Genomic DNA, 230686 nt, shown 5'->3' on the forward strand with positions numbered 1-230686 from the left:
CCGCGACGCTTTTTTCTCCCGCAATCCGCCGTGAACGCAGAAAACTGGAAGCTGTGTTGGAGATTGCGCATCCGCTGCCGCTGTATCCGCGCCTGCTCGGCATTCTAACGGCGGTAATCTCCGGCTTACTGCTGATCGGTGCAGCGGTGTGCGGTTTCCGCAATAAAAAGCGGTTTATGCTGCTTTGTATCATCATCGCATTGTGCAGCGGATGCCTCACCGCCGTACTGTTTCGGCTCATACTGCGGCCGCAAGGGGTATATACCGGCGGTAATGTCGATCCAGCAGTGCGGCGGATACCGGAAACGAGCAGCAGCAGCGTATATCAATTGTCGGCAGGTGAAAGCGTCATTATCATACGCAAAGCACCGCAATGGTACTACATTAAAACCGCCGACGGAGTTACCGGCTGGGTTTCCCCGCAATCGATTGTGCAGTACAATTAACGCGAGGCAACACATTGTCTTGATTTCTCTCATAAAAAATGATAGAAAGAATGAACTATTGCTTTTTACAGGAGTTTTTTATGAAATGTAGATTTTGTGAGCAAGATGTAAAACCGGTCGGGCATAATTTAGTATCAGCGACCGGCGATATTGTTTGTACTAAGAACCCGACGAAAAAGCATGTTGCCGTGTATGACGGCGTCCACTGTATCCACTGCGGTCGTCAAGTAAGCATTCTCGGTGATAGAATTGTTACCTCAGCCGGAATAAGCTGTCCGGCATCCCCATCAGGGCGACATGTCGTAAGATAGCGGGAAAAAGCTGACAAAACATATAGTTTTAACGATGCGGCAACGCAGAGCACCGTATGTTTTCAAAAGAAATCTTGACAGCTCCATGAACACCTTGTATCATACTATATATAATTTTTTTTGTGGTTTTATTTAAAATATTAAAACCGGAGGAATGGTATGAAAAAGCATTTCATGGTAGCACTGACAGGCGCATTTATCGGTATTGCGGCTGTCGTATTGGTTAAATTCGGAAACCCGGGAAATATGGGCTTCTGTATTGCCTGTTTCTTACGCGACATTGCAGGTACCTTAAAACTGCACAATGCAGCTGTGGTACAATATATGCGCCCCGAAGTTATCGGGCTTATCGTTGGCGCTTTTGCGATCGCGCTTGTAAAAAAAGAGTTTAAGCCGCGCGGCGGTTCGGCGCCTTTTACCCGCTTTGTATTAGGCTTTTTCGTAATGATCGGTGCGTTGATGTTCTTGGGCTGCCCGCTTCGTATGTTTTTACGTTTGGGCGCAGGCGATTTGAATGCGGTGTTCGGTCTTGTAGGGTTCATCATCGGTATCGCGATCGGAGTGGTATTCCTCAACAAAAACTTCTCATTGAGCCGCGCGTATCCCCAATCCGGACAGGAAGGTATGCTTGCCCCCATCGTGATGATCGTATTCTTCATTTTATTGGTTGCATTCCCCGCCGTTCTCGCCTTTAGCGAAAAAGGACCCGGTTCAATGCATGCACCGATTGCACTCGCACTCGGTATCGGTCTTGTCGGCGGCGCATTGGCACAGCGCAGCCGGCTCTGTACCGCAGGCGGTATCCGCGATGCGATTATGCTCAAAGACTTCCACCTTTTAACGGGCAGCATTGCTATTTTAGTTGCCGTGCTTATCGGAACGCTTGTAACCGGACAGTTTAAGCTCGGACTTGCGGGGCAGGCAGTTGCTCACACCGATGGGTTGTGGAACGCGCTCGGTATGGTACTCGTCGGATGGGCAAGTGTTCTGCTCGGCGGCTGCCCTTTACGCCAGCTCATTTTAACCGGCGAGGGTAACACCGACTCGGCTGTAACCGTAACCGGTTTGATTGCAGGCGCCGCTTTCGCTCACAACTTTGGGCTTGCTTCTTCCGGTAAAGGGCCGACCAGTGCCGGCATGATCGCCGTTGTTATCGGATTAGTCGTAACAGCCTGCGTCAGCATATACTACGCAGCAAAAAATAAATAATGTTTTTGCGGCATCTCTAATTATCGACCTCATTAGGGATGTCTCTTTTTTTAACATACAAAAGGGAGCTTCTAAATAACTCAATTTTTAGAGACGCTCGAAGGAGATAGAGAAATGGAAGATTATACGGTAGATGCACGGGGGCTTTCCTGCCCCGAACCGGTGGTACGGACAAAAAAAGCATTCGATGCGCATCAGAATTTTACGGTGCTTGTCGATAATGAAACCTCAAAAGAAAATGTTATCCGCTTTTGCGATAAGATGAAGGCAAAGACCTCCGTCTCAGCCGACGGCAGCGACTGGAAAATCACCGTTTCAAAATGATTGACGGCTACGTAATAACGTTTCACACTCATTACGAAGCGCTCGTTTGTATGCGCAGTCTCGAAAAAAGCGAGGCTGTGCAAAACGGCGTGATTACCGTCAAGCTTATTCCCGTGCCGCGCGAACTCAGCTCTGCCTGCGGTACGGCGGTTAAAGTTATGATAAAAGACGACGCTGTGTTCGGCGTAGAGAACTTTGCAAACATTGAACGCGATGAAGTGTTCAGCTTTGACTCCGCCGGAACATACACCGCAGCGGATAACTAAGAGGCAAACATGAGCTGTGCAGTCTCGGATAAAAATTTCAGTTTAATTAAATCTTCGTCCTATTCGGGATGAGGGGCAAAATTAAGTGCGGGTGCACTGGACGGATTATTAAAAAGCTTCCCTATTTGCTCCGATCCCCGGCTTTTGGTCGGCTTTGATACATCGGATGATGCGGCTGTTTATAAGATCAATGACGAGACGGCGTTAATTTTTACCGCCGATTTCTTTCCGGCCATTACGGATGATCCGTATATGTTCGGGCAAATTGCAGCCGCTAATGCGCTCAGCGATATTTACGCAATGGGCGGCGTTCCGAAACTGGCACTCAATCTTTTTTGTATTTCGGAAAAAATGCCCGAACCCATTATCAAAGAGATACTGCGAGGCGGCGCCGACAAAGCGTTTGAGGCGGGAGCAATTATCTGCGGAGGGCACACCATTTACGACAGCATTCCGAAATACGGTTTAGCGGTAACGGGTTTTGTGCATCCAGATAAAATACTGCGAAATTCAGCATGTAAAGCGGGTGATGTACTGATTTTAACCAAGCCCATCGGCTCCGGTATTTTAACGACGGCAGCGAAAGCTGATATGCTCGGCGCTGATGAGCTTAAAGGCGTGTATGATGTTATGGCCTTTTTAAATGCCGCCGCCTGCACTGTGATGACCAAATACGAGGTTCATGCCTGTACGGATATCACCGGCTTCGGACTGTTGGGGCACTTGTATGAAATGGGAAAGGGAAGCGGCCTTAGTATTGAGCTTACCTGTAAATCGCTGCCGATTTTTGACGCTGCCGTTGAATATGCCGAAATGGGTTTTGTTCCCGCCGGAGCGTATTCAAACAGGAGCTTTGTCGGCGATAATGCTGCGTTGGATGGAGTGCCTCGCGCCTATCAAGATATCCTGTTTGACCCGCAGACATCAGGCGGTCTTGTTATTGCGGTAGCACAAAAAGATGCGCAACAGTTATACACAGAACTCTGCACCGTCCTTGAAAATACCGTCTGCGGAAAACCGGCAATTATCGGCACGGTTGTAGAACGCGCCGATAAGGTTGTACGGGTAAGTCCCTGATAATGATAAGCCCTGCAATTACGAAATAACCTTTGCATCATCATGGTCATTGTTTATGTCCCGGTATGCTATACCACCTATATGAATATTTTAATTGACATATAACCATAGAGGTTCTATAATATAACCATAAGTTACTCATAAAATACTTATAATATAACGATTTGATCAGCAGTCCTGATGTGATGGGGAATGTTGTTCTTATAAGGAGGAACTGATGGTTAAAACATTGCCGCTTTTTATCGATGGAAAGCAGGTTGTTTCAAAAACACAGAAATTTTCAGATGCGTATGATCCAAGTACCGGAGAGGTAATTGCAAAAGTCCCTTGCTGCACAGCGGAAGAAGTAAATACTGCGGTGTCCGCCGCAAAAAAAGCTTTTCCGGCATGGTCTGCAACTCCGGTACAAAAACGGACGCAAATATTGTATAGGGTCAGAGATTTACTGATTGAGCACATGGATGAACTTACTCATTTGGTAGCGCTGGAAAATGGAAAGGCATGGGCAGAAGCACAAGGCGATGTGTTGAAAGCAAAAGAAGGTACCGAACAAGCGATTTCTGCCCCTTCGCTTATTATGGGCGAAAGTTTGATGGATGCTTCAAGTGGTTACGATACGGTGCTGTATCGGGAACCGATCGGTGTATGTGCCGGTATTGTCCCGTTCAATTTCCCTGCGATGATACCGATGGGATGGATGACCCCCATTTGTATTGCCTGCGGGAATACCATTGTACTCAAAGCCGCAACTTTTACACCGCAGTCGGCATTGCGTATCGCAGAGCTGTATAAAGAAGCGGGGTTACCTGATGGAGTTATTAACATTGTAACCTGCTCCCGTACCGAAGCGGAGATTTTATTAACCCATAAGGATATTAAAGCGATAACTTTTGTCGGTTCAACATCGGTCGGCAAGCATATCTATTCGACTGCAGCGGCGACCGGTAAACGAGTTCAGGCGCTCTGTGAAGCAAAGAATCATGCATTGGTATTGGAGGATGCACCGATTGAACGAACTGCTGCGGGGATTATCAATGCGGCATACGGGTGTGCCGGTGAGCGCTGTATGGCGCTGCCGGTCGTTGTTGTACAAGAGAATATCGCCGATGCTCTTGTTGCAAAGCTAAAAGAGGCAGCCCAGCGGCTCACTGTCGGGAAAGCCTATGATAAAGCCACAAAGCTTGGGCCTGTTGTTAATGCTGAACATAAAGCTTCTATTATTAAATGGATAGAAAAAGGCATCGCAGAAGGGGCGACGCTTGTTTTAGACGGCAGAAACTATACCGTTACCGGTGCGGAAAGAGGCTTTTATCTCGGTCCGACTATCCTCGACAATGTTACAGAGGATATGACAGTCGGTACGCAAGAAATTTTCGGCCCTGTGTTATGTATTAAGCGGGTAAAAACCTTTGAAGAAGGACTCGCAATTATGAATCGAAACCCGTTTGCAAACGGATCGGTTATCTACACCCAAAATGGGTACTATGCGCGGGAATTTGTGCGTCATACCGATGGGGGAATGGTTGGAATAAATGTCGGTATACCGGTACCTATCGGAATGTTCCCCTTCTCGGGGCATAAAGAATCCTTTATCGGCGATTTACATACGCTCGGTAAAGACGGTTATCGCTTTTTTACGGAAACAAAAGTCGTTACCGCCCATTGGTTTGATGAACATGAAATTCATTCAAGCGAAGTGAGCACATGGGACGGTACTATTTAAGATAAGGCATACTGATTATGATAATGATTGCAATGCGTAATCATCAGTCAGGAGGAGACTGATGAATTATGCATTGCGATTTTTCTTATATTTCTTTTTTATATTCCTGCATGTTCGCGGATAAAGCGACGTGCCTTTACCGCATATTCAAACGGATTGGCAAGCGCGGGATCTTGCTCGGCTTCAACAAGGAACCATCCTTCATATTTATGTTCCGCAAGGATTGCAAAAGCTGCGTCGAAATCAATCGAACCGTCGCCCGGGACGGTAAATGCACCAAGCCTGACCCCTTGCAAAAAGCTTAAATGCTCATCTTTTACTTTTTTAACAATCGCCGGACGGATATCTTTAAGATGCACATGCTTAATACGATCGACGTACTTTTTCAAAATTGCAATGTGATCCTCGCCCGAATACACCAGATGTCCGGTATCATACAGCAGATATACTAACGACGGATCGGTTTTGGCCATCATCCTATCGATTTCCGCCGTTGTCTGTACAACCGTCCCCATGTGATGGTGGTAGACAACCTTCATACCCTTTTCCTGTGCAAGAGCGCCCAGTTTGTTTAACCCTTCGCAAAGCAGCTTCCATTCGGCGTCATTCATACAGTGCTTTTTTTCAAATATAGGCGTATCCTGCTGTCCCTGAATACTGTGTCCCTGTTCCGACACGACAATAACCTTTGCTCCCATTGCATGTAAAAAGTCGCGGTGCTTTTTGAACGCCTCTGCCGTTTCTTCAAAAGGCTTCGTTGTCAAAAAAGCGCTGAACCACGCGCTTGCAACTGCAAGGTTGCGTATTTCAAGGTATCTTTTTAAGACAGCCGGATCACGCGGATACTTATTCCCGATTTCCGTACCTGCATACCCTGCCAGGGCAGCCTCGCTGATGCACTGCTCAAATGAATTTTCCTTGCCTAAGTCGGGCATATCATCATTTGTCCATGCGATCGGTGCAATGCCGAGCCGAATTTTCTTTGCATCAAACATAATCCTTTCTCCTCTATAGCTAGTATTTTCTTGCTTGGGCAAGATGTATTTCTTTTTGCTTGTATGCTTCCTGTACCGATTCCGATGCCGAATTACCTGCAATACCGACATGCCACCAAGCGCCGTATCCGTCGGTCATGGTCTTAGGCAACACCTTAATATCGATCAGTACGGATTCAGGGACAGCCATTGCGTCTTTCAACGCGTAAGCCAGTTCATCAAGTGTTCGTGCCGTATAAGCTTTAAGTCCGTAGCCCCGCGCCACCATCGCATAATCGATCGGAACCATTTCACCGTCCTGCGCTCCCGTTTCAGCATTTCTAAACCGGAATTCCGTTGCAAGACTGGCAATTCCCTGCCCCATTTGTAGGTTATTAATACAGCCGAAGCCGCAATTATCAAACAGCAATACGGTAATCTTAATCCCCTCCTGCCGCGCTGTTATCAACTCGGAATGCAGCATTAAAAAAGCGCCGTCCCCGACCATGCTATACACAGGGCGCGCAGGCTCCGCAAGTTTTACCCCGACAGCGGAGGCAATCTCGTAGCCCATACAGGAATACCCGTATTCAAGATGATAGCCGCCGGGTGAATCCGTTGTCCACATCCGCTGTAAATCCCCCGGTAAACTGCCCGAGGCGCCGGTTACAACCGCATCGGCTTCGATTGTCTTGCGGATAAGCGCAAGGGCAGCCGTTTGCGTAATAACGCCGCCGGTTGCGCGGATAAAATCATCAATCGAATGAGGATTGCGCTTTTCAATAAGCGGTTGAAATCCCGTTCCGTTTTTAAGATAGGCATATTCTGAAAGCCGCTCCATCTCCGTATGCCAACCGGCTTGCGCAGCCTCGATTTCTCCCGAATATCCGGTATGATACTGCGCGTTTTTAAGCGCCGGAAGCAGTTCCGCAAGGCAGACTTTCACATCACCCACAAGCGGCAGCGCATCCAGCTTTCCCGCATCAAAGCCGCTAACATTTATCGAAAGGAACCGGACGCCGGGATGCCGGAACAGCCATTTTGAAGCAGTGGTAAAGTCGGTAAAGCGCGTCCCTACCCCGATAATCAAATCCGCCTCTTTTGCAATCGTATTGGCGGCGCTGTTTCCGGTTACCCCGACGCCGCCGAGGTTCAGCGGTTCACTGCCTGCGATACAGCCTTTCCCCGCCTGCGTTTCTGCAAATGGAATATCAAAGATCTTACAAAACGATAAAAGCTCAGCCCCTGCTTCCGAATACCGTACGCCGCCGCCGCAAATCACTAGCGGTTTTTGAGCGCCAGCGATGCAGGCTACCGCCTGCTTAAGCAGCGTTTCATCCGGACGGCGGCGTTCAATTGTGTGTATCCGATCCGCTAAAAAACTTTCGGGGAAATCCCAGACCTCACCTTGTACATCCTGCGGCAAGGAAATACACACCCCGCCGGTCAGTTCGGGGTCGGTCAACACCCGCAGTGCATTGATAAGCGCTGTCATCAGCTGTTCGGGGCGCTGTACGCGATCCCAGTATCGGCATACTGGTCTAAAGGCATCGCTCGTAGTAACAGCCGCACTGTACGGCTGCTCTATTTGCTGCAGTACGGGGTCGCTTTGCCGTGTTGCAAAGGTATCGCCGGTAAAGACCAAGAGGGGAATATGATTTGCCGTTGCAAGCGCGCAAGCGGTTACCATATTTGCGGCACCCGGACCGATAGACGATGTGCACGCGATGATTTTTTGCCGGTTGTGCTGTTTGGCAAAACCGATCGCCGCATGACACATCCCCTGTTCGTTTCTTCCCTGATACACCCGTAAATTACCCGGGTCGGTCGCTAAGGCCTCACCGAGACCGCAGACATTTCCATGCCCGAATATTGTAAATATCCCTTCTACAAACTTTATCTTCTTACCGTCCCGCATCACATATTGGCGGTCAAGAAATGCCGTTATCGCCTGTCCAACTGTCTTTTGTACCATCGCCAATTCCTCCATCATATGGAAACTTCTAAAAACAACCGTTTTTTTAAAGATATTCCTTTATAGCCTCTTAAAGAACGTCGGTTAAATCCACATCTATAGTTTAAATAGTAGCATTGAACGAGCACGCCGTCAAGAATTTTTTAAGAAATGCTCATTATATACTCATTAAAAATAATAGATATAACCAATATATAACATATATATAATATTAAAATTATATTTAATATATCATTATTTATCAATTTATTGCTTGAATTTACCCAAAACCTATAGTATACTTGTGTCAGAATAGTAAGGAGGCTGAAGAAAATGATTTCTCTCGGCATTATCGGTGCAGGAAGAATCGGAAAGGTTCATGCACAAAGTATTATGAATCACATTACATCGGTGCGGCTTAAAACGATTGCCGATCCTTTTATGAATGAGGAGACCGAAGCCTCGCTCCGCGTGCTCGGTGTGTCCGATTGCACAAAAGATTATAAAAAGATATTAAATGACCCCGAAATTGATGCGGTCTTAATCTGCTCATCAACGAACACTCATGCAGACATCTCGCTTGAGGCAATCGCAGCCGGTAAGCATGTGTTTTGCGAAAAACCCGTGTCTCAAGACATTGCAAAAATCCGTCAGGTAATGGAAAAATTAAAAGGAACAAAACTTAAATATCAAGTAGGCTTTAACCGCCGGTTTGATCATAATTTTGAAGCGGTACGCGCCGCCGTCGCAAATGGAGATGTCGGCGATGTGCATATTGTACGCATTACATCTCGCGACCCTGCACCGCCGCCGCCCGAATACGCAGCCGTTTCAGGAGGCATGTTCCTCGACATGACTATCCATGATTTCGATATGGTACGCTATTTAACCGCAAGCGATGTTGTCGAGGTGTTTGCAAACGGCGCTGTGCTGGTAGATCCGCTTATCGGGAAAGCGGGCGATATAGATACGGCCATTATTTCGCTTAAAATGGCGAATGGCGCCTTAGCCGTTATCGACAATTCTCGCAAGGCGGTATACGGATATGATCAACGTGCGGAGGTGTTCGGTTCGAAAGGCCAAGCAAGCGTTTCTAACGACACGAACTCATCGCTCATACTGAGCAGTGAAACCGGTATCCATACCGAAAAGCCGCTCTACTTTTTCCTTGAACGGTATATGGCTTCCTTTACAAAAGAGGTGCGTATGTTCGTACAGGCAATTGAGCAGGACAGCCCCGTACCGGTTGACATTAACGACGGATTGCAGCCGGTATTGATCGCCGCCGCAGCGTTGCGTTCCTTAAAAGAACACCGTCCGGTACTTTTATCGGAAATAAAGTAAGAGGCGGAAACCGGCATGGCATTAGCGCTGATGACTGATTTATTGCGGGAGGCTGAACAACATAATGAGGCGGTAGGTGCCTTTAACGTTGCCAATATGGAAATGATTATCGGTGCGATAAAGGCGGCGGAAACGGCAAATACCCCTATTATTCTTCAAATTGCGCAGGCGCGGCTGATCTATTCCCCGTTCCATCTAATCGCACCGATGATGGTGAGCGCCGCCCGTGCCGCAAAGGTACCCGTAGCAGTGCATCTTGACCACGGACAAACCCTTGATGTCATCAAAAACGCACTCGACTACGGCTTTACTTCCGTCATGATTGACGGTTCCGCGCTTCCGCTGGAACAAAATATTGCAATAACGAATGAGACGCTTGCCGCAGCAAAAAAATACGGCGCAGGCGTCGAAGCGGAGTTGGGAACAATCGGCGGCAGCGAAGGCGGCGCCGAAAAAAAGGCCATTACTACCGATCCCGAAACCGTAAGGGTATTTTTAAGCCGCGCCCCGGCTGATGCACTTGCCGTTGCTATCGGGAATGCGCACGGCCATTATCGAGGAACGCCGCAACTTGATTTTGAGGTGCTTAAAACAATACGTGCACTGACACCGGTGCCGCTGGTTTTGCACGGCGGTACCGGCATCAGCGATGAAGATTTCAGGCGGTGTATAAACTGTGGTATACGGAAGGTTAACATTGCAACGGCAAATTTTGATGCTGCTGCGGACAGTATACGCGCTTATTGCGCTCAACATGGTACGCCAATGTTTTTCGACATACATGAAGCCGCCGTGCAAGGCGTATACGAAAATGTTCTTCGCCACATCGCGGTTTTTAATAATGAGGAGAAAGGCTGATGTATATTGATTTTGACCGGTCTCGACCGCTGGATCTCGTGTTGTTTGGACGGGCAACCGTCGATTTAAACCCTATTGATTATTTCCATCCGCTGCAGGATTGCGTTTCGTTCAAAAAATATCTCGGCGGCTCCCCTGCGAATATTGCAGTCGGACTTGCTCGCCTCGGGAAAAAAGCCGGCTTTGTAGGAGCCGTTTCCGATGACCAGTTCGGTACCTTTATTACCGACACGTTTCAAAAAGAAGGGGTTGATATCTCCCAAATGGTGCGGACAACGCACGGAGAAAAACTCGGTCTTACCTTTACGGAAATCCTCAATGAACACGAAAGTAGTATTCTGATGTACCGCAATCAAGTGGCAGACTTATCGCTTTCTACGGAGCATATTCACGAAGACTATATTCAATCGGCAAAGGCAGTGCTTATTTCCGGTACCGCATTGGCGCAAAGCCCTTCCCGTGAAGCGATGTTGAAAGCGGTTACGTTTGCAAAGAAAACCAATACACCGATTATTTTCGACATTGACTACCGTCCCTATAACTGGAAAAGCGAGGATGAAACCGCACTGTATTATTCGATCGTTGCGCACGAAAGTACTGTCATACTCGGTTCCCGTGAAGAGTATGATTTAACTGAACGGCTGATAGGGCCGGGTAAAAATGATGCAGAGACGGCAGCCTATTGGCATTCGCAAAAAGCAAAAATCGTTGTTATTAAGCACGGGAAAAAAGGCTCGACGGCGTATACGCAGGACGGAAAAGACTTTTCGATTAAACCCTTTCCGGTAAAGGCGCTTAAATCGTTCGGCGGCGGTGACGGTTATGCTTCGGCATTTTTATTCGGTATCTTTAACGGCTGGGATATGATTGAATGTCTTGAATTCGGCAGCGCTTCGGCTTCGCTTTTGGTGGCAAGTCACGGCTGTTCCGCCGATATGCCGTCTGAAGAAAAGGTGAGACAGTTTATCAAAGAGTGTAAAGCACAATACGGCGAGATGGTTGCGCGGGAGGGGTAATGACTATGAAGTACGATAGAAAATCGCTATTCGGCTACCCTACGTTTAACGAACACGGGGTACAGATACTTACGGAAACAAACGGCCTTTATGCAAATATGCTGATGAATATTTCTGTTCACCGGCTTATGGCGGGGCAAACGCTTTCTTTACGGGACTCGGCGCAAGAGACTGCGGTGCTGCTCCTTGAGGGTACCGTGCATTTTGCTTGGGAGGACAAAGCCGAAATCGCCGTGCGTCCTACTACTTGGGACAATGCCGGTTATTGCCTGCATATTCCCAAAAATACTGCGGTAACCGTTACGGCGGAGCAGCCCTCGCTTGTACTGGTACAGCAAACGGAAAATTTCCGCAGCTTTACCCCTGTGTTCTATACCCCTGATACGATAAAAATCAACACCTTCGGTACCAATATCCCCGGCAATACGGCGGTGCGGGAGGTTACCACCATCTTTGATTACAGCACGGCTCCGTATTCCAACATGGTTATCGGAGAAATCTTTAACCATGCGGGGCTGTGGTCAAGCTTTATTCCGCATACCCATGAACAGCCCGAAGTATACTACTATCGATTTGATAAGCCGCAAGGATTTGGTGCCTGTTTTATCGGGGATGAGGTGTTTAAAATCAAACATGAAAGCTTTGCAGCTATCCCGGGCGGATTAACCCATCCGCAGGTTGCGGCTCCTGCCTACCGTATGGCCTATGTTTGGATGATTCGGCATCTTGATGGAAACCCGTGGACAAGCCGCTGCGATGCGCCCGAACATCGCTGGATAGTTGACCAATTCGGTAGTATTGGGTATTAAATTATTCATAATATGAGAACACAGCGACTGGAGAAAATTGAAAATTTTGTTTATCATTATCAAGCGGTAACCCTTGATCAACTTTGTGATGCCTTTAAAGTATCAAAAAACACTATCCGGCGGGATATTGATGAGATCGTTAAGGGGAAGAAAATTGAAAAAACATACGGCGGGGTACGTGTTGCAAAAGAGGGGATAACGCTTCCTTCCTTTGGCGATCGCACGGTTCAAAATCTTGATCTAAAAAAACGGATTGCGCGCACTGCCTGCGATTATGTGAAAGATGGAGATATTATCTTTATCGATTCAGGCACTACGACCTGCCACATGATAGAAGGGCTGCAAAACAAACAGGTGACGGTACTTACCAATAATCTTGAATTTCTCATTCAGGCAGTGCCGTATACCGGTTTGCAAGTTTTTAGCCTCTCCGGTGAACTGGACAGGAGCACGCTTTCGTTTACCGGCCCGCATACGCTTGAGGTCTTGAAAAGTTATAATATTTCTAAGGCTTTCATGGCGGCAACTGGTATCAGCACCCATGCGGAAGTCAGCAATACGGTTCCGGCAGAATCCGTAGTAAAGAAACTTGCTATCGCCCGATCACAGGAAGTATATCTTTTGTTAGACAGCAGTAAATTTAATCAAACATCGATGGTAACCTATAGCTCTTTCAGTAATTTTGATGCGCTAATAACCGATAAACAGCCGACAGGCGATTTACTCATTTCTCTTCAAAAAAATGATGTTGAAATTGTGCTCGCGGATTGTATCGGAACACCGGCATCTAGAATCGTTCCTTAAAATTCAACAGCCGAACAAAATATCAATTTTGGAGACTGTTGAATTCGTGCGCGGTAGCGCACATATAATCCGCAACTTTGCTTTGTGTAAACTTGACGTGTTTTTCAGCCGCGCTATTTCAGCGGCTGAAAATAAACCTTCCTTAAAATTGAACAACTGAACAAAGTGTCAACTTTGGAAGTTGTTCAATTAGTACGCGATAGCGTACATACAATCTGCGATGTTTGCGTAAGCAAACTCGACGGTTAACTTCGGCAACCCTATTTGGTTGCCGAGAAGTTATACCTTCCTTAAAATGCAATAGTTAAACAAAACATCAAAGTCCTTACTCTTCCTCCTGCAAGGGAATATTTTATCAATAGTTTGTTATATTTAACAATAAAATGGGTATATTTTGAGTATTTTATAAATATTTTTCTTGACGTCACTATTTTTCAATGCTACTATTAACATATACGTATCTAAAAATGCCGGTTTATATAAAAATGGATCGGCGAAATGTACGCGGATTTTATCAAATCGGCGGAAACATTAGGAGGAAAAGATGAAAACTTTTGCAAAGCGAATGTTGTATGTTACAGTAGCGGCTGCAATGTTGTTGGGATGTGCAAAGAAAGAGGCTGATACGTCTCGGACATCCGAAACAAAGACCGACAGCTTTACGGTAGGTTATTGTATCAATAATCTCAATGATACTTTTCAGACGTATATTCTGGAAGCTGCAAAAGCAGCTATTACCGAAGCGGGAGGAAATATTGAGGTTAACGATGCAACCGAGGACACCATCAAGCAGCAGGATCAGGTAAACAGCTTTATTGCGAAGGGTGTTAAGGGATTAATTGTCGTACCGGTAGACACCAGTTCGATGGATGCCATCACCAATGCGGCGCGCAATGCAGGTATTCCGCTCTGCTATGTCAACCGAAATCCTTTTGCCGGTAAAGAAGAGAGTATGCCTGACGGTGTGTATTATGTCGGATCGCAGGAAATCGTTGCAGGGCGGCTTCAAGGTGAGCGGGTTGGAGAACTGCTGCAAGGAAAGGGCGGCGTTGCAATTCTGGTCGGTATCCTCGGAAATGAGGGTGCATTAAAGCGGACTGAGGGTAATAAAGAAGTGCTCGCTTCAAAATACCCCGAAATTACCGTACTTGCCGAACAAACGGCAAACTGGCAGCGCGACCAAGCGGTTACCGTTACCGAAAACTGGATTACGACATACGGAAATAAGTTGAATGCGATATTGGCAAACAACGACGAAATGGCTCTCGGCGCTATTAAAGCGTTGGAAGCAGGAAATAGAAAAGATGTTTTGGTTCTCGGTGTAGATGCAACGCTTGACGGGCGGAATGCCGTGCGGGAAGGTTTGATGGCGGCAACGGTATTTCAGGATGCGAAGGGACAAGGCGGCGGCGCTGCAAAGGTTATCACCACAAAGATAAAGGGCGGCAACCCCGATAAAATAACGTGGGTACCGTTCCAATTGGTTGACAAGGATTCTCCACTATTGAAATAAGGAGCCTTTAAAAGGTCTGTTTATTTTTACGAGGCGGATCATCTATGGAGGATGTACGGATGAGTGACGGCAATTATATTTTGCAAATGAAGAATATTTCGAAGCTTTTTCCGGGTGTGCGTGCGTTGGATTCCGTACATCTCGATGTAAAACGCGGGGAAGTCCATGCCCTAATGGGAGAAAACGGCGCCGGAAAATCGACATTGATGAAATGTCTTATCGGTATTCAACCGGTGAGTTCGGGCGAGATTATCTTTGACGGTAAGCAGCTTCCGCAGTACTACACGACAGCGGAAGCGCTTTCGTGGGGTATATCCATGATCCATCAGGAACTTTCCCCCGTAGCCGAACGGCCGATTATGGAAAATATCTGGCTTGGAAGGGAGCCGCTTTACCGAACCGGTTTGGTCAATCATAAAAAAATGTATGAAATGACCAAAGCTGTGCTGGAACAGGTGCATCTGCAAGAAGATCCTAAGACGAAAGTTGGAACTTTAACGGTGGCAAAGATGCAGATGGTAGAAATTGCGAAAGCGGTTTCCTATGACGCAAAGCTTATCATTATGGATGAACCGACTTCCGCCTTAACGGATCGGGAGCGGGATCAACTTTTTTCCGTTATAAGAAAGCTTAAAAGCGAAAATAAAAGCATTATCTACATTACGCATAAGCTGGATGAAATTGCGCAAATTGCAGATACTGTCAGCATCTTCCGCGACGGCCATTTTATCGCCTCTCATGCCGCGAAAGATTTATCGATGGAACAGATGATAACCGAAATGGTCGGGCGTCCTGTTGATACGATGTTTCCTAAAATTCCCTGTCCTATCGGAGAGGATATCCTTTCAGTAGAAGGTTTAAGCGATGGACGGTATTTTACTGATGTTTCTTTTTCGTTACGGAAAGGAGAAATACTGGGACTTGCCGGTTTGGTAGGCGCCGGAAGAACCGAAATTATCGAAACTATTTTCGGTATCCGCCGCGCTGTAGCGGGAACGGTCAAAATAAACGGTAAACCGGTCCAGATTAAAAATCCCCGCGATGCAATTAAACATAAGATAGCGCTTCTTACCGAAGATCGGCGGCTTTCAGGCATCTTTCCCGTATTGCCGGTGAGCGACAATATCGTAATATCCAACATCAATCGCTATATCAACCGTTTTGGCCTTTTACATAAAAAGAATATTTTAAAAGATTGTAGTGAATATGTGCGGTCGATAGAAATTAAGACGCCTAGTGTCGGGCAGCAAATTCAATTTTTATCGGGGGGAAATCAACAAAAGGTTCTCATTGCTCGGTGGCTTTTAACCGAGCCGGATATTCTGTTTCTTGACGAACCGACGCGAGGAATCGATGTCGGTGCAAAGGCTGAAATTCACCGTTTTATCAGCATGCTTGCAGGACAGGGAAAAGCCATCATTATGGTTTCTTCCGAAATGCCTGAAATACTCGGTATGAGCGATAGGATTGTCGTCGTTGCGGAAGGACATGTTACCGGTATCCTCGAAAATAAAAACCTTACGCAGGATACTATTATGGCCTATGCTTCAAACAAAGCGGACTTAGCGGTTTAAAAAAATATACTGATACTTACGAGGAGGAATAAGGATATGGCTGGAGCAGGGACAAGTCGCTTTGATATAAAAACGTTAAAGACGCTGATACAAACCTACGGTATCGTGCTGGTGCTCATTCTGATGATTATTGTTATCTCGATATTAAATCCGAGATTCTTAGGTTTAACAAATATTTTTAATGTACTGAGCCAAACGGCCATTTACGGTATTTTGGCGCTCGGCATGACCTTTGTCATCACCTCACAGGGAATTGATCTTTCCGTCGGTTCGGTACTTGCATTGGCGGGCTGTATTATGGCAAGCATCGGGCAGGTTGCAGGTGCTGTACCGCGCTATTTCCCGAACTTACCTCAAATGCCGCTTATTGTTCCTATCCTTGCGGCCTTATCGGTAGGCGCCGCTTCAGGTGCGCTGAACGGATGGCTTATTTCGGCAACGCACATCCCGCCGTTTATTGCCACGCTCGGTATGTATACCGTCGCGCGTGGTCTTGTGCTTGTTTATACGGGCGGCACGCCGATCAGCAATTTGCTGTCCGGCTTTGATGTGATCGGACAGGGCAAGCTTTTCGGATACATTCCGGTTGCGGTACTGGTGTATGTTGTGATGATTATCATTTCGTGGATACTGCTGCATAATACCAAGTTCGGCAAGGCTGTCTATGCACTCGGCGGGAATAAACGGGCAGCGGAAATTTCCGGCGTAAATGTGAATAAAACGCTGATTATCATCTATGCCTATTGCGGACTGCTTGCCGGTGTTGCAGCTATTGTGTATGCAGGACGGGCGGGTAGTATGCATCCTTCCGCTGCAACCGGCTACGAGCTGACGGCGATTGCCGCAACAACGGTTGGCGGCACCAGTCATACCGGCGGTATCGGCACGATTTGGGGTGCAGTTGTCGGAGCTCTGCTTATTTCCGTATTGCGGAATGGGCTTACGCTTTTGTCAGTCAGTTCCTATTGGCAGCAGATTGCCGAAGGTGTCATCATTGTAGCGGCGGTTATCGTCGATATGCGGAAAAATAAGGGGAAAAAATAAATGGACAAGATACGGATAGGTTCAGTCGGTTTAGGCCGCTTAGGACTTGAACACGCAAAAAATATTGCAACCAGAATCCCGGGCGCGGAACTGGTTGCTTTGTGCGACATTGATACCGAAAAACTGCACAGGGTTGGGAAAGAGCTCGGTGTTCGCCATTACTGTACGACTTTTGAAGAAATGCTTGCCATTGAGGATCTTGATGCGGTAGCGATTGTTTCCCCATCGGCTCTCCACTGTACACAGATTGCGCAGGCTTTGGAGCGCGGTAAGCACGTGTTTTGTGAAAAACCGCTCGGTACCAGTCTTGAAGAATGCCGCCTCGCAGAAAAAGCGGTAGAAGCCCATCCCGACGCAGTGTTTATGCTTGGGTTTATGCGCCGTTTTGATGAATCCTACCGCTATGCAAAAGAAAAAATCGATGCAGGCGAGATTGGCCGGCCGATACTGTTCCGCTCGTATAGTCAGGATCCGATCAGCTGTATTGACGGCGCGATTGCGTTTGCCCCGCACAGCGGCGGCGAATTTTACGATATGTCTTCTCACGATATCGACCTTGCCCGTTGGATGCTTTCAAGCGAACCTGTTTCGGTCTATGCGGTCGGCGGTTGTTATGCGTATCCCGAATTTGCTCAGTATGAAGACGGTGATAATGTCTCCTGCTTAATGAAGTTTAAAAACGATGCAATGGCCTTCCTCTTTGCCGGTAGAACCGCACCGCACGGGTATAACGTCGAAACGGAAATTATCGGAACGAAGGCAACGCTGCGAATCGCTTCCGTACCGCAAAAGAACTTGGTTGAAATCCTTGACCGGTACGGTGTCCGCAAAGAGTGTTCGGAGAATTTTCAGGAGCGGTTCGCACAGGCTTATCTGCACGAAATGGAAGCATTTGTAGACTGCATCCGCTCAAGGCGGAAACCGTCCGTCTCCGTATATGACGGTACGGCGGTATCCGTTATTGCCGGTAAATGTACCGAATCTTTTCGAAGCGGAAAACTGATAGCTATCTAATATGCAAACTCTGCGCTTAACCGAATATAGTGGTTGAACTGCTTGCCGATAGCTTTGGCACGCCAGTCTGCAAGCTGTCTGGCGGCTTCTTTTCGAATCGCAACTTCTCCTGTATTGCCATCATCATCAGTAATGTCACTAAGTTTTTGGCCATACCAATTGGGTTTAGTTGCCTTATAGATATTTTGCCCTACACCCGGGTTGATATTTGCCTCAAACACATAGCCGAATTTAAACAGCATATACCCGCCTGATTTTAAAATCGGTAAATGGCAGCTGATATCCAATGCAAGCTGGTTAACATATTGGATGGTCTGTTGTCGCATAAAAGGATTTGCATAAAGATATGCGTGGGTTATTGGTTCTGAGTTATTTGTTATAGTTGCATGGTTACGTGTTGAACCATCAGTTATATAGTCTTTTGAAATATAATTTTTTAGTATTTCAGGATCGGTAATACTTTCATTTACATTTGCATGGCGGACAAAAGTATTCGACACATTAATATCTAACCCATAGAGCGGCCTGAACTTTAGTTTCAGTAGAATTCTATCCGAATTAGGTTCCAAATTACTACCGAGAGGAACTCCATTGTGGGTATAATTCTGATAGTTCGGTACGCCTATAGAAGAGCCATCAAAATGCGTATATGTATAGGGAAATACAAATGTATAATTCAAATCGACAAAAGAAAACCAATGTGTTTTCGGCATGGTATAGCTTATGCCGAATTGCCCCGACATACGCCATTTAGCATCTTTTTTGAACTTAACAATTTCGTTAAATCCGAGGTCATCAGCATAGAGGGCTCCGTCTAATCGTAAACCCTTGACCGGTTTAATCGTAAAAGTTCCACCTATGAGGCTATTATCAGGAAAGGCATACAACCCTTGGCTGATAAAAAATGCAGAGAAAGGAAGTAAGTAAATAGGCTCAAACCGATTACCATAAATAATCGTATCAACAATCCCAAATGAAAGCCATGACAGCGGGCGTATATTCAATGAATGGATTGCTAAAAACTTACCCGGCTTACGGCTACCGCCGCGGTCACTTGTTGCGGTTAACGTAAGTAGTGCTTGATTATATGTCCATTTTTCTTTATTGACAACAAAGGTAAATTGCCCTTGATGCATTGCTTGAGATCCGACAAAGAGGCTGTTATCGTAAAATGGACCATGATTGGTACGTGCAATACCGGCAGTAACATAATACTGAGGAGTACCAAAAGCAATCCCTGTGTTAAATACCGGCAGTACCAGAAATTTGCCGGCAAAGACGCCGTCATCCGCAAGATCATATTTTGAATATTGAAAGAGCGGAGTCAGCGCCTGGGAAAAAAGCTTATTTGTCAGAAAAACACTCACCCTTCCGGAAATCGTAAAAAGTCTATGCAATGAATAATTAATATCCATAAAGGGAGCCAAATTTAATTCATACTGCTTTTGGGGAGCTTTTACCGCTATTTCAGCCAACCCACCAAAATGAAAGACTCTTCCAAAAAAGCGGTTATAATACTCTTCAGCCCGCCGCCGCTGACCGGCATCGCCTGTATCAATAACAATTTGCAAAATACGTTGTATCTCTTGCAGAGGATATGGCCGAATATTGGGAGCATCATTAATTAAACCGCTCCCCTCCCATATCGACAAATCCTCGTAAAAGGGATCAAATACATTGACTGCAGCCTGGGCGCCTATATTCATATATAGTGCAGCAAACAAAAGCCCAACGCACAAAATCTTTTTCATCATAACCTCGTTTTTTCATAATGATTTCTATAGTATTTCACGAAATTACCAAAAACAGGCAATATACTCAAGCAGGAACATCCTGTATGAGCAGACTTTACCGGATCGTATATTTAACCGAAGAATAAATATCCACCGCGTGTCCCTTCTTTCTCCCGGATACAATCGTCCAGTTCAGCCCCGCATTCAGTTCAAGCTGTTTTATCACCCGGTATGAGCCTTCCAACGAAATCGTATGAAAATATGCAGGGTTCCCATACGGGGTCTTTGCCTGTGCTATTGCTTCATAGTGATCGGCATCAGGGTAATAGATCCCCGGCTTTCCGGGTTTTTCTTTACTGGGATCAAAAAAATTATCTTCGTTTTCTCCCTTCACCAAAAAACGATAGCCAAGCTTTGCACGGTATTTTTGGGGGTCCGTTAGCGTAACTTGTAAAAAGGCTCCTATTGTATCCGGTCCATAAGGATTTGCAACCCATTGCCGGATATACGAGTCTGTCATTCCCTTGCCTGCAACAGTATCCTTCCGGCGATGGTAGAGACTGATATGCTTATTTTCCATTATATACATCCACGGGTTGGCATATAAAAACTCGCCTGTTATGGAAAGATGTCCAAAACTGAATGGATGGATATACTCAATACCGGCTAAGCCGCCGAGGCTGTTAGGAATATTCCGGGCTTTAGGATAGTTTTTCAGCTCAAATGATGTTTGAAATTGATTTTGACCGTATTGACCATATAACCGCAAACCTCGTATCGGAACTATATCAATACCGACACCGAATTGGCAACCAAGACTTGATTTCCCGGATTCTTCAGAAGCATTTCCATTAAAAGTCTTCTCTCGCCAGCCGAAAAAATTATGAAAAATCATCATTGGATTTAAATATTTAGGGTCAAACGGAGCATTAAGTACGATCCCTTCGTAAAGGCGGAGTGTAATCCAATCAATTGGACGAAACGAAGCTTCATGAGAAAATACAAATCGAGTAGGCTCTAATTCCAATACATTCAGTGCTAATCGTACCTTCTTATAGAAAAATGAGGCGGTTATGTAATCCAGTCGATCTACGGTATCCGCAAGCAGCATACTACCTGCTAGCGACCTGCCGATATTTAAAGCTCCGCGTCCAATGGTAAAGTTAAAGAAGTGATTACCAAGACTGAGTCCCGCCTGAGTAGGAAAGGCAGCTTCAAAGGCATTGCCTTCCAACGGCAAATTGGTATACGGATAGGACAATACCGCAGCCCAGTAATTTTTCTTTAAGCTGAGGTTAGCAAAAAAATCAACATACCGGGTAAACATCACATGCATTGGGATAGAAACAATAGCAGGAGTTCTATTATACCGTAAAAAACTATCAAGCCGAGGTTCATTTTCACGGTTGTGTACATATTGCCCCTGCAGCGCAAAAATGCCGTTCACATCAAATGAAAAATATTTACGAGTAAACAAAAACGAATGCCCGGAAAAATAATCGTGCATCATACGGTACAGCGGTTCACTCGCCTGAGGTATAGCAGCATTGTCAAAAGTAGAAAAATATTCGGCAAGCTCACCCTTAGAAAGCGGTTGCCGGTCTGCAAGCGTCGTCTGCCGCGATTCGACCGACAAAATATGCATTGCATCATAAATCCAATGGTCATTTTCTACAAATAACGCATATGGAGTATCCGCAAAAGCAAAAACGAACATTTCTAAAGATAGTAATAAAATGACAATAAAACGCTTCATTTTTTAATCCTAAGAGATAATTGGAAATACTATAGATAAAACGTAAAGCGATGTCCAGCTGCACATATCAACAGATCGCCCAAAAAATCTTGGACGTATGCCGGCAAGCTCCTACACAATATCATAGGCATTTTGAAGTTTTGTTTACGGCTTGCTTTTACCGACTGACCGTGCTAGGATAAAAGCTGTCTTATAAAGGGCTGCTTATATGCGAATTGCTATTATCACCGAGTGTTATCTTCCGGAAATTAACGGCGCCGTATATCATATCGAAGCGCTGAGGAAAGGTTTAATTGAATTGGGGCATGAGGTTCTTATCGTTAAGCCCGATGCAAATACAAAGCATCATCATATTACCGACGGTATTTTATACAGTCCTGCCGTAAAATTGCCCCATCTTTACAATTACTCTGTCTCTTACCCGCATAGTAGAACCAGATTAAAACTACTAAAAGAATGGAATCCCGATATTATCCATATTCACCATGAATTCAGCCAAGGTCTTTTTGCCTTGTATGCAGGACGTAAACTCAATATACCGATCGTATACACGTGCCATAGTATGTACTACGATTATATTCACTATTTCGGCGCATTGCAAAATCTTAAAGCGGTAAAAGATTTTATCGACCACGGTATTTTACGGTATACCAATGCCGCTAAAGCGGTTATCTGTGCGTCGACAAAACTGGAAGATTTTTTAAAACAGTGCAAGGTGACAACGCCGATCTATAAAATTCCCAATGCATGCATTACGTCCGATTTTGCAGAAGAAACGCTTAATCGAGATGTTGTTCGTAATCTCAAAATACAATACAACATCAAACCTGAAGATTTTGTTGCTTGTTTTTGCGGTAGACTTGCAGCGGAAAAAAATCTTTCCCTTACGTTAGAGTATTGGAAAGATTTTGCAGCCGGTATGCCGAATGCAAAATTATTTATAATCGGGGACGGTCCCGCTAAAGCTGAGCTTGAGAAGCAGGCCAAGGATTATGGCATTGGAAATTCGGTAATTTTTACCGGAGCCGTATTGCATGAGAATATCAAATACTATTATCACTTATGCGATGCATATATTATGACCTCGCTTTCAGAAAATCATTCGGTTTCTGCTTTGGAAGCAATTGCCTGCGGCATGCCTGTCGTCCATCTATACGATAAAGAAAATGAAGATCAATATATTGAAGGAGTGACGGGTTTCGCATTTAAAGATTCGGCCGCGTTTAATAAAATCCTACACAATCTGTATGAAAAAAAGCAAAGCGCTAAAAATAGCAAAGCCCTCAAAGAAGAAATAAGCACAGCCGCGTTGCAAGACAATTATCAAACGATGACGCAGAAAATTGTAGAGGTTTACCAACAGGTACTTGCAGACCCCCATAATCCGTAACAGCCCTTCTGTGCGAAATTTTATCTAAAATTTCGCACATTTTTCCCACAAATGGATAAACGCATCAGGTAGACTAGATAAAAACTGCGGAAAAACTGAGACTGTGAGACCATTTGAACCATCTTCAACTGTTGTACATCCGTGTACAACAGTTGAAGGCGAGTTTTGTGTACGCACAAAACATCGCTGCTGTATGGAACTACTGCCATCCTTGGCAGTTCTGGTCGAATAGTCTCAGTTTTTCCGTGGGGATGTTAAAAAACGACCTGATGCGTTTATTCATCCATCCCGTTCACTCTTTTTTCCTTTTAAGCTATACTGCCCTGTATGATTACAGTAAGCGATGTTAGTTTAAAATTTTCGGAAAAACCTCTTTTTAAAGATGTCAATTTAAAATTTACCCCCGGGAACTGCTACGGCATTATCGGAGCGAACGGAGCGGGAAAGTCAACCTTTCTCAAGTTGCTTTCAGGCGAATTAGAGCACGATAGCGGTGAAATCAGTATTACGCCGGGCGAGCGGATGGCGGTACTGCGGCAGGATCACTTTGCTTTTGATGAATATTCCGTCAAAGACACAGTATACATGGGCTACCCGCAGCTCTACAAAATTATGAAAGAGCGGGAAAACATTTACGAAAAAGAAGATTTCAGCGAAGAGGACGGTATCCGCGCCTCGGAGCTTGAGGGTGAGTTTGCCGATATGGGCGGCTGGGAGGCGGAAAATCAGGTAGAGCAGATGCTCTCCGGGCTCGGTTTGGAAGAGGCAAACCACGAGCGCATGATGAGCGAGCTGGACGAAAGTCAGAAGGTTCGTGTGCTGCTGGCGCAGGCGCTGTTCGGCAATCCCGATATTCTTTTGTTGGACGAACCGACGAACGGTCTCGACCTTGAATCCATCAGCTGGCTTGAGGAGTTTTTAATTGAATTCCCGAATACCGTGATCGTGGTATCGCACGACCGGCACTTTCTAAACACCGTGTGTACGCATATTTGCGATATCGACTTCGGAAAAATCCGTATGTACAGCGGTAACTACGACTTCTGGTATCAGATGAGTCAGATTATGCAGCGGCAGGCACGCGATCAGCAGAAAAAACGCGAAGAAAAGATGAAAGACCTACGCGAATTTATCCTGCGCTTTGCTTCTAACGCGGCAAAAAGCCGGCAGGCAACCAGCCGCAAAAAAGTGTACGATAAACTTGCTCTGGAAGAACTGGAAGTTACCACTCGGAAGTTCCCCTATGTTCACTTTAAACCGGATAGAGAAATCGGCAATAACGTTGTCCGCGTAGAAAAGCTCAACTATACCTCTAAGGAAGAAGGTTCGGGCAACGGTATTACGCTGCTCAAAGATTTCAGCTTGACCGTGAACCGAACGGACAAAATCGCCTTTGTCGGGCAGGAGCATAACTCAAAATCGGCTTTCTTCGATATTATCGCCGGTGTTAAAACCGCCGATTCTGGAGATGTGTATTGGGGACAGACCGTTACGAATGCCTACCTCAGCAAGGATAATTCCAGCTACTTTGAAACTGATTTGAACATTACCGATTGGCTGCGGCAATTTTCCACCGAACAGGACGAAGCCTACGTGCGCGGTTTTTTGGGACGCATGCTTTTTACCGGCGATGAATCGCTCAAACCCGTTAAGGTGCTTTCCGGAGGGGAAAAGGTACGCTGTATGCTCAGTAAGCTCATGCTTTCCGGCGCCAATGTGCTGATTATGGATGAACCGACCAATCACCTTGACTTGGAAGCGATTACCAGTTTGAACGAGGCGCTCATCGCCTTCCCCGGTGTCGTACTGTTCAACTCGCATGACCATGAGTTCATCTCGTCGATCGCAAACCGCATTGTGGAAATTACCCCCGGCGGTGTAATCGACCGGATGATGCCCTTTGACGACTATATCCGCGATGAGCACGTCCACGCACTCCGCAATGAATATTACGGCGGTGCTGCAAAGAAGATATTGATTTGAGCAGTTTGTCTATGGAAAAATGTGATAAATCACCATAAAATATCTGGAAAAATGTGATTTTTGCCTCGAATAATGCTGGAAAAATGTGGTAAAACGTGATAGTATACGGCAAAACAAAAATATTTACAGGAGCGATACTTGACATAGCACTCAATATCCTATATACTCGTCCTGTTATTTCAAGATATGGGCTATTAGCTCAGTAGGTAGAGCAACGCCCTTTTAAGGCGTGGGTCGATGGTTCGAATCCATCATAGCTCAAAAGACTGCAAGAGAACTTGCAGTCTTTTTTTTTACGCACTTAATTTTAAGGTTTAAAGGAGGAAAAACAATGATACAACCGATAGAAGTAGAGGTTAGGAGTTATGAACTGGACGCGTATAATCATGTAAACAACGCCATATATTTAAACTATTTGGAATATGCCCGTATGGAGTACCTACGCCGTATCGGTTTCGATTATGTCGGGTTAATCGAAGAAGGCTATATGCTCTATGTAACTCATATCGATATCCACTATAAATATTCCGCGCGACTCTACGATAAGCTCCGTATTGACGTTACCCCTATCAAACTCGGCAAGCTTTCGGGAACTTTCCGGCAGGTAATCACAAATCCGGGGGGCATTGTCTGTGTTGAAGCTGAAGTTTCGTGGGGTTGCGTGGATAGAAACGGAAAACCTGCAAAACTACCGGACAAGTATTTTGTTGACGGCCTTGTCCCAGAGAAAAAGTAGTTTACACGCTTTTTATTTTATAGAACTCTCTATTTTATTTAGAGCTTTTCTTTAGATTTAATTTTCTTTACCACCACTACTTATTTCTTGCTGGACACCTACCGGCAAAAGGGCTATACTTTTCTTGTATGCACAACATACACACGGCTCCGCTTATTATTACCTTCTAAAAGGCGGACAAGATAGGCGGAGGTGATCTTTTGTCATAAAAGGAGAGTTTTGACAAAATGAATGAAAAAAGTACCATCCACACCCATCAAGAACAAGTAGATAAGGCGTATGTCACCACCGAAAAGGTAAGAAATCGTTTTTCTTTAAGAAAAAAACTTATTCTCATCTTTGGTATTTTAATCGCAGCTGCGGGAATAATCGAAATTGTTTTCGCTGTTGTCATTGCACGAAAGGCAGTAACAGAAAAAATTGAAGCCCACCTTATCGACAAAGCAAATGATACCGCTGAAATTATTAACGGGAGAGTAACGTCGTTATTACAGTTTATCGAAGGGATTTCCCGTATGCCAATTCTTCGAGGTGTAAATTCTTCATCTGCCGCAAAATTAAGCTTTCTCGCAAAAGAAGTAGCCTTTAACGAAAAAATAGTAGAATTAAATATGACGGATGCGCAAGGACAATGTTTACTTGCCGATGGAAGTATATTATCCGTCATTAACAGAGATTGGTTTCGTGCCGCCATTGCAGGGAAGTCTTTTTTTTCGGAACCGTATATCTCGCGTGCAAACGGGCAATTGATCAATACCCTTTCCGTGCCTGTATATGATGATGACAAAACTATTGTAGGAGTGTTGTCTGCCGATATCTCAGGTTTTACTTTGTCCGAAGCCATTGCCGATATCGTCGTAGGAGAATCCGGTAACTGTTATATTATGGGCTCGTCAGGAATTATCATCGCAGATAGGGATACCGATTTAGTGCAAAAACAAGATAATATCATCGAACAAGCAAAAACAAACGCCTCGCTCGCATCAACTGCTGCCTTTTTACAGCATGTCCTTGATAGTAGCGAAGGCGAAGTCTGTTACTATGACTATCAAGGGGTTGATTATATCGCATCATTTGCAACAGTCAAAGCTACTCGTTGGTCGATTATCATACGCGCTCCCGTCAACGAATTTATGGGAACCGTCAACACGCTCCGCACCGCGATGATTGGTATTGGTATTAGCGTACTGATCGGTGCACTGATCGTGGTCTATTTTGTTGCCCGTACAATGGTAAAACCGGTTCAGACTGCTGTTAATGCCTTAAAAAATATTGCGCAGGGGGAAGGAGATTTAACAGTTCGGCTACCGGCGATTGGTAATGATGAGGTAACGGATTTGTCCGAATACTTTAACAAAACGATCGATAAGATTGGTACATCGATACGAACGGTTGGGAGCAATAGCCATACCATGGAAGAAATCGGCGATGAACTTGCCTCCAATATGACCGAAACGGCAAGCGCAGTAAACCAAATTAGCGCAAATATTGACGGTGTTAAACAGCAGGCCTTAACTCAAGCCGCCAGCGTTACCGAAACCGCAGCAACTGTTGAAGAAATCGTACGGACGATTAAACAGCTTAATACCAGTATTGAAAATCAAGCGGGCAGTGTTGCACGATCCTCCGCTTCAGTAGAACAAATGGTAGCAAATATCGCTTCCATCAGCCAGACGCTCAGCAAAACCGATGGCGCCATCGGAAATTTGACAACAGCAACCGGAGACGGCAAAGCCACTCTTGTTACCTCGAATACTGTGACGCAAAAAATTGCAGAAGAGTCCGGTTCGTTAATGGAGGCTTCCAGCGTTATTCAGCATATCGCATCACAAACAAACCTACTTGCAATGAATGCTGCAATAGAAGCTGCTCATGCAGGTGAAGCAGGCAAAGGATTCGCCGTCGTTGCGGATGAGATACGTAAACTTGCAGAAGAGTCCTCGATGCAAGGGAAAACTATTACCGCTACACTAAAAAACTTGACCGGAGAAATAGAGATGCTTTCAAGCTCGTCAAAAACCGTAGAGGAAAAATTCAATACGATTTTTAACTTTGCCGAACAGGTAAAAGAGATGAGTAATACTGTTACCGAAGCAATGCGGGAACAGGAAAACGGCAGTAGAGAAGTATTAACCGCTATGAAAGATATCAATACGGTAACGGCGGAAGTATAGGCCGGCTCAGAAGAAATGCTGAAAGGTGGTGAAAGTGTTGCAGACGAAATGCAGAAGCTTGATGAACTTACTCGTGTTATTACCGATAGCATGAGCGAAATGGCATCCGGTGCGGTGCAGATTAATAACGCTATACAAGAAGTGAATGAGCTTACGCAGAAAAACAAGCATAGCATTGAGAATCTTGCAAAAGAAGTCTCAAAATTTAAGGTGTAATATGTAAAACATAAGGTACCGCTACCGGGTTGTTTTACTACATCCTGACATAGAGGAGTCCGAAATGTATAGTCGGAAAATTGATCTTAAAAAGATAAGTGTCCTTATATATGCACTGGTCTGTATTATGCTGTTGGGAAATGCCTGTACAGCGCAAGAAGGCAAAAGCGATTCGAAGGGTATGACAGCTATCACGGACATGAAAGGCGTCGAGCTGGACACCATTATGAACGACAAGGCGGAAAAAGAGCAGTATCTTGTTATCGATGTGCGTGAAAAATATGAGTATGATGCAGGGCATGTCCGCTATGCAATCAACATCAGCCTTAACGATATCGGTAACAGACTGAGTGATATTGCCGACCTCAAGGATAAAAATATTATCGTTATTTGTAGAAGTGGAAGACGGAGCCGAGCAGCTGCAGAAATCTTACAAAAGAACGGATTTAAAAAACTGTTCAACGCGGATGGAGTCGGCAGCTACTCTTATAAATCGCTCACCAAAGTCGCAAATGTACGGGGAAAGCAGATGCAGGAGTTGGTAAATACCGGAAGATATTCGGTGGTCGATGCCCGGGAACCTGCGGACTATGCCGTTTCGCATTTAAAGGGCGCGATATCGGGGAATGCGGATACCTTTGCTGAATTACTCCCCAAACTGCCTAAAGACAAACCGGTACTGACCTACTGCTATTCCGGCAACCGCGCTTTTGCCGTTGCGGAAAAATTAGCAGCTGCAGGATACACGGTGATAAACAGTTTAGACGGCACCAACGAATACTCAGCCTTTGAATTGGTAAAATAACGGAAGCTCCCTTGATAGCCGCTAAAAATTTTACCTTTTAGCGGCCTTTCTTGGGCACCTCTAAAAACTCGGTTAGATTTTTAGAGGTGCCCCTTCTGTTTAACTTACAACTAACGTATGATAACTATGCGCTGCGTTTATTTACACTTCACCGGGGGCAAGTTGAGTTAAAATTTCAGTGTGGTCTTCGAAGATGGCAACTGTGTGTTCCATGTGACAGGAGCAGGACTTGTCGGCGGTGACAACCGTCCATCCATCGGCACGGGTTTTAACATCCGCCGTACCGAGGTTGATCATCGGTTCAATCGCGATTACCATACCGGGTACCAGCCGCGGATTTGGCGCACCACGCTCCGGTACGTTCGGAATATTGGGGTCTTCGTGCACCTTAAGCCCAACTCCGTGTCCGCAGTATTCATATACAACGCCGTATTTATACTGCCGCGCTAAATCATATACCGCGCGGGATATCGCATTTACACGCTTCCCTGCCTGACAGGCGGCAATTCCTGCGTAGAGGCAGTCGGTAGTAACCTTTAAGAGCTGGGCTCGTTCAGGGCTTACATTTCCGACTGGTACCGTTACGCACGAATCGCTGATGTATCCGTTGAGGTCAATACCGATATCCAGCGATACGAGGTCTCCTTCCCGTACGATTTTCTTTTTGCTGGGAATGCCGTGAATAACTTCTTCATTGATGGAGATACAGGCTGCCCCCGGAAAATCTTCTGCATACCATGCGGGAACGCCGCCGATACTCTTAATGTACTCAACACAAAAGTCATCCAGCGCTTTAGTGGTTATGCCAGGTTGCACACGAGGAGTCAGCTCTTTAAAGAGCCGTGCCAATGCCTTACAGGATAGGCGAATGCCGTCTATCTGTTCCTTTGTCTTAATCCGTATCATATATTCCTTACCTTTTGCGCAGCCTTACCTTCTTAGGAGGATACACCGGTTATCTTGTGTTAAGGATATCCGGCATACCGTTAACGCCAAAGCTGCTGCTGATAGTTTTTTTTCAACTTTGTTATACCGCGGATACGGGGGTTCATCCGCACGGATGCCGCTGCGCATCCGTCACCAGTGCTAAAATCACCCATCCGGTAATAAATTTCCGCCATCTTTTTTAATATTTCCGCATTATCCGCTTTACTCAACCCAAAATCCAGCGCGGCTTCGCAGCAATCGAGCAGTAGATCATCGGCAAGGGCATAGATAAGTTTCTCGCGGATAAGTTTGCGGGCGAGGATAAGAACTTCGGGGAAAAAATGGCGGAAATATGCCTGCTTTTGCTCTTCGCGGATAATCCGGTCAAGCAGCAAAAAAGACTCATAATAGTGATCGCGGAAATACAATTCCTCTGCAAGAACAAAACCGCAATCCATAAAATCTCCCCTGCTAAAGTAATGGCGAAGCGAAAACGTAGGCTGTACCGACCGGAGCCGTAAAAACTCCTGTATCGCTTCATCTTCTGCATTATGAAAGAGGTCAAAAAAGATCAGCGTTGCTCTGCTTTCAAGATCCGTCCGCCCTTTTAGCCACGTACGGTAATCAAAACTTTCCCCTTTTTTTGCGGTTTTATTATAGAAAAAATCAAACTCCGCCCGACGTTTTACATCGAGCAATGCTTCATAGGCGCGGATAAGCCGCATCAGCGCTTGCTCATTTGCTTTTTTGCCGCCGGTATTCCGAATATTATGCGGAATATCGGGATGCAATTCTTTAGCTTTTTTTCTAAATGCCCGTTTGATTTCTGCGGTCGAAGCAGAAGGAGAAATATCTAAAATCTTATAATAATCTTCTATTTCTAGAACTTGATGAGCTGATCGATTTCTGCGTCCTTCTTCGCTATCCTGCTGTCCGCTTTCCGCCTTACTACCCAATATTTGCCCCCGCACGGCGAGCATCCGCAGCATTCCGCAATGTATCGAAGTAGTCAATCATAAAACCGCAGCTTTCCAATGCATTCATCACATTCCGAGTAAATTTATCCGAAAACAAGCCGCGGCTTACGGTCAGAACGCAGCCCTTACAGCCTTCTTTCAGGCCGTGTTCTTTTAGGATGGTTACAACAGCAGAATCGGGTTTGGAGGTAAAAAGCGGTTTTTCGGCGCAGAAAACGACAATATACTCGTACATATTAAGCCGATCGGTATCGGCCAACGCATATCCGTTCAAAACGCGAACGTCATCACACCGATTATGAGCCGCCTCTTTTAAGGCTTTCAGAAGAAGCTGTGTTTGTGCCTTTTCTCCTTTATCAAAATACACTAATACTGCTGTCATAATGATATCATAATAAAAAAAATTTTTTTATTATGCAAGCGTCCATCTTTTGAAAATAGCAAAACGTTGAATATTGAAAACCTCTAGAAGCTATCACAAAAATCCATGTACGTTTGCAAAAGACGCTTGTTTTTTCTATAATGCTAAGATGATAATGAGTATGCAAAAACCGTTCTACGAAAAATTCGTTAAAAAAACCGCCTCGCCCCAGACGCAAGATAAAGCGGATCATGTTCAGTCAAAAGAAAGCCGTCAGAACCATCAATCAAAAGACAAAAAGCAATATACAAAAGTTTTCGGTGAGAAGCTCAATCAAAAAAATGAGAAATTGCGTGGAAGCCGAAACAGTACGCCTTATACCTTTGGAAAACCTGTTTTTTCCGGACTTACGTCAGAAGCAAAAAATATCTTAGAGTATTTTCCTATGTTGTTGGATCAGGTTTTACCGCTTGATGCAAAAAAGAAACAACTGTTACCGCAGCATATTCACACGCTTTTCCATGAACTAACGGATGAGCGAAGCAGCAGAAAAACGCACTATTTAAATGATCCGGTAAAGCTTTCTGCATACACGCACTATTATGTGTGGTGGAATTTAGTGCGGCTTACGAAACTTCTGCAGAATCTTGAGATCCCGCTTGATGACGGCGATTATGCGGCAGATTTCGGTTCGGGGCCGCTTACTTTGGTCTGCGCTTTGTGGATTGCAAAACCGAAGCTACGGAAAAAACGGCTGACATGGTATTGTGTAGATATTTCCAATAAAGCGCTCAGCTTCGGAGAAGAGCTTTTTTTAGCGCTCTGTGCATACACCGGTAAAAAGGACAACGGAGAAATTCCCTGGACTGTTAAGAAGGTATGCGGAGCATTCGGTACGCCATTGTCCGAAAAAGTGTCACTGATAACGGAAGCAAATATGTTCAATGAGATATTTTGGAACAGCCCGCTCTCCCTCGATGACCAGGCCGAAAAAACGCACCGTACGGTTATGCACTATCTAAAGCCCGCCGGTTCGGTTCTGTTCATTGAACCGGGGATACCACTTGCAGGCGAGTTTTTAAGCCTGTTGAGAACAGAATTTTTAGCGGCAGGTTTTTCTATATATGCGCCGTGTCCCCATGCCGGAGTTTGTTGTTTCCCCAATCGTCCTCTCCAAACCGGAACGGCGAAAATGCCGGTAGCGTTTCATAAATGGTGCCATTTTACTTTTGAAACGCACGATTCGCCTGAGAACCTTCTCCGTCTTTCAGAGGCTTCACATTTGGGAAAAGAGCGTGCAAGTTTAAGTTTTTTATACGGAACGTTATCCTCATCTGCCATATCTTCCGGCACCGCACAGCGGGGGGCTTCCGATGGAATACCGGTGCGCATCTGTTCGGATATCATCAAACCGGATCCGCAAACTATCGGTAGATATGCCTGTTCGGAAAAAGGATTTATGTTCATTACCGGTCATGCGTACAAAGAATCGGTGTTAAACACCGCCGTATCGGGCACACTGCTTATCCTGCCGGAAGAGGCCGTTAAATTTCATCAACGGGATAAAAAGACCCATGCGCTTTTGGTAGAAGTACCGTAAAAGTTGAGAGAAACGATTAGTTCGAAATTGCTATGGATACCATCATGGTTGACGCATCTACCGTTTCGTTTCCCTGTGCATTTATCCTTCGCTGTCCTTTACTTACTCCAGGGCGCTTATATCAAGCCGGTCAAAACCTTCCAGCAAGGTGCGGGCGATAGCTTTCAACTTTGCAAGATCACCTTTTCGGCTGCTTTCGATGTTCAGCGGCATAACGGGGTCGTGCAAGGATAAGCGGAGTAGCATCCAGCCCTGTGCTTCTGTGCTTTTAAACGAAATACGCACCCCTTCATACGATTGCGGCAGTTCAAAGCCTGCTTTTTCGGCGCGCTCTTTAAATGCTTGCAGGATTGACATGCCGTATTCTTTAAAATCTTCGCCGCGTATCTTAAAACGCAATTCCGTTTCTTCTACCATCGGCGGGAACTTTCCAATTAGGCTTTCGATACTTTTTCCTTCGTGCTTTGCGTTCGCAAGCGCCGTTACCAGCTTTACCGCAAGGAAAGCGCCGTCATCGAGGTAGTAATTGTCTTTCAGCGCGCCGTGTCCGGACGTTTCCATCGCCAGCGGACTGATAATCCCCTGCTCATTCAATTCGCGGCATTTGTTGATTACGTTTTTGTAGCCGCGCATATACCGCAAATGGGTAAGCCCCAGCTCCTGCTCAAGGAAGAAGGTGAGCCGATCGGAAGCTACCGAATCGGTAACGATGGTGCTGTGCGGATAGTTGGGTGCAAGGATTGCTGCCGTCATTGCGATAATTGCATCGCGGTTGACCTCCGTTCCGTCGGACAGCACTGCCGACATACGGTCAACATCCGTGTCGAAAATCAGGCCCAAATCGGAATGGCTTTGCACGGTAGCGGTTTTTGCCGCTTCCATCGCCGCCTTGTTTTCGGGATTGGGGATATGATTGGGGAATGTGCCGTCCGGCTCAAGGAAGCGGCTGCCGCTTGTATCGGCGCCAAGCTCTTTTAATACCTGCTCTGCAAAAAAGCCGCCCGCACCGTTTCCGGCATCGACCGCGATTTTCAAGTTTGCAAGCGGCTTTTCGGCATGGAAGCTCAAGCCTTTCCGGATGGCGTCTTGCAAGTGTTTTGAGTACCGTGCAATTAAATCGAATGACCGGCATTTCGGCACGCTGCTGCCGCCGGTAATCTGTTGTGCGGCGGTATCAGGCGGAATGGCATTACTGTGCTGCGCTGTAGCATCATGCTGTGCGGCGGCACTGCGTAAAATTTCCGTGATATCGGCGCGTTCAAGCCCGCCGGATTTATCGAAGAACTTGAACCCGTTACGGTTGAAGGGGAGGTGGCTTGCGGTAATCATAATTGAGCCGTCAAAGTTTGTTTCTTCAAACACGGTACCCATAAACATTGCCGGTGTGGTAGCAAGCGAGCAGCGCACGATAGTAACCCGCTGCGCCGCAAGTCCTTCGACGAGTGCATTTTCAAGCGCTTCGCCGGAAAGCCGGGAATCCCGCCCGATACCGATTACCAGTGTATCCGTGCTGCGTCCTGTTTTTGCGGAAAGCCAGAGCGCAAACGCTGCGCCGATGTTCCGGCAGACTTCGGTCGTTAAATTTACGTGTTCGCCGTCAACACCTTCCAGCGCAACGCCGCGGATATCGCTACCGTTTTGCAGCTTCAAAAAATCATGTTCGTTCATAGTGCTTTTATTATAGCAAAAAAGTGCGTGTGGGGTAGAGGGGAAAGCGCGGCTTTTAGTCGGGGAGAGCCCCCTCGCAAAATGATGATCTGATGATATATCTTGCTTGATATATAAAACTGCGGTACCATTAGGGAATGAGCAGGAATATAAACATGAACAAAAGATTTTTTTATTGGTTTATTATCAGCATTGCTGTTGCGGCACAGTTATTTGCAGTTGAGACGGTGCGTTTTCAGGAGCAGACTTACAGCGGTTCTGTAACGTACAACGAAAAGGCTCAGCCGGGAGACGCGGTGTTCGTGCGTCTTTCGATGAAGGTGCCCGAAACAACGTCTGATAAGACTTCACAAAAGCCTATCGCCGTTTTGCAGCTCTTTAAGGGAAAAGAGCGGGCAGCTTCCACGCAGTTTTTCTTTACAAATCCCCAAAATCGCAGCGCGGAAACGGCTGAGATGCTTGCGGGTATTCCGCTTTCGACATGGCTTTCCGGTGAGGAGACGTATTCACTTAAAGTGATTATTTCAACAGGGGATGCACAGAAAAAAGAAATAACGCTGCCATTCAGTATTCAGAAAAAACAATTTGTTTCCGAGCGTATTGTGCTCGATGCAAGAAATACAGGAATTAGGAAGGATGTGAGTCCTGAACGTCGTGCACAAAGCGAAAAACTCAATAAAATTCTTGAAACGGTAACACCGCAGGATGTGTATACATTGAAGCCCTTTACAATACCGGTAGATTCAAAACGGATAACGTCCGGTTTTGGGGATCGCCGTGTCTTTGAATACACTGACAAAAAGACAAGCACTTCGCTGCATTATGGAATAGATTATGGTGTACCGACAGGGACTCCCGTTCATTCCTGTGCCGAGGGAAAGGTTGTGCTGGCGGAGAACCGTATTTCTACCGGCTGGAGCGTTGTGGTAGAACATTTACCCGGACTTTACAGTCTCTATTACCACATGGATTCACTGAACGTGCAAGAAGGTCAATATGTCAAACAAGGGGAAAAGCTTGGCCTTTCAGGTGCAACGGGACTTGCAACCGGTCCGCATCTGCACTGGGAAGTGCGGCTGAATATGGGGGCTGTAAATCCCGAATTTTTTTTGAAAGAGTTTGCGTTTTGACTTTGATGTCTTCCGATACATCATCAGAAAATCTTTATACATTTTTATCCGTATAAGTATTTTATATCTCCGTCTCGAATAAGCTCGGCTGATAGTGCTTATACGTTTTACTTTCGACGGCGTCGCTGGTGCTGATGAGTTTTTTAATCCGAATGCTGCAAAGTTCTGTGCAAAGAATTTGGTAAAATTGCTCCATTCCGGATCAAATCCTTTCCAGTACTTTGTATTCCTTTATAAGCAAAACGAGCGAAAATACCAAAATGACGATGTCGTTTAAGGGGAGCGCCACCCACACGCCGACGACGTTTCCGCCCAGCAATACGGGAACTAAAAGCACTAAGGGAACGACGAGTGCAAGCTGTCTGAACACGACAAGTAAGCCCGCCTGCTTTGCTTTTCCCAACGATTGCAAATACGTGAGTGTCATAATAAGAAGACCGTAGGTGGGAAAAACGGCGAACATAAGACGGAAGTTCGTTATTCCTTTAGCAACGATGTCCGCTTGTGTAATAAATGCCGACAAAATCCCGCGCGCAAAACATTCTATAACGAGCCAAAATACAAGCGACAAACACGTAGAGCCTGCGATAAAAACGTTTGTCAGTTTTTTTACGCGGTCATAATTTTTTGCCCCGTAGTTCGTTCCGACGGCAGGCTGCAAACCTTGACTCATGCCCCACACGGGCACAAAGGCAAGCTGCATAACGCGCAAAGCGGCTCCCATTAAAGCGATTTGATCGGCGCCGCCGTATTTAACCGCCGTATTGTACACGACCGTCATTTGAATGAGCATCATCACTTGCATGAGCATGGCGCTTACACCGACGGCAAAAGTTTCTCCGGTGAGCTTTTTTTCAAGGCGGAGGGCGTGAAATTTAACGACCGGACTTTTGCGCAAAAAGTACCACAGGGTAACGGCGGCTTGCAGCAGTTGCGACACAACCGTAGCGATTGCAACCGCTTGCGGTCCGAATCCGGGCAGCAAGATGATAAAAACCGGATCGAGTATGATATTCAAAATGGCACCGCCTGCCATAATGCCCATAGCAATTCCCATACGTCCTTCGGCACGCAGCACCATATTGGCGCCTTGCATAAAATTGACAAACACGGAACCGATATACACCGTACGTAAATACGAAACGCCCATATCGAGGACGGCACCTTGCGCTCCGGACAAACGCAAAAATACGGGGGCAAGCGGAATGCCGGCTACCATAACACAGGCGGACATTAAAAGTACTAAAACGCTTAAGTTACCCATAATTTTATCAACCGTTTGCCAATCTTTAGCGCCGATTGCACGCGACAGTATGGAACCCGATCCGATACCGAGCAACACCGCAATGCCGTTGTTAATCAGCACAAAGGGAGACGCTGCAGAAACCGCGCTCATCGCATCCGTTCCCACCATTTGCCCGACATAAATCGAATCGACAAAGGCATATAAGCCGACTACAAACTGTCCCAAAATTGCCGGAAGACTTAACTTAATCATTAAACTCCACGGATTTTTGTTTAATAATTCTTCCCTTACCTCACTCATACATACCCCTTATATATAAAAATTACACGGCATGAAAAAAGCCTAAACAAATCGACGAGTACAGCTGCACCGCACAGACGGCGGAAAACATCACTGCCGCAGCGAAACGCTTTTTATAAAACAAGTACACACAGCTGCATATCATGCACAGTGCGCATGCGGCATTTATCGCAACTATAAGATTCATCTGAACCGAATCTATCGTATAAATTGCAAACCAATTGCGCATTCCCGCAATTATGCTCACATCCGCAATTAAGCCGCATGCGGTGCATAGAACTTTTGGCAGCCGGTCGAAGCCGGCACGTATAGTAGGTGCGGATTTAATCGTCTGGCGCAGCGAGCGAATGTCCGACACTGCAAGGGCTATACCGGATCCAAGCCAAAATACAAAGGCTAGTACAAAAGTTGTTACACACGACAGCAAAAAGCCGGTGGTATACATTCCTTTTGCCGGAACATAATCGTGCGCAAGAAAAAAAGTCATGGAAAGGACATCTCCGTTTTCGGTTTTAAAAGCAGCGTATTGTTCTTCTGGCAGCGCTTCTTTGCAATAAAAGCGGTTGTTTCCGATTGACCGATACGCGAGGCTTTTACCGTCGCTTCTTTTTTTCAGTACAATACCGTCCGTATTTTGTTGTATGGAAATCATTTGCATATAACCGTTCAGTTTTCCCGCGTGAGTCCATACGGAACGCGCCGGAAAATATTCGCCCGAAAACCGTGCAAAGTCCGCCGTATCGGCACCGGCAGCGGCAGCGGCATTTGTGCCGGCATTTCCATTTGTATTTGCGCTCGTTTCCTTGCCGGCTTGCGTCCGATCGCTTTGAATAAGTTCATTCATAAGACTGCGGCAAAAATCGGATTCCATAACATTCGTTGCAATGAGGATTGCGCGCTCCCGCTCCGGCTGAACCCACAGCTGGGTTTGAAAACCGTAAGTTCCGCCCTCGTGTCCGAATATGCCGTTGTTTTTCGTATACTCCCAAAATCCGTGCGCAAGCCCCGAAGCGGCTCCGAAAGAACGGTATGTTTCGCCGAACAGCTTGTCCTTCGTCGCAGGATCCGAAAACAAAAGCGAAGGCTCGCCGCTTTTTTTTGCTAATTCGGATGCGTATTTTATGAGCGCGTTCGGCGTTCCGTTTAATGAACCTGCGGGGTACAGCCGCAAGCGCATAAAATCTTCTTTGCGAAATCCCTTTTTCGCATACGAATAGCCGTTTATCTTTTTTTTGAGCGTTTCGGCGCTCCACTGTGGTTTCAGCTCCGCGTCTTGAATGCCGAGCGGCGCAAAGATGTGTTCGGAAACGTACTCGTCAAAACTTTGTCCGCTTACCCGTTCTACGATAAAACCCGCAAGTGCCGCGCCCCAGTTTGAGTACGCCGATACGCTTCCCGGCTCAAACACTTGCGCCGGCTGATGTGCGGACAATATGTCGGCGAGCGGCTTTACCGGCTGTTCGTTCAAATAACGAAAATCGATTAAATATTCTTCAAAACCTGCCGTATGGTTCATTAAGTCGAGTATGGTAATGGACGCATCGTATCGTATGTTGCGCAAAAAGTTCTCGGGAAGATAGCGCCGTATGTCCGCGTTAAGGTCAAGCAAGCCTTTTTCTTCAAGTTGCAGTGCGCTTACCCATACGAGCGTTTTGGTAATGGAACCCCACTCAAAAAAATCGGTATCGGGCCGTATGCGCTGTTGTGTGTCGAGGTTTGCGTATCCGTAGCATTTTGAAAAAACGGCAGTACCGTGTTCGGCGATAATAATGCATGCTCCCGGAACGCTCTTTCCAACATAGGATGCAGCTACGCCGTCGACGATGCTTTCGTATCCGCTTTTTACCGGTTGTACATCTTGCGCGGCGGCACAGAGGCAAAGAAAAAATACTGCTGCACGACATAAACGGCGGAAAACATCACTAAGCGACCGTAACGTTTTATACATGATTTCCCGCCTTTTTGCCCTTGTCTTTGCCGCGTTTGTTTTCGATGTGTGCATTTTTGGTACGTTCATTGTAAAAAACAAAATCGCAAATATCATCGCCGTTGCCGATAGTGCGCGTGCGCGCCCAGCGTATTGTCGGAATGCTTCCGTATACGACATCGTCGCTTTCGCAAAAAATCGCGGTCAGTTCGCTTACTTTGTGCTGCGTAAAAATATCGGCATAAAAGCAGCGACTGCAATCCCATTTGAGCGCGCGGCGGTCGTTTTGTTTCCATGTAAAATCCCAGCCGCTCGGACCGAAAGTCGTTTTTAACGATAGGGGAGTCATAAGACGCATAAGCGAAAACCCGAACGGCAGTGTACCGATTTTTTGAAACGCTCTTTTTTGTTTTTCCGAATCCGACAGCACGGAAGCGCGCACGGCTTCAAACGCTTGCTCTTTTGTTTTTCCGGCTGCAAGGAGCATTTTGTATGCGGCGACGGCAGGCAGTATTGATTTTTTTAAGTGGCGCGCCAGCATTGCGTTTGCAAAAGATTGTTCGCTTAAAAGGTGTTTATATTCGCTTTCCATACGCAGTACAAGCGCTGCGTTTTTCTCCGCCGATTTGTTCGACAGCGTATCAACCAGACTTTTCATCTGCGTTCCGTACAGCAATAATTTTTGTTTTTGCATTTTCGCTCCTTGTCCGCTTTTATTCGTGCGGAGGGTTTAATACCCGCCGTCCTCGGCAACGCTCTGCGTCGTAACAAAGGGTATTAAAGCCGACTGCAACCACCTTATGAGAACATACAATGCGAAATGTTGAGCATTGTACCCCGACGCTTGCGTCGGGGTTGTTGATTGATATAATCAATATTCATCACGCGCGTGCAGGCTGTTTCTATGAGTTCATAATCGTGGGTAATAACGATTACTAATTTATTTTGCCGTGCAAGTTCTTTAAGCAAACGGGCAACTTGGTGCATACTGTGTAAATCCAAACCGCTGGTAGGCTCGTCAAAAACAAGTAATTGTTTGCCGCAAATCATACTGACCGCCACCGCAAGCCGTTGGCGCTGTCCGCCTGATAAAGCAAGCGGGTGTCTGCCTTTGTATTCATTTAACCCCATAGCGCGCAGTGCATGTTCTATTTGTGCTGCATTCGCTTCTTTGATTCCGAGCGAGCATTCGGCTTGTACACTGTCGGTAAAAAGTTGATGTCCGACATCCTGCATAACCATATACGAAATATTCTTTCGCTCCCGGTTGTTCAAACGGTGAGCGTTTAACCTTACCGTACCGCAAGATTTTTGAAGTCCGCACAGCACTCGTGCCAGCGTCGTTTTTCCCGACCCGTTTTTACCGGTAATTGCAAGGATTTCTCCTGCACGAACTTCAAACGAAACACCGTTAAGGATTGTGTGTTTTCCGATTTGTACCGACAGGTTTTCCGCTGTTAAAACGGTTGAACCGTTCGTTCCGTCAGCCATTTCGCAACGCATATCACACTTTTGGCTGGATTCTGGTACAATGCATGTGCGTGTCCGCAAACCGAACTCGCTGTACGGCTTCTCTGCAAGATCGTTAAATTCGCGTGCGCTCAAATCTTTTTCAATCCTGCCGTTTTTCATAAAAAGCACCCTGTCGATAATATCCGTTACATACCACAGCCGGTGCTCGGATACGATAACCGTCAATCCCCCATTTTTTGCTTTTTTTAAAAGACGCGCCAACTCCAGTATGGAGTGATAATCCAAATTGGATGACGGCTCGTCCAACACCAGTACTTTCGGAAAAGCGGCATACGCAGATGCAAAAGCGATTTTTTGTTTTTCGCCGCCGGACAGTTCAAAAATGTTTTTACAGCGCAAGCGCTGCAAATTTAACTCGGCGGTTACGGCTTCCAAGCGTTCCAAAATGTCGTTTACAGGCATTCCTCGATTTTCCATGCCGAATACGATTTCGCTGTCGGTGTCCGCATTAAAAAACTGCGTGCGCGGATTTTGGAACACCGATCCGACCGTATCCGATATATCCGCTATGGGTGTGGCGGACGTTTCCCTGCCGGCAACGCGGATGCTTCCCGAAAGATTGCCTGAAAAAAAATGCGGTATAAGTCCGTTTATAAGCCTTGTTATTGTCGTTTTGCCGCATCCGCTTGCACCGCACACAAGGACGAATTGTCCTTCCGGTATTGCAAACGAAATATCGTGCACGGCGCCTGTTCCGTTTTCGGTATATGAAAATGAAACCGAATTGAATTCCACCATCATACCGGCAGTACCCCATTTGAGCGTAAAAACAACAGCACAATACCGGCATAAACCGCCAGCACAAGCACATCGAAAACGGAAAATCGCACGGTTTCGATACACGTTCTGCGCTGCACGTGATCGATACCCCTCGTGACAGCAGCTTGTGTAATTTCATCGGAAATTTTTGAAGCAGAAACCAACATCGGTACGTAAATGTATTCCATCGTCTTTATCGGTCGGCGCAGTACGGCCGGAAAAGACGTCGACAATCCGCGAAGTGCCATCGCTTCTTTTATAAACGTCCACTCTTCCTTCATCGTCGGAAAGTATCTGAGCGTAATGCTCAAGGCAACGGCAAAACCTTTGGGAATATGCATTTTATACAGAGCCGCCATAAAGCGGCTTACCTGCGTTGTTGCAATCAAAAAATTTCCAAGCATAAGGCAGGGAATGAGTTTTCTGATGTATACCGAAAACACATAGACAATACTTCCCGCCGTCGCCGGCATAAGCGGCACCAACATGTACTGCAGCGCAACAAGAGCACTGAACAAAAGTCCGTAGGAAAATGCAATTTTCAGCCGTTTTGCCGTACACAGCAAAACAAACGGAAAAACCGCAAACAAACATTCAATGAACAGATTGTCGTTCAAAAATACCGTTATGCCGGTAATCGCCAAAATAAACAATTTTGTTCTCGGATCGAGTTTCATACAACTACACAATACCCGCTTTTTCAAAATGCTTGCGCAAAATGCGTTTGCCGATTAAACCGCCGAGGATGGCGCACAGCAGTGTAATTGCAATCATTGCCGGAAGCACCCATACGCTCGTACCGATTGTGTGAATGATTTGCTCAAAGGCGGCAGTGTTTCCCTTTTTTTTCATAAAAGCGTCAAATTGTGCGGGAAGCAGCGCCATGGGAACGTATGCGCCGAAGGGAGCAAGTGCCATTATGCAATATGCGGTAAGATTTTTTTTAAACGACTGAAAATGCCCCGACGCGCAAATACAGTCGGCCGCAATACCGAACAGCACAAAAAAAAGGCTCATCATCCAAAACATACCGGTGATAAAAAGCAAAATGCCGCCGATAACACCGAGGCAGGTTAATGCGCCGCGCTTCGGAATTTTTGCAACATAGAGCATAAAGACGGTACCCGTAAACAGCGCAATACATGCAGGCATTAAAGGAAACGTGAGCGGCGTCATCTGCGCTATGCCGCCGACAACAAAAGCGACAACCGAATAAATCAGCGAAAAAATCCCTATCGAAATAAAGTCTTTTGTTTGTAATTTTTTTTGTTCCATTGCCGCCCCTTTTCCTGTTTTTAGTATTTTATATCACTGATATATATCAGCGGTATATATTAAACGGAAAAGTTTGTCAAGGACGAACGTTTGGAACAATGTTAGATTTTGTTTCCATAATAACGAGACAATTTTGAAATGATTATATCTTCAAAATTTCTTCGACCATCAATAATTGTGTGCACTATTACTTTGTCTTCTGAAATTTCATACATAATTCTATAGTAACCTTGAATTAATTCTCTGTATCGTTTTTACAAACTCGTCCGAGTGTGCTATAATGTACGCTATATTCAAATGCGAAAGCGGAGTAGGGGTAGACGATGTCCATTAAGGCAAAAGACATGACGATGGCGGAACGCAAGGAACGTGTAGCACAGCTGGTAAGTCAATTTAAGGAAAATGAGCCCTTTTATCTTTCCAAGAATTTTGTGGAAAGCGAAGTGCGCAATAAGTTTATCGATCCGCTGCTTGAATGTCTGAAATGGGATGTCAAAAACGAGAAAGGAGCGCGGCATGACCGGCAGGAGGTTATTACCGAAGACCGTGTGGTGATGAACGGGCAGGTGAAGCATCCCGACTATACACTCTGTTACGGCGGCGAGCGGAAGATGTATGTGGAAGCAAAGCAGCCGAGTGTTGACCTTAAAACAAATCCCGAACCGGCGCTGCAGGTGCGGCGGTATGCGTATACCTCAAAGATGCCGATTGCGGTGCTGACGGACTTCCAGGAATTGGCGATTTACGATACGCGGATTAAGCCGTCCGAAAAAGACACTGCCGCTACTGCCCGCATTGAGTATCTGACTTACGATCAGCTCTCTGAAAATTTTGAATCGCTGTATGATAAAATCAGTTGGGATGCCGTCGATCTTGGTAAGTTCGATACCTATTACGAAGGGACGAAGGATAAGCGGGGGACGGCAACTGTCGATGATGATATTTTGAATATGATCGAAAAATGGCGGATGGTCCTTGCCGAAGATATTGCGCTGCATAATGACGAAATCGATGCATTCAATTTGACGGGCGCTGTGCAGAAAATTATCGACCGGCTGCTCTTCTTACGGATTTGTGAAGATAAAGAAATTGAAGAAGGAAATCAGCTTAAAAAAATCGCGGAGCAAAAAACGGCTATTTATAAAAATGTGCAGCGGCTTTTTGAAAATGCGAATGCTAAATTCAATGCAGGGTTGTTTGCTTCCGACCAATGGCTTGACGAACTTGCCGTTGCGGATAAAACGCTTATCAGTATTATCAATGCGCTCTATTATCCTGAATGTCAGTATGAGTTCAGTGTGCTGCCAGTTGAAATACTCGGTTCCATTTATGAACGCTTTTTGGGAAAGATTATCCGCTTTACGCGCAAAACGAAGAACGGGCACAGCATAGAAATTCTTGAAAAGCCGGAAGTACAAAAAGCTGGGGGTGTGTATTATACGCCGCCTTATATCGTTAAATACATCGTTGAAAACACAATCGGTAAAAAGCTTGCAGGCAGAACGCCTGATGAGGTAAGCCGTTTGCGTTTTGTTGATCCTGCATGCGGTTCGGGGAGTTTTCTTGTCGGGGCGTATCAGTATTTGCTGGACTGGCACTTGGATTGGTATTATGCGGAAGCGCGGCGTGCGCAGGCAGAGAAGAAGGGGCTTATTTACAAGGATGCAGCAACGCAAGGGTATAAGCTGAGCATTGAAGAGAAAAAACGTATTTTACTAAACAATATCTACGGTGTGGATATCGACGCACAGGCGGTGGAGGTAACAAAGCTTTCGCTCTTTTTGAAGCTCTTGGAAAATGAGGGCAAGGCGCTTTCCGCAACGGGACAGGCTGCACTGTTCAGAACGAGCGACATACAGGCAAAAATTTTACCGAATATGTCGCACAATATTAAATGCGGGAACAGCCTTATCGGAACAGATTACTACACGGGCAAGGATTTAACACTGTTCGGCATCGAGGAACAACGCAAGGTGAACGCCTTTGACTGGGATGCTCAGTTCCCGGGCATATTTGCAGACGGCGGTTTTGATTGCGTGATTGGGAATCCGCCGTATGTAAAAGAATATACCGATACAGGCTGCTTTGAAGGTTTACATAATCATCCTTGCTATCAAGGAAAAATGGATTTGTGGTATTTTTTCGGATATCAAGCGATTCGGTTTACAAAAGAAAACGGATTAGTCGGATTTATCGCACCGAATAATTGGATAACAAATGCGGGGGCTTCTTTGTTTAGGGATTTTGTATTGGATAATGCAAAGATAGTAACGTATACGGACTTCGGCAATTACAAGGTATTTGAAACCGCCTCAATTCAAACAATGATATACATTATGCAAAAAACGAAAATGAATGAGTGTTATTCGGTTGAATATTCGCGGCTTAATAATGCCCACGCCGAACTGTCTGAAGTGATTGATTTTTTAGCGGGGAACGGAGAAGAAAATATAACCCGGTTTGAAGCAGAAATTGTAAAAAATGTCTGTAAAGATACATATATTCTCTTTTTGAATAAGAAAAATTCTGTCATTCTTAATCATATAAAAAGAAACAGTAATGCAGGGCTTACAGAAGGCGAAATTGCACAAGGGATTGTAGCGCCCCAAGATTTTTGTAATAGAGCATCAGCTCTAACATTAGGTGATGAAAATCTGCAAGGTACAGGTATATTCAATCTTTCGATGGATGAATATAATGCACTCAATTTATCGTCCGAAGAAAAGGAATTGGTAAAACCTTTTTACACTTCGACGGAGTTGCATAAATATTACGGCAATGCAAATAATAAACTATGGGTGATATATACAACGTCAAAGTTTAAAAATAAAAGCGAAATGAAGGCATATCCAAATCTCAAAGCGCATCTTGACAAATTTATCCAAGTGATTACATCTGATAATAAACCGTATGGGTTGCACCGTGCGCGGGATGAGAAATTTTTCAGAGGAGAAAAGATCGTTTCATTACGGAAAACAGCGGAACCGTGCTTTACCTACACTGATTTTGATTGCTATGTTTCACAGAGTTATAATGTTATTAAAACCGAACGGTTCAATCTTAAATTCTTAACCGCCATATTAAATTCCAATGTGATTAAGTTCTGGCTGCGCTATAAGGGAAAAATGCAAGGGGATAACTTTCAGGTAGATAAAGAACCCCTGCTTGAGTTACCCTTGATTGTCCCAACAGAATCGGAGCAGGCACATTTAAGTGTGTTGGCTGACCAGATGATTACTGCACAGGAACAGCTGAACAGTGCAATATCCGATTCTGATAAGAAATTCTTACAACAGCGGGTTGATATTTTGGATAAGCAGATAAATACTGTTGTATATGGGCTGTATGGGTTGGCGGCTGATGACGTGAAGGTTGTGGAGGGGGAGTAGGTGATTACTAAAATTTTAATTTAACATGGTAGCATATTTTATAGAGGATAAAATAATCTGTGCCTATACAATAACCAATAGGATGATATACTTTCTGTGTGTATCAAAGTTATTATATATAATTATAGAGGTTATCTTATATGCAAATTAATATAAAACATTGCAATAATATAAATGAAGCTTCAATAGAGATAGCTGAAAATCGTTTGAATATAAAATATGCATTAAATGGTACAGGAAAATCTACCATTGCAAAAGCGATTTCTTTGGCTATCAAAGATGCTACTTTAGATATTTTAAGACCATTTAAGTATAAGGATAATCAAAATATAACTCCTTCCATAAGCGGTATTGATAAATTGTCGAAAGTTTTAATATTTAATGAGGAATACGTAAATACAATTCTTTTTCAGAAAATAGAATTAATTAAAAACAGTTTCGAAATTTTTATAAAAGACGAAAACTATATAAAGAATCAAGAGAAAATAGAAGAACTTGTTAATGAAGTTAAAAATTTATTTACACAGAATGAAACAATAAAGGAAATTGGTAAACTATTGCAAAATTTTATAGATGATTTTAAAGCTACAAAAACTGGATGGGCTGCAAATGGAACCATGGGTAAGGGATTAGCAAAGGGTAATAAATTAGAGAACATACCTACGGGATTAGAGGTATATGAGCCGTTTTTAAAGAGTGAAAATACTGTAAAATGGTTACAGTGGCATATAACTGGAAATGATTATTTATCTATTGGTAAGTGTTGTCCGTTTTGTTCTTCTGATAATATAGAAGCTAAAAAGGAAATAATTCAAAAAATAAAAAAAGAATATGAACCAAAATATATTGAACATTTACTGAAAATGATTGAGTTATTAGAAAAACTATCCATCTTCTTGTCTGATGATGCAAAAACACAAATCAATAAAATAAAGATAAATATTGATGGCATTTCACCTGAGCAAAAGAATTATTTGATAGCAGTAAATGGAGAAATAGAAACACTATATAGTAAAATATTAAGTATGCAAAATATAGGATATCAATCTTTTAAAGATATTGATGATATAGTTGCGACAATATCTTCATTGAAGATTGATCTTCCTCTTTTAAAAAATCTAAATTCTGCGAAAATGGCTGAATCAGTAAGTTCTATAAATGCTGCTATTGATGAACTAATCAAGAAAGCTGGAAATTTAAAAGGTAAGATAATAAAACAAAAGAATCTCATAGTAAAAAAAGTGAATTTCTATAAAAAAGATATAAATGATTTTCTTGAATACGCCGGTTATAACTATAAAGTTGACATGATAGAAAAAGATGAAGAATCTAGACTGGTATTGTACCATAATGAGTTTAATGAAATTATTACTTCAGGTTCAGAGACTTTGAGTTATGGCGAAAGAAATGCTTTTGCGTTAATTTTATTCATGTATGATGCAATAAAACAAAAGCCTGATTTAATAATTCTTGATGATCCTATTTCTTCATTCGATGGGAATAAAAAATTTGCAATACTGAACAAATTATTTATAGGCAAAAAGAACTTTCATGATAAAACAGTACTTTTGCTATCACATGATTTCAGTGTAGTTATTGATTCAATTTATAATCTTAATGATAAAATAGGCGCAAAAGCATTTTTTTTAGAAAATAAAAATGGACGTATTCTTGAGAAAGATATAACAAAGTCTGATATTCTATCTTATAAGCAAATAGCTTTGAAAAATATTTCTTCTAAATCGATTTTAACTTCACTTATATATTTAAGACGGTTATTTGAATTTGAAAATGAAAAAAATATGGGATATCAATTATTGTCTAACCTATTTCACAAAAGAAATATACCTATTATAAACAAAGGCGAATTATTTATCCCAATGACCGAAGGAGAAATAACTAAAGGGGAGAAAGAAATTCAATGCTACATACCTGATTTTACATACAAGAGTGTAATAGGAATTATTAGGAGTAATGTTAAATTACTTGAAGCTTATCATAATACCTCTGTAGGATATGAAAAACTTCAATGTTATCGTTTGTTAAATTTAGAAAATCCTGAAGATGGTAATTTTGAAGATAAGCAGATCAAAGAAATTGATAATGTGTTTAAAAAATTCATAAATGAAACATTTCATATAGAAAATGATTATTTATTTCAAATAAATCCAATTGAATATGAGCTCATACCTGAGTATATCTTAAATAAATGTGATGACGGAATAAAAGATCATGATAGGATAAACTTAACTGATGAAATCAAAAATCCTATTCAAGGCGATGATAAAGATGATAAAATAGAAGTTGATAGTTCACAAGATAAAATTCATGAAGTTATCGAGCAACATCTTGGAGATATGATAACGGAAAGATCTGCAAGACAAAAGAAAAAAAACAGAAAAGGAACAAACCAATAAAATGCAATTAACTTTATTTAATGATATATAGCTAATTGGTTTGAAATAACAATAAAAATCAATCATACTGGCTAATATTGCATATAGTAGAGACTTAAAACTGGGCGCAATCAGCACGTAAAGGAAGGATATAATGTGGGGCAAGCGACACCGGTGTTTAAAGTATATATCTGTACGGTTATCCGCTGGGTCGAGCAATGTAAAAAACTAGGGATGTAAAAATAAAGTACGCGAGCACTCCAATAAGAAAATTAATCCTGAAAACTGATTGTAATGTGCAAAAGAAATCTGATGCATACTTAAAATAAATTGTACAACAGTTCCACTGCGATCTTGAATCGATTAAGAAAAGTCAGTGTTATGCGAAAAAAGAGTAGTTTTATAAAAAACAAAAGCCTGAAAAGTAAAGATATACAACTGGAAAAGTTTATATATCAATATTAACACACAGTATCCCCTCAATGTCCTACGAAACAATTATCAAACAAGCAAAAATATTGCCGGAAGCACCTTTAGCATCAGTATCAGCCTGTATCAAACTGTTTGAATCTGCGCAAGATAATTTTACTGAAAACTATGCCGATCAAGCAAAAGCCTAAAAACAAGCTTTTTTGCATGAGCCGGAAAACTGCACCTTGACCAAAACGCAGTTAGCGAACTACGCGAGGTAAGCTTGATATGATTTTGATCTACTGAATGAATCTTTTAACCCACGTATCTAAAAAATTCATTTGCTCTTCCGTATGAAACCAGTGTTCGCCCCTATCAAAAACCGTTAAGCTCGCGTTTATTGTATGTGCAAAATTCGTCATTGTTTCCAAAGAAGTCATATCGTCTTTTTTACCGTAAAGAATGCCGGTAGGAATATTCCATGTTATAGGATTGTTCCTGACAAAAGAAAGATATTCCCACGATAATGGTTTGCCGAAAGAAGTAATGATTATCTTTTTTGCTCTCAGTTCTTCTTCGGATACCTTTGCCTTTTTCATCATAGTTAAGATTAGATTTTCCATATCGACAATGGGCGAAATAAGCAGAGCTTTTGTGATTGGCTTTTCCGATAAAGAAATCAGAGAAAAATAAGCTCCGATGCTGTTTGCGATTAGTAAAATTTCAGTGTACTTTGGAGCGATAAAATCAAAATAGTTTTGAAATTCTTCTTTCACCTGCCACGGTAATTCCGCTTTATAATCGAAACCTAAAACCTCATAATCGTCATTAAAAAGTTTTTTATAATGATTTGATTCGTCTGCAGAACCGCCTTTTCCATGTACATATATAACAGCGTTTTTCATTTAAAATAGCTCCTATTCTACATCTATAAATCCGAAACAATAAATTATTTTAAGAAATCTTCCCAATCCTGCCAACCGGCATACGCAAATTCTAAAGCAGGGCAACCGCATTACAAATATTTTTAGCGGTTGCCTTCCTTCCTCTATGCGAAATTTTGCTTAAAATTTCGCACATTTTTCCAGCAAATGGGTAAACGCATCAGGTAGAGTAGATATAAATCGCGGAAAAATTGAGACTGTGAGACCATTTGAACCATCTTCAACTGTTGTACATCCGTGTACAACAGTTGAAGGCGAGTTTTGTGCGCGCACAAAACATCGCTGCTGTATGGAACTACTGCCATCCTTGGCAGTTCTGTTCGAATAGTCTCAATTTTTCCGCGGGGATATTAAAAAAACGACCTGATGAGTTTACCCTGAATTCTAAAGTCAATACATGGGAATTTCCAGAGTAATCGCCGCTTCCCACCTGTTACCTTTCCGTTCAAAAATCGTGATGTTATCAACCGGAAAGTCTTCCGCAAGGTTTAGTTCGTTCATAACCTGAAGCGCCTTCGTCATTATGCCTACAGGAATATCCCGATTTGCAACAGTTGCGTGAGGTTGGAAAGGCTTTTTGTCTTTTTTAGTACAGCCCGGACAGGCATTCAAAAGTGCTTGTACCGTTTTATCACGGAGCTTTGTCCACGCATCACCTGCAACGACGTTTGCAAAAAGCGTTCTATCTCCAAACGCATCAAAGTTATCAATATGAGCAGTAAAACCTAAGCCTTTGGGCAAGACTTCTTTTTCAATCGCGCTGATTAAATCAGCTGTTGAATATTCTTCTTGCAATCTGAACGGAGGGACGAGTGTAACATGGATGGGCGTGCCATGCCCTGACTTGCAGCCGTGAATCTCGTTCATATAACGGCGGCAATCTTCAAGAGTAAGGGTTATATCCTCTGGGAGGAGAACCCCGATAAAATGTGTTTGCTGCGGAATGTTGGTTTGCTTCATCTTTGGCATTATAGCAAAGAATTACAGTACATTCCATCTGCTTATATAGTCGATATAATTCTTGGCTATCTGACCGGTATTACCGGAGAATATACTACACCGAAGGGCTATGCCGTCTGCGATGAACATCCGAATGACTTCGCTGTATATGAGGTAGACTTTCCGTATAAAGAGAACTTAAAGCTGCCCGGACAGATTTTTGGGTGAAATTATTTCCTGCCAGCTATTAAAACGAAAATAAAGGGAATAGCGTATACAATAGTATTAGCAACAACACGATCTGCAAAGATCATACTCCTATGTTTTGCATTGAGATTATTGATTTTTCACACTTTGCAGCTCTTATAAACTGGAAAGTATAGTGGGAACCTCTACCCCCCCAGTTTCTAAAGATTCCCTCAAGTATTTCCAATGGCTTTGTCAGTTTACTTATCATACTGCCATGGTATACCAAGTAAACCTCGGTAGGTATAGACTGTTTTTTCTTGTCGGTTTTCGACTATTACGGTTGCTACCGGCGATGAGGTATCAAAGGCACAGTTGACCGCCGTTACCGCTGAAAGCGCGTAGGCAAAAAAGTAGACAGAGTACACTAGTGCCGCTGCATACGCATAGCGGTCTTTAAAAGAGTATTCTTTTTGCATTACAAGGAATAAGATAAAGTATGCCGAATAAAATACGGTTGCGATAAAAAACAGTTTCTTTACATCTATAATACTGTATACAGCAAGCATTCTCCATGCAAGGCCAAACGTACAGGCAATCAGAGAAATCGCTATGGACGGATAAATTGAGTTTCCTTTTTTATCAAACCTGACCCAACCGTTTAAGAAGTGCAGCAGAAAAAGCATGGCAATCGGATATACCGCGCATAAAAATACGGTGAGCCGATACTCGGTCTGAAACGCGTTGACCGATATGCCGAGGAGGATGCCTATCAGATTAAGCGTTTTTGCAATTCTTTCCGCCTTGATCAAAGCGTTTTGAACCTGCGCATAATCAATATCTTTGTACCGCTTTTCAATCGCACGGAGGTCTTCCAATGTCTGACCATCTACATAGAGCGGCAGATTCTTATAGAACCATGCAAGTATTTGATCGCCATGCTCGTACAGTCCGATTGCAGGAATTCCGATCTTAAAAAGAACGCCGTTATTTTGTATGGTAAGAGCTTTCTCCGCTGTATTTTCTTGGACTCGTTTTTCTCCGGCAATGCGGAATGATACGGACTCAAGCGTTTCTTTAATAAAATAAACAGTCAATATTCCGCCACTGAAAGTAAAGTATCGCAAATTCCGTGCAGTAATTAAAATCGATTTTCCGGCCGTATGGTACTCAAAATAATCGGAACCGAATATAAAATACGATCTTGCCGCGACGATAATTATCACCGTCAGCAGCAGGGGAATACATAAAAGTAACGGAACCAATGCGCAATAGGCGGCATAACTTTTCACTCCTTGAACCGCACTGTATACAAGCACATACAGTGCCGCTGCATAAAAGAGCACGGCGATGACCGCAGGGATAATGAGACTCGATTTTTTTCTCTTGATTACTTTTATAATAATACCTCTCGCTCTCTGATCTCTCTATTTTAAATTTACCGGCTTCCGGTACAAGGCTGTCAATACTTTTTTTACTGCTATTTCAAATGCCTCTTGTGCAGCGTAAAAATGCTACTCTAATTCCTTAAGCTTGATATCATAAATTTCGTTCTTATTCAGATAGGCTATATATGCTCTTAAAGATTAGCCTACTAATAGCCTTAATATAGAACAAAAACATTCATCGTTTGATAAAGTTTTGTCAGCGGCATCCAATAGATTGCTCCATAGGCATCTGAATATCGGAACTTTTTTCACTTGTTTAATTTTATCATCACAAAGTCCTCCGAGGGCGATAAAATATAATTTTTTACAGTGACCATATTCATTTCGATAGGCAATGATTTCTTTTTCCCATTGAGTACTATTTTGCAGACCTTCCTCATAAAGCTTTGCTTCAATTGTTACATCAAATTCTGAAAAACGTATAAATACATCAGGTTCAACATAATTTAAATTTTGCGTATTTTCGGGATTCCATTTTGGCCAGAATGTATAATGCAGCAAGTGACCTACTTGTGTAGGCATCTCTTGTTCCGTATTTTGAGGAGTTGCACGCACAGCTTTTCTTAGTATTTCCCAGTAAAGCTGTTCAGGGAGTAAAAAAAGAGTGTCAAAAATACCGGAGGTTAAAGAATCTTCACATAAATTTATGGTAGTTTTTTTATGGTGCAATGCCGAAATCATACACACCCCTCTTTATGTACACAAACTAACATGAGTGTAAAGCGCTGTTATTTAATTGTCAAGTTATAAAATGGTATATACATTTTTCGATGACGAGTGTATTGTCCTCCTTGTGTCTATACTTATATTATGCAGATGATAGGTGCTTTTGAAGATTCTAATTATAGTAAGTTATCAATTTCTGATAGTCCATCTTACTATGCTAAAGGAGTAACAACAAACTATGCCAAGACCTACCACCAAAGCCGATTTAATACAAGCCGCAAATGAACAATTCGCAAAACTGTGGACCTTAATCGGCGAAATGTCTGACGAAGAGCTTTTTTCCAAAGGCGTTTTCGATTGGACGGGAACGACGACGCTCGGCAGCTACTGCGTGTCTGCAACTTCCAGCCACTATAATTGGGCGTTCAAGGATATTAAAAAAGCCTTGAAAAAATATAGAGCGCGATAACAGCCATCTCTAACAACTGCGGTTTTTAGCGGTTTCCAACACAAACACTGTCGGGTTTTCAGGATATAATAGATCTGGTCGATAGCTTCGTCTCCGAACAGGTTTAATCTTTCATAGACAATACGGCTTTATTGTGGTACTATCATGCTATAGGGGGATAGTTATGCCGCAAATAGTTCCGATACGTGATTTAAAGAATACTGCAAATATTTCCGCCTTGTGTCATGAAAGTAATGAACCTATTTTTATAACAAAAAACGGTTACGGTGATATGGTGATTATGAGCATGGAAACGTTTGAAAGAAACTCTTTTTTCGATCGTCTGTATGATAATCTGCATGCAGCGGAACAAGATGTACAAGAAGGCCGTGTTACCGATGTTGATGATGCAGTGGCAGAACTAAAGTCAAAGTATGGTTTATAAAGTCAGAGTAACCGATAAAGCAAAGACTGATCTTGATGAGATTATCAGGTATATTGCGGAAAAGCTTTCAAATGTAACAGCTGCCGCCAATTTGCTTGCAGACTTTGTAAAACAGAAAAATAATTTACAGAATTCGCCATATATGTATCCACTTTGTAATGATATAAAATTGCAGAAGAAAGGATATCATAGATTCCTTTTTTATAAAAACTATCTAGCTTTGTATTCGATTGATGATAAAGAAAAGATTGTATATATATTGCATATATTTTATGCAAAAAGAGATTATGCAAAATCGGTATAAAACAAAGCGTTGAAAAAATATAGAACACGATAATGTAAAAACTGCCGGATTTTCAGGAATAACAGATGCACTTTGTACAAGCGAAAGGAATTTTATCAGCGAAAAATGGGATGAACTTATATCGCGGTTGCACGCATGGGTGTATCTATTGCGACTCGCGCAGTGCGTGTTATCATATAAACCACCGCTTTGAAGATATAGAAATAAAAGAAAATGCAATAGAGCTGCTCGAAGATGCCTTGCAGCGGAAGCGTAATAAGTGCATGATCGGTACCGGTTCTATGACTGACCCGTATATGCCGCTGGAAGAAAAACTCGGTATGACGCGGAAAGCGATAGAGACCGTCCAGCGCTACGGTTTCGGTTTTACCGTGATAACAAAATCGCCGCTGATATTGCGCGACCTCGAACTTTTACAGGCGATAAACGCCAAAGCAAAATGCGTTATACAAATGACGCTGACCACCTATGATGATAGTTTATGCGAAATACTTGAACCGAATGTTGCCGTTACCAGTGAACGGTTTGCCGTGCTTAAAACATTGCGCGACGCAGGTATTCCCACCGTTGTGCGGCTTACGCCTATTCTTCCCTTCATCAATGATACGGTGGAAAATCTCGAAGGTATTTTGCACTATTGTATCGAGGCAAAAGTACGCGGCATCATCTGTTTCGGCATGGGCTTGACGCTCAGGGACGGCAACCGCGAATATTTTTATAAAAAACTTGATGCAGCGTTTCCGGGCTTAAAAGAACAATATATCCAGCGTTACGGTACTCGCTATTCCGTTATAAGTCCGCACAATACACGCCTTATGAATATCTTCCACGCACGCTGCAAAGAAAACGGCATAGAAACCAACCCTGATGTCATATTTGCGTATTTAAGCGCTTTTGATAAAATCCCCGGAAAGACGAATGTGCAGCTGGAATTGTTTTGATAAGCAGGGTAAATACTATGCCAGATGAAGAAAAGGTACAATATGTTCTGTACCTACCTGTCGATAGACAGTCCAATCTAACATTCGCTTAACCTGTAAACGGACTTGACCGTTTGTCGGATTTGAAAACGGTGTTAGGCGGTTTTTAACGGAATATAGCCATTATTATCGATAATCCTTTGACCTTCAGGAGAAAGAATCCAATCTATCAGTTTTTTTACATTTATATTTTGTGTTATTCCTTCTACATAATAACGAAATGAGTAACCAATAGGACTGCCAAAGAAAGTACCTAAAAGATTTGAGTTTTTGTCAAATGGTGCCGCAATGTCAGGTTGAAGCGAGTGTTAGAACGCTTCTACTTTATCAACCCGCCATGAAAATAACATTCATAAACTTCTTTTCCACAGAAACTTATTATTTCTTTCCCTTGAAACCAATCAAAATTTCCATTTATAGAACATTTATACTCATAACGACCATCTTCATATTTTTCCGGACCTCTAAACGGTTTTTCAAAAGGAACATTCAACAATGCTTCCTTCAAAAAATCTACATTAAAATTTTCTCCGGTCACACGTCCAATATAATTCATGCTCCAATACGGATTATCTGCAATCCAAAGAGCTTCTTCTCCGGCAAATTTTTCTCCGCCAAGATAGGTGTCATAATACATAAAATTATTTTCACGATATACTAAGTCATGTGATTTTTCTCTTGAAGAAGCCGTTTCAGATCCTTTTCCTGCATACGTTTTCCGTTTAGCTTTTATCAAAAACTCAATTAGTTTCTTGTCCATTTTATTCCTCAATCGGTGTAAAGTCGCTATTTTTAAATCAAAGTCTCTTTTTGAAAGAGTATTTTCTGCCGCAATCGGATTTTCCAAATTATTCTGAATACAATTCATAATTTCGCTCAAATCCTGTTCGGCTAGAGGAAGGTAGCGTAAAGTATATTCGCCCATCAATCAGCTTATCTTTATTTGGGAACGGATATGAGCAAAAACTTCTTCATGCGAAAGACGAGCATTTGTTGATGCCGCTTGAGTATCCGCTTCATTAAGTTGACTTTCAATAGTATGTGTAAGGCTTTCGTACAAATCAAGACTCATCACAACCATAGAGCCATAACCATTTTTTGTAAGGAATACAGGACTTCTGTTTGCTAAAACTATATTTTCTATTTCTGAAAATTTATTACGCAGATCTGAAACAGGTCTAATTTGCATCATACGAACCTCCGTTATCAGGATAATATCATAATATCTAGAGTTTTGTAGAAAAACGTCAGCAATATGTCGTTCTAACATCCGCTTAACCTGCAAACGGGCATAGTCCCGTTTGTCAGCGTTGAAGCGGGGTATTAGCATTATCTTTTTTTTGTTAAAATTATGTCTGTTTCTCCGGGCTTTTTAGAAAAATTGCCATACAAAGCCGTTTGCGTTTTTACATTTTCTCCTATGGGTTTATTATATATTTTCATAATATGATTTGGAAATTTTTCATGTAAAATATCGATTGTTGTATTAAGTGTAAACTCTCTTGAATCTGTTCTTACATAAATTGTTGCATTATCTGACATTAGTGTAGCACAATTCCCAAACACAGTTTCAAGCATTTCTTTGTATTTTTCTTTATTTCCAAATCTACCTTTATAATTTTCTTTTCTATATTCAGGTTCTGAAGATCCACCTAATAACCATAATCGAAGCCATTGATCCATAAAATAATCCGTAACTCCACAGTAGGGAGGAGAAGTAAAAAGCAATGCATAGTTGGAATCATTTTTAATAATCATTTCCTCTGTTATTAAACAACTATCCCCTAATTTTACATAACTATTATTGTTATTAGGGGTTCCATATTTATATCTCCATTCAATTTTTTCTTTTATCAAAGCAAATGGATTAATTTGAGGTGGAGTTTCTAAATTATTTTTTTTCCACCAATTTATTGAATATTGCTTACCTAATGATTTTGTCAATTTCATTTGATTAGACAAACCTTCTCCAAGATTTGCATGTAAATATACAGCAATAAAAGACATCAAAGTTCTATCTGTGTTATTTTTTCCCCAATCCAGATTATCTCTTGCTGATAATAAAAATTTTAATACTTCATCGCAATAACACATTCTAAAGAATTCATTATAATTTAAAATATCATGTCTATAATTTTCTCTTAATTCATAGATTTCATTTAGTCTGTTTAAAACTTTTTCAAGGTTAGCAGGATATAATTTTACATTACTATACAACCATCCAAGCGGATTTATTTCTATTCCAATACTTTCACGACCTAATATACTTCCGGCATATATACTTGATCCTCTTCCACTAAAAGGATCTAAAATTTTATCACCAGGTTTTGAATATTTATCAACGACATTAAACGCAAAATCTATTGGAAACATTGCATAATAAGGACCAAACCTAGCCCAGCGAGCCTCAGCTGTGCTATGTCCTCTATAATATTGACTTAGATTATCCATTTGTTTTGTCTCTTTCAATAATTTGCCTTGCAATTTGTTCAAAAAGCTTTTGCCCCATATTAAATGGAATAGCAGCTTCCGCATGAGCAGATATTAAAGGCGTTATTGCATTCGGATATCTATTTGAAACAAGTCGATCTAACAATTCCATAATATCCTTTAATCTAGAAAATTGAGATACATTTGCAGTTTTTGAATTCTTTTCATAATCAGAATATGTAGCTACGACTGGTATTAATCTTTTTCCTGACGATGTTTTATAGAAAAATTTTCTGCCAAAATATGTATCCTCACCATAAGGTTTAATGCTATCTGAAAATATTATATTTTCCTTAATATATTGATCATTAATAAGGAACGCTGTTTCGCGAGGAAAAATATCTTTAACACCTTCTCTGTTGGTGTCTAAATCTTGAAAATGATTACAAAAAATACCTGTTTTTTCTATACCTAAAATAATCATATCTTGATTATTAATCTTTTTTTGTTCTGCATTTATACGTATTATTTCTTCACTAATAGACTTTGCCAACCATGAAGGAGTACTAAAAACAGCTAGCGGTCCATCAATAAAAAAAGCAACTCGCCTAAGTGTACCTAGCCATCCTTTTTTTTCAAAAGCTCTTAAAATATTTACAAACCAAATCTTTTCAAAAGCAGACATAATCTGTCCAAACAACTCTCCGTTTGATCCTGAAGGATTCATGAGTTCATGTAATCGAAGCGCATCTGTTGAATATAATGGCTTACCTGTTTTTGCATGTTTATATATTCCACGTTGAATTATGAGATCTTCATCTTCATATCCTTCAATCGGACACCTTGGTGGATTTCCACTATTTTTTAGTTTTATATCTAATAAATATTCATATGTATCAAGAAGTGTTTCTCCACCATTTGGAAAAGCTGAATTTTCCTGTAATTCCTCATAAATTTTACGTCGTAAAAATTCTTTAGGGGCTTCTGTTTTTGATTGAAAGACATTACAACCGGGAAAAACAGATTCAAATGTAGAAGCTGATTCAATTGCATTTACTTTTCTTGGATCAGGAAATTTTTCAGATTGTATTACTTTTATTTTTTCCATATCGATTAAGACAGAGGCAATTGTGATATATCCGTAATTAGCATTCGGAAAGCCTTTCGTTACGGAAGCTTCTGCAACGCTTCCGTCCATGGCTAATATTAAATCAGGCTGGATATTATCGGTATTTTTCAAATCTTTTTTTTGTATTACTTTTTCAAGTATATTAGTTACATTAGAAGCCACATCACAAACTTCTAATTCATCTAAAAATTGTTCAACTTTCTTAGATGAAAAAATTCTTCTTAACGGCTCATAGTTAGCAAATTCACCTTCAAAACTCATAACAAACCTTAAGTATTAAAATTTTTATGTAAATCAAATTTATCAATTTGTACAGGAATCACAAATAAATTGCTAAGAGTCTTTACCCGCAAAAATCCTTTATCTTGAGCTCTTCGGATTGAAGGTTCAAAGTCTGCAAAGTCATAATACTTACATAGTTCACGAGTTTCATCTGTATTATTTAAGTGGCTAATAAACCAGTTTGATGTATTTTTAAGAATATTCTTTTGAATTGAGCTTACTTCCTGTGTTGCATAAACCATTCCTATTCGATATTTTGCGCCTTCTTTTGCAGTACGAACCCACATATCACTCATATCTAAATCATTTCCTGCCGGCAGAATATTATGGGCCTCTTCAATATAAACAAGAATTTCAGGAATATGTTCATTTCCGTTTATAAATTCTTGCTGATTATTCTTAAAAATCTTCGTAATGATTCGGTATGCAGAAGATTTATTCAAATCTGGTTCTCCACATGATTGGTCAACAATTACCAATTTTCCTGTAACTAAATCACGATAAATATCGTCAGCATAATCGGAGGATGTATCTGCACTGTGTTGTGGAATTGCCTTTCCAATTTGTCGTGTTCCATTTTGTCGTTCAAATATACCTAATGTTTTTTTTAAATCATCATCAGCCCATGAATTTCCAGATTTTGATTTTTTTATATAGTCTGTTTCAAAATCTTTATATTCTTTGTTTTCTACAATAAATTTATTTAATGATTCAAAAGCAATTGCCAACTGTATTAAAGAAGGTTGTTCCATTTTAAAGACTTTTGCTGCTTGAATATATTCTGTGGCATTATCGCTATGACTGTTTTCCATTGTTTTTAGTAAATCATTATTAAAAAGCCCTTTTGTATATACAGAAACTCCATTAGAAATAGGAAAACCAGCTTTAGCCAGTATTGCTCTATATGCAAGAACCTTTCTATCATATCTAGTTTTTGCAGAATGATTACTATCATAATCAGATGGTTTATCAAAATTTACTTGCACAAAATTACTTATATATTTTGAAGTATCAGTAGCTAAAATTGTATTAATAATTTCTTTTCCAATAGAAAGATTTTCATCCAAATAAAAATTTAATAGCATCATCTTTCTATCAGGATCATTTGGGTGTTTTGTTATACCATATGTTACAACTTCATTCTCTTTTTGTACTCCATGCAACATTTTCCAAATATTTTTTAATGCAGAGTTATTATCTTGAATATTTTCATTTGCATATTCACCATTCGGATCAAAAATAACTTGACCTATTCTCAAAGGTTTATTTTGATTTTTTCTTAGTTCAAAAACAGATTTAGCAATAATCTTTGTCGTATTTGACTTACCGGTACGAGTCATACCAAACAAAGCTGTTTTCTGGGAAAGCAAGTCTGCCGGATAAATATATACTGGAACATTATCAATATTCTGAAATCGGCGATTAGTAGATGCATAACGTACATTACCAATCTTTACTTTATTATCAGAACCATATTTTTCAATACTTGCCAAGTCTGTGTATGGATCAATATAGTTGATAATCTTTTCAAGAGCTTTCCCATTTGGTTTATAGACTTTTAAACCACGGTTTGGATAATAATTTGAAATATCACTTCCAAATCTAAGTTGAAGACTTCCCTCTGGATTTGCAATGTTATCATCAAGGTAGAAAGTACCAATAATTCGGCTTTGAATGCCTGCAAAGCTCAAAAGATTTTTTGTTCTATAATCCATAGTGGAATTATCATCATAATTTTTTGATGCATCTCCACTAACCCTCTGAGCAGTTTCAACTCTAATTCTTTCAGCGTCAATATCCTGAGGAAGAGTTGTAGAATCCATTACTCTCAAGAGAATAAAAGAAGTGTCTTCGTCTTTGTAATCAATATCATCACAATTATTGGGATCAAGGCGAGAGGCAATCAAAAAACTTAAACTTGGGATACCGCCTACATTATGCCTAAAAGTATCGTGAATAATAACCTTTGCATTTTCATAGTTAATTGAGTACAAATCACCGACAAGTTGATTTGTTTGAAGAAGTTCTTGTATCCATTGTTTTGTTTCAACTTTTTTCTTGTTTTCAATACTCTCTTGTATTGCACGTTCTATTCCCATAACATTTTCCTCTTTGAATTATTTTTTTATATTTTGCGGCTCAGCGAGCCGTCATCCTAACTGCCGCTTAACCTGCATTTGCGGCTTGTCCGCAATGTCAGTGTTGAAGCGGATGTTAGGTGCAATTTTATTCCTTAACATCTAATGATATATATAATATTGAATGATCACTTAAAGTTTTTATCTTCCCATAATTGAAGTTTTTCCCTTTATACTGTTTTACTTCATCTATGTGTTGCGTCTCCACAAACTCATATAATTCTTTACTAACAAAAATATAATCATCTTGTATTGCTTCCACATCATTATCATCGTTCAAGTTACCACGAAAAAATGTCTGTTTGTATAAAGGCTCACATTCAATTAAATTAGAGAACCCTATTGTTTCATTGAAGAATTTTTTATCAAAAGTTCTATTTATATAGTATTTATCACAGTTTAAATCTCCTCCAATTACAAGATTTTTTTGTGAAACAAATTTTTCATTAAAAAAACTTTTTATTTGTTCTAAACCACTTTCACCAGTATCTAGATGAAGACTAGAAAACAGTATTTGATCATTATCAAAATTGACTTACACTACTTTAACTTTACCTGTATATTTGCTATCTTCATTTGGAAATACTTCTAAAGTAATATCTTTGGTAAAGTCACAATACTTTTTATTTACAAATATTGCCGTACCCCATTTTGAAGTATCATTTTTTGAATATTTCATAGATGTATGACTTTCTGTCCAGAAAATATTAACACCCAATTCAGATTCATCAATTGATTTTAGTAATACTTCTTGCAAAAAAACTATATCTGGCTTTAGCTTATTTTTAAGAAAATTCCATGCTTGTCTTTGCCTGTCAATTTGTTTTTCAATGAATATTTGACTGTTTAATTTACTCCAATCCTCTGTAACCATTAAATTCCAAGTAGCTATCTTCATTTTTCATCCACCATATATGATATGTAATTTACAACTATTACCTAACTGCTACGCTCTGCGTAGTCCACCTAACATTCGCTTAACCTGCATTGCCATAAAGGCAATGTCAGCGTTGGAGCGGGTGTTAGACGAATTGAATTTTTATCCCTCTATAAGTCTTCCTGTTAGATATTTATGTAAAACACTTCCTGCAAAAATTTCATATTCCATACCTTCTTCAAAAGCTTTGGCTTTTAGATTATTTATATCTTGCTTGGCAAGTATTACATCTATCTTTTCTTTTTTCATAAGCATAGTTTTAGCAGCTTTTTTTAAATCATTGCGAAGATCATAAAAATTTTTTACCGCTTTCCATTCATCATTTTCTATAGATTCATACAGCTCTTTTTCAGTATTCATTTTCTTCTCCTTTAATATCAAGATATTTTGCCGTATATTTTCTACTTGGAAAAATAGTTTTCAAAAAACAAACATTATTTTCAAGTACGCAAGGAACTACATATACATATCTATCAATTTCTACAAGAAGCAAAAGTTGATTTGGATATTTTTCTTTATTTGGATGCTCTAAAATATCCAACAAACTATCTTGTTCAATTGCTATAATAATCCGCTCAAACGATATATTTCTATCTCTTTTAAGCATTATATTCTTTTCATTATTCCAATCGAATATCATACTATAAATAATATATCACTTTTCCAGTTTTTTAACAATAAATCCTAATATTACAAACACCACAACCGTCGGAATGACTTATATTTTGTTAATTTCCTTAATAAGTTTTAAAATTATTAGATAAAAATTTATTTTTTCTCATCCTTAAATAGCCATTATAATAAAAGACACTCTTGCTCAAAGTAACCTAACCCATTAATTGGGGCTTTAAACTTTAATTTATAAAAATATATCCTATTTTTCAAAGTTACAGCTTATCGTGCCGTAAGGCATCCGTCTAACTACCGCTTAACCTGCATTTGTGCCTTTGCCGACGCATAGCGGCGGCAAAACTTGCGGTGCCGTATAGGCACGCTAAGCAAGTTTTATGACAAAACAAATGGCAGGTTGCAGCGGGTGTTAGGTTTTTGCTACTTATTCCGTCTTGTCTTTATGACGTTGTTCAACTTTGACGATCATTTCTCTATAACTTAGTAATTCATGTTGATTAAATATGCTTAATAAAAACTTTTCTGCATCTCGTAAGTCATCAGTCACTTTTGGAGCTTCTTTGGGAGATAAGAATTTCAACTTTCGTTCTTTCCTTGATATTTTGCTTACTTTTCTAGTATTCATGCCCAAATATTTATCGAAAGTCATATCCATTATGCTTAACATATCATCAATATCTTCTTGATCTTTTTTAGCCATATCATTTAATAATGCATTTTGGATGTACAAAATCCTGTGTTGCAAATCTTGTTCACTTTTTTCTGCGTACAGTTCTTGGAAACAGTTGACTAACATTTTTTTCCATATTTCATCATCCCGAATAATACCTTTATACTTAGTTATTATGTTCGACAACATAATAATTACAGGAGATGCAACACGATAAATCCCCGGATTGGTGTTTCTTAGTTTAGCTAAATCAGAAGTTGCATTTCTAATTATTGCATCAATTTCTTGAGTTAGTGGCGTATGAATTGGAATTGTAACAGGTGGAAAATCGTCATCTATATATTTTTTGATTTCATCAATATTTCTTTCTTTTTCATTTATATATATCCATATTTTCCTTAAATTGTAAGTCATAGCAGGACAAAAGATGACTGCTTCTGAAATTTCATGTGCAAGTTCATATGTTACAGAATTATTTAGACTTTCACACGCTTCACGTATTTTTACTAAAATTTCCTTTGTGGAGTAAACACTTGAATCGCGTTTTGAAAGATAATAAAGAATGAAGCCAGATAGTAGCGTAAGTGCTGATACTAATGCGCCTATCGTTGTTCCCAAGTTAGCATAATCGGCTAAATTCATAATATTCTCCTTTCTCAGTTACTATTGTTTTTCCAATAAACCTAACATTCGCTTAACCTGCGTTTGCGGCTTGTCCGCAATGTCAGGTTGAAGCGGGTGTTAGGTGATTTTCATATCACTAATTTCTCGTAATTTACTTACATCATTTGAGGTAAGTATCTCGAGATTTGTCGTTACTTTTTCTATTGGCCAATCCCACCATTTTATACTTTCTAAAAGATCAATAATTTCATTATCAAATCTTTTTCGTATTAATTTTGCAGGATTTCCTCCAACGATTGAATATGGTTCTACATCTTTTATTACAACAGAATTTGATGCAATTATTGAACCATTACCTATCTTTATTCCGGGCATTATTAAAGAATTATAACCAATCCACACATCATTCTGAATTACCGTATCCCCTTTAATTGGTAACTCTTCCATTTCCGGTGTTACTTTTTCCCATCCATTTCTAAATATTGAAAATGGATATGTTGTGAAACAATTCATTTTATGATTTGCACCATTCATTATGAACTTAACATCTCGGGCAATGGCACAAAACTTTCCAATAATTAATTTGTCTCCAATGAATGGATAATGATACAGAACATTATTTTCAAAGTTTTCCGAATTTACCGGATCATCGTAATACGAATAATCACCAACGATTATATTTGGATTAGTAATTATATTCTTAATAAAACATACTTGATCAAACCCCTTCATGGGGTGTATTTCATTGGGTTGAGGACCGAACATATAAAACTCCTATAATTATTATGGTGAAGATAATTTATATAAATCTTATATGTTCATTTCCGGCCTTTTCTCCTCTCAATTATTACAGATATATATTTACCACATTTATCTTTATGTGTAAATAATCTTCTTTCTTGCCCGCCGAAAGGCGTGCACCTAACATCTTTTCGACCTTTCCTCATTATATCATAGAAACTACATGCTTTCAATCTAAACTGCCACAGATCAAAAACCTATCATCTTCCTACCATAATATACGCCGGAACGCATCACCAACAGCCAGATTAGACCTATCTTCACTAAACAAGCTAAAACGAATCACATTCGGCCGATAGGGCTTTGAACGCCGAGACCGCCGCGGTTGAGGACGTGGGTGTAAACCATAGTGGTTCAAACATCGCTGTGACCGAGAAGCTCTTGGATGGTGCGGATATCGTAACCGGATTCCAGTAGATGCGTTGCAAATGAGAGGCGGAACGTGTGGCAGCCGATTGGCTTCGGAATACCCGACCGTAAAACAGCTTCGTGCAAAGTGCGCTGAATGACCGAAGGATCAATATGGTGTCGCCCTTGCTCGCCCGAAACAGGCAAAACGCGTTTTAAGATTTTTATCCTTATGTTCACGGATAAAACGGCTTATCCAATAGCTGTATGCTTCCCGCGTACGTTTGATGTAGTGTTTTGCAGTAAGACTTCATTTACCAGTGATTCTAAAGATATAATTATTCCTTAGAAGCGGCTTTTTGTAATAGGCCAATAGTAATAGAAGTCTCCTTACCCCTTCGTTATCTTCGGTAGAAGAATCATGCCACCGGTAAATACCACTAAAACAGCGATCCATGCGGAAAGGATATTCATAAAAATTCCACCGGTGATAAAACCTACTAACGAACAAGCTGCAACAAAAAGTGCATAAGGCATTTGTGTTGCAACATGCTCCAAATGCGGGCAGGCTGCTCCGGTAGAAGATAAAATCGTTGTGTCTGAAATCGGGGATGCATGGTCGCCGAATACGGCTCCGCCGAGAACGGCCGAAATACAGATAAATATGGCATTAAACGCAGCGTTTTGCGCTAATCCGGCGTTTTCCGTTAGCCCGACGGCAATCGGCATAATAATCGGAATCATAATACCGAACGTACCCCAGCTCGTACCGGTTGCAAATGCAATAACTGCTGATAGCGCAAAAACGATAGCAGGGAGTATCCATAACGGGAAGGAACTGCTCACGACCAGCTCAGAAAGATAACGCCCCAGTCCTAAACCGCCGTCTGCAGGAGATGAGCGTATAACCGTTCCGATTGACCACGCCATCGTTAAGATAATAAGGGCGGGAACCATAGATTTTATACCGTCGCGGACAGCTTCGCTTGCTTCTTTTAGATTCATAAGGCGGCGCGCAAGATAGTAAATATACGTAACGACTAAAGTAAAGATAATGGCGTAAAAAAGCGCATAGGATGAATCGGTATTGATGAAAGCCTCACGGATACTCATCGATGCGGCCGCTTGCGATATGGTAGTAATTGTAGTGCCGTTTACGGCATTAATCCACGAAACGGCAGGGAAAAAGGCAATGGCGAAAACGATAAGAAGCAAAATGGGCAGTAGCATATCGATTGGTTTTGCACGGGTTGTCTGCTCCTCGGGGATATCGCCGGAAATAACACCGTAGACTTCTTCGTTCCAGAGGCGTCCGGTTGTTTTTGCTAAGTTTTCGGATCTTTTCATTGGACCGAAATCAGATTTAAAAAAGATGATGACAAGAATCATCAAGATTGTTGTCAACGCATAAAGGTTGTACGGAATAGCGCGGATAAAAAATTCAAAATCGCTGATACCCAGTTTGCTGAACCCTTCGGAATTTCTCACGATGGACATAACGGTAACGACCCAGCTGGAAACAGGGGCTAAAATACACACGGGGGCTGCAGTGGAATCCAAAATATAGGCAAGTTTTGCACGCGGCACCTTATGCTGATCATTTATCGGCCTCATAACGGTTCCGACGGTTAAAGAGTTGAAATAGTCATCTATAAAAACGATTAAACCGAATATAAACGTTGCAAACTGAGAAGCCGTTCCGCTCTTTAGTTTTTTAGACATCCACAAACCAAACGCCTGCGCCGCTCCCGTTTTTGACAGCATACCGACCAATGCGCCGAGCAATCCGCAGAAGAGAAAAATGCGGATATTCCAACTATCCGCTAAAGAACCGGCGAGTAAATCCGTTAGTTTCATAAGCGCCGCTGCAGGATTCCCGCCGGCAACGATCATACAACCGGATAAAATCCCCAAAAAGAGCGAAACGATAACATCTTTTGTAATGAAAGCAAGTGCGATGGTTAAAACCGGAGGTATGATCCCCCATAGTCCAAAATGATCCATAAATATTAGAAACTCCTTTTTATCAGGGTGTCGTATAAATGAAAGAAGAATATATTGTAGCATATATTCTACATCTGTGCAGTAGTGTGTGATACGGATTTTTGAAGGCTGTGGAGCGGCGAGTCTTTTGTTAATATAAAAACACTTATCATGTATTCCAAATGAGATATATGAAAATGCATTTAGCCCAAAAAAGTGTTCCCCTTTTAATGACTACCAGTTCATTTTGTGATATAGTACAGGGTATGCAAGAAATACCATTATCAGCGGATTTTGCTGTTCAAGCAAAAAAGTTTTTGCAAAAAACATCTTTCTTTTCCGGCTGGACAGACAGCGAACTGGATGAAATTATGATGCACTGTCAGGCAAACGAGTTTGAGGACGGCAGTATAATCTTTACGCCCGAAGAAAACGGCTCCAAGGTGTATCTGCTATTGAACGGCAGTGCCGAAGTCCTCTCCCCCGACAAAAAGACTGCATTGGCTGAATTTGTTGCAGGGGAATTATTCGGCGAAATTGCCTTGCTGACCGGTAAACCGCACGATGCATATGCCATAGCACGTAAACAAGCCCGTATCTTAGAATTTCCCAAAGATGGGGTTCCGCTTGAAACCCTCTTCCACGATAAACCGCGAATACTTGCACATCTTTTTCAATCATTGTTGATTTTCACCTCCCAACGTACCAGAGCCGCAAATCTGCTCATCAAAGAGAATTCACCGGTTGTACGCGAGCTGCGAAATCAGGTATATAGCGACAAGCTTTCAGGTCTATTCAACCGTACCTATTTAGAGGAATCTTTTGCAGAATTTTGCAAGGAACCTTTTGCACTCATTATGATGAAACCGGATAACTTTAAGCAGATCAACGACAGCTTCGGTCATGAAGCAGGTGATATCGCACTTATCTTTATTGCCGGTCATCTAAAAAAAGCCTTTTCGGAAAATACTATTTTGGCGCGCTACGAAGGAAATGAATTCGCAGTTCTCACTCACCTGTACACCGATAAAGAATCCGCACGGGCTTTCGCAGAAAAAATTAAAAAAGAACTCGAAACATTGGATCTTTCCCATATTTTTAACGGTGAGAAAATCTTTTTAAGTATGAGCCTCGGTGTCGTTCTATTTCCGCAACATGGTAAAATCTATACCGATATTGTAACACGATGTTCCGGTATGCCGTTGATAGGCAGGCAACGCGGCGGTTCTATGATTTTATTTCCGGAGGATATATAATGCTCGAAGTAAAACAGCGGTGGCTTGAAGTTTTACGTAAAACTTCTCTTTTTTCGCGCTTAACACCTGATCAAATGGCAGTTGTGCTTTCCTCCCTCTTTTATTGTGAGTTGGAAGCGGGTCAAACCCTTGTATATGAAGGTGAAATAGGATCGGAGCTTTTTATTATAGTCCAAGGATGTATATCGATTTCGGTAAAATCCGGAGAAGAAAATATCGAATTGGGAAGGTTGCATTCCGGCGATTTTTTCGGTGAAATGTCGCTGCTTGAACAAACTGCCCGTTCAGCTTCGTGTACGGCGGTGGAAAACACCTCATGCTTTATGCTTAAAGCGCGGGATTTTTCGCAGATTATTGTGAATGACCCTGTTATTGCCGTTTCCATTTTACAGCAAATGCTTTCGAGTACGGTTTCGCGCCTCTTACGGACAAATAGCTTTTTAACGCAGGTTATACAGTGGGGCGACGAAGCCAAGAAGCGCGCTATCACCGATCCCTTTACAGGGCTCTTTAACCGACGCTATCTTGATGATAATATCGGAAACCTTATCCGCCGGAACACCGAAACCACCGGCGCCAGTTTTGCAATGGTGGATGTTGATCGTTTCGGCACCTTGAACAAAACCTACGGGAGCGTGTTCTGCGACAATATTTTGCTTGCAATTACCGATGTGTTTAAGAAAACATTTGACCATCAGGATACGCTGATACGGTATGGCGGTGACGAGTTCTGTTTTATTGTCGGGGGAAAATTTGAACGTGCCGAAACGCTTTGCCGAAATGTTTGTGAGGGTGTGAACGCTATCAGATTTAACGAACATCCCGAACTTGCGGTTTCTTGTTCAATTGGCTTAGTCCCATGCGCTCATAACGATAATATTCCGGATATACTCAAGCACTCCGACGAAGCCTTGTACCGTGCAAAAGAGCAGGGGCGGAACCGCGTGTGTACGGCTTAATACAGCAAGAGCAACCCGGTGCTGTCATATCAATATGAAAAATAATAAGGTTTATACGGTATGATTTCGCTTTTAAAACTTTTCGGTGTCGGAGTATTCATTGGAATCGCCAATGTTGTACCCGGAGTTTCCGGCGGTACGATTGCGGTGATTTGTAATGTCTACGATAAACTAATCATATTGAGTTCGCTTAATTTTAAACGGATAAAGGAGGCCTGGCAGGATATACTAAGCCTTGCACTGGGAATCGGTGCGGGCATTGTGCTGTTTGCAAAGGTAATTACGCTGCTATACCGCGCGTATCCGGCACAGACCAGTGCCTTTTTTATCGGGGTTGTGGCGGGGAGCATACCGTTTTTGTTCCGAAAAACCCGTGCCGGCATTCCCGCTGCAGCAGTTGCAGAGGATGGTTCCCTGAAATCCGGATGGCTGTATGGGACACTATGCTGCGGTGCTGCCGGTTTTGCGCTGATGCTGGGAATGTTTTTCTTACAGCGCCGCGGTATACAGGCTGCTGCCGTTGTTACCGCCTTTTCACCGATGTTTGCAGCAAAATTAGCGGTAATGGGAGCTTTGGCTGCGGTTGCGATGTTGATTCCGGGTATTTCCGGCTCGTTTGTGTTGTTGATTCTCGGCGTGTATCCGACAGTACTGCAAGCAGTCGCAGACTTTAATATGCTATTGCTTATACCTATTGCGCTTGGCGTTGGAGCAGGGCTGGTATTCGGAGCGCGGCTGATTGCCGTATTGTTAGAACGCTTTCCTGCGCCGATGTATGCTTTTATTCTCGGTTTGGTTGCGGGTTCGATACTCTATCTCTATTCGAGTACCAGCTGCCAGCCTTTTACGATGCGGGTTATTTCCGGAACAGTATTTCTTATCGGTTATGTAACCGTCTCATTCTTTTCTAAAAGAGGGGAAGCAACGGAACGGAAGGAAGATGTCACCGATGAACAATAATCGTATATCTTTTTGAGTGGGAGGAATGTATGTTTGAATCTTTACAAGTAACACCTGAATTAGTAAACAAGGTAATCAAGCCTTTTTCTGCATTAGCGGAGCACGGTGTGTTGGTTAGTGCCGGACACGGAACGGAGCGCGGCGAATGGAATACTATGACCGCATCGTGGGCATTGATGGGACATTTATGGAACCGTCCGATGGCTGCTTTGTTTATTAGACCGCAGCGGCATACCGCGGTATTTGCCGAAGAAGAAGATTACTTGAGCGTGTCCTTTTTGGATACTGCCGATGAAAAAATGTGCGAAGCCCTTAAAATTTGCGGTACCGTGTCGGGCAGGGATGAAGATAAAGCTGCCAGTGCAGGGCTTACACCGGTATTCCACGATAATACCGTTATCGGATTTGAGGAAGCCATACTCACCGTATCATGCCGGAAACTCTATCGAAGTCAGTTCGATATGGACTTGTTTTTAGACCCGCAGGTCATTATCGACTGTTATCCCAAGAAAGATTTTCACTACGTCTATTTCTGCGAAATCCGTGATGCCTACCTTCGCCGTAAATAGAACACTGCCGAAAGCTGTTTTCTTGTATGTAACGGAACCGCCGCTTTGCGGTTCTAATTGATAACAGGGCATCTTTAAAAACTACCAAGTTTTTAGAGATGCCCGTTGATTTTAAGAAGTGTATAAGAGGTATATATGAAAAAAATAATTGCGTTGTTTTTTATGATGATGCTTGTGAGTGCCGTATTCGCACAGGAAGCGGCTGGAACTGAAACAGGCAGTCTTGAAGATGAGCTGTTCGGTGGTGATACTGAAGCGCTCGTAACACCGGAGCAGGCAAACGCCGAAACTCAAAAAGACGGTGTTTCCCTAACGGGCGATCTTAAAACCGCAACACTCGCACTTGAAAGCAATAAATTGCGTATCGGCGGCTCGTTAAACGCTGAATTAGGTCTTAAATATGTATGGGCTGATCCGTACACAAAAAAGAACGATGCAAAAAAAGCATTTTTAAATCCTGAGGTGGCACAGCTGCGGCCGACAATCGGTGCAAATCTCTTTTTTGATGCGCGACCGGTACAGGACTTAAAACTGTACGGCAAGTTCCTTTTTGAATTTCCGTTTGAAAAAAACTTGAATGGAGCCGCGTCAATCGGAAAAGAGCAGCTACCGCCTGCATTACAAGGATTATTCCCCAACGGATTAGCAGCGCCTGTGAGCGTAAACGGTTCTCCGAATTTTAAAATTTGGGAGATGTATACCGATTTTTCGACAAAGGATATTGCGTTTTTCCGGTTCGGAAAACATACGGTTAAGTGGGGAACCGGCTATTTTTACAGCCCTGCTGATGTTATCAATATTTCGCGGATAGACCCTCAAAAACCGACCGAAGACCGGGAAGGTCCCGTTTCGCTGCGAACGCATATTGTTATTCCTAAGACGCAGTACAATATATGGTTGTATTTGCTGCCCGACACGGAAACGTTTAAGCCGCAGTATACGGCGGGAGCTGCAAAGGCAGAGTTTGTGTTCGGCGACTGGGAGTTGGGTGTCGGCGGTTGGTATCGCTATGAAAAGGCGCCGCGGTTTATTACAACCCTCTCCGGCAGTATCGCGGGAAAGGTCGCCGTCTTTGCGGAAGGCGTATTTGCATGGGGCAGCGATTATACCTATTATAAGAATGATGCCACGCTGACGCCGTATACGGTAAAGAACAAGCCGTTTTTCCAAGCGACGCTCGGCGGCTCGTATTCAAATGCAGACTCGCATACCATGCTTGCATTCCAATATTACTATAACGGCTTCGGTTATGCAAACACAAAGGCCGCCGACAATATTACGGACACTGCGGTAGCTGCACTGAAAAGCCAAAATTTTACCGATCCTTCGCTCAAAAAATACGAGAATATCGCCGCAATGGGAAATCGAGGCCAGCATTACATCGCATTTACAATATCCCAGAACAAGATCGGTACGGAAGATTTGACGGCAAATTTGTTCCAGCAGTTCGCAATCAGTGAGCTTGAAGGGCTTACAACACTCAGCCTTAACTGGAAGATATTTAAGTTTGTACAGATGAGTACCGGGCCGATATTCTCGTATCCGCTGAGCCCTGCATCGCACAGTAAAGGCTCCATCGGCTATAACCTCAGCTTTAAGCTCGGCGGCGGCAAGTTCTAACGTCCGCCTTTACACCACCTCAACGGCAGTTTTGCTGCGGAGATAGAAAATGTAGGCTTTAACCGATTTGGGCGACTGTTGTCCGCCGGTGTCTTGGCCGAACCCTTCCATTTTATAAAAATTCTCCACGGCAGCTTTGTAGATTAAAAGCTGCCTTCGATGTTGTTCAGGATAGATTTTTTGGTCGGTTTTATAATCGATGATATACGCGGTATCTTCGTATTCAAAAAGCAAATCGATTTGCCCTATGACGAGCTTTCCTTCGTAGAGGGTTAAAAAGCCGTATTCGGTCTTTCTGAATGAGGCTTCTGACGCCTTTTGTCCTAGCGGCGAAGAAAGAAAAGCGGTGCACAATTTTTCCACTTCCCGGGCGTACTTTGCAGGCAGTGTACACGGGCGGTCTAAAAAGCGGGCTTCCATCGCCTTGTGCACCAAAGTTCCGAACTCGGTGGAGGAAAGCTCATCGCCATCCTTTTCACCGGTATTGTCGCCCTGCTCGATATGTTCATTTAATTCGGTATGTTTCATAGTTTTAGATTGAGCCATCATTTGTGAATGTTCCATATCTTGTAATTCCTGGTTTGGAAACATTGCAAGCGGTGCTTCGCTTAAATGAAGCCACTGCCGGTCTTTTTCAAATTGAGTTGCCGGTATGACGCGCGGTTCCGCAAGCGGGAAGTTTTTTTCCGCAGCCTGCCAGTATAGGGCACGGGTTTCATCAAGATTAAAGCGCTGCCGGTCTTCCGTGGTGTGCTGTACTGCCGAGGCGGGGAGCGGTAACACTTCCGTAAAATGCACGCAGTTGATATCTCCGGATAGCGCCGGTAATAAGAGCTGAAAAAAACTTCGGTTATTTTCTTCCTTCTGAGGTTGTACAAGCTGTTGGCGGATTTCCTCCAAAATGCGGGGCATTTCCGGTAGTTCCTCAATATCACCGTCGGTTTCTTGCACACCGCTCATCAGCAGCCGAACCTTAGCCCGCGTAACGGCGACGTAGAGAAGCCTCTTTGTTTCGGCGAGGTGTTTGGCATTCGCTTCCTGCCGCAGTTCCTCAAAAAAGATATTGGCGGAAGGATCGTTTTTTGCCTCCGGCGGTAAATGGATAACCGGTCCTAAATCCTTGTGCAAAAAGACCAGGCCTTCTTTCTTTTCAGACTTTCCTGCATTGCCGCAGTCGGGAAGGCAGACAATCGGGAACTCCAAGCCCTTGCTCTTATGCACCGTCATAATTTTAACCGCGTCGCCGCCGTGTTCGAGCGGAATTTCCATATCTTCAACCCGCTCTTCCGCATGAATATACGAAATCAGTGTGTCGATAAAAGCCGAAAGACTCTGCCCTGCGGCATCCGCTTTTACCGCAAGCGCAAAAAGATAGTCGTATAGTTCCAGATAGCGGTGGTAGCGCGGCTCCGTAAGCAATATGTATCGATACCCTTCGTCATACCACAGTGCGGTAACCAATTCGGCATTACTCTTTTTTTTGATAGAGCCTTGGAGTCGCTCAAAAAGAGCGCAAGCATTTAAGAAGTACTGCCGGTCTTCCGCGTCCAGTTCTGCGGCAGCGGAGGGAGCAAACGGTTGGGGGGCATGCTCAAGGCTGTGCAGCATCAATCGGGTAAAAGAGCGGTCGCTGAGGCGGACAAACGGCGAGCGGAGTACTTGCGCATACACGGCTCTGTCATGCGGATACACCGCTAAGCGGAGCAAGGCGCAGATATCGTTGAGCGGCGCGTCGTGGAACAATCCTTTTTGCTGTACGGAAATGTACGGGATTTTAAATGCACGGAAAAACCGCTCGTAGACTGCTTGATGCGTCGAAGCGCGCAGCAGCACGGCAAAATCCGACCATATACAGGGACGGGTAGACTGTGCGGCATCGTCGTATACAAGGTAGCGTTCGTCATGGAGCGCGGCTATTTTTTGTGCAAGCGTATACGCCTCGCATTCAATCGGTTTGAGGAAGGCGGTATCGGTGTCGACGCCTTTTGGAAAGCGTTTTTTATCGATAAAGAAGATATCTGTCTGAGGTGTCAAATTGGGAACCGCCTCTCTGCTGAGGATGGGGATAAATTCCGCTTCAAATGCAGGCACGGTGCCGATAAGGGGCCGATTGGTTTCCGAATAAAAGACCCGCATAAATACACTGTTAAAAAAGTTGAGCAGTTCAGGTTCAGTGCGGTAATTTGTTTGCAGGTTAATCGAAGCGGAACCTCCTCCTTGCCGTAAGTCCTGCGACAGCGTACGGAACACCGAAACATCGGCGCCTCGAAACGCATAGATCGATTGTTTTTCGTCCCCGACAAAGAAAAGTTTATCCGGCACCAGCTCATCCGGCTTCGGTATCGATTGGCCGGTACGTTCTTCTTTTTCCGCAAGCAGGAACAAGAGGTCGCGCTGCAGGCTGTTATTATCCTGAAATTCATCGATCATAATCCGATGGGTTTGTTTTTTATAAAAAAGCCGCAAGTCGGGATCGATGATGAGCGCGTCAACAGCAAGCTGCGCAATATCGCCGAAGTGCAGTATGCTTCTCCGCTTTTTTTCAGCAATGAACCGTTCCTGCAAAATACTGCAAAGCGCGTATATCTTTTGCATTTGCTCTTTGTGTGCATAAAAATGATACAGACTTTGCAAGCGGCCGGAGCTTTCGTTCAGTTCACCGCAGAGCGCCTTGCACGCTTTTACGTCCTCATCCTTTTTTGAACCCATCGTTTTTTTAACGCTGCAAATTGCTTTCAGCCGTTCAAGAAAGAACGGTAACTGCGGATCGTTTAGTGTAAACGGGAATTCAGGGAGTTGCACGTATGCTTCTTTTACTGCGCTGATGTAGTTATCGGTTCCTTCAAGATGAGCGGCAATATCTCCGAGAATGCGTTCGGCTTGTTTGCGATAGCCGGTAAATAATGGTTCGGCAGCGGCCAGCTGATTCTGCAAGGCCTCAGAAAAATCAATCGGGCGGGAGACCGTAACGTAATCGTTTAATATTTTGACAAAGAAGTCGTTGATAAAATCGGTAATCGGTTTATCACCGAGCAGATATTGCAGGTTTGTGTCCGCGCGGTGTTCAAGGAAAAAATCAAGCGAAAGGTTATAGGCGAGCCGTTTCGATTCGGTAAGGTCGATGGTGAAATCGGGACTGATACCGAAGCGCCGGCATGCGGTTACGGCAATCTTATGACAAAATGCGTCGATAGTCATAATTTGCGCTTTAAAAAAAGAATCCAATGCAGCGCCGGCGCGGCTCCGCTGTACCGCATCATCGGTTCCCGCATACATCTTTTGCAGCTCCCGATAGATACGCCGGTGCATTTCCGCCGCCGCCTTGTCCGTAAAGGTGAGGGCAAGGATATGTTCAACCTGATAGTTTTTTTCGGTAATCAGGTATACATAGCGGCTTGCCAGAACCTTCGTCTTTCCCGAACCGGCTCCCGCCGCCACAACGGCATTTTCATCCGTTTTTACCGCCAGTTTTTGATGTTCGTTTAAATCTTTGCAAATATCTATCATATTTTCTGCTCACGTACCCTTTTTATTATTGGCTTTAAAAAACTTAAAGTCAATGGTATAATAGTTCGGTTCGATCACTTCGTTGTCGAATAGGTTTAATCAATTCACTTATACCGAATAGAAACTATGGAGGTACAACTGCTATGAAATTTATTGTGGACGAAAGTATGTCAGCACTGGGAATTAAAAGCATTGTGGTCGGCATTGCAAAAAATGTAGACCCACAGGCGCCGTTATCCGATGTATTTTTAAAAAAGCAAAAAGAAATGGAAGAATGGGCATTAAAGTGCGATATTGATGAAATATTTTATCATCCTGTCATTCAGGGATACACCGATATGCTGCAAAGTGTCGGACGCAGCATCAAAAAATATATGCCGACCGTGCCGGCTCTTATCCGAAACATTCAACACCGTGGTTCTATCCCGCATATCAACAGTGTTATCGACATTTATAATGTCGAATCATTGCGTTCGCTTTTGGCAATAGGCGGGCATGATCTTGGAAAGGTAGACGGACAGATAGAATTTGCCGTCAGTAAAAAGGAAGATGTGTTCTTGCCTATCCTATCGACGGAAAAGCATGTTGCAAAGACCGATTATATGTACCGTGACCTTAAAGGAATTATGGCGTGGTTGGATGTCCGCGATGGGGAAAACTATAAATTTGATGACAAAACAAAAAACGCAATCTTTATTATTCAGGGAAATGCCAATACTTCCGTAGAAATGCGTGTAGAAGCGCTCAAACGGATTCAAAGCGATTTAGCGGAGTGTATGCCTCAGCTGGAATTTGATATACAGGTTATCGAAGGTTAATACGGCACTACTGTTACACTTTCAACGTCCGTAAGTAGTCCTTTGTTTCCGGAGAAATCCGGCGACTCTCTATCGCTTTTTGAATGGTTTTGTTGTGGGTAAAGGGAGCAAGCGTTTGCTTTTTGATATAGGGGAGCGCGGCGTCGTACTGTTTAATCAGCGCAAAACTGAAATACCAGGCAATCATCATATTGATGTAATACTCGTCCGATTTTACAGAGGCAACAAGGTCGAGCATTGCCGGTTTAAACAGCTCATCAAGGTAATTCGACAACAAGAGATTGATGGCGTAACGGACGGTATAAGTACGGGGCGACCGTATCCAGAGCAAAATTTTTTGATATACCTCATTGGGATATTTTTTAAAGAGGCGCGGTGCAAAACTGTCACAGGTTGCCCAGTTGTCGATAAACGGTAAAAACCGTTCCGTTTCGGTTATGGCGGTATCAAAGTCTTTGATATTTTCGATGAGGAATGCGTGAAGATTGTTTTCTTCAAAATACCGATGCGGAAGGGTTTGCATAAAAGCGGCAGCCTGCTTAGGTTCCGTCTTAAACAGGTCTTTCGCAAATTTCCGTAAAAGAGGCGTCCGTATCCCAATCATGAGTTTCGGATCAACGGTGGGAATAAGTTTTGCATTAAAATCCCTATATGCCGTATCTTGCATCGACAAGAGCTTACTTTTAATCGATTCCATCATTTCCTCCACGGCAATCGTACCGGACACTTCCTTATAATAAGCCGCTTACCAGTGCGGGGACTGCGATAAAGTTACCGATTGCTCCGCCGAGGCTGGATAAAAAGAAGATCAGCAGGATGTGCGCTATTTTGTTTTTATACCATCCCTTAATGCTCGTTACATCGGTGGTTAGGTTTTCCATGTCGGCGACCTGCGGTTTTCGCACCCATGCTTGAACAATACCGGTAAATAAGCCGACGCCGATAAACGGGTTAAGGGTTGCGAGCGGGGCGCCTAAGAAGCCGGTAATGATGCTTAACGGATGACCAAGTGCGAGCAGTGTTCCGAGTGCGGCAAGGCTTCCGTTCCAGAGCAGCCAGCGTACCAGCAACGCGCTTGACGCTGCGACGCCGCCTTTCATAAATCCCGCTGCAATAAGCAGCACAATCAGCGCCGGGAGTATCCAGCCGGAAATTTTTGCAAAACCGCTCTTCGGTGGTACGTCTGCGATATCGCTTACATCATTCGGCGCTGTTCCGTTTTGCAGTTTTTCAAGATAGGCGGCGGTGCCTTCAAGGTGTCCTGCTCCCAGTACCGCAACGGTTTTCTTTCCTGCCGCATTCCATATTTTTGTCGCCAAATAGCGATCGCGCTCGTCGATGAGGGCTTCTTTTACTTGCGGCAAATATTCCGCCATTTCCGCCATCATGCTGTCCATTTCGCTTTTGTCTTTCAGCGCTTCAATTTCATCCGCGCTGAGTTTTTCGGTAGAAAAAGCGCTGCTAAGCAGTGTTGCCAAAAGCTTCGACTTACCCCACAAGTTGTTCTTTGCCCATGCCCGTTTGAGCGTGATGTGAATCGGCCGGTCGACAAGTTCCGTTTTAATCGAAAGTTCTTTTGCGGCGGTAATAGCCGCCTTCATTTCATCCCCCGGCTTAACCCCGACATCGGCGCCGATCCGTTTCTGAAAAGCAGCAAGCACGAGATTAGCAAGCAGCAAAAAACCTTTTCCGGTTTTCAGCACTTCGACAATATCGAGTTCCTGCCACCGCTTTTCATCGGTAAGCGCTTTGTATCGCTGTTCATCCAATTCTACACAAACGCAGTCGGGGTGTTCATCGTGAATACATCGCTCAACATCATCGATGCTTTCTTTTGAAATATGCGCCGTTCCAAGTAGGATGATTTCTTTATCATTTAAAGTAATGCGTTTCAATGTTTGATTCATAGACTTATCCTATTTTTTTGTAGAGGTATCAGGATTTGTAGTGAGTTCACTTATTGCAAGTCGATATTCAAAAAAGGTCGGGGTTGGGGTAGTCTTAATTTCGAGCAGGAACTTTTCGGCAAGATGACCTTTTCCTGCAAGTCGGTAGAATTCGGCTAAATAGAAGAACTTGCGTAAACGCTCCGTTTCGTCCTTTTCTTTTGTAATACGATTATTGACATCGCTATCGCCTGCAAAGTCGACAAAAAGGCGGCAAAGATAGTAATCGGTTTCGCGCTTTGTACGGTCTATCGTTTTAAGATATTTTGACATAAAATCTTTTGCTTCCGCTTTTTTATTCAGTTTATAGCTGCATACCGTTGCGGATAACGCATAATAGGTATTCGTAGGAGCATAGCGCAGGGCATTCACAAAGGCCGCGCGGGCGCCTTCCCAATCGTTTTTTTCAAACAATAAAATCCCGAGTCCTTCATACGCATAATAATATTGCGGGTAGAGTTCGGTTACTTTTTTGTAGTGCTTTATCGCGTCTTCTTTGTTGCCGAGGTCGTCATTTAATCCTGCAAGGTAAATATGAACAAAATAGGAATCGGGGACAAGTTCGATTGCACGCTTAAATGCGGCACGAGCTTCTTCTTTTCTCCCTATTTGTAGATTATAAGAACCGAGATCCGTCCAATGCGGAGCGGCATCGGGTTCCAATTCGGTTGCTTTTTGTATATCCGCAATAGCTTCCGCCATACGATTTGTCTCCGATTTTATCCGCGCCAATTCGGCAATTGCAAGGCTGTTCTTCGGCTGATACTTCAAGACTGTTGTGTAGCATTGCTCCGCCTCCGGCATCTTGTTATCTAAATAATAAACCTTTCCACACCAAATAAGCGCTTGAATATCATTCGGATGTTTTTGCAAAATTTTGTTGAATATCTTTCCTGCTTCTTTATAGCTTCTCTGATCGTATAAATCGACGCCCTCTTCTTGTAATGCCTGTATGTTATCGGGATCGAGTTTTAATATCTTTTTTAAATATGTTCTTCGCATTTTTTTGTCGTTTTTTGCTTGAGCAACCATTGTCATGGTATACAGTACATTGAGGTCGCTGGGATATTGCTTTTCCAATGCTTTTGCCGTTGCTTCCGCGTCCTTTATCCGGCCGGTTGAAATGAGTACGGCTACCTTTAAATTCCGTATGGAAAGAGAAACTCTGTCTTCTTCGGGTAAAGTGTCAAAAAGTGCGATAGCTTCATCCCATTTTTGCTCGCTTAACAATGCACTTAATTGTTGTCCGAATATGACTCGCGGTGGAATTTCCTCCTTGGCTTCCGCCTTATTGTCGGAGCGTGCGGATTTTTCGGTCCCTTGCCGATTGGATTGTGTATGAGGCTTTGCTCCCTGTGCGCTTAAACAGAAAAGCATACCGATTATAAGGTAGATACATACGGTTTTTTTTGAAATACTTCTATACAAATGTTTCATGAAGACTCCTACGGAACGGTGATTAACTAAAACTAAAGAAACTGCTCAAAGCCTTTCGCTTTTGCATAACCCCGCTAGTCTACCCAAGTTTTCCAATCTGGTCTAGCGGTTATGTTAAACGGTTTCAACAGCAGTATATCATAAGAAAACTTTCCGTCAGCCGTGGCGGTTTTACTGTTGCAATTATTATCCCCTTTTATTAGACTAACAGCGTATGAAGCATATTGCAGGTAGAATAGTTGCATATACCGTCCTTTATTGTAGTGTTATTTTCGGTATTTTTGTTCTTCAGTTTACCAAAGGGCAAACTTTCTCTTTAACGTTAGGGTCTATGACCGTTACGGGCAGGCAGGAACGTGCCGAGTCGGGCAAAATGATTCCTCTTTTACCCCTTCATGTCGTCTCGAATGGGCTGAATTTATATATCAGTGAGCAAAATCCCGTGTATGCCGTGGACGAAGGGGATATCACTTCTGCGTTGCGCGTTTTGGCATATCAATTTTATGAGGCGGAAGCGCGATTTTCGGTACATTGTTCGGATGATGTTGTTATTTCATTTTTTTCAGAAAGACGCGGCGATGTTGACAGTCTCATGGTCGAAGCTGTACTTCCCGAAGGAATAAAAAGAATATTGCTCCCATGGAAGATTACTCAAAATGCCGGTATTGAACGTGCAGACGGTAAGATTTTTGTGCGTTCCGGTAAAAAGCAGTATACGTTTACCGGCAGTTTCGGTTTTGACACGGATGGAGAGGATACGGCGGCACAGTTCGAAGAACCTCATTTGGTGCTTGCCAAGGGGCAACCGTTTGCCTCTTACAAAACCTATTTGCCGCTTGAAGAATTGGATATCACAACCATCCCATCGATGGTACAGGCTTCTGCGGAATCTTATACGGCAGCGCTTAATAGTTTTTCCTCGGCGGTTGTTCATGCAGGGACGCAGGCACTTTCGTCTAAACGGATAACGGAGAAAACGTTGATAGCATATATTGCCGAGATGGGGCAGCGCGGTAAATTTGCCGGAACGATGGAAACAGCCCCTGCTCAAACGCTTGCACGAAACGTACGGACATACCTTTCAAATCCTTTTTATGATAATGTGCAGGAAACTCATGTAGGATTGATTGCCGACGATGCAAAAAAAAGGGAACGGTACGCCGCGCTTATCACGGATAATTCGCTTGAAATTTTTGAACAAGACGGCTTAATACCGTTTTTAACCGACCGCGGCTCTAGGCGCAGCATAGAAGGTTTATTCCGGTTGATAGAGAAGATGGATGTTGCACAGCTTAATGCACGGCAGGCTGCGGGCGTGTTGGAAGTATGGCTCGATTGTACGCATTACTACCCCGAACGGAAAACGTTGTTTGAAGATTTGCTGCCAGTGTGCGAGAAAAAAATTACCGATGCTCTGTTGTTGATCGATGAAGGGTTGTACATGAGTAATGACGGTACGTATATCGACAGCGTTGCCGCTTTAGCTTCTGCACGGATATTGATGCGATACGGAACGGAGCAATCTTCGGTATGGCAATCCGTTGCACGAATGCTGGTAACTTCTTTATTAAGATACTCAGGTGAATTGGCCGGGTTGCCCGTAGGACTTACCGTAACCGGCAGTAAATCGACACAGTTGGTAATTACGGCCGATGACAGTGATGTGCTGGATGTCGGCACGCTCTATCCTCTGCTGAAGCCGGATAACAGTTGGTATCCCCATGCCCAGTCACTTGCTTTACAGGCGGAGGCCGGTATTTGGGCATGGACATGCGCACAGAACATCGAGGTTTTAGAAAACACTTCAAAAACCTTAGTATTACGAATCCGATTCCCGGAAGGGCAATCTCACTATCTTACCTTGCACGGTATTAGGCCTTTCTACCGGATAGAAATGTATGGCATCCCCTTTAGAAGCGATGCTCGCTTCGAGATGTATAATTCTTCGGGCTATGCGTACAATGCCGGCAGCAAAACGTTATACTTAAAGATGAGACATAAAAGCGAATACGAAACCATACGCCTTTTGCTCGGTTCGGCTCCGCAGGAGTCTGCTTCCGTGCGGCCGGTACCGCCTGCTGCCGTTTCAAATACAAGCACCGGCGCCGCTCCTTCTACGGAGGCAGCATCCTCTAACCAAGCGGCGGGCACAACCGGGGTTGTTTCGGTTCCGCAACCGGAAAATCCCGCTCAACCGGAGGATGCAGAGTAAACCTGTTCCGAGACTTCCGTTTCGGAACAGACAGCCTAGGGCTTTATTCCGTCCATGTATATGAAGCAACAGAGCTAAAGGCGCTTGTATTATCATCTGTTTTATTGCCGTCGGCGCTTTTCACCCAGAAATAATATGTACCGGAAGCCGAAAAACTCTTAGAATAACTTGTTGATGAAACCGTATCGCTTAATAATATGGCAGATGCCGTGTTATTGGTTGTCCCATAATAAACCCAGTAGTATTTTGCTCCGGTTGTAGTCCAGCTCACCGTAATCGTATTGAGCTTTTCCGTGGAAAGCTCCGCTTGTACGTTCGCCGGTACTTGAAGTGTCGTGTAGGTAAACGATAATGACGCAACATTACTAAAACTGCTCAAACTGCTTGAGGATGTCAAATCGTCGGCGGCTCTTAGCCAAAAATAGTACGTCCCTGTTGCCGATAGCGTGGTGGAATACTTTGATGAATATGCCGAACGAGTTAAAACAGTAGCTGTAGATGAATCGTTGCGTGTGTTGTAATACAGCCAGTAGGTTTCTGCGCCGGTATCTGTCCACGAAATAGTTATGCCATTAACCGTGTTACTGTCAAGTTCAGCCTTTACATCCGTCGGCGCATACACCCCTTTTGCAGTTGGTGTTCGTGTTGGATTATTAACGGGTCCGTTACATCCAATAACGGCACAGAGTAATAAAATAGCGCTTATAATGGAGATGTATTTTTTTACTCTGTTATTGGCAGTTTGGATATCCGCAGGATGATTTTTTCCTGCCGGACGTTTTGTCGTATTCGGCATTTTTGCCCTCCTCTTTTGTTAAGGTGTTCCAAACGATGGAGTTGGTTCATGTTTAGAACTTCTCTTCCATAATACCCCCCCCCCCCAAGAGTCAAGAGGAAAACAAAAATGGACGGGGCAAACGCATCAGACATTTTTTAACAACCCCGCAGCAGAAGAGAGGCTGCTCAACCAGAGTTGAACTGTTGGTTCAAATGGTCACTGCATAAAAAAAGCCCTGCCGATATAATCGACAGGGCTTTTCGATAGCCTTTATGGCCTCGGTGCGCTTAGCTGGAGCTATAAGGAAAATTATTTTTCCGCTAACAACATCGTTTTGGTATCAAGCTTGCAGCCGGTATCAAAGTCTGCTTTGCCACGGGCTTTTAGCGCATAGATTTTAACTGCTTCCGGTGCGGGTTCCAAATACAGGATAACATCAAGATCATTAGCATACGGTTTCAGATCAGGGTGGATAACCTTTTCGCGTACGTCTGCGGAAGCTGTATACCAAACAAACATGCCGGTCTCTTTTGCAAAAGCTTTTATTTGCTGGATCGCTTCAGGTACCGCTTTTGAAAAATCAAAATCGTCGATCATCAGTGCGGAAGGTTTGGAACCGATTTCAAATAGTGCTTTTACGGTTTTGATAATCTGGGTTGTACGCACGATATCTTGATTAAAATTAAGAACAATACGCCGTGCGATAACCTCAGATTTTAATTCGGCAGCTTTTTCAAGGTGTTTTTTCTCAGCTGTTTCGTCGAACATATTGTTATACCATGTAATGGCATAATCGGTTTGCTGACTGAACGAGATATGTACAATCGGTTTACCTTGCAGCAACTGATCCAATCCGAGCTGAACCAGCATGGAAGTTTTTCCAACGCCTCTTTTAGCCGTTACAATGCCGATTTCTCCCGGCTGTAACGCCCCTCCGAGCGCTTTTTCAAAATTACGAACAGCGCTGCGTTCGATTAAATCCTCTTTAACCATTTCCCGCCTCCTATTTTTGTTGTTCCGCTTTGCGTTTTTCTTCATACGCTTTAATTAATGCTTCCGTAACACTCTGGGGAGCTTTGCCGTACTTCGCAAATTCCATTGAGTATTCAGCTTTACCCTGCGTTGAAGAGCGCAAAATGGTTGAAAAACCGAACATTTCGCTTAACGGGACTTCCGCATCGACACGGGTAAACTGTTCATCCTCAGTGGATGCTAATATTATACCACGACGTTGGTTAATAAGTCCAAAGATATTTCCTTGGAATTCCTGCGGGCCTTCAATAGAAACCTTCATAATCGGTTCAAGCACAATCGGATTGGCTTTTTTATACGCTTCGCGGAAAGCGCCGATAGCTGCAGCTTGGAATGCCATATCGGAAGAGTCTACCGGGTGTGTTTGACCGTCGTTGATGGTAACCCGTACGCCGACAATCGGGAAGCCGATCAGCGTGCCCTTCTTAACGGCCGCTCTAAAGCCCTTATCGCAAGACGGAATAAATTCCGAAGGAATGGCGCCGCCCTTAATCTGATCGACAAACTCGTAGTCTTGCTCGGAGGTAGGTTCGATAAAGCCTGCAACACGGCCGAACTGACCGGAACCGCCCGTCTGCTTTTTATGGGTGTAGTTAAAGTCCGCACGCTGGCTGATCGCTTCGCGGTAGGCAACCTGCGGCATACCGGTTTCTACTTCGCACTTGTATTCGCGGCGCATTCGTTCAATGTATACATCCAAGTGAAGTTCGCCCATACCCTGAATAATCGTTTCGTTCGATTCGGGGTCTACATACGTGCGGAACGTGGGGTCTTCTTTGGTAAAGCGGTTCAACGCCTTGCCCATTTGGTCGGCGGATTTCTTATCTTTGGGGGTAACCGACAGCGAAATAACCGGATCCGGCACGAACATCGAGCTCATCGCGTAGTTAAGGTCTCCGCCGCAGAACGTATCGCCTGATGCGCATTCGATACCGAAGAGCGCGACGATGTCTCCCGGGCCGCCTTCGGTAATATCTTCCATTTCGGCGGAGTTCATACGGACAAGACGTCCGACCTTAAACTTTTTACGTGAACGGGTATTGTACAGTTCGCCGCCCTTTTTTAGCGTTCCCTGATAGATACGCACATACGTCAACTGACCGTATTTTCCGTCTTCCAGCTTAAAGCCGAGTGAAACAACCGGATCGTCAGGGTTGGAAGTCAATACAACCGGCTCTTCGTTTTTATCCAAATTGAGTGCCTTGTTGGTAATCTCTGTCGGATTGGGCAAGTAGTACGTTACAGCATCGAGCAATGGCTGGATACCTTTGTTTTTATAGGCTGAACCGAGGAACACCGGTACAAAAGCTTCTTTTAACGTACCGGCGCGTACCGCTGCACGGATCATCTCTTCCGTTTCGGCTCCTTCGAGGTATGCTTCCGCAAGCTCATCGGAGAACATGGAAGCTGCATCAATCATTTCTTCGCGGTACTTTTTTGCTTCATCCAAAAGATGAGCAGGAATTTCGGCAACACGGAGTTCGGTACCGCTGTCTCCTTCAAAATACAGCGCTTTCATCGTTACGAGGTCGATAACGCCTTCAAGTTTATCTTCAAGTCCGATCGGGAGCTGCATCATATAGGCGTTCAGGCCGAGCTTTTCGCGCAGCTGCATCCGTACCTTTAACGGGTTGGCGCCGGTTCTATCGCACTTGTTGACAAAGGCGATACGCGGGACATGGTAGCGTTTCAACTGGCGGTCAACGGTGATAGATTGAGACTGTACGCCGGCAACGGAACACAGTACCAAAATAGCGCCATCCAAAACGCGCAGGGAACGTTCAACCTCGATGGTAAAGTCGACGTGTCCGGGAGTGTCGATAACGTTAATGGTGTGATCTTTCCATTTTACCTGTGTCGATGCGGACTGAATGGTGATACCGCGCTCCCGTTCCAATTCCATATTGTCCATAACGGCGCCGACACCGTCTTTTCCGCGTACCTCATGAATGGTATGAATACGGTCGCAATAAAACAAGATACGCTCTGAAAGGGTTGTTTTTCCCGAATCGATATGCGCACTTATACCGATATTTCTCATTTTTGAAATATCACTACTCATAATTCTTCTACCTCATTTCTATAGATTTCTACGTCAAAAAACCGGCAATTAAAAAATATCAATTTTCGTAAACTGCCTATAAGCAAGATTATAAATTATACAGGAAACGGTTTTTGATTGCAAGAGTAAAGTTTTTTAAATTCATTTTTTATTGACATATATAGAGATTGTATATACTCTTAAAAAAATTGAAGGCCTAATATGACATCTTGTGTACACGCAACCGAATGGCACGGAACACGCGCCGCTATTGTATCTAATACCAATTTGATAACGGAATACGCTATCAACTGCGATACACCGAACGGGCGTATGAAAACCTTTCATTTATTCTCAGGAGTTGATTATGCACTTACAACTTTTGAAGCGTCCTCATGTGATTACCGAAAAGAGCCGGTACCGAATATTCTAGAAATAGCCTATTGCAAATCAGGCAGGTTTGAATGCGAATATAAAAGCGGTTACTTTACCTACCTTGGAGACGATGATTGCGCGATCGGCATTCTGGAAGCTCAAACGGAAAAGCCTTTTTTCCCGTTAGGATATTACACCGGCTGCACAATCATTATCGATGTCAAAAAGACAGGTATGGTTTTTCAGAATATTATCGAAGGCATATCCATTGACCTAGCGGCACTACAGCAAAACTGCTGCCCTGACAATAAATGCGCAGTTATTAAAACACCGCCAATGCTGCTCCGTATATTCAATGAATTATATGAAGCATCCCAAGATTGCCGCTTTTCCTCTGATACAACAAACGGCTACCTGCGGCTGAAAGTTTTAGAGCTGTTGTTTTTATTGCAGCACTATAAACCGCAAAAGCAGTCTGCGGCACATACCTGTTTTTCAGGAGTATATATAAAAAAGATAAAAGCGATTAAAGCTGATATTACGGAACACTGGAGCGAAAATCCGCGGTTAAAAGATTTGTCGCAAAAATACGGTATCGGTTTAACGGTAATGAAAGACTGTTTTAAAGCAGTGTACGGAAAACCGATTTATGCTTTTCAAAAAGAATACAAAATGCAAAAAGCGGCGCAGTTATTACACACTACGGAAAAATCAATTACGGAAATTGCCTCCCTAATTGGATACGAAAACCCGAATAAGTTTTCTTCCGCTTTTAAGAATACATTCAGATGTTCTCCGCGGGAATACCGCCGGAATAATTTATAATTGATACTTTGTAATGGATAATTATTTTGGGCGTTCCGGTTCCCGTCGGGCTTTACGCTTATAGCTTTTTGCTGCGTTTGTATCATTTCAGCAGTGTTTCTCCTCACGTCGAAAACTGCATGTGACTTCTTCTGGCAGCAAAAAGGCTATCGCTGCAATCCCTAACGCAACGTCAAAAATGTACATCCTTGTACATTTTTGACTGCGAGTTTTGCCTTACGTCAAAACATCGCGTCTGTCTAATACCACGGACATCCTTGTCCGTTCTGAATTGACTTCCGTGTCAAAATTTGCACGCGAGTTTTTTTGCAAAGCAAAAAACATCGCTGTTGCTTAGAACCGACGGCATCCATGCCGCTTTTGAAAATCATCGACGTATCAAAACTGCCAAGGATGGCAGTGGTTTCAAACGGAATCGAGTTCGCACTGCGAACTCGCAGACAAAGAATGTACACGGATGTTCATTCTTTGTCGTGCCTGCGGGTGTTTTTTTGTGCGCTCCTAGCATCTGTACCATCTATTTCAAAAGGCTAACGGAAGGTTTATCTTCAAGCCTCTCTTCTGTGCGAAATTTTGCATAAAATTTCGCACATTTTTCCATCAAAGGGGTAAACGCATCAGGCAGAATAGATAAAAATCGCGGAAAAATTGAGACTGTGAGACCATTTGAACCATCTTCAACTGTTGTACGTCCATGTACATCAGTTGAAGGCGAGTTTTGTGCGTGCACAAAACATCGCTACTGTATGGAACTACTGCCATCCATGGCAGTTCTGGTTGAATAGTCTCAATTTTTCTGCGGGGATATTAAAAAAACAGCCTGATGCGTTTACCCTGGCCAATTTTCACGGCTTTTTGGATAGGTTTTGACTGAATGGAGTGGAAAACAGCTGTTCATTGCCGCTATAGTATTCTCTTGAGTTAGCAGATGTTAACTCAAGAGGAGGAACTAATATGGAAGTAAAAACAGACGGTTCAGCACGGCTGCGGTTAAAGGATATTATCACACTTTCGATTTTTAATATCGCGATGCTGGTGATTATGGTTATCGTTAAGATGGTGATGACAATAGCGGCAACGCCCGCACTCGATTACCTTTTTTACGTCGGCGTGATGGCTTTTTTCTGCGCACCGCTCTACATTGTTATGTCAAACAAAACGGCGAAACACGGAACATTCCTTGTAACGGCAATTTTTTGCGGATTGATGATGGCTGCGTTCGGCTCGGCATGGTTTTCTGCAGTGATGCTTGCAGTAGGTCTCATCTGCGAGCTTTTGATGCTGGGCAATAATACCTACAAAAATCCGGTGCGGAACGGTATCGGCTATGTGGTATATTGGACGCTGTACGCATGGGGTAGTGCAATTCCGCTGTTCTTTTTTAAAGAGCGGTATTTGAAGAGCTTAGGTGATTCATATACCGAAGAAGGCAAGCAAGTATTGATTCGCTTTTACGGTTCGCTCGATATGATGCTGCTTATCGGTTTGATTTCGGCGGCACTTGCGGCTGTAGGATTTTGGGTCGGTATGCTGTTTTTCAAAAAACATATTAAAAAAGCAAAGTTAGCGTAAAGTCAGTGCGAAATCTCGACCCTCGAACACACCTTGCTGTTATGCTGTGCGCCACGGTTGTTTGGTTTTTCTACGAGCGGATCGGACAAATGCATTGCCTGTGCCTACTGGCAGGCTGTTATCTGCTGCAGGTGAAGGAAGTGCAGACTGCGTGGCGTTTGTGCTTTTTCTATACTATTCTCCAAGTACTTGCCCGGATCTGTGCGCCGCATACAGCGCTGCTCTATGTAATCCTGCATACCTTTGCTCGCTCAATTCCGCTCGTGACGTTTGCTGCCGCCATTGTAAAAAGCAATCCGAGCAGGCTGATGGCAAGCTGGCAAAGCCTGCACATTCCTAAGTCCGTGACGATTATGCTCTGCATGATGATGCGCTTTTTTCCGGTACTGCGGAAAGAAATGGCGGCGATTCGGGAGGGGATTAAGGCAAGAGGTTTGTTTCCACAGTGGTATGATTATGTCCGTCATCCGGTTATTGTGTATGAAAGTTTTTTTGTACCGTTTACCGTTCGCTGTTTAAAGCTGTCGGCAGAATTGGGTGCAACGGCGGAACTGCGCGGTTTGGACGCTCCCCAAAAACGAAGCAGCATGTATTCCGTTCCGTTATCCATCTACGATTATCTTACCGTTGGATTATACGGTGTTGTGATGGTGTTGATTGCCATTGTATAAAATACGGTTGCGATGTCTATGATTACGTTTTGTGATGTATCGTTTTGTTATGGGGAAACGGGGTCCGCTGACAACCGGCAGGATGCTTGCATTGAGGGCATGTCCTTCGATATACGGGACGGGGAATGCGTTGTTTTGTGCGGAAAATCGGGAGCGGGAAAAAGTACCGTGTTGAGGCTGATCAATGGTTTAGCTCCGGCATTTTACGAGGGAACACTGCATGGTTCGGTGCTGGTTGCCGGGAGAGAACCTGCGTCTATGCCGCCTGAGCAGCGAGTGCAAACATTCGGGGTTGTGTTTCAAGACCCGCGCAGTCAATTTTTTATGAACAGTGTGCAGGATGAAATTGCGTTTTCCGCAGAGAATATCGGACTGGAGCCGATGTACGTGAAAGAAAAGGTACGAGAAGCGGCTGCACTTCTTAACATAGAGCCGCTGTTATGCCGAACCGTTGATACACTGTCAGCAGGGCAAAAACAACGGGTAGCGATTGCTGCAGCGCTTATTTTATCGCCTCAAATCTTGATCTTAGACGAACCTGTTTCCAATTTGGATGCGGATGGTATCGAAATTCTTACCGGTCTTTTGGCGGAGATTAAAAAGCGGGGAACGACGATTATCATCAGTGAGCACCGGCTGCACACATTTTTAGGAATTGCAGATTCATTTTTGCATATCGAAAACGGCAGGGCTGCACACCGGTGGACAGCAGATGAGTTTTGCCGTCTGCAGGAAGGTGAGTTACGGCAGTTCGGCTTCCGGTATCCCGGTATGGCGAACTTATCTTTGCGAACAAATAACATTCATACAACGGAAGTGATAGGACAACCTGAAAGCGCCGCACTAAACGAAACACCGAAAAGAGCAGCAGTAGAAACGTCAACACCGGATCCGGTTGTAAAATTACCGGAAGCGGCAAAAATAGAGCCGGATGCATCGCAAACTGCTTTATGTGTGTCGAATGTAACGTATTTATACCGGAACGGACGGTATACGGAATGTCGCGGCGCAGATGGTTCCAGCCGAGCAATGGAATGCGGTATACGAAATATCAGCCTTACGTTTCCGCAGGGGAGTATTACTGCACTGACCGGAGAAAACGGCGCCGGTAAAACTACCCTGTGCAAGGTACTGTGCGGACTCCTGCGGCAACAAAACGGTAGTATTACCCTGAACGGACAGAAGCTCTCGTGTGCACAGCGGCGGCGAATGAGCTATTTTGTGATGCAGGATGCCGATTATCAGCTGTACTCCGACAGCGTGATCAATGAGCTGCTGTTGGGACGGGAACCGTCTCAAAACATAAAGAAACGAGCAGAAGAAGCGCTTGAGCTGTTCCGCTTGCAGGCGGTACGGAACCGGCATCCTGCGTCACTATCCGGCGGAGAAAAGCAGCGGGTGGTAATTGCCGCGGCGTATTGCTCGGAAGCACAGCTCTTTGTGTTTGATGAGCCGACCAGCGGTATGGACGGCGAAGGTCTTTTAAGTATGGTGCAGTGGGTTGATGCGCTTGCACAGGCGGGAAAAACCGTTGTCATTATCACCCATGATGAGCTGCTGAGTGAAATGGCTTGTGATTATAGGATAAGGATGAAGGCTGCCGTAGCTATTTCTTAACGCTCGCCCGCGCAGCTTTTACGATAGATTGCTTCTCATATTAACTATTAACCGCACTTATAGTATAAAAGCTGCTTAATCTGTAACTATTGCCGCTAGATACGGTTATAGCGTATTAGGACTCTTTTAACAATCGGATGTTTTAGAGATGTTTACTCTATAAAGATTTCTATTATATAATATGCTATAATTATAATGATAAGCGCATTCTGCGTGCGTAAAAAAGGAGGAAGTATGGTTACAGTCGATCAAATTCAAAAGGCTCTGGACGGTATTCGTCCTCATTTGCAGGCTGATGGGGGCGATGTGGAATTTGTCTCAATGTCTGATGATGGTGTCGTTTCCGTCCGATTGAAAGGGGCTTGCGGTTCTTGCCCAATGGCTTTGATGACGTTAAAGTCCGGCATCGAAGCTCAATTAAAAGAATCCTATCCCGATGTAAAAAAAGTTGTTTCCGTTTGATGTTCATGCCTCAACCGATTTGATATATTCAAGTTTTTGGGGTATTGTGCCGATACAATAAAAGGGTGTTTATGCAATAATGCCCTTAATCAAAATTAGTATAAAAGTTGTAGCCTACCGGTACTTTCTGTAGGTTTCCGGGGAAAGCTTCCGTATTAAGCGAGAGCTTATTTGTTTTATCTTAAGGAACTTTTATGAAAAAGCTACTGCTCTGTGTTTGTCTATTTCTCTCTCTGGTCTCATTTCTATCTGCGGGTGGTAAAGTTGAAACTCGTACTGTAGATAACCCTGAAAGCTGGGATGAAGCCTTTGATCTTACTGAGAAAAAACCGGGTAAATATAATGTACTTGTTACGGCTGAAGACTCGGCTGGTAATATCGGAGAGGCCGGTCCCTTTAATATATATATTGATCCCCGCTCCGATCAGCCTGTTGTGTCTATTACCAACCCCGTCAAGAATATGAATATTACGGGAACTTTCAGTGCCTCCGGTACCTGTTTTGATGATGATGGTATTGATTATATTGAAGTAGCGTTGGATGGCAATGAACCTGTTCGTGCAAAAGGCAAACAGTTTTGGACGCAGACTTTCAATACAGCTGATTTGCAAGAAGGCGTACACCGTATTACTGCATGGGGCACCGACATTAACGGATTAAAGAGTGATGGGGTTTTGGTTGAGTTTAATTTGAACTTGCATACGCCCGAAACCTTTGTAACAAGTATGGATGACGGCGCCTTGATTTCAGGCAAGAAGGTGTTAGAAGGAATTGTGCGAGATGGAAACGGTGTAAGCAAGTTATTTTATTCGCTTGACGCCGGGCATACTTATACACCGCTTGCTCTTAAATATGATAAAAAAGCAGGCGTTTCTTCCTTTAAGCTTGACCTTGATACACGTAAAATGCCAGAGGGGCCGACCGTATGTTGGTTTAAGGCTGTGGATAAATTAGGGGCAGAGGGTATTTCCACGTTTTTATTCTTTATTGATAATACTCCCCCCGTGGTTGATTTCTTTTATCCTGCCCCCGCGGAAAGGGTTAGCAGTGTTTTTGGAATAGCAGGCTTTGCAAGCGATTCGGTAAACCTCAAGTCTTTATCGTGGCGAATGGGAAATCAGGCAGGAGATTTTGAACTGATTAAAGGAAATTCTTATTGGGTTAAAGAATTCGATGTGAGCAGTTTTTCAAATAAAACCGAGACGGTCGAAATTACTGCCGAAGATGCAGCCGGCAACATTACGAAGGTAATGCGGACAATTACGATCGATAAATCGGTGGATATTCCACGCCTTACAATAGCGCAGCCTGCTGCTAATGCCGTTACCGGTAACAGTGTGTATCTTGCCGGTTCAATTGAAAGTGCCTCGGGGGTCTCTGAGATACGCTACAGGCTCGATCGAGAGGAAGAAATAACTGTGCCTGTCAGTATGGGTGCGTTTGGTGTTCCTGTTACCAATATTGCAGGAGGGGCGCATACGATTTCGGTTTATGCCGTTACCCCCCAAGGTGTAAGAGGTAATACCGAAACGGTATCTTTCTCGGTAATAGGTACGAAGCCTGTTATCGGACTTGAGGGAACCTCTAGTGTCGTACAGTCGGTAGCACCTGACAGCCGCACTCCTGTTACAATAAATGTTAGCGCTGGGGCAGGACTTGATTCAGTTTCATATACTGTTGCAGATAATGCTGAAATTCCGGTTTCCATAAGGAAAGGGGCTGCAAATACGCTTATCCGGATTCCGATTGATGCTTCATTTACCGGCAGGGTGGTGCCCGTTGCGGTACAGGCTTCTGATATATATGGTCGGGCGGTTGCTCAAACGATTTTAATAGATTCGCAGACGACTTCGGAAGGAGAAGCTTTTGTATGGGCGGAAGGAAATAAATCTTCTGATGGAACTTTTATTTTATCCGATAACAATACGTTAACAGCAGTGTATCGCCCTGCAGGAGGGGCGGAGATTGCTTCTGCCGAATTAGCTGGTTCTACAATACCCTGCGAACTATCGTTTTCAGGTCACATCATTGCGCTCGCAATTACTGAAGAAGGCTTGTATAAAAATGTACGGATTACTGTTACCGATACGGAAGGCCGTACCTTCACATCTTCAGGTATTAATATCCTCATGGATAAAACTGCTCCGGTAATTAAGCTGGCGCTTACCGAAGAACCGCGCTTTATAAAAGAATCGCTGGAATTAGCCGGCACAGTTTCCGATATTTCTGCATTACAGTCAATAACATACACGGTCGGCGATTCCGAGGCTCAACCGCTTTCCTCCGCTAAGTTTTCTCAGAAAATCGCTTTGGGAAATTATCCTGACGGAGTTATTGTCGTGGGTGTACATGCAGTCGATGTGCTTGGACAGAAAAGCTCTGCGTATCGGACATTCTATAAAAACTCACAGGGGCCGCAGGTGTCACTTATTCTCCCTCGTGAAGGAGATAAAGTTAACGGCTCTATTTTGATGGTTTTTAAACCGGATAACTATTCTGCGCTCGAAAAGGTCGAATATAAACCGGAAGGTTCTAATCGTCCATGGGAGCTGATAGAAATTTCCCCTCTTCCCCACAAGATTATCGGTACGGCGTCCGCACCGATTGGTAAGGGAATGGTGTTCCGATTTACAGATAAGGCAGGGAATGTCTCAACATATAACGAGTATCCTTTTGAAATAGATACTGAATCGGATAAGCCGGTTATTGAAGTACACTTACCGGAAGAAGATGCTATTGTGGTAAAAGATTTTGTTCTTTCCGGTATTATACATGATGATGACGGCGTTTCGAAAGTCTTTTATCAGATTGACAATGGCACAATAAAATCCCTTGAAGTAAAAAATACCTTTACGATTCCGTTTGCTTTAACCGATTTTACGGATAACGAACATACTATTTCGCTTTATGCCGAAGATATTTACGGTGTTAAGAGCAATGTGTTTAAGCGGAAGGTACGGGTTTCTCTTGCACCTCCCTCGGTAGCGGTTCAAACACCTGTAAGTACGTCCATAGTAAAAGATATTATTACTATCACAGGAACTGCAGCCGATAAAAATGGCGTTAAGTCAATTGAGGTGTCGCTTGATAACGGGAATACGTATTCTAAGGCGGAGGGGAGCGAAAACTGGCATTACGATTTTAATACTGCTGTGATTGCCGATGGGACTCATGTAGTATTTATAAAAGCTATAGATCAGTATGGCGAAGAATCTCGAACCTCTACCTTGGTAAACATTGATAATACAGCGCCGGTTCTCAAGTTTGAATATCCAATTCCCGGTGGAAAATACGGTAATGACCTTTTTATTTCAGGGCAGGTATATGACGAAACCGCCTTAAAAGAAGTTGCTGTCCATATAAAAGGGTTACAAGGTCAGTCGGTACCGGCGAAGTTTTCAAATACGGTGCTAGAGCCGAAGCTTATCGTCTCCAAGACTATCAATGTTGCAGATCTTCCTGAAGGATCTTATAACCTCGAAATTGTCGGTTCAGATGAGGCCGGAAATGTCACCAATATTGCCCGAAATTTTGTCATTGATCGTAGTAATGATAAAGGAAAGATCGAGCTCCTTGCTCCACTTATGGGAGAAACATTGGTAGGCGAGTTTAATATATATGGAAAGATATCCAGTACGATTTTCCCTGATTCCGCGACCTTATATATCGATGGTGCGGAACGTGGTACAGCCACTATTTCTCCGACCGGTTATTTCAATTTTAAAATAACGCCTGAAGGTATGACTGAAGGTCCACATAAAGTATCGGTTAAAGCGGAAATTGTGAAAAACAAGCCGGAAACTTCTGCCGTACATTCGATAGTTTATAAGGCTACAGGTCCATGGATTACGATTGATAATTTTGCGATGGGTGATTTTGCCGTCGAGCGGCCGTATTTGAAAGGCAGGGCGGGATACACTCTTTCCGAGGAAGAGGAGCTATTGCTCAAAGATAAATCTACAGCAGTCGGTATTCGCGAGGCAATTGCCGCAAAGAAATTAGTTGCTGTAGAGCTTAGCTTTAATAATGGTAGAACATTTATCTCTCTTGGTTCAAAAGCTAACTGGAGGTACCGGCTTGAAACCGGAGATATGGCAGAAGGTGAGCATTTCCTGCTCGTGCGTGCCCGGATGGCAAATAATGAAACTGCTGTTTGTCGTATGGTGGTAAGTATTGATAAGACTGCTCCTGTTGTTACGTTGCTTACTCCGGATGAAGGCGGGACCTATAACCAATCTTTGAGGTATGCAGGATTAGCAACCGATGATGTTTCCGTTACCAATGTTGCTTTGTCCTTACGGAAGGGCGATAAATACCTTTACGGCATACCCAAGGTCATACAAGGGTTGCATTTTGATGTTGGTTTCTGGGGTGCTACGTTGTGGAATGCAGGAGTTGGATTAAGTTTCTTCGGAAGCAATGTGAAATTACAACTTCATTATGGGCAGTTTTTGCCCTCGCAATGGAATTTATTCTATAAGGGTGAAAGCATGCGATATGGCGGACACGTCGTCAGTATGAAGATCCTAGCAAATGTATTCGAGCTACCTTTTGAATCTTTCGCGGGGCCTGATTGGTCGTGGTTATATATGACCGGTGCTTTAGGGGCAAATTTCTCGGTCTTTACAAAAACCCAAAAGGGAAAACCGCAAGTCCTTGCAGCTATGCTTGCACAGATAGAATTCCCTCGCGTTAAGCTGCCAAAGAAAAAGATAAAATATTTTAGAAGTTTCGCTGTGTATACGGAGGGGCAACTTTGGTTTATCCCGACCGATGTCAGCGAAGGATCATCATCCAAGATAAAGGGTGTTCGTCCGCATATATCGGTCGGTCTTCGATTTGATGTATTCTAAAGAAAATAGGGATGTCTGGAAACTTGTCTGCTTTTTTAGGCATCCCCGCAAGTTTAAAATTAAGTCTTATGCAATAATGACTTAATTTTAAACATTGCATCTAAATCTAAGAAAACTGTCCGAAAACTGTTTTGCAGTCTGCCTTAACGGATATAATAAATCATCTCCTTGCAGAAAAAGTCGATTGTAATATATGAGAGTCTATTGTATGATAAGACCATGAAAATAAAAGAAAGACAAATGACATGGCGTACATACCTTGCCTATGGCGGCGGGGATTTGTATGGCGGCGGTTGTTTTTTTATTGTTACGACATTTTCAATGTATTATTTGGTAAACGTCATCGGGGTGCATCCCGCATTGGCTGGCTTAATTCCGGCAATCGGTAAGGTATGGGATGCGGTTTCCGACCCGATGATGGGATATATTTCCGATAACACCCCGCGGACGAGGTTTGGCAAACGGCGCGTATGGTTTTTAGTTTCTATTCTTCCCATAGCCTTATCATTTATCCTTATTTGGTTTCCGATTACCATTGAAGGGCAAACAGGCAAGTTTATCTTTTATACCGTTGCTTATATCATCTTTTTTACGGTTTCAACCGTGTCTTATATTCCGTATGCAGCGCTCAGCGCCGAAATAACAAAAGATTTTTCTGAGCGGAATAAGCTGAACAGCACTCGACTGATGTTTTCGTTTGTTGCAACGTTGCTTGGCGGGGTGCTGGCGCAGCCTATTATTGACCATTTTAACGGAAGTGCTCAGGGGTATTTTATCATGGGATGCGTATTTGCACTCATTTTTGCACTCCCATGGATACCGCTTTATTTTGAAACATGGGAACTTCCTCAGAATGAATCCGCAGAAAAATCAACTCAATCGTTTATAAAAAATTTCTTATCGCTATTTCAAAATAGGTCATGTAGAATTCATATTGCGATGTACGTGTGTTCTTTCGGTGCGCTTGATATTTTTATGTCATTTGTACTTTTTTATATTGTCGACTATTTAAATAAGGGAAATATTTTTGTTATTGCCCAGGGAAGTCTTTTAATTGCTATGATGGTGATGTTGCCGGTGCATAGCTATTTTATCAACCGGAAAGGGCATAAGCCTGTTTACATTACAGCGCTTACCGTATTCATCCTCGCTATTTTATTGATGGGGCTTCATACTTCCGCATCCAGCGGCGTGTGGCTAATACTGAACATGGTACTGATGGGAATAGGCATAGCAGCGAATAATTTAATTCCTCATCAACTGTTGCCGTTTATTTCCGATATAGACCGTGTGATGAGCGGTAAACAGCGTACGGGTACATATTCAGCGGCGATGACGCTTGCGCGGAAGCTGTTTTTAGGTTTGATTATCATGCCGACAATCGGTGTCGGGTTGAGCAAAATCGGATATAAAAATCCGGTGCCTTCAATTTTGACGCAGAGCCAATTTGCGGAAGCGGAAGCACTTTGCAAAAGTACGGCGACATCGTTTTCGAAAATAGAAAAATATTATGCTCTATATGAAGATGGCAATTTGCATTTGAAGTACGCCGGCAAAGATACGGACGGCATAATAAAAAGTATCTATAAGAAACACAAAGCCGTCGCGAGTACTGAAGTGATTTCTTTTTTTGAAAACACTGATTCTTTTACAGAGATTCCGACAAGTATATTTGATGATTTTATCCTACCGTCTTTCCATACTGCAGACTTTGCACAGGCCGATAATAAATTTCTTGTAGCGTCTTCGTACGAGAAAGAAGGTACCATGTATAAAAAAATAATTCCCATTGGTTTTTATACAAAATCCGATTTATATGATTTGAAAGTGTTATTGGATGCGATCGATTTTAAGTATTCGGGTATTGGTCAGGCGCAAAAGCCGCAGCAAAAACAGGAAACGCTCAATAAAATCAGATTGATGTTTATCGTGTTGCCTGTCTGTATGCTACTGCTTGGCATTTTGTTTGCTTCACAATTTAAAGTTACACCGGAGAATCATCAAATCATTTTAAACGAAATCAAACGCCTTGAAGCTGGCGGTAGCAAACAAGATGCCGATGAAAAGACAAAAGCTGTATGTGAGTTATTAATCGGGAAAAAGTATTGCTGAATGTCCGAATTTTCAAAATGAATATTCCGACATTCCTCAAACATGGAGTTATCAAAAGTGCTTCTATTTAGCTGCAATCTAGCAACAGGAGATACTATGCTTTCAAAACTTTTAAACCGTTCTGCAGGAATACTGCTCCATCCGACTTCCCTTCCGAGTAATGAAGGGATTGGCACACTAGGCAAAACCGCCTATAACTTTATCGATTGGCTTCACTCTGCGCACATACGACTATGGCAGGTACTGCCGCTCGGTCCGACCGGTTACGGGGATTCTCCTTATGCGGCATTTTCGAGCTTTGCCGGGAACCCGCTGTTGATCGACTTGGAAACACTTTCGGAGCAAGGATATTTGACTGCCGATGATATCAAGCTGCCGGAGTACCTTTCTACAGATGGTAATATCGACTTCGGTTCGGTAGTCTATTGGAAAATACCGCTCTTAAAAAAAGCCGCATCGGCGTTTCTCAACAGGATTAAAGACGGTAGTACCGCCGACACAGAATTGAAGGACGCATTCCGGCGTTTTCAAAAGGCGAATAAACATCTTGATGACTATGCGCTTTTCATGTCGATTAAAGAAGTATACGATGCGCAGGCAGCTCAAGAAGGTGTATCCGGAAAACTGTGGAACAACTATTGGCCGAAAGCCCTTGCCTGCCGCGACATGGAGACATTAAAACGTTGGGCGCAGGAACATCGGCATGAGATTGACCGATATAAGGTCATTCAATTTTTCTTTTTTGAGCAGTGGACGCGGCTTCGACAGTATGCAAACGAAAAAGGTATTTCGATTATCGGGGATATCCCGATTTTCGTAGCACCGGATTCTTCGGACGTATGGGCGAATCAAAAACTTTTCCAGCTGGATGAAAACGGCGTACCGACAGCGGTTGCCGGAGTACCGCCCGACTATTTTAGCGCAACGGGGCAGCTGTGGGGAAACCCGCTCTATAATTGGGAGGCGATGAAGGCTGATAAATACCGCTGGTGGATTGACCGCATTGACGCATGTTTGGAACTCGTCGATTATATTCGTATCGATCACTTCCGTGGTTTTGAAGCGTATTGGGCGGTACCCTTCGGCGCTCCGACTGCGGAAAAAGGCGAATGGCTGCCCGGCCCCGATCATCATTTTTTTGAAGCGGTACAGCGCGCCCTACTCAAAAAGAACAGTGAATATGCCAAAGGTTTGCCGATTATTGCCGAAGACCTTGGGGTCATTACCCCGCAGGTGGAGCGTCTCCGCGACGACTTCCATTTGCCGGGAATGAAAATCTTACAGTTTGCTTTTAGCGCCGCAGAGGTACGGGAAGTTGGCTTTACCGATGCCTTTTTACCGCACCGGTATACGCAAAACGCTGTCGTGTACACCGGTACTCATGACAACACTACATTGCGAGCATGGCTTGATACGCTTTCGCGGGATGATTTTGAAGTACTGCTGTTCTACCTCTACGGTGAAAGACCTGCCGTAGAATTGCTCGACGAGCTGTTTTCGGCGGAGCATACTGAAGCACGGAATAGTACGTCCGAACCGACAGAGCATACCGCAGTACGGCACGGCACAGCCGATGCGGCGTCTCCTGCAGCAGATGATGGGACGGCTTTGCAAGCCGCTGCTTTTAAAGACGATCTCTGCGCCGAACTGATTAAGCAAGCGCTTTTCTCGGTAGCGGTTTTTGCCGTTATTCCGTTCCAAGACCTGTATGCGCTGGGAGCGGAAGCGCGCATGAACGAACCTTCTACCCTTGGAAAAAACTGGACATGGCGCATGCCGCGCGGTTTGCTTACCCCGGAATGTGCCGAATGGCTGAGCGATTTAGTTATCGCATCCGGGCGGTGCGGGATAAAATGGATATAGTAGAACAAAAAGGCAAAAATACATAGAACCCTTAAAATGTGTACTAATTTTTTAGACTGTGCTACGATAAGTCATCATGCTGAAGACGTTATCCAAAAGCCTGCGGGAATATAAACGAACATCCGTTATCGCAGTGCTGCTGACAATTACGGAGGTGGTGTTTGAAATAATCATCCCCTCCTGTATGGCGTATCTCATTGATTTTGGAATTGAAGCCGGTGCAATGCAAACGGTGTTCAAGTACGGGGCGGCGCTTTTGGTCTTTGCGCTTATTCAATTACTGACGGGCGTGTTTTCGTCGGTTACTGCGGCAAAGGCATCGGCGGGTTTTGCGGCAAATCTGCGGCAGGATATGTACGACAACGTGCAGACTTTTTCTTTTTCCAACATCGACAAATTTTCACCGTCTTCCATTATAACGCGGCTTACCACCGATGTAACAAACGTGCTTAACTCCTATCAGATGCTGGTAAAACTTGCCGTGCGCGCACCCGGAATGATGATCTTTGCGATGATTGCATCGTTTAGAATCAGTACGAATATTTCCCTCATCTTTCTCGGTATGATTCCGCTGCTGGGACTCGGTATCTTTCTTATTATCCGGAAGGTACATCCGATATTCAGAACTGTTTTTAAAACCTACGATAAGCTCAACAATGTGGTGCAGGAAAACATACGCGGTGTCCGGGCGGTAAAATCCTTTAATCGACAGCAGTACGAAATTACCAAGTTTGAAAACATTTCCGAATCGATTTACAAGGGCTTTTCAAAAGGGGAGCGGTACATTACGCTGATGATGCCGATGGCGCAGCTGTGTATTTATACCTGTATGATTTTGATTTCGTGGTTCGGTGCAAAGGAGATTGTTGCGAGCGGGAACAATGCTGCACAGGGGCTAACTACCGGATCGCTGATGGCGCTGTTTTCGTATGCCGCTCAAATTATGATGAGCTTGATGATGTTTTCGATGGTTTTTGTGATGATTACCATTTCCCGCTCATCTGCGGAACGCATTGCAGAAGTTTTGAACGAACATCCCGATATTAAAAATCCCGAGCATCCGGTAATGGCGGTAAAAAACGGTGAAATTCAATTTGCCCATGCCGACTTTATGTATACCGCCGGTGCTGATAAAAAAGTCATCGATGATGCAAATATAAGTATCCGGTCGGGAGAGACGGTTGGAATTATCGGCGGCACGGGTTCGTCAAAGACCTCTTTCGTGCAGCTGATACCCCGCTTGTACGATGTTACCGCAGGTTCGGTCAGCGTCGGCGGCGTGAGTGTCAAGGACTACGATATAAAAACACTGCGGGATGCGGTGGCGATGGTATTGCAGAAAAACGAATTGTTCTCCGGTACGGTGAAGGATAATTTAAAGTGGGGCAACGAACACGCAAGCGATGCCGAAATTGCCGAAGCGTGCCGCCTTGCCTGCGCCGCCGAATTTGTGGAAGCAATGCCGGATGGGTATAACTCCCGTATCGAGCAGGGAGGCGCCAATGTTTCCGGCGGACAAAAACAGCGGCTTTGTATTGCGCGGGCGCTGCTCAAAAAACCTAAAATTTTAATCCTGGATGATTCAACCAGTGCGGTAGACACCAAAACGGATGCGCTGATTCAAAAATCATTTAAAGACTTCTTACCCGACACAACAAAGATCATTATTGCACAGCGGATTTCTTCCGTGCAGCACGCAGATAAAATCCTCGTATTCGATAACGGTGTCATTACTGCGGTCGGCACACATGATGAATTGCTGCATACAAGCGCCATCTATAAAGAAGTCTTTGAAACGCAACAAAAAGGAACTGACGGAAAAATCGGAGGTTCCGATGCATAATATGAAACCTGCTCACGGTGCGAAACCGGAAATGAAGCTTTCCATGCCGGCCATCAAACGGCTTCTTTCCTATCAGAAACAGTACAGGGGCATCCTTGCGGTTGTGACGGTCTGTATTTTATTAAGCGCAGGCGCAACCGCCGCCGCCTCTCTCTTCCTGCAAGTATTGATTGATCAGTATATTCTGCCGCTGCTTGCGCAAAGTACTCCGGTATTTACCGGACTGCTACGGGCGCTCATCGTTATGGCAGCGGTGTACGGCGCCGGTGTCCTCTGTTCATGGATTTACAGCCGTTTGATGATCAATGTGGCGCAGCGGACGCTCAAGCGGATCCGCGATGAGATGTTCGCAAAGATGCAGCGCCTGCCGATCCGGTATTTCGACACGCACACGCACGGCGATATTATGAGCCGCTACACCAACGACACCGACACACTCCGGCAGATGATTACACAGTCAATGCCCCAGTTTGTTTCTTCCGTGTGTACGATTATCGCCGTGTTCTGTGCGATGCTGTATCAGAGTGTGTACCTGACGGTCATTGTTGTCGCTTCCATCTTTTCTATTTTGAACGTGATTAAGTTCGTCGCAAAAAAGAGCGGCTTCTATTTTGTCCGCCAGCAGGAGACACTCGGACAGCTCAACGGCTATGTTGAAGAGATGATAAACGGACAGAAAGTGATTAAAGTGTTCTGCCGGGAAGAAGCGGTAAAAGCTGAATTTAAAGAAAAGAATGCCGCATGGCAGGAGAGTGCTGCAAAAGCAAATGCGTATGCAAATATCATCATGCCCTTTATGAATGCGCTGGGATATTTTCAGTATGTGATTGTCGCGCTTGTCGGTGCATGGTTTGCCATTGCAAAAATCCCCAATCCGACTATTGCCGGTATCAACACGCTGACGCTCGGTACCATCGCTTCATTTTTAACGCTGTCGCGGAGCTTTACCAATCCCATTTCTCAGCTATCCAATCAGCTCAATTCGGTGATCAATGCCGTTGCAGGAGCCTCGCGGATTTTTGCGCTGATGGACGAAGCGCCGGAGGAAGATGCCGGTACCGTTACGCTTGTCAACGCACGGGAAGAAGCAGGCACCTTGTCCGAAGCAGCTGAACGCACGGGGGTATGGGCGTGGAAGGAAACACATGAAGACGGTGCAATTTCTTTAACCCGTTTGACCGGCAAGGTGATTTTTGAACATGTCGATTTCGGTTATAGCCTTGAGAAAAACGTGCTGAAGGACATAAACCTCTTTGCAGAGCGCGGACAAAAGGTTGCATTCGTCGGGGCGACCGGTGCAGGCAAAACAACGATTACCAATTTGATCAACCGCTTCTACGATATTAACAGCGGCACTATTACCTACGACGGCATACCGATTACCCGCATTAAGAAAGAAGACCTGCGGCGTTCGCTCGGTATCGTATTGCAAGAGGTGAATTTATTTACCGGCACTATTATGGAAAACATTCGATTCGGCAACTTGGATGCAACCGACGAACAGTGTATCGCAGCGGCAGAACTTGCCAATGCGCACAACTTTATTACGATGCTGCCCCACGGATATGACACGGTTATTGAAGGCAGCAAAAACTCCCTTTCGCAAGGACAGCGGCAGCTCTTATCCATTGCCCGCGCCGCAGTCTCCGATCCGCCCGTTATGATATTGGATGAAGCAACCTCTTCAATCGACACAAGAACCGAAGCGCTCATCCAAAAAGGTATGGATAGGCTGATGGAAGGCAGAACCGTTTTCGTCATCGCCCACCGCCTTTCCACCATCATGAACTCCGACGTTATCATGGTCTTGGATCACGGCGAAATTATCGAACGCGACACACACGAAAGCCTTATTGCTAAAAAGGGACGGTATTATCAACTTTACACGGGAGCTTTAGACTTTGAGTGATCTTTTGCAAATATACGGCACATCTACTTCGTTGTTACGCGAAAATTAATCCTCAACGTATCAAAGATACGCCTGCGGTTAATTTTCGCTCACGCCTCGTATCTGTACCGTCTCTTTGCAAAAGCGTTGGTTAAGGGCGGGCATCTGCGTTGCCGCTTAACAAAAAACAGTCCTCGACGTACAACAAGTACGCCTGCGGGTGTTGTTTATTCAGCGCCTTGTATCCGGCACCACTATTTTCAAAAGGCTTACGGATAGTTTTTTCAACAGCACTGGCTATGCAAAACCGCCATGGAGGGCGGTGGTTCCAAGCAGTAGCGAGATTTAGGCTATGCACAAATCTCGTCGTTGAACAGTGTACACGGACGTACACTGTTCAACAGGCTATTTGTCAAAGCGCTGGCTGAGAGCCAGCCGTAACAACCTACCGTCGCACCCGTAGCGAGTTACACACGGCAAGAAGCGCGACGCCGACATCGGCGAACACCGCTGCCCATAATCCGATAATCCCTAAAGCACCGCCTGCTAAAAAGGCGATTTTAACAACAAACGACATAACGATATTTTGTTTGACGATTTGCCGTGTAAAGCGTGCCGACTTGATTGCCTGCGGAATGAGCTGCGGGTTATCGGTCATAAGAACGACGTCGGCGGCTTCGATTGCGGCGTCGCTGCCGATTCCGCCCATCGCGATACCTACATCCGCGCGGGCAAGAACAGGCGCATCGTTAATCCCGTCTCCGACAAACACGCAGACAGCGCGGGCGTTGCTTTTTTTCCGATCGGCGCTGATTGCTTCAAAGCGGGCGACCTTTTCATGCGGCAACAGTTCGCTGCTGCAGCGGTCAAGCTGCAATTCAGCGGCTATTTTTTCGCCCGTACGTTTCGTATCGCCGGTCAGCATCTCAAGATATCCGACCCCGGCGCCGCGCAGTTCCCGTATCGCTTGTGCGGATTGCGGTTTAATACTGTCACTGCAAATAATACAGCCGGCATAACGCCCGCCGTAGGAAAGGAATACCTTTGTTCCTTCAATTTGAGCAATGGAAGCAGGCTGCTTTTCCGCATCGCCGAAGATGAACAGTGCGGAACCGGCCGCAAGCTCCTGTCCGTTCCGCAGCATTTTAACACCGGAACCGGCTTTTTCCGTGTATTGCCGGAGTTCGGCTGCTTCTTTTTCAAACACGGCTGTTTTCTCTTTGCCGAGCTGCCCTTGAATAGCGCCTTTTATCGCAACGGCAATCGGATGGCCGGAATGATACTCGGCGATATAGGCAAGCTCAAGCAATTCCTCCGTGCTAAATTGTTCGGCAGGAAGAATATGCTGTACCGTTAAAATACCGGCGGTCAATGTGCCGGTTTTGTCGAATACAACACTGTCCGTTTTGGCAAGCGAGTCAATAAAATCCGCTCCTTTTATCAATATACCTTTTTTTGCGGCACCGCCGAGTCCGCCGAAGTAACCGAGCGGAACGGAGATAACAAAGGCGCATGGGCAGGATATAACAAGGAATACCAGTCCGCGCGAAATCCACGGAACAAAGGCGTTCCACGAAAGCGGGCTGCCGTGTACAGCTGAAAGTACAAGCGGCGGAAGGAGCGCCAGCACCACTGCACCGATCGTTACAATCGGCGTGTATACCCGCGCAAAGCTCGAAATAAGCCGCTCCGTTTTTGCCTTGCGGTCTTGCGCATGTTCCACCAACTGCAGCATTTTTGCCGCAGCGGTATTTTCCGCCGCTACGGTGGTTTTAATCACCGCAAGCCCGTCCGTATTGACGAATCCTGCCAGTACCGTACCGCCTACTTCAATAAAACGCGGAACACTCTCTCCCGTCATTGAAGAGGTGTCAAAAGAACACGCTCCTTCGACCAGTATCCCGTCAAGCGGAACCTTCTCTCCCGGTTTTACGAGGATCAGCGTACCGATAGGAACATCTTCCGGGGCTACAATGTCAGGGTCATCCCCTTCATGATGATGCCCGCAGCAGCACTCTTCGGCATGATTATGCGTATGTTCGTGTTCATGCTCGCAATCGCATTCTTCATGTTCGTGATGATGTTCATGGCTATGTTCGTGTCCACACTCGCAGTTTTCCGAATGGGTATGGTGATGTTCACCGTGTTCGTGCCCGCATTCGCACATCTCGGCGTGAATGTGTTCATGGCTGTGATGGTGATCATCATCCTCATGTTCATGACCGCAACAACTATGTGCATCGCTGTGTCCCGATTCGGAGTCGGCAGGATTACGGTAGAGCCGGACAAATTCGGGACGCAAATCCATCAAGTTGGTAATGGAACGGCGGGACTGTTGAACGGCGGCCGCTTGCAGCAGCTCACCCAAGTTGTAAAACAGCATAACGGCGGCGCCTTCCGACCACTCTCCGAGTATGAATGCACCGAGTGTCGCAAAGGTCATCAAAAAGTTTTCGTCAAAAATACTCCCCTTACCGATGGTCTTTAGCAAGGTTTGAATAACTTCCAGTCCCGCAGCAAGCCACGAACCGACAAAAAGCAGTGATGAAAGTGCAATGGAGTAAGAAGCGCCGCTGAACTGAACGGTCATTTTGAAAGGTTCGGAAGCAATTTTCAATACAATCCCGGCGATAAAAAACACCGCCGCTGCGCTAAACCGGATAATATCGTGTTTATCCCACAAACTGTCATGATGATGTTCATCATGATTATGCGTTTCGTGTATATGATTACATGCCATACAACTACAAGCCATCTTACCTCCTATAAAAACTTTTGCAGGATGTTTAAACATCCGAAAAAGTTTTTAGTCGTGCGCGTTACGCGCACACGTAAATAATCAAGTTTGCAACGCAAACTTGAGACAAAAAGCGCTGGCGATATTTTAGACAGCGTTTTTTGTCATCTCTCCTTTGGTCTAGCGCCCTTCCAGAATATGCTCCATGCCGACGCTGTATAAGATGCCGACATGATTGTCCTCTATAGAATAGTAGATTTGTTTTCCCACCCGCCGCGAACGCACTATTTTTGCTTGTCTGAGGATACGCAGTTGATGAGAAATTGCCGAAGCGGATATTTCAAGTACCTCCGCAATGTCGGCAACGCACAGCTCACCCGCCATTAACGCGGATACAATCTTGATACGGGTCGAATCACCGAAATTCTTAAAAAAATCACTCAATGCGGTCATCGTGTCCTCGTCGGGGATCTTTGAGCGTGCATGAGCTACGGCATCGGGGTTAAAATACTCTGCCGCTTCATCACTCATCGGTTCTTCTTGGTTTTCCATTGTGCGGCCTCCTTACGTCAAGGGCAAACGTTGTAGGCATTTTTTGCCCTGTTCAGTTCGTTTAAATCACTCTGCTTATTCAAATGAGCAAGACAGGTGTTATATTAAACAAATATATGAACAGATGTTCAATTGTTAGTTTGATTATATGTGTAGGTGAGGATGCTGTCAAGATCCTATCTTTTGAAAATATGTGGGTATCTCTATTTTCAAAAGATAGGAAAATATTTAAAATATTACTGATATGTTTACCTGTCTGCTGTAAAAAGGGGGAATAATGGCTGTTAAAATAGTGCTTCCGTTTTTGTATCTCGGGTTCGGTTTTCTTGTGGGAAAAGCGCCGATCGATATAAAAAAGCAGACGGCATATTTGCTTACCAGAGTAATTATTCCGCTGATCATTATTTACAATATTTCAACGTGCCGTGCCGACTTATTTGTCAGCATATTCGCTATGATTATTATGATGACGGTAATGATGTATATGAGCCGGCTTTTTAGCGCCGATGCCGTCGAACGGTTATGTTTTTTCTATTTAAATATCGGGTGGCTTTCATTGCCGATTGTTGCAACGGTATGGGGAGACAGTGCTGCGACCGCCGTGCTCTCGCTGTATATCGGCAACTCTCTTTTCGGAAATTCCATCGGCGCCGGTATGTTGATCAATAACGGCGCTGCAAAGGTCGATATAAAACGGACGCTGAAATCTCCGCCCGTGGCTGCGCTCATTATTGGCATTATCTGTATTCCTTTCGGGGATAGTATCAAACTCTATTTGCCGCCCTTATATCGAATACTTAAATTAGTCATGAGTATTTTAGGAATGGGTGTACTCGGTATGTGGCTTGCAAAGATTAAGCTTGAAATCAAGGATTTAAAACTAACGCTTAAACTGGCGATAATGCGGGCTCTTACAGTCTGCTGTCTAATGACGCTCTTTATCTTTATTGCGGGGCTGCTGCACTTGGGATTAATAACCGCCAACAAGCAGGCGTTGTATATGATCTGTATCTTGCCGCCTGCCGCCAACATTATCGTGCTTGAAACACATTACTGCCATACGGGGAAATCTGCGGGACTCACCGCGTGGGGAACACTGTTGAGTTTAGTGCTTATCCCGATATATATTGTGGTAACAAGGTTGCTGTTTTAAACCATGGCAAACGCATCAGGCGTTTTTTTTAATAGCCCCGCAGAATGATTCGGGCTGTTCAACCTTTCTTTTGAAAACAGGCGGGCATCTACTTCGTTATTTCACAAAAATTAGTCCTCGACGTGCAAAAAGCACGCCTGTGGGTAATTTTTGTTCATGCCTCGTATCTGCCTCACCTCTTTTCAAAAGGCTAACGCAAAAATTATTTTTAACCATTAACCCCAATTATTCTGCGATTTTAATCTATCCTGCCTGATGCGTTTGCCCGTCCACCACTGAAAAAAAGTGCGAAATTTTATTTAAAATTTCGCACAGAAGGAAAGCAACCGCTTAAAATATTTCTGATACGGTTGCTCTGCGTTTTAAACGCTACCGGAGCGGTTACGCCGTTTCCCAGTTTTTGACGTATCCTTCCAGCTCATCCAGCAGTGCAAGAATGACAGCTTTATTTTTTTCAGAATAAGCTTCAGCCTCTTTCTCCAGCTTTTTAAAAAACGGGAGCAATGAAGTAAGCTTCGCTATCGGTACCTTGGTCGGATGGTACTTTATCAACACACTTCCGGTAACGGGATTATGCTCAATCTCTTTGATGATTGATGAAAGCGCCGGAGCTTTCAGGATGGATAATGCCCGCTCGGTGATTGCGGTGTCTTTAAAGACAGGCGCCCGCAGCCGTATGCGACCGGGAAAAAAGCCGGTAATCATCGCGCGTCCTTTAACAACTTTTGCATGGATTCGATACTGACGGCAATGGTCAGCGAATTATGCAGCGTCGCCGCGAGTGCGGGTGGGATAAGACCGAACATACCGGCAAACAAGAGCAGTGAATTGCCGCCGATAATCAGCTTGTTGTTTTTATCTATCCGTGACAGCGTTTTTTGACCGAGCTTCCGCACCGTAATTAAACCGGAAAGTCCGTCGTCGGCCAATACGATATCGGCAGTATCGCCTGCGATGGAAGAACTGTTGCCCATCGCAATGCCGACATCCGCGGCGGAAAGTGCAGGCGCGTCGTTGATTCCATCACCAATCATAATTACCTTATGTCCGGCATTTCGTGCTTCTTGCACATACCGCACCTTATCTTCCGGCAGCGTCTGCGCATGATATTCCGTGATACCGGCCTGAGCTGCAACCTTTGCAGCCGCTTGTTCGGCATCTCCTGTAATCATAACGCAATTGCGTACACCCAAGTGTTTCAGCTCGGAGATGGTTTCTGCAGTACCTTCCCGGGCGGGATCTCCAATAGTCAAAATACCGGCGAGCTGTCCGTCAACCGCCAAATAGAGTAATGAATAGCCTGATTTTTCCGCAGACTTCTGCACGCGGGCTATTGCTTTGGTGGTCGGAACTTTTTCATCTTCAAAAATAAAATGAGCGCTTCCGATACAGAGCCGTTTGCCTTCTAACGAGGACGCGATACCGTGTGCGACAATGTATTCTACCTTCGCATGGCGCTCGGGATGGACAAGGTTTTGTTCTTGAGCGGCTCGTACCACGGCTCTCCCCAACGGATGCGGAAAATGTTCCTCAAGACACGCTGCGAGCCGCAATGCTTCGTCTTTTGTAAAGGAGCCGAACGGGTGCACTCCGGTTAAGACCGGTTCCGCATACGTGAGGGTTCCCGTTTTATCGAAGATAACGGTATCGGCAAGCGCCGCCGCTTCCAAATACTTTCCGCCTTTTACGGAAATGCCGTGCTCCGCCGCTTCCTTCATTGCGGAAAGAACGGCAATAGGAGCGGCCAGTTTCATCGCGCAGGAATAATCGACCATCAATGTTGCAACGGTTTTGGTGATATTCCGCGTAAATAAATAGGTTAAACCGGTCAGTAGGAAATTGAAAGGCACTACTTTTTCTGCGATACGTTCCGACCGTTTTTGAGCGGCGGCTTTTAAGGATTGAGAGCGGTCGATCATCGCGATGATATTATTCACTTTTGTTTCCGAGCCGACCGTGCGTACGCGGATGTATAGCTCACCTTCCAGCAAAATAGTCCCTGCAAAGACAGTCGTGCCACTCTTTTTTTCTACCGGCAGCGATTCACCGGTGATGCTCGCTTGGTTCACGAGTCCTTCACCCTGTTCAACATTCCCGTCTGCGGGGATTTGGCTGCCGGCGCGAACGACGATGAGGTCATCTTTTTTAAGTGCGGAAGGAGGAATTGTTCGTTCTTCATTTCCTTCGATAAGATGTACCGGCTCGTTTGAAACCAAAAGCGTTTGCGCCAGATTATTGTACGATTGCCGACGGGTCAGCTCTTCAATTTCTTCTCCCATATCGAGCAACGTTGCTACAAAACGAGCAGTCTGCGCCTTACCGTCAAGAACTGCAACTGTCAGCGCCGTTGCATCGAGTAAATCCGTGCTAAAGAATTTTCCTGCAAAGATGGACTGAACCGCTTTGGCAATGCGCGGTACAATCCTTTTGTAGAGCAACAGATTGCGTATCGGCATCGGGAGAAGTGCTCGTACGGTAACGTCAAAGAGCGTGGAGGCGAGTACATCGAAGATGCTTTCGGGCATCGGGACTTTTGCAACGGAGTCAAGCAGGCTTTCATCGGACAGGTATTTATCGGAAAGGACTCGGAATAAGGCGAGCACTTCAGCTTCCGAAAGGGTCTTTACGTCGTAATAAACCAAAAAAGATGCGACTTTGGGATTAACTTGAATGTCGGTTATTCCTTCTTGCACCGCGATGAGTGTCTGCGCAAGAATAGCTTGCCGCGGCGAAATTTCAACCGCATTGTAGTGCAGTCTTATTCTGCCGGGCAGGGAGTGTTTAACGGTTACGTTCATTGATAAATTGATAAAAAGTTCTTATGCGTTTTGCGATTGGTTATACGCAGCTTCGGCCGCGATATCCTGTGCGTCCTCTTTCACCGATTCCATAAAGGCAACCGCATCCTGTTTGAGCTGCATACCTTTTTCCGTAACTGCTACACAGGCCTTGCGGAATGCCGGAGTCCGAATAAGAGCAGCTGCAGCCAATCCCGCTGCAACACCTACACCGAATGCAACCCATTTATTGGAAAACATATCCTACCTCACTTATTTCATATTTAAAATCTGCCGTCAGTTCTGCTGATAAGGCATTTTATATTTCCACGATACCAGTTTTTGTTGAAAAACACAATAAGATGCAGTTTGTTCTATAATCAGAGCCGCTCCCCTATCTTTTTCGGTTAGATTTAACGTGAGGCAATGCGTATTCTTGACACGTAGTAGTAATATATGATAGTATACCCTCCGTCAACTTTCCCCGGTTGTGTAATGGTAGCACCGCAGATTCTGGTTCTGCTTGTGGGGGTTCGAATCCTCCCTGGGGAATGTGCCGAAAACCTCTAAAAATAATCATTTTTAGAGGTTTTTGCTTAGTAAAGCACCCGATGCTCTGTTTTGGTCCCTTCGTCTATCGGTTAGGACATGAGATTCTCAATCTTAAAAGACGGGTTCGATTCCCGTAGGGACCGGTCTCTTCCTATCGTATTGTTGCATATCAAATTCGGTTATATATGCAAACCTCATCATTTTTTCTATAATGCTTTTATGAAAAAATTTACCGGTTTACCTGTCTGTGGTGGGCTTGTTGTGGGGCGGATTGTGTGCATCCCCGAAAAAGCCGTACAAACGGCGCCTGTTTACACAATTACTGCACAAAATATTAAATCCGAACAAGAGCGGTTGCGCACTGCGGTGCAAGCTGCCCAAGAGGAGCTGAGGCAGGCGCTTATCGAATACCGGACGGCAGATGCTGACACTAAATCCCCCGAGCAGACTATTTTGGAAACCCATCAGGCAATGCTCGCTGACGAAGAGTTTATCCGTGCAATTTATGCAGAAATTGAAACTTCGCTGATGAATGCCGAATCGGTACTCAAACGGAAATTGGATGAAGTTATAGCCATGCTAACCGCCTCGGGTGACAGCTATCTGTGCGAACGGGCGGTCGATATTCAGGATGCATATGAACCGGTTTTTTCTTATTTAAATCCCCAACATAAGCAGACTCCCTCTCGGTTTGTAGGGGTATTGCCTGACTCTTTGCTTGCGGCGCGGGCGTTCAAGCCATCCGAAGCGCTCGAAATAAAAAAACTTGCACCCTGTGGAATTATTATGGAAGAAGGGGGCGCGACCAGTCATATTGCGATTATGGCACGAGCGTGGAATATTCCGACGCTGATTGCCGTTCAGGGACTTATGGATTCGGCAAAGAGCGGAATGTATGCCGTGCTGGATGCTACGAATGGGACGTTGACTTTGGAACCTAATGCGAAAACTATTGCACAAATGGAAGCCGTCGGCAGCGGCCGGATTGAAGCACCCGGAGAAGAGCAGGATTATACGCAAGTGTATACGCAAGACGGTATTCCCGTTCATTTGAGCGCAAACATCGCACTTACAGAGGAATCAGAACTGCCGTTCGTGCAGAACGCCGCCGGAATCGGGCTCTTTCGGTCTGAGTTCTTGTTTTTAGGAACTCAAGATATTCCCGATGAAGAGCATCAGTACACAGCATACCGTACCGTTTTGGAACGAATGGGCTCAAAGCCGGTGCTGATCCGCACCTTTGATGCCGGCGCCGACAAGATGCTGAAAGAGCAGGAAAATCTTTTGGAGCGAAATGCGCTGCTCGGTTGGCGAGGAATCCGGTATTGTCTAGATCGTCCCGAAATTTTTAAGCCGCAGCTGCGGGCGCTGTTACGGGCAGGTTGTGCCGGCAATCTGCATATTCTTCTTCCGATGATATCCTGTAAAAAAGAAATCACCGCGGTGCGGAATTTAATCAAAGAGATTGAGCAGGAGTGTGAACAGAATCGGATACCGTATAAGAAAGATATTCCGGTGGGCATTATGATCGAAGTTCCTTCCGCCGCAATCTCTGCCGACTTGTATGCACCGGCCGTTGACTTCTTTTCTATCGGCACCAACGATCTTATTCAATACACGATGGCAGCGGATCGGGAAAATCAAACCATTGCGCATTTAGCCGACTGTTTTCAGCCCGCAGTGCTGCGGCTTATCCGGCATGTTATCAAGGCGGAACCGCTTCTGCACCGCACCGGTGATTCGCGCGGCGGATTTGTGTCCATGTGCGGAGAGATGGCTTCTAATGCGGAGGCAATTCCGCTCTTACTTGGGATGGGCTTGCGGCGGTTCAGCATGGCAGCGCAAAAAATCCCTGAGATTGCGCAGCGGATTGAATCTATCCGGATTTCCGATGCGGAGGCTCTCTGCGAAGCTGTCAGCCGGCTGGATACCGCTGAAGGAATCCGTCGCGAAACAATGAAGCGCTTTCCGCTGTAGGGTAGCACGGTAAATAGACAGGCTTGGTAGAACCGTGAGGGTGCAGCGTATTTACAAGAGACTACTGATCGTAAACCGTCCTTCTATGGCCGACAGTTAGAGCAAGAATAACAAGTTCATTGTCTTGTATCGCACATATCAGCCGATAATCTCCTATTCTGTATCGCCACTGTCCGCTTCTATTTGCTGTGAGTCCTTTGCCATGTACGCGCGGATTTTCCGAGCCTTCAAGGTTCTTATCAATCCATGCAGCTATCATGCGTTGCGTATATTTATCCAGTTTTTTAAATTCTTTATCAAATCGAGCAGTCGTTTCAACCCTGTACATTACAAACCTAACTCTTTCTTGAGTTCAGAAAATGGACGGCTTTTTTTCCCGGTACTCACATATTCTTGATATGCCTCCGCAGCAACAGTAATATCATATTCATCTTCAATTTTTTCAAACAATGCATTCTTAAAAGCTTCTCCCAATGATACCGAATGCAGTTTTGCATAGCTATTCGCAATAGCTCTTTCTGCTTCTGTCAACCGTATTGAAAACGCCATACTATCACCTCCTCAACGTAGGATATTGTACTATATTGATTCAATTTGTCAATATTTTTGACAGTAGGTATCAGCAAGGAGGTCAATTTTTGAAAGCAAGTTTTGGACAACCTCGAACATCCTGATGGGTGCTTGAGAGAGCTGCGGTAATTTTCTATAATTGCAATCCGGTAAGTGTGTAAGGAAATATAATGAGCAAAAATCACAGGATAGATGTCGCCAGAGACGATGAGGCATTCGGTACAGATACGGCCGTGTATAGTGATACGGATGCGAACATAGAAGCTGCGGGTGCGGAATTCGACTACCGCAAAAAATATGAGAACACGCCGCTTGTGGTGATAGCAGGGCGTCCGAATGTCGGGAAATCTACCCTGTTCAATCGCTTTTTGCGGAAGCGCCGCGCCATTACCGATCCGACGCCCGGCGTAACCCGCGACCCCATCGAGGCACAGGCAATTATCAACGGGAAACCGGTACGGCTGATGGACACGGGCGGTTTTAAGCTGACCCGCAGCGGCGACGAAAAAGAAGACCAGATGGATGAGCTGGTTATAGAAAAAACGCAGGAAGCGCTCCGCCGTGCCGATAAAATTCTTCTATTATTAGAGGCCTCTGCACCCACTGCGGAAGACGAAGAGTTTATCCGCTTTCTGCGTCCCTATTGGGGTAAGCTCATCACTGCGGTGAATAAAACCGAAGGTGGGCGCGGCGAAGCGGAAGCCTATAACTACCTCAGCTTCGGCTTTCCGACACTCTTATGTATCAGTGCCGAACACGGGGACAATATTACGCCGCTTGCCGAAGAGATAACCAAGGGCTTGGACTTTTCGCGTGTATGCGAAGCGCCCGCCGATACTGCAATCCGCATTGCACTTATTGGCAAGCCCAACACCGGCAAGTCCACACTCAGCAACTACCTAACTAAGACTTCCGCATCGATTGTGTCGGAGATTGCCGGTACAACGCGCGATGTGGTGGAAGGAGAGTTTTTCTATAAAGACAGACAGTTTATCATTCAGGACACTGCCGGGATTAGGCGCAAGGCAAAAGTAAAAGAGGATATTGAGTATTACTCGGTTGTCCGCGCGATGAAGAGCTTGGAACATGCCGACATTGTCTTTCACCTGATCGATGCGGAGGAAGGGCTCACCGAACAGGATAAAAAGATCATCGTGCAGGCGACCAAGCGGGGGCTGGGCGTTATCTTTGTGTTGAATAAATGGGATTTGGTGAAAGGCGAAAAAAAATTCCGCGATGCGGAGCAGCATATCAAGATTATGTTCGGCAAGATGGAATATGCGCCGATTGTCCCTGTTTCCGCACAGAAAGGGAGCGGCATCCCCGACTTGCTCAACACCGCACTTGAGCTGTTCGAGCAACTGACAAAAAAGGTAGAAACATCCGCGCTCAACCTCGCGCTCAAGGACTGGCTTGAGGCGGTGCCTCCTCCGCACGGGCAGCGCAATTCGTTTACGATCAAGTATATGGTGCAAACCTCCGCACGGCCGGTTGAGTTTTTGATCTTTGCAAATAAACCCGACCTTGTCTCGGAATCCTATCTCCGGTACATCACCAACCGGATACGGAAAGACCTCGGCTTTAGCTCAATCCCCTTTTTAGTACGGGTAAAGGGTAGTCGGGTAAAATGGGAAGACCGGGTAAAACCGTGACAGGCTTTTCCATCGGCGAAGTTGAAAAGATAACCGGTATCAAGGCGCATGTTCTCCGCTACTGGGAACAAACGCAGCCCTTTTTGCGTCCGCAAAAGGATGAGCAGGGCAGGCGGCTGTATACCGATCATCACCTCGATTTAATCTTCCGTATGAAGTATCTGATTGAGGTGCGAAAGTTTACGCTTGAAGGTGCAGGCCGGCAGCTCCTCTCCGATCTTTCCGACAAGGGTGGGAGCAGCCGGATTACGGAGCTTTCCGGTATCCGCAGCGAATTACTCGATATGTATCGACTTTTGCAAGGAAGTAAAAATGTGTTTAAGCCGATATCTGAAGATTAACAAGCAAGTCTAGGCAATGCCTTGACGAGAGATAGAAATTCGCATAAGCTATTGAAGTGGAGGTTTGTCCGTGTTGAAGCTAAAAGCTCCCTTAATCATTGCCGGTACAACATGTGTTTTATCTATGCTTATCGGACTGATAAGTGGGGTTCGATTCTTACATATTTTGGGAAGAGGGCTTATTGCCGGTGTAGGAGCCGGAAGCTTTGTGTTCTGTGCACGGATTCTTTTAAAGCGATTTATCCCCGACCTTTTTGCACCTCCTGTTTTATCGGATATCGCTGAAACGGCAGATAGCTCTTCCGGATCAAATATTAATATTACCCTTGATGACGACTTGACGGCAGTAGCTCCTGCAACAGCAGGAGGTAATATGGGAACTTCTGCAACACCGAGCGCCACAGCGGGAGCGCAGGCAGAGTCTCAAAGCTCGGAGGCGTTTTCTGATGATTCTGCTACGGGCTCTTCAGATAACGATACTATATATGAAACGCCTGTAGATTCCGATTCTTCCCCTCTTTCTTTTAGCGATAGCTCTGAAGGCGATGGTGGCTTATCGGATTTACCTAATATGGGCTCATTTATAGATGATGATTTTGATGAAAATATCGATGATAGTGTACAACCGGATAGTAGCGGCTTTTCTATGACCGGTATTCAGACCGGTGGTACTGATAGTAAAGTAATGGCTCAGGCAATTAGAACCGTTTTAGCAACTGAGGATTAGAGGGTGGATGTTGATATAGTATGGGAAATATCAGTTTAGACACGAGACCGGAAGATGAGCTTTGGCTTGAGTATAAACATACACAAGACCCACAGCTTCGTGAGTTTTTTATTATAAAATACGCACCTCTTGTAAAATACGTTGCCGGTAAGGTTGCCGTTGGTATGCCGAATAATGTTGAGTTTGATGATTTAGTCGGGTACGGCGTATTTGGTCTGCTGGATGCTATCGATAAATATGATCCCGAAAAGAATGTGAAATTTAATACTTATGCAGTGACGCGGATCCGCGGCGCTATTTTTGATGAATTACGCTCAATTGATTGGGTTCCTCGTTCGGTACGTCAGCAATCCCGTGAAATTGAGGAAGTAATAGCGGATTTGGAAGCTCGGTTAGGGCACGGTGCGACCGATTCGGAAATTGCCGAAGCACTTGGCATGAGTGTCGAAGAATTCCATCAAGTTTTATTAAAAATTTCAGGTACCAGTATCATCTCCCTTACCGATTTACGGTTTGGGTCGGATGATTCCGAACAGACGCCTGTTGTAGACAGTATTGAAGCGCCGGCTTCGCTTAATCCCGATGTCATTGTAGAACGAGAAGAAATGAAGCGAATTATCGTGGATGCAATTAACGAACTTCCCGATAGAGAAAAAAAAGTATTAATCATGTATTATTATGAGGATATGACATTACGGGAGATTGGGAAAGTATTAGAGGTAACCGAATCGAGGGTGTCTCAGATTCATACCAGTGCAAACCTAAAACTTAAAGCAAAATTGAGCAATATTCGTAAGGGTATCCGTTAGGAGCGTTGCTATGATACATTTTGAACAAATTCGGGAGCAGATGAAGGAACAGTACGAAAAGGATTCCTCCCGTTTTTTTGTTGAAGTTACAGGGCAAACCCTCGAAGAAGCAATTGACAATGCTGCCGTCGAGCTCGGTTTACGCCGCTCCCTTATCGACTATGAAATTTTACAAAAAGGGGCTTCAGGTTTTTTTGTCTTAAACCCCAAAGAATGGAAAATTCGTGCTTACGAAGCACACAAAGTGCGTAAACCTAATGTTCATGCGGAGGTCGCTGCAGGTCTCAGTACGGAAGAATTACCGGAAGAAAATATGGATAGGGACGGAGCTGCGTATGTATTCTGCGCGCCCGACGGTGTATTCCTGAAAGTTACGCCGCCCATCGGTAACGGCAGAAAAGTAGCGCTTGCCGATGTTGTGGAACGAATACGCGATAGAAATGTGGCTGTCCCGCCGGATGAAATTTTAAAACCGATTGTTAAAGCCTGTGCGGATGAATATGTCAGAATAGGACATTATGAATATGTGCCCGGTAACGATGCGCTGATGTCCGTTGAAATCAGCGATGACGAGATGAAAGCATATCTTTTTGTGTCTCCACCGATGCCCGGCGGCGCCGATGTGTCGGCAGATATGATTATCACCTTCTTATCAAATAATCGTGTCATTTCAGGTGTTAATGAAAAAAGAGTTAAACAATTCCAAGATAGTCCCGTATATCGTGAAAATTATTTAATCGCAGAAGGAACACCGCCGCAAAAAGGCGCCGATGCGAAGATCCTTTTCAATTTTGAAACCGATAATACGCAGCTGCGCCTAAAAGAAAACAAGAGCGGGCAGATTAATTTTAAAGAGCTCAATCTTATTCAAAATGTCATTGAAGGGCAACCGCTTGCCCAAAAGGTTCCTGCTGAAGAAGGGAAAAGCGGAAAAACCGTTACCGGAAAATACCTACCCGCTGCATCCGGTAAAGATATAGCTATCCCATTGGGAAAAAATACTCGATTAGCCGAGGATAATCTGACGGTTGTTGCCGAAACGAAAGGTCAAGTTTTGCTGATAAAAAACAAGATCAATGTCGAGCCGATTATGACGATCGAAGGTAATGTGTCGATCAAGACCGGGAATATCGTGTTCCTTGGTACGGTATTTGTTAAGGGAAATGTTGATGACGGCTTCTCTATTAAGGCTGCGGGTAACATCGAAGTAAAAGGTACTGTCGGAAAGGCATCGTTGGATGCGGAAGGTGATATCGTCGTCAGTCAAGGTATTGCCGGGAAAGAAGGTGGGCATATCCGTGCGGGTAAGTCGATATGGTCTAAATTCATCCAAAATATCGAATTGGTAGAAGCGGGAGATATGGTTATCGTATCGGACGGTATCTTAAATTCAAAAATTATTGCTAATCATAAAGTTATTTGCCGTGGAAAGCGTGCTGATATCATCGGTAGTCAAGTAACCGCGTGCGAGGGGGTGTATGCTCGAAATCTCGGTAGCCCTGCAGGCGGTTCTGATACGGTTATCAGTGTCGGCTTCGATCCACGCAGCAAGGAGCGACTTGTCATACTAGAGAAAAATCTGCTTGCTTCCGAGAAAGCGCTCACAGCCTTAAAGCTTGATTTAAAATCGCTTGAAGGACAAAAAAAGATTCTCAAAGAGCTCTCCGAAGAGAAAGAAGCATTGCTTAAAAAGAAAAAAGAGTTACGCTATATTAACGAAACGGAAATTAAGGAGCTGCGAAACGAAATAGAACGGATACGAGATTATCTTGCTGCGCTAAAAACGGATGGACGGGTTTCTGTTTCAGGTAATATTTATACCGGTGTTCGGATTGTTATTAAAGATATTATCGAAGATGTACGGGTTGATTGCAAGGCAACGACATTCTTTTTGCAAAACGGTCTCGTGCGGTATGGCCCTTATGAGGACTATACCAATGATGATGACGTAAAGAGGACGCCCAGTGGGTATTCAACCGATTGATCTACAGACACTTTATACTCAACTTGATAAGGTCGGAAAGCTTCAAGGAGACGCACGGCAGACGTTTGCTGCAGAATTCGAAAACAGTCAGCAAGCTAACAAAGAAGATGCCGCGCGGCGCCAGCAAACGGTACAGAAAACCGAGGCTACAGGAGCTGAAAAAACGGCGATAAATAAAGACGGTTCAAACGGTTCTTCAGGAGGGGCATTTAACAATACTCCTCAACAGCAAAAAAATGAAACGCCTCTTACAGACGAAAAATCATATTATATTCAAGATCCCTTGCTTGGAAAAAAAATCGATATTTCAGGATAATTCCTATGCTTATTGTTGCCCTCATACTGCTCTGTATTAATATTATTTTAATGATTGTTTTTTATCGAAAGACATCACATAACTTTTCGCAAAATGCATACCGTGACCGTATTCGGGAAGAAGTAAATCGGCTTATTATCGATATTGAACATGAATCGGATCATGCGGTAACGGTACTTGAAGATAAAATTCAGCAGATAGAGAAGCTCCTTGCCGACACGGACAAACATATCGCGCTTGTCGAGCAGGAGCATGAAAAATGGCGAATGCAAAAAGATTTTCTTGGCTCCCGTCGGACTTTGCAGCAAGAAGATACTGAACCGGCAGTCGATACGAAAAAAAATACCGTGATGATTTATAAAAAACCTATCGGCATCCCCGAAGCTGCGGCAAAAGTCTCGCCTCTTTTGAATCCTCGGGAACAAGTTGTCGAACTGGCACGACAAGGATTCTCGATCGACTTTATTGCCGAAAAAGTAGATCTCCCTCTTGGTGAAATTGCACTTATTCTCTCTATAGGAGGATAGGTGAGGTACGAAAATAGATCTCAAAACTATCGGGCAAAACAATTATAGGAGTGATGATGATTACCAGTGCACTTTTTTCGGATCTCTATGAGCTGACAATGGCTCAAGGTTATTTTAAACGCCAAAACAATCGGCCGTGTGTCTTTGATATGTTTTTTAGGCGCAATCCGTTTAGAGGAGGGTACGCGGTCCTTGCAGGTCTTGAGCCGTTGCTCGAAGCGATTCAAGCCTTTCACTTTGATGACTCCGATATAGCCTACCTTGCGACTCTCCATCTTTTTGATGATGACTTTCTTAGCTATCTCAAGGATTTCCGCTTTTCAGGTTCGGTATGGGCAATGGATGAAGGAAGCCTTATATTTCCCAGCGAGCCGGTACTGCGTATCGAAGCGCCGATTATCGAAGCATTGCTTCTCGAAGGGCTTATCCTCAATACTATCAATTTTCAAAGTTTGATTGCAACAAAGACCGCCCGCATCTGGCTTGCGTCGGGGAAGTCTTCTATTATGGAATTCGGCTTGCGGCGTGCGCAGGGGCCGGACGGCGCGATGAGCGCTACCCGTGCGGCTATTATCGGCGGGGCGGCCGGTACCAGCAATACACTCGGCGGAAAGCTTTACGGCGTACCGGTGATGGGTACCATGGCTCACGCATGGGTGATGTCTTTCCCCACTGAAGAAGAGGCGTTTGAACAATACGCCGCCATCTATCCCGATAAGTCGGTATTCCTTATCGACACGTACAACACGCTCGGTTCCGGCATCGAGGCGGCAATAAAAGTCGGGAAAAAACTGCAAGCGCAAGGGAAAAACTTCGGCGTCAGACTTGATTCAGGGGATATGCAGTATTTAAGCACCGAAGTACGGAAACGGCTCGACGCTGCCGGTTTACCCGAAGCCAAAATCTCCATTTCCAACGAACTAACCGAAGAAATTATCGAATCGCTCATTTTGAACAAAGCGCCGATTGACTCGTGGGGTGTCGGCACTCACATGGTAACCGGCGGGCAAGAATCTTCGTTCACCGGTGTATACAAACTTGCCGCGCGTCAATCCGATGACGGAACGTGGCTGCCGGTGATGAAGCTGTCGGATAATCCTGCAAAGATTACCAATCCGGGCATTAAACAAGTGTGGCGGCTCTACGACAGTGACGGATTTTTTAAAGCTGATATTATCGGTTTATATGATGAAACGCTCGATGCCGAAGTAATGAACACCTACTATCACCCGTTGAACGATTACCAAAGCTTTTCGTTTAAGGCGGTAAAGGCGGAGGAATTGCTCCACCTAAAAATTACCGATGGCGTATACACCGGCAAAAAGGAAACGCTCCAAGAGCTGCATCAGCGGGCAAGCCGGCAGCTTGAATGTTTACATCCGACTTCCCGCCGCCTGCTCAACCCGCACATCTACAAGGTGTCGCTTACAAAGACGCTCTTTGCAATGAAGCAGAAGCTGCTGCATTCCCTGCGCCGTGGATAAAAACCGTATCGTCTGCAACCATCTTATAAGATCAACATCTCCGACCTAGAGCGTCGGGGGTGTTGATTCTGCCTCATTTTTTTGTTATGCAAAAAAACACGCGACCGAGAATCTCGGTTCCAGTAAAGGTACAGCTTATCGGATTTCCGAAAGGAACTTCATCAAAGTAAAAATCTTCGGCGCGGTAAAAAACAAAACTATACGGTAATAAACGATCGATGGTCCCATTGCGGTTTAATAGAGGATGCGGCAAACCGATTATGAGCGCATTACCGTGCCGGTCTACTACACCGCTAATCTTTCCCATACAAGGTAAAAACTCAACAGCTTCGTCGGTTAGCGGGTCTTGTTTGTACGGCAAAAAACCGGTTGCAGGACATTTTCGCCGCAAATCGCTTAGCATTTGCAAAAAGAGCGTATCAGTCGGCGTACCGAATGCTTCGCCGATTGCTTCCCAGCCGGTATAGGGAGAGCTGATAAGTTTTTGCAAAAATGCTATGCCGCCGGCATCTTTAACATGGACAGAATTTTGGCTATCCCACGTCATACCTCCCTTTTGCCAAAAACACCATGATAAAAACAGTGTCATAGCTCCTCGCTGTCCTACCGAATCATCTAAGCCGGCTGCGCTGTTCTTGCAAAAAGAATATCCTAGCGTATTGGAAAGAAAGACATGAAAAAATTTGATATTGCCCCCGCTGATACCATACCCAATCAAGTTTTCTGAAAGATGACTGATACCTTCATCAAGAAATATATCAGCGCGTTTTGCTTGAGTATCTCCTGCTTTAATCCGGTTATAGGTCTTTTTCGTAAACGTTACTGCATGGGTTAACTCATGTCCGATTGTCGCGGCAATCGATTTGTAAAAATACTGATCGTTCGGTATTGAAGACGGCATAGCTGCATAAATAATATCACCTTCGTTACTGGCAGGATTATAATTTTCGGAGCTCGTATCGTTATTTCGTTTAAAAAAATCGGCAGGATTAAAAAAGCCAAGCGCCCTTTTTTCATTATTTATCGTAGGAGAAAAGACAATCGTAAATTTCTGATTATGGTCAATATCCGCAGCCGTTCCCCAAATCTCAGCTACTCGGATATAAATTGTGTTTTCAAATTCCGCTATACAGGCATCAATGGCGGCGGTATCGGCTGCATATTCTTTTGGGAGCCACACCGTTATGGTATCTGAGGTATAATAGCGTTTAAAAAGTATGTTATGCGGTTGTCCCGATTGAAACGCCGTATTAACAATAAGAAAGTTTCTTTCATTTTCGTCCTGTAAAGGAGAAACAGTATTCCGTTTGAATATCCGAGGAGGAGAAACGACTTGAAGTTTTTGCATATCACCGGAACCGGTACAACGAAATAACTTTAACTCATCTTCGTTGTTATTTAGGCCATTTGCTTTCGCAGTGATGTTGTTATCTACGTTATTACTATAACGCGCTTTAGGCAACATCTCTGTTATACAGGTTAGCTCCGATGCCGATCCGTCCAAGGATACGATATACGGTTTATATTGATTATTTTTTATAACACAGGTATACGGGAGATATGGCAGCAAAAATCTTGTTCCGTTTTTTTCGATATTATTTCGTTCCGTTACGGTAATCGATACGGAAACACTGGCGCCCCGGTGTACATCACGGGCAGTAATAATATGCGTGCCGGCAGAAAGGCGGCAGGATATTTGAGCCCCCGTGCCAAGATTCCCATCGAGTGAAGAACTCCAAGAAACGGAAGTAATATTTTTGTCGATAGCACAGGTAGCTGGAATATCGTCATAGTAGACATTCCCAGCAATGGGAGACACAATAGTAAAATCTTTAGGTTGGATACTATTGTGCTGACAGCTTAACAATGAAACGAATAGAAATATAAAAAAGATTTTATTCGGTTTCAAATTGTAGTCCTTCCGTCCGGCGAGACGATACTGAATAATAAAAAGCTTTTTCCAAGAGAGGATCTCCTGCGATTCTTTGCGCAGTGATAATAATTCGGTATTGTTTATGCGCAGTTAAAGTATGCGCAGGAATGGTAAGCTGGGCTGCCGTTGACGAGCAGCTATACACGTTGCTGAGTGCTGTTTTAATTTCTACCGTATATACACATTCTGCGCCCAAAGGTTCCCACGCAATTTGAATTGTCTTTTGTGAAGAGATGGCCTCTCCTTTCAGTACGGATTTTCCGGACTCATCTTGAAACACGGTAATCGGTGGAGCTTTAGATAATTTATGATGCGGTACGGTGAGCGTCAGTGTATCGGTTGCAGCATTGGTATGTACTCGTATTCTAATATCTCCGTTATCCGGTAATACGGCTTGTATCCAATAATAATATTTTGCTGCATCGAATTCCAAAAAGTACGCACGATTGTTTTTGTCGATACAGATAACCGAAGCAGCTGTTACGGCATTCCCATCCTTGTTTTCTACAAAAACTTTTATCAGACTTTCTTCGTTTTTTTCGGATTGAATGATCGCTCTTACAGAAAGTTTTGCGTTTCTGTTGGTAGTTTCCGCCGTATGGAGATTTTTACAACCGCTGTTTATGGGCAATAGGGCACATAGCAATAAAAGCCAAGACGAACCTCTAGATTTTATATACATGGGAACCTCCTCAATAATTGATACTCAACGCTAAGCCGAATTGGTTGGGGGCGATGATAGGTACGGTATGAATAGACACTTCTGCTTTTGCCGGACTCAGTGCTTCTTTAAGCGTTCTATTGTATTTTGCTGTATGCACACTTACGCTGATAATGGAAGCAAGTTTGTTTGCCAGAAAGACGCCGAATCCTGTTTGAACGATTATTTTGGAGATTTTCATTGTCTTATCAATTGATGAGAATGTGTCCGCTACTTGTTTGTCGTCTTGTCCTAATAGTAGAGCCGGTAATAAAAGAACGTACATAAGCCCCCCTCCTAAATAAATAGAGCCGGCAGTAACTATGGTACCGACTGCAAGGCTGTCTATTACCATATGTGTTATTCCGCCGACTCTATCTTTATTGATAAAGTTACCGATACCAAAGCCGAGTAAACAATTAAATAGGAGCGGTTTCACATACCCCAGTCTGTATTGTCCTTGTATATCAAGCCGCCGTCCTTCGGGCAGCAGCAAGGCTTGCTGATTGATGAGCGCTTTGTTTTTAAAAAGTCCATCCTTAATCAGGTCATCAATCCGAATTTCTGCCATTGCCCCCTGTACTTCGGCTATTTTAGCAGGGGAAATTTCCGATAAGGTCTCTGCCCCTATCGTTGTTTCTTGGGCAACGGTATTGCTTTGAACCGCTTTATTTTCGTCTGCTTGAAGCAGCCCTTGCGGATAAGCCGTAAGAGCTATACAGAATATAGTGCATAGAAATACATCTTTTTTCATATTTTATCCTCCTTGTGTATAGGATTTATACCCGCATAGCGGAAATAGTTGCGTATTTGTCGTCAAGGTTCCTATTAAAGAAGATATAGTGATTTTTATACAAGACGTTTATACCGTTAGCCCAACCTGAAACCGTTTTATCGATGCCCAGAAGTTTTCCTGTTTTTGCATCGAATACCAATAGGCCGTTGCCGTATGTTATTATGTATATTTTTCCGTTCGCAACGATCAAAGGAGTACGATATGAACCGTATTCTAACGGCGCACTCCATAAAAATTTTAATGTTACGGCGTCGATGCACATCAGTGAATAGTCGCGTTGCCATCCTATGCGTCCTCGCGTAAACCGCACGGTAATGTAATACAGACGTTCATTATCATATCGAACTTTATGCAGTGAAACAGTTGACTCAGCAAGATTTCCTATTGAAGGAGGCGCTATTTCTCCGTCATACCGATTAAGTATTGAGCCGTCTCTTTTATCTATACGTATAAAGGAATTGGTTAACACATATAATACATCGTCCCTGATGCACAATTTACTATCGGAGTATCCCTCTATATTATCCAGCTGTTTTTCCCATTTAATCGTTTCGGTTTGCAAATCGATGGCAACGACAACCCCGTAACCGTTTGGATACTCTCGATTGCATGTCAGCAGGTACAGAATATTATCTTCGATAAGCTGGTCGGATACTAATTCGCCCCCATTCCAATGAGCATTAAGATGCATCGGAGAGGGAGGACGGATTTGTATAGCGTACCCTTGTGTATAGTCGATTGCCATTACATCAAGTTTTAACAGGTCGTTTGTACCCCAATAGAGCGCTCTACCATCCGTCATGATCGTATTGGATAGGCTACGGTTACGGGATATTTCTTCTTTTGTCGATCCTATTTGTACTAACGCCGATAATTTTCCGTCCGTATCTGAGTAACAATACAATAGCCCGCTTTCAAAGCGCATAATATAAAGAGTATCTCCGATTTTTACAATGTTTGAAGAGTTTTTGCCGTCACCGATATATATCTTATTCCCTGTCCATTCATCGATTCCCGTTTCCATATCGCGTTTTACCAGATACATTGTTTCCATATCTTCACGTTCTAGCAGATACAGGTACTGCCCTTCAGTGTATGGATTGCTTGTGTCCCATACCTTTTCCAAACAGAGCTGCCAAGCATAACAGGGGGTATAGCGAGGATATTTCTTTTCTACACCCATAAATAGAAGATCGCAAGAACTGCTCAGAATTAATAATATTATAGTCGTTGCAGAAAAAATGCTTATTCCGGTACTGTGCTTACCAAAAAGAAAAGTTTTGCGTTTCATGTTAGTTTTCTCCTTTAAACACTGCGGCAGCAAAGGCTGCCGCAAATCCCCTATACCCGAATAGCGCACAGGGTTGCGCGGTTTGTTTTAAAGTTCTTGTTAAAAAAGATGAAGTAATCTTTATACAGTACATTTGCTTCGTCCCCCCATGCGATAATACTTTTATCCACGCCCAACAACTTCCCTGACTTTGCATCGGATACCCGCAGCCCGTCTATATGCGTTACGATATATGCCTTTCCATCCTTTACTACCGGATACGTACTGCTGGAACCGCTTACCGGATGGAAGCCCCACAGGAATTTAAGCGTCTTTGCATCGATGCAAACGAGGGAATATACCAGCTCCCATGAGTCTCCTGTTTGTGAAGGTGTTTCAGTGGAAGCAACTGTTGTATAGTATAATCTATCGTTATCATACCAAATACCGCATAAAGATATCGCAGGAATCATCATCGGCTGTGTAAAAGGCGGCCCAATTTCATCGTATCGATTTAATATATCACCATTTTGTTTATCGATTCGTAGAAGCGACGTATCCAATATATATATAATATTTTTTTGAATCAGCAATGGATTGTGGACAACTCCTTGAAGCCCATGTAATTTTTTTTCCCATTTTACCATTTCACTTTGTAAATCAATTGCTACCAGTGTACTGTAGCCGTCAGGATAGTCGCGATTGTAGGTATTAAAATAAAGCATATTGTCATCTATAATCGGCGCTGACCAAAAAATACACTGGCGCCAATCAGCTTTGGTATATAGACTGCGCGGAACACGGATTTGTATTGCCCCGTTTTGCGTGTAATCTATTGCATCTAAATCAAGTTTTAAAAGATGTGCGCTAATGCTCCCCGGCTCTCCCGCACTTCCCCAATATAGTGCAGCCCCATCCGTTACAATTTTTTCAAGCTTACATCTATTGTGAAGCGCTTCCTGTTCCGTCGTTCCTACCTGTATCCGCGCTAATCGCGTACCGTCAATATCTGAATAACAATAGATAATACCATTTTTTCGCATAAAATAGAGCTTATTATCGGCTTTTACGATATTTGACGAGTACCACTGATGTCCATCAAATATTTGATCTGCCTTCCATACATAAGCGCCGGTTTCCATATCTATTTTTATCAGCTGTACCCCATCCTCTTTTTCTCTTTCAATATTCTGAAGAAGGTATAAATAGTTGTCTGCAGTGTATGCTTGAGAGTGAATTTGCATTCCATCAAGCTCTAATTTCCACGCATAGTTAGGCATATAGACCGGTTCTTCTTCTTTGCTATTTCGTTTCCCGCTATTAAACAAAAAATCGCAGGAAGAACATGCGGTAAGTAATAAGGATGATAAGATAAAAAGTAAGTATTTCTTCATAAGTACAATCCTTTAAAAACTGCGGCAGCACAGGCTGCCGCAAATCCCCCTACACCCGTATTGCGCACAGGGTTGCGCGGTTGGTTTTAAAGTTCTTGTTAAAAAAGATGAAGTAATCTTTATACAGCACATTTGCCTCGTTCCCCCATGCAATAATACTTTTATCTACACCCAATAGCTTCCCTGTCTTTGCATCGAATACCCGCAGTCCGTCTATATGCGTTACGATATACGCCTTTCCATCCTTTACTACCGGATAGGTACTGCTTGTTCCGCTTACCGGATGGAAACCCCACAGGAATTTAAGCGTCTTTGCATCGATGCAAACGAGAGAATAAATAAATTTTTTCGGTATACCTGTTTGTGAATGTGCATCGCTTGAGCAGATAGTGGTATAGTACAATCTACCGTTATCATACCAAATGCCGCATAAAGACGGTGAAGGGGTTGTAGCCGGATGTTCCGCAGAGTTTTCTTCGCTATCGTAGCGGGTTAAAATGTCTCCGGTATGCTTATTTACGCGTAAAAGAGAACTATTGATAACATACAGAATATCATCTCGTACGAGTAACGTATTAAGCGTTGTTCCGGCAACACCGTATAATTGTTTCTCCCATTTTACCGTTTCACTTTGTAGATCAATTGCTACCAGTGTACTGTAGCCGTCAGGATAGTCGCGATTGTAGGTATTAAAATAAAGCATATTGTCATCTATAATCGGAGCTGACCAAAAAATACATTGGCGCCAATCAGCTTTGGTGTATAGACTGCGCGGCACACGGGTTTGTATTGCCCCGTTTTGCGTGTAATCGATTGCATCTAAATCAAGTTTTAAAAGATGCGCGCTAATGCTCCCCGGCTCTCCCGCACTTCCCCAATACAGCGCAGTTCCGTCCGTTACAATTGTTTTAAGAAAGCAGCGGTTACGGATTGCCTCCGCTTCTGTTGCTCCTACCTGTATCCGAGCTAATCGCGTACCGTCAACATCTGAATAACAATAAATAATACCATTTTTGCGCATAAAATAGAGCTTATTATCGGCTTTTACGATATTTGACGAGTACCACTGATGTCCATCAAATATTTGATCTGCCTTCCATACATAAGCGCCGGTTTCCATATCTATTTTTATCAGCTGTACTCCATCCTCTTTTTCTCTTTCAATATTCTGAAGAAGGTATAAATAGTTGTCTGCAGTGTATGCTTGAGAATGAATTTGCATTCCATCCAGTTTTAGCTGCCAAGCATAATTAGGAGTATAGGACGGTTCTCTTTCCGTATCCTTCTGTTTATTACTATTGAACAGCAAATCGCAGGAAGAACATGCGGTAAGCAATAAGGCTGATAAGATAAAAAGTGAGTATTTCTTCATAAGTGTGCTCCCTTTGAACTGTTGCGGCAGCAACAGCTTCTGCAACAGTTCCTATTAAAGTTCTTACCGAATCCCTTTTCCTTGCTCTATCATACTCGTAATCTCCTCTTGCACTTCTTTTGGCGGCATCTTCGTACCATTATAATTAAAAATTTCCGCATGATTGTAGTTAAAGGTAGTATAACCTTTATCTTTATCTCCTACAATTTTCCCGTGTACACTCTTCGGGATATACTGGCTTTCTTTTGCAACAAGGCCGTCGTGTTCGGATGAGCCGAGCAGGTTATTTACGCGGCTGTCGAAGTTCCAGCAATATTCACGCGCCTTGACACAGGCTGCCGCATAGCGGGGACTTCCCGTAAATAAGCCGACAATCCCCACGCATTTTACAATATGAATACCTTCCGCAGCGGCAAAAAATCCTCCTGTTACGTTCAGCACTGTACGTATACCTTTTTCTGTACTTCCGGCTATACTCAATACATTGTTTTTTGTACCGGCGATATAGCCTATCGGAATGTTTTCAGGTAGTTTAGACGTATGCTTATATCCAATGTATGTGCTATACACAGGACTATACTGCCAACGCAACGCCCAATACTTCCATCCCCAGCGGTTTGTTACCCTTTCCCATCCCAAGTGCCGGGTCGTGCCGGTTTGTACCTGATAGGAATACGGTTTTGATTCTATAACATTTTGCTTTATAAAATCGCTTTGCGGTATCATATCCCGAATTTCGCAGTACTCATTTAAGGTGGTTTGTTCTGCTGCCGCTGTTGTTGCTTGTAATGCCGGCTTTACCCATTGGCTTAGTCCAGGGTGCTTATCTAATATGAAATTAATGAGCCACCACCCCAATTTATTGAACTCTCGTTCATCAAAACCGGCAAAATATTTACCACAACCATTGATATTTCTGGAAAACAAAATAACCGTAATTATCATCTACAAGTAAAGGAATCGTTTCCAAAAGCCTGATGGTTTTTATTGATGTGTTCGGAGTTGAGCCTAGTGAATATGTCCTGAGTACTGCATCCCGTTCCGGTTCTGTACTGTTAAAATAAATTGTTGTTAATGCATCTTTATACTCATCATTATACATGGTGCCATTTAAAATACTCTTATAATCAGCAGCATTAATCCTTAATTTTAATTTCGATTTTATGATCATAAAAAAACTGCGAGGATTTGAATTATATCGCAAATCCATGTATGCTGCTTTTCCATTTTTGATAGTAATTTTTTTCCCGTCTTTGAAAACTATTGGATAAATATTCTCAGATTCAGAAAAATTATCAATATCTTGAAAGTAGGTTCCGGGAACAAACTTTGAAGATACATAACCGATTTTTCCCTCAGCGTAAAGTTTACTAATATCTTGAAAACTTTTGTTCAAAATGGGATTGCTTTCTTCAATTGGCTGAATATCATTAATGGAACATTTATTAAAGACAGATTTTGTTTTCTCAGAAATAAATTCAACAGTTAACGGACTTTCTGTCATGTTCAGAACATAAAACTCTGCCGTATGTTCACTCATATCCGTTACTTGTATGCATGAACTAAAGGGAAAACATAAAACAACAACTAAAACCAATGCACGTATAAAATCTTTTATTTTCATTTATAACCTCTCTTTTCTAAAATATTCCAACGCTCAGCTTTACCCTGCTCAACGGTTCATAAAGCTGCGATGTCCCGTCCACTGAATTTTTGCAAGCCGCTGCTGCAAGCAGAGCTGACAGAATAAAAAGATACGATACTTTTCTTTGCATAATCACTCCTTTGCATCCGTACGTGCAGTTTACAAACTGCGGTTTGAACAAGTTCTTGTTCATAACATAAACACTCGCCGTCCCAAAACCGAACCGACGCGTATTCCGCTTCTCTATACTCAAGCGTAAAGGAGCTTTTCTCTGCCGTCAAGTCGATATTCTGCAAAGAACCGGAGTTCTTAAAAAAAGAACTTTCGGTTCTCTTTTTTCGGGGTTGTTTAAAAAACGGTCTGACGTGTTTGTCTTGATGACCTTATTGAATTAATTCATGCTGCTGTATAAAAATGAGAAAGGCATGATAATTCGCAACGTTCAGCGCTTTGTAAATTTCGGTCATTTCTTTTTTTATCACCGATTCCGAAATACAAAGTTTGTCGCCGATTTGTCTGAAGGTAATACCCTCCGCCGCTAAGCAGAGGCATTGGTGCTGCCGATCGGTTAACCGGAGCGAAGATACGTGGATGGGCGTTTTTCGTGTATAATAGTGTTTTAAATCATCTGCAAACAGGACAAACAGGGCAGCTGCCATAAAAAAACCAAGCCCAATGTGCAGCAACGAAAGCATAAAAGCGGTGCTCCCATGCCGAAACCACTGGGTAATCAAAACAGCTGCAAAGCTGCCGCCTAACACACTAATCTTATATCGGATATATGTTTTAAAGAAATTCGCTTTTAATAGAATGAGTAATCCTGCCAGATATAAAGAAAGTCCGAGCAAATTGCCGCCATGATAAATATTGACCAATCCTGCAATCAAACACGGAAACGTATACAGGATGATGAAGCGGGGTTTGATTGCGATATAACCGAGCATAACCGCACATAAAATATTGGATAATCTGATCAGCCTATCTGACGGAAGAACGGAAATATACTGCAATACAATGACGGCAACGGTAACGGGTAGCATGATAAGAGCCACAAGCCGGGATTTTTTTATGAGAGTTTGGGTATAGATAAAATGCCGTATTTCTTCTATAGGTTGTTTAGTGCGCATAGAAGTATTCCTCTTGCCGATCGGTATTCCATATAGCATACCGGTTAAAACCGGAACCGTAAAGTCCTTGCCGATGGCTTTTATCAATACCAATACCGCGGGATGAATTGCTTGCGGACAACCCGAAAATAACCGGTACCCGGACAATCCGCAAGCTGATTCGTGCGATGGGGTTGATTCCTGCCGTTTTTCTACCGCCACGGATGGCGGTTGTGCCTCTCTTTTAATCGTGTATTTCGAAGCGGAAGCCGAGCGGTAAATGGTCTGAATACCCTTCGCCGGTCAGTACATTGTATCTGACCGGTTTACCGTCTTCAATCAGCGGCGGTTCATACAATACAAAAAACAGCAGCGGTTCGATATAAGCCTGTCCCGTATCCGAAGCGTTTTCTGAAACCTCATAATCGCTCGTACCACTCTCGTAGAAAATATGATCGATTTTCTCCCACGAATTTTTAAAGTAATAGCTGCCGTTCGGCTGTGCGCCCGCTTCGTTCTCTGTTCTATAGCTCGATACGTTCCAACACACCGGAAAATCAGACAGCTGATTAAATTCTTCCAATGTCTGATTAAAGTCTCCGCATACGACAAAGGGGATATCCGGATTTCTTTCTCTGTGTTCTTGAATTTTTTTTATCAACTGAGCTTCTTGTTGAGCGCGGACGACTGCACTGTCGGAACCACCGGTTTTTGATTTCCAATGCACGGCAAAAACGGTTAATAACTGCGGCTTATCTTTGCTCCCCGTATTCAATACCACCTCAATTAGCGGACGCAGCGACACCTTTTTTTCGGTCTGCAAGCGATGTACAAAATAGCGTTCAACAGGATACTTACTCAAAATCACCGTAGTAAAGGCGCCTTTATCCGAATGCGGCGGGCATACTGCATAGGGATAATTTTCTCCATTCGGTAGTTGTTTACAGAAGTCCTCAATCACGCGGTTACTTTCAACCTCCTGCAAGACCACGATATCAGGCAACCGGTCTTTTTTCCCTGTCAGCTTTTCTCCTGCTGCAAATATGGTGCCTTTAAGCCGTTCGAGGCGGGCTTTGTACTTCTGAGCTGTCCATCGGGATTTACTCCCTTTGTATTCTTTAAACTCGGTACCGTCCTCTACGGCGTCAAAGAATGTCTGCGTGTTATACGTAACGAGTGTAACAGGCTCATTAAACTGCCTATCCGTAAGGGGAGTACACCGCGTGCATTGTAGAAAGAAAACGCCCACGGCAATGCAGGCAAAGAACGGAAATAACAATCGTTTAAGTTTCATGGCTTAACCTCCGGCTCTTATATAGAGCACGAGACGCAAAATGGCTATAAAATCAGGCTTGAAAAAACATATTTCATGTATTAAAATACGAAAATCAGTTCCAATAAAAAGTACTTTGGACACGTCACAGAAGCAATAGTTATAAATTGCAATAGAATCTTCTATAAAAAATTTTATAAAAGAGGGAAAAGTATTGAGAGGAGTAATAGTATGATAACTAATCTTGTGTATTCCGTATTGGTGCTTGTTCTTGCGGGGAGCATTGCAGCATTGCTGTATGCCTTTGCAAAAACGCGCTGGATTAACCGGCAGCCGGTAGAGAACGATGACTTACGGCGCATCAGCGGGTATATCTCGGAAGGAGCAATGGCTTTTTTGAACCGCGAATATAAGGCATTGGTGCCTTTTATTGCAGCGGTTGCTTTGTTTTTGGCTGCCGGAAATAAAGGCGAGCTTAAAATGGAAGCGCTTACTTTCGTATTGGGCGCAGCAGTATCCCTGTTGGCAGGATTTATCGGCATGAAGGTTGCAACTGCGGCAAATGCGCGCACGGCGCAGGCGGCAAAAAACGGCGGTCTTACCCCGGCATTAAAGGTTGCATTCTCCGGCGGCAGCGTCATGGGTATGAGCGTTGTCGGTCTTGCGCTATTCGGATTTTTTATTGTAATGCTTATAGGAACCCTGACTTACGGAACGGATATCAAGACTTTTTATAATATAACGTTACCGCTTGGAACCGCCTTTTCGCTTGGCGCTTCCTCAGTCGCGCTTTTCTCTCGTGTCGGCGGCGGTATCTTTACCAAAGCGGCGGACGTCGGTGCAGACTTGGTCGGTAAGGTAGAAAAAAACATTCCCGAAGACGACCCGCGCAACCCTGCCACTATTGCGGATAACGTCGGTGATAACGTCGGCGACGTTGCAGGTATGGGGGCAGACCTCTTTGAATCCTTTGTCGGTTCGCTGATTGGAGCGATGATTCTCGGTTTAACCGTCGTCGCTTCCGATTCCCTTAAATTAAAGCTTATGGTATTGCCGCTTTTGATTGCGGTTTTGGGTATTGTTGCATCCTTAGTCGGAACGATATTTGTACGTGCAAAACCGGGAAGCGATCCTCAAAAAGCGTTGAACGCCGGTACCTTCGGCGCGGCAATCCTGGCAACTGTTTTCTTGTTTATCGTATTGAAGTTCTTTATCGGCGAAGAAACCTTTAATGGAACCGCCGGTATGTACCATATCTTCGGTGCAACGATTACCGGCCTCGCCTCCGGCGTTCTTATCGGGCTTTTAACCGAGTACTATACCGGTACGGGCAAGAAGCCGGTTGTTTCGATTATGAATTCATGCGAAACAGGCGCCGCAACAACGATTATTACCGGTCTCGGCGTCGGTATGCGCAGTGCATTCCCGACCATCGTATTGATCGGAGCGGCAATCTGGGGCAGCTTCAGCTTGGCAGGCCTCTACGGTGTCGGTATTGCGGCAGTCGGTATGCTGGTTACGCTCGGCATCCAGCTTGCCGTCGATGCTTACGGCCCCATCGCGGATAACGCAGGCGGCCTTGCTCAGATGGCGGAGTTCCCGGGCGAAGTACGTGAAATTACCGACAGCCTCGACGCCGTCGGAAACACTACCGCTGCAATCGGGAAGGGTTTTGCTATCGGTTCCGCAGCATTAACCGCTATCATCCTTTTTACCTCATTTAAAGAACATACCGGCGTCGATATTGTCGATATTACGAATATTCCCGTTCTGACCGGTATCCTGCTGGGCGTTGCGGTGCCGTTCCTCTTCTCCGCTATGGCGATGTCCGCAGTCGGTAAAGCCGCGTACAAGATGATAGAAGAAGTGCGCAGTCAGTTTAAAAATAAGCCCGGCATTTTGAACCACACCGAAAAGCCGGACTATAAGCGCTGCGTAGACATCAGTACGCAGGCCGCTATCCGCGAAATGGTTATCCCCGGCCTTGTTGCCATTATCACACCGATTTTAGTCGGCTTTGTCGGCGGCCCGGCGATGCTTATCGGGCTATTAACCGGCGTTACCGGCTCCGGCGTTGTACTCGCCATCTTTATGGCAAATTCGGGCGGCGCATGGGATAACGCAAAGAAGATGATTGAATCGGGCAGCGGCGCAGGCAAAGGCTCCGAAGCGCACAAGGCCGCCGTTGTCGGCGATACGGTTGGCGATCCCTTCAAAGATACCGCCGGTCCTTCGATCAATATTTTGATAAAGCTGATGTCGATGGTCTCATTGGTTATCGCACCGATGCTGAAAACTTTCTGGGGCTTATAAAAGAAGACCTCTGTATAGAACTTGCGGTAATACGCTCCGATGGGTGTAAACCGCAGGGCAAAAAAAAGCCGGTTTATGGTTGTCCATAGACCGGCTTTTTTATAATTTGTTGAATCTTCTTCTCGTTATCGGTTTTTTTTCTGTACTTCTTCCGCTTTTCGGGAAATTTTATTCCAAACACCGGAAACACCCATTGCTTTTTTTACGATTTTAAGGGTTTGTGCGGCTTCCGCCCGCATCTTCATCGTACCGTTGTAAATAATTTCGTCGATGAAGCCTCGTTTGGATGCATACATCGCACGCCGTTCTCTAATAGGTTCAAGGAAAGTATTGATGGCGGCGGCGAGTTTATCCTTTACTTCGACATCGCCAACCTTTCCCTTCCGGTAGCGTTCTTTTAAATCTTCAATTTCCGCTTTGTTCGGATTAAAGGCATCATGGTAGATGAACACCGGATTCCCCTCTACAGTTCCCGGAATATCGGCGCTGGTTCGGTTGGGATCGGTGTACATACTGCGTACCTTTTTTATCACTGTTTTTTCATCATCGCAGAGAAATATCGCATTGCCGAGGCTCTTCGACATCTTAGCCTGCCCGTCCGTACCAACAAGCGAGCCGCAATCGCTTACCATAACCTCCGGCAACGGAAACACATCACCGTACATATAGTTAAAGCGTTTTGCGATTTCCCGCGTCAATTCGACATGGCTTTCGTTGTCCTTGCCGACCGGTACTAGATTTGCACGGGGCAACAGAATATCGGCAGCCTGCAGCACCGGATAGCCGAGGAGCCCAAGCGGTAATTCGGAAAGATGGGCTGCCTTGGCCATATCCTTTATGGAAGGAATACGCTGCAGCCGCGGTACGGTAACAAGGTCGGAAAAGAACAGGTTCAATTCGCATACTTCCGGTACCGCTGATTGCAGATAAATAACCGATTTTTCAGGATCGATTCCGCAAGCTAAATAATCCAGAGCCATTTGCCGCACATTATCGGCAAGTTCATCGATATATTGTTTATCAGGCTTTGTCGTCAGTGTATGTAAGTCCGCAATGATAAAAAAGCATTCAAATTCGTCTTGAAGCCGCACACGGTTCCTAATCGAGCCGACATAATGTCCCAGATGAAGGTTCCCTGTAGGACGATCACCCGTTAAAATTCGTTTTCTTTCCATAAAGGCGATAGTACCATGTTTATCTTTAGCAGTGCAAGGGTAACCGCAAAAGAATCAACGCGTTAGTACATAATCGACTTAACCAAAATGAACAGCATTACATTCCTCATAACGAGTTTTGATAAATTGACATTGGAAAATATATCGTTAAATCGAAAAAGGGAAGGATTATGATATATAGACGATTGGGTGGATGTGTAATATATGGAAGGAAAATAGCGCTCCGCTATCGAGATGCAGCAACCGGCAAAGTGTATATTTTGTTCAGTTGCCGCATTTCGAACAATTGTTATGGGAACCCCTAAAAGCTAACCCTATTTTTAGAGATGCCTTTATCTTCTTTTGCCGAATAAGCGGAGGAGGGCTAAGAAGATATTAATAAAGTCAAGATACAGCTCTAATGCGCCGATAATCGCAACCTTCTTAAAATCTTCATTATCCTGTGCATAACGGGCAGCTTGTGTAATCTTTTGCGTGTCATAAGCGGTTAGTCCGGTAAAAACACCGACAGCCACAAAAGAAATCAGCCAACTGAGCGAAGAAGAATGCATAAACCAGTTAACGATTGATGCAATGATCAATCCGGTAAGCGCCATCATCAAATACTTACCAGCCGAGTTTAGATTGCTCTTTGTTGTTGCCCCGTAAATACTCATTGCACCGAACATCAGCGCCGTTATGACAAAAATACTTGCAACAGAAGTACGCGTGTAGGCAAAGAGTACCACCGAAAGCGTCAATCCGTTAACAATCGAGTAGATCACAAAAGAAGCGGCTGCAACCGGAAAGCTCATTTTTCTGATACCTGCCGACAGGATAATAACCAGCGCAAATTCCGCGAGGATTAATCCCATGAAGGTAAAGTTGCTTCCAAAGATAAACCGTGCAAGCGTTCTGCTATTGAAGACCGCAAAGGCTGCAAGCCCGCTTATTGCTAAAGCTGCAACCATCCATCCATATACAGCGGTGATAAACCGCTGAGAGATTTTTTCATTTGCTTGCTGCAATGAAATGTTGTCAGGTGATGTGTTCATGTTCTTAATATACAAATGAATATCAGGTCTGTCAACAAACGAAGTTTCATGCTAAGTAGGATTTTATCCGATTTTTTCTTAAAACGAGCTCTTGTCATTGTTTGTAAAACATGGTATCGAATGCTTAGAATACGCTCAGGAGATATCTATGAAAAAATACCTTCTTTTTATTGTTACGATCGCAATTGTAGCGATATCGATTACATGTACGCATCCTAAATTGCCGGGAGAAAAAACAGATATCCCCGATACGTCGGCCTTTACCGTAACATTTGATGTGCAAGGACGCGGAAAAACACCGGCGTCTTTAACCGTACCGAAAGGCAGCTTATTGACTGACGCTCAAAGCCCGCCCCTTGAATTTTCGGGTTGGGAGTTCGACGGTTGGTTTAAAGAGGCTGCGTGTACCAACCAGTGGAACCACGCTTCCGACACGGTTAGCGAAAACACGACGCTGTAACAGACTTATGGCAAAGTAAAACCGCGCCCTACCCTAACGATTTTTACCGAATCCCCGCCTTTGCAGTAACGAATGACGGTACACTGCTTGCCGTAACCGATTTACGGTATGGGCATGGTGCTGATTTAGGTAACGGACATCGAATCGATTTATTAATCAAGCGTTCAGGAGATAACGGCAAAACATGGTCGGGATCAGTCAATATCACCAATGTACCTAAAACTGCACAAACCGGCTACGGAGATGCGGCTATCGTGGCTGACCGTGAGTCGAATGATGTACTTATCTTGTGTGTTACCGGAAATATTTCGTATCAACACGGGAATGCCGGTAATCATCAGCATGTTATCAAATTCGTTTCCCACGACGGGGGTAAAACCTTTTTGGCGGGACAGGATATTTCCGATACGATTTTCGGGTTTAATTCCACATGGAAAAGCCTGTTTTTCGGTTCGGGCAAGATCGTACAGTCGCGTTATATTAAGGTTGGCAGTCATTACCGCATTTATTCGGCTCTGTTAAGCTACGACTATGGCAATGCCGTCGTATATTCGGACGACTTCGGTACTTCATGGCATATTTTAGGAGATCCGAATACAGCAGCAATTCCCATCCCCGGAAATGAGGCAAAGGCAGAAGAACTGCCGGACGGTAGTGTTGTGCTTTCCAGCCGTAACGGCGACTACGGCAAAGGCAGGTTTATTAATATTTTTACGTATAGCGATCCTAATTCAGCTTCAGGAAACTGGAATACACAAGAATTCTTAGACATTGATCCCAGCGGGAGAGGCACAAACGGCGAAATTCTTATCGTCAAGGCGCGTAAAACTACCGGAATAAAAGAACCGGTCTACCTTGCATTCCAATCACTTCCCGATGGTCCGGGACGTTCAAAGGTTACCATTCATTGGCGGGAGCTGCCGAACGGCGCTATCAGCGTAAGCGATTTTGTTTCGGCCTCTGCTTGGCACAGCTACTTGGTGGAAAACGGAAACAGTGCATATTCGACCATGGCGGTACAGCGCGACGGCGGTATCGGCTTTTTATACGAAAGAAATACACGTGGGCTCGACTACGATATCGCGTACAAAAATCTGCCTATCGATGTCATCACAAACGGCGTTTATGAAGCAGTCGTCCTCGGTACGGGTTCAAAGCAGTGCCCCTATACCGATTTGGAAGGCAAGCCCGTTGCAGAAAGTGTGAAAAACTACTATCAAAAAGAAAAACTGCACTGGAAGTAATAGCTTTTATGCATTGAAGACAGCAAAAAACAATAGGATACCTCTAAAACGTGAGGTGTTTAGAGGTACCGCTTAAAAACACGGCGAGTTTGCTTTGCGCAAACATCACGCATTTTAAGATACCATTTGTATCGCTTAAAATAAACGTTCCCATTAGGTTGACGATACGTACTGTTATGTATATATTTATACGTATAGAGGGGGGCAATGCGTATGCAAGCAAAACTAACATTAAAAATGGATAAAGATGTTATCGAGTCAATGAAATGTTATGCAGCAAACAATAAGAAAAGTCTTTCACGACTGGTCGAAGATTTTTTTAAAACCTCTATCGAAGAAATAAAAGATACGATTAGTATTTCTCCTCTTGTAAAAGAATTGACGGGAATTATCAGCGAAAAAGATATGGACAATGCCGGTTATATCGACTATTTGGAAAAAAAATATGATTAAAAAAGTTTTTGTCGACTCCGATGTCGTTTTAGATGTTCTGTGTAAAAGGATTCCATACTATGAATATGCGGCAAAAATTTTTTCATTAGCCGATATGAAAAAGCTAACCGTATATACTACTTCTTTGGTAGTTGCAAATGTCTATTATATTTTGCGTAAGGCAATAGGGATAGAAAAATCGAAAGAAGCATTACGAAAATTACGACTTTTGGTAAATATTATTCCGATACAGGAACGAGAGGTTGACATAGCACTTAATTCATCCTTCGCCGATTTTGAAGATGCTTTACAATATTACACTGCAATCAAACATGGTATGGAGACCTTACTAACACGAAATATAAAAGATTATAAAGAAAAAGATTTGATCATTCAAACTCCTGAACAATTTATCAAAGGTTCTTTCCTATAAAACGCCGGAAGTAAAAGCGGTTTGATGCGGTTACCCGGCGGCGGCCATGACCTGCTTGACAGGAGGCGCGTAAATCCGTATATTCGATGAGATTAAGCCTGGGGATGTTCCGGTTTCGACTAGGAAGCAGAGGCTTGAGTTGCAGGTGGAGAGCCGTACTCCTAAAAAGCGGCAAACTTTATAACTGCCAACAATGACAGTTCCGACTACGCATTAGCTGCGTAATCGCGGAACCTACCGAGTGTTGCTTCCGAGCGAGGTAGAGTTCCGACGCTATTCGGAGCTTGCTTTTTACCGGATGCGGACGGTAAAAAGGACACTTCCCGCAATACGGATTCGACGCTTTCGGCGCTGACACCGGATCCCGACAATCACCTCGCGCCGATAAACCTGTAGACGCTCCTGTGTCTCTTTTTAGGACGGGGGTTCAATTCCCCCCATCTCCAACGTTTCTATTGATACATAATTAAATACGGGCGCGGGTTGAGTAAAAATACTTCTTCCGGCTTCATAATCGGAACGTCATAACCGGCGCCTGCAACCATCGGTTTTAAAAAGAGCTTAAACGACTTTAACGGAATATTTTTTGCGACTGCGTTATATGCATACGTTTCTTTTTTTAACTTCGGTGAGCCGAAACCGTCGGAACAATGGATGAGCTGCACCCGCTCGTAATTGCTTTTTACCAAGTGCCGCTGTTGAATCATTTTTGCATTAAACTGGTGAATAACCAACATACGCCTGCCGCCGATACCGTGCTCAATCATATAATTCTGGATAATTTGCTGCGCTTCGTTGATCTCCTCCGCTGTAACGGAACCGATTTCCTTCATCGGTTTTGTGGTGCGCCATTCGGGGTCAAGCGCGAGATGGACATTCGGATATTTTAAGAACGGGAGTAATTTTTTCGTTGCCTCGGCTACAGAGTACTTGCCGATTTGATGGTCGAGGAACACATACCACCCCCGCGCTGCCGCAAAGGCAATGTACTGCTCTACAATATCGGTAGAGAGTATGCCGATTTCACCGGCAGGCCAGCAGGTGCCGTAAATGATATAAAATGCGGGGATAATTTTTCGATTGCCGTTTGCAACATCGTAGAGTTTAACGAATTCATTCATAATCGGCTCAATCTCTGTAAGCGAATATTGACCGAGTATACCCATTGTGCGGGCATTCGGTTTTCCGTATAGCGCAAAAATATCGCTATTGAGCAATACCGATTGCAAGCCCTGTTCCGCTCGCTCTTTGTTTTTTAAAATATCCTGATACTCAATAGGACCAGCCAGACCGCCCGTTTCCATAACGCTAATTTCCGGTTTATTGAGAAAAAGAGCACGGGGAAAGACCGGTTTCCATTCAATCTGTCCCTGCGGAACGGCTGCATTCCTTTCAGGATTGACGGAATCATAGGCAAATGCGCCGGTGGTATAAAACACGGCGGTACAAAGAAGTAGGACGATTTTTTTCGGCAAAGATACTACCATAGCTTTCATAGTATCGGCAATAACTGAAAAAGCTATAGGTATGAAACACCCGCAGATTCTGCATGGAATCCTCGCCGTCCTTGGCAGTTCTGACACGTTGAGGGTTTTTCAGTAGCGGCATGGATACCATTGTTCGGGAATGTACATCCTTGCATATTCCCGAACAGCGCTTTTGCAAATAGACGGTATAGATACGAGGCGCGAGCACAAATTAACCGCAGGCACGGTAAAAAATATACATCCTTGTATATTTTTTACCGTGCCTGCGTGTTTGCAGGGCAAACACGCTACTGACTAAAACCACCACCATCCGTGGTGGAGATGACACGTTGAGGATTTTTCAGTAGCGGCACGGATACCATTGTTCGGGAATGTACATCCTTGCACATTCCCGAACAGCACTTTTGAAAATAGCCTGCTATGAAAAGTCAAGTGGCTAAATGAAAATTTTGAGGCAGCTTAGAAAGCTCAAAATCAGGAGGAAAGAGCGGGAGATAATCAATATTGTTTTTGAGTATGGTAAAAACGACGTTAAGAAGTTTATGAGTAATGAAAGCCAAGGCTTGAGATTTATTCTTTCCTGCATTCATTTTTTTCTGATAGGCAAAAGCAAATGAGGGATCCCATTGTTTGACGGTGTTTGCAGCAAGCCACAGCGCTCTGCGTAGATACGGAGAGCCGCGTTTAGACATATGAACCCTTGTTGCCGAGAAGGAACCGGATTGCTTAATAACCGGATCCAGACCTGCGAAAGCGGTCAGCTGTTTTGGATTTTGAAAACGGGAGATATCACCTATCTCGCTCAAGATTACAGCAGCGAGCGTAGTACCCATTCCCTGTATTTTGGTTAATTTACAATCGAACTTGGCATACAGTTGTTCGATGAGCGTCTCAATTTGGCGTATTTGACTTTCTAAAAGTTCAAGTTGTTCGATCATTTGCTTTACAAGCAGAGACAAAGACTGAGAAGATAAAAGAACTGCAAAAGAATTTCGTGCACGTTCTCGTACTTGATCAGCTTTCTGCTGCTTAAAACGGCCTTTACTTGACTTGCGTAAGATTTCACACAGCCGTTCGGTGTCGAGAGCGAGGATTTCTTCAGGACTCGTGCATTCCTTCAGCAGTTCACAAGAGGTTCTGCCGAACATGTCGCTAAAAAGTGATTCATATTCGGGAAAAATCCTGTCCATCATGGAAATAACTTTGCGCTTTATATCACCTGCCATATCGACCAGATAGAAACGCTGACGAGTAAGGTCACGCAGAGCGAGCATATCATCGTTGGCAAGATTGGTTTCACAGTATTTCCCTAGCCGTATACATTCGCCAATCAGTTGTGCATCGATAGGATCGGTTTTTGTCCGTCGTATCTGCAACCGGCGCAGTGCATCGGACTGGAGGGGATTGATAACGTGAATGGTAAAACCTTTATCGCTCAGCCACGTATACAGGTTCAGCCAATAATGTCCGCTCGCTTCCATACCGAAAACGAATTGACTGATGTCAGTACTGATGTCGGCAAGTTTTTGAAGAAGACCGTTAAAGCCTTCGACGGAGTTGTCGACTTTGAACGTTTTACCGATGAGCTTACCGGTATCATCGGTTATAGCAGCAACGTGAGTTTTCTTGGCAATATCAATTCCAACAATAAACATAATGCTGTATTCCTTTGGGATAAATGGATTGGTGAAATATGAATGATCTTATCTCCGAAAGGCACACATCCTCGTGTGAGATACGGGGAATGCCCCCATCCTGCTCATCTGTGTACTACCTACCGGAGCTAAGAAATCCAGTCTATTTTACGGGGAGCACCCCCAGCGTGCAGACGGGTTATCTCATCATATTGCACGGGTATACTATCCCAAAATGCATAAGATCATTCAATGACTTTATTATACGAGACGGTATAGATACGAGGCGCGAGCACAAATTAACCGCAGGCACGGTAAAAAATATACATCCTTGTATATTTTTTACCTGCGTGTTTGCAGGGCAAACACGCTACTGACTAAAACCACCACCATCCGTGGTGGAGATGACACGTTGAGGATTTTTCAGTAGCGGCACGGATGCCGCTGGTTCTATCAGAAGCGATGTTTCAGCATCGCTGAAACTCGCTGTCAAAAGTGTACAAGGATGTACACTTTTGACAAGGCAACGAAGTAGATGCCCCGTATATTTGCAAAAAAAGGACGGTTTGATCAACAGCATCAAACCGTCCTTATTTCGGGTGTATAAGAAACGGCGTCTGGATGTTGATACCGCCGTTTAATGTCCCCTTCTTTTTTCATTATCGGCGGTGGCTTTAAAATATTGAGAAATATTTTTATTTTTATGGAAATATGCGAAAGGATATTGGTGCATTTTTAAAAAATATCTACTTGTCGGCTTTTAAATATGTCATGTGCTTGTAACGCCATCAGACGAATCCTTTTGTAGATATTTTCCGCAGCGGCAATGGGCTGCAAATCGCTGTCTTTGCCGGTTTCGTCATTAAAAAAGAGCACGGCAACCAAATCTTTCGCAAAACCGTTCTTTATGTTCTCGTCTATTTTGTTGAGTTGTGCAATTAAGGCAGCCTGTTCACGGGTACCGCTTCCGTTGCCGGAATTTCCGCTTTCACGTTTGCCTGCTTCGTTGTACTCCGCTAAGCGGCGGCACAATGCCTCGGCTTTTTCCGCTTGGGCTGCGAGACCGGCGGCACTCTCGGTCATTGCCTTGACCGAAGCGGCTAACTGCCGCTTCCGCGCACCGCAGTCGGTTAAAAATGCTTGGGAATACACGTTTTTTATAAGAGTTTCCAACCGTTCATCGATGGCGACGCGCGGGAGGCCGCCGGTCATGCCTGCAAAATCTTCCGCAGTACAGGCGGGCATTCCGGGAATAAACACTCCGTGCGGCATAAGATTGAAGGTTTTAACCTCCGGATATTTGGCAAGCGTGCTTTCAAACCACCACGCATAGAGCAGCATCCGGCGGTCGGTCAGTACTGTACCTCCGGCATAATCCTGATGCAGCGAAGGAAATGCCGAATATAAGCTGTTAAAGTTCGCCTGCTCTGCGGAAGCAACACGGGTAGAGCGGGTATGGACGGCTTCTTCAAAGGTGCTGCCTGCAAAGTGCGTTTGCTTACCGGGATAGGCCAAATCCAACCCCGCCATGATAACGGGCTTGGCACCGATATACCGCGCAAAATCCCACGCAGTCGTTGCAACCGAACCTCCGGCAGCGAGCACACAGTCCTCATCGCCGTTTTGCTTTTTGCCTTTGCTTTCAAGATAACGGGCAAAGGGTACTGAAGATTCGGAGAGGAATACTGCGCGGTAACGCTGCCGGAGTACCGCCGGAAAAACCGCCGCCTCGCTGATTAGAATAGACTTGCTTGTGTCCAATCCGGCGGTATGCAGGTAGTTCCAATACTGCGGATCAAAGCTGAGGATAAAATCCGGTGTAATGCCTGCCCGCAGACATGCCCGCAGCGCCGTATCCACCGCAATAATCAGAAAATCTTTGCCGCTTTTTTTTATCTGCTCAAGATGAGCGGCTAAACTCGGCCCGCCGGCAAGGACAACGGCTACCGCATCGGGAAAAGCATTTTTAAAACAGCCGATCTTTGCCGTCGTGCAAAGCATATCGAGGTTTTTTACCGTATTTTTTAACCACAGCGTACCGAAGCGTTCCAGTGTTTTGGCATTGATGCTGTTTTTCATTTTATTCCGCTCAAGCAGCGTAAAAAAAGTCCCGTACCACGATTTATACGTTTCGGAGGAAACGGGCGCTTTAAACAGTATCTTGTTATTCCACCCCGTCGAAGCGAGAAACGAGGCTGACTCCTCCGGTTGTGTTCCGATCAGAAGGCTTAAACGCCGGTGCCGAAAAAAGGAATCGAGCGGGCGGGCAGCCAAGCAGCACAGAAAAATATCCCGATCTGCTTCGATGATGACCGCTTCGGCGGCGGGGAACCGTTCAATATACTGCGACGCAAGATAGCCTAAGCCAAGCCCCGTAAAGATACAGCGGCTCTGCGCCTCTGCGGTTTGAAAAAATTCGGAATCGAGGATACGGCGGGCTTCTTCTTGAGGGTTATATTTGGAATGCACAAAGCTGCCGTTTACCGCCAGCGTCGGCGTATGTTCCATACCCTTTGCTTTTGCTTGTACTAATCGATATGCGGGCGGTACGGCTTGTAAACACTGGAGAGCTGTTTCCGGTCGATTGAGTCCGAGCCTTGCCGCCTGTTCGGGAAAGCGGGCGGTAAAGTCATTACAATTTTGGAGGAACACCTCGGTATCGATAGTAAAGGGTACGCCGGCAGAAGTAGCTCCGGCACCGATGGAAGCCCCATTGTTACCGGTAGAAGCTGCGCCGATAAAAGCTGCGCCGTTATTCAAGGGTGAGTTCAATGATCATTCCTTTTACAACCGGCGTTCCTGCTGCCGGACTCTGGGCAGTTACATAGCCGTCTCCGGTCAGCTTAACCGTAATATCGGTTCTGCCTAATAAATCGAGGAGCAGCCGCTTGGGAGTTCCGATCAAATCAGGCATCGTGTCGCCGACGGTTACGGGTGTTTGACGGTGCGATTGAATAATGCCGGTATGGGTTACATTCGGAGCATTTGCCCGCCCCATACCGCGATAATCGATGATGGCATTGGCCGCTTCCGAGATAGCCGGCGCGGCGACCAACGAACCGTAGGTTTCCCCGACAGGACGGATAACCGCCATATACAGGATAATCTGCGGATCATCGACGGGAAAAATACCGATACAGCTGCTGAGGTAATCGGTGGAACTGTAGCCGCGCCCATCCGCTTGCGCCATCTGTGCCGTACCGGTCTTAACGGAAATCGGTACGCCTTTAATCGAAGCACGAAAGCCGGTGCCGTCATCAGCGGCGGTCTGCATATAACCAAGTACCGTTTTTGCCGTTTGTGCCGAAATAACCTGTTCGAGTGATTTCGGTTTATGCCGGTAGACAGGCTTACCTGCCGAATCCAGAATTTCGGATAATAGGCTGAGTTTTAATGTTTTGCCTTTATTAGTAAATGCCGTTGCCGCTTGTACAATTTGCAGGGAGGTAACGCCGATTTCCTGCCCTATCGCAATGGTATGTTTAGTACGGGCTGACCATGACGACACCGGCGCAAAAATGCCCGCCGCTTCTCCGGGCAGCTCAAGGCCGGTCTTTTTCCCGAATCCGAATGCCCGCAGCTTTTCGGCAAAAGCCGCGGCATCCGTTTTGTCGGCAATCTGTGCCATCCCGTCGTTACAAGAAAATCTGATAATGTCGCGCGGTGTTACTTGGCCGTGTACCCGCAAACAGCGGATCACATTTTGGTCTTTTTTTTCACTTAGTTGCCGCGGTTTAAACGCAAATTGTGCATCGCAGGTGTAGACATCGGAATCCTTCGTCGTGCCGAGTTCTAAGAAAGATGCTATCGAAAAAATCTTAAAAACGGATCCCGGTTCATAAATAAAATATGCGGGCCGGTCAAACCGTTCTTCTTTTTTGCTGGATGTAAAATGAGCTAAATCGACCGACGGTTCGTTTATATACGCAAGGATTTCGCCCGTCTTTGCATCTGCTGCCAAAAAAATGACTGCCTCCGCCTTTGAGCTCTTCATTGTCCGTTCGGCTATCTGTTGCAGCATATACTGAATGGAAGCATCGATTGTTAAGGCAACCGTATAACCGTTTTTGTCCGCACCGGCAGTACCTTCAGGCGGGGAAAGGATATTTTGCATAGAGTATTCAATACCTGCCAATCCCTTACCGTCATCGCCCAGATAGCCGATCAGCGTCGATGCAAGTGCATTCTCAGGATAGATGCGGTTTGCTACCGCTTCAAGTCTGATCCCTTTTAAATTATATTCCCGTATTGCATCTTTTAAAATATCTTTTTCATTTTCACTCAATTTCTTTTTTAAATACAAAAAATTCGATTTGGAAGCCTGAATTTTATCAAGCAGCTCGGATTCCGATATTTCGAGAATCGGGGAAAGAATATTGACAAGACGGTTAACATCCCCAATCAATGTTTTATTTACCGATAGATTATACAGCGTTGTGGCTGCAGCTAAGATTTTTCCGTTCCGATCTAAAATTGAGCCCCGTTCGCGGGTCTTCTTAACGGTACGTACTTCCGGTTCCGCCCCAAGCATTGCCCGCGCATATTTTGCAGCGATTAAGCCGGTAAAGATGAGCAACAAGCCGATAAAAAAGATAATGCGTTTTTTAGAAATAAAATGATTTAGTTCCATAGTAACCGACCGCAGATACTATCAACCGAGACAAATCCGTAATCACGGGAGTCGCGGGATTGGATTGCATTATCGCCGAGTGCTAAAATAAAACCGGCAGGAACATATTGTTCGGCTTGCGGTAAAAATCCTCCCAGATTTCTAAATTGGACGCGGTTAAGCGCAACAGTTCTATTATCGTCTAATATAAGTGAACCATAACTTTCCGCCGATTTTTGCGGAGCCGAAATAAAATGCAGTTCCGTATTTTCTATTTTTACGCAGCGTTTTACCACAAACCGCCCGTCTATATGATAGAGGACGGTATCCCCTGTTTTTGGCATTCCCCAGCGGCAAAGATACCGGTTTGCAGCAGGAAGCTGAATTCCATACGCCAATTTCCATATAACAACAAACTGCCCATCGGAAAGGGTGGGTTCCATCGAATGCCCCGAAATCCGCCTTATATCTAAAACATAGCTTTTTAAAAAGAGTAGGCCGCCTATTAACACAAGGAAGCACAGGAGTTTTCTTTTCACCGGCTAAAGATAGCAAAAAAACAAGATTTTTTCCAGCGTGAAGCAACCGCGATGCCCCATTCCTCTTTTAGGTGAGAACGAACTATTTTTATTTTGACAGCGGTATTATGGTGTGGTATGCTTTTAGAATATATGATGATGGAACGAAATAAATGGCTTTTAGTTTTGGCGGCTGCCGTAGTTGCAGCGGCGGTGATGTCCTGCACGAGCGTGTGGAATAAGAAATACAAAGATGATGCAGGAGTCATGTATGGGATGATCTATGACGAACGGGAAGAAGGTGTGGCGTTGGTCAACGTAAAGGTAAACGGAACGCTGAAGGCGGTGTCGGACGGGCAGGGGCGGTTTATCCTACAGTTTTATTTTGCGGATATAAAGGATAAGAAGGAACAACTGATAGAATTGGAAAAAGAAGGGTATGAAAAATTTAAGCAGGTATTTTATTATGAACCTCTGAGCTTATTGCATTTAAGGCTTGAAAGCGGTGAATACTTATTAAAAGAAGCGGAAGGGGTGATAGAAAGAGGAGACTATGAAGAAGCGGAGGGGTTTCTCGATCGAGCGTTCGAAATAGAAGAGAGCCGAGATGAGAGCCTTTTTTTGAGAGCGGTGATACGATATAAGGAAGGAAAAGCTGATGAGGCGCTTGCGGCGTTAGAAAGCATGAGCAGAAAGGAAGATGCTGCGGTAAAAGCGTTTATGCAGAGACTGGAAGCGGTAAGGAAATAAAAGTGGAGAGGCGGATAAAAGGATATCTTGGAAAAGTTGCAGCAGTGTCGGCTTTTGTGCTTTTAGTTTTGAATGTCGCTATACTGTTGAGTGTGCAAAACAGGCAAAAAGAGATGGAAAGGATGCTGACGCTTGCCTTAGAGCAAGGGAGAGATGCAGCGGAAAAAGCGCTTGGGGCACAGGGAGAGGAAATAAAAGAAGCGATCGCGGTAAGCGAAGCGAATATAAACGGGCGACTGGACAGGATAGAGAAAACGATGATTGCACAGGGGCGGTTAAAACGCGGAGCGGCGGGGCAAGTTTCGGCAGGAGAAAAAGAAAGCGGGAGTGGAGTGCGGCTCTTGTATGATGAAACATATTTGGAAGGGAAAGAAGAAGAAGCCTACCGGCTTTTAAAGGGAAAGAAATATGCCGCGGCATATCAACTGTATAATGAAATTGTAGAAAAAGATCCGGAGCGACTTATGAGCCGGTATTACCGGATGTACAGCTTATTTTACGCGAATGAAATGAACAGAGAAAATTATGCGTTTTTATTGAAAGAAATCGAATATCTGCGGGGGAAGGGGATGAATGAAGATAGCTTTAAAAAGATAGAAGCGTTTATCGGAAAGGAAGGCTTATTTTAGACAATGCAGTTGGCATTGTCTAAAAACGCTGCGAGTTTGCGTTCGCAAACATCGCTTATTAACATGTGCGCTACCGCGCACGAATTCGGCAGCTTCAAAAATTGATATTTTGTTCGGCTGTCGAATTTTAAGGAACGAGGGATAGTAGATGAGGGGCGGTAAGTCGTTTTTATTGGCATGTGTTATTGCAGTATTGCATACGGTAGCGGCGCATGGGGAGCGCGTTTATATCGCGCCGATTTTAAGCGTGGATGCAGGTGAGGAACGGTACGAAATAGACGAGCGGTATCAGGATGATATTTATCAGAGCCTTGAAGAACAAAAAGAGGCGCTTGAAATGATGGTAGTAAAAACACCCGCGCAGATAAAGACAGTGAGGTCTTCCTATGATGCCTTAAAAGTATGTAAAGAAGAAAAGATTGAGTATTTGCTCTATGGATGGGTAAAAAAGAGCGAGCATACGTATGAAGGAGAGTTACGGATATTTGACGGAGAGGGGCGTAAGAACATTTATACCGTATACGAAAAAGACGGAGCGACAGAATATGAAGCGTTTATAAGGAATATCAGCGGGAAAGTAGTAGGAAAGTTGCGGGAGCTTTTTTACCTACCGGCTGAGGAGAAAGGTGAAACGCACAGTAAAATCAATGTACAAGCGGAGATAGGCTATTGGACATTTATGAATAAAGATTGGCTCAAATATCTTACGGGAACAATAAGCGTTGGGGGAGGACTTGAAGTAATACCGAAAGACGTAGTTTTTTCTTGGAAGAAGATAAATATGTATTTTTCGATTGGATTTGCAGCGGATTATCGTTTGGCAGTGAGCGGAAAAGAGGCAATAAAAAGTTACCTACATACCATTGATATCGCAGGATATACGAATGTGTATGTTAATTTTCATAATGAACACACTATATACGGGAAAACGGGGGTATTCTATGATTTTGATATTCTTTCATATAGTGATAAATATGCAGACGGCAAGGTGTCCCACTCGGGAGCGGTAGGCATGGTTTTTGGACTTGGATATAAATACGGAATTAATGAGAAGGTGCGTTTGCTGTTTGAGAATGATTTTGAATGTATTTTTTATAAGAAAGTGATGGGAAAATATAAAGGGACGTTCGGGGTGGAAGTGGAAGTATTTAAAAAGGAGTATAAGGGAAGATGAGACGGAGCGTGGTTGCAGCGGCGTTAATAGTAGGTTCAATAGTGATATATGGCGGATGCGGGAACGGTATATACGGCATTGTTGCGCGGGATCAGGGAGATCCCGATACGTTTTATCTGAACGTAGATTCATTTAGCGAAGAGAATGTCATACGGTGCAGTTGGGCAAAAGATGAGCGGTGCGACAGATATATTGTGATGAGGAGCGAAGATAGGGAGCCGTTACATTTTGAAAAAGTATATGAGGGAGACGGTACGAGGTATGAAGATGCGGTGTTAAAAGAAGATACACGGTACTTATATCGGCTGGATAAGGTGCGGGGAAAAAGAGGTTTTAAAGGAAAGACCCATTACATGGGGATATACAGTAAACAGGTAAAAGATGTGTATGAGCCGAATGATAAGAAAGAGAATGCGGTTCTTTTGGAAAGTGATAAACAAGCAAATGTGTATTATTACCGGTCGACGGAAGGGACGATTTTAGAGGATGAAGACTGGTATAAGATAAGAGTTCCGGCGAGGAGGCAGGCGAAGATAACGATTGTCTATAACGTTGCAAACCATCCCTTTGTTATCACGAAACCGTACAACGGAGAGGAGGAGCGTCCTGCAACGAATGGCTTCGTTGAGATAAAAAACGATACGGACTACGAAAAGGAATTGAGGTTTAAAATATCATTGGATAAGAACATTGTCGTAAGCGGAAGTGCGGGAGGTGCATGCTATCGGTATACCTTGCGCCTTTTATCAATTGAATAGGGAAAGAGCGAGATGAAAAGAAAGGTCGTTTTGCTGGGTATACTTTTTTTATCGCTTTGCTTATATGGGCAGGAAGCGGAAGAAGAAAAGAGTAGCGAAAAATATGAGCTGCAATACATTGAAGCGAAAAAATTTATCGACGCATTACCGGAAGGATTGAAGAAGAACAAAATATATATTTTAACGGACAGAAACGGATTTGTTATTCGGTGCGGAGAAGAAGAGAAAAAGGTAGTAGAAGAGTATATTCGGATACTGGATGAGGAGCCGAAAGCGACGGCGGTAACGCTAAAGTATCTATCGACGGAAGAACTGTTAAGGAATTTACCGCCGTCGGTGAATAAAGAAAGTATAACGGTAACGAGTAACCCGAACATTCTTTTTTTTAACGGGAGTGAAGGGAGAAAAGAGCAGTTTTTAAAAGAACTGGAACTGATCGATAAACCGAAGGCGCAGATACGGTACCAATTATTGGTGGTGCAGTATGAGAAAAGCGAGGATATGAATTGGACTAAGAGTCTTGAAGTAAAGAAGAGTAAGGGACAGCCGATGAGTGAATTTTCCGGAGTGATGAGTAATATCTTTAATATCAATTTTGATATTGTTTCGAAATTCGGCTATCAGTTTATTGCGAAGTTGAGCTTTGAGTTATCCGAAAATAAGGCACGAGTATTAGCGGACACAACGCTGAACGGACTGACGGGAGAAGAGGTAAAATTCCAAAATACGAATACGTTTCGCTATATCGATAAGACATTCGATTCAAATGGCAAGCCTTTATATGGGTCGATGAGGGAGATAACATCTGGGTTATTGCTAAATATCAAGGGGAATGTTTCCGGAGACGGAATGATAACGATGGAAGTAAATGCGCAAGTGTCGAAGCAGGGATCGGGGGGAGTAACAAGCGGGGTGCTGCCGCCGACGTCGGAGAAGATTGTAAAGACAAAGGTGAGGACGCAATCGGGTACGCCGATTATTATCGGCGGTTTGTTGCAAGCGGAAAGAAATTCGAGTGAAAAAAAAGTACCGGGACTCGGCGATATACCGATAGCGGGAATGTTATTTAAAGATACGAGTGGGGCGGAAACGGTGACGGAGATGGTTATTTACATTGTGCCGTATCTGCATCGGGAGAAAGAGAAAAAAGAGAAAAAGAGCGAGCGACTGATGCGGCTGTATAAGAAGTATGTAGAAGAAGAAGCGAACTGAAAAGCATCGGAAAATTTTATAGGAGTAACTATGAAAAAGACAAACAAGATTATTACTTTGTTGTTGTGCCTCGGATTATTGACAGGATGTGTTAATCAGTACAGTTCGGGAGGTACCGTCGGAAATAACCCGCTTGACGAAGGGAAAGAGATAGAAGAAAAGGAAGAAGAGAGCAAACCCTCTGAAGACATATTGTTTACTAAAGGAGCCGACGGGAAGATTATATTTAAGGTGAGAGACACAAAATATTGGAGCGTGAGGGGATACACTTTATGGAAATTTTTCGGGACAGAGATAGATAAACAGAAACCGTGCATACGGGTCGTAAAGAAAGAAGGAGCAAGCGAAGCCGGATACGGGCTTGTATGCTACAGTACCAAGACAGAGGTAGGACAGAAGCAGTACCGGATGCTCGTTGTACTGATACATACGGACGGAAGATACTCGGTAGGCTATGCAGTGAACGGGAAATATGAGCATATAGCATGGAAAAAAGTGAGCGAACGGTTGGCAAAGGGCTATGGGGTGGTGAATAGCATCAGCGTAAAGAAAGACGGAAAGGCGATACAGATATACTTTAATGACGAAAGGTGTGAAGGAAAAGCAGACTACACGATTAACAATGCGGATGAGTACGCGTTAGGGGAAGGCGAAGCAGGAGTGATAGCGGTAACATCAGCGAAGGATAAATTTCCGAGCGAGAGTGTGTGGATAGAGTACGAGGCGGTACGGTAAGGGGAGAAGGTGAAGATGATGAAGGGAATAAAAGAAGCAGCGGCAGCGATAGTGAAGAAAGCAGTATTTACAGTCTACCTTTTTACTGTGATAGCGCCCGGCGGTGTGTACGGACAAGGGCGGAGAGAAGGGGCGCGCGGCGTGAAGAGAGAAGCGAGTACGGTTGTGGCGCAAAAGGTTATCGGGAAAGAAGGAGGAGTGTTAGAGGCGGAAGGAGTACGCTTTAGTATCCCTGAAGGAGCGGTGGAAGCGGAAGTCGAGATAACGATTAGCCGGCTGTATGAAGTAGCAGAGGGAGGAGAAGTAAAGAACGTCACGGCAGGCTTCGGCGGGTGGCGGTTTTTACCTAAGGGGATGAAGTTTAAGAGGGCGTGCGAGCTTTCGCTTGAGTACGATGAGCGGATAGAAGGAGAAGATGCGCAGGGGATTTATACGTACTACTACGAAGAGAACGAGAAGCGATGGGTTGCGTTAGAGCGGAAGGGAGTAGATGAAGAAGGGAAGCGGATCGAATCGTATACGGATCACTTTACGGATATGATTAACGGGACGTTGAGCTTACCGGAGAGCCCAGAGCCTGTGCGGGTGAATTTAAACAGCATCAAGGAATTAAAAGCGGCAGATGCGGCAGGGGGGATAGAGGGGATAGAAGGCTTGAAAGGAGGAAGTGAAGGAAGCGCATCGTTTGGGATAAAGCTTAAAACGCCTGATGGAGTGAAAGGGATGGCGCCTGAACTGTCGGTGAGCTATTCGAGCGGGAGCGGCTGGGGGCTATTAGGGAAGGGATGGAGTTTAGGAGGAATAGAAAGCATCAGCACCGACACACGGTTTGGCCTACCTGAGTATAACGGGAAGGACACATACATTGTAGAAGGCAGCCGTGTGAGGTATGAAGGGGGAGCGTGGATAAAGGAGAAGGAGCAGAAATACGAGCGGATAGAGAATGCATGGGTAGAAAGAAGCGGGGGAGCGGAAGAGAACTATTTTAAGATAACAGAGAAAGACGGACGGGTAAAGATATACGGGAAAGAAAGGTGGAGCGGCAAAGGAGCAGGTGCAAAATATATTTATTATTTGGATAGGGAGAGCGACAGCTTCGGAAACGAGGTACAGTATGTGTACAAGAAGGAAACCGGAGCGGACGGAGAAGAAGTTATACTTGAGGAGATTGTATACGGGAAAGAGAGAGATCGAAAGGTAACCATAGCGTATGAAGGAAGAGGAGATACGCGGATAGACGGACGGGGAAAGTATGTGCGGAAGGAAAGCAAGCGGATAGCGAGCATAGAGATGAGTGTCGGCGGGCGGATAGTGAGGAAGTACGGCTTTAAATATAGAGAAGATAAGGAAGTAGGAAATGAGGCGGGTGAAAATGAGATGGGAGAGAGCCTTCTTAAAAAGATAGAAGTGAAAGGGGAAGGAGAAGCGGAAGGGTATGCGTACAGGTTTGAGTATGAGCAGGCGGAGAAGGATAAGAGCGGGAAACTTTGTGTCTTCGGAGAGACGGAAGGATGGGACAGAAGCGGAAGCATAGCGGAAAGTGTGCACATTAGCGGAGGGGGAAGCGGCAGCGGAGGAGCGGGAGTAAACTTTACAAACAGCGTGTCGATATCCGGCGGGATAACGGCGTCAGCGGGAAGCGGAAGCGGGCACAGTAAGCGGAATTTTGTGGATGTAACTGGAGACGGGATAGCGGACATTGTGGAGTGGAAGAAAGGGGAAATAAGGATATATGAAGGGAAAAAGCAGAGCGACGGAAAGATAGGATATGAGAAGGCTGAGTACTTTGACGGGAAGGCATTAAAGGGGCTTTATTTAAGTGAGAATGAGGATTGGAACTGGAGCGTTGGAGGGAAGCTCGATATATCGGCGGGAATTTCTCCGGCATCCGGGGGAGCGGGGATGGGACTGACGAAACAGTGGAGCCGCGGAGAGAGTAAAAGTGAATTTACGGATGTAAACCGAGACGGATACGTGGATTTTGTGTCGAACGGAAGATACTACGAAAACGATAGGGGAAGAGGCTTTAAAGGAGGAGTCGGTTTACAGGGAGCGGAGAAAGCGGGGATCGGGATAAGTGAAGCCGAGAAGAAGGAAGCGGAAAAAGGGCATTACTTTCAGGAAGGGGTACAAGCGTGGCGGAGTGAGGTAAGCGGGGAGATAGAGATAGGAGTAGAGATACAAGAGAAAGGGAGAGGACAGTTAAGCGTGTGGAAGGGGACGAATAAAGAAGGAGTGAAGATCGGGGAATGCACGGAAAAGAGGGAATATCGTTTTACACAGGCAGTGAAAAGAGGGGAGTATATCTATTTTGCGACGGAGACGGATAACAAGGCAGAAATCGGAGAGAGCATAAGAGCAGGGATACGGATACGGTACCTAAAGTATAAAAGAGATGAATTACTGGGATCGCATATAGCGTATCAGCTGCCGGGGAGGCTGAATGAGGAGCCTGATAGAGAATTGGCATACCTTTACACGGAAGAGGAAGGAGAGGCAGACGAAGATGGGAATCGGGATAGGTATTGGCTTCTAAAAACTGATTATCGAAGAGAGCTGAGTGAGCAAGCGATAGAGAAGATACTGGAAAAAGGGTACTACGGGTATGTCGGAGATGAGATAGCAAAGGAGCGGTTTGAGAAGGTATTTGGCAGAATCGGCACAGATGATGAAAAGCAAAAGGTAAAAAAGAGCGTACAGTACGATGCGGGGTTTGAAGAATATATTTACACAGGGGATGGGTTCGGGAGTACGCTGTACAGCGATATCATCAAAAGGATGAGTGAGGGCGAACAAAAAGAAGCGGTAGGATATAAAAACGTTGACGGAAGCGTAAGGTACCCGCTGTATGACGGGGATGGAAAGGCATACTACCGAGATAGGCTTACGTTAAAAGTGAACAGCGAGCGGGAAAAGGGTGAGCGCGGCTACGAGGATGAAAAGGGCGTAGAAGTAGGGCTCATCAACGGAAAGACGTACCGGTTTGATAAAGAGGGAGAGGAGCTTGTTCTGTATGAGCAGGGAAGAAGAAAAGAAGGGGCAGTGGTAACAAAAGAGGGGAAGAATGTAAAGGCAATAGTAGAGGGGCGGAGTAAGAAGGGGTATGAATTTTCGATTGAGCTTACCGGGCGGAAAGTAGGGAAGGTTATCAGTGAGAATGAGTATGAAAAGGGGATGGCAGAGATAGTCGAAAAGGGAATCGAATACCGCATTAGCCGCGTAGAAAGAATAAGCGAAAAGGTATACGAGAAGATAAAAGACAAGAAGATACAGAAAGGTAGCAAGACGATAGCAATAGGGACACTGTATGAAAAGTCGGGGAACGAGTGGCATTTGAAAGAGGGCGCCGCAGAAGAGGCGGATAAAAAAGAGATAGTAAAAGCGTTGAAAAAAGCGCGGAGAGAAGGGAAAGTTATTATTGAAGAGCTGCCCGAAGGAGAGAAGCGGATACGGGAGATTGGAATATTCACTGCGGAAGAGAGGAAAGAAGTCGGGGAAGAATATTTTGAAGCGATAGGGGATGAGTATCAAATAAAGAGCGGGATAAGCGGAGAAGGGTTACAGCAGTTCGAGAAGAAGCTGAAGCGGTATGAAAGTAAGACGTATAATTTTCCATACTTTACGCATGATAAAGTAAGAGGCGAATACCGGACGACGCAAGCGTCCCTTGCAAAAGAAGAAGTGCTGAAGTTTTTAGCGTATGTCGGAAGCTATTATTACGAAAGGGTCGGGGTGTGTATCGTGTACCCGCGTGAGAGCCTTTATGAGGTGCAAGGCGGACAGATAGAAGTGGTGAAGATACAAGGTGGGAAGGTTGTCACAACATGGGAAAGGATACAAGAGTACCAAGGGAATGAGAACTATCGGATTGGGGAGTATGAAGGGAAAGAAGGGATAGCCGGGTTCGGCCGGTATGAGCAGATGTACGGCGGGGCAAACCGGTGGTACTACGGAGTATATTCGAGGTGGGGTCAGCAGCGCTTCAGTGTGGAAGCCCTGTTTGCACCGAATGAATATGAGGATGAGTATGGAGGAAAAAATGAGAAGGAAGGAGCAAAAAAAGTTGATAAGGAACGGCAGAAATTAAAAAATCAAAGTGAGGCAGGCGCGCCGAGCGGGGAAGAAGCGAAAGATAAAGTAGCGAAGGAGATACAAAAGCGTACGCTCGGCGGATATAGCGCGGTACAGCGGTATGGCACGTATGCGGAAGAAAACCTTAAACAGGAATCGCCTCCGGAAACGCCGAGGCAGGATGAGGGAAGCGGATTTTTCTTTAAAGAGAAAAGCCTTATCGGAGCGATTGCGAATACGAGTGAAAACGGCTTTGACGCAGACGGCAAGATGGCAAGTGTCATGCATTACTATGCGGCGTATATCGATGATGAGGTATTACACTCAAGCCGGATCACCGGCGGGGCGTACGGGAAGTTACCGTGGGTGAAAGGAGGCAAAGGCTTTGTGCTTTCTGCGAATGAAAGTAAAAGTTATGACTTCAATGTCGGCTCACATGCGGCAAGCGTCAATACGAGCGTAGGGGTTAACACGGGAGAAAGTAAGCAGATACAAGGTTATCAGGACATAGACGGGGATGGGTACCCTGACCTCTTAAAAACAAGTTCAGAAGGCTTGAGCGTACAGTACGGCAGCGGAGAAGGAGTCTTTAGCCGACCGGGATACCTCGGAGGAGGAGGCTTAAGCACGAACAGCAATAACTCGACGGTGCACGGAGCAGGACTGGGACTGTCGGGAGCGGTACAGACGATACGAACGGTGATCGGCAGCATAAAGAGTCAGTCATTAGCGCCTGCAGGATCGAGCCCCGGGGGAATGAGCCCGAGTGTGGGGGTAAATTTTTCAGACGGCAGACAGTATCAGAGAAGCGGGTTAGTAGACATCAACGGAGACGGCTTACCCGATTACCAACAGGCAGGCGTGGCGAAGCTGAATATCGGAGATGGGTTTACAGCGGCAGGAGCGTGGCGGGGAGAGAATATTTCAAGCGGAAGCGTTAAAAGCGGAGGCGGGAACTTCGGCTTAGGGTTGAATATCGGCGCCGCGCTTGTTTACGGGGGAGGAAACATCGGCGTTAACGTGAACATCTCTCAAACAGCCACCGATACCCTTATCGCCGACATCAACGGAGACGGGCTTCCCGACCTATTAACGGTAAAGGGTGGTAACTATACCGTCAAAGTGAACCGCGGGGCCGGATTCGAGACAGAAGAAAAGACCATTGCGATACGCACCCTCGAAAGTGGGGAGTATGAAGATTATTATAGCAAGTCGCTGAGCCGGCTCGTTGGAACATCGGAGCGTATCCAAGTACCCTACCGGCCGGGCAGTATGAATAAAGGGCTCGATACGGAAAAAATAAACGGGCTATTAAAGACGCCTGAGGCGCTGGAGTTTAACACGAGCCGGAGCGTGGGAGTGTCCGGAAGTCTTTCAGGACAGGTGGGGTTTCCGGTATGGGCAGGGATTAATATCATCTGTAACTTTTCAGGAGGAGCGAGCGGCACCTATAGCGAAAGCGAGGTAAGCTTACGCCTCTTTGACGTAGACGGAGACGGCCTCGCCGACAGGGTCTTCAACATCGGAGGAGCTGATAAGCTTTATGTACAGCGGAACAAGTTAGGGAAAGTAGGACTATTAAAAACGATACACCTTCCGACCGGAGGCAGCTATGAGATAGAGTATCAAAGAGTAGGGAACACACGGGAGCTGCCGCAGAGTAAGTATGTGTTAAGCAGTGTAACGATGAATTCCGGGCTTGAAACAAAAGCCGGAAACATACAATCGTACCGCACAACCTACACCTACAAAGACGGCTACTATGACCGCAAAGCAAAAGAGTTCTACGGGTTTAAGACAGTAAAGGCGGTAACGGGAACAGGCAAGGTAACGGAAACCGAGTATTACATTGATGCCTATTACCGCAAAGGGATGGTAAAAAAAGAGACGGTAAGCCATAACGGTATCGTTTATTCGATAAAAGAGTATGAAACGGATGAAGCCCCTCATGCACGGGTAAAGAAAGAGTGGAACACCATACGGGAAGGATACCGGTCGATACAAACGGAAAGCGACTATGAATACGACCGATACGGTAACGTTACGGAGCTGGACGACAAGGGAGACGTCAGTAGAAGCGACGACGACATCATTGCCCGAATACGGTATTGGGACAGTGCCGATGATGCACACTACTTTAAAGCGCACCCCGAACGGATAGAAGTGCTGGACGGCAAGAGCGGCAGGTTATTGCGGAAACGCGAAGGACGCTACGATAATAACACCGGTGCGATAACGGAACTAAAGCAATACATCTCAAGCGGCACGAGTCTTACCTACACGATAGACTGGGATGAGAAGGGAAACATTAAGACCCTGATAAGTCCCACAGGCAAGAAGGTAAGCTACCGCTACCAAGATGGGATATATGTAAGTAAGATAACCGAAGAAGGCAGTAAAGGCGGCACTCCGTACGAGAGTACGCTCCTGTGGGACAGTGCCTTAGGGGTAAAACTTGAAGAGACCGACAGTGCCAAAAGCACCATGAAGTACCGGTATGACGGCTTCGGGCGGGTTATAGAAGTGCGAAGTCCCTATGATGATCCTGCAGGTACTCCTTGCGCAAAGTATGAATACCATACCCCGGAATTTTCTTTCTGGTACACCGTAACGGAGAATAAGCTGACTACCAAAGCAACGGACAAAGCCGTGATGAAAACCGTCGTCATGCATGACGGCTTAGGCCGCGCCCTCTACACGGCAAAAGAAGGGGAAGTGTACCGAGAAGGAACCGCCGGAGAAACGAATGTCGGCTGGAACATCTCGGGGGCGACACACTACGATGAGGCAGGACGAAAGATAAAAGAAGGAATGCCCTTCTTCTACGCAAGTGATTTACCGGCTGAGCTCGCAAATAAAGATACGTATGAGAAAGTCGAGCAGTTCTATGAAACGAACGACTTTACAGCGCTGCGAAATGAAACCGCCTACACCTACGACGGTATTGACCGAGTTATTAACACATTATTGCCGGACGGAAGCGAACAGAAAAACGAGTACGCAATAGAAAACAGCCTACAGGTAACAACCGCAACCGACCCGCTTGAGAATAAGAGCGTTACAAAGAAAGACGCCCGTGGAAACATCCGGGAAGTGGAACGCCTCGATAAAAACGGTACACGCTTAACCAAAGGCAGGTATGAATATTCGGTATTGGGAGAGATGCTTCGCGCGTATGACGCAAATGAAAACATTGTCTCGGTAACATACGACCTACTCGGCCGAAGAGTAGCCTTAGAAAGCAAAGACTCAGGCCGGAAAGAATGGCGCTATGATAGTAAAGGCCTCCTTGAAGCGGAATCGGACTCACTGCTGCGCAGTAAGTTAAGCGAGATACAGTACCACTACGACGGCTTTGACCGGCTTGTAAAAATAGACTACCCATTCAGTGAAGACGTAATGTATGAATACGGAGTACCCGGCCAAGCCGGAGCCGGAGAGATAGTCCATAAAAAAGATGAATCAGGCGAAATAAGCTACAAGTACGGGAAGTTAAGCGAAGTCGTAGAAGAGACACGGACAATACAGCGCTACGAGGTACTCAGTAAGCCGGAAACGGCAACCTTTACTTACTGCTCCGACTACTTAGGTCGTATGCAGGCGATGAAATACCCCGATGGGGAAACCATCACCTACACCTACGACAAAGGCGGCCAGCTGAAAGGGGTGAGCGGCGTAAAGAACACGGTAAAGGGAACGGAAACCTATTCTTACATTGACACGATTGTTTATGATGAGCACGGGCAAAGAGTCTACATCAAATACGGCAATGGAGTTGAAACCAAATATCGCTACGACGATAAACGCCGATGGCTGAAAGACATCGAGACGAGGAACAGGCAAACTGACGAGGTATTCCAAAAGATAAGCTACCGCTTTGACAAGGTCGGAAACGTCTTAGGCTACAGTAACGACGCAAGCGTGTACGAGACGAGCCAGAGCTACACCTACGACAGCCTCTATCAACTCATCGGAGTGGAGGGAACCAGCAACCAATACAAGGCGATAAAGAGCTTTGGAAGTACGCCGGTACATGTTGCAAAGTACAAGCAAGACTTTGCCTTTGACGGCATCGGGAATATGACAAAGAAGTCCAGCACCACGAACCTTCCCGGCGCTCGTGGTAATGCCTACCCGAAAGCCGAGCTAGACTACAGTCTTGATTATGAATACGACCCGGCCTACGCACACAGGCTCGTACACGCCGGAAACCGCTACTACCGCTATGATGCAAACGGCAACATCACGGCAGAAAAAGACGGCCCCTTTACCGAGGATGATGAGTTTGTCTTTACGTATAACTACGACCCCGACACCGACGTCTACGGCACCGACTACGGCTTCGGCCTTGATGCGCCAAAGGAGACGGAAGAGACGCATCCTGAAAACCTATTCGCGTACCGCAGGAACTACACGTGGAACGAGAAGAATCAGTTAACTAAATCGAGCGACCGCAGCTACACGGTACACTATCGCTACGGTGAGGACGGACAAAGAGCATTAAAGTACACCGAAGAGGGACGTTCTGAAACGCTCTACTTTAATAACTTCTACACAATACACATCCCCGTGCAGGATAAGAATAACCCGCAGGGCTTGAGAGTGCACAAACACATCTTTGTGGGGAACTCACGCCTTGTTACTGCGATGACGCATACTGATAATAACGGAGATAACGCAGAGCAGCGCGAGAAGCGGTACTATTATCATAGCGACCACTTAGGAAGCGCACAGTTTGTAACCGACTGGCGAGGCAGACAGTACGAACACATCGAATACACGCCGTACGGGGAACTGTGGATAGAGGAAGTAGCTGCAGGGTTAGACAAACTGCCCTTCAGGTTTACCGGCAAGGAGATGGATGAAGAAACCGGCTTATACTATTACGGAGCGCGGTATTTAGACCCGAAGTATAGTAGGTGGTTGAGTGGAGACCCGGCGCTGGGCGAGTACATACCGAAAGCTCCGATAGATGATGAGGCAAAAAAGCATAACGAAAAACTGCCGGGAATGGGTGGGGTGTTTAATGTCGTGAACTTGCACCTGTACCATTACGCGGGGAATAATCCGGTGAAGTATACGGATCCGGATGGGAAAGTTTCAACTGAAACTGAAGTTACCCTAAGGATTGATGGTACTTTAGGCAAGACCAATGCTCGTGATATGGCGGTAACTTTATATCAATATTCTAAAAATCCTAATGAAGGGGCTCTTTCAAGTATTGTAACATCTGCAGTAGGTTTTCTGGGTAGTAAACCAGGAATTGTATCCGCTCTTGTAAGTTTAGTACTCGCATCGTCTAGTGATGAAAAAAATAAAATAAATGATTTTGCTTTTAGTATTATGAATGCAGTTTCTGACTATGGGGAGCTTTTGGATTCTGGAGATTGTAGCATTCATGTAACCGGAGATATAACAACAAATAATACTATAGAATTTTTTAGAAGAAAAGATGAAGTGCTTTCAAAAAGTACTATCCTTGCTAGCAATTTGAATTTTGCATTGGTGGATAAAAATGGAAAAGAGATAAAACATTTGGGTAAGTATACTGCTGATCCAAGTGTAATCCAGAAGCTATTAGATAATTATAGTGAAAAGCCTATAAAAGTGATAGAATTTTATAATGGCGTACCAATAAAAATAAAGCGTTTTGAATAATATGATTGAGGAAAATATGAGAAATTTAAAGGGGAAAAAATATACGGCTTTCTTTATTGCAATTTATATTTTGCTTAATATCGCTATTATATTTATTGTGTATTTACGTATTTTACCTGGACATTCAGATAAATTATATATTCCTGTAAATGATAGTGATATATCCATATCACAAATATATCCCGTTCTTCAAATGCTTGGAAAATATGATAAAAATTATACTTTAAATATTAATGGTTCAGAATTTGAATTCGGTTTAAATATGAAAAAAGTAAGACAAATTCTTATGCTAAGTTTAATAGTATTTTTTATCCCGAATTTTATTTTTTTTATTTTTTTACTCTATGGTTATATAAATAGAATAAAAGGTTTTACGCAAAAGCATAAATTAAAAATAATTATTTTTATAAGCATTGAGATTGTCATGAATGTTTTACTGTTTTTGTGGATAGATCCATATTTTAACAAGTCTAAAAACACGACGAGTTTTGTACCACTAAAGAGAGAAGCTGTCGTTATAGATTCAGCACATACTGCGATTACTGGAAAAGGTTGGTACAATTCACAATCGGCACAAACAATTTCAGGAGCTGAATATTATATTGCAGTGGATTTAATGCGTGTAAAAGAAGTGGTTTTAATATTTTTAAAACGATTTTATATATATAATTACATATATATGATTTTTTTGATTGTATATATGAGATATGCTATTAACTTAGAAAACGAGAAGAAATACAGGAATATGAGAATAACTGATATTCTTTTTTATATTGGATGTATTGCCATAAGTGCCTCTCCTATAATTATAAAAATAGGGAAAGAAGATATTTTTTTATATACTCTTTTTATGGGTGTTTTTGGTATAGGCTGTATGCTTCCAAAACTTTACTTAGATTGGCGATATGGTGACTATTCAAGGAAAAGGCCATTTTTGAGTTTTGTAAGATTATTTATTTTATCTTTTATATTTATTATAGCTTTAAAAATGTTTGTTGAACTCCTATCATCAGGTTGATTATACATAACTCTAAAAACTCTTAAAAAGATAGAGAAAAGGATACTGTAAGACGGTGTTTGATAGATTTTGAAAAGAATTAGGAACACTGAAGCATACAATGAAATGTCTAAAAAACACTCGCTTTCTCATAGAACGAGTTACGGCCGTATGTGGAAAAACGAAGCCTTTTGAAAAGAGACATGTCGGATGCGAGGAGCGAGGAAAAATTAACCGCAGGCGTATCTATGATACGTTGAGGATTAATTTTTTTGAAGCGACGAAGCAGACGGCGTGTATATTTTCAAAAGGTGGAGAAGCAGGAGTAATAGCGGTGATATCAGCGAAGGATAAATTTCCGAGCGAGTGCGTGTGGATAGAGTACGAAGCGGTAAGGTAAGGGGAGAAGGTGAAGATGATGAAGGGAATAAAAGAAGCAGCGGCAGCGATAGTGAAGAAAGCAGTATTTACGGTCTACCTTTTTACGGTGATAGCGCCCGGCGGCGTGTACGGACAAGGGCGGAGAGAAGGGGCACGCGGCGTGAAGAGAGAAGCAAGCGAGCTCGTGGCGCAAAAGGTTATCGGGAAAGAAGGAGGAGTGTTAGAGGCGAAAGGAGTACGCTTTAGTATCCCTGAAGGAGCGGTAGAAGCGGAAGTCGAGATAACGATCAGCCGGCTGTATGAAGTAGCAGAGGGAGGAGAAGTAAAGAACGTCACGGCAGGCTTCGGCGGGTACCGGTTTTTACCTAAGGGGATGAAATTTAAGAGGGCGTGCGAGCTTTCGCTTGAGTACGATGCGCGGATAGAAGGGGAAGACGCGCAGGGGATTTATACGTACTACTATGATGAGAAAGAGAAGCGGTGGGTTGCATTAGAGCGAAAGAGAGTCGATGAGGAAGGGAAGCGGATCGAATCGTATACGGATCACTTTACGGATATGATTAACGGGACGTTGAGCTTACCGGAGAGCCCAGAGCCTGTGCGGGTGAATTTAAACAGCATCAAGGAATTAAAAGCGGCAGATGCGGCAGGGGGGATAGAGGGAATAGAAGGCTTGAAAGGAGGAAGTGAAGGAAGCGCATCGTTTGGGATAAAGCTTAAAACGCCTGATGGAGTAAAAGGGATGGCGCCGAATCTTTCACTCAGTTATGCGAGCGGGAGCGGGTGGGGGCTTATAGGAAAGGGCTGGAGTTTAGGAGGAATAGAAAGCATCAGCATCGACACGAGGTTCGGGCTACCGGCATATGACAGGAAGGACACGTACATAGTGGAAGGGAGCCGCGTGAAGTACGAAGGGGGCGTGTGGAGAAAGGAGAAGGAGCAGCAGTACGAGCGGATAGAGAATGCATGGGTAGAAAGAAGCGGGGGAGCGGAAGCGAACTATTTTAAGATAACAGAGAAAGACGGAGGGGAAAAGGTATACGGGAAAGAATGGTGGAGCGGCAAAGGAGCAGGAGCGAAATATATTTATTATTTGGATAGGGAGAGCGATAGCTTCGGAAACGAGGTGAAGTATGTGTACAAGAAGGAAAACGGAGCGGACGGAGAAGAAGTCGTTCTTGAGGAGATTGTATACGGGAAAGAAGGAGAGCGAAAGGTTCGGCTTGAGTATGAGGGCAGAGGCGATGCGCGGCTTGAGGGACGGGGAAAGTACGTGCGGAAGGAAAGCAAGCGGATTAGCAGTATAGAGATGAGTGTCGGCGGGCGGGTTGTGAGGAGGTACGGCTTTGAATACCGAGAAAACGAGATGGGAGAGAGCCTTCTTGTAAAGCTTGAAGTAAAGGGAGAAGGAAGCGGCGAAGGGTACGGGTATGAATTCGGGTACGAAGAAGCGGAGACGGATGAGAGGGGAAGGATAAAAGTATTTGGAGAGACGGAAGGCTGGGAGCGAAGCGGAAGCATTGGGGAAAGTGTGCACATAAGCGGAGGGGGAAGCGGCAGCGGAGGAGCGGGAGTAAACTTTACAAACAGCGTGTCGATATCCGGCGGGATAACGGCGTCAGCGGGAAGCGGAAGGGGACACAGTAAGCGGAATTTTGTGGATGTGACGGGAGACGGGATAGCGGACATTGTGGAGTGGAAGAAAGGGGAAATAAGGATATATGAAGGGAAAAAGCGGAGCGACGGAAAGATAGGATATGAGAAGGCTGAGTACTTTGACGGGAAGGCATTAAAGGGGCTTTATTTAAGTGAGAATGAGGATTGGAACTGGAGCGTTGGAGGGAAGCTAGACATCAGCGGGCCTCAGGTTGGGGCTGGGATGGGACTGACGAAACAGTGGAGCCGCGGAGAGAGTAAAAGTGAATTTACGGATGTAAACCGAGACGGGTATGTGGATTTTGTGTCGAAGGGAAGATACTACGAAAACGATGGGGGAAGAGGCTTTAAAGCGGGGGTTGCGTTAAGCGGAGCGGAAAAAACAGAGATAGGGGTTAGTAAGAAAGAGAAGGAAGAAGCGGAAAAGGGGCACTATTTTCAAGAAGGAGTGCAAGCGTGGCGAAGTGCGGTAAGCGGGGAGATCGAGATAGCGGTAGAGATAAAAGAGATCGGGAGCGGGAAGCTCGGCGTATGGAAGGGAGTGAATAAAGGCGGAGTATTGATTGGAGAATGCACGGAAAAGAAGGGATATCGTTTTAGGCAGGCAGTGAAAAGAGGGGAGTATATCTATTTTGCGACGGAGACGGATAACAAGGCAGAAATCGGAGAGAGCATAAGAGCAGGGATACGGATACGGTACCGGAAGATCCAACGAGATGAGCTATTGGGAGCGCATATTGCATATGAGCTGCCTGAAAGGATGAATGAAAGCCCTGATGAAGTTTTGCAGCATTTTTACCAGAGAAAAAGCGAACATGATGAAGATGAAAGACGTGAGTATTGGCAGCTGAAAGATTCTCAGTATATTCAGCATCTGAGTGAGCAGACGATAGAGAAGATACTGGAAAAAGGGTATTACGGGTATGCCGGAGATGAGGTCGCAAAAGAAGCGTTTGAAGTATTTTACGGCGGGATTGGAAGCGAGAGCGAACAGGCGGCACTGAAGGAGCGCGTACAATACGATGCGGGCTTTGAGCAATATGTGTGGAATGGAAGGGGAAACGGCGGAGGGCCTTACAGCGATATCATCAATAAAATGAGCCAAGCGCAACGGAAAGAAATGGCAGGGTATAAGAGCGGCGACGGAAGCGTAAGGTACCCGCTGTATGACGGGGATGGAAAGGCATACTACCGAGATAGGCTTACGTTAAAAGTGAACAGCGAGCGGGAAAAGGGCGAGCGCGGCTACGAGGATGAAAAGGGAGTAGAAGTAGGGCTCATCAACGGAAAGACGTACCGGTTTGATAAAGAGGGAGGGGAGCTTGTTCTGTATGAGCAGGGAAGAAGAAAAGAAGGGGCGGTTGTAACAAAAGAGGAAAATAACGTCAAGGCAATAGTAGAGGGGCGGAGTAAGAAGGGGTATGAATTTTCGATTGAGCTTACCGGGCAGAAAGTAGGGAAGGTTATCAGTGAGAATGAGTATGAAAAGGGGATGGCAGAGATAGTCGAAAAGGGAATCGAATACCGCATCAGCCGCGTAGAAAGAATAAGCGAAAAGGTATACGAGAAGATAAAAGACAAGAGGATACAGAAAGGTAGCGAGACGATAGCAATAGGGACACTGTATGAAAAGTCGGGGAACGAGTGGCATTTGAAAGAGGGCGCCGCAGAAGAGGATAAAAAAGAGATAGTAAAAGCGTTGAAAGAAGCGCGGAGAAAAGGGAAAGTTATTATCGAAGAGCTGCCGGAAGGAGAGAAGCGGATACGGGAGATTGGAATATTCACTGCGGAAGAGAGGAAAGAAGTCGGGGAGGAATATTTTGAAGCGATAGGGGATGAGTATCAAATAAAGAGCGGGATAAGCGGAGAAGGGTTACCGCAGTTCGAGAAGAAGCTGAAGCGGTATGAAAGTAAGACGTATAATTTTCCATACTTTACGCATGATGAGGCAAAGAAAGAATACCGGACAACGAAAGCGTACCTTGCAAAAGAAGAAGTGCTGAAGTTTTTAGCGTATGTCGGAAGCTACTATTACGAAAGGGTCGGGGTGTGTATCGTGTACCCGCGAGAGAGCCTTTATGAGGTGCAAGGCGGACAGATAGAAGTGGTGAAGATACAAGGTGGGAAGGTTGTCACGACATGGGAAGGGATACAAGAGTACCGAGGGAATGAGAACTATTGGAATGGAAAGTATGAAGGGAAAGAAGGGATAGCCGGGTTCGGCCGGTATGAGCAGATGTACGGCGGGGCAAACCGGTGGTACTACGGACTTTATTCGAGGCGGGGGCAGCAGCGCTTCAGTGTGGAAGCCCTATTTGCACCGAATGAATATGAGAAGGAGTATGGAGGAAGAAATGAGAAGGAAGGAGCAAAAAAAGTTGATAAGGAACAGCAGGAACTAAAAAAACAAAGTGAGGCAGGCGCGCCGAGCGGGAAAGAAGCGAAAGATAAAGTAACGGAGGAGATACGGAAGCGTACCCTCGGCGGATATAGCGCGGTACAGCGGTATAGCACGTATGCGGAAGAAAACCTTAAACAGGAATCGCCTCCGGAAACGCCGAGGCAGGATGAGGGAAGCGGATTTTTCTTTAAAGAGAAAAGCCTTATCGGAGCGATTGCGAATACGAGTGAAAACGGCTTTGACGCAGACGGCGAGATGGCAAGTGTCATGCATTACTATGCGGCGTATATTGATGATGAGGTATTACACTCAAGCCGGATCACCGGCGGGGCGTACGGGAAGTTACCGTGGGTGAAAGGAGGCAAAGGCTTTGTGCTTTCTGCGAATGAAAGTAAAAGTTATGACTTCAATGTCGGCTCACATGCGGCAAGCGTCAATACGAGCGTAGGGGTTAACACGGGAGAAAGTAAGCAGATACAAGGTTATCAGGACATAGACGGGGATGGGTACCCTGACCTCTTAAAAACAAGTTCAGAAGGCTTGAGCGTACAGTACGGCAGCGGAGAAGGAGTCTTTAGCCGACCGGGATACCTCGGAGGAGGAGGCTTAAGCACGAACAGCAATAACTCGACGGTGCACGGAGCAGGACTGGGACTGTCGGGAGCGGTACAGGCAATACGAAGCGCGGCCGGAAGCATAAAGAGTCAGTCATTAGCGCCTGCAGGATCGAGCCCTGGGGGAATGAGCCCGAGTGTGGGATGGAACGCATCAGAAGGCTGGCAGCGGCAAGAAAGCGGGTTGATAGACATAAATGGGGATGGGCTTCCCGATTATAAAACAGCAGCCGGAGCGAAGCTGAATATCGGAGATGGGTTTACAACGGCAGGAGCGTGGCAGGCAGAAAGCATATCGAAAGGAAGCGTCAATAGCGGAGGAGGAAACTTCGGCTTAGGGTTGAATATCGGCGCCGCGCTTGTTTACGGGGGAGGGAACATCGGCGTTAACGTGAACATCTCTCAGACAGCCACCGATTTCCTTATCGCCGACATCAACGGAGACGGGCTTCCCGACCTATTAACGGTAAAGGGTGGTAACTATACCGTCAAAGTGAACCGCGGGGCCGGCTTCGGCGGGGAAGAAAAGACCATTGCGATACGCACCCTCGAAGGGGCGGAGTATGAAGATTATTATAGCAAGTCGCTGAGCCGGCTCGTTGGAACATCGGAGAAGATCCAAGTACCCTACCGGCCGGGCAGTATGAATAAAGGGCTCGATACAAAAAAAATAAACGAGCTATTAAAGACGCCTGAGGCGCTGGAGTTTAACACGAGCCGGAGCGTGGGAGTGTCGGGAAGTCTTTCAGGACAGGTGGGGTTTCCGGTATGGGCAGGGATTAATATCATCTGTAACTTTTCAGGAGGAGCGAGCGGCACCTATAGCGAAAGTGAGGTAAGCTTACGCCTCTTTGACGTAGACGGAGATGGGTTAGCCGACCGCGTCTTTAACATCGGAGGAGCGAATAAGCTGTATGTACAGCGGAACAAGTTAGGGAAAGTAGGACTATTAAAAACGATACACCTACCGACCGGCGGCAGCTATGAGATAGAGTACCAAAGAGTAGGGAACACGCAGGAGCTGCCGCAGAGTAAGTATGTATTAAGCGGCGTCACAATGAACTCCGGGCTCCAGAGTAAGAGCGGGAACGTACAGTCGTACCGCACAACCTACACTTACAAAGACGGCTACTATGACCGCAAAGCAAAAGAGTTCTACGGGTTTAAGACAGTACGTGCGGTAACGGGAACGGGAAAGACGACCGAGACGGAGTATTACATTGATGCCTATTACCGCAAAGGGATGGTAAAAAAAGAGACGGTCAGCCATAACGGCATCGTTTATTCGATAAAAGAGTATGAAACGGATGAAGTCCCCCATGCACGGGTAAAGCGAGAGTGGAACACCATACGGGAAGGATACCGGTCGATACAAACGGAAAGCGATTATCGCTATGATCGGTATGGCAATGTTACGAGCTTAGAAGATAAAGGCGACGTTACGAATCCCAACGATGACATCGTTGCCCGCATACGCTATTGGGATAGCGGCGATGAGCGGCGCTATTTTAAAGCACACCCGGAGCGCATCGAAGTGCTGGACGGCAAGAGCGGACGGCTGTTGCGGAAACGAGAAGGACGCTATGATAGCCAAACGGGCGCGATAACGGAAGTAAAGCAGTACACGGGCAATAACACACTCCTTACCTATACGATAGACTGGGATGAAAGCGGAAACATCAAGACCCTGATAAGCCCCACCGGAAAGAAGGTACGCTACCGGTATCAAGACGGGATATACCCGGTTGCGATAACGGAAGAAGGAAGTAAAGGCGGAGCGCCGTACGAGAGTACGCTTTTGTGGGACAGCGCCTTAGGAGTGAAACTGGAAGAAACCGACAGCGCGGGTAACACCATGAAGTACCGCTATGACGGATTCGGACGTGTTATTGAAGTGCAGAGTCCCTATGATGATACGGCAGGTACTCCCTACGCAAAGTACGAATACCATACCCCGGAATCTTCTTTCTGGTACACCGTAACGGAGAATAAGCTGACTACCAAAGCAACGGACAAAGCCGTGATGAAAACCGTCGTCATGCACGACGGCTTAGGAAGAGCTTTGTACACGGCAAAAGAAGGAGAAGTGTACCGAGAAGGAACAGCCGGAGAAACGAATGTCGGGTGGAATATTTCAGGGGCGACCTACTACGATGAGGCAGGCAGAAAGATAAAAGAAGGAATGCCGTTCTTCTATGGCGGCGATTTACCGAATGAACTTGCCAACAAAGCCGCCTACGCAAGCGTCGAACAGTTCTATGAGCTGAACGACTTTACCAAGCTCCGCAACGAAACGGTATACACCTACGACGGCATAGACCGAGTAATAAAAACATTGTTGCCGGACGGAAGCGAGCAGAAAAATGAGTACGCGATAGAAAATAATCTACAGGTAACAATCGCAACCGACCCATTAGAGAATAAGAGCGTTACAAAAAAAGACGCGCGCGGAAACATCCGCGAAGTGGAACGCCTCGATAAAAACGGAACAGTCTTAACCAAAGGCAGATATGAATATTCGGTATTGGGAGAGATGCTTCGCGCATACGACGCCAATGAAAACATTGTCTCGGTAACATACGACCTGTTAGGGAGAAAAGTAGCCTTAGAAAGCAAAGACACCGGAAGGAAAGAATGGCGCTATGATAGCAAAGGCCTCCTTGAAGCGGAATCGGACTCACTGCTGCGCAGTAAGTTAAGTGAGATACAATACCACTACGACGGCTTTGACCGCCTTGTAAAAATAGACTACCCGTTCAGCACTGACGTTGAGTATGAGTACGGAAAGGCAGGAGAGGCGGGAGCCGGCGAGATTATACACAAGAAAGATGAGTCGGGAGAAATACGCTACGAGTACGGCAAGCTTAGCGAAGTCGTAAAAGAGACACGGACGATTAAGCGTTACGAGGCGTTAAGCAAACCCGAAACGGCAACCTTTACCTACCGATCCGACTACTTAGGCCGTATGCAGACCATGCGCTACCCTGACGGCGAGGTAATAACCTATACCTACGACAAAGGCGGACAGCTCAAAGGCGTAAGCGGTGTAAAGAACACGGTAAAAGGAACGGAAAACTATTCCTATATCGACACGATTGTCTATGACGAACACGGCCAGAGAGTCTACATCAAGTACGGCAATGGTGTAGAGACCCGCTACCGCTACGACGACAAACGCCGATGGTTAAAAGACATCGAGACGAGAAATAAACAAACCGATGAAATCTTCCAAAAGATAAGCTACCGCTTTGACAAGGTCGGGAACGTCTTAGGTTACAGTAACGACGCAAGTGTGTATGAGACGAGCCAGAGTTACACCTACGACAGCCTTTACCAGCTTATCGGAGTGGAGGGGACAAGCAACCAATACAAGGCGATAAAGAGCTTTGGAAGTACGCCGGTACATGTTGCAAAGTACAAACAAGACTTCGCCTTTGACGGTATCGGAAACATGACAAAGAAGTCCAGCACCACGAACCTCCCCGGCGCTCGTGGTAACGCCTACCCGAAAGCAGAGCTTGACTACAGCCTCGATTACGAATACGACCCGGCCTATCCACACCGGCTCGTACACGCCGGAAACCGCTACTACCGCTATGATGCAAACGGCAATATCACGGCAGAAAAAGACGGCCCGTTTACCGAAGACGATGAGTTTGTCTTTACATACAACTACGACCCGGACACCGACGTCTACGGCACCGACTACGGCTTCGGGCTTGACGCGCCGAAAGAGACGGAAGAAAGTCATCCGGAGAACCTATTTGCGTACCGGCGTAACTATACCTGGAACGAAAAGAATCTATTAACAAAATCGAGCGACCGCAGCTACACCGTGCACTACCGCTACGGTGAGGACGGCCAGCGCGCCTTAAAGTACACCGAAGAAGGGAGAAGCGAAACGCTCTACTTCAACAACTTCTACACAATACACATCCCCGTGCAGGATAAGAATAACCCGCAGGGCTTGAGAGTACACAAACACATCTTTGTGGGGAACTCACGCCTTGTTACCGCGATGACGCATACTGATAATAACGGAGATAACGCAGAGCAGCGCGAGAAGCGGTACTACTACCATTCAGACCACTTAGGAAGTGCGCAGTTCGTAACCGACTGGAGAGGCCGCCAATACGAGCACATCGAGTACACGCCATACGGGGAACTCTGGATAGAGGAAGTAGCCGCGGGCTTAGATAAACTGCCGTTTAGATTTACCGGTAAGGAGATGGACGAGGAAACCGGCTTATACTACTACGGCGCGCGCTACCTTGACCCGAAGTATTCAAGGTGGTTGAGTGGAGATCCGGCACTAAACGATTACATACCGAAAGCCCCGATAGACGACGAGGCGAAGAAGCACAACGAGAACTTACCCGGCATGGGTGGGGTATACAACACAGTCAATCTGCACCTGTACCACTACGCGGGGAATAATCCGGTGAAGTATGAAGATCCTGATGGGATGTTTGATGTGTTGCCGTATCATATTCCTAATTTCCAAGTGGGTGGTCCAAAACTCCAAAAATTTACAGGGGTTCCTTTAGGTGGTGGTTATTCACAGAATCAAAAAGATTGGTTTAAAATAGCGGATATTCTTCAGGCATCACTAGGTGTATCTTCACTGGGTGACTATCAAACATTAGCATCATTACCTAGTAATGACTTAAAAGATACTCTTATAGAAGTAAGTAAGGCTATCGCTGGAGCTATATCTAGTTCTGCAGGAAAAATTATTTCTTTAGCTGATTTAGCAAAGGCTCTCTTTAGTACACCGGAAGCGAAAGCTCAAAATTATACCAAAAGCGAGAAAGAGTTTTTAATGATGGTAGGAATTGAGCAGTCATTTATTTCTGATCTATCAACTAAATTAATTGAGAAAGGTTTTCCTGTTCACGAAAAAAAAGATGGAAACTCTAATTTTATAATGAATATTACAATTACAAGTTTTACTGAATATACAACAAGTGGCATATTGGCAAAAGATGCAATACTTCTTATTGCGGATGAAGTGAAAGCATCAAATGAACTATATAAAGATATTAAAATTAACGAATAGGAGATATGGGTATGAAGTATGTATTTATTTTTTTAACTTTTATACATGTAACGGCTATTTTCGGTGAAGATATACAGAATAACTTTAATTATTATGTAAGACATTTTGACGGTTCATACGAATTGGATAGTGTTAGTAACGAAAAACTTAAAATTCCACTTTTCTCGTATCACTATTTTAAAGATTCAAATCATGAATATATTAAAGGATTGTATTATGGCTCTGATAAGGTAAAATTTATAGATACCGTACAAAATAATAAAATATACAAGACCGTATACTATGATTTTTTTACAAATGAGGTTCTGTTTGAAAAACGATATACCTATACTGAAGATGGTGTTCTTACTTTTATGGAAATAGACAGTGTTACTACAGAAGATAAAAAAGGAAAGGCGTATGCAAGATTTTCATTTATAAAAGATGAGCAGGAGGATTTTAACTACACTGCTTATCGATTAGCCGAATATGATATTGGCATTACAGGGACTTATGCATATTCTGACGGAAAATTTGGTAAAAATTTTCAACCACTAACGATTTATTCAACAATCATCAAAAAATATAAATTAGATATAGAGAGCATGAAAGTTATTGAGAAATATAGATATGATGAAAACGGTTCCATATATGATGTATATATAGACGGTTCTGAATTCCCGGTATATAAAAGGACAGACCTAATGCTTGATAATGGCACTTGTACAAATATTACGATGTATTTTGAGAATGGTATCTGGGACTCGAGCTATTTATTAAAAAATCTACCGGAGAGTGAGATTGAAATATACTCTGATGTATTACAGAATTCAATAGAAAATGAAAACATAAAAATTCCTATTAAAGGCAATGTCCGGATTTTAAAGAAGCACGATCTTTTGCAAACTTATGATTCTGAGCTGATATGTCAAGATGAAAAAGTATATTTAAAAGATGAAAAGCCGGTAAAATCACTATTAACGATATTTAATGATATTTATACTGATGAGTTTAGACTTTCCCATGCATTATTTAGTGATAGAATATATTTTTCACGAACATTTAAGGATAAATGAGATGTATTTTAAATACTAAAATAATTGATAGAAAATAAAGTGATATTCTCTCTTCCTCACAGAACGAGTTACGGCCGTATGTGAGAAGCAAACAGAAATAGGGAAGGTAGTCCCCCGGACAGCGATTGAAGCGGAAATCCTTTTTGCCGCTCGTGTAATGCAAGTGCGGTTTTTGAAGCGGCCGAGCGGAAAAACACCGCGGGAACAAAACAGCAGCGGTAAAAAGATTGGAGCGGAAAGCGCGGTGCTGCATTTTGTTTTCTTTATAGTAATAGTAAACAAAATGCAGCAGTCCGCCAAAAAAGCAAGAAACAAAAACAACAAAAGCTCTTTACCGGAGGTTTTTCCGCTTACGGCAATCCTTGCCGGAAGCGGAAAAACGAAGCCTTTTGAAAAGAGGCGGAGCAGATACAAGGAGACAGCCGAAAATAAAGCGGAGGCGTATCGGGTATACGTCGAGCATTTATTTTCGGCGTGCGACGCCGTAGATGCCCGCATATTTTCAAAAGGAGACGGGAACATGACACGGAAGGTCAGCACCACAAACCTTCCCGGCGCCCGTGGTAACGCCTACCCGAAAGCAGAGCTTGACTACAGCCTCGATTACGAATACGACCCAGCCTATGCACACCGGCTTGTGCACGCAGGAAACCGCTACTACCGCTATGACGTAAACGGCAACATCACGGCAGAAAAAGACGGGCCGTTTACCGAAGACGATGAGTTTGTCTTTACCTACAGCTATGACCCCGACACCGACGTCTACGGCACCGACTACGGCTTCGGCCTTGACGCCCCGAAGGAGACGGAAGAGAGTCATCCTGAAAACCTATTTGCGTACCGGCGTAACTACACGTGGAACGAGAAGAATCTCCTCACCAAATCGAGCGACCGGAGCTACACGGTACACTACCGCTACGGTGAGGACGGACAAAGAGCATTAAAGTATACGGAAGAAGGACGTTCTGAAACGCTCTACTTCAACAACTTCTACACGATACACATCCCCGTGCAGGATAAAAACAACCCGCAGGGCTTACGCGTCCACAAGCACATCTTTGTCGGTAACTCACGCCTCGTTACGGCAATGACGCACACCGACAACAACGGGGATAATGCAGAACAGCGCGAGAAGCGGTACTATTATCATTCAGACCACCTCGGCAGCGCCCAATTCGTAACCGACTGGCGAGGCAGACAATACGAGCACATCGAGTACACACCCTACGGAGAACTGTGGATAGAGGAAGTTGCAGCAGGTTTAGACAAGTTACCGTTTAGGTTTACCGGTAAAGAGATGGACGAGGAAACCGGCTTATACTATTATGGCGCGCGCTACCTTGACCCGAAGTATAGTAGGTGGTTGTCGGGCGACCCGGCGCTAAACGACTACATACCCAAAGCCCCGATAGATGACGAGGCGAAGAAGCATAATGAGAACCTGCCGGGCATGGGCGGGGTGTTTAATGTCGTGAACCTGCACCTGTACCACTACGCGGGGAATAATCCCATTAAATACGAAGATCCGGATGGGAAAGATATAATAAGTTTTTTTAAAGGATGGGTTAATTACAATCTCAATAACACAATTTTTTCGAGGTATGGTTCGCAATATGCATATAATCCTCAATTTGAAATGGCAAATGAGGTTTTAGCTAACATTGATCAAATGATGCAGAACGGTTATAGCGTATATGTTCAAACATTGAAATTTACAAGTGAACATTCTGGAACAGCTACATTGTTTTTACTAACCATTGGGCAACCTGGATTAGCTGCAATTACAAGTACCATAGGACTTGCAGCTGATAGCTTATTAGTTATTGATAATTTTGCTAATGGCAATATAGTCGAAGGGAGTAAAGGTATTGCTGTAATAGGTCTTTCGATGTTAGCTAATAATGGTGTTAAAAAAGGATTTGAAAAATTGGGGAGTTTAGTCGGTATTTCTGTTGGTAAGAATGGCTTATACTATATGAAAGGGCGGAGAGGAGCATTAAAAACAATTGATGGAATTCGTAAACAACTTTATAAAGATTTGGTCGAAGGTTATTTTGGTCAAGCAATAGCTCCGGAAGTTGCTTCGCAGATGGTAGATACTGTTATGAAAGAAATATTAAAAACTGAAAAGGTGGAAGAATAGAATGAATAGGCGTACTGCTCGGATTTGTTGTTATATTGCCTTAGTAGCATGTTTTATTGTAATTATATTGTATATAATTGGATATAGAGGAACATATATTTTGTATTATCTTCTCGGCTCTATTGCTGGAGGAGGGATGTTTCCAACTTGCTATTTTGATTTCAAAAATGACTATGACAATGATAAAATAGCGCCTTCTAGTATTAAGGGATTAGTCGCAACGGTCTTTGTTTTTTTGATTTGTTTTTTTATGTTCATTAAGACGTTGTTTGGGTAAATTAGAAACCATATGGAGCAAATTACAATGTTGATCGAAAAAAGCGGATTAAGACTTTATACAGATACTACTAATAAAATTTCTGAAGCTTCAATAACTAACTTTTCAGATGAAATTAAGGTAGAATTACAGTTGCATAATTTGAAGAAGCTTACTGTTGATAGTACGGATTGCATTGACGATTTTTCAGTTATTGCAAGCTTAAGAACTCTTTCTTCTTTGATTATAAAACGATTGATATTTTGTTTGTGAATGAAATGCCAAATCTGAAAGAATTGGGAAGTCCAAAATTTATAGGAAGTATTACTAATAAGAATATAACTAGTATTGGTTATAAGTGGTCTAAAAAAAGTGATATTTCTCAATGTAGTAATCTTCAAAGTATCGATGTTCATAACTGTAGTGATTTAGCAAGTTTTTTTCAGCAAATAGGTAATTTGCAATTTTTAAAAAAACTTTCTTTTTTTAAGTTAAGTACCCCCTCTATTTCGATTGGCAGGTTAAATACGAATATAGAAGAGTTGAATCTCTCTTATTGTTCAAAACTTAAAACTTCAGACCATATTGGTAAGAACTTGCCAAAAGTTACAAAAATGACAATAGAGAATTGTAAACATTTGTGTAGTTACGAGGCGTTGTCAGAATTTAAGAATTTACAAAATTTGAATATTTTCGATTTATCGCCTATTTCCGATTTATTGTTTTTAGCAAACTTAAAAAATCTAACACATATAAAAATTGGAAAAACACAAATAACCGCGGAAAATAAAGATTTGTTGAATAATATCAAGAATGTTGATTTATGTATGACTGGAATTTTATAATAATTTTACATTTTTTTAGATTTAGTTTTTCTCATAGATTAAGCAAATCTGAATTTCTTAAGATTCCATAGTTTTGAACAAATTGTAAGATCATGTTATAGATATGTTATTGCTGACAATATAAAATATAAGAATGAATCTGGACAAAGTAAATAAGAGATGATTTGAAAGGTTAAAGTGATAGTATATAAAAAGCAGATGGGTATACTGTATTCTTAACAGCAAGGATTCATCTTTACTTCCCACAGAACGAGTTACGGCCGTATGTGAGAAGCTATATCAAATCTATACGTCCTTGTACAGATTTGATATCATGTTTTGCAGATGGCAAAACATGATACTGTTTAGAACCACCACCATCCATGGCGGTAGTGAAGGGAAAAATATTTTTTTAAGGTGGAAATAAATTGTTTTTATTCACAGCCTAACTACCCTCACCCCCGGACAGCGATTGAAGCAGAAATCCTTTTTGCCGCTCGTGTAATGCAGGTGCGGTTTTTGAAGCGGCCGAGCGGAAAAACACCGCTTAAAAAAAACAGCAGCGGCAAAAAGATTGAAGCGGAAAGCGCGGTGCCGATACTTGTGTACTTTTATATAATCATAATAGTACACAAGTATCGGCAGTCCGCCAAAGAAAACTGCTTATTAAAAAGAAACACTGTGTTGGAGGTTTTTCCGCTTACGGCAATCCTTGCCGGAAGCGGAAAAACGATGCCTTTTGAAAAGAGGCGGAGCAGATACAAGGAGACAGCCGAAAATAAAGCGGAGGCGTATCGGGTATACGTCGAGCATTTATTTTCGGCGTGCGACGCCGTAGATGCCCGCATATTTTCAAAAGGTGGAGAAGCAGGAGTGATAGGAGTGATATCGGCGAAGGACAAATTTCCGAGCGAGTGCGTGTGGATAGAGTACGAGGCGGTACGGTAGGCTGAACAGAAGGGAGAAGCAGATGAAAAGAATAAAAGAAGCAGCGGCAGGGATAGTGAAGAAAGCAGTATTTACGGTCTATCTTTTTACGATGATAGCGCCCGGCGGAGCATACGGCCAGGGTCGGACGGAAGGAGCGCGTGGAGTAAAGCGAGAAGCAAGCTGGGAGCTGGTGAAGAAAGTTATCGGGAAAGAAGGAGGCGTGTTAGAGGCGGAAGGAGTGCGGTTTGTGATTCCTCGCGGGGCGGTAGAAGCGGAAGTCGAGATAACGATTAGCCGGCTGTATGAAGTAGCAGAGGGAGGAGAAGTAAAGAACGTCACGGCAGGGTTTGGCGGGTGGCGGTTTTTACCTAAGGGGATGAAGTTTAAAAGAGCGTGCGAACTCTCGCTTGAGTACGATGCGCGGATAGAAGGAGAAGATGCGCAGGGGATTTATACGTACTACTATGATGAGAAAGAGAAGCGGTGGGTTGCATTAGAGCGAAAGAGAGTCGATGAGGAAGGGAAGCGGATCGAATCGTATACGGATCATTTTACGGATATGATCAATGGGACATTGAGCTTACCGGAGAGCCCCGAGCCGGTGCGGGTGAACTTAAACAGCATCAAGGAGTTAAAAGCGGCAGATGCGGCAGGCGGGATAGAGGGGATAGAAGGACTGAAAGGAGGAAGTGAAGGAAGCGCATCGTTTGGGATAAAGCTCAAAGTACCGGAAGGAGTGAAAGGGATGGCGCCTGCTCTCTCGGTGAGCTATGCGAGCGGGAGCGGCTGGGGGCTATTAGGGAAGGGCTGGAGTTTAGGAGGAATAGAAAGCATCAGCATCGACACGAGGTTCGGGTTACCTGAGTATAACGGGAAGGACACGTACATAGTGGAAGGGAGTAGGGTACGGTATGAAGGGGGAGAGTGGAGAAAGGAGAAGGAACAGAAATACGAGCGGATAGAGAATGCATGGGCAGAAAGAAGAGGGGGAGCGGAAGAGAACTATTTTAAGATAACGGGAAAAGACGGACGGGAAAAGGTATACGGGAAAGAAAGGTGGAGCGGCAAAGGAGCAGGTGCAAAATATATTTATTATTTGGATAGGGAGAGCGACAGCTTCGGCAACGAGGTGAAGTATGTGTACAAGAAGGAAACCGGAGCAGAGGGTGAAGAGGTACTTCTTGAACAGGTTATCTACGGGAAAGAGAGAGATCGAAAGGTAACCATAGCGTATGAAGGAAGAGGTGATGCGCGGCTTGAGGGACGGGGAAAGTATGTGCGGAAAGAGAGTAAGCGGCTTAGCAGTATAGAGATGAGCGTCGGCGGGCGGATAGTGAGGAGATACGGCTTTGAATACCGAGAAAACGAGATGGGAGAGAGCCTACTTGTCAAACTTGAAGTAAAGGGAGAGGGAAGCAGCGAAGGATATGGGTATGAATTCGGGTATGAGCAAGCGGAGACGGATGAGAGGGGAAGGTTAAAAGTATTTGGAGAGACGGAAGGCTGGGAGAGAAGCGGAAGCATCGGGGAAAGTGTGCACATAAGCGGAGGGGGAAGCGGCAGCGGAGGAGCGGGAGTAAACTTTACAAACAGCGTGTCGATATCCGGCGGGATAACGGCGTCAGCGGGAAGCGGAAGGGGACACAGTAAGCGAAATTTTGTAGATGTGACGGGAGACGGGATAGCGGACATTGTGGAGTGGAAGAAAGGGGAAATAAGGATATATGAAGGGAAAAAGCGGAGCGACGGAAAGATAGGATATGAGCGTGCTGAGTACTTTGACGGGAAGGCATTAAAGGGGCTTTATTTAAGTGAGAATGAGGATTGGAACTGGAGCGTTGGAGGGAAGTTAGATATCAGCGGGGCCGGTGTCGGAGCGGGGATGGGACTGACGAAACAGTGGAGCCGCGGAGAAAGTAGAAGTGAATTTACGGATGTAAACCGAGACGGATACGTGGATTTTGTGTCGAACGGAAGATACTACGAAAACGATAGGGGAAGAGGATTTAAAGGAGGAGTGGGTTTACAGGGAGCGGAGAAAGCGGCGATCGGGGTCAGTGAAGCGGAGAAGAAGGAAGCGGAAAAAGGGCATTACTTTCAGGAAGGAGTGCAAGCGTGGCGGAGTGAGGTCAGCGGGGAGATAGAGATAGGAGTAGAGATACAAGAGAAAGGGAAGGGACAGTTAAGCGTGTGGAAGGGCACGAATAAAGAAGGGGTGAGGATAGGAGAGTGCACGGAGAAGAAGCGGTATGTGTTTACGGAAGCGATTAGGAGAGGCGAGTATATCTATTTTGCGACTGAGACGGATGATGAGGCGGAGATAGGGGAGAGCATCAAGGCAAGCATACGGATACGGTACCTAAAGTATAAAAGAGATGAATTACTGGGATCGCATATAGCGTATCAGCTGCCGGGGAGGCTGAATGAGGAGCCTGATAGAGAATTAGCCTCGCTTTACACGGAAGAGGAGAGTGAGGCAGATGAAGATGGGAAGCGAGATAGGTATTGGCTGCTGAAAAATGATTATCGAAGAGAGCTGAGTGAGCAAGCGATAGAGAAGATACTGGAAAAAGGATACTACACATACGTCGGAAGTGAGATAGCAAAGGAGACGTTTGAGAAGGTATTTAGCAGAATCGGCACAGATGATGAAAAGCAAAAGGTAAAAAAGAGCGTACAGTACGATGCGGGGTTTGAAGAATATATTTACACAGGGGATGGGTTCGGGAGTACGCTGTACAGCGATATCATCAAAAGGATGAGTGAGGGCGAACAAAAAGAAGCGGCAGGATATAAAAACGTTGACGGAAGCGTAAGGTACCCGCTGTATGACGGGGATGGAAAGGCATACTACCGAGATAGGCTTACGTTAAAAGTGAACAGCGAGCGGGAAAAGGGTGAGCGTGGCTACGAGAATGAAAAGGGAGTAGAAGTAGGGCTCATCAACGGAAAGACGTACCGGCTGGGTAAGGAGAACGGGGCGCTTATTCTGTATGAGCAGGGAAGAAGAAAAGAAGGGGCAGTGGTAACAAAAGAGGGGAAGAATGTAAAGGCAATAGTAGAGGGGCGGAGTAAGAAGGGGTATGAATTTTCGATTGAGCTTGCGGGGAGAACGCTCGGCAAGGTTATCAGTGAAGAGGAGTACGAGAAGGGAGCGAATGATAGAGTTGAGAAGGATGTGGAATACCGGATCAATCGAGTAGAAAGAATAAGCGAAAAGGTATACGAGAAGATAAAAGACAAGAGGATACAGAAAGGTAGCGAGACGATAGCAATAGGGACACTGTATGAAAAGTCGGGGAACGAGTGGCATTTGAAAGAGGGCGCCGCAGAAGAGGATAAAAAAGAGATAGTAAAAGCGTTGAAAGAAGCGCGGAGAGAAGGGAAAGTCATTATCGAAGAACAATGTGCTGGAGTAGGGGAAAGGAAGATACGAGAGATTGGAATATTCACTGCGGAAGAGAGGAAAGAAATCGGGGAAGAATATTTTGAAGCGATAGGGGATGGGTATCAAATAAAGAGCGGGATAGGAGAAGCGAAAGTTGCGCGATTGGAAAAGAAGCTAAAGCGGTATGAAAGTGAAATGTATGATTTTCCGTACTTTACACATGATAAGGTAAGAGGCGAATACCGGACGACGAAAGAGCAGCTTGAAAAAGAAGAAGTGCAGGAGTTTTTAGCGTATGTCGAAAGTTATTATTACGAAAGGGTCGGAGCGTGTATAGCGTATCCGCGTGAGAGCCTTTATGAGGTGCAAGGCGGACAGATAGAAGTGGTGAAGATACAAGGGGGGAAGGTTGTCACAACATGGGAAAGGATACAAGAGTACCGAGGGAATGAGAACTATTGGATTGGAAAGTATGAAGGGAAAGAAGGGATAGCAGGGTTCGGCCGGTATGAGCAGATGTACGGCGGGGCAAACCGGTGGTACTACGGACTTTATTCGAGGTGGGGGCAACAGCGCTTCAGTGTGCAAGCCCTGTTTGCACCGAATGAATATGAGAAGGAGTATGGAGGAAAAAATGGGAATGAAGGAGCAAAAAAAGTTGATAAGGAACAGCAGGAACTAAAAAAACAGGCAGATGCGAAAACATCGAAAGCGCCAAGCGGCGAGGCGGTAAAAGATAAGGTACGTACAGAGATAGCAAAAGGCACTCTGGGCGGATATAGCGCGGTACAGACGTATGGGAAGTATGTGGAAGAAAGCGGCAAACAGGACTCGCCCGGCGAAGCGCCGAAGAAGGATGAGGGAAGCGGACGTATATTTAGCGATAAAAGCCTTGTCGGAGCGGTTGTAGGCACGAGTGAAAACGGCTTTGATGCAGACGGACAGATGGCAAGCGTCATACATTACTATGCCGCGTATATCGATGATGAGGTGCTGCACTCAAGCCGAATAACCGGCGGGGCATACCGGAATCTGCCGTGGGTGAAAGGAGCGGGAGGCTTTGCACTTTCTGCGAATGAGAGTGAAAGCTATGACACGAACGTCGGTGCGCATGCGCTTAACTTCAATGGGAGCTTAGGGGGTAACACCGGAGAAAGTAAACAGATACAAGGCTATCAGGACATCGACGGGGACGGCTACCCTGATATTTTAAAAACAAGTTCAGGAGGATTGAGCGTACAGTACGGTAGCGGTGAAGGAGTCTTTAGCAGACTGGGATACCTCGGAGGAGGGGGCTTAAGCATGAACAGCAATAACTCGACGGTGTACGGAGCAGGACTGGGACTGTCGGGAGGGACGCAGACCGTACGAACAGTGATTGGGAGCATAAAGGATATATCAGTAGAACCGGCAGGTTCGACACCGTACGGAGTAAGCGCGAGTGTGGGAGGCAATTATTCACACGGCAATCAGTATCAGAGCAGCGGCTTAGTAGACATAAACGGCGATGGTTTACCCGACTACCAGACGATAGCAGGAGCGAAGCTGAATATCGGAGAAGCGTTTAAAGCGGCCGGGAAATGGAGCGAAGCGAACATTTCAAGCGGAACGGTCAAAAGCGGAGGAGGAAACTTCGGGATAGGATTGGCTATCGGGCCATTGGCTAGTTACGGAGGAGGAAACATCGGGGTCAACGTGAACATCAGTCAGACGGCCACGGAAACCCTTATAACCGACATCAACGGAGACGGGCTGCCCGACCTTTTGCGCGTACAAGAGGACGGCAGCTATGCTGTCAAATTGAATCGCGGAGCAGGATTCGACGGAAAAGAAAAGACAATTGAAGTACGGAATCTTGAAGGGGCGGAGTATAAAGATTATTACAATGGGGCGCTGAGCCGACTGGTAGGGACATCAGAACGTATCCAAGTGCCGTACCGACCGGGTGGCATGAATAAAAGTTTTGGAACAGCGGAAATAGAAAAGTTGTTACAGATACCGAAAGCACTGGAATTTAACACGAGCCGGAGCGTGGGCGTGTCCGGAAGTCTTTCAGGACAGGTGGGGTTTCCGGTATGGGCAGGGATTAATATCATTTGTAACTTTTCAGGTGGAGCGAGCGGAACCTATAGCGAAAGTGAGGTGAGCTTACGCCTCTTTGACGTAGACGGAGACGGCCTCGCCGACCGAGTGTTCAACATCGGAGGGGCGAATAAGCTGTATGTACAGCGGAACAAGTTAGGGAAAGTAGGACTATTAAAAACGATACACCTACCGACCGGTGGCAGCTATGAGATAGAGTACCAAAGAGTAGGGAACACGCGGGAATTACCGCAGAGTAAGTATGTGTTAAGCAGTGTAACGATGAATTCCGGACTTGAAACAAAATCAGGAAACATACAATCGTACCGCACAACCTACACCTACAAAGATGGCTACTATGACCGCAAAGCAAAAGAGTTCTATGGATTTAAGACAGTACGTGCGGTAACGGGAACGGGAAAGACGACCGAAACAGAATACTACATTGATGCCTATTACCGCAAAGGGATGGTAAAAAAAGAGACGGTCAGCCATAACGGCACCGTTTATTCGATAAAAGAGTATGAAACGGATGAAGTCCCTCATGCACGGGTAAAGCGAGAGTGGAACACGATACGGGAAGGATACCGTGAAATACGGACAGAAAGTGAGTATCGCTATGACCGGTACGGCAATGTTACGAGCTTAGAAGATAAAGGCGACGTTACGAATCCCAACGACGATATTATTGCCCGCATACGCTATTGGGATAGCGGCGATGAGCGGCGCTACTTTAAAGCACACCCGGAGCGTATCGAAGTGTTGGACGGTAAGAGCGGCAGGCTGTTGCGGAAGCGAGAAGGACGCTATGATAGCCAAACGGGCGCGATAACGGAAGTAAAACAATACACCGCAAATAACACACTCCTTACCTATACGATAGACTGGGATGAAAGCGGGAACATCAAGACCCTGATAAGTCCCACAGGCAAGAAGGTAAGCTACCGCTACCAAGATGGGATATATGTAAGTAAGATAACCGAAGAAGGCAGTAAAGGCGGCACTCCGTACGAGAGTACGCTCCTGTGGGACAGTGCCTTAGGGGTAAAACTTGAAGAAACCGACAGCGCGGGTAACACCATGAAGTATCGGTACGACGGCTTCGGCCGCGTTATTGAAGTGCGAAGCCCGTATGATGATCCGGCAAAAGTGCCCTACGCAAAGTACGAATACCATACCCCTTCATCTTCTTTCTGGTACACGGTAACGGCAAATAAGCTTACCACCGAAGCAACGGACGAAGCCGTGATGAAAACGATAGTCATGCACGACGGTTTAGGCCGCGCCCTCTACACGGCGAAAGAAGGGGAAGTGTACCGAGAAGGAACCGCCGGAGAAACGAATGTCGGCTGGAATATATCTGGGGCGACACACTACGATGAGGCAGGAAGAAAGATAAAAGAAGGAATGCCCTTCTTCTATGGAGGCGATTTACCGAATGAACTTGCCAACAAAGCCGCCTACGCAAGCGTCGAACAGTTCTATGAGCTGAACGACTTTACCAAGCTCCGCAACGAAACGGTATACACCTACGACGGCATAGACCGAGTAATAAAAACATTGTTGCCGGACGGAAGCGAGCAGAAAAATGAGTACGAAATAGAAGACGGTTTACAGGTAACAATCGCAACCGACCCGTTAGAGAATAAGAGCGTTACAAAGAAAGACGCGCGCGGAAACATCCGCGAAGTAGAGCGAAGAGACAAGGCAGACAACATCCTCACCAAGGGCCGCTACGAATATTCGGTATTGGGAGAGATGCTTCGCGCATACGACGCAAACGAAAACATTGTCTCGGTAACGTATGACCTACTCGGCCGAAGAGTAGCTTTAGAAAGTAAAGACTCAGGCCGGAAAGAATGGCGCTATGATAGCAAAGGCCTCCTTGAAGCAGAAACGGATTCACTGCTGCGCAGTAAGTTAAGCGAGATACAGTACCACTATGACGGCTTTGACCGCATCGTAAAGATAGACTACCCGTTCAGTGAAGATGTAACATACGAATACGGCGAAGCAGGGCAAGCGGGAGCAGGCGAGATAATCCGCAAAAAAGATGAATCAGGAGAAATACGCTACAAGTACGGGAAGTTAAGCGAAGTGGTCAAAGAGACACGAACGATTAAGCGCTATGAGCCGTTAAGCGAACCTGAAACGGCGAGCTTTACCTACCGCTCCGACTACTTAGGCCGTATGCAGACGATGCGCTACCCTGACGGGGAAACTATTACCTACACCTACGACAAAGGCGGACAGCTGAAAGGAGTGAGCGGTGTCAAGAACACGGTAAAAGGCTCTGAAACCTACAGTTACATCGACACGATTGTCTATGACGAACACGGACAGCGCGTCTACATCAAGTATGGTAACGGGGTAGAAACCAAGTACCGCTACGACGACAAGCGGCGATGGTTAAAAGACATTGAAACAAAGAATAAACAAACCGACGAAATCTTCCAAAAGATAAGCTATAGCTTTGACAAAGTCGGGAACGTCTTAGGTTACAGTAACGACGCAAGTGTGTACGAGACGAGCCAAAACTACACCTACGACAGTTTATACCAGCTTATCGGCGTAGAGGGCACGAGCAACCAGTACAAGGCGATAAAGAGCTTTGGAAGTACGCCGGTACATGTTGCAAAGTACAAGCAAGACTTCGCCTTTGACGGCATCGGGAACATGACAAAGAAGATGAGCACCACGAACCTCCCCGGCGCTCGCGGTAACGCCTACCCGAACGCAGAGCTTGACTACAGCCTTGATTACGAATACGACCCTGCCTACGCACACCGGCTTGTACACGCAGGAAACCGCTACTACCGCTATGACGCAAACGGCAACATAACGGCAGAAAAAGACGGCCCCTTTACCGAAGACGATGAGTTTATTTTTACATACAACTACGACCCCGACACCGACGTCTACGGCACCGACTACGGCTTCGGCCTTGACGCCCCGAAGGAGACGGAAGAGACGCATCCTGAGAACCTATTTGCGTACCGCCGTAACTACACCTGGAACGAGAAGAACTTACTCACCAAATCAAGCGACCGTACGTACACCGTACACTACCGCTACGGTGAGGACGGGCAGCGAGCCTTAAAGTATACGGACGAAGGAAGAAGTGAAACCTTATACTTTAATAACTTCTACACGATACACATCCCCGTGCAGGATAAGAATAACCCGCAAGGCTTACGCGTACATAAGCACATCTTTGTGGGTAACTCACGGCTTGTTACCGCGATGACGCACACCGATAACAACGGCGACAATGCAGAGCAGCGGGAGAAGCGGTATTATTACCACAGTGACCACTTAGGCAGCGCGCAGTTTGTAACCGACTGGCGAGGCAAGCAATACGAGCACATCGAGTACACGCCATACGGGGAACTGTGGATAGAGGAAGTAGCGGCCGGTTTAGACAAGCTGCCGTTCAGATTTACCGGCAAAGAGATGGATGAAGAGACGGGGCTGTACTACTACGGAGCGCGCTACCTTGACCCGAAGTATAGTAGATGGCTGAGTGGAGACCCTGCGCTGGGTGATTACATACCCAAAGCCCCGATAGACGACGAAGCGAAGAAGCATAACGAGAACTTACCCGGCATGGGTGGGGTATACAACATAGTCAATATGCACCTGTACCACTACGCGGGCAATAATCCGGTGAAGTATACGGATCCGGATGGGAAGATTGTTATTGCGCCTGCTGTTGTATGGGGAATCAATGCTACTTTATTCGGATACGGGGTAGTTGCTTCAAGAAACGATGAGATAGGGTTTGCTGCACGACATCCAATTATTGCTGTACAATTGGGACTGCCAAAAGATGGTGGGAGACATGGAATAAATAGTGCTGCCAGTAATTTTGCTATAAATTCAGGTTTATCAAAATTTGCATTTACTGGAGCTTCTCAAGATTTAGGAAGTAAAAAAGGGGCTTACCGCCATGCAGTATGGCAGGCAATTATTTGTTCAAAGTTTGGAGAGAATATCGCTACAGAAGTTGGCAATAGTCACGATCCAATTACTCCGGAAAAACAAGCTTCTTACACTTCTTTGATTGATGCGGATACATATTGTGATCAAATGAATAATATTATTGGTAGAAGTTTAGGAAAGGATAGTAATTTATCAAACAAAGAATTAGCATTGAAAGCATTAGATATTTTTCACGACTCTGGATTATATACAGTATCGCAAAACAAGGATGGAAGCTATAGCGTAGGAATAACAAAAATAAATGATAGTGAATATAATACTGCATATTCAGAGATTTTAAAAAGAAATAATCAAGGGCTGCTAGAATGATAAAAAATAAACTTTTAATAACTCTTATAATCTTTTCTTTCCTATTCTTATTAACATCATGCAAATCAAAGGAAGAAATAAGTATTATATCTCAAATACAAAAAAATAATTTTATTGATTTATCAGTTTATTGTAAGCAATTCGATAAAATTATCATTTATGATGAGGGATACTATTATTATGATAATAATAAAGAAGAATGGATTGGACCGAAAATATATTATTTTTTTAATGGAAAGATTGAAAAAGTGATTAATATGCGTTATTGTCCTGCTGATGTTCCGTATGGTACTATTATTTATTTTTATCCCTATACGGATGGAAAAATTATTTTAAGTAAAGGAAATACTATATTTTATCTTACACAGATAGAGAAATATAAAACAGGAAAACTGCTAAGGCTTGAAAATCAAAAAAAAGACATACAAACATGGTCATTTAAATGAAAACGATGCAAACATATCCGAGTAAATTATAATGATAGGATCACATTGATTCTATCTTAGAAAATCTCTCAGGGGCTTTTGAAAGCCATGATTATGGTGAATTTCTTAAAGATCAGAAAGCGAAACTTCAAGATGAAATTAAGAGTAATAAGAAATATGATTCAAAACAAGTTATAGAAATAACAAAAGCTGCTGATTTTTATGGAGCCAGTAGGTATAAAGAAAGACGCGATTCATCTAATCCTAAGCCGCCAATTGACTATGAAAAAGCGTATAAGAAATATAAAGAGGACTGTCGATTAGATGAGTAAATGGCCTAAAAGAAAACTTATACACATCTTGTTCTATTCTTTAGTGCAAATACCGACATTTTTCTATGGTGTATATAGGTGTTCGAATAGACGAGATGGGCTAGTAGAATATCCTTTTATAACAGCGGAAGCGATGAAATCCGATACATCAGTCATATATGATGAAGAAGGAGTAGAAATTGGAGAGATTACGGTACAGAGGAATAATGATGGACTTATATGTAGTATAAAAGGAGTTGAGGTGCATGGTGTTTCGGTGTTAGAAAAAGAATATACATGGAAAAAAATTGAATATCACAATATGTATTTTATACTTAAAGATCATGATAGTGAAAGATATTGGTATTGCGATACTGGTGATTCAATTTTGCTTATTAACAAAGTTAGAAAGAAAAAATATGCAGATTGGTGGTTTGGCGGAAAAAAGGAAGATGCTTATTTTTTTGTGAAGTAAGCAAGGAACATTATAACTGGATGTTGGATAGAGATATGCCACTGCAAACAGTCGTATTTATAGATGAGGATAAGAAGATGTATTTCTGTATTTTTATGCAATGATATATAATATTAATAATATAAGACTTCATCTTCTCTTTCTCACAGAACAAGTTACGGCTGTATGTGGGAAGCCATATCAAATCTGTACGTCCTTGTACAGGTTTGATATCATGTTTTGCTGATAGCGAAACATGATATTATTTAGAACCACCGCCATCCATGGCGGTATTGAAAGGGCAAATATTTTATTAAGGTGAAAACAAATTGCTTTTATTCACAGCTAAATTATCCTCTTCCCTGGACAGCGATTGAAGCAGAAATCCTTTTTGCCGCGCGTATAATGCAGGTGCGGTTTTTGAAGCGACCGAGCGGAAAAACACCGCCTGAACAAAACAGCAGCGGCAAAAAGATTGGAGCGGAAAGCGCGGTGCCGATACTTGTGTACCTTTGCATTGTATTGATAGTACACAAGTATCGGCAGTCCGCCAAAGAAAACTGCTCATTAAAAAGAAACACTGCGCCGGAGGTTTTTCCGCTTACGATAGGAAGCGGAAAAACGAAGCCTTTTGAAAAGAGGCGGAGCAGATACAAGGAGACAGCCGAAAATAAAGCGGAGGCGTATCGGGTATACGGTGAGCATTTATTTTCGGCGTGCGACGCAGTAGATGCCCGCATATTTTCAAAAGGGGACGGGGATGGGTTAGCCGACAGGGTCTTTAACGTCGGAGGGGCAAATAAGCTGTATGTACAGCGGAACAAGTTAGGGAAAGTAGGACTATTAAAAACGATACACCTTCCGACCGGCGGCAGCTATGAGATAGAGTACCAAAGAGAAGGAAACACGCGGGAATTACCGCAGAGTAAGTATGTGTTAAGCAGCGTCACAATGAACTCAGGGCTTGAAACAAAAGCCGGAAACATACAAAGCTATAAAACGCAATACACCTACAAAGACGGCTACTATGACCGCAAAGCAAAAGAGTTCTACGGGTTTAAGACAGTACGTGCGGTAACGGGAACGGGAAAGACGAGTGAGACGGAGTATTACATTGATGCCTATTACCGCAAAGGGATGGTAAAAAAAGAGACGGTAAGCTATAACGGCGCTGTTTATTCGATAAAAGAGTATGAAACGGATGAAGTCCCCCATGCACGGGTAAAGCGAGAGTGGAACACCATACGGGAAGGATACCGGTCGATACAAACGGAAAGCGATTATCGCTATGATCGATACGGCAATGTTACGAGCTTAGAAGATAAAGGCGACGTTACGAATCCCAACGATGACATCGTTGCACGCATACGCTATTGGGATAGCGGCGATGAGCGGCGCTACTTTAAAGCACATCCTGAGCGCATCGAAGTGTTGGACGGCAAGAGCGGCAGGCTGTTGCGGAAGCGAGAAGGACGCTATGATAGCCAAACGGGCGCGATAACGGAAGTAAAACAATACACGGGCAATAACACACTTCTTACCTACACGATAGACTGGGATGAAAGCGGGAATATCAAAACACTCACGAGCCCCACCGGAAAGAAGGTGCGCTACCGCTACCAAGACGGGATATACCCGGTTAAGATAACGGAAGAAGGAAGTACAGGCGGAGTGCCGTACGAGAGCACGCTCCTTTGGGATAGCGCCTTAGGAGTAAAGCTTGAAGAAACCGACAGCGCGGGTAACACCATGAAGTATCGGTACGACGGCTTCGGGCGGGTCATTGAAGTGCAGAGCCCCTATGATGATACGGCAGGCACTCCCTACGCAAAGTACGAATACCATACCCCCGCATCTTCTTTCTGGTACACGGTAACGGCAAATAAGCTTACCACCGAAGCGGCCGACACGGCCATTATGAAAACGATAGTCATGCATGACGGCTTAGGCCGCGCCCTCTACACGGCGAAAGAAGGAGAAGTGTACCGAGAAGGAACCGCCGGAGAAACGAATGTCGGCTGGAATATATCAGGGGCGACACACTACGATGAGGCGGGAAGAAAGATAAAAGAAGGAATGCCCTTCTTCTATGGCGGCGATTTACCGGCTGAGCTTGCAAGCAAAGCTTCTTACGCAAGCGTCGAGCAGTTCTATGAAACGAACGACTTTACGAAACTTAGAAACGAAACCGCCTACAGCTACGACGGAATAGATAGAGTAATCAACACATTGTTACCCGACGGGAGCGAGCAAAAAAATGAGTACGCAATAGAAGATAATCTACAGATAACAATCGCAACCGACCCGTTAGAGAATAAGAGCGTTACAAAGAAAGACGCCCGTGGAAACATCCGGGAAGTAGAACGCCTCGATAAAAACGGCACACGCTTAACCAAAGGCCGCTACGAATACTCAGTCCTCGGCGAAATGCTTCGCGCGTATGACGCCAATGAAAACATTGTCTCGGTAACGTATGACCTACTCGGCCGAAGGGTTGCCTTAGAAAGTAAAGACACCGGAAGGAAAGAATGGCGCTATGACAGTAAAGGGCTTCTTGAAGCGGAATCGGATTCACTGCTGCGCAGTAAGTTAAGTGAGATACAGTACGTCTATGACGGCTTTGACCGGCTCGTAAAAATAGACTACCCGTTTAGTACCGATGTCGAATACACCTACGGCCAAGCAGGCCAGGCTGGTGCCGGAGAGATAGTGTATAAGAAGGATGAGAGTGGAGAAATACGCTACAAGTACGGACGCTTAAGTGAAGTAATAGAAGAGACACGAACGATTAAGCGTTACGAGGCCTTAAGCGAACCTGAAACGGCGAGCTTTACCTACCACTCCGACTACTTAGGCCGTATGCAGACGATGCGCTACCCTGATGGAGAAGTGATAACCTACACCTACGATAAGGGTGGACAGCTCAAGGGGGTGAGCGGTGTAAAGAACACGATAAAGGGAAGTGAAAACTACCGTTACATTGACACGATTGTCTATGACGAACACGGACAGAGAGTATACATCAAATACGGAAACGGCGTAGAGACCCGCTACCGCTACGACGACAAACGCCGATGGTTGAAAGACATTGAAACAAAGAATAGACAGACCGATGAGGTATTCCAAAAGATAAGCTACCGCTTCGATAAAGTCGGCAATGTCTTAGGCTACAGCAACGACGCAAGCGTGTATGAGACGAGCCAGAGCTACACCTACGACAACCTCTACCAGCTTATCGGAGTGGAGGGAACAAGCAACCAGTACAAGGCGATAAAGAGCTTTGGAAGTACGCCGGTACATGTCGCAAAGTACAAGCAGGACTTTGCCTTTGACGGTATTGGGAACATGACACGTAAGGTAAGCACCACGAACCTCCCCGGCGCTCGCGGTAACGCCTACCCGAAAGCAGAGTTAGACTACAGTCTTGATTACGAATATGACCCGGCCTACGCACACCGCTTAATTCATGCAGGGAACCGCTACTACCGCTATGATGCAAACGGCAACATCACGGCAGAAAAAGACGGGCCCTTTACCGAGGACGAGGAGTTTATCTTTACATACAACTACGACCCCGACACCGACGTCTACGGCACCGACTACGGCTTCGGCCTTGACGCGCCGAAGGAGACGGAAGAGACGCATCCTGAAAACCTATTTGCGTACCGGCGTAACTACACGTGGAATGAGAAGAACTTACTCACTAAATCGAGCGACCGCAGCTACACGGTACACTATCGCTACGGTGAGGACGGACAGCGCGCGCTCAAGTATACGGAAGAAGGACGAAGCGAAACCTTATACTTCAATAACTTCTACACGATACACATCCCCGTGCAGGATAAAAACAACCCGCAAGGCTTACGCGTACATAAGCACATCTTTGTGGGGAACAGCCGTCTTGTTACGGCAATGACCCACACCGACAACAACGGAGATAACGCCGAGCAGCGGGAAAAGCGGTACTACTACCACTCAGACCACTTAGGCAGCGCACAGTTTGTAACCGACTGGAGAGGTAGACAATACGAGCATATCGAGTACACGCCTTACGGAGAACTGTGGATAGAGGAAGTCGCGGCCGGCTTAGACAAGCTGCCGTTCAGGTTTACCGGTAAGGAGATGGATGAAGAGACAGGACTGTACTACTACGGCGCGCGCTACCTTGACCCGAAGTATAGTAGGTGGCTGTCGGGAGATCCGGCATTAAGCGACTACATACCCAAAGCGCCGATAGACGACGAGGCGAAGAAGCACAACGAGAACTTACCCGGCATGGGCGGGGTGTTTAATGTGGTGAATCTGCACTTGTATCACTACGCGGGGAATAATCCGGTGAAGTATACTGATCCGGATGGGAGAATTACAAAAGAGCAGACGAGGGATATAGCTAGAGCAGTAGTGGCAAATCCTTTTGCCGTGTGGGCTGCACAAAATGGATATGCCCCTAATGAAGCAGTTGGGTTTACCTATGACTCACATACAGGTCTTTACCATGCTACATTCGATTGTTGGCAAGGGAGTTTGTTTGATGGAAACATAGGCTATAACATACTGTATGATATCGGTTTTGATCTTGCGACAGACATGAAAACAGTGAGGTTTGATTTTTCATCCGGAGGCAAAGGATATACACTTTGGGGGTGGAAAGGAGATTATTTAAATCTTGGTGCAGGGTGTGAACTTGGAATTTATACACGGGCAACAGGCTTGGCGGGACTAGTAGGACATTTTAAGGTTGATAAATCTTTAGCAATGGATATGCAAGCAAGTTTAACCTTAAATGGAAAAGAAGTTGGTAGTTTTAAGGGGATACATTGGTGGGCGACCAGCTTTAATCCAAGGGTACAAGGGGTAAAGGCAAGCGACTTAAAAGCCCAGTTTACCGTTAATTTTGGTAACAATAAACAAATGTATCAAGATTTCAAAGCAGAATGGGATAAAAAAGGTTCAGGATGGACATTTAATGATGATAATTGTTCTGCAAAACTTAATTTCTAAGGAGTTGATATGAAAAAACTATTTTATGTTGTTGTATATGGAATGATATTATTTACTGAGGGGTGGGGATGGCCTCTGATTTTTCAAGATATGAAGCACATAGAGAAGAAAAAAGCAGAAGCGCTTTTGCTGGCAATAAAAAACAAAGATAAAATTAGCTTTAAAAAGCACTTTATTCCTCACATAGAACACTTTTCCTCTCACTATGATGAAGATGTTGATCATTTATTTGAGCGATTTCAAATTCAAACGTATGAGGTTATTGATGTAATGGTGTATGAATCGGCTTTATACCAGGATGGAGAAGGTATCGTTCAGTGGAATGTTTCTATGTTAATTGCTACGGATATTGGAGAATTACGATTAATGTTTGTTGATGTCCGAAAAGACTATAGACATAAGGAAAATGTGGGAATACGCGGTTTATTTTTATTAGAAGAGAGGAAGGCCGATGAAATTGATTTTGATGATTTTGATCTTAGTACACTTCCATATGGAGTCTATGTTGAATCTATTAAGTAAAATAAAAACAATATAAACCTATTGCTAAAAGTATGAAAACAACATTTTGTTTTTATTCACAGCTTAATTATTCTCACCCCCGGACAGCGATTGAAGTGAAAATCTTCTATCAAGCGTTGTACGTCCTGAGTACAACGCTTGAACACAAGTTTGACGAAATGTCAAACTTGTGTACTGACAGGATGTCAGGGGAGCTAAGCAAAAGAGAGTTGTTCTACTGAAAAACTTGTAATTCAGAAATATACACGGAAGTACATTTTTGAATGTTTCCATCCGTGGACGATTGTAAAATCGTGCCGGGTTTTGGAGTAAGGTGGAAATTTAATGATAATTCCAATACAGCGACTTTAAATTTTTAAAAGGAGAAAATATGAGTAAGCGAAAATTTATTGTATTTGTCGTTTTATATATGCTTATTTTTGTAAATTGTCGAGGGAAGGAAACTATGCGGTTATTTATGAGCCATGATCAAAAAAATTTAGAAATTGCTGATAAAATAATAACATATTTAGACTTAAAGGATGAAGATGGATTATATTCTTTATTTTCAGAGCAAGTTATAGAAGAAGATGAAGCATTAAAAGATGAAATTTTAGCGTTATTTAGTTCTTATCATGGTTCTGTTGTAAAATATGAGGAGTGGGCTATTGGCGTGGAGACAAAAATTGAAAAGGGAGATAAGTTATCGCAATACTATTCACGATTCCTAGTATGGATAGGTGAGACTGAATATATGTTACATTATATATATATTGTAGAAAATTCTTTTAATAGAGAAACAGAAGGCGTAAGAACTATAAAATTTATTAGAAAAGAAGATGAAGAGAAATATTTCTGTTATTGGGATCAATTGAAAGCCGGAGTTTTTATTCCAGAGTGATCAGATGCCTGTGTATGCTTAAGAATAAAAAGTTACGAGCGATTTATAATTATATTCCCCCAGAACGAGTTACGGCCGTATGTGGGAAGCCATATCAAATCTGTACGTCCTTGTACAGATTTGATATCACGTTTTGCTGACGGCAAAACGTGATCCTGTTAAAACCACCGCCGTCCGTGACGGTATTTAAAGGGATAGTATTTTTTTAAGGTGAAAACAAATTGTTTTTATTCACAGCTTAATTATTCCCTCCCCCGGACAGCGATTGCAGCAGAAATCCTTTTTGCCGCGCGTATAATGCAAGTGCGGTTTTTGAAGCGCTTAAGCGGAAAAACACCGCTTAAACAAAACAGCAGCGGCGAAAAGATTGGAGCGGAAAGCGCGGTGCTGCATTTTGTTTTCTTTATAGTAATAGTAAACAAAATGCAGCAGTCCGCCAAAGGAGGATGCTTATTAAAAAGAAACACTGTGTTGGAGGTTTTTCCGCTTACGATAGGAAGCGGAAAAACGATGCCTTTTGAAAAGAGGCGGAGCAGATACAAGGAGACAGCCGAAAATAAAGCGGAGGCGTATCGGGTATACGTCGAGCATTTATTTTCGGCGTGCGACGCCGTAGATGCCCGCATATTTTCAAAAGGTGGCGAAGCAGGAGTGATAGCGGTAACATCAGCGAAGGATAAATTTCCGAGCGAGAGTGTGTGGATAGAGTACGAGGCGGTAAGGTAAGGGGAGAAGGTGAAGATGATGAAAAGAATAAAAGAAGCCTTGGCAGGGATAGTGAAGAAAGCAGTATTTACGGTCTACCTTTTTACCGTGATAGCGCCCGGCGGTGTGTACGGACAAGGGCGGAGAGAAGGGGCGCGCGGCGTGAAGAGAGAAGCGAGTACGGTTGTGGCGCAAAAGGTTATCGGGAAAGAAGGAGGAGTGTTAGAGGCGGAAGGAGTACGCTTTAGTATCCCCGAAGGAGCGGTAGAAGAGGAAACAAAGATAACGATCAGCCGGCTGTATGAAGTAGCAGAGGGAGGAGAAGTCAAGAACGTCACGGCGGGCTTTGGCGGATGGCGGTTTTTACCTAAGGGGATGAAATTTAAGAAAGCGTGTGAGCTTTCGCTTGAGTACGATAAGCGGATAGAAGGGGAAGACGCGCAGGGGATTTATACATACTACTATGATGAGAAAGAGAAGCGGTGGGTTGCGTTAGAGCGGAAGGGAGTAGATGAGGAAGGGAAGCGGATTGAATCGTATACGGATCACTTTACGGATATGATTAACGGGACGTTGAGCTTACCGGAGAGCCCAGAGCCTGTGCGGGTGAATTTAAACAGCATCAAGGAATTAAAAGCGGCAGATGCGGCAGGGGGGATAGAGGGAATAGAAGGACTGAAAGGAGGAAGTGAAGGAAGCGCGGCATTTGGGATAAAGCTTAAAACGCCTGATGGAGTGAAAGGGATGGGACCTGAGCTGTCGGTGAGCTATTCGAGCGGGAGCGGCTGGGGGCTTATAGGGAAGGGATGGAGTTTAGGAGGAATAGAAAGCGTCAGCATCGACACGAGGTTCGGGTTACCTGAGTATAACGGGAAGGACACGTACATAGTGGAAGGGAGCCGCGTGAAGTACGAAGGGGGCGTGTGGAGAAAGGAGAAGGAGCAGAAATACGAGCGGATAGAGAATGCATGGGTAGAAAGAAGAGGGGGAGCGGAAGAGAACTATTTTAAGATAACAGAGAAAGACGGACGGGTAAAGATATACGGGAAAGAAAGGTGGAGCGGCAAAGGAGCAGGTGCAAAATATATTTATTATTTGGATAGGGAGAGCGACAGCTTCGGAAACGAGGTACAGTATGTGTACAAGAAGGAAACCGGAGCAGAGGGTGAAGAGGTACTTCTTGAACAGGTTATCTACGGGAAAGAGAGAGATCGAAAGGTAACGATAGCGTATGAAGGAAGAGGAGATACGCGGATAGACGGACGGGGAAAGTATGTGCGGAAAGAGAGTAAGCGGATAGCGAGCATAGAGATGAGCGTCGGCGGGCGGGTTGTGAGGAAGTACGGCTTTAAATATAGAGAAGATAAGGAAGTAGGAAATGAGGCGGGTGAAAATGAGATGGGAGAGAGCCTTCTTAAAAAGATAGAAGTGAAAGGGGAAGGAGAAGCGGAAGGGTATGCGTACAGGTTTGAGTATGAGCAGGCGGAGAAGGATAAGAGCGGGAAACTTTGTGTCTTCGGAGAGACGGAAGGATGGGAGCGAAGCGGAAGCATTGCGGAAAGCGTGCACATTAGCGGAGGGGGAAGCGGCAGCGGAGGAGCGGGAGTAAACTTTATAGACAGCGTGTCGATATCCGGCGGGATAACGGCGTCAGCGGGAAGCGGAAGGGGGCACAGTAAGCGGAATTTTGTGGATGTAACTGGAGACGGGATAGCGGATATTGTGGAGTGGAAGAAAGGGGAAATAAGGATATATGAAGGGAAAAAGCAGAGCGACGGAAAGATAGGATATGAGAAGGCTGAGTACTTTGATGGGAAGGCATTAAAGGGGCTTTATTTAAGTGAGAATGAGGATTGGAACTGGAGCGTCGGAGGAAAGTTAGACATCAGCGGGGCCGGAGTCGGAGCGGGGATGGGGTTAACGAAGCAGTGGAGCCGCGGGGAGAGTAGAAGCGAATTTACGGATGTGAACCGGGACGGGTATGTGGATTTTGTGTCGAACGGAAGATACTACGAAAACGATAGGGGAAGAGGATTTAAAGGAGGAGTGGGTTTACAGGGAGCGGAGAAAGCGGCGATCGGGGTCAGTGAAGCGGAGAAGAAAGAAGCGGAAAAGGGGCATTACTTTCAGGAAGGAGTGCAAGCGTGGCGGAGTGAGGTCAGCGGGGAGATAGAGATAGGAGTAGAGATACAAGAGAAAGGGAAGGGACAGTTAAGCGTGTGGAAGGGCACGAATAAAGAAGGGGTGAGGATAGGAGAGTGCACGGAGAAGAAGCGGTATGTATTTACGGAAGCGATTAGGAGAGGCGAGTATATCTATTTTGCGACTGAGACGGATGATAAAGCGGAGATAGGGGAGAGCATCAAGGCTGGGATACGGATACGGTACCTGAAGTACAAGCGAGATGAATTACTGGGAGCACATATAGCGTATCAGCTGCCGGGGAGGCTGAATGAGGAGCCTGATAGAGAATTAGCCTCGCTTTACACGGAAGAGGAGAGTGAGGCAGATGAAGATGGGAATCGGGATAGGTATTGGCAGCTAAAAAATGATTATCGAAGAGAGCTGAGTGAGCAAGCGATAGAGAAGATACTGGAAAAAGGATATTACGGGTATATCGGAAGTGAGATAGCGAAGGAAACGTTTGAGAAGGTATACGGCAAGATTGGAAGCGAGAATGCACAAGAAGCATTAAAGAGAAGGGTACAGTACGATGCGGGGTTTGAAGAATATATTTACGTCGGGGATGGGAGTGGGAGTACACTGTACAGCGATATTATCGGACGGATGAGTGAAGCCAAACAAAAAGAAGCGGCAGGATATAACAACGCCGAGGGAAAAAAGCGGTACCCGCTGTATTATGCAGACGGGAAAGCATACTATCGCGATAGGCTGCCCTTGCAAACGAACAGCGAGCGGGAAAAAGGAGGGCGCGGCTACGAGAATGAAAAGGGAGTAGAAGTAGGGCTCATCAACGGAAAAACGTACCGGCTGGGTAAGGAGAACGGAGCGCTTATTCTGTATGAGCAGGGAAGGATAAAAGAAGGAGCGGTTGTAACAAAAAAGGGGAACGACGTAAAGGCGGTCGTGGATGGGCGGAATAAAACAGGGTATGAGTTTTCGATTGTACTTACGGGACGGACGCTGGGGAAGGTTATCAGTGAGCAAGAATATGAGAAAGGGATGGGCGAAAGCATTGAGCGCGGCATCGAATACCGCATCAGCCGGGTAGAAGGCTTGAGTGAAGCTGCGTATGAGAAGATAAAGGATAAAACAGTTATCAAAAACGCCCAAACGGTTGCCATCGGAACGCTGTATGAGAAAGCGGGGCATGAGTGGCGGCTAAAGGAAAATGAAGACACCCTCGTTATACAAGGAATTGCAGAGGCGTTAAAAGAAGCGCGAAGCGGGATTAAAGTTATTATCGAGCAGAGAGAAGAAGGAGAAGCGCGGATACGAGAGGTTGGGGTATTCACTGAAGAAGAGAAAGAAGCGATTGGAAGGGAGTATTTTGAAAAGATAGTAAATACCGGAGATGTGTATCAAATAAAGAGCGGGATAGGCGGAGAAGGGTTACAGCAACTGGAAAAGAAGCTGAAGCGGTATGAAAGTGAAGCGTATGAGTTTCCGTACTTTACGCATGATGAGGTAAAAAAAGAATATCGGACGACGGATGAGCACCTTGAGAAAGCAGAGGTGAAGAAGTTTTTAGCGTATGTAGAAAGCTACTATTACGAGAACGTGGGAGTGGTAGTGGAGTACCCGCGTGAGAGCCTTTATGAGGTGCAAGGCGGACAGATAGAAGTGGTGAAGATACAAGGGGGGAAGGTTGTCACGACATGGGAAAGGATACAAGAGTACCAAGGGAATGAGAACTATTGGATAGGACAGTATGAAGGGAAAGAAGGGATAGCCGGGTTCGGCCGGTATGAGCAGATGTACGGCGGGGCAAACCGGTGGTACTACGGACTTTATTCGAGGTGGGGGCAGCAGCGCTTCAGTGTGGAAGCCCTGTTTGCACCGAATGAATATGAGGATGAGTATGGAGGAAAAAATGAGAAGGAAGGAGCAAAAAAAGTTGATAAGGAACGGCAGAAATTAAAAAATCAAAGTGAGGCAGGCGCGCCGAGCGGGGAAGAAGCGAAAGATAAAGTAAGGGAGGAGATACAAAAGCGTAGGCTCGGCGGATATAGCGCGGTACAGCGGTATGGCACGTATGCGGAAGAAAACCTTAAACAGGAATCGCCTCCGGAAACGCCGAAGCAGGATGAGGGAAGCGGATTTTTCTTTAAAGAGAAAAGCCTTATCGGAGCGATTGCGAATACGAGTGAAAACGGCTTTGACGCAGACGGCGAGATGGCAAGTGTCATGCATTACTATGCGGCGTATATTGATGATGAGGTATTGCACTCAAGCCGGATCACCGGCGGGGCGTACGGGAAGCTGCCGTGGGTGAAAGGAGGCAAAGGCTTTGTGCTTTCTGCGAATGAAAGTAAAAGTTATGACTTCAATGTCGGCTCACATGCGGCAAGCGTCAATACGAGCGTAGGGGTTAACACGGGAGAAAGTAAGCAGATACAAGGTTATCAGGACATAGACGGGGATGGGTACCCTGACATAGTAAAAACAGAATCAGGCGGTCTTAACATTCAATACGGTAGCGGAGAAGGAGTCTTTAACAGGAAGAAGCATATAGCAGGCGGAGGATTAGCGGTCAACGGGAACGAATCGACGGTGCACGGAGGAGGGCTCGGGCTTGCGGGAGTGGCACAGGCGATACGAAGCGCGGCCGGAAGCATAAAGAGCATGTCGGTAGCACCTGCAGGATCGAGTCCTGGGGGAATGAGCCCGAGTGTGGGGGTAAATTTTTCAGACGGCAGACAGTATCAGAGAAGCGGGTTAGTAGACATCAACGGAGACGGCTTACCCGATTACCAACAGGCAGGCGTGGCGAAGCTGAATATCGGAGATGGGTTTACAGCGGCAGGAGCGTGGCGGGGAGAGAATATTTCAAGCGGAAGCGTTAAAAGCGGAGGCGGGAACTTCGGCTTAGGGTTGAATATCGGCGCCTCGCTTGTTTACGGGGGAGGAAACATCGGCGTTAATGTGAACATCAGTCAGACGGCCACGGAAACCCTTATAACCGACATCAACGGAGACGGGCTGCCCGACCTTTTGCGCGTACAAGAGGACGGCAGCTATGCTGTCAAATTGAATCGCGGAGCAGGATTCGACGGAAAAGAAAAGACAATTGAAGTACGGAATCTTGAAGGGGCGGAGTATAAAGATTATTACAATGGGGCGCTGAGCCGACTGGTAGGGACATCAGAACGTATCCAAGTGCCGTACCGACCGGGTGGCATGAATAAAAGTTTTGGAACAGCGGAAATAGAAAAGTTGTTACAGATACCGAAAGCACTGGAGTTTAACACGAGCCGGAGCGTGGGAGTGTCCGGAAGTCTTTCAGGACAGGTGGGGTTTCCGGTATGGGCAGGGATTAATATCATTTGTAACTTTTCAGGTGGAGCGAGCGGAACCTATAGCGAAAGTGAGGTGAGCTTACGCCTCTTTGACGTAGACGGAGACGGCCTCGCCGACCGAGTGTTCAACATCGGAGGGGCGAATAAGCTGTATGTACAGCGGAACAAGTTAGGGAAAGTAGGACTATTAAAAACGATACACCTACCGACCGGTGGCAGCTATGAGATAGAGTACCAAAGAGTAGGGAACACGCGGGAATTACCGCAGAGTAAGTATGTGTTAAGCAGCGTCACGATGAACTCCGGGCTGCAGAGTAAGAGCGGCAACGTACAAAGCTATAAAACGAAATACACGTACAAAGACGGATACTATGACCGTGTGGCAAAAGAGTTCTACGGGTTTAAGACGGTACGCGCGGTAACGGGGACGGGCAAGGTAACCGAGACCGAGTACTACATCGATGCCTATTACCGCAAAGGGATGGTCAAAAAAGAGACGGTAAGCCATAACGGTGCCGTTTATTCGATAAAAGAGTATGAAACGGATGTCGCTCCTCATGCACGGATAAAGAAAGAATGGAACACCATACGGGAAGGATACCGGTCGATACAAACGGAAAGCGCATACAAATACGACCGGTACGGCAATGTTACGAGCTTAGAAGACAAGGGAGATGTTACCAATCCCAACGATGACATCGTTGCTCGCATACGGTATTGGGACAGCGGCGATGAGCGGCGCTACTTTAAAGCGCACCCTGAGCGCATCGAAGTGCTGGACGGCAAGAGCGGACGGCTGTTGCGGAAGCGCGAGGGACGCTACGACAGCCAAACCGGCGCGATAACGGAAGTAAAGCAGTACACCTCAAGCGGCACAAACTTAACCTACACGATAGACTGGGATGAAAGCGGAAACATCAAGACCCTGATAAGCCCCACCGGAAAGAAGGTACGCTACCGGTATCAAGACGGGATATACCCGGTTGCGATAACGGAAGAAGGAAGTAAAGGCGGAGCGCCGTATGAAAGTACGCTTTTGTGGGACAGCGCCTTAGGAGTAAAGCTTGCAGAAACCGACAGCGCGGGTAACACCATGAAGTACCGGTATGACGGCTTCGGGCGAGTTATTGAAGTGCGAAGTCCCTATGATGATCCTGCAGGTACTCCCTACGCAAAGTACGAATACCATACCCCGGAATCTTCTTTCTGGTACACGGTAACGGAGAATAAGCTGACTACCAAAGCAACGGACAAAGCCGTGATGAAAACCGTCGTCATGCACGACGGCTTAGGCCGCGCCCTCTACACGGCGAAAGAAGGGGAAGTGTACCGAGAAGGAACCGCCGGAGAAACGAATGTCGGCTGGAATATATCAGGGGCAACACACTACGATGAGGCGGGAAGAAAGATAAAAGAAGGAATGCCCTTCTTCTACGCAGGCGATTTACCGGCTGAGCTCGCAAATAAAGATACGTATGAGAAAGTCGAGCAGTTCTATGAAACGAACGACTTTACAGCGCTGCGAAATGAAACCGCCTACACCTACGACGGTATTGACCGAGTTATTAACACATTATTGCCGGACGGAAGCGAACAGAAAAACGAGTACGCAATAGAAAACAGCCTACAGGTAACAACCGCAACCGACCCGCTTGAGAATAAGAGCGTTACGAAAAAAGACGCGCGCGGAAACATCACGGAAGTGGAACGAAGAGACAAGGCAGATAACATCCTCACCAAAGGCCGCTACGAATACTCAGTCCTCGGAGAGATGCTTCGGGCATACGACGCCAATGAAAACATTGTCTCGGTAACATACGACCTGCTCGGCCGAAGAGTAGCCCTAGAAAGTAAAGACACCGGCCGTAAGGAGTGGCGGTACGACCGTAAAGGCCTTCTTGAAGCGGAGACGGATTCTGTGCTGCGTGCAAAGATGAGCGAGATACAGTACCACTACGACGGCTTTGACCGTATTGTAAAGATAGACTACCCGTTTAGCGAAGATGTTGAATACACCTACGGAGTGCCCGGCCAAGTTGGTGCAGGCGAGATAGTCCATAAAAAAGATGAGAGCGGAGAGATACGCTACAAGTACGGGAAGTTAAGGGAAGTCGTAGAAGAGACACGAACGATTAAGCGCTATGAGGTACTCAGTAAGCCGGAAACGGCGACCTTCACCTATTGCTCGGACTACTTAGGCCGTATGCAGACCATGCGCTACCCTGATGGGGAGACCATTACCTACACCTACGACAAAGGCGGACAGCTCAAGGGGGTGAGCGGCGTAAAGAACACGGTAAAAGGAACTGAAACCTACAGTTACATCGACACGATTGTCTATGATGAGCACGGGCAAAGAGTCTACATCAAATACGGCAATGGAGTTGAGACCAAATATCGCTACGACGATAAACGCCGGTGGTTAAAAGACATTGAGACGAGAAATAAACAAACCGATGAAATCTTCCAAAAGATACGCTATAGCTTTGATAAAGTCGGCAATGTCTTAGGTTACAGTAACGACGCAAGTGTGTACGAGACAAGCCAGAGTTACACCTACGACAACCTCTACCAGCTTATCGGAGTAGAGGGCACGAGTAACCAGTACAAGGCGATAAAGAGCTTTGGAAGTACGCCGGTACATATTGCAAAGTACAAACAAGACTTTGCCTTTGACGGCATCGGGAATATGACACGTAAGATGAGCACCACGAACCTCCCCGGCGCCCGCGGCAACGCCTACCCGAAAGCAGAGCTTGACTACAGTCTTGATTACGAATACGACCCGGCCTACGCCCATAGGCTCGTACACGGAGGAAACCGCTACTACCGCTATGATGCAAACGGCAACATTACGGCAGAAAAAGACGGGCCGTTTACCGAGGACGATGAGTTTATCTTTACATACAACTACGACCCCGACACCGACGTCTACGGCACCGACTACGGCTTCGGCCTTGACGCGCCGAAGGAGACGGAAGAGACGCATCCTGAGAACCTATTCGCGTACCGCCGTAACTACACGTGGAACGAAAAGAACCTCCTCACTAAATCGAGCGACCGCAGCTACACCGTACACTACCGCTACGGTGAGGATGGCCAGCGCGCCTTAAAGTACACAGAAGAAGGGAGAAGCGAAACCTTATACTTTAATAACTTCTACACAATACACATCCCCGTGCAGGACAAGAATAACCCGCAAGGCTTGAGAGTGCATAAGCACATCTTTGTCGGTAACAGCCGTTTAGTTACCGCGATGACGCATACCGATAACAACGGAGACAATGCCGAGCAACGCGAGAAGCGGTACTATTATCATTCAGACCACTTAGGAAGTGCACAGTTTGTAACCGACTGGAGAGGCAGGCAGTATGAGCACATCGAGTACACGCCATACGGAGAGCTGTGGATTGAAGAGGTAGCCGCAGGATTGGACAAGTTACCGTTCCGGTTTACCGGCAAAGAGATGGATGAAGAAACCGGGCTGTACTATTACGGCGCACGCTACCTTGACCCGAAGTATAGCCGGTGGATTAGTACAGATCCTGCTCTTTCAGAATATATGGCAGGTTCCTCCGTAGGCGCAGGGGGAATATATAATACGGTCAACTTTAATGTATATCACTATGGTAATAATAATCCGATCAAGTATACGGATCCTACAGGAATGTGGATAGATAATGGAGATGGAACATATACTGCAGAAAAGGGTGATACCCTTTGGGATAAATACGGAGCTGATTGGAAGGAGAAGTCAGGATTTACAAGAGATCCACGGACTTTACAAGTCGGTGAAACTGTAGGAGAGAAAAATATTCCTACATATAGCGATGCATCAGCAGAAATGAAACAACAAATTCCACAGGGTAATGCTCAAGACTCAAATCAGAATGTAGTTGCTTCAAAAAAATCTAATGATGTAGCTTTCTCTTATGGTTTTGGAGGAAAATTAGCTTTGGTTCTTGGGTTAGGAGCGGAGAGTGGCTTTATCGGTGATACATCAGGAAATTTGTATTGGTATCTTTCAGGATCTGTTGGTTGTGGAATACAGACACCATCAACAACAAAAACAGATTTATCAACATTACAGTATTTAAAAAGCGCTAAAGGTTTCTCAGGAGGGGTTTCTTTAGATCCAACACAGGTTGGAAAATCATCTTCGCTTACAGCGGATATATGTTTGGGTGTTACTGGAACCTATGATTTAAATAATCAAAAATCTTCGGGTTTGCCGAATTCATGGGGGTTTGGAAGTGTTGGTGGTGGTGTTTGGAAAACAGGAACTATCGTGGTGCCGATTTATAAAAAAGAGAGATGATAAATATGTTTAATTTTTGTAAGCAAAATATAATCTATATAGCTATTTTGTTAATTGTTTTAGAATTAGTTTCTTGTATTATTAATCCGATTGGTTTTGAATGTCTTTTTGGATTTTTAATATCCTTAATTTTTGCTAGTTTAACCTTTTTTTTAAATTGTATAGTTTTTAAGAAAGGTTATATAAGCGATAAGGATATATTAGTTTTATTAGGGATCGGGACGATAGGTATTGTTTTTTGTGTAATAAGTTTTATAAAAAAGGATAGCAGTTATACATTTTTATCATTATTAGCCAATGTTGTATTTATTACGGAATTTATTCTTATAAAGATTTTTGATATAAAACTTTATTCATGAAATTTGGCAAGAAACAAGATTGAAATATGTGATGAGTATTACAAAAGATCTTTTAAGCTCGGTACGCTTTCTTCCCAACAGAACGAGTTACGGCCGTATGTGAGGAGCAAACAGAAACAGGGATGGGTATGGGTATCGGTAACCCCCGGACAGCGATTGAAGCGGAAATCCTTTTTGCCGCGCGTATAATGCAAGTGCGGTTTTTGAAGCGATTAAGCGGAAAAACACCGCGGGAACAAAACAGCAGCGGCAAAAAGATTGGAGCGGAAAGCGCGGTGCTGCATTTTGTTTTCTTTGAAGTAATAGTAAACAAAATGCAGCAGTCCGCCAAAGAAAGCTGCTTATTAGAAAGAAACACTATGCCGGAGGTTTTTCCGCTTACGGCAATCCTTGCCGGAAGCGGAAAAACGAAGCCTTTTGAAAAGAGACATGTCGGATGCGAGGAGCGAGGAAAAATTAACCGCAGGCGTATCTATGATACGTTGAGGATTAATTTTTTTGAAGCGACGAAGCAGACGGCGTGTATATTTTCAAAAGGGAATGGAATAGACAGGGTAATCAACACTCTATTACCGGACGGAAGCGAGCAGAAAAATGAGTACGAAATAGAAGACGGTTTACAAGTAACGATAGCAACCGACCCGTTAGAGAATAAGAGCGTTACAAAGAAAGACGCGCGCGGAAACATCACGGAAGTAGAGAGAAGGGACAAGGCAAACAACATCCTCACCAAAGGCCGCTATGAATACTCGGTATTGGGTGAAATGCTTCGCGCATACGACGCCAATGAAAACATTGTGTCAGTAACGTATGACCTACTCGGACGGCGTATAGCCCTAGAAAGTAAAGACACCGGAAGAAAAGAATGGCGCTATGATAGCAAAGGGCTTCTTGAAGCGGAATCGGACTCACTGCTGCGCAGTAAACTCAGTGAGATACAGTACGTCTACGACGGCTTTGACCGGCTCGTAAAGATAGACTACCCGTTCAGCGAAGACGTTACATACGAATACGGAGCACCAGGCCAAGCAGGAGCAGGAGAGATAATCCACAAAAAAGATGAAGCAGGAGAAATACGCTACGAGTACGGTAAGTTAAGCGAGGTAATAAAAGAGACACGGACAATTAAGCGCTATGAAGCGTTAAGCGAACCTGAAACGGCAACCTTTACCTACCGCTGTGACTACTTAGGCCGTATGCAGACCATGCGCTACCCTGATGGGGAGACCATAACCTACACCTACGATAAAGGCGGACAGCTCAAGGGGGTGAGCGGCGTAAAGAACACGATAAAAGGAACGGAAACCTACAGTTACATCGACACGATTGTCTATGACGAACACGGGCAAAGAGTCTACATCAAGTACGGCAATGGAGTTGAGACCCGCTACCGCTATGACGACAAGCGGCGATGGTTAAAAGACATTGAAACAAAGAATAGACAGACCGATGAGGTATTCCAAAAGATAAGCTACCGCTTTGACAAGGTCGGGAACGTCTTAGGCTACAGTAATGATGCGAGCGTGTATGAAACGAGCCAGAGCTACACCTACGACAGTTTATACCAACTTATCGGAGTAGAGGGAACAAGCAACCAGTACAAGGCGATAAAGAGCTTTGGAAGTACGCCGGTACATGTTGCAAAGTACAAACAAGACTTCGCCTTTGACGGCATCGGAAACATGACACGAAAGGCCAGCACCACGAACCTCCCCGGCGCCCGCGGTAACGCCTACCCGAAAGCAGAGCTTGACTACAGTCTTGATTACGAATACGACAACACGTATGCACACCGGCTTGTGCACGCAGGAAACCGCTACTACCGCTATGATGTAAACGGCAACATTACGGCAGAAAAAGACGGGCCATTTACCGAGGACGATGAGTTTATTTTTACATACAACTACGACCCCGACACCGACGTCTACGGCACCGACTACGGCTTCGGCCTTGACGCCCCGAAAGAGACGGAAGAGACGCATCCTGAGAACCTATTTGCGTACCGGCGTAACTACACGTGGAACGAAAAGAATCTATTAACAAAATCGAGCGACCGCAGCTACACCGTGCACTACCGCTACGGTGAGGACGGACAAAGAGCGCTCAAGTATACGGAAGAGGGACGAAGTGAAACGCTCTACTTCAATAACTTCTACACGATACATATCCCCGTGCAGGATAAGAATAACCCGCAAGGCTTGCGAGTGCATAAGCACATCTTTGTGGGCAATAGCCGTTTAGTTACCGCGATGACGCATACCGATAACAATGGCGATAACGCCGAGCAGCGGGAGAAGCGGTATTACTACCACTTAGACCACTTAGGAAGCGCGCAATTCGTGACGGACTGGAGAGGCAGGCAATACGAGCACATCGAGTACACGCCATACGGAGAGCTCTGGATTGAAGAGGTTGCCGCTGGTTTAGACAAGCTGCCGTTCAGGTTTACCGGCAAGGAGATGGACGAAGAAACCGGCTTGTACTACTACGGGGCGCGCTACCTTGACCCGAAGTATAGCCGGTGGTTGAGTGGAGACCCGGCACTGAGCGATTACATACCCAAAGCTCCGATAGACGACGAGGCGAAGAAGCATAACGAGAACTTACCCGGCATGGGCGGGGTGTTTAATGTGGTGAACCTACACCTGTACCACTACGCAGGGAATAATCCGGTGAAGTATGAAGATCCGGATGGGGAACACATTGAAGTTTTTGATAATAATGATGGAACATATACTATTTGTGGCGGTACTATAAACAATGATTTGAGTATATATTTAACCGTAGATGGACAGCGGACAGGCAGTGTTCTTGGTGTCATGTTTACAGACCATTCATTTTTTCACAATGATACAGTTGTTGCCGGTGCTATGATAGATATGAATGATACGTCTGGGCAAGCTTTTCTTGATGATTTTAAAATAAACACACCAAGTTTAATTACTTATATTCCAAATGGGCTAAATGGCAAGAAATATGATTTTAAAGATATAGGAAATAATGGTAGGGAGGGAAATGATTTAGATACCTATTATCATCGAGGCATGCAACTTGGTACTACTCAAGGTGGAAATAGAATATTCGGTTCTGCACGTGATGTGGGTAACTATGCCGCAGGTTATGCAGCTGGTAAAAATGGTCTTTGGTGGAGCTTTGCAAGATTGGGCTTTGACATTTTCCAATCAATAACTTCTAAGAAATTTGTTCAAGAAGGGCAGGAATCGCAAGCAGCGCAAATCAAAGGATTTATTGATGGCCGTGCTTATTGGGAACAGATGATGAAAAAGTGTGCGGAGGATCACTAATGAAAACAAAAGTAATACGAGTTTTTGCGATTATTGCTTTGATACTGCTATTCCCTGCATCATGTATTTTTTATGTTTTTCAATATAAGATGTATTATACTATCGGAAATACTACTTTAACATTTTGGAGCACAGTGTATGCTTGCTATATTATGCCGTATGAATATAAAGAATTGTCATTGCCTACGCATGACTATATCATAGTGCCAACGACAATAAGAGATATTAGCATATTTGTAGCTGAAGATATTATATATGTAATTTCACATAATTCAGATCCGGCTCAAAATAGAGTCTTTTTTAGTTCTGATGAAAGTAAATATAAGATTTTTCCGGTACCTCCTGATGGATCCGATGATGATAGAGCTGCTGTTTTTGCATATTGTAAAAAACAGGGATATCCGCATATTCACTTGTATTTGGATCCAATAGTGATTTATGATGGTGATAGAATCGGTTCAGATTTTAATTTTGGTATCTGGTTGTTACAAATGCCGGTATGTTTTTTTGAGATGATGATATCTAGCCTATTATCTATATTACCGCTAAAACAGGGATAATATTGAGTATTGATAAGCGAGGTAATTATCCAATTGTTAAATCATTTGTCGAGTGATGGGATGGGATATTTTGAAAAGATATATGGGTAGATATATAAAGCGCCTTTACTATTGGAGTAATTGATGAATGTTATAATATTTTACGTTGTTCCGTTCTATATAGTTGAAGGTTTTTTATTAATAGCTTTTTTCCTTTTTTTTCGTTTAAGATATACTTGTACTATATTGTGTTTTCTTTATGAGAATAAGTATATTACGTTGGAATATTTTAATAAATTAAAAAACTATATTGAAGGTTTTGGCGTAATGCCTTTGAGAAAAAAGAATAATGATGTGATAGCGGCAATAGATGAGTTATGGAAGATATTTAGAAAATCATACCTTGCGAAAAAAAATAAAAAAATCTATATGCTCCAAATGCTCTATAAAATTTTTTATACAATGTTGGTTGTACAGATATCTATCTGTATAGTATTTGTCATTATGATTATAGTATTTGTCATTATGATTATAGTATTTATATTATATAGTGTTGTTAACACGTATGCTTAAAAATAACATTAAGTAATCCGCTAATTAAAGAAGATGGATAAAAGGCTAATATGATTCAAGGGTAAGCCCTCTCTTCTTATAGAACAAGTTACGGCTGTATATGAGGGGTAAACAAAAATGAATACCCACATCCATATACATTATATCTACAGAGTATTTCAGTAAGAGTTAGTGGCAGGATTGACAATGAATAATCTTAATAACTTGAGTTGGAATAGACCAAGAACTGAACAAGAAAAAACTATGGAGTTTTTAATAGCTAATGATAATTGGGATGTTCAACATTGTATTCAGAATGCATCGAAAGATATTTGGGAGAATTTAGTGTATGTATTATCTAAGAAAGAAAATATGATTAAAGAACAGGCATTGCAGGGATTGTTGTTTTTATTTAAAGATTTATCATGGCCCGGAGCTGGTATGGCCTTTGATATTATTAAGCAGATACCAAAAGATAAGGTGTTAATAGATTTAGAAATAGCATTATCCGATGCATTCGAAGAAAACGACGGAATATGGGCTGCTAATTTAAAGCAAGTTATCTCATATTTTAAATTCACAAAAAATGATTTTAAAAAGATTAATTTATCGAAAGTTTTACAAATATCTGAGTGGTAATATTGTTTTGTTGACAGCAAAACATGATACTGTTTAGAACTACCGCTATCCATGGCGGTAGTGAAGTGGAAAAATATTTTTTAAGGTGAAAACAATATTTTGTTTTTATTCACAGCGTAACTATCCTCTCCCCCGGACAGCGATTGAAGCAGAAATCCTTTTTGCCGCGCATATAATGCAGGTGCGGTTTTTGAAGCGATTAAGCGGAAAAACACCGCCTGAACAAAGCAGCAGCGGCAAAAAGATTGGAGCGGAAAGCGCGGTGCTGCATTTTGTTTTCTTTGTGATAATAATAAACAAAATGCAGCAGTCCGCCAAAGAAAACTGCTTATTAAAAAGAAACACTATGCCGGAGGTTTTTCCGCTTACGGCAGGGATTGCCGGAAGCGGAAAAACGGTGCCTTTTGAAAAGAGGCGGAGCAGATACAAGGAGACAGCCGAAAATAAAGCGGAGGCGTATCGGGTATACGTCGAGCATTTATTTTCGGCGTGCGACGCCGTAGATGCCCGCATATTTTCAAAAGGTGGCGAAGCAGGAGTAATAGCAGTAATCTCAGCGAAGGACAAATTTCCGAGCGAGTGCGTGTGGATAGAGTACGAAGCGGTACGGTAGGCTGAACAGAAGGGAGAAGCAGATGAAAAGAATAAAAGAAGCGGCGGCGGAAATAGTGAAGAAAGCAGTATTTACGGTCTACCTTTTTACCGTGATAGCGCCCGGCGGTGTGTACGGACAAGGGCGGAGAGAAGGGGCGCGCGGCGTGAAGAGAGAAGCGAGTACGGTTGTGGCGCAAAAGGTTATCGGGAAAGAAGGAGGCGTGTTAGAGGCGGAAGGAGTGCGCTTTAGCATCCCCGAAGGAGCGGTAGAAAAGGAAGTCGAGATAACGATTAGCCGGCTGTATGAAGTAGCAGAGGGAGGAGAAGTAAAGAACGTCACGGCGGGCTTCGGCGGGTGGCGGTTTTTACCTAAGGGGATGAAATTTAAGAGGGCGTGCGAGCTTTCGCTTGAGTACGATGCGCGGATAGAAGGGGAAGAGGCGCAGGGGATTTATACATACTACTACGATGAGAAAGAGAAGCGGTGGATAGCATTAGAGCGGAAGGGAGTAGATGAGGAAGGGAAGCGGATCGAATCGTATACGGATCACTTTACGGATATGATCAACGGGACATTGAGCTTACCGGAGAGCCCCGAGCCGGTGCGTGTGAATTTAAACAGCATCAAGGAGCTAAAAGCGGCGGATGCGGCAGGGGGGATAGAGGGAATAGAAGGACTGAAAGGGGGAAGTGAAGGAAGCGCATCGTTTGGGATAAAGCTTAAAACGCCTGATGGAGTGAAAGGGATGGCGCCTGAGCTGTCGTTACGCTATGCGAGCGGGAGCGGGTGGGGGCTTATAGGAAAGGGCTGGAGTTTAGGAGGAATAGAAAGCATCAGCATCGACACGAGGTTCGGGCTACCGGCATATGACAGGAAGGACACGTACCTGGTAGAAGGGAGCCGCGTGAAGTACGAAGGGGGCGTATGGAGAAAGGAGAAGGAGCAGCAGTACGAGCGGATAGCAAACGGCTGGGTCGAAGGGAGAGGAGTAAGTGAAAATTATTTTGAAGTAACGGGAAAAGACGGACGGGTAAAGATATACGGGAAAGAAAGGTGGAGCGGCAAAGGAGAAGGAGCGAAATATATTTATTATTTGGATAGGGAGAGCGATAGCTTCGGAAACGAGGTGAAGTATGTGTACAAGAAGGAAACCGGAGCAGAGGGTGAAGAGGTACTTCTTGAACAGGTTATCTACGGGAAAGAGAGAGATCGAAAGGTAACCATAGCGTATGAAGGAAGAGGAGATACGCGGATAGACGGACGGGGAAAGTATGTGAGGAAAGAGAGTAAGCGGATAGCGAGCATCGAGATGAGCGTCGGTGGGCGGGCGATAAGAGCATACGGCTTTGAATATAGAGAAAACGAGATGGGAGAGAGCCTGCTTATAAAGCTTTTGGTGAAGGGAGAGGGAAGCGCGGAAGGGTATGGGTATGAATTCGGGTATGAGCAAGCGGAGACGGATGAGAGCGGAAGGTTAAAAGTATTCGGAGAGACGGAAGGCTGGGAAAGAAGCGGGAGCATAGCGGAAAGCGTACACATAAGCGGAGGAGGAAGCGGCAGCGGAGGAGCGGGAGTAAACTTTGCAAATAGCGTGTCGATATCCGGCGGGATAACGGCGTCAGCGGGAAGCGGAAGAGGACACAGCAAGCGGAATTTTGTGGATGTAACGGGAGACGGGATAGCGGACATTGTGGAGTGGAAGAAAGGGGAAATAAGGATATATGAAGGGAAAAAGCAGAGCGACGGAAAGATAGGATATGAGAAGGCTGAGTACTTTGATGGGAAGGCATTAAAAGGGCTTTATTTAAGTGAGAATGAGGATTGGAACTGGAGCGTCGGAGGGAAGTTAGATATCAGCGGGCCTCAGGTTGGGGCTGGGATGGGACTGACGAAACAGTGGAGCCGCGGAGAGAGTAAAAGTGAATTTACGGATGTAAACCGAGACGGGTATGTGGATTTTGTGTCGAAGGGAAGATACTACGAAAACGATGGGGGAAGAGGCTTTAAAGCGGGGGTTGCGTTAAGCGGAGCGGAAAAAACAGAGATAGGGGTTAGTAAGAAAGAGAAGGAAGAAGCGGAAAAGGGGCACTATTTTCAAGAAGGAGTGCAAGCGTGGCGAAGTGCGGTAAGCGGGGAGATCGAGATAGCGGTAGAGATAAAAGAGATCGGGAGCGGGAAGCTCGGCGTATGGAAGGGAGTGAATAAAGGCGGAGTATTGATTGGAGAATGCACGGAAAAGAAGGGATATCGTTTTAGGCAGGCAGTGAAAAGAGGGGAGTATATCTATTTTGCGACGGAGACGGATAACAAGGCAGAAATCGGAGAGAGCATAAGAGCAGGGATACGGATACGGTACCGGAAGATCCAACGAGATGAGCTATTGGGAGCGCATATTGCATATGAGCTGCCTGAAAGGATGAATGAAAGCCCTGATGAAGTTTTGCAGCATTTTTACCAGAGAAAAAGCGAACATGATGAAGATGAAAGACGTGAGTATTGGCAGCTGAAAGATTCTCAGTACGTTCAGCATCTGAGTGAGCAGACGATAGAGAAGATACTGGAAAAAGGGTATTACGGGTATGCCGGAGATGAGGTCGCAAAAGAAGCGTTTGAAGTATTTTACGGCGGGATTGGAAGCGAGAGCGAACAGGCGGCACTGAAGGAGCGCGTACAATACGATGCGGGCTTTGAGCAATATGTGTGGAATGGAAGGGGAAGCGGCGGAGGGCCTTACAACGATATCATCAATAAAATGAGCCAAGAGCAACGGAAAGAAATGGCAGGGTATAAGAGTGGCGACGGAAGCGTAAGGTACCCGCTGTATGACGGGGATGGAAAGGCATACTACCGAGATAGGCTTACGTTAAAAGTGAACAGCGAGCGGGAAAAGGGCGAGCGCGGCTACGAGGATGAAAAGGGAGTAGAAGTAGGGCTCATCAACGGAAAGGCGTACCGGTTTGATAAAGAGGGAGGGGAGCTTGTTCTGTATGAGCAGGGAAGAAGAAAAGAAGGGGCAGTGGTAACAAAAGAGGAAAATAACGTCAAGGCAATAGTAGAGGGGCGGAGTAAGAAGGGGTATGAATTTTCGATTGAGCTTACCGGGCGGAAAGTAGGGAAGGTTATCAGTGAGAATGAGTATGAAAAGGGGATGGCAGAGATAGTCGAAAAAGGAATCGAATACCGCATTAGCCGCGTAGAAAGAATAAGCGGAAGAGTATACGAGAAGATAAAAGACAAGAGGATACAGAAAGGTAGCGAGACGATAGCAATAGGGACACTGTATGAAAAGTCGGGGAACGAGTGGCATTTGAAAGAGGGCGCCGCAGAAGAGGATAAAAAAGAGATAGTAAAAGCGTTGAAAGAAGCGCGGAGAGAAGGGAACGTTATTATCGAAGAGCTGCCGGAAGGTGAGAAGCGGATACGGGAGATTGGAATATTCACTGCGGAAGAGAGGAAAGAAGTCGGGGAAGAATATTTTGAAGCGATAGGGGATGAGTATCAAATAAAGAGCGGGATAAGCGGAGAAGGGTTACAGCAACTGGAGAAGAAGCTGAAGCGGTATGAAAGTAAGACGTATAATTTTCCATACTTTACGCATGATGCGGCAAAGAAAGAATACCGGACAACGAAAGAGCATCTTGCAAAAGAAGAAGTGCTGAAGTTTTTAGCGTATGTCGGAAGCTACTATTACGAAAGGGTCGGGGTGTGTATCGTGTACCCGCGTGAGAGCCTTTATGAGGTGCAAGGCGGACAGATAGAAGTGGTGAAGATACAAGGGGGGAAGGTTGTCACAACATGGGAAGGGATACAAGAGTACCAAGGGAATGAGAACTATTGGATTGGAAAGTATGAAGGGAAAGAAGGGATAGCAGGGTTCGGCCGGTATGAGCAGATGTACGGCGGGGCAAACCGGTGGTACTACGGACTTTATTCGAGGTGGGGTCAGCAGCGCTTCAGTGTGCAAGCCCTATTTGCACCGAATGAATATGAGAAGGAGTATGGAGGAAAAAATGAGAAGGAAGGAGCAAAAAAAGTTGATAAGGAACAGCAGAAACTAAAAGAACAGGCAGATGCGAAAACATCGAACGCGCCGAGCGGGAAAGAAGCGAAAGATAAAGTAACGGAGGAGATACGGAAGCGTACCCTCGGCGGATATAGCGCAGTACAGCGGTATGGCACGTATGCGGAAGAAAACCTTAAACAGAAATCGCCTCCGGAAACGCCGAGGCAGGATGAGGGAAGCGGATTTTTCTTTAAAGAGAAAAGCCTTATCGGAGCGATTGCGAATACGAGTGAAAACGGCTTTGACGCAGACGGCGAGATGGCAAGTGTCATGCATTACTATGCGGCGTATATTGATGATGAGGTATTGCACTCAAGCCGGATCACCGGCGGGGCGTACGGGAAGCTGCCGTGGGTGAAAGGAGGCAAAGGCTTTGTGCTTTCTGCGAATGAAAGTGAAAGTTATGACTTCAATGTCGGCGCGCATGTAGGACCTCAGAATACGAGCTTAGGGGTTAACACGGGAGAGAGCCGCCAAGTACAAGGCTATCAGGATATTGACGGAGACGGCTATCCTGACATAGTAAAAACAGAATCAGGCGGTCTTAACATTCAATACGGTAGCGGAGAAGGAGTCTTTAACAGGAAGAAGCATATAGCAGGCGGAGGATTAGCGGTCAACGGGAACGAATCGACGGTGATTGGAGGAGGGCTCGGGCTTGCGGGAGTGGCGCAGGCGATACGAAGCGCGGTCGGCAGCATAAAGAGCATGTCGGTAGCACCTGCAGGATCGAGTCCTGGGGGAATGAGCCCGAGTGTGGGATGGAACGCATCAGAAGGCACGCAGTCTCAAACGAGCGGATTAGTAGACATAAATGGAGATGGGCTTCCCGATTATAAAACAGCAGCCGGAGCGGAACTGAATATCGGGGATGGGTTTACAAAGGCAGGAGCGTGGCAGGCAGAAAGCATATCGAAAGGAAGCGTCAATAGCGGCGGAGGGAACTTCGGCTTAGGGTTGAATATCGGCGCCTCGCTTACTTACGGGGGAGGGAACATCGGCGTTAATGTGAACATCTCTCAAACAGCCACCGATTTCCTTATCGCCGACATCAACGGAGACGGGCTTCCCGACCTATTAACGGTAAAGGGTGGTAACTATACCGTCAAAGTGAACCGCGGCTCAGGCTTCGACGGGGAAGAAAAGAGCATTGCGATACGCACCCTCGAAGGGGCGGAGTATGAAGATTATTATAGCAAGTCGCTGAGCCGGCTCGTTGGGACATCGGAGCGTATCCAAATTCCCTATCGGCCGGGCAGTATGAAAAAAGAGCTCGATACGGAAAAAATAAACGGGCTATTAAAGACGCCTGAGGCACTGGAGTTTAACACGAGCCGGAGCGTGGGAGTGTCTGGAAGTCTTTCAGGACAGGTGGGGTTTCCGGTATGGGCAGGGATTAATATCATCTGTAACTTTTCAGGGGGAGCGAGCGGCACCTATAGTGAAAGCGAAGTAAGCTTACGCCTCTTTGACGTAGACGGGGATGGACTCGCCGACAGGGTCTTCAACATCGGAGGAGCCGATAAGCTTTATGTACAGCGGAACAAGTTAGGGAAAGTAGGACTATTAAAAGCGATACACCTTCCGACAGGAGGCAGCTATGAGATAGAGTACCAAAGAGTAGGAAACACGCAGGAGCTGCCGCAGAGTAAGTATGTATTAAGCAGTGTAACAATGAACTCAGGGCTGCAAACGAAAGCCGGGAACGTACAATCATACCGCACAACCTATAGCTACAAAGACGGCTACTATGACCGCAAAGCAAAAGAGTTCTATGGGTTTAAGACAGTACGTGCGGTAACGGGGACGGGCAAGGTAACCGAGACCGAGTACTACATCGATGCCTATTACCGCAAAGGGATGGTCAAAAAAGAGACGGTAAGCGCCGGGGGAAACATCTATTCGATAAAAGAGTATGAAACGGATGAAGTCCCCCATGCACGGGTAAAGCGAGAGTGGAACACCCTACGGGAAGGATACCGCGAAATACGGACGGAAAGCGATTATCGCTATGACCGGTACGGCAATGTTACGAGCTTAGAAGATAAGGGAGACGTTACCAATCCCAACGACGACATCGTTGCCCGCATACGGTATTGGGACAGCGGCGATGAGCGGCGCTACTTTAAAGCGCATCCGGAGCGCATCGAAGTGTTGGATGGCAAGAGCGGCAGGCTGTTGCGGAAGCGAGAAGGACGCTATGATAGCCAAACGGGCGCGATAACGGAAGTAAAACAGTATACCTCAAGCGGCACAAACTTAACCTACACGATAGACTGGGATGAAAGCGGGAACATCAAGACCCTGATAAGCCCCACCGGCAAGAAGGTACGCTACCGCTACCAAGACGGGATATACCCGGTTAAGATAACGGAAGAAGGAAGTAACGGCGGAGTGCCATACGAAAGCACGCTCCTTTGGGATAGCGCCTTAGGAGTAAAACTTGAAGAAACCGACAGCGCGGGTAACACCATGAAGTACCGCTACGACGGCTTCGGGCGGGTCATTGAAGTACAGAGCCCCTATGATGATACGGCAGGCACTCCCTACGCAAAGTACGAATACCATACCCCTTCATCTTCTTTCTGGTACACGGTAACGGCAAATAAGCTTACCACCGAAGCGGCCGACACGGCCATTATGAAAACGATAGTCATGCATGACGGCTTAGGCCGCGCCCTCTACACGGCAAAAGAAGGGGAAGTGTACCGAGAAGGAACCGCCGGAGAAACGAATGTCGGGTGGAATATTTCAGGGGCGACACACTACGATGAGGCGGGAAGAAAGATAAAAGAAGGAATGCCCTTCTTCTACGGAGGTGCGTTACCGGATGAGCTTGCAAATAAAGATACGTATGAGAAGGTCGAGCAGTTCTATGAAACAAACGATTTTACAGCGCTGCGCAATGAAACCGCCTACACCTACGACGGAATAGATAGGGTTATTAACACATTGTTACCGGACGGAAGCGAACAGAAAAACGAGTACGCAATAGAAAACAGCCTACAGGTAACAACCGCAACCGACCCGCTTGAGAATAAGAGCGTTACAAAGAAAGACGCCCGTGGAAACATCCGCGAAGTAGAACGCCTCGATAAAAACGGCACACGCTTAACCAAAGGCAGGTATGAATATTCGGTATTGGGAGAGATGCTTCGCGCGTATGACGCCAATGAAAACATTGTCTCGGTAACATACGACCTACTCGGCCGAAGGGTTGCCTTAGAAAGCAAAGACTCAGGCCGGAAAGAATGGCGCTATGATAGTAAAGGCCTCCTTGAAGCGGAATCGGACTCACTGCTGCGCAGTAAGTTAAGCGAGATACAGTACCACTACGACGGCTTTGACCGGCTTGTAAAAATAGACTACCCATTCAGTGAAGACGTAATGTATGAATACGGAGTACCCGGCCAAGCCGGAGCCGGAGAGATAGTCCATAAAAAAGATGAATCAGGCGAAATAAGCTACAAGTACGGGAAGTTAAGCGAAGTCGTAGAAGAGACACGGACAATACAGCGCTACGAGGTACTCAGTAAGCCGGAAACGGCAACCTTTACTTACTGCTCCGACTACTTAGGTCGTATGCAGACGATGAAATACCCCGATGGGGAAACCATCACCTACACCTACGACAAAGGCGGCCAGCTGAAAGGGGTGAGCGGCGTAAAGAACACGGTAAAAGGAACGGAAAACTATTCCTACATCGACACAATCGTCTATGACGAACACGGCCAGAGAGTCTACATCAAATACGGCAATGGAGTTGAAACCAAATATCGCTACGACGATAAACGCCGATGGCTGAAAGACATCGAGACGAGGAACAGGCAAACTGACGAGGTATTCCAAAAGATAAGCTACCGCTTTGACAAGGTCGGGAACGTCTTAGGTTACAGCAATGATGCAAGCGTGTACGAGACGAGCCAGAGCTACACCTATGACAACCTCTACCAGCTCATCGGCGTAGAGGGCACGAGTAACCAGTACAAGGCGATAAAGAGCTTTGGAAGCACGCCGGTCAATGTTGCAAAGTATAAGCAAGACTTTGCCTTTGACGGCATCGGGAACATGACAAAGAAGTCCAGCACCACGAACCTCCCCGGCGCCCGCGGTAACGCCTACCCGAACGCAGAGCTTGACTATGAGCTCACCTACGAGTACGATCCGGCCTATGCACACCGGCTCGTACACGCCGGAAACCGCTACTACCGCTATGATGCAAACGGCAATATCACGGCAGAAAAAGACGGCCCGTTTACCGAAGACGATGAGTTTGTCTTTACATACAACTACGACCCGGACACCGACGTCTACGGCACCGACTACGGCTTCGGGCTAGACGCGCCGAAGGAGACGGAAGAGAGTCATCCGGAGAACCTATTTGCGTACCGCCGTAACTACACGTGGAATGAGAAGAACCTGTTAACAAAATCGAGCGACCGAACCTACACCGTGCATTACCGCTACGGTGAGGACGGCCAGCGCGCCTTAAAGTACACAGAGGAAGGACGTTCTGAAACGCTCTACTTCAATAACTTCTACACGATACACATCCCCGTGCAGGATAAGAATAACCCGCAAGGCTTACGCGTGCACAAGCACATCTTTGTCGGTAACTCACGGCTTGTTACCGCGATGACCCACACCGACAACAACGGAGATAACGCAGAACAACGCGAGAAACGGTACTACTACCACTCAGACCACTTAGGAAGCGCGCAGTTCGTAACCGACTGGCGAGGAAAGCAGTACGAGCACATCGAGTACACGCCGTACGGAGAGTTGTGGATTGAAGAAGTGGCTGCTGGCTTAGATAAGCTGCCGTTTAGGTTTACGGGTAAGGAGATGGATGAGGAGACGGGTTTATACTACTACGGCGCAAGGTATTTAGACCCGAAGTATTCGAGGTGGTTGAGTGGCGACCCGGCGCTGGGTGAGTATATTCCAAAAGCCCCGATAGACGATGAGGCAAAGAAGCATAACGAGAACTTACCCGGCATGGGTGGGGTGTTTAATGTCGTGAACCTGCACTTGTACCATTACGCGGGGAATAATCCGGTGAAGTATACTGACCCGGATGGGGAAAAACTATTCGATTCTAGATGGTGGTCAAGAAATTGGGATAATTTAGTTAGTCTAGGGCTTAATGCTTTCGAAGTTGTAGCAGGAGCTTCTATTGCTACTGCTACAGGTGTTACTGGCGCAGGTGCCTTTATGGGGAGTTTAATGGTTACACATGGCAGTGCTAACTCCATAGCTACACTTGGAAAAATTATTGCGACATCCCTCGCTGCTGAAATGCATGGTGATGATTATGCAGATAAATTAGATGCTAGTATGCCTGATACAGCACTTGGCTTTATTGGGTATGGCTTAGGTTTAATGGCAGATGCGATAATAGGTGATGCTTCATATGATAATGGTAAGATGACTGAAAAAATAGGCGCTTTAGGCGATTTCGTGGATATTGCATGTGGAATCGCTATATCCGGTAATGCAGGAAAAAATCTCAACAACGCTATTACCAGTTTTATGAAATCATCTGGCAAATACTTATCAAAAACTGATTTTTTGAAATTACAAAAGTATTTGCAAATGACTCATAAAGTTAATGCTGCTAAAATTGTAGAAGGGATAGTTGAAAATTATGATAGATTTACTGGCCTCAAAGATAATATAAAACAATTGGTGGAGTAATATCATGATAGTCGATTTATTGCTTTCATTTATATCGTTTTATGTTTCTATAATGATACTAGTAGGTTTATATTTTAGTGTTCATAATAATTTTGATAATCTTTTTGATTGGAGAGTTATAGGAAAATTAAGCATTCTATGTATTCTTTTTATGATGTTTTTTGTCTATACAATACAATATCTAAAAGCCTTTTTCAAATGGAGAAAGCTTATAACAAAACCTCTTGAAAATGTAGATGAGTTTATTGCTAAAAATAATTTTTCAGTTTTAACGAAAAAATATGGATTATCTTATTTATTGGATAAATGGAGAAATGTGTGTGAAAATATACCGTATACAAAGAAATATTTCATTGATGAGTATTTAAATGATCTATATATAAGAGATATACTAGACGAAATATTTACCCATTGTATTGTGTCCGATGAACATAAAGAGGCATTGGCAAATTGCGATAAACTTTTTATAAAAAAAACCGTTAAGGTAAAAAAATCTCTTTATGAGGGAGGAGATGAAGGGCCAATAGTACATTGGTATCATTATCGTATTCCGAAGGAGCGTATTTTTGATTGGTACCCCAAAGGTTTGAAAATTGTAGAGTAAGATAGACCCATAATTAGGTGCAACTAAAACCTAAGGCATAAAGAGATTATAAGTTGCTGGTTAACAAGACTTCACCCTCTCTTCTCGCATAACGAGTTACGGCCGTATGTGGGAAGCCATATCACATCTGTACGTCCTTGCACAATTAAATAATGATATGGTAGCTTAATACATCTAAATAAATACTTTTTGTGTTGACAAAAATATTCTGTGTAGTTATTGATATTAACTAAGGGGGATGAATATGATTATAGTAGTTTTTCCTTTTTGTGCAGTTACATTCTGGTTCTTTGTAAAAGCTTTTAAAAAATTTGATTCCGAATTTGCTAAAGAACGGAAAAAATTTGTAGAATATCTGGATACAATAAATGATATTGAGACTTTAAAACGAATCGGGGAAATAAATATGTTTGGAGTTCGTGAAAAATGGTATCCAAGGTATACGGATCTAATTCCTTATCTTGAATATAAAATTCAACAAACAAACGATGATAATTTTAAAACTTACCTAATTGAATATAAGAAATTTATAAAACATTTTTTGTGTACTATGCCATTTATTGTTCTATCAGTAATGATTCCTCTATCATGTATTATTTCCTTGTTCCGTAAATAAACGTATAAAATCTTTCTGTAAGGTAAGACATTAGTAGATGGTATAAAAGTATGGGATTCTGGGCATGTGTAATTGCATGGAAATATAAGGAAGATGATTTTGATATATCTGCATGGACTGCTGTATATTCGACTATAAATACATAAAATCTATACCCTCTTCCCCACAGAACGAGTTACGGCCGTATGTGAGGAATAAACAGAACTAGGGACGGTAGTGTTTCGGACAGCGATTGAAGCAGAAATCCTTTTTGCCGCTCGTGTAATGCAGGTGCGGTTTTTGAAGCGATTAAGCGGAAAAACACCGCGGGAACAAAACAGCAGCGGCAAAAAGATTGGAGCGGAAAGCGCGGTGCTGCATTTTGTTTTCTTTATAGTAATGGTAAACAAAATGCAGCAGTCCGCCAAAGAAAACTGCTTATTAAAAAGAAACACTTTACCGGAGGTTTTTCCGCTTACGATATGAAGCGGAAAAACGAAGCCTTTTGAAAAGAGGCGGAGCAGATACAAGGAGACAGCCGAAAATAAAGCGGAGGCGTATCGGGTATACGTCGAGCATTTATTTTCGGCGTGCGACGCCGTAGATGCCCGCATATTTTCAAAAGGGGACGGAGATGGGTTAGCCGACCGCGTCTTTAACATCGGAGGAGCGAATAAGCTGTATGTACAGCGGAACAAGTTAGGGAAAGTAGGACTATTAAAAACGATACACCTACCGACCGGCGGCAGCTATGAGATAGAGTACCAAAGAGTAGGGAACACGCAGGAGCTGCCGCAGAGTAAGTATGTATTAAGCGGCGTCACAATGAACTCCGGGCTCCAGAGTAAGAGCGGGAACGTACAGTCGTACCGCACAACCTACACCTACAAAGACGGCTACTATGACCGCAAAGCAAAAGAGTTCTATGGGTTTAAGACAGTACGTGCGGTAACGGGAACGGGAAAGACGACCGAGACGGAGTATTACATTGATGCCTATTACCGCAAAGGGATGGTAAAAAAAGAGACGGTCAGCCATAACGGCATCGTTTATTCGATAAAAGAGTATGAAACGGATGAAGTCCCCCATGCACGGGTAAAGCGAGAGTGGAACACCATACGGGAAGGATACCGGTCGATACAAACAGAAAGCGAGTATCGCTATGATCGATACGGCAATGTTACGAGCTTAGAAGATAAGGGAGACGTTACGAATCCCAACGACGATATTATTGCCCGCATACGCTATTGGGACAGCGGCGATGAGCGGCGCTACTTTAAAGCGCACCCGGAGCGCATCGAAGTGCTGGACGGCAAGAGCGGACGCCTGTTACGGAAACGCGAAGGACGCTATGATAGCCAAACGGGCGCGATAACGGAAGTAAAACAATACACGGGCAATAACACACTCCTTACCTATACGATAGAGTGGGATGAAAGCGGGAATATCAAAACACTCACGAGCCCCACCGGAAAGAAGGTACGCTACCGGTATCAAGACGGGATATATGTCACCAAAATAACGGAAGAAGGAAGTACAGGCGGAGTGCCGTACGAGAGCACACTCCTGTGGGACAGCGCCTTAGGAGTAAAACTTGAAGAAACCGACAGCGCGGGTAACACCATGAAGTACCGCTACGACGGCTTCGGCCGCGTAACGGAAGTGAAAAGCCCTTACGATACCGGAAACGTACCGTATGCAAAGTACGAATACCATACCCCTTCATCTTCTTTCTGGTACACGGTAACGGCAAATAAGCTTACCACCGAAGCGGCCGACACGGCCATTATGAAAACGATAGTCATGCATGACGGCTTAGGCCGCGCCCTCTACACGGCGAAAGAAGGGGAAGTGTACCGAGAAGGAACCGCCGGAGAAACGAATGTCGGCTGGAATATATCAGGGGCAACACACTATGATGAGGCAGGACGCAAGATAAAAGAAGGAATGCCCTTCTTCTATGGAGGCGATTTACCGGCTGAGCTTGCAAGCAAAGCTTCTTACGCAAGCGTCGAGCAGTTCTATGAAATAAACGACTTTACGAAGTTGCAAAACGAAACCGCCTACACCTACGACGGCATTGACAGGCTAATCAAAACCCTCTTACCGGACGGAAGCGAGCAAAAAAATGAGTACGCGATAGAAGATAATCTACAGATAACAAAGGCAATCGACCCGTTAGAGAATAAGAGCGTTACAAAGAAAGACGCCCGTGGAAACATCCGCGAAGTAGAGCGAAGGGACAAGGCAAACAACATCCTCACCAAAGGCCGCTATGAATACTCGGTATTGGGCGAAATGCTTCGTGCGTATGACGCGAACGAAAATATTGTCTCGGTAACATACGACCTGCTCGGCCGAAGAGTAGCCCTAGAAAGTAAAGACACCGGAAGAAAAGAATGGCGCTATGATAGTAAAGGCCTCCTTGAAGCGGAAACGGATTCACTGCTGCGCAGTAAGTTAAGCGAGATACAGTACGTCTACGACGGCTTTGACCGGCTCGTAAAGATAGACTACCCGTTCAGTACCGATGTTGAATACACCTACGGCGAAGCAGGCCAAGCAGGAGCCGGAGAGATAATCCGCAAAAAAGATGAATCAGGCGACATACACTACGAGTATGGACGCTTAAGCGAAGTGGTTAAAGAGACACGAACGATTAAGCGTTACGAGGCCTTAAGCGAACCTGAAACGGCGACCTTTACCTACCGCTCCGACTACTTAGGCCGTATGCAGACGATGCGCTACCCTGACGGGGAAACCATAATTTACACCTACGACAAAGGCGGACAGCTAAAGGGGGTGAGCGGCGTAAAGAACACGGTAAAAGGAACGGAAAACTACAGTTACATCGACACGATTGTCTATGACGAGCACGGGCAAAGAGTCTACATCAAGTACGGAAACGGCGTAGAGACCCGCTACCGCTACGACGACAAGCGGCGATGGCTGAAAGACATTGAAACCAAAAATAAACAAACCGACGAAATCTTCCAAAAGATAAGCTACCGCTTTGACAAGGTCGGAAACGTCTTAGGCTACAGTAACGACGCAAGCGTGTACGAGACGAGCCAGAGCTACACCTACGACAGCCTCTATCAACTCATCGGAGTGGAGGGAACCAGCAACCAATACAAGGCGATAAAGAGCTTTGGAAGTACGCCGGTACATGTTGCAAAGTATAAGCAAGACTTCGCCTTTGACGGCATCGGAAATATGACACGGAAGGTAAGCACCACGAACATACCCGGTTCCCGCGGTAACGCCTACCCCAATGCTGATTTGGACTATAGCCTGGATTACGAGTATGACCCTGCGTATGCACATCGTTTAGTTCACGCAGGGAATCGCTACTACCGCTACGATGCGAACGGGAACATAACGGCTGAAAAAGACGGCCCGTTTACCGAAGACGATGAGTTTGTCTTTACATACAACTACGACCCCGATACCGACGTCTACGGCACCGACTACGGCTTCGGGCTTGACGCGCCGAAAGAGACGGAAGAAAGTCATCCGGAGAACCTATTTGCGTACCGGCGTAACTATACCTGGAACGAAAAGAATCTATTAACAAAATCGAGCGACCGCAGCTACACCGTGCACTACCGCTACGGTGAGGACGGCCAGCGCGCCTTAAAGTACACCGAAGAAGGGAGAAGCGAAACGCTCTACTTCAACAACTTCTACACAATACACATCCCCGTGCAGGATAAGAATAACCCGCAGGGCTTGAGAGTACACAAACACATCTTTGTGGGGAACTCACGCCTTGTTACTGCGATGACGCATACCGATAACAACGGAGATAACGCAGAGCAGCGCGAGAAGCGGTACTACTACCATTCAGACCACTTAGGAAGTGCGCAGTTCGTAACCGACTGGAGAGGCCGCCAATACGAGCACATCGAGTACACGCCATACGGGGAACTCTGGATAGAGGAAGTAGCCGCGGGCTTAGATAAACTGCCGTTTAGATTTACCGGTAAGGAGATGGACGAGGAAACCGGCTTATACTACTACGGCGCGCGCTACCTTGACCCGAAGTATTCAAGGTGGTTGAGTGGAGATCCGGCACTAAACGATTACATACCGAAAGCCCCGATAGACGACGAGGCGAAGAAGCACAACGAGAACTTACCCGGCATGGGTGGGGTATACAACACAGTCAATCTGCACCTGTACCACTACGCGGGGAATAATCCGGTGAAATATACCGATCCGGATGGGAAGTTTATAAATATAATAATAGGAGCTGTTGTTGGTGGTAGTCTTGCAGGGGGTGTTTCTGTTGCCACACAGTTCGTAAAGGGAGAAGGAATAGATCTAAAAAAAGTATTATTAGCTGCAGCTGGTGGAGCATTAAGTGGCGGTTTAGCTGCTACAGGAGTTGGATTAGTAGGTCAAGTTTTAGCTAATGGTGCAATATCAGCAACACAAGATATTGTAACTCAATTTGGTTTTGAACATAAAAACTTGTCAAATGCAAACTATCTGGAGCTTGGGTTAGCTTTTATTACAGGAGCCGTAGCTGGAAAACTTGGTGGTAAAGGTGCAGATTCTTCGCATATAATGGCAAGTTCGACAAAGCAGCTTTTTCATAGAATTGGGAATGCTATTACTCATAAAACCGGAAAGGATTTAGTATCAGAACTGGGCAAAGCTATTGTATATTATGCAAAGACAAATGGATTAAAATCTATTAGCAAAGATACAGTGTGGAGTATTTTGAAAGGAACAGCACCTTCTGCACTTAACTTAGGCATTGAAATTTATAAAAAAGTAGAGAACATGATGCATGGAGAAAAAAATAAGAATGAATGAACTATTTTTTACCACTCTAGCTTTAGTTTTTCCTAACACTATTATAATACGTCTGTTTTTATTTGCGCTTAGCTCAAATGAATACAGTAAAAAAATTCGGAAACTGATAAAAAGGAGGAATTCAAAATGGATACTAATACAAAGAATTACCGGTATTATTTATTGGAAAGATAAGAATATATTATTGAAAATTTCAGTAATTGTCCTTATTTTATCTTATATTCTTATTTTATATGCTTTAATTATAT

General features: G+C 44.6%; 155 protein-coding genes, 3 tRNA genes, 1 other RNA gene and 4 pseudogenes (1 of these 163 running past the window's edge). 99 read left to right on the forward strand and 64 right to left on the reverse strand.

What is annotated here, in order from left to right:
• The 7 genes from E4N69_RS00255 to E4N69_RS00285 all read left to right on the forward strand — a co-directional run.
• Positions 1-446, forward strand: partial view of an SH3 domain-containing protein gene (locus E4N69_RS00255; RefSeq protein ID WP_253824097.1) — the 3' end only. 1174 nt of this gene lie to the left of the window's left edge; 446 of the gene's 1620 nt are visible here — the last part of the coding sequence; its start codon lies beyond the left edge, outside the window; it ends in the stop codon at positions 444-446.
• Between the two features lie 80 nt (positions 447-526).
• Complete coding sequence (locus E4N69_RS00260; RefSeq protein WP_162661964.1) at positions 527-757, forward strand: hypothetical protein; 231 nt, start codon at positions 527-529, stop codon at positions 755-757.
• 159 nt (positions 758-916) lie between these two features.
• Positions 917-1966, forward strand: a complete 1050-nt coding sequence (yedE, locus tag E4N69_RS00265) for a YedE family putative selenium transporter (protein ID WP_253824098.1) — start codon at positions 917-919, stop codon at positions 1964-1966.
• Positions 1967-2080: 114 nt separating this feature from the next.
• The gene (locus tag E4N69_RS00270; protein WP_253824099.1) at positions 2081-2290 is read left to right on the forward strand and encodes a sulfurtransferase TusA family protein; all 210 of its coding nucleotides are present in this window, start codon (positions 2081-2083) and stop codon (positions 2288-2290) included.
• On the forward strand, positions 2287-2556 hold the full coding sequence (locus E4N69_RS00275; protein WP_253824100.1) for a putative Se/S carrier protein: 270 nt from the start codon (positions 2287-2289) through the stop codon (positions 2554-2556). Before E4N69_RS00270 ends, E4N69_RS00275 begins: the two co-directional genes overlap by 4 nt.
• A 9-nt stretch (positions 2557-2565) precedes the next feature.
• Positions 2566-3633 (forward strand): selenide, water dikinase SelD, encoded by a 1068-nt coding sequence (selD, locus tag E4N69_RS00280; RefSeq protein WP_253824101.1) that lies wholly within the window; start codon positions 2566-2568, stop codon positions 3631-3633.
• A gap of 217 nt (positions 3634-3850) precedes the next feature.
• A complete protein-coding gene (locus E4N69_RS00285) occupies positions 3851-5356 on the forward strand; it encodes a CoA-acylating methylmalonate-semialdehyde dehydrogenase (protein ID WP_253824102.1) in 1506 nt (501 codons plus the stop codon).
• A gap of 98 nt (positions 5357-5454) precedes the next feature.
• On the opposite strand, the gene iolE is transcribed toward E4N69_RS00285, so the two are convergent.
• The gene (gene iolE / locus E4N69_RS00290) at positions 5455-6351 is read right to left on the reverse strand and encodes a myo-inosose-2 dehydratase (protein ID WP_253824103.1); all 897 of its coding nucleotides are present in this window, start codon (positions 6349-6351) and stop codon (positions 5455-5457) included.
• Between the two features lie 19 nt (positions 6352-6370).
• On the reverse strand, positions 6371-8311 hold the full coding sequence (iolD, locus tag E4N69_RS00295) for a 3D-(3,5/4)-trihydroxycyclohexane-1,2-dione acylhydrolase (decyclizing) (protein ID WP_371922391.1): 1941 nt from the start codon (positions 8309-8311) through the stop codon (positions 6371-6373).
• A gap of 306 nt (positions 8312-8617) precedes the next feature.
• Between iolD and iolG (E4N69_RS00300) the strand changes: the two genes are divergently transcribed.
• The 9 genes from iolG (E4N69_RS00300) (at position 8618) to iolG (E4N69_RS00340) (ending at position 18260) form a co-directional block, all read left to right on the forward strand.
• Positions 8618-9628, forward strand: a complete 1011-nt coding sequence (gene iolG / locus E4N69_RS00300; RefSeq protein WP_253824105.1) for an inositol 2-dehydrogenase — start codon at positions 8618-8620, stop codon at positions 9626-9628.
• Between the two features lie 15 nt (positions 9629-9643).
• Entirely contained in the window at positions 9644-10486 is an 843-nt protein-coding gene (locus E4N69_RS00305; RefSeq protein WP_253824106.1) for a ketose-bisphosphate aldolase, read from the forward strand.
• A complete protein-coding gene (gene iolC / locus E4N69_RS00310) occupies positions 10486-11502 on the forward strand; it encodes a 5-dehydro-2-deoxygluconokinase (RefSeq protein WP_253824107.1) in 1017 nt (338 codons plus the stop codon). Before E4N69_RS00305 ends, iolC begins: the two co-directional genes overlap by 1 nt.
• Positions 11503-11507: 5 nt before the next feature.
• Positions 11508-12311 (forward strand): 5-deoxy-glucuronate isomerase, encoded by an 804-nt coding sequence (locus E4N69_RS00315; protein WP_253824108.1) that lies wholly within the window; start codon positions 11508-11510, stop codon positions 12309-12311.
• A 12-nt stretch (positions 12312-12323) separates the two neighbouring features.
• On the forward strand, positions 12324-13115 hold the full coding sequence (locus tag E4N69_RS00320) for a DeoR/GlpR family DNA-binding transcription regulator (RefSeq protein ID WP_253824109.1): 792 nt from the start codon (positions 12324-12326) through the stop codon (positions 13113-13115).
• A gap of 544 nt (positions 13116-13659) precedes the next feature.
• Positions 13660-14628 (forward strand): substrate-binding domain-containing protein, encoded by a 969-nt coding sequence (locus E4N69_RS00325; protein WP_253824110.1) that lies wholly within the window; start codon positions 13660-13662, stop codon positions 14626-14628.
• Positions 14629-14672: 44 nt separating this feature from the next.
• Positions 14673-16202 (forward strand): sugar ABC transporter ATP-binding protein, encoded by a 1530-nt coding sequence (locus E4N69_RS00330; protein ID WP_371922353.1) that lies wholly within the window; start codon positions 14673-14675, stop codon positions 16200-16202.
• A gap of 36 nt (positions 16203-16238) precedes the next feature.
• Positions 16239-17246 carry an ABC transporter permease gene (locus E4N69_RS00335; RefSeq protein ID WP_253824111.1) on the forward strand — a complete coding sequence of 336 codons (1008 nt, stop codon included), beginning with the start codon at positions 16239-16241 and terminating at the stop codon, positions 17244-17246.
• A complete protein-coding gene (gene iolG / locus E4N69_RS00340; RefSeq protein ID WP_253824112.1) occupies positions 17247-18260 on the forward strand; it encodes an inositol 2-dehydrogenase in 1014 nt (337 codons plus the stop codon).
• Here iolG (E4N69_RS00340) and E4N69_RS00345 read toward each other — a convergent pair.
• Positions 18257-20011, reverse strand: a complete 1755-nt coding sequence (locus E4N69_RS00345) for a hypothetical protein (protein WP_253824113.1) — start codon at positions 20009-20011, stop codon at positions 18257-18259. The genes iolG (E4N69_RS00340) and E4N69_RS00345 overlap by 4 nt on opposite strands.
• 97 nt (positions 20012-20108) lie before the next feature.
• Positions 20109-21749 (reverse strand): hypothetical protein, encoded by a 1641-nt coding sequence (locus tag E4N69_RS00350; protein ID WP_253824114.1) that lies wholly within the window; start codon positions 21747-21749, stop codon positions 20109-20111.
• Positions 21750-21957: 208 nt separating this feature from the next.
• Here E4N69_RS00350 and E4N69_RS00355 point away from each other — a divergent pair, with 208 nt between their 5' ends.
• From E4N69_RS00355 to E4N69_RS00380, 6 genes and pseudogenes are all read left to right on the forward strand, one after another.
• Positions 21958-23139, forward strand: a complete 1182-nt coding sequence (locus E4N69_RS00355; RefSeq protein WP_253824115.1) for a glycosyltransferase — start codon at positions 21958-21960, stop codon at positions 23137-23139.
• Positions 23140-23466: 327 nt separating this feature from the next.
• The gene (locus E4N69_RS00360; RefSeq protein ID WP_253824116.1) at positions 23467-25122 is read left to right on the forward strand and encodes an ABC-F family ATP-binding cassette domain-containing protein; all 1656 of its coding nucleotides are present in this window, start codon (positions 23467-23469) and stop codon (positions 25120-25122) included.
• Between the two features lie 188 nt (positions 25123-25310).
• Positions 25311-25383 (forward strand) — tRNA-Lys (locus E4N69_RS00365).
• 70 nt (positions 25384-25453) lie between these two features.
• Positions 25454-25858 carry an acyl-CoA thioesterase gene (locus tag E4N69_RS00370; protein WP_253824117.1) on the forward strand — a complete coding sequence of 135 codons (405 nt, stop codon included), beginning with the start codon at positions 25454-25456 and terminating at the stop codon, positions 25856-25858.
• A gap of 227 nt (positions 25859-26085) precedes the next feature.
• Positions 26086-28248: pseudogene (locus tag E4N69_RS00375) on the forward strand (cache domain-containing protein).
• Positions 28249-28312: 64 nt separating this feature from the next.
• Complete coding sequence (locus tag E4N69_RS00380; protein WP_253824118.1) at positions 28313-29053, forward strand: rhodanese-like domain-containing protein; 741 nt, start codon at positions 28313-28315, stop codon at positions 29051-29053.
• 141 nt (positions 29054-29194) lie between these two features.
• Here E4N69_RS00380 and map read toward each other — a convergent pair whose 3' ends face one another.
• The 3 genes from map to E4N69_RS00395 form a co-directional block, all read right to left on the reverse strand.
• Positions 29195-29959, reverse strand: a complete 765-nt coding sequence (gene map, locus E4N69_RS00385) for a type I methionyl aminopeptidase (protein ID WP_162661974.1) — start codon at positions 29957-29959, stop codon at positions 29195-29197.
• An 80-nt stretch (positions 29960-30039) separates the two neighbouring features.
• A complete protein-coding gene (locus E4N69_RS00390; protein ID WP_253824908.1) occupies positions 30040-30960 on the reverse strand; it encodes a DnaJ domain-containing protein in 921 nt (306 codons plus the stop codon).
• A complete protein-coding gene (locus E4N69_RS00395; RefSeq protein ID WP_253824119.1) occupies positions 30929-31339 on the reverse strand; it encodes a hypothetical protein in 411 nt (136 codons plus the stop codon). The genes E4N69_RS00390 and E4N69_RS00395 overlap by 32 nt, the downstream gene beginning before the upstream one ends.
• Positions 31340-31499: 160 nt before the next feature.
• On the opposite strand from E4N69_RS00395, the gene E4N69_RS00400 reads away from it, so the two are divergent.
• The gene (locus tag E4N69_RS00400) at positions 31500-32918 is read left to right on the forward strand and encodes a small ribosomal subunit Rsm22 family protein (protein WP_253824120.1); all 1419 of its coding nucleotides are present in this window, start codon (positions 31500-31502) and stop codon (positions 32916-32918) included.
• 102 nt (positions 32919-33020) lie between these two features.
• Here the strand turns inward: E4N69_RS00400 and E4N69_RS00405 are convergent, their stop codons facing one another.
• A complete protein-coding gene (locus E4N69_RS00405; RefSeq protein ID WP_253824121.1) occupies positions 33021-34586 on the reverse strand; it encodes a phosphohexomutase domain-containing protein in 1566 nt (521 codons plus the stop codon).
• A 155-nt stretch (positions 34587-34741) separates the two neighbouring features.
• Here E4N69_RS00405 and E4N69_RS00410 point away from each other — a divergent pair, with 155 nt between their 5' ends.
• Entirely contained in the window at positions 34742-35716 is a 975-nt protein-coding gene (locus E4N69_RS00410) for a M23 family metallopeptidase (protein WP_253824122.1), read from the forward strand.
• Positions 35717-35918: 202 nt separating this feature from the next.
• Here E4N69_RS00410 and E4N69_RS00415 read toward each other — a convergent pair whose 3' ends face one another.
• The 6 genes from E4N69_RS00415 to E4N69_RS00440 all read right to left on the reverse strand — a co-directional run bounded on the left by E4N69_RS00415 (position 35919) and on the right by E4N69_RS00440 (position 42756).
• Entirely contained in the window at positions 35919-37262 is a 1344-nt protein-coding gene (locus tag E4N69_RS00415; protein WP_253824123.1) for an MATE family efflux transporter, read from the reverse strand.
• 22 nt (positions 37263-37284) lie between these two features.
• Positions 37285-39210 (reverse strand): serine hydrolase domain-containing protein, encoded by a 1926-nt coding sequence (locus E4N69_RS00420; protein ID WP_253824124.1) that lies wholly within the window; start codon positions 39208-39210, stop codon positions 37285-37287.
• Complete coding sequence (locus tag E4N69_RS00425; protein WP_253824125.1) at positions 39203-39883, reverse strand: L-2-amino-thiazoline-4-carboxylic acid hydrolase; 681 nt, start codon at positions 39881-39883, stop codon at positions 39203-39205. The genes E4N69_RS00420 and E4N69_RS00425 overlap by 8 nt, the downstream gene beginning before the upstream one ends.
• 104 nt (positions 39884-39987) lie before the next feature.
• Entirely contained in the window at positions 39988-41463 is a 1476-nt protein-coding gene (locus E4N69_RS00430; RefSeq protein WP_253824126.1) for an ABC transporter ATP-binding protein, read from the reverse strand.
• On the reverse strand, positions 41460-42158 hold the full coding sequence (locus tag E4N69_RS00435; RefSeq protein ID WP_162661981.1) for an energy-coupling factor transporter transmembrane component T: 699 nt from the start codon (positions 42156-42158) through the stop codon (positions 41460-41462). The genes E4N69_RS00430 and E4N69_RS00435 overlap by 4 nt, the downstream gene beginning before the upstream one ends.
• 4 nt (positions 42159-42162) lie before the next feature.
• The gene (locus E4N69_RS00440) at positions 42163-42756 is read right to left on the reverse strand and encodes an MptD family putative ECF transporter S component (protein ID WP_253824127.1); all 594 of its coding nucleotides are present in this window, start codon (positions 42754-42756) and stop codon (positions 42163-42165) included.
• A gap of 323 nt (positions 42757-43079) precedes the next feature.
• Between E4N69_RS00440 and E4N69_RS00445 the strand changes: the two genes are divergently transcribed.
• The 3 genes from E4N69_RS00445 to E4N69_RS00455 all read left to right on the forward strand — a co-directional run bounded on the left by E4N69_RS00445 (position 43080) and on the right by E4N69_RS00455 (position 49161).
• On the forward strand, positions 43080-46145 hold the full coding sequence (locus E4N69_RS00445; RefSeq protein ID WP_253824128.1) for an Eco57I restriction-modification methylase domain-containing protein: 3066 nt from the start codon (positions 43080-43082) through the stop codon (positions 46143-46145).
• Positions 46146-46285: 140 nt separating this feature from the next.
• On the forward strand, positions 46286-48562 hold the full coding sequence (locus E4N69_RS00450; RefSeq protein ID WP_253824129.1) for an AAA family ATPase: 2277 nt from the start codon (positions 46286-46288) through the stop codon (positions 48560-48562).
• 461 nt (positions 48563-49023) lie between these two features.
• Entirely contained in the window at positions 49024-49161 is a 138-nt protein-coding gene (locus E4N69_RS00455; protein WP_253714782.1) for a hypothetical protein, read from the forward strand.
• A gap of 90 nt (positions 49162-49251) precedes the next feature.
• On the opposite strand, the gene E4N69_RS00460 is transcribed toward E4N69_RS00455, so the two are convergent.
• A complete protein-coding gene (locus E4N69_RS00460; protein WP_253824130.1) occupies positions 49252-49857 on the reverse strand; it encodes an alpha/beta hydrolase in 606 nt (201 codons plus the stop codon).
• Positions 49858-50286: 429 nt separating this feature from the next.
• A complete protein-coding gene (locus E4N69_RS00465; protein WP_253824131.1) occupies positions 50287-50856 on the reverse strand; it encodes a 2'-5' RNA ligase family protein in 570 nt (189 codons plus the stop codon).
• Here E4N69_RS00465 and E4N69_RS00470 point away from each other — a divergent pair.
• Positions 50824-51063 (forward strand): hypothetical protein, encoded by a 240-nt coding sequence (locus E4N69_RS00470; protein ID WP_253824913.1) that lies wholly within the window; start codon positions 50824-50826, stop codon positions 51061-51063. The two genes, E4N69_RS00465 and E4N69_RS00470, sit on opposite strands and share 33 nt — an antisense overlap.
• A 218-nt stretch (positions 51064-51281) precedes the next feature.
• Here E4N69_RS00470 and E4N69_RS00475 read toward each other — a convergent pair whose 3' ends face one another.
• Complete coding sequence (locus tag E4N69_RS00475) at positions 51282-52340, reverse strand: hypothetical protein (protein WP_253824132.1); 1059 nt, start codon at positions 52338-52340, stop codon at positions 51282-51284.
• 267 nt (positions 52341-52607) lie between these two features.
• The gene (locus E4N69_RS00480; RefSeq protein ID WP_253824133.1) at positions 52608-53150 is read right to left on the reverse strand and encodes a hypothetical protein; all 543 of its coding nucleotides are present in this window, start codon (positions 53148-53150) and stop codon (positions 52608-52610) included.
• A gap of 292 nt (positions 53151-53442) precedes the next feature.
• On the opposite strand from E4N69_RS00480, the pseudogene E4N69_RS00485 reads away from it, so the two are divergent.
• The 4 genes and pseudogenes from E4N69_RS00485 to E4N69_RS00500 form a co-directional block, all read left to right on the forward strand.
• Positions 53443-53604 (forward strand): annotated as a pseudogene (locus E4N69_RS00485) (ClbS/DfsB family four-helix bundle protein); the annotation flags it as partial.
• Positions 53605-53767: 163 nt separating this feature from the next.
• Positions 53768-54028 (forward strand): type II toxin-antitoxin system Phd/YefM family antitoxin, encoded by a 261-nt coding sequence (locus tag E4N69_RS00490; protein WP_253714788.1) that lies wholly within the window; start codon positions 53768-53770, stop codon positions 54026-54028.
• Entirely contained in the window at positions 54018-54332 is a 315-nt protein-coding gene (locus E4N69_RS00495; protein WP_253824134.1) for a type II toxin-antitoxin system RelE/ParE family toxin, read from the forward strand. The genes E4N69_RS00490 and E4N69_RS00495 overlap by 11 nt, the downstream gene beginning before the upstream one ends.
• A 65-nt stretch (positions 54333-54397) precedes the next feature.
• Positions 54398-55273: an SPL family radical SAM protein gene (locus E4N69_RS00500; protein ID WP_253824135.1), complete on the forward strand. Its 876-nt coding sequence runs from the start codon at positions 54398-54400 to the stop codon at positions 55271-55273.
• A 358-nt stretch (positions 55274-55631) separates the two neighbouring features.
• On the opposite strand, the gene E4N69_RS00505 is transcribed toward E4N69_RS00500, so the two are convergent.
• The 14 genes and pseudogenes from E4N69_RS00505 to E4N69_RS00565 all read right to left on the reverse strand — a co-directional run bounded on the left by E4N69_RS00505 (position 55632) and on the right by E4N69_RS00565 (position 67305).
• Complete coding sequence (locus E4N69_RS00505; RefSeq protein WP_253824909.1) at positions 55632-56237, reverse strand: DUF5680 domain-containing protein; 606 nt, start codon at positions 56235-56237, stop codon at positions 55632-55634.
• Positions 56238-56240: 3 nt separating this feature from the next.
• Positions 56241-56504, reverse strand: a complete 264-nt coding sequence (locus E4N69_RS00510; RefSeq protein ID WP_253714791.1) for a type II toxin-antitoxin system Phd/YefM family antitoxin — start codon at positions 56502-56504, stop codon at positions 56241-56243.
• 137 nt (positions 56505-56641) lie between these two features.
• Positions 56642-57763, reverse strand: coding sequence for a DNA methyltransferase (locus E4N69_RS00515; RefSeq protein WP_253824136.1), 1122 nt, complete (start codon positions 57761-57763; stop codon positions 56642-56644).
• The gene (locus E4N69_RS00520; protein WP_253824137.1) at positions 57756-59132 is read right to left on the reverse strand and encodes a DNA double-strand break repair nuclease NurA; all 1377 of its coding nucleotides are present in this window, start codon (positions 59130-59132) and stop codon (positions 57756-57758) included. The genes E4N69_RS00515 and E4N69_RS00520 overlap by 8 nt, the downstream gene beginning before the upstream one ends.
• 8 nt (positions 59133-59140) lie before the next feature.
• Positions 59141-61252, reverse strand: a complete 2112-nt coding sequence (locus tag E4N69_RS00525) for a helicase HerA domain-containing protein (protein ID WP_253824138.1) — start codon at positions 61250-61252, stop codon at positions 59141-59143.
• Positions 61253-61379: 127 nt separating this feature from the next.
• A complete protein-coding gene (locus E4N69_RS00530) occupies positions 61380-61553 on the reverse strand; it encodes a hypothetical protein (RefSeq protein WP_253824139.1) in 174 nt (57 codons plus the stop codon).
• A 273-nt stretch (positions 61554-61826) separates the two neighbouring features.
• A complete protein-coding gene (locus E4N69_RS00535; RefSeq protein WP_253824140.1) occupies positions 61827-62189 on the reverse strand; it encodes a hypothetical protein in 363 nt (120 codons plus the stop codon).
• A 141-nt stretch (positions 62190-62330) separates the two neighbouring features.
• A complete protein-coding gene (locus E4N69_RS00540) occupies positions 62331-62588 on the reverse strand; it encodes a hypothetical protein (protein WP_002669593.1) in 258 nt (85 codons plus the stop codon).
• Complete coding sequence (locus E4N69_RS00545) at positions 62578-62868, reverse strand: hypothetical protein (protein WP_002669594.1); 291 nt, start codon at positions 62866-62868, stop codon at positions 62578-62580. The genes E4N69_RS00540 and E4N69_RS00545 overlap by 11 nt, the downstream gene beginning before the upstream one ends.
• Positions 62869-63282: 414 nt before the next feature.
• Positions 63283-64170, reverse strand: a complete 888-nt coding sequence (locus tag E4N69_RS00550) for a hypothetical protein (protein ID WP_253824141.1) — start codon at positions 64168-64170, stop codon at positions 63283-63285.
• 99 nt (positions 64171-64269) lie between these two features.
• Entirely contained in the window at positions 64270-64917 is a 648-nt protein-coding gene (locus E4N69_RS00555; protein ID WP_253807146.1) for a Vat family streptogramin A O-acetyltransferase, read from the reverse strand.
• A gap of 318 nt (positions 64918-65235) precedes the next feature.
• A pseudogene (locus E4N69_RS00560) lies at positions 65236-65505 on the reverse strand (tyrosine-type recombinase/integrase); the annotation flags it as partial.
• Positions 65471-65590, reverse strand: coding sequence for a hypothetical protein (locus E4N69_RS12745; RefSeq protein ID WP_371922392.1), 120 nt, complete (start codon positions 65588-65590; stop codon positions 65471-65473). The gene E4N69_RS12745 and the pseudogene E4N69_RS00560, both read right to left, overlap by 35 nt.
• Positions 65591-65691: 101 nt before the next feature.
• The gene (locus tag E4N69_RS00565; protein WP_253714796.1) at positions 65692-67305 is read right to left on the reverse strand and encodes a Na+/H+ antiporter NhaC family protein; all 1614 of its coding nucleotides are present in this window, start codon (positions 67303-67305) and stop codon (positions 65692-65694) included.
• A 170-nt stretch (positions 67306-67475) separates the two neighbouring features.
• Here E4N69_RS00565 and E4N69_RS00570 point away from each other — a divergent pair, with 170 nt between their 5' ends.
• The 5 genes from E4N69_RS00570 (at position 67476) to E4N69_RS00590 (ending at position 72648) form a co-directional block, all read left to right on the forward strand.
• Entirely contained in the window at positions 67476-68540 is a 1065-nt protein-coding gene (locus tag E4N69_RS00570; RefSeq protein ID WP_253824142.1) for a GGDEF domain-containing protein, read from the forward strand.
• Positions 68540-69499 (forward strand): GGDEF domain-containing protein, encoded by a 960-nt coding sequence (locus E4N69_RS00575; protein WP_253824143.1) that lies wholly within the window; start codon positions 68540-68542, stop codon positions 69497-69499. Before E4N69_RS00570 ends, E4N69_RS00575 begins: the two co-directional genes overlap by 1 nt.
• Positions 69500-69559: 60 nt before the next feature.
• Positions 69560-70459, forward strand: coding sequence for a DUF368 domain-containing protein (locus E4N69_RS00580; RefSeq protein WP_253824144.1), 900 nt, complete (start codon positions 69560-69562; stop codon positions 70457-70459).
• A gap of 29 nt (positions 70460-70488) precedes the next feature.
• Positions 70489-71028 (forward strand): flavin reductase, encoded by a 540-nt coding sequence (locus E4N69_RS00585; RefSeq protein WP_253714800.1) that lies wholly within the window; start codon positions 70489-70491, stop codon positions 71026-71028.
• A 135-nt stretch (positions 71029-71163) separates the two neighbouring features.
• Positions 71164-72648: a hypothetical protein gene (locus E4N69_RS00590; RefSeq protein ID WP_253824145.1), complete on the forward strand. Its 1485-nt coding sequence runs from the start codon at positions 71164-71166 to the stop codon at positions 72646-72648.
• 9 nt (positions 72649-72657) lie between these two features.
• On the opposite strand, the gene E4N69_RS00595 is transcribed toward E4N69_RS00590, so the two are convergent.
• Positions 72658-76155, reverse strand: coding sequence for a UvrD-helicase domain-containing protein (locus E4N69_RS00595; protein WP_253824146.1), 3498 nt, complete (start codon positions 76153-76155; stop codon positions 72658-72660).
• Positions 76156-76298: 143 nt separating this feature from the next.
• Here E4N69_RS00595 and E4N69_RS00600 point away from each other — a divergent pair, with 143 nt between their 5' ends.
• Positions 76299-76973: a B3/B4 domain-containing protein gene (locus tag E4N69_RS00600; protein WP_253824147.1), complete on the forward strand. Its 675-nt coding sequence runs from the start codon at positions 76299-76301 to the stop codon at positions 76971-76973.
• 13 nt (positions 76974-76986) lie between these two features.
• Here the strand turns inward: E4N69_RS00600 and E4N69_RS00605 are convergent, their stop codons facing one another.
• From E4N69_RS00605 to E4N69_RS00615, 3 genes are read right to left on the reverse strand one after another with little or no spacing between them, the layout of a single operon-like run.
• Positions 76987-77682 carry a DNA alkylation repair protein gene (locus E4N69_RS00605; protein WP_371922394.1) on the reverse strand — a complete coding sequence of 232 codons (696 nt, stop codon included), beginning with the start codon at positions 77680-77682 and terminating at the stop codon, positions 76987-76989.
• Between the two features lie 22 nt (positions 77683-77704).
• Positions 77705-78880 carry a TraB/GumN family protein gene (locus E4N69_RS00610; protein ID WP_253824149.1) on the reverse strand — a complete coding sequence of 392 codons (1176 nt, stop codon included), beginning with the start codon at positions 78878-78880 and terminating at the stop codon, positions 77705-77707.
• Between the two features lie 9 nt (positions 78881-78889).
• Positions 78890-80356, reverse strand: a complete 1467-nt coding sequence (locus E4N69_RS00615; protein ID WP_253824150.1) for a tetratricopeptide repeat protein — start codon at positions 80354-80356, stop codon at positions 78890-78892.
• Positions 80357-80570: 214 nt separating this feature from the next.
• On the opposite strand from E4N69_RS00615, the gene E4N69_RS00620 reads away from it, so the two are divergent.
• On the forward strand, positions 80571-82568 hold the full coding sequence (locus E4N69_RS00620; RefSeq protein ID WP_253824151.1) for a hypothetical protein: 1998 nt from the start codon (positions 80571-80573) through the stop codon (positions 82566-82568).
• 43 nt (positions 82569-82611) lie between these two features.
• On the opposite strand, the gene E4N69_RS00625 is transcribed toward E4N69_RS00620, so the two are convergent.
• The 3 genes from E4N69_RS00625 to fusA all read right to left on the reverse strand — a co-directional run bounded on the left by E4N69_RS00625 (position 82612) and on the right by fusA (position 86440).
• Positions 82612-83364 carry a hypothetical protein gene (locus E4N69_RS00625; protein WP_253824152.1) on the reverse strand — a complete coding sequence of 251 codons (753 nt, stop codon included), beginning with the start codon at positions 83362-83364 and terminating at the stop codon, positions 82612-82614.
• A 291-nt stretch (positions 83365-83655) separates the two neighbouring features.
• Positions 83656-84339 carry a hypothetical protein gene (locus tag E4N69_RS00630; protein WP_162662010.1) on the reverse strand — a complete coding sequence of 228 codons (684 nt, stop codon included), beginning with the start codon at positions 84337-84339 and terminating at the stop codon, positions 83656-83658.
• A 10-nt stretch (positions 84340-84349) separates the two neighbouring features.
• Complete coding sequence (gene fusA / locus E4N69_RS00635) at positions 84350-86440, reverse strand: elongation factor G (protein WP_162662011.1); 2091 nt, start codon at positions 86438-86440, stop codon at positions 84350-84352.
• 201 nt (positions 86441-86641) lie between these two features.
• Between fusA and E4N69_RS00640 the strand changes: the two genes are divergently transcribed.
• The 10 genes from E4N69_RS00640 (at position 86642) to E4N69_RS00685 (ending at position 104521) form a co-directional block, all read left to right on the forward strand.
• The gene (locus E4N69_RS00640; protein WP_253824153.1) at positions 86642-87619 is read left to right on the forward strand and encodes a helix-turn-helix domain-containing protein; all 978 of its coding nucleotides are present in this window, start codon (positions 86642-86644) and stop codon (positions 87617-87619) included.
• Positions 87620-88573: 954 nt separating this feature from the next.
• The gene (locus E4N69_RS00645) at positions 88574-89191 is read left to right on the forward strand and encodes an MptD family putative ECF transporter S component (protein ID WP_253824154.1); all 618 of its coding nucleotides are present in this window, start codon (positions 88574-88576) and stop codon (positions 89189-89191) included.
• A 5-nt stretch (positions 89192-89196) separates the two neighbouring features.
• Positions 89197-89862 carry an energy-coupling factor transporter transmembrane component T family protein gene (locus E4N69_RS00650; RefSeq protein WP_371922355.1) on the forward strand — a complete coding sequence of 222 codons (666 nt, stop codon included), beginning with the start codon at positions 89197-89199 and terminating at the stop codon, positions 89860-89862.
• Positions 89863-89880: 18 nt separating this feature from the next.
• Positions 89881-91479 (forward strand): ABC transporter ATP-binding protein, encoded by a 1599-nt coding sequence (locus E4N69_RS00655; RefSeq protein ID WP_253824155.1) that lies wholly within the window; start codon positions 89881-89883, stop codon positions 91477-91479.
• 234 nt (positions 91480-91713) lie between these two features.
• Positions 91714-91941 carry a NifU family protein gene (locus E4N69_RS00660; protein WP_162662015.1) on the forward strand — a complete coding sequence of 76 codons (228 nt, stop codon included), beginning with the start codon at positions 91714-91716 and terminating at the stop codon, positions 91939-91941.
• 194 nt (positions 91942-92135) lie between these two features.
• The gene (locus tag E4N69_RS00665) at positions 92136-96794 is read left to right on the forward strand and encodes an Ig-like domain-containing protein (RefSeq protein WP_253824156.1); all 4659 of its coding nucleotides are present in this window, start codon (positions 92136-92138) and stop codon (positions 96792-96794) included.
• 240 nt (positions 96795-97034) lie between these two features.
• Complete coding sequence (locus E4N69_RS00670; RefSeq protein WP_371922395.1) at positions 97035-98906, forward strand: MFS transporter; 1872 nt, start codon at positions 97035-97037, stop codon at positions 98904-98906.
• 96 nt (positions 98907-99002) lie between these two features.
• Positions 99003-100769, forward strand: a complete 1767-nt coding sequence (gene malQ / locus E4N69_RS00675; RefSeq protein WP_253824158.1) for a 4-alpha-glucanotransferase — start codon at positions 99003-99005, stop codon at positions 100767-100769.
• A gap of 76 nt (positions 100770-100845) precedes the next feature.
• Positions 100846-102612 (forward strand): ABC transporter ATP-binding protein, encoded by a 1767-nt coding sequence (locus tag E4N69_RS00680; protein WP_253824159.1) that lies wholly within the window; start codon positions 100846-100848, stop codon positions 102610-102612.
• A gap of 1 nt (position 102613) precedes the next feature.
• Positions 102614-104521 (forward strand): ABC transporter ATP-binding protein, encoded by a 1908-nt coding sequence (locus tag E4N69_RS00685; RefSeq protein WP_253824911.1) that lies wholly within the window; start codon positions 102614-102616, stop codon positions 104519-104521.
• Positions 104522-104945: 424 nt separating this feature from the next.
• On the opposite strand, the gene E4N69_RS00690 is transcribed toward E4N69_RS00685, so the two are convergent.
• The gene (locus E4N69_RS00690; RefSeq protein ID WP_253824160.1) at positions 104946-107255 is read right to left on the reverse strand and encodes a heavy metal translocating P-type ATPase; all 2310 of its coding nucleotides are present in this window, start codon (positions 107253-107255) and stop codon (positions 104946-104948) included.
• 162 nt (positions 107256-107417) lie between these two features.
• Positions 107418-107789 (reverse strand): ArsR/SmtB family transcription factor, encoded by a 372-nt coding sequence (locus tag E4N69_RS00695; protein WP_016522542.1) that lies wholly within the window; start codon positions 107787-107789, stop codon positions 107418-107420.
• A 277-nt stretch (positions 107790-108066) separates the two neighbouring features.
• On the opposite strand from E4N69_RS00695, the gene E4N69_RS00700 reads away from it, so the two are divergent.
• Positions 108067-108942, forward strand: a complete 876-nt coding sequence (locus E4N69_RS00700; protein ID WP_253824161.1) for an AEC family transporter — start codon at positions 108067-108069, stop codon at positions 108940-108942.
• 381 nt (positions 108943-109323) lie between these two features.
• Here the strand turns inward: E4N69_RS00700 and E4N69_RS00705 are convergent, their stop codons facing one another.
• From E4N69_RS00705 to E4N69_RS00715, 3 genes are read right to left on the reverse strand one after another with little or no spacing between them, the layout of a single operon-like run.
• A complete protein-coding gene (locus tag E4N69_RS00705; protein WP_253824162.1) occupies positions 109324-109647 on the reverse strand; it encodes an HMA2 domain-containing protein in 324 nt (107 codons plus the stop codon).
• On the reverse strand, positions 109644-111740 hold the full coding sequence (locus E4N69_RS00710; RefSeq protein ID WP_253824163.1) for a heavy metal translocating P-type ATPase: 2097 nt from the start codon (positions 111738-111740) through the stop codon (positions 109644-109646). Before E4N69_RS00710 ends, E4N69_RS00705 begins: the two co-directional genes overlap by 4 nt.
• Before the next feature lie 21 nt (positions 111741-111761).
• Positions 111762-111980: a hypothetical protein gene (locus tag E4N69_RS00715; RefSeq protein WP_162662024.1), complete on the reverse strand. Its 219-nt coding sequence runs from the start codon at positions 111978-111980 to the stop codon at positions 111762-111764.
• 220 nt (positions 111981-112200) lie between these two features.
• On the opposite strand from E4N69_RS00715, the gene E4N69_RS00720 reads away from it, so the two are divergent.
• From E4N69_RS00720 to ptsP, 3 genes are all read left to right on the forward strand, one after another.
• Positions 112201-112271, forward strand: a tRNA-Gln gene (locus tag E4N69_RS00720).
• Between the two features lie 71 nt (positions 112272-112342).
• Positions 112343-112414: transfer RNA gene (locus E4N69_RS00725), tRNA-Glu, on the forward strand.
• A 76-nt stretch (positions 112415-112490) separates the two neighbouring features.
• Entirely contained in the window at positions 112491-114248 is a 1758-nt protein-coding gene (gene ptsP, locus E4N69_RS00730) for a phosphoenolpyruvate--protein phosphotransferase (RefSeq protein WP_253824164.1), read from the forward strand.
• 61 nt (positions 114249-114309) lie between these two features.
• Here ptsP and E4N69_RS00735 read toward each other — a convergent pair whose 3' ends face one another.
• Together E4N69_RS00735 and relB are read right to left on the reverse strand one after the other, a co-directional pair.
• The gene (locus E4N69_RS00735) at positions 114310-114576 is read right to left on the reverse strand and encodes a type II toxin-antitoxin system RelE family toxin (RefSeq protein ID WP_162662026.1); all 267 of its coding nucleotides are present in this window, start codon (positions 114574-114576) and stop codon (positions 114310-114312) included.
• Positions 114576-114797, reverse strand: coding sequence for a type II toxin-antitoxin system RelB family antitoxin (gene relB, locus E4N69_RS00740; protein WP_162662027.1), 222 nt, complete (start codon positions 114795-114797; stop codon positions 114576-114578). Before relB ends, E4N69_RS00735 begins: the two co-directional genes overlap by 1 nt.
• A gap of 191 nt (positions 114798-114988) precedes the next feature.
• On the opposite strand from relB, the gene der reads away from it, so the two are divergent.
• The 8 genes from der to E4N69_RS00780 all read left to right on the forward strand — a co-directional run bounded on the left by der (position 114989) and on the right by E4N69_RS00780 (position 122658).
• Positions 114989-116470, forward strand: coding sequence for a ribosome biogenesis GTPase Der (gene der / locus E4N69_RS00745; protein WP_253824165.1), 1482 nt, complete (start codon positions 114989-114991; stop codon positions 116468-116470).
• Complete coding sequence (locus tag E4N69_RS00750) at positions 116446-116811, forward strand: MerR family transcriptional regulator (RefSeq protein WP_230977822.1); 366 nt, start codon at positions 116446-116448, stop codon at positions 116809-116811. The genes der and E4N69_RS00750 overlap by 25 nt, the downstream gene beginning before the upstream one ends.
• Positions 116812-116881: 70 nt before the next feature.
• On the forward strand, positions 116882-117538 hold the full coding sequence (locus E4N69_RS00755) for a hypothetical protein (protein WP_253824166.1): 657 nt from the start codon (positions 116882-116884) through the stop codon (positions 117536-117538).
• A gap of 20 nt (positions 117539-117558) precedes the next feature.
• Complete coding sequence (whiG, locus tag E4N69_RS00760; protein ID WP_162662030.1) at positions 117559-118347, forward strand: RNA polymerase sigma factor WhiG; 789 nt, start codon at positions 117559-117561, stop codon at positions 118345-118347.
• A 10-nt stretch (positions 118348-118357) separates the two neighbouring features.
• Complete coding sequence (locus tag E4N69_RS00765) at positions 118358-120331, forward strand: FapA family protein (protein WP_253824167.1); 1974 nt, start codon at positions 118358-118360, stop codon at positions 120329-120331.
• On the forward strand, positions 120312-120647 hold the full coding sequence (locus E4N69_RS00770; protein ID WP_044015000.1) for a hypothetical protein: 336 nt from the start codon (positions 120312-120314) through the stop codon (positions 120645-120647). Before E4N69_RS00765 ends, E4N69_RS00770 begins: the two co-directional genes overlap by 20 nt.
• A 5-nt stretch (positions 120648-120652) precedes the next feature.
• Entirely contained in the window at positions 120653-121174 is a 522-nt protein-coding gene (locus E4N69_RS00775) for a hypothetical protein (RefSeq protein ID WP_253824168.1), read from the forward strand.
• A gap of 56 nt (positions 121175-121230) precedes the next feature.
• Complete coding sequence (locus E4N69_RS00780; RefSeq protein WP_253824912.1) at positions 121231-122658, forward strand: nicotinate phosphoribosyltransferase; 1428 nt, start codon at positions 121231-121233, stop codon at positions 122656-122658.
• A 73-nt stretch (positions 122659-122731) separates the two neighbouring features.
• Here E4N69_RS00780 and E4N69_RS00785 read toward each other — a convergent pair whose 3' ends face one another.
• The 11 genes from E4N69_RS00785 to E4N69_RS00830 form a co-directional block, all read right to left on the reverse strand.
• Positions 122732-124477 (reverse strand): hypothetical protein, encoded by a 1746-nt coding sequence (locus E4N69_RS00785; protein ID WP_253824169.1) that lies wholly within the window; start codon positions 124475-124477, stop codon positions 122732-122734.
• A gap of 76 nt (positions 124478-124553) precedes the next feature.
• A complete protein-coding gene (locus tag E4N69_RS00790) occupies positions 124554-125273 on the reverse strand; it encodes a hypothetical protein (protein WP_253714830.1) in 720 nt (239 codons plus the stop codon).
• Positions 125274-125283: 10 nt separating this feature from the next.
• A complete protein-coding gene (locus E4N69_RS00795) occupies positions 125284-126045 on the reverse strand; it encodes a hypothetical protein (protein WP_253824170.1) in 762 nt (253 codons plus the stop codon).
• A gap of 25 nt (positions 126046-126070) precedes the next feature.
• Positions 126071-127378 (reverse strand): PQQ-binding-like beta-propeller repeat protein, encoded by a 1308-nt coding sequence (locus E4N69_RS00800; protein WP_253824171.1) that lies wholly within the window; start codon positions 127376-127378, stop codon positions 126071-126073.
• 50 nt (positions 127379-127428) lie between these two features.
• Positions 127429-128751 carry an outer membrane protein assembly factor BamB family protein gene (locus tag E4N69_RS00805; RefSeq protein ID WP_253824172.1) on the reverse strand — a complete coding sequence of 441 codons (1323 nt, stop codon included), beginning with the start codon at positions 128749-128751 and terminating at the stop codon, positions 127429-127431.
• 49 nt (positions 128752-128800) lie between these two features.
• Complete coding sequence (locus E4N69_RS00810) at positions 128801-130123, reverse strand: PQQ-binding-like beta-propeller repeat protein (RefSeq protein ID WP_253824173.1); 1323 nt, start codon at positions 130121-130123, stop codon at positions 128801-128803.
• Between the two features lie 63 nt (positions 130124-130186).
• Positions 130187-131068 (reverse strand): hypothetical protein, encoded by an 882-nt coding sequence (locus E4N69_RS00815; RefSeq protein WP_253824174.1) that lies wholly within the window; start codon positions 131066-131068, stop codon positions 130187-130189.
• Positions 131019-131747, reverse strand: a complete 729-nt coding sequence (locus E4N69_RS00820) for a hypothetical protein (RefSeq protein WP_253714835.1) — start codon at positions 131745-131747, stop codon at positions 131019-131021. Before E4N69_RS00820 ends, E4N69_RS00815 begins: the two co-directional genes overlap by 50 nt.
• 16 nt (positions 131748-131763) lie before the next feature.
• The gene (locus E4N69_RS12660) at positions 131764-131898 is read right to left on the reverse strand and encodes a hypothetical protein (protein ID WP_256478594.1); all 135 of its coding nucleotides are present in this window, start codon (positions 131896-131898) and stop codon (positions 131764-131766) included.
• A 253-nt stretch (positions 131899-132151) separates the two neighbouring features.
• Complete coding sequence (locus E4N69_RS00825; protein ID WP_253824175.1) at positions 132152-133096, reverse strand: helix-turn-helix transcriptional regulator; 945 nt, start codon at positions 133094-133096, stop codon at positions 132152-132154.
• A gap of 22 nt (positions 133097-133118) precedes the next feature.
• Positions 133119-134168: an endonuclease/exonuclease/phosphatase family protein gene (locus tag E4N69_RS00830; RefSeq protein WP_253824176.1), complete on the reverse strand. Its 1050-nt coding sequence runs from the start codon at positions 134166-134168 to the stop codon at positions 133119-133121.
• Positions 134169-134378: 210 nt separating this feature from the next.
• On the opposite strand from E4N69_RS00830, the gene E4N69_RS00835 reads away from it, so the two are divergent.
• Positions 134379-136460 (forward strand): sodium-translocating pyrophosphatase, encoded by a 2082-nt coding sequence (locus E4N69_RS00835; RefSeq protein WP_162662038.1) that lies wholly within the window; start codon positions 134379-134381, stop codon positions 136458-136460.
• Between the two features lie 125 nt (positions 136461-136585).
• On the opposite strand, the gene trpS is transcribed toward E4N69_RS00835, so the two are convergent.
• Both trpS and E4N69_RS00845 read right to left on the reverse strand, forming a co-directional pair.
• Complete coding sequence (trpS, locus tag E4N69_RS00840; protein WP_162662039.1) at positions 136586-137635, reverse strand: tryptophan--tRNA ligase; 1050 nt, start codon at positions 137633-137635, stop codon at positions 136586-136588.
• Between the two features lie 332 nt (positions 137636-137967).
• The gene (locus tag E4N69_RS00845; RefSeq protein ID WP_253824177.1) at positions 137968-138669 is read right to left on the reverse strand and encodes a Bax inhibitor-1/YccA family protein; all 702 of its coding nucleotides are present in this window, start codon (positions 138667-138669) and stop codon (positions 137968-137970) included.
• A gap of 148 nt (positions 138670-138817) precedes the next feature.
• Between E4N69_RS00845 and E4N69_RS00850 the strand changes: the two genes are divergently transcribed.
• The 5 genes from E4N69_RS00850 to ssrA all read left to right on the forward strand — a co-directional run bounded on the left by E4N69_RS00850 (position 138818) and on the right by ssrA (position 141687).
• The gene (locus E4N69_RS00850) at positions 138818-139129 is read left to right on the forward strand and encodes an InlB B-repeat-containing protein (protein WP_253824178.1); all 312 of its coding nucleotides are present in this window, start codon (positions 138818-138820) and stop codon (positions 139127-139129) included.
• A 254-nt stretch (positions 139130-139383) separates the two neighbouring features.
• Positions 139384-140373: a sialidase family protein gene (locus E4N69_RS00855; RefSeq protein ID WP_253824179.1), complete on the forward strand. Its 990-nt coding sequence runs from the start codon at positions 139384-139386 to the stop codon at positions 140371-140373.
• A 213-nt stretch (positions 140374-140586) separates the two neighbouring features.
• On the forward strand, positions 140587-140826 hold the full coding sequence (locus E4N69_RS00860; RefSeq protein ID WP_253824180.1) for a DUF6364 family protein: 240 nt from the start codon (positions 140587-140589) through the stop codon (positions 140824-140826).
• Entirely contained in the window at positions 140819-141238 is a 420-nt protein-coding gene (locus E4N69_RS00865) for a type II toxin-antitoxin system VapC family toxin (protein WP_253824181.1), read from the forward strand. Before E4N69_RS00860 ends, E4N69_RS00865 begins: the two co-directional genes overlap by 8 nt.
• 100 nt (positions 141239-141338) lie before the next feature.
• Positions 141339-141687: a transfer-messenger RNA gene (gene ssrA / locus E4N69_RS00870) on the forward strand.
• A 3-nt stretch (positions 141688-141690) separates the two neighbouring features.
• Here ssrA and E4N69_RS00875 read toward each other — a convergent pair.
• From E4N69_RS00875 to lepB, 5 genes are all read right to left on the reverse strand, one after another.
• Complete coding sequence (locus E4N69_RS00875) at positions 141691-142734, reverse strand: hypothetical protein (RefSeq protein ID WP_162662041.1); 1044 nt, start codon at positions 142732-142734, stop codon at positions 141691-141693.
• A gap of 419 nt (positions 142735-143153) precedes the next feature.
• The gene (locus E4N69_RS00880) at positions 143154-144380 is read right to left on the reverse strand and encodes an IS110 family RNA-guided transposase (protein WP_253823921.1); all 1227 of its coding nucleotides are present in this window, start codon (positions 144378-144380) and stop codon (positions 143154-143156) included.
• A 714-nt stretch (positions 144381-145094) separates the two neighbouring features.
• Positions 145095-147131, reverse strand: a complete 2037-nt coding sequence (locus E4N69_RS00885; protein WP_253824182.1) for a motility associated factor glycosyltransferase family protein — start codon at positions 147129-147131, stop codon at positions 145095-145097.
• Positions 147112-148989, reverse strand: coding sequence for a penicillin-binding protein (locus E4N69_RS00890; protein ID WP_162662042.1), 1878 nt, complete (start codon positions 148987-148989; stop codon positions 147112-147114). The genes E4N69_RS00885 and E4N69_RS00890 overlap by 20 nt, the downstream gene beginning before the upstream one ends.
• Complete coding sequence (gene lepB / locus E4N69_RS00895; protein WP_253824183.1) at positions 148980-149507, reverse strand: signal peptidase I; 528 nt, start codon at positions 149505-149507, stop codon at positions 148980-148982. The genes E4N69_RS00890 and lepB overlap by 10 nt, the downstream gene beginning before the upstream one ends.
• 117 nt (positions 149508-149624) lie before the next feature.
• Here lepB and E4N69_RS00900 point away from each other — a divergent pair, with 117 nt between their 5' ends.
• From E4N69_RS00900 to E4N69_RS01055, 32 genes and pseudogenes are all read left to right on the forward strand, one after another.
• A complete protein-coding gene (locus E4N69_RS00900; RefSeq protein ID WP_253824184.1) occupies positions 149625-150236 on the forward strand; it encodes a tetratricopeptide repeat protein in 612 nt (203 codons plus the stop codon).
• A gap of 2 nt (positions 150237-150238) precedes the next feature.
• Positions 150239-150865 (forward strand): hypothetical protein, encoded by a 627-nt coding sequence (locus tag E4N69_RS00905; RefSeq protein WP_253824185.1) that lies wholly within the window; start codon positions 150239-150241, stop codon positions 150863-150865.
• 148 nt (positions 150866-151013) lie between these two features.
• Positions 151014-152039 carry a hypothetical protein gene (locus E4N69_RS00910; protein ID WP_253824186.1) on the forward strand — a complete coding sequence of 342 codons (1026 nt, stop codon included), beginning with the start codon at positions 151014-151016 and terminating at the stop codon, positions 152037-152039.
• The gene (locus tag E4N69_RS00915) at positions 152036-152797 is read left to right on the forward strand and encodes a hypothetical protein (protein ID WP_253824187.1); all 762 of its coding nucleotides are present in this window, start codon (positions 152036-152038) and stop codon (positions 152795-152797) included. Before E4N69_RS00910 ends, E4N69_RS00915 begins: the two co-directional genes overlap by 4 nt.
• A 12-nt stretch (positions 152798-152809) precedes the next feature.
• On the forward strand, positions 152810-154009 hold the full coding sequence (locus E4N69_RS00920) for a type II secretion system protein GspD (protein WP_162662047.1): 1200 nt from the start codon (positions 152810-152812) through the stop codon (positions 154007-154009).
• Between the two features lie 30 nt (positions 154010-154039).
• On the forward strand, positions 154040-154744 hold the full coding sequence (locus E4N69_RS00925; RefSeq protein WP_253824188.1) for a hypothetical protein: 705 nt from the start codon (positions 154040-154042) through the stop codon (positions 154742-154744).
• A 15-nt stretch (positions 154745-154759) separates the two neighbouring features.
• A complete protein-coding gene (locus E4N69_RS00930; protein WP_253824866.1) occupies positions 154760-164473 on the forward strand; it encodes a toxin TcdB middle/N-terminal domain-containing protein in 9714 nt (3237 codons plus the stop codon).
• A gap of 16 nt (positions 164474-164489) precedes the next feature.
• Complete coding sequence (locus tag E4N69_RS00935; RefSeq protein WP_253824189.1) at positions 164490-165491, forward strand: hypothetical protein; 1002 nt, start codon at positions 164490-164492, stop codon at positions 165489-165491.
• Positions 165492-165591: 100 nt separating this feature from the next.
• Positions 165592-165870, forward strand: a complete 279-nt coding sequence (locus E4N69_RS00940) for a hypothetical protein (protein WP_253824190.1) — start codon at positions 165592-165594, stop codon at positions 165868-165870.
• Between the two features lie 15 nt (positions 165871-165885).
• Positions 165886-175581 (forward strand): toxin TcdB middle/N-terminal domain-containing protein, encoded by a 9696-nt coding sequence (locus tag E4N69_RS00945; protein ID WP_253824867.1) that lies wholly within the window; start codon positions 165886-165888, stop codon positions 175579-175581.
• 11 nt (positions 175582-175592) lie between these two features.
• Entirely contained in the window at positions 175593-176636 is a 1044-nt protein-coding gene (locus tag E4N69_RS00950) for a hypothetical protein (protein WP_162662068.1), read from the forward strand.
• 157 nt (positions 176637-176793) lie between these two features.
• On the forward strand, positions 176794-178779 hold the full coding sequence (locus E4N69_RS00955; protein WP_253824191.1) for an RHS repeat domain-containing protein: 1986 nt from the start codon (positions 176794-176796) through the stop codon (positions 178777-178779).
• A gap of 304 nt (positions 178780-179083) precedes the next feature.
• Complete coding sequence (locus E4N69_RS00960) at positions 179084-179308, forward strand: hypothetical protein (RefSeq protein ID WP_253824192.1); 225 nt, start codon at positions 179084-179086, stop codon at positions 179306-179308.
• Positions 179305-179880 carry a leucine-rich repeat domain-containing protein gene (locus tag E4N69_RS00965; RefSeq protein WP_253824193.1) on the forward strand — a complete coding sequence of 192 codons (576 nt, stop codon included), beginning with the start codon at positions 179305-179307 and terminating at the stop codon, positions 179878-179880. Before E4N69_RS00960 ends, E4N69_RS00965 begins: the two co-directional genes overlap by 4 nt.
• 396 nt (positions 179881-180276) lie before the next feature.
• Complete coding sequence (locus E4N69_RS00970) at positions 180277-180807, forward strand: hypothetical protein (protein ID WP_253824194.1); 531 nt, start codon at positions 180277-180279, stop codon at positions 180805-180807.
• A gap of 22 nt (positions 180808-180829) precedes the next feature.
• Positions 180830-190570 (forward strand): toxin TcdB middle/N-terminal domain-containing protein, encoded by a 9741-nt coding sequence (locus tag E4N69_RS00975; RefSeq protein ID WP_253824195.1) that lies wholly within the window; start codon positions 180830-180832, stop codon positions 190568-190570.
• Positions 190567-191016, forward strand: coding sequence for a hypothetical protein (locus tag E4N69_RS00980; protein ID WP_253824196.1), 450 nt, complete (start codon positions 190567-190569; stop codon positions 191014-191016). The genes E4N69_RS00975 and E4N69_RS00980 overlap by 4 nt, the downstream gene beginning before the upstream one ends.
• A gap of 444 nt (positions 191017-191460) precedes the next feature.
• The gene (locus E4N69_RS00985; RefSeq protein WP_253824197.1) at positions 191461-191781 is read left to right on the forward strand and encodes a hypothetical protein; all 321 of its coding nucleotides are present in this window, start codon (positions 191461-191463) and stop codon (positions 191779-191781) included.
• Positions 191782-192180: 399 nt separating this feature from the next.
• On the forward strand, positions 192181-196761 hold the full coding sequence (locus tag E4N69_RS00990; protein ID WP_253824198.1) for a toxin TcdB middle/N-terminal domain-containing protein: 4581 nt from the start codon (positions 192181-192183) through the stop codon (positions 196759-196761).
• Between the two features lie 9 nt (positions 196762-196770).
• Complete coding sequence (locus E4N69_RS00995) at positions 196771-197283, forward strand: DUF5104 domain-containing protein (RefSeq protein ID WP_253824199.1); 513 nt, start codon at positions 196771-196773, stop codon at positions 197281-197283.
• Between the two features lie 370 nt (positions 197284-197653).
• Positions 197654-198163, forward strand: a complete 510-nt coding sequence (locus E4N69_RS01000) for a DUF5104 domain-containing protein (RefSeq protein WP_253824200.1) — start codon at positions 197654-197656, stop codon at positions 198161-198163.
• A gap of 210 nt (positions 198164-198373) precedes the next feature.
• On the forward strand, positions 198374-198889 hold the full coding sequence (locus tag E4N69_RS01005; protein WP_253824201.1) for a hypothetical protein: 516 nt from the start codon (positions 198374-198376) through the stop codon (positions 198887-198889).
• A 15-nt stretch (positions 198890-198904) separates the two neighbouring features.
• On the forward strand, positions 198905-208666 hold the full coding sequence (locus E4N69_RS01010) for a toxin TcdB middle/N-terminal domain-containing protein (protein ID WP_253824202.1): 9762 nt from the start codon (positions 198905-198907) through the stop codon (positions 208664-208666).
• 487 nt (positions 208667-209153) lie between these two features.
• Positions 209154-212330 (forward strand): RHS repeat domain-containing protein, encoded by a 3177-nt coding sequence (locus E4N69_RS01015; RefSeq protein ID WP_253824203.1) that lies wholly within the window; start codon positions 209154-209156, stop codon positions 212328-212330.
• Positions 212330-212890, forward strand: coding sequence for a hypothetical protein (locus E4N69_RS01020; RefSeq protein ID WP_253824204.1), 561 nt, complete (start codon positions 212330-212332; stop codon positions 212888-212890). The genes E4N69_RS01015 and E4N69_RS01020 overlap by 1 nt, the downstream gene beginning before the upstream one ends.
• A 738-nt stretch (positions 212891-213628) precedes the next feature.
• Positions 213629-214060 carry a hypothetical protein gene (locus E4N69_RS01025; protein ID WP_253824205.1) on the forward strand — a complete coding sequence of 144 codons (432 nt, stop codon included), beginning with the start codon at positions 213629-213631 and terminating at the stop codon, positions 214058-214060.
• A gap of 85 nt (positions 214061-214145) precedes the next feature.
• Complete coding sequence (locus E4N69_RS01030; protein WP_253824206.1) at positions 214146-214673, forward strand: hypothetical protein; 528 nt, start codon at positions 214146-214148, stop codon at positions 214671-214673.
• A gap of 22 nt (positions 214674-214695) precedes the next feature.
• A complete protein-coding gene (locus E4N69_RS01035; RefSeq protein WP_253824207.1) occupies positions 214696-224415 on the forward strand; it encodes a toxin TcdB middle/N-terminal domain-containing protein in 9720 nt (3239 codons plus the stop codon).
• Between the two features lie 4 nt (positions 224416-224419).
• Positions 224420-225019 carry a hypothetical protein gene (locus E4N69_RS01040; RefSeq protein ID WP_253824208.1) on the forward strand — a complete coding sequence of 200 codons (600 nt, stop codon included), beginning with the start codon at positions 224420-224422 and terminating at the stop codon, positions 225017-225019.
• A 244-nt stretch (positions 225020-225263) separates the two neighbouring features.
• Positions 225264-225635 carry a hypothetical protein gene (locus E4N69_RS01045; RefSeq protein WP_253824209.1) on the forward strand — a complete coding sequence of 124 codons (372 nt, stop codon included), beginning with the start codon at positions 225264-225266 and terminating at the stop codon, positions 225633-225635.
• A gap of 216 nt (positions 225636-225851) precedes the next feature.
• Positions 225852-226100 (forward strand): hypothetical protein, encoded by a 249-nt coding sequence (locus tag E4N69_RS01050; RefSeq protein ID WP_253824210.1) that lies wholly within the window; start codon positions 225852-225854, stop codon positions 226098-226100.
• 129 nt (positions 226101-226229) lie between these two features.
• Positions 226230-230438, forward strand: a pseudogene (locus tag E4N69_RS01055) (toxin TcdB middle/N-terminal domain-containing protein); the annotation flags it as partial.
• Between the last annotated feature and the right edge of the window lie 248 nt (positions 230439-230686).

Source organism: Treponema sp. OMZ 906 (assembly GCF_024181185.1).
GTDB lineage: Bacteria > Spirochaetota > Spirochaetia > Treponematales > Treponemataceae > Treponema.

Bases quoted from the DNA above. Each gene is read 5' to 3' on its own strand.
- E4N69_RS00260 (WP_162661964.1), top strand. From the start codon at position 527: ATGAAATGTAGATTTTGTGAGCAAGATGTAAAACCGGTCGGGCATAAT.
- yedE (WP_253824098.1), top strand. From the start codon at position 917: ATGAAAAAGCATTTCATGGTAGCACTGACAGGCGCATTTATCGGTATT.
- E4N69_RS00270 (WP_253824099.1), top strand. From the start codon at position 2,081: ATGGAAGATTATACGGTAGATGCACGGGGGCTTTCCTGCCCCGAACCG.
- E4N69_RS00275 (WP_253824100.1), top strand. From the start codon at position 2,287: ATGATTGACGGCTACGTAATAACGTTTCACACTCATTACGAAGCGCTC.
- E4N69_RS00285 (WP_253824102.1), top strand. From the start codon at position 3,851: ATGGTTAAAACATTGCCGCTTTTTATCGATGGAAAGCAGGTTGTTTCA.
- iolE (WP_253824103.1), bottom strand. From the start codon at position 6,351: ATGTTTGATGCAAAGAAAATTCGGCTCGGCATTGCACCGATCGCATGG.
- iolG (WP_253824105.1), top strand. From the start codon at position 8,618: ATGATTTCTCTCGGCATTATCGGTGCAGGAAGAATCGGAAAGGTTCAT.
- E4N69_RS00305 (WP_253824106.1), top strand. From the start codon at position 9,644: ATGGCATTAGCGCTGATGACTGATTTATTGCGGGAGGCTGAACAACAT.
- iolC (WP_253824107.1), top strand. From the start codon at position 10,486: ATGTATATTGATTTTGACCGGTCTCGACCGCTGGATCTCGTGTTGTTT.
- E4N69_RS00315 (WP_253824108.1), top strand. From the start codon at position 11,508: ATGAAGTACGATAGAAAATCGCTATTCGGCTACCCTACGTTTAACGAA.
- E4N69_RS00320 (WP_253824109.1), top strand. From the start codon at position 12,324: ATGAGAACACAGCGACTGGAGAAAATTGAAAATTTTGTTTATCATTAT.
- E4N69_RS00325 (WP_253824110.1), top strand. From the start codon at position 13,660: ATGAAAACTTTTGCAAAGCGAATGTTGTATGTTACAGTAGCGGCTGCA.
- E4N69_RS00330 (WP_371922353.1), top strand. From the start codon at position 14,673: ATGGAGGATGTACGGATGAGTGACGGCAATTATATTTTGCAAATGAAG.
- E4N69_RS00335 (WP_253824111.1), top strand. From the start codon at position 16,239: ATGGCTGGAGCAGGGACAAGTCGCTTTGATATAAAAACGTTAAAGACG.
- iolG (WP_253824112.1), top strand. From the start codon at position 17,247: ATGGACAAGATACGGATAGGTTCAGTCGGTTTAGGCCGCTTAGGACTT.
- E4N69_RS00345 (WP_253824113.1), bottom strand. From the start codon at position 20,011: ATGAAAAAGATTTTGTGCGTTGGGCTTTTGTTTGCTGCACTATATATG.
- E4N69_RS00350 (WP_253824114.1), bottom strand. From the start codon at position 21,749: ATGAAGCGTTTTATTGTCATTTTATTACTATCTTTAGAAATGTTCGTT.
- E4N69_RS00355 (WP_253824115.1), top strand. From the start codon at position 21,958: ATGCGAATTGCTATTATCACCGAGTGTTATCTTCCGGAAATTAACGGC.
- E4N69_RS00360 (WP_253824116.1), top strand. From the start codon at position 23,467: ATGATTACAGTAAGCGATGTTAGTTTAAAATTTTCGGAAAAACCTCTT.
- E4N69_RS00370 (WP_253824117.1), top strand. From the start codon at position 25,454: ATGATACAACCGATAGAAGTAGAGGTTAGGAGTTATGAACTGGACGCG.
- E4N69_RS00380 (WP_253824118.1), top strand. From the start codon at position 28,313: ATGTATAGTCGGAAAATTGATCTTAAAAAGATAAGTGTCCTTATATAT.
- map (WP_162661974.1), bottom strand. From the start codon at position 29,959: ATGATACGGATTAAGACAAAGGAACAGATAGACGGCATTCGCCTATCC.
- E4N69_RS00390 (WP_253824908.1), bottom strand. From the start codon at position 30,960: ATGCTCGCCGTGCGGGGGCAAATATTGGGTAGTAAGGCGGAAAGCGGA.
- E4N69_RS00395 (WP_253824119.1), bottom strand. From the start codon at position 31,339: ATGACAGCAGTATTAGTGTATTTTGATAAAGGAGAAAAGGCACAAACA.
- E4N69_RS00400 (WP_253824120.1), top strand. From the start codon at position 31,500: ATGCAAAAACCGTTCTACGAAAAATTCGTTAAAAAAACCGCCTCGCCC.
- E4N69_RS00405 (WP_253824121.1), bottom strand. From the start codon at position 34,586: ATGAACGAACATGATTTTTTGAAGCTGCAAAACGGTAGCGATATCCGC.
- E4N69_RS00410 (WP_253824122.1), top strand. From the start codon at position 34,742: ATGAACAAAAGATTTTTTTATTGGTTTATTATCAGCATTGCTGTTGCG.
- E4N69_RS00415 (WP_253824123.1), bottom strand. From the start codon at position 37,262: ATGAGTGAGGTAAGGGAAGAATTATTAAACAAAAATCCGTGGAGTTTA.
- E4N69_RS00420 (WP_253824124.1), bottom strand. From the start codon at position 39,210: ATGTATAAAACGTTACGGTCGCTTAGTGATGTTTTCCGCCGTTTATGT.
- E4N69_RS00425 (WP_253824125.1), bottom strand. From the start codon at position 39,883: ATGCAAAAACAAAAATTATTGCTGTACGGAACGCAGATGAAAAGTCTG.
- E4N69_RS00430 (WP_253824126.1), bottom strand. From the start codon at position 41,463: ATGATGGTGGAATTCAATTCGGTTTCATTTTCATATACCGAAAACGGA.
- E4N69_RS00435 (WP_162661981.1), bottom strand. From the start codon at position 42,158: ATGAAACTCGATCCGAGAACAAAATTGTTTATTTTGGCGATTACCGGC.
- E4N69_RS00440 (WP_253824127.1), bottom strand. From the start codon at position 42,756: ATGGAACAAAAAAAATTACAAACAAAAGACTTTATTTCGATAGGGATT.
- E4N69_RS00445 (WP_253824128.1), top strand. From the start codon at position 43,080: ATGTCCATTAAGGCAAAAGACATGACGATGGCGGAACGCAAGGAACGT.
- E4N69_RS00450 (WP_253824129.1), top strand. From the start codon at position 46,286: ATGCAAATTAATATAAAACATTGCAATAATATAAATGAAGCTTCAATA.
- E4N69_RS00455 (WP_253714782.1), top strand. From the start codon at position 49,024: ATGTCCTACGAAACAATTATCAAACAAGCAAAAATATTGCCGGAAGCA.
- E4N69_RS00460 (WP_253824130.1), bottom strand. From the start codon at position 49,857: ATGAAAAACGCTGTTATATATGTACATGGAAAAGGCGGTTCTGCAGAC.
- E4N69_RS00470 (WP_253824913.1), top strand. From the start codon at position 50,824: ATGTGTTTGCTGCGGAATGTTGGTTTGCTTCATCTTTGGCATTATAGC.
- E4N69_RS00465 (WP_253824131.1), bottom strand. From the start codon at position 50,856: ATGAAGCAAACCAACATTCCGCAGCAAACACATTTTATCGGGGTTCTC.
- E4N69_RS00480 (WP_253824133.1), bottom strand. From the start codon at position 53,150: ATGATTTCGGCATTGCACCATAAAAAAACTACCATAAATTTATGTGAA.
- E4N69_RS00490 (WP_253714788.1), top strand. From the start codon at position 53,768: ATGCCGCAAATAGTTCCGATACGTGATTTAAAGAATACTGCAAATATT.
- E4N69_RS00495 (WP_253824134.1), top strand. From the start codon at position 54,018: ATGGTTTATAAAGTCAGAGTAACCGATAAAGCAAAGACTGATCTTGAT.
- E4N69_RS00500 (WP_253824135.1), top strand. From the start codon at position 54,398: ATGCACTTTGTACAAGCGAAAGGAATTTTATCAGCGAAAAATGGGATG.
- E4N69_RS00505 (WP_253824909.1), bottom strand. From the start codon at position 56,237: ATGGGCGAATATACTTTACGCTACCTTCCTCTAGCCGAACAGGATTTG.
- E4N69_RS00510 (WP_253714791.1), bottom strand. From the start codon at position 56,504: ATGATGCAAATTAGACCTGTTTCAGATCTGCGTAATAAATTTTCAGAA.
- E4N69_RS00515 (WP_253824136.1), bottom strand. From the start codon at position 57,763: ATGGATAATCTAAGTCAATATTATAGAGGACATAGCACAGCTGAGGCT.
- E4N69_RS00520 (WP_253824137.1), bottom strand. From the start codon at position 59,132: ATGAGTTTTGAAGGTGAATTTGCTAACTATGAGCCGTTAAGAAGAATT.
- E4N69_RS00525 (WP_253824138.1), bottom strand. From the start codon at position 61,252: ATGGGAATAGAACGTGCAATACAAGAGAGTATTGAAAACAAGAAAAAA.
- E4N69_RS00535 (WP_253824140.1), bottom strand. From the start codon at position 62,189: ATGAAGATAGCTACTTGGAATTTAATGGTTACAGAGGATTGGAGTAAA.
- E4N69_RS00540 (WP_002669593.1), bottom strand. From the start codon at position 62,588: ATGAATACTGAAAAAGAGCTGTATGAATCTATAGAAAATGATGAATGG.
- E4N69_RS00545 (WP_002669594.1), bottom strand. From the start codon at position 62,868: ATGATATTCGATTGGAATAATGAAAAGAATATAATGCTTAAAAGAGAT.
- E4N69_RS00550 (WP_253824141.1), bottom strand. From the start codon at position 64,170: ATGAATTTAGCCGATTATGCTAACTTGGGAACAACGATAGGCGCATTA.
- E4N69_RS00555 (WP_253807146.1), bottom strand. From the start codon at position 64,917: ATGTTCGGTCCTCAACCCAATGAAATACACCCCATGAAGGGGTTTGAT.
- E4N69_RS00565 (WP_253714796.1), bottom strand. From the start codon at position 67,305: ATGGATCATTTTGGACTATGGGGGATCATACCTCCGGTTTTAACCATC.
- E4N69_RS00570 (WP_253824142.1), top strand. From the start codon at position 67,476: ATGAAAATGCATTTAGCCCAAAAAAGTGTTCCCCTTTTAATGACTACC.
- E4N69_RS00575 (WP_253824143.1), top strand. From the start codon at position 68,540: ATGCTCGAAGTAAAACAGCGGTGGCTTGAAGTTTTACGTAAAACTTCT.
- E4N69_RS00580 (WP_253824144.1), top strand. From the start codon at position 69,560: ATGATTTCGCTTTTAAAACTTTTCGGTGTCGGAGTATTCATTGGAATC.
- E4N69_RS00585 (WP_253714800.1), top strand. From the start codon at position 70,489: ATGTTTGAATCTTTACAAGTAACACCTGAATTAGTAAACAAGGTAATC.
- E4N69_RS00590 (WP_253824145.1), top strand. From the start codon at position 71,164: ATGAAAAAAATAATTGCGTTGTTTTTTATGATGATGCTTGTGAGTGCC.
- E4N69_RS00595 (WP_253824146.1), bottom strand. From the start codon at position 76,155: ATGATAGATATTTGCAAAGATTTAAACGAACATCAAAAACTGGCGGTA.
- E4N69_RS00600 (WP_253824147.1), top strand. From the start codon at position 76,299: ATGAAATTTATTGTGGACGAAAGTATGTCAGCACTGGGAATTAAAAGC.
- E4N69_RS00610 (WP_253824149.1), bottom strand. From the start codon at position 78,880: ATGAATCAAACATTGAAACGCATTACTTTAAATGATAAAGAAATCATC.
- E4N69_RS00615 (WP_253824150.1), bottom strand. From the start codon at position 80,356: ATGAAACATTTGTATAGAAGTATTTCAAAAAAAACCGTATGTATCTAC.
- E4N69_RS00620 (WP_253824151.1), top strand. From the start codon at position 80,571: ATGAAGCATATTGCAGGTAGAATAGTTGCATATACCGTCCTTTATTGT.
- E4N69_RS00625 (WP_253824152.1), bottom strand. From the start codon at position 83,364: ATGCCGAATACGACAAAACGTCCGGCAGGAAAAAATCATCCTGCGGAT.
- E4N69_RS00630 (WP_162662010.1), bottom strand. From the start codon at position 84,339: ATGGTTAAAGAGGATTTAATCGAACGCAGCGCTGTTCGTAATTTTGAA.
- fusA (WP_162662011.1), bottom strand. From the start codon at position 86,440: ATGAGTAGTGATATTTCAAAAATGAGAAATATCGGTATAAGTGCGCAT.
- E4N69_RS00640 (WP_253824153.1), top strand. From the start codon at position 86,642: ATGACATCTTGTGTACACGCAACCGAATGGCACGGAACACGCGCCGCT.
- E4N69_RS00645 (WP_253824154.1), top strand. From the start codon at position 88,574: ATGGAAGTAAAAACAGACGGTTCAGCACGGCTGCGGTTAAAGGATATT.
- E4N69_RS00655 (WP_253824155.1), top strand. From the start codon at position 89,881: ATGATTACGTTTTGTGATGTATCGTTTTGTTATGGGGAAACGGGGTCC.
- E4N69_RS00660 (WP_162662015.1), top strand. From the start codon at position 91,714: ATGGTTACAGTCGATCAAATTCAAAAGGCTCTGGACGGTATTCGTCCT.
- E4N69_RS00665 (WP_253824156.1), top strand. From the start codon at position 92,136: ATGAAAAAGCTACTGCTCTGTGTTTGTCTATTTCTCTCTCTGGTCTCA.
- E4N69_RS00670 (WP_371922395.1), top strand. From the start codon at position 97,035: ATGACATGGCGTACATACCTTGCCTATGGCGGCGGGGATTTGTATGGC.
- malQ (WP_253824158.1), top strand. From the start codon at position 99,003: ATGCTTTCAAAACTTTTAAACCGTTCTGCAGGAATACTGCTCCATCCG.
- E4N69_RS00680 (WP_253824159.1), top strand. From the start codon at position 100,846: ATGCTGAAGACGTTATCCAAAAGCCTGCGGGAATATAAACGAACATCC.
- E4N69_RS00685 (WP_253824911.1), top strand. From the start codon at position 102,614: ATGAAACCTGCTCACGGTGCGAAACCGGAAATGAAGCTTTCCATGCCG.
- E4N69_RS00690 (WP_253824160.1), bottom strand. From the start codon at position 107,255: ATGGCTTGTAGTTGTATGGCATGTAATCATATACACGAAACGCATAAT.
- E4N69_RS00695 (WP_016522542.1), bottom strand. From the start codon at position 107,789: ATGGAAAACCAAGAAGAACCGATGAGTGATGAAGCGGCAGAGTATTTT.
- E4N69_RS00700 (WP_253824161.1), top strand. From the start codon at position 108,067: ATGGCTGTTAAAATAGTGCTTCCGTTTTTGTATCTCGGGTTCGGTTTT.
- E4N69_RS00705 (WP_253824162.1), bottom strand. From the start codon at position 109,647: ATGATTACCGGCTTTTTTCCCGGTCGCATACGGCTGCGGGCGCCTGTC.
- E4N69_RS00710 (WP_253824163.1), bottom strand. From the start codon at position 111,740: ATGAACGTAACCGTTAAACACTCCCTGCCCGGCAGAATAAGACTGCAC.
- E4N69_RS00715 (WP_162662024.1), bottom strand. From the start codon at position 111,980: ATGTTTTCCAATAAATGGGTTGCATTCGGTGTAGGTGTTGCAGCGGGA.
- ptsP (WP_253824164.1), top strand. From the start codon at position 112,491: ATGAAAAAATTTACCGGTTTACCTGTCTGTGGTGGGCTTGTTGTGGGG.
- E4N69_RS00735 (WP_162662026.1), bottom strand. From the start codon at position 114,576: ATGTACAGGGTTGAAACGACTGCTCGATTTGATAAAGAATTTAAAAAA.
- relB (WP_162662027.1), bottom strand. From the start codon at position 114,797: ATGGCGTTTTCAATACGGTTGACAGAAGCAGAAAGAGCTATTGCGAAT.
- der (WP_253824165.1), top strand. From the start codon at position 114,989: ATGAGCAAAAATCACAGGATAGATGTCGCCAGAGACGATGAGGCATTC.
- E4N69_RS00750 (WP_230977822.1), top strand. From the start codon at position 116,446: ATGGGAAGACCGGGTAAAACCGTGACAGGCTTTTCCATCGGCGAAGTT.
- whiG (WP_162662030.1), top strand. From the start codon at position 117,559: ATGGGAAATATCAGTTTAGACACGAGACCGGAAGATGAGCTTTGGCTT.
- E4N69_RS00765 (WP_253824167.1), top strand. From the start codon at position 118,358: ATGATACATTTTGAACAAATTCGGGAGCAGATGAAGGAACAGTACGAA.
- E4N69_RS00775 (WP_253824168.1), top strand. From the start codon at position 120,653: ATGCTTATTGTTGCCCTCATACTGCTCTGTATTAATATTATTTTAATG.
- E4N69_RS00780 (WP_253824912.1), top strand. From the start codon at position 121,231: ATGATTACCAGTGCACTTTTTTCGGATCTCTATGAGCTGACAATGGCT.
- E4N69_RS00790 (WP_253714830.1), bottom strand. From the start codon at position 125,273: ATGTATATAAAATCTAGAGGTTCGTCTTGGCTTTTATTGCTATGTGCC.
- E4N69_RS00795 (WP_253824170.1), bottom strand. From the start codon at position 126,045: ATGAAAAAAGATGTATTTCTATGCACTATATTCTGTATAGCTCTTACG.
- E4N69_RS00800 (WP_253824171.1), bottom strand. From the start codon at position 127,378: ATGAAACGCAAAACTTTTCTTTTTGGTAAGCACAGTACCGGAATAAGC.
- E4N69_RS00805 (WP_253824172.1), bottom strand. From the start codon at position 128,751: ATGAAGAAATACTTACTTTTTATCTTATCATCCTTATTACTTACCGCA.
- E4N69_RS00810 (WP_253824173.1), bottom strand. From the start codon at position 130,123: ATGAAGAAATACTCACTTTTTATCTTATCAGCCTTATTGCTTACCGCA.
- E4N69_RS00815 (WP_253824174.1), bottom strand. From the start codon at position 131,068: ATGATAATTACGGTTATTTTGTTTTCCAGAAATATCAATGGTTGTGGT.
- E4N69_RS00820 (WP_253714835.1), bottom strand. From the start codon at position 131,747: ATGAAAATAAAAGATTTTATACGTGCATTGGTTTTAGTTGTTGTTTTA.
- E4N69_RS12660 (WP_256478594.1), bottom strand. From the start codon at position 131,898: ATGCAAAGAAAAGTATCGTATCTTTTTATTCTGTCAGCTCTGCTTGCA.
- E4N69_RS00830 (WP_253824176.1), bottom strand. From the start codon at position 134,168: ATGAAACTTAAACGATTGTTATTTCCGTTCTTTGCCTGCATTGCCGTG.
- E4N69_RS00835 (WP_162662038.1), top strand. From the start codon at position 134,379: ATGATAACTAATCTTGTGTATTCCGTATTGGTGCTTGTTCTTGCGGGG.
- trpS (WP_162662039.1), bottom strand. From the start codon at position 137,635: ATGGAAAGAAAACGAATTTTAACGGGTGATCGTCCTACAGGGAACCTT.
- E4N69_RS00845 (WP_253824177.1), bottom strand. From the start codon at position 138,669: ATGAACACATCACCTGACAACATTTCATTGCAGCAAGCAAATGAAAAA.
- E4N69_RS00850 (WP_253824178.1), top strand. From the start codon at position 138,818: ATGAAAAAATACCTTCTTTTTATTGTTACGATCGCAATTGTAGCGATA.
- E4N69_RS00860 (WP_253824180.1), top strand. From the start codon at position 140,587: ATGCAAGCAAAACTAACATTAAAAATGGATAAAGATGTTATCGAGTCA.
- E4N69_RS00865 (WP_253824181.1), top strand. From the start codon at position 140,819: ATGATTAAAAAAGTTTTTGTCGACTCCGATGTCGTTTTAGATGTTCTG.
- E4N69_RS00875 (WP_162662041.1), bottom strand. From the start codon at position 142,734: ATGAAAGCTATGGTAGTATCTTTGCCGAAAAAAATCGTCCTACTTCTT.
- E4N69_RS00880 (WP_253823921.1), bottom strand. From the start codon at position 144,380: ATGTTTATTGTTGGAATTGATATTGCCAAGAAAACTCACGTTGCTGCT.
- E4N69_RS00890 (WP_162662042.1), bottom strand. From the start codon at position 148,989: ATGGAACTAAATCATTTTATTTCTAAAAAACGCATTATCTTTTTTATC.
- E4N69_RS00900 (WP_253824184.1), top strand. From the start codon at position 149,625: ATGCTTTTAGAATATATGATGATGGAACGAAATAAATGGCTTTTAGTT.
- E4N69_RS00910 (WP_253824186.1), top strand. From the start codon at position 151,014: ATGAGGGGCGGTAAGTCGTTTTTATTGGCATGTGTTATTGCAGTATTG.
- E4N69_RS00915 (WP_253824187.1), top strand. From the start codon at position 152,036: ATGAGACGGAGCGTGGTTGCAGCGGCGTTAATAGTAGGTTCAATAGTG.
- E4N69_RS00920 (WP_162662047.1), top strand. From the start codon at position 152,810: ATGAAAAGAAAGGTCGTTTTGCTGGGTATACTTTTTTTATCGCTTTGC.
- E4N69_RS00925 (WP_253824188.1), top strand. From the start codon at position 154,040: ATGAAAAAGACAAACAAGATTATTACTTTGTTGTTGTGCCTCGGATTA.
- E4N69_RS00930 (WP_253824866.1), top strand. From the start codon at position 154,760: ATGATGAAGGGAATAAAAGAAGCAGCGGCAGCGATAGTGAAGAAAGCA.
- E4N69_RS00935 (WP_253824189.1), top strand. From the start codon at position 164,490: ATGAGAAATTTAAAGGGGAAAAAATATACGGCTTTCTTTATTGCAATT.
- E4N69_RS00940 (WP_253824190.1), top strand. From the start codon at position 165,592: ATGAAATGTCTAAAAAACACTCGCTTTCTCATAGAACGAGTTACGGCC.
- E4N69_RS00945 (WP_253824867.1), top strand. From the start codon at position 165,886: ATGATGAAGGGAATAAAAGAAGCAGCGGCAGCGATAGTGAAGAAAGCA.
- E4N69_RS00950 (WP_162662068.1), top strand. From the start codon at position 175,593: ATGAAGTATGTATTTATTTTTTTAACTTTTATACATGTAACGGCTATT.
- E4N69_RS00955 (WP_253824191.1), top strand. From the start codon at position 176,794: ATGCAAGTGCGGTTTTTGAAGCGGCCGAGCGGAAAAACACCGCGGGAA.
- E4N69_RS00960 (WP_253824192.1), top strand. From the start codon at position 179,084: ATGTTGATCGAAAAAAGCGGATTAAGACTTTATACAGATACTACTAAT.
- E4N69_RS00975 (WP_253824195.1), top strand. From the start codon at position 180,830: ATGAAAAGAATAAAAGAAGCAGCGGCAGGGATAGTGAAGAAAGCAGTA.
- E4N69_RS00980 (WP_253824196.1), top strand. From the start codon at position 190,567: ATGATAAAAAATAAACTTTTAATAACTCTTATAATCTTTTCTTTCCTA.
- E4N69_RS00985 (WP_253824197.1), top strand. From the start codon at position 191,461: ATGAAATCCGATACATCAGTCATATATGATGAAGAAGGAGTAGAAATT.
- E4N69_RS00995 (WP_253824199.1), top strand. From the start codon at position 196,771: ATGAAAAAACTATTTTATGTTGTTGTATATGGAATGATATTATTTACT.
- E4N69_RS01000 (WP_253824200.1), top strand. From the start codon at position 197,654: ATGAGTAAGCGAAAATTTATTGTATTTGTCGTTTTATATATGCTTATT.
- E4N69_RS01010 (WP_253824202.1), top strand. From the start codon at position 198,905: ATGATGAAAAGAATAAAAGAAGCCTTGGCAGGGATAGTGAAGAAAGCA.
- E4N69_RS01015 (WP_253824203.1), top strand. From the start codon at position 209,154: ATGGGTATCGGTAACCCCCGGACAGCGATTGAAGCGGAAATCCTTTTT.
- E4N69_RS01020 (WP_253824204.1), top strand. From the start codon at position 212,330: ATGAAAACAAAAGTAATACGAGTTTTTGCGATTATTGCTTTGATACTG.
- E4N69_RS01025 (WP_253824205.1), top strand. From the start codon at position 213,629: ATGAATAATCTTAATAACTTGAGTTGGAATAGACCAAGAACTGAACAA.
- E4N69_RS01035 (WP_253824207.1), top strand. From the start codon at position 214,696: ATGAAAAGAATAAAAGAAGCGGCGGCGGAAATAGTGAAGAAAGCAGTA.
- E4N69_RS01040 (WP_253824208.1), top strand. From the start codon at position 224,420: ATGATAGTCGATTTATTGCTTTCATTTATATCGTTTTATGTTTCTATA.
- E4N69_RS01045 (WP_253824209.1), top strand. From the start codon at position 225,264: ATGATTATAGTAGTTTTTCCTTTTTGTGCAGTTACATTCTGGTTCTTT.